199 protein-coding genes, 3 tRNA genes and 1 pseudogene (2 of these 203 only partly in view) are annotated in these 230,686 nt (G+C 46.9%); 94 read left to right on the top strand and 109 right to left on the bottom strand.

Annotated features, from left to right (window positions below; genetic code table 11):
* On the bottom strand, positions 1-807 hold the 5' portion of the coding sequence (locus tag RIG68_RS11295) for an MBL fold metallo-hydrolase RNA specificity domain-containing protein (RefSeq protein ID WP_350122153.1). Its footprint begins 591 nt before the window's first position; only the first 807 of its 1,398 coding nucleotides appear in the window; the start codon lies at positions 805-807; its stop codon lies off the left edge, out of view.
* 157 nt (positions 808-964) lie between these two features.
* On the opposite strand from RIG68_RS11295, the gene RIG68_RS11300 reads away from it, so the two are divergent.
* The 6 genes from RIG68_RS11300 to RIG68_RS11325 all read left to right on the top strand — a co-directional run bounded on the left by RIG68_RS11300 (position 965) and on the right by RIG68_RS11325 (position 4,652).
* The gene (locus RIG68_RS11300) at positions 965-1,375 is read left to right on the top strand and encodes an OsmC family protein (protein ID WP_151999766.1); all 411 of its coding nucleotides are present in this window, start codon (positions 965-967) and stop codon (positions 1,373-1,375) included.
* Positions 1,375-1,617, top strand: a complete 243-nt coding sequence (locus RIG68_RS11305; protein ID WP_350077703.1) for a hypothetical protein — start codon at positions 1,375-1,377, stop codon at positions 1,615-1,617. Before RIG68_RS11300 ends, RIG68_RS11305 begins: the two co-directional genes overlap by 1 nt.
* A gap of 188 nt (positions 1,618-1,805) precedes the next feature.
* A complete protein-coding gene (locus RIG68_RS11310; protein ID WP_350122155.1) occupies positions 1,806-2,798 on the top strand; it encodes a c-type cytochrome domain-containing protein in 993 nt (330 codons plus the stop codon).
* Between the two features lie 6 nt (positions 2,799-2,804).
* Positions 2,805-3,182: a cytochrome c family protein gene (locus tag RIG68_RS11315; RefSeq protein WP_350122157.1), complete on the top strand. Its 378-nt coding sequence runs from the start codon at positions 2,805-2,807 to the stop codon at positions 3,180-3,182.
* Positions 3,183-3,206: 24 nt separating this feature from the next.
* Positions 3,207-4,097, top strand: a complete 891-nt coding sequence (locus tag RIG68_RS11320; RefSeq protein ID WP_350122159.1) for a DUF5777 family beta-barrel protein — start codon at positions 3,207-3,209, stop codon at positions 4,095-4,097.
* Positions 4,098-4,100: 3 nt separating this feature from the next.
* Positions 4,101-4,652 carry a YceI family protein gene (locus tag RIG68_RS11325; RefSeq protein WP_350122161.1) on the top strand — a complete coding sequence of 184 codons (552 nt, stop codon included), beginning with the start codon at positions 4,101-4,103 and terminating at the stop codon, positions 4,650-4,652.
* A 73-nt stretch (positions 4,653-4,725) separates the two neighbouring features.
* Here RIG68_RS11325 and RIG68_RS11330 read toward each other — a convergent pair whose 3' ends face one another.
* The 5 genes from RIG68_RS11330 to RIG68_RS11350 all read right to left on the bottom strand — a co-directional run bounded on the left by RIG68_RS11330 (position 4,726) and on the right by RIG68_RS11350 (position 9,600).
* Positions 4,726-5,181 carry a QcrA and Rieske domain-containing protein gene (locus RIG68_RS11330; RefSeq protein ID WP_350122163.1) on the bottom strand — a complete coding sequence of 152 codons (456 nt, stop codon included), beginning with the start codon at positions 5,179-5,181 and terminating at the stop codon, positions 4,726-4,728.
* 86 nt (positions 5,182-5,267) lie between these two features.
* Complete coding sequence (locus RIG68_RS11335) at positions 5,268-6,590, bottom strand: hypothetical protein (protein WP_350122165.1); 1,323 nt, start codon at positions 6,588-6,590, stop codon at positions 5,268-5,270.
* Complete coding sequence (locus RIG68_RS11340) at positions 6,580-7,143, bottom strand: RNA polymerase sigma factor (RefSeq protein WP_350122167.1); 564 nt, start codon at positions 7,141-7,143, stop codon at positions 6,580-6,582. Before RIG68_RS11340 ends, RIG68_RS11335 begins: the two co-directional genes overlap by 11 nt.
* A gap of 171 nt (positions 7,144-7,314) precedes the next feature.
* The gene (locus tag RIG68_RS11345) at positions 7,315-8,055 is read right to left on the bottom strand and encodes an acyl-[acyl-carrier-protein] thioesterase (protein WP_350122169.1); all 741 of its coding nucleotides are present in this window, start codon (positions 8,053-8,055) and stop codon (positions 7,315-7,317) included.
* 24 nt (positions 8,056-8,079) lie between these two features.
* Entirely contained in the window at positions 8,080-9,600 is a 1,521-nt protein-coding gene (locus RIG68_RS11350; protein ID WP_350122171.1) for a M20/M25/M40 family metallo-hydrolase, read from the bottom strand.
* A gap of 52 nt (positions 9,601-9,652) precedes the next feature.
* On the opposite strand from RIG68_RS11350, the gene RIG68_RS11355 reads away from it, so the two are divergent.
* Positions 9,653-10,153 carry a metallophosphoesterase family protein gene (locus tag RIG68_RS11355; RefSeq protein WP_350122173.1) on the top strand — a complete coding sequence of 167 codons (501 nt, stop codon included), beginning with the start codon at positions 9,653-9,655 and terminating at the stop codon, positions 10,151-10,153.
* On the opposite strand, the gene RIG68_RS11360 is transcribed toward RIG68_RS11355, so the two are convergent.
* The 3 genes from RIG68_RS11360 to RIG68_RS11370 form a co-directional block, all read right to left on the bottom strand.
* Positions 10,150-12,000, bottom strand: coding sequence for a glycyl radical enzyme family protein (locus RIG68_RS11360; protein ID WP_350122175.1), 1,851 nt, complete (start codon positions 11,998-12,000; stop codon positions 10,150-10,152). The two genes, RIG68_RS11355 and RIG68_RS11360, sit on opposite strands and share 4 nt — an antisense overlap.
* A gap of 373 nt (positions 12,001-12,373) precedes the next feature.
* Positions 12,374-12,820, bottom strand: coding sequence for an RrF2 family transcriptional regulator (locus RIG68_RS11365; RefSeq protein WP_350122177.1), 447 nt, complete (start codon positions 12,818-12,820; stop codon positions 12,374-12,376).
* Between the two features lie 52 nt (positions 12,821-12,872).
* Entirely contained in the window at positions 12,873-14,705 is a 1,833-nt protein-coding gene (locus RIG68_RS11370; protein ID WP_350122179.1) for a hypothetical protein, read from the bottom strand.
* Between the two features lie 184 nt (positions 14,706-14,889).
* On the opposite strand from RIG68_RS11370, the gene RIG68_RS11375 reads away from it, so the two are divergent.
* Positions 14,890-16,833 (top strand): pyridoxal phosphate-dependent decarboxylase family protein, encoded by a 1,944-nt coding sequence (locus RIG68_RS11375; RefSeq protein WP_350122181.1) that lies wholly within the window; start codon positions 14,890-14,892, stop codon positions 16,831-16,833.
* A 94-nt stretch (positions 16,834-16,927) separates the two neighbouring features.
* On the opposite strand, the gene RIG68_RS11380 is transcribed toward RIG68_RS11375, so the two are convergent.
* Positions 16,928-17,329, bottom strand: coding sequence for a hypothetical protein (locus RIG68_RS11380; protein WP_350122183.1), 402 nt, complete (start codon positions 17,327-17,329; stop codon positions 16,928-16,930).
* A gap of 78 nt (positions 17,330-17,407) precedes the next feature.
* Between RIG68_RS11380 and hisS the strand changes: the two genes are divergently transcribed.
* The 4 genes from hisS to RIG68_RS11400 all read left to right on the top strand — a co-directional run bounded on the left by hisS (position 17,408) and on the right by RIG68_RS11400 (position 22,132).
* On the top strand, positions 17,408-18,784 hold the full coding sequence (hisS, locus tag RIG68_RS11385; RefSeq protein WP_350122185.1) for a histidine--tRNA ligase: 1,377 nt from the start codon (positions 17,408-17,410) through the stop codon (positions 18,782-18,784).
* Positions 18,785-18,870: 86 nt separating this feature from the next.
* Positions 18,871-20,778 (top strand): T9SS type B sorting domain-containing protein, encoded by a 1,908-nt coding sequence (locus RIG68_RS11390; protein ID WP_350122187.1) that lies wholly within the window; start codon positions 18,871-18,873, stop codon positions 20,776-20,778.
* Positions 20,779-20,789: 11 nt separating this feature from the next.
* On the top strand, positions 20,790-21,122 hold the full coding sequence (locus RIG68_RS11395; protein WP_350077742.1) for a YbaB/EbfC family nucleoid-associated protein: 333 nt from the start codon (positions 20,790-20,792) through the stop codon (positions 21,120-21,122).
* Entirely contained in the window at positions 21,119-22,132 is a 1,014-nt protein-coding gene (locus RIG68_RS11400; RefSeq protein ID WP_350122189.1) for a glycosyltransferase family 2 protein, read from the top strand. Before RIG68_RS11395 ends, RIG68_RS11400 begins: the two co-directional genes overlap by 4 nt.
* On the opposite strand, the gene RIG68_RS11405 is transcribed toward RIG68_RS11400, so the two are convergent.
* Complete coding sequence (locus tag RIG68_RS11405) at positions 22,126-22,335, bottom strand: PspC domain-containing protein (RefSeq protein WP_151999780.1); 210 nt, start codon at positions 22,333-22,335, stop codon at positions 22,126-22,128. The genes RIG68_RS11400 and RIG68_RS11405 overlap by 7 nt on opposite strands.
* Positions 22,336-22,489: 154 nt before the next feature.
* On the opposite strand from RIG68_RS11405, the gene RIG68_RS11410 reads away from it, so the two are divergent.
* A complete protein-coding gene (locus tag RIG68_RS11410) occupies positions 22,490-24,253 on the top strand; it encodes a tetratricopeptide repeat protein (protein WP_350122191.1) in 1,764 nt (587 codons plus the stop codon).
* A gap of 90 nt (positions 24,254-24,343) precedes the next feature.
* On the opposite strand, the gene RIG68_RS11415 is transcribed toward RIG68_RS11410, so the two are convergent.
* From RIG68_RS11415 to RIG68_RS11435, 5 genes are all read right to left on the bottom strand, one after another.
* A complete protein-coding gene (locus RIG68_RS11415; RefSeq protein WP_350122193.1) occupies positions 24,344-24,949 on the bottom strand; it encodes an SET domain-containing protein in 606 nt (201 codons plus the stop codon).
* 57 nt (positions 24,950-25,006) lie between these two features.
* Positions 25,007-25,567 (bottom strand): aminoacyl-tRNA hydrolase, encoded by a 561-nt coding sequence (pth, locus tag RIG68_RS11420; protein WP_350122195.1) that lies wholly within the window; start codon positions 25,565-25,567, stop codon positions 25,007-25,009.
* Positions 25,568-25,654: 87 nt separating this feature from the next.
* Positions 25,655-26,245 (bottom strand): 50S ribosomal protein L25/general stress protein Ctc, encoded by a 591-nt coding sequence (locus RIG68_RS11425; protein ID WP_350122197.1) that lies wholly within the window; start codon positions 26,243-26,245, stop codon positions 25,655-25,657.
* An 11-nt stretch (positions 26,246-26,256) separates the two neighbouring features.
* Positions 26,257-27,201: a ribose-phosphate pyrophosphokinase gene (locus RIG68_RS11430; protein WP_317487804.1), complete on the bottom strand. Its 945-nt coding sequence runs from the start codon at positions 27,199-27,201 to the stop codon at positions 26,257-26,259.
* A gap of 56 nt (positions 27,202-27,257) precedes the next feature.
* Positions 27,258-27,328, bottom strand: a tRNA-Gln gene (locus RIG68_RS11435).
* Positions 27,329-27,726: 398 nt separating this feature from the next.
* Between RIG68_RS11435 and RIG68_RS11440 the strand changes: the two genes are divergently transcribed.
* Positions 27,727-29,076 (top strand): DUF4493 domain-containing protein, encoded by a 1,350-nt coding sequence (locus RIG68_RS11440; protein ID WP_151999786.1) that lies wholly within the window; start codon positions 27,727-27,729, stop codon positions 29,074-29,076.
* Positions 29,077-29,126: 50 nt separating this feature from the next.
* Here RIG68_RS11440 and RIG68_RS11445 read toward each other — a convergent pair whose 3' ends face one another.
* On the bottom strand, positions 29,127-29,819 hold the full coding sequence (locus tag RIG68_RS11445; RefSeq protein ID WP_350122199.1) for a DUF1003 domain-containing protein: 693 nt from the start codon (positions 29,817-29,819) through the stop codon (positions 29,127-29,129).
* 221 nt (positions 29,820-30,040) lie between these two features.
* Between RIG68_RS11445 and RIG68_RS11450 the strand changes: the two genes are divergently transcribed.
* Positions 30,041-31,426: a sodium-dependent transporter gene (locus tag RIG68_RS11450; RefSeq protein WP_350122201.1), complete on the top strand. Its 1,386-nt coding sequence runs from the start codon at positions 30,041-30,043 to the stop codon at positions 31,424-31,426.
* Here the strand turns inward: RIG68_RS11450 and purL are convergent.
* Both purL and RIG68_RS11460 read right to left on the bottom strand, forming a co-directional pair.
* The gene (purL, locus tag RIG68_RS11455; protein ID WP_350122203.1) at positions 31,423-35,112 is read right to left on the bottom strand and encodes a phosphoribosylformylglycinamidine synthase; all 3,690 of its coding nucleotides are present in this window, start codon (positions 35,110-35,112) and stop codon (positions 31,423-31,425) included. The two genes, RIG68_RS11450 and purL, sit on opposite strands and share 4 nt — an antisense overlap.
* Positions 35,113-35,245: 133 nt before the next feature.
* On the bottom strand, positions 35,246-36,064 hold the full coding sequence (locus RIG68_RS11460; protein ID WP_350122205.1) for an alpha/beta fold hydrolase: 819 nt from the start codon (positions 36,062-36,064) through the stop codon (positions 35,246-35,248).
* A gap of 261 nt (positions 36,065-36,325) precedes the next feature.
* On the opposite strand from RIG68_RS11460, the gene RIG68_RS11465 reads away from it, so the two are divergent.
* The 5 genes from RIG68_RS11465 to RIG68_RS11485 all read left to right on the top strand — a co-directional run bounded on the left by RIG68_RS11465 (position 36,326) and on the right by RIG68_RS11485 (position 44,429).
* Complete coding sequence (locus tag RIG68_RS11465) at positions 36,326-36,949, top strand: TetR/AcrR family transcriptional regulator (protein WP_193217903.1); 624 nt, start codon at positions 36,326-36,328, stop codon at positions 36,947-36,949.
* The gene (locus RIG68_RS11470; protein ID WP_350122207.1) at positions 36,933-38,384 is read left to right on the top strand and encodes a TolC family protein; all 1,452 of its coding nucleotides are present in this window, start codon (positions 36,933-36,935) and stop codon (positions 38,382-38,384) included. The genes RIG68_RS11465 and RIG68_RS11470 overlap by 17 nt, the downstream gene beginning before the upstream one ends.
* A 13-nt stretch (positions 38,385-38,397) precedes the next feature.
* Complete coding sequence (locus RIG68_RS11475; RefSeq protein WP_350122209.1) at positions 38,398-39,573, top strand: efflux RND transporter periplasmic adaptor subunit; 1,176 nt, start codon at positions 38,398-38,400, stop codon at positions 39,571-39,573.
* A gap of 23 nt (positions 39,574-39,596) precedes the next feature.
* Positions 39,597-43,055 (top strand): efflux RND transporter permease subunit, encoded by a 3,459-nt coding sequence (locus RIG68_RS11480; protein ID WP_350122211.1) that lies wholly within the window; start codon positions 39,597-39,599, stop codon positions 43,053-43,055.
* Positions 43,056-43,181: 126 nt separating this feature from the next.
* Positions 43,182-44,429: a metallophosphoesterase gene (locus RIG68_RS11485; protein WP_350122213.1), complete on the top strand. Its 1,248-nt coding sequence runs from the start codon at positions 43,182-43,184 to the stop codon at positions 44,427-44,429.
* A 45-nt stretch (positions 44,430-44,474) separates the two neighbouring features.
* Here the strand turns inward: RIG68_RS11485 and RIG68_RS11490 are convergent, their stop codons facing one another.
* The 3 genes from RIG68_RS11490 to RIG68_RS11500 all read right to left on the bottom strand — a co-directional run bounded on the left by RIG68_RS11490 (position 44,475) and on the right by RIG68_RS11500 (position 49,073).
* Positions 44,475-45,098, bottom strand: coding sequence for a porin family protein (locus tag RIG68_RS11490; protein WP_350122215.1), 624 nt, complete (start codon positions 45,096-45,098; stop codon positions 44,475-44,477).
* A 227-nt stretch (positions 45,099-45,325) separates the two neighbouring features.
* Entirely contained in the window at positions 45,326-47,701 is a 2,376-nt protein-coding gene (locus tag RIG68_RS11495; protein ID WP_350122217.1) for an ABC transporter permease, read from the bottom strand.
* 142 nt (positions 47,702-47,843) lie between these two features.
* A complete protein-coding gene (locus RIG68_RS11500) occupies positions 47,844-49,073 on the bottom strand; it encodes a cysteine desulfurase-like protein (protein ID WP_350122219.1) in 1,230 nt (409 codons plus the stop codon).
* A gap of 205 nt (positions 49,074-49,278) precedes the next feature.
* On the opposite strand from RIG68_RS11500, the gene RIG68_RS11505 reads away from it, so the two are divergent.
* Positions 49,279-49,575 carry a hypothetical protein gene (locus tag RIG68_RS11505; RefSeq protein ID WP_151999801.1) on the top strand — a complete coding sequence of 99 codons (297 nt, stop codon included), beginning with the start codon at positions 49,279-49,281 and terminating at the stop codon, positions 49,573-49,575.
* A gap of 61 nt (positions 49,576-49,636) precedes the next feature.
* On the opposite strand, the gene RIG68_RS11510 is transcribed toward RIG68_RS11505, so the two are convergent.
* Positions 49,637-50,239 carry a trimeric intracellular cation channel family protein gene (locus tag RIG68_RS11510; RefSeq protein WP_151999802.1) on the bottom strand — a complete coding sequence of 201 codons (603 nt, stop codon included), beginning with the start codon at positions 50,237-50,239 and terminating at the stop codon, positions 49,637-49,639.
* 64 nt (positions 50,240-50,303) lie between these two features.
* Positions 50,304-51,140 (bottom strand): SDR family oxidoreductase, encoded by an 837-nt coding sequence (locus RIG68_RS11515; RefSeq protein WP_350122221.1) that lies wholly within the window; start codon positions 51,138-51,140, stop codon positions 50,304-50,306.
* Positions 51,141-51,353: 213 nt separating this feature from the next.
* On the opposite strand from RIG68_RS11515, the gene RIG68_RS11520 reads away from it, so the two are divergent.
* Positions 51,354-51,989, top strand: coding sequence for a lysophospholipid acyltransferase family protein (locus RIG68_RS11520; protein ID WP_350122223.1), 636 nt, complete (start codon positions 51,354-51,356; stop codon positions 51,987-51,989).
* 21 nt (positions 51,990-52,010) lie between these two features.
* Here RIG68_RS11520 and RIG68_RS11525 read toward each other — a convergent pair whose 3' ends face one another.
* The 7 genes from RIG68_RS11525 to RIG68_RS11555 are packed head-to-tail and all read right to left on the bottom strand — an operon-like array spanning position 52,011 to position 60,598.
* Entirely contained in the window at positions 52,011-52,523 is a 513-nt protein-coding gene (locus tag RIG68_RS11525; RefSeq protein ID WP_350122225.1) for a DinB family protein, read from the bottom strand.
* A 5-nt stretch (positions 52,524-52,528) separates the two neighbouring features.
* On the bottom strand, positions 52,529-53,149 hold the full coding sequence (locus RIG68_RS11530) for a Uma2 family endonuclease (protein ID WP_350122227.1): 621 nt from the start codon (positions 53,147-53,149) through the stop codon (positions 52,529-52,531).
* A gap of 44 nt (positions 53,150-53,193) precedes the next feature.
* Positions 53,194-54,747: an NFACT RNA binding domain-containing protein gene (locus tag RIG68_RS11535; RefSeq protein ID WP_350122229.1), complete on the bottom strand. Its 1,554-nt coding sequence runs from the start codon at positions 54,745-54,747 to the stop codon at positions 53,194-53,196.
* 26 nt (positions 54,748-54,773) lie between these two features.
* Positions 54,774-55,535 carry an MBL fold metallo-hydrolase gene (locus RIG68_RS11540; RefSeq protein ID WP_350122231.1) on the bottom strand — a complete coding sequence of 254 codons (762 nt, stop codon included), beginning with the start codon at positions 55,533-55,535 and terminating at the stop codon, positions 54,774-54,776.
* The gene (locus RIG68_RS11545; protein ID WP_317487782.1) at positions 55,532-55,807 is read right to left on the bottom strand and encodes a hypothetical protein; all 276 of its coding nucleotides are present in this window, start codon (positions 55,805-55,807) and stop codon (positions 55,532-55,534) included. The genes RIG68_RS11540 and RIG68_RS11545 overlap by 4 nt, the downstream gene beginning before the upstream one ends.
* A 1-nt stretch (position 55,808) precedes the next feature.
* A complete protein-coding gene (locus tag RIG68_RS11550) occupies positions 55,809-56,177 on the bottom strand; it encodes a response regulator (protein ID WP_350077790.1) in 369 nt (122 codons plus the stop codon).
* A gap of 2 nt (positions 56,178-56,179) precedes the next feature.
* Positions 56,180-60,598, bottom strand: coding sequence for a PAS domain S-box protein (locus RIG68_RS11555; RefSeq protein ID WP_350122233.1), 4,419 nt, complete (start codon positions 60,596-60,598; stop codon positions 56,180-56,182).
* Between the two features lie 96 nt (positions 60,599-60,694).
* On the opposite strand from RIG68_RS11555, the gene miaA reads away from it, so the two are divergent.
* A complete protein-coding gene (miaA, locus tag RIG68_RS11560) occupies positions 60,695-61,615 on the top strand; it encodes a tRNA (adenosine(37)-N6)-dimethylallyltransferase MiaA (protein ID WP_350122235.1) in 921 nt (306 codons plus the stop codon).
* Here the strand turns inward: miaA and RIG68_RS11565 are convergent.
* Together RIG68_RS11565 and pfkA are read right to left on the bottom strand one after the other, a co-directional pair.
* A complete protein-coding gene (locus tag RIG68_RS11565) occupies positions 61,612-61,887 on the bottom strand; it encodes a hypothetical protein (RefSeq protein ID WP_350122237.1) in 276 nt (91 codons plus the stop codon). The genes miaA and RIG68_RS11565 overlap by 4 nt on opposite strands.
* Before the next feature lie 5 nt (positions 61,888-61,892).
* Positions 61,893-62,864: a 6-phosphofructokinase gene (pfkA, locus tag RIG68_RS11570; protein ID WP_350122239.1), complete on the bottom strand. Its 972-nt coding sequence runs from the start codon at positions 62,862-62,864 to the stop codon at positions 61,893-61,895.
* A gap of 184 nt (positions 62,865-63,048) precedes the next feature.
* Between pfkA and RIG68_RS11575 the strand changes: the two genes are divergently transcribed.
* On the top strand, positions 63,049-64,350 hold the full coding sequence (locus RIG68_RS11575) for a glycosyltransferase (RefSeq protein WP_350122241.1): 1,302 nt from the start codon (positions 63,049-63,051) through the stop codon (positions 64,348-64,350).
* A 23-nt stretch (positions 64,351-64,373) separates the two neighbouring features.
* The gene (locus tag RIG68_RS11580) at positions 64,374-64,793 is read left to right on the top strand and encodes an aminotransferase class I/II-fold pyridoxal phosphate-dependent enzyme (protein ID WP_350122243.1); all 420 of its coding nucleotides are present in this window, start codon (positions 64,374-64,376) and stop codon (positions 64,791-64,793) included.
* 57 nt (positions 64,794-64,850) lie between these two features.
* Here RIG68_RS11580 and RIG68_RS11585 read toward each other — a convergent pair whose 3' ends face one another.
* Both RIG68_RS11585 and RIG68_RS11590 read right to left on the bottom strand, forming a co-directional pair.
* Positions 64,851-65,228: a group III truncated hemoglobin gene (locus RIG68_RS11585; RefSeq protein WP_350122245.1), complete on the bottom strand. Its 378-nt coding sequence runs from the start codon at positions 65,226-65,228 to the stop codon at positions 64,851-64,853.
* Between the two features lie 188 nt (positions 65,229-65,416).
* Positions 65,417-65,587 (bottom strand): hypothetical protein, encoded by a 171-nt coding sequence (locus RIG68_RS11590; protein ID WP_317487773.1) that lies wholly within the window; start codon positions 65,585-65,587, stop codon positions 65,417-65,419.
* Between the two features lie 529 nt (positions 65,588-66,116).
* Here RIG68_RS11590 and RIG68_RS11595 point away from each other — a divergent pair.
* From RIG68_RS11595 to RIG68_RS11605, 3 genes are all read left to right on the top strand, one after another.
* Positions 66,117-66,239, top strand: coding sequence for a hypothetical protein (locus tag RIG68_RS11595; RefSeq protein ID WP_350122247.1), 123 nt, complete (start codon positions 66,117-66,119; stop codon positions 66,237-66,239).
* A 431-nt stretch (positions 66,240-66,670) separates the two neighbouring features.
* Positions 66,671-67,027, top strand: a complete 357-nt coding sequence (locus RIG68_RS11600; RefSeq protein ID WP_350122249.1) for a PadR family transcriptional regulator — start codon at positions 66,671-66,673, stop codon at positions 67,025-67,027.
* Entirely contained in the window at positions 67,015-68,202 is a 1,188-nt protein-coding gene (locus RIG68_RS11605) for a hypothetical protein (protein WP_350122251.1), read from the top strand. The genes RIG68_RS11600 and RIG68_RS11605 overlap by 13 nt, the downstream gene beginning before the upstream one ends.
* A gap of 51 nt (positions 68,203-68,253) precedes the next feature.
* Here the strand turns inward: RIG68_RS11605 and RIG68_RS11610 are convergent, their stop codons facing one another.
* The 5 genes from RIG68_RS11610 to RIG68_RS11630 all read right to left on the bottom strand — a co-directional run bounded on the left by RIG68_RS11610 (position 68,254) and on the right by RIG68_RS11630 (position 72,063).
* Positions 68,254-68,721: a DoxX family protein gene (locus RIG68_RS11610; protein WP_350122253.1), complete on the bottom strand. Its 468-nt coding sequence runs from the start codon at positions 68,719-68,721 to the stop codon at positions 68,254-68,256.
* 11 nt (positions 68,722-68,732) lie between these two features.
* On the bottom strand, positions 68,733-69,086 hold the full coding sequence (locus tag RIG68_RS11615) for a nuclear transport factor 2 family protein (protein ID WP_152000314.1): 354 nt from the start codon (positions 69,084-69,086) through the stop codon (positions 68,733-68,735).
* A 97-nt stretch (positions 69,087-69,183) separates the two neighbouring features.
* Entirely contained in the window at positions 69,184-69,768 is a 585-nt protein-coding gene (locus RIG68_RS11620; protein ID WP_350122255.1) for a Crp/Fnr family transcriptional regulator, read from the bottom strand.
* 85 nt (positions 69,769-69,853) lie between these two features.
* Complete coding sequence (locus RIG68_RS11625; protein ID WP_350122257.1) at positions 69,854-71,338, bottom strand: oligosaccharide flippase family protein; 1,485 nt, start codon at positions 71,336-71,338, stop codon at positions 69,854-69,856.
* 2 nt (positions 71,339-71,340) lie between these two features.
* The gene (locus RIG68_RS11630) at positions 71,341-72,063 is read right to left on the bottom strand and encodes a class I SAM-dependent methyltransferase (RefSeq protein ID WP_350122259.1); all 723 of its coding nucleotides are present in this window, start codon (positions 72,061-72,063) and stop codon (positions 71,341-71,343) included.
* A 50-nt stretch (positions 72,064-72,113) separates the two neighbouring features.
* Here RIG68_RS11630 and RIG68_RS11635 point away from each other — a divergent pair, with 50 nt between their 5' ends.
* Positions 72,114-73,316: a glycosyltransferase family 4 protein gene (locus RIG68_RS11635; protein ID WP_350122261.1), complete on the top strand. Its 1,203-nt coding sequence runs from the start codon at positions 72,114-72,116 to the stop codon at positions 73,314-73,316.
* A gap of 50 nt (positions 73,317-73,366) precedes the next feature.
* Here RIG68_RS11635 and RIG68_RS11640 read toward each other — a convergent pair whose 3' ends face one another.
* The 3 genes from RIG68_RS11640 to folK are packed head-to-tail and all read right to left on the bottom strand — an operon-like array spanning position 73,367 to position 75,783.
* Positions 73,367-74,473, bottom strand: coding sequence for an aminotransferase class V-fold PLP-dependent enzyme (locus RIG68_RS11640; RefSeq protein ID WP_350122263.1), 1,107 nt, complete (start codon positions 74,471-74,473; stop codon positions 73,367-73,369).
* Between the two features lie 5 nt (positions 74,474-74,478).
* A complete protein-coding gene (locus tag RIG68_RS11645) occupies positions 74,479-75,231 on the bottom strand; it encodes a sulfite exporter TauE/SafE family protein (RefSeq protein ID WP_350122265.1) in 753 nt (250 codons plus the stop codon).
* A 54-nt stretch (positions 75,232-75,285) separates the two neighbouring features.
* Positions 75,286-75,783, bottom strand: coding sequence for a 2-amino-4-hydroxy-6-hydroxymethyldihydropteridine diphosphokinase (folK, locus tag RIG68_RS11650; protein ID WP_350122267.1), 498 nt, complete (start codon positions 75,781-75,783; stop codon positions 75,286-75,288).
* Between the two features lie 86 nt (positions 75,784-75,869).
* Here folK and sppA point away from each other — a divergent pair, with 86 nt between their 5' ends.
* Together sppA and bioB are read left to right on the top strand one after the other, a co-directional pair.
* Positions 75,870-77,615 (top strand): signal peptide peptidase SppA, encoded by a 1,746-nt coding sequence (gene sppA / locus RIG68_RS11655; RefSeq protein ID WP_350122268.1) that lies wholly within the window; start codon positions 75,870-75,872, stop codon positions 77,613-77,615.
* A gap of 21 nt (positions 77,616-77,636) precedes the next feature.
* Positions 77,637-78,626: a biotin synthase BioB gene (gene bioB, locus RIG68_RS11660; RefSeq protein WP_350122270.1), complete on the top strand. Its 990-nt coding sequence runs from the start codon at positions 77,637-77,639 to the stop codon at positions 78,624-78,626.
* A gap of 34 nt (positions 78,627-78,660) precedes the next feature.
* Here bioB and RIG68_RS11665 read toward each other — a convergent pair whose 3' ends face one another.
* The gene (locus tag RIG68_RS11665; RefSeq protein WP_350122272.1) at positions 78,661-79,533 is read right to left on the bottom strand and encodes a lysophospholipid acyltransferase family protein; all 873 of its coding nucleotides are present in this window, start codon (positions 79,531-79,533) and stop codon (positions 78,661-78,663) included.
* Between the two features lie 310 nt (positions 79,534-79,843).
* Here RIG68_RS11665 and RIG68_RS11670 point away from each other — a divergent pair, with 310 nt between their 5' ends.
* Both RIG68_RS11670 and RIG68_RS11675 read left to right on the top strand, forming a co-directional pair.
* Entirely contained in the window at positions 79,844-80,482 is a 639-nt protein-coding gene (locus tag RIG68_RS11670; protein ID WP_152000330.1) for a DUF4136 domain-containing protein, read from the top strand.
* 112 nt (positions 80,483-80,594) lie between these two features.
* Positions 80,595-81,302: a head GIN domain-containing protein gene (locus RIG68_RS11675; RefSeq protein WP_350122274.1), complete on the top strand. Its 708-nt coding sequence runs from the start codon at positions 80,595-80,597 to the stop codon at positions 81,300-81,302.
* A gap of 111 nt (positions 81,303-81,413) precedes the next feature.
* On the opposite strand, the gene RIG68_RS11680 is transcribed toward RIG68_RS11675, so the two are convergent.
* The 4 genes from RIG68_RS11680 to RIG68_RS11695 form a co-directional block, all read right to left on the bottom strand.
* A complete protein-coding gene (locus tag RIG68_RS11680) occupies positions 81,414-81,968 on the bottom strand; it encodes a DUF2911 domain-containing protein (protein ID WP_350122276.1) in 555 nt (184 codons plus the stop codon).
* A gap of 76 nt (positions 81,969-82,044) precedes the next feature.
* Positions 82,045-83,232, bottom strand: coding sequence for a serine hydrolase domain-containing protein (locus RIG68_RS11685; RefSeq protein WP_350122278.1), 1,188 nt, complete (start codon positions 83,230-83,232; stop codon positions 82,045-82,047).
* Entirely contained in the window at positions 83,216-83,755 is a 540-nt protein-coding gene (locus RIG68_RS11690) for an HD domain-containing protein (RefSeq protein WP_350122280.1), read from the bottom strand. Before RIG68_RS11690 ends, RIG68_RS11685 begins: the two co-directional genes overlap by 17 nt.
* Positions 83,756-83,844: 89 nt before the next feature.
* Positions 83,845-89,061 carry a PKD domain-containing protein gene (locus RIG68_RS11695; RefSeq protein WP_350122282.1) on the bottom strand — a complete coding sequence of 1,739 codons (5,217 nt, stop codon included), beginning with the start codon at positions 89,059-89,061 and terminating at the stop codon, positions 83,845-83,847.
* 306 nt (positions 89,062-89,367) lie between these two features.
* Here RIG68_RS11695 and RIG68_RS11700 point away from each other — a divergent pair, with 306 nt between their 5' ends.
* The gene (locus RIG68_RS11700; protein WP_350122284.1) at positions 89,368-90,429 is read left to right on the top strand and encodes a PorP/SprF family type IX secretion system membrane protein; all 1,062 of its coding nucleotides are present in this window, start codon (positions 89,368-89,370) and stop codon (positions 90,427-90,429) included.
* Between the two features lie 136 nt (positions 90,430-90,565).
* Entirely contained in the window at positions 90,566-91,801 is a 1,236-nt protein-coding gene (locus tag RIG68_RS11705; RefSeq protein WP_350122286.1) for a M48 family metallopeptidase, read from the top strand.
* A gap of 109 nt (positions 91,802-91,910) precedes the next feature.
* Here the strand turns inward: RIG68_RS11705 and RIG68_RS11710 are convergent, their stop codons facing one another.
* The 3 genes from RIG68_RS11710 to RIG68_RS11720 form a co-directional block, all read right to left on the bottom strand.
* Positions 91,911-92,291 (bottom strand): type II toxin-antitoxin system VapC family toxin, encoded by a 381-nt coding sequence (locus RIG68_RS11710; protein WP_350122288.1) that lies wholly within the window; start codon positions 92,289-92,291, stop codon positions 91,911-91,913.
* Positions 92,273-92,488 (bottom strand): hypothetical protein, encoded by a 216-nt coding sequence (locus tag RIG68_RS11715; protein WP_152000339.1) that lies wholly within the window; start codon positions 92,486-92,488, stop codon positions 92,273-92,275. The genes RIG68_RS11710 and RIG68_RS11715 overlap by 19 nt, the downstream gene beginning before the upstream one ends.
* 173 nt (positions 92,489-92,661) lie before the next feature.
* On the bottom strand, positions 92,662-93,066 hold the full coding sequence (locus tag RIG68_RS11720; protein WP_350122290.1) for a DUF1761 domain-containing protein: 405 nt from the start codon (positions 93,064-93,066) through the stop codon (positions 92,662-92,664).
* A 104-nt stretch (positions 93,067-93,170) separates the two neighbouring features.
* On the opposite strand from RIG68_RS11720, the gene RIG68_RS11725 reads away from it, so the two are divergent.
* Both RIG68_RS11725 and RIG68_RS11730 read left to right on the top strand, forming a co-directional pair.
* A complete protein-coding gene (locus RIG68_RS11725) occupies positions 93,171-94,202 on the top strand; it encodes a sensor histidine kinase (RefSeq protein WP_350122292.1) in 1,032 nt (343 codons plus the stop codon).
* Entirely contained in the window at positions 94,199-94,951 is a 753-nt protein-coding gene (locus tag RIG68_RS11730) for a LytR/AlgR family response regulator transcription factor (RefSeq protein ID WP_350122294.1), read from the top strand. The genes RIG68_RS11725 and RIG68_RS11730 overlap by 4 nt, the downstream gene beginning before the upstream one ends.
* A 12-nt stretch (positions 94,952-94,963) precedes the next feature.
* On the opposite strand, the gene RIG68_RS11735 is transcribed toward RIG68_RS11730, so the two are convergent.
* The 5 genes from RIG68_RS11735 to RIG68_RS11755 all read right to left on the bottom strand — a co-directional run bounded on the left by RIG68_RS11735 (position 94,964) and on the right by RIG68_RS11755 (position 101,283).
* Positions 94,964-96,019: an NAD(P)H-dependent glycerol-3-phosphate dehydrogenase gene (locus tag RIG68_RS11735; protein WP_350122296.1), complete on the bottom strand. Its 1,056-nt coding sequence runs from the start codon at positions 96,017-96,019 to the stop codon at positions 94,964-94,966.
* Entirely contained in the window at positions 95,997-97,691 is a 1,695-nt protein-coding gene (locus RIG68_RS11740; RefSeq protein ID WP_350122298.1) for a 1-acyl-sn-glycerol-3-phosphate acyltransferase, read from the bottom strand. The genes RIG68_RS11735 and RIG68_RS11740 overlap by 23 nt, the downstream gene beginning before the upstream one ends.
* An 82-nt stretch (positions 97,692-97,773) precedes the next feature.
* Positions 97,774-98,427, bottom strand: coding sequence for a hypothetical protein (locus tag RIG68_RS11745; RefSeq protein WP_350122300.1), 654 nt, complete (start codon positions 98,425-98,427; stop codon positions 97,774-97,776).
* Complete coding sequence (locus tag RIG68_RS11750) at positions 98,424-100,355, bottom strand: peptidylprolyl isomerase (RefSeq protein WP_350122302.1); 1,932 nt, start codon at positions 100,353-100,355, stop codon at positions 98,424-98,426. The genes RIG68_RS11745 and RIG68_RS11750 overlap by 4 nt, the downstream gene beginning before the upstream one ends.
* A 16-nt stretch (positions 100,356-100,371) precedes the next feature.
* Entirely contained in the window at positions 100,372-101,283 is a 912-nt protein-coding gene (locus tag RIG68_RS11755; protein ID WP_350122304.1) for a PhzF family phenazine biosynthesis protein, read from the bottom strand.
* Positions 101,284-101,489: 206 nt separating this feature from the next.
* Here RIG68_RS11755 and RIG68_RS11760 point away from each other — a divergent pair, with 206 nt between their 5' ends.
* Positions 101,490-102,464: a polyprenyl synthetase family protein gene (locus RIG68_RS11760; protein WP_350089054.1), complete on the top strand. Its 975-nt coding sequence runs from the start codon at positions 101,490-101,492 to the stop codon at positions 102,462-102,464.
* A gap of 18 nt (positions 102,465-102,482) precedes the next feature.
* Here the strand turns inward: RIG68_RS11760 and RIG68_RS11765 are convergent, their stop codons facing one another.
* Both RIG68_RS11765 and RIG68_RS11770 read right to left on the bottom strand, forming a co-directional pair.
* Positions 102,483-104,279 (bottom strand): glycoside hydrolase family 9 protein, encoded by a 1,797-nt coding sequence (locus RIG68_RS11765; protein ID WP_350122306.1) that lies wholly within the window; start codon positions 104,277-104,279, stop codon positions 102,483-102,485.
* Positions 104,280-104,339: 60 nt separating this feature from the next.
* Positions 104,340-105,179: a polysaccharide deacetylase family protein gene (locus RIG68_RS11770; RefSeq protein WP_350122308.1), complete on the bottom strand. Its 840-nt coding sequence runs from the start codon at positions 105,177-105,179 to the stop codon at positions 104,340-104,342.
* Between the two features lie 106 nt (positions 105,180-105,285).
* Here RIG68_RS11770 and RIG68_RS11775 point away from each other — a divergent pair, with 106 nt between their 5' ends.
* Positions 105,286-106,605 (top strand): Gfo/Idh/MocA family protein, encoded by a 1,320-nt coding sequence (locus tag RIG68_RS11775; protein WP_350122310.1) that lies wholly within the window; start codon positions 105,286-105,288, stop codon positions 106,603-106,605.
* Positions 106,606-106,611: 6 nt separating this feature from the next.
* Here RIG68_RS11775 and RIG68_RS11780 read toward each other — a convergent pair whose 3' ends face one another.
* The 3 genes from RIG68_RS11780 to RIG68_RS11790 form a co-directional block, all read right to left on the bottom strand.
* Entirely contained in the window at positions 106,612-107,202 is a 591-nt protein-coding gene (locus RIG68_RS11780; protein WP_350122312.1) for a class I SAM-dependent methyltransferase, read from the bottom strand.
* A gap of 48 nt (positions 107,203-107,250) precedes the next feature.
* Entirely contained in the window at positions 107,251-108,756 is a 1,506-nt protein-coding gene (locus tag RIG68_RS11785) for a pyruvate kinase (protein ID WP_350122314.1), read from the bottom strand.
* An 80-nt stretch (positions 108,757-108,836) separates the two neighbouring features.
* Complete coding sequence (locus RIG68_RS11790) at positions 108,837-110,072, bottom strand: peroxiredoxin family protein (protein WP_350122316.1); 1,236 nt, start codon at positions 110,070-110,072, stop codon at positions 108,837-108,839.
* Between the two features lie 3 nt (positions 110,073-110,075).
* Between RIG68_RS11790 and RIG68_RS11795 the strand changes: the two genes are divergently transcribed.
* From RIG68_RS11795 to RIG68_RS11815, 5 genes and pseudogenes are all read left to right on the top strand, one after another.
* On the top strand, positions 110,076-111,230 hold the full coding sequence (locus tag RIG68_RS11795; RefSeq protein ID WP_350122318.1) for a CaiB/BaiF CoA transferase family protein: 1,155 nt from the start codon (positions 110,076-110,078) through the stop codon (positions 111,228-111,230).
* A gap of 145 nt (positions 111,231-111,375) precedes the next feature.
* Positions 111,376-112,851 (top strand): tetratricopeptide repeat protein, encoded by a 1,476-nt coding sequence (locus tag RIG68_RS11800; protein WP_350122320.1) that lies wholly within the window; start codon positions 111,376-111,378, stop codon positions 112,849-112,851.
* A gap of 251 nt (positions 112,852-113,102) precedes the next feature.
* Complete coding sequence (locus RIG68_RS11805; RefSeq protein WP_350122322.1) at positions 113,103-115,562, top strand: glycoside hydrolase family 95 protein; 2,460 nt, start codon at positions 113,103-113,105, stop codon at positions 115,560-115,562.
* 46 nt (positions 115,563-115,608) lie between these two features.
* Positions 115,609-116,454 (top strand): annotated as a pseudogene (locus RIG68_RS11810) (alpha/beta hydrolase); the annotation flags it as partial.
* A gap of 39 nt (positions 116,455-116,493) precedes the next feature.
* A complete protein-coding gene (locus RIG68_RS11815; RefSeq protein ID WP_502880626.1) occupies positions 116,494-117,444 on the top strand; it encodes an alpha/beta hydrolase in 951 nt (316 codons plus the stop codon).
* A gap of 354 nt (positions 117,445-117,798) precedes the next feature.
* On the opposite strand, the gene RIG68_RS11820 is transcribed toward RIG68_RS11815, so the two are convergent.
* From RIG68_RS11820 to RIG68_RS11850, 7 genes are all read right to left on the bottom strand, one after another.
* A complete protein-coding gene (locus RIG68_RS11820) occupies positions 117,799-118,734 on the bottom strand; it encodes an SMP-30/gluconolactonase/LRE family protein (protein ID WP_350122326.1) in 936 nt (311 codons plus the stop codon).
* A gap of 233 nt (positions 118,735-118,967) precedes the next feature.
* Complete coding sequence (locus RIG68_RS11825) at positions 118,968-119,729, bottom strand: hypothetical protein (protein WP_350122328.1); 762 nt, start codon at positions 119,727-119,729, stop codon at positions 118,968-118,970.
* 312 nt (positions 119,730-120,041) lie between these two features.
* Entirely contained in the window at positions 120,042-122,351 is a 2,310-nt protein-coding gene (locus RIG68_RS11830; RefSeq protein WP_350122330.1) for a hypothetical protein, read from the bottom strand.
* Positions 122,352-122,432: 81 nt separating this feature from the next.
* The gene (locus RIG68_RS11835; protein ID WP_350122332.1) at positions 122,433-123,026 is read right to left on the bottom strand and encodes a DUF5071 domain-containing protein; all 594 of its coding nucleotides are present in this window, start codon (positions 123,024-123,026) and stop codon (positions 122,433-122,435) included.
* A gap of 205 nt (positions 123,027-123,231) precedes the next feature.
* Positions 123,232-123,942, bottom strand: coding sequence for a hypothetical protein (locus RIG68_RS11840; RefSeq protein WP_350122334.1), 711 nt, complete (start codon positions 123,940-123,942; stop codon positions 123,232-123,234).
* Positions 123,943-124,163: 221 nt separating this feature from the next.
* The gene (locus RIG68_RS11845) at positions 124,164-125,384 is read right to left on the bottom strand and encodes an alkaline phosphatase family protein (protein ID WP_350122336.1); all 1,221 of its coding nucleotides are present in this window, start codon (positions 125,382-125,384) and stop codon (positions 124,164-124,166) included.
* Positions 125,385-125,478: 94 nt separating this feature from the next.
* Positions 125,479-125,613 carry a hypothetical protein gene (locus RIG68_RS11850; protein WP_350122338.1) on the bottom strand — a complete coding sequence of 45 codons (135 nt, stop codon included), beginning with the start codon at positions 125,611-125,613 and terminating at the stop codon, positions 125,479-125,481.
* Positions 125,614-125,829: 216 nt separating this feature from the next.
* Here RIG68_RS11850 and mraZ point away from each other — a divergent pair, with 216 nt between their 5' ends.
* The 12 genes from mraZ (at position 125,830) to ftsZ (ending at position 141,149) form a co-directional block, all read left to right on the top strand.
* The gene (gene mraZ, locus RIG68_RS11855) at positions 125,830-126,297 is read left to right on the top strand and encodes a division/cell wall cluster transcriptional repressor MraZ (protein ID WP_152000733.1); all 468 of its coding nucleotides are present in this window, start codon (positions 125,830-125,832) and stop codon (positions 126,295-126,297) included.
* An 11-nt stretch (positions 126,298-126,308) separates the two neighbouring features.
* Positions 126,309-127,220, top strand: coding sequence for a 16S rRNA (cytosine(1402)-N(4))-methyltransferase RsmH (gene rsmH, locus RIG68_RS11860; protein WP_350122340.1), 912 nt, complete (start codon positions 126,309-126,311; stop codon positions 127,218-127,220).
* A gap of 7 nt (positions 127,221-127,227) precedes the next feature.
* A complete protein-coding gene (locus RIG68_RS11865; protein ID WP_350122342.1) occupies positions 127,228-127,614 on the top strand; it encodes an FtsL-like putative cell division protein in 387 nt (128 codons plus the stop codon).
* The gene (locus RIG68_RS11870) at positions 127,611-129,710 is read left to right on the top strand and encodes a PASTA domain-containing penicillin-binding protein (RefSeq protein WP_350122344.1); all 2,100 of its coding nucleotides are present in this window, start codon (positions 127,611-127,613) and stop codon (positions 129,708-129,710) included. The genes RIG68_RS11865 and RIG68_RS11870 overlap by 4 nt, the downstream gene beginning before the upstream one ends.
* On the top strand, positions 129,711-131,174 hold the full coding sequence (locus RIG68_RS11875) for a UDP-N-acetylmuramoyl-L-alanyl-D-glutamate--2,6-diaminopimelate ligase (protein ID WP_350122346.1): 1,464 nt from the start codon (positions 129,711-129,713) through the stop codon (positions 131,172-131,174).
* A gap of 6 nt (positions 131,175-131,180) precedes the next feature.
* A complete protein-coding gene (gene mraY, locus RIG68_RS11880) occupies positions 131,181-132,380 on the top strand; it encodes a phospho-N-acetylmuramoyl-pentapeptide-transferase (protein ID WP_350122348.1) in 1,200 nt (399 codons plus the stop codon).
* 1 nt (position 132,381) lies between these two features.
* Positions 132,382-133,761: a UDP-N-acetylmuramoyl-L-alanine--D-glutamate ligase gene (murD, locus tag RIG68_RS11885; RefSeq protein WP_350122350.1), complete on the top strand. Its 1,380-nt coding sequence runs from the start codon at positions 132,382-132,384 to the stop codon at positions 133,759-133,761.
* The gene (locus tag RIG68_RS11890; RefSeq protein WP_350122352.1) at positions 133,758-134,924 is read left to right on the top strand and encodes an FtsW/RodA/SpoVE family cell cycle protein; all 1,167 of its coding nucleotides are present in this window, start codon (positions 133,758-133,760) and stop codon (positions 134,922-134,924) included. The genes murD and RIG68_RS11890 overlap by 4 nt, the downstream gene beginning before the upstream one ends.
* A gap of 1 nt (position 134,925) precedes the next feature.
* A complete protein-coding gene (gene murC, locus RIG68_RS11895) occupies positions 134,926-137,436 on the top strand; it encodes a UDP-N-acetylmuramate--L-alanine ligase (RefSeq protein ID WP_350122354.1) in 2,511 nt (836 codons plus the stop codon).
* Positions 137,426-138,187, top strand: a complete 762-nt coding sequence (locus RIG68_RS11900; RefSeq protein ID WP_350122356.1) for a cell division protein FtsQ/DivIB — start codon at positions 137,426-137,428, stop codon at positions 138,185-138,187. The genes murC and RIG68_RS11900 overlap by 11 nt, the downstream gene beginning before the upstream one ends.
* A 7-nt stretch (positions 138,188-138,194) precedes the next feature.
* Positions 138,195-139,508, top strand: a complete 1,314-nt coding sequence (ftsA, locus tag RIG68_RS11905) for a cell division protein FtsA (protein WP_350077918.1) — start codon at positions 138,195-138,197, stop codon at positions 139,506-139,508.
* 66 nt (positions 139,509-139,574) lie between these two features.
* Positions 139,575-141,149, top strand: coding sequence for a cell division protein FtsZ (ftsZ, locus tag RIG68_RS11910; RefSeq protein ID WP_350122358.1), 1,575 nt, complete (start codon positions 139,575-139,577; stop codon positions 141,147-141,149).
* Positions 141,150-141,348: 199 nt separating this feature from the next.
* On the opposite strand, the gene RIG68_RS11915 is transcribed toward ftsZ, so the two are convergent.
* Positions 141,349-141,882 (bottom strand): NADPH-dependent FMN reductase, encoded by a 534-nt coding sequence (locus RIG68_RS11915; protein WP_350122360.1) that lies wholly within the window; start codon positions 141,880-141,882, stop codon positions 141,349-141,351.
* Between the two features lie 235 nt (positions 141,883-142,117).
* Between RIG68_RS11915 and RIG68_RS11920 the strand changes: the two genes are divergently transcribed.
* Both RIG68_RS11920 and RIG68_RS11925 read left to right on the top strand, forming a co-directional pair.
* Positions 142,118-142,420, top strand: coding sequence for a type II toxin-antitoxin system HigB family toxin (locus RIG68_RS11920; protein WP_350122362.1), 303 nt, complete (start codon positions 142,118-142,120; stop codon positions 142,418-142,420).
* A 17-nt stretch (positions 142,421-142,437) separates the two neighbouring features.
* A complete protein-coding gene (locus tag RIG68_RS11925) occupies positions 142,438-142,824 on the top strand; it encodes a helix-turn-helix domain-containing protein (RefSeq protein ID WP_350122364.1) in 387 nt (128 codons plus the stop codon).
* A gap of 22 nt (positions 142,825-142,846) precedes the next feature.
* Here RIG68_RS11925 and RIG68_RS11930 read toward each other — a convergent pair whose 3' ends face one another.
* The 4 genes from RIG68_RS11930 to RIG68_RS11945 form a co-directional block, all read right to left on the bottom strand.
* Positions 142,847-143,581, bottom strand: a complete 735-nt coding sequence (locus RIG68_RS11930) for a hypothetical protein (RefSeq protein WP_350122366.1) — start codon at positions 143,579-143,581, stop codon at positions 142,847-142,849.
* A gap of 55 nt (positions 143,582-143,636) precedes the next feature.
* Positions 143,637-144,356, bottom strand: coding sequence for a hypothetical protein (locus tag RIG68_RS11935; RefSeq protein ID WP_350122368.1), 720 nt, complete (start codon positions 144,354-144,356; stop codon positions 143,637-143,639).
* A 12-nt stretch (positions 144,357-144,368) separates the two neighbouring features.
* Entirely contained in the window at positions 144,369-145,106 is a 738-nt protein-coding gene (locus RIG68_RS11940; protein WP_350122370.1) for a hypothetical protein, read from the bottom strand.
* Positions 145,107-145,272: 166 nt separating this feature from the next.
* Entirely contained in the window at positions 145,273-146,814 is a 1,542-nt protein-coding gene (locus RIG68_RS11945) for a phospholipase D-like domain-containing protein (RefSeq protein WP_350122372.1), read from the bottom strand.
* 168 nt (positions 146,815-146,982) lie between these two features.
* Here RIG68_RS11945 and RIG68_RS11950 point away from each other — a divergent pair, with 168 nt between their 5' ends.
* Together RIG68_RS11950 and RIG68_RS11955 are read left to right on the top strand one after the other, a co-directional pair.
* Entirely contained in the window at positions 146,983-147,564 is a 582-nt protein-coding gene (locus RIG68_RS11950) for a hypothetical protein (RefSeq protein WP_350122374.1), read from the top strand.
* A gap of 213 nt (positions 147,565-147,777) precedes the next feature.
* Positions 147,778-148,041: a hypothetical protein gene (locus RIG68_RS11955; RefSeq protein ID WP_350122376.1), complete on the top strand. Its 264-nt coding sequence runs from the start codon at positions 147,778-147,780 to the stop codon at positions 148,039-148,041.
* Positions 148,042-148,257: 216 nt separating this feature from the next.
* Here RIG68_RS11955 and RIG68_RS11960 read toward each other — a convergent pair whose 3' ends face one another.
* The 3 genes from RIG68_RS11960 to RIG68_RS11970 form a co-directional block, all read right to left on the bottom strand.
* Positions 148,258-148,791 (bottom strand): hypothetical protein, encoded by a 534-nt coding sequence (locus tag RIG68_RS11960; protein WP_350122378.1) that lies wholly within the window; start codon positions 148,789-148,791, stop codon positions 148,258-148,260.
* 363 nt (positions 148,792-149,154) lie between these two features.
* Positions 149,155-149,655: a DinB family protein gene (locus tag RIG68_RS11965; RefSeq protein WP_350122380.1), complete on the bottom strand. Its 501-nt coding sequence runs from the start codon at positions 149,653-149,655 to the stop codon at positions 149,155-149,157.
* Positions 149,656-149,661: 6 nt separating this feature from the next.
* The gene (locus RIG68_RS11970) at positions 149,662-150,291 is read right to left on the bottom strand and encodes a 3-keto-disaccharide hydrolase (protein ID WP_350122382.1); all 630 of its coding nucleotides are present in this window, start codon (positions 150,289-150,291) and stop codon (positions 149,662-149,664) included.
* Positions 150,292-150,595: 304 nt separating this feature from the next.
* On the opposite strand from RIG68_RS11970, the gene RIG68_RS11975 reads away from it, so the two are divergent.
* Positions 150,596-151,228: a transposase gene (locus tag RIG68_RS11975; protein ID WP_350122384.1), complete on the top strand. Its 633-nt coding sequence runs from the start codon at positions 150,596-150,598 to the stop codon at positions 151,226-151,228.
* A 114-nt stretch (positions 151,229-151,342) separates the two neighbouring features.
* Here RIG68_RS11975 and RIG68_RS11980 read toward each other — a convergent pair whose 3' ends face one another.
* The 3 genes from RIG68_RS11980 to RIG68_RS11990 form a co-directional block, all read right to left on the bottom strand.
* The gene (locus RIG68_RS11980) at positions 151,343-152,374 is read right to left on the bottom strand and encodes a hypothetical protein (protein WP_350122386.1); all 1,032 of its coding nucleotides are present in this window, start codon (positions 152,372-152,374) and stop codon (positions 151,343-151,345) included.
* On the bottom strand, positions 152,367-153,545 hold the full coding sequence (locus RIG68_RS11985) for a hypothetical protein (protein WP_350122388.1): 1,179 nt from the start codon (positions 153,543-153,545) through the stop codon (positions 152,367-152,369). Before RIG68_RS11985 ends, RIG68_RS11980 begins: the two co-directional genes overlap by 8 nt.
* Positions 153,546-153,812: 267 nt before the next feature.
* A complete protein-coding gene (locus RIG68_RS11990) occupies positions 153,813-155,849 on the bottom strand; it encodes a S9 family peptidase (protein ID WP_350122390.1) in 2,037 nt (678 codons plus the stop codon).
* Positions 155,850-155,994: 145 nt separating this feature from the next.
* On the opposite strand from RIG68_RS11990, the gene RIG68_RS11995 reads away from it, so the two are divergent.
* Positions 155,995-156,822 (top strand): purine-nucleoside phosphorylase, encoded by an 828-nt coding sequence (locus RIG68_RS11995; RefSeq protein ID WP_350122392.1) that lies wholly within the window; start codon positions 155,995-155,997, stop codon positions 156,820-156,822.
* 69 nt (positions 156,823-156,891) lie between these two features.
* Here RIG68_RS11995 and trhA read toward each other — a convergent pair whose 3' ends face one another.
* The 3 genes from trhA to RIG68_RS12010 are packed head-to-tail and all read right to left on the bottom strand — an operon-like array spanning position 156,892 to position 159,423.
* Positions 156,892-157,539: a PAQR family membrane homeostasis protein TrhA gene (trhA, locus tag RIG68_RS12000; RefSeq protein WP_350122394.1), complete on the bottom strand. Its 648-nt coding sequence runs from the start codon at positions 157,537-157,539 to the stop codon at positions 156,892-156,894.
* Positions 157,540-157,589: 50 nt separating this feature from the next.
* Positions 157,590-158,345 carry a GIN domain-containing protein gene (locus RIG68_RS12005; RefSeq protein WP_350122396.1) on the bottom strand — a complete coding sequence of 252 codons (756 nt, stop codon included), beginning with the start codon at positions 158,343-158,345 and terminating at the stop codon, positions 157,590-157,592.
* Positions 158,335-159,423 (bottom strand): acyloxyacyl hydrolase, encoded by a 1,089-nt coding sequence (locus RIG68_RS12010; protein WP_350122398.1) that lies wholly within the window; start codon positions 159,421-159,423, stop codon positions 158,335-158,337. The genes RIG68_RS12005 and RIG68_RS12010 overlap by 11 nt, the downstream gene beginning before the upstream one ends.
* A gap of 24 nt (positions 159,424-159,447) precedes the next feature.
* Between RIG68_RS12010 and RIG68_RS12015 the strand changes: the two genes are divergently transcribed.
* The 8 genes from RIG68_RS12015 to RIG68_RS12050 all read left to right on the top strand — a co-directional run bounded on the left by RIG68_RS12015 (position 159,448) and on the right by RIG68_RS12050 (position 167,322).
* On the top strand, positions 159,448-160,152 hold the full coding sequence (locus RIG68_RS12015) for an SDR family oxidoreductase (RefSeq protein ID WP_350122400.1): 705 nt from the start codon (positions 159,448-159,450) through the stop codon (positions 160,150-160,152).
* Positions 160,153-160,176: 24 nt separating this feature from the next.
* Positions 160,177-161,103 carry a gliding motility-associated ABC transporter ATP-binding subunit GldA gene (gene gldA / locus RIG68_RS12020; RefSeq protein ID WP_350122402.1) on the top strand — a complete coding sequence of 309 codons (927 nt, stop codon included), beginning with the start codon at positions 160,177-160,179 and terminating at the stop codon, positions 161,101-161,103.
* A 3-nt stretch (positions 161,104-161,106) separates the two neighbouring features.
* Positions 161,107-161,832, top strand: a complete 726-nt coding sequence (gene gldF / locus RIG68_RS12025) for a gliding motility-associated ABC transporter permease subunit GldF (protein WP_350122404.1) — start codon at positions 161,107-161,109, stop codon at positions 161,830-161,832.
* Entirely contained in the window at positions 161,829-163,514 is a 1,686-nt protein-coding gene (gene gldG, locus RIG68_RS12030) for a gliding motility-associated ABC transporter substrate-binding protein GldG (RefSeq protein WP_350122406.1), read from the top strand. Before gldF ends, gldG begins: the two co-directional genes overlap by 4 nt.
* A 4-nt stretch (positions 163,515-163,518) precedes the next feature.
* Positions 163,519-164,457 (top strand): hypothetical protein, encoded by a 939-nt coding sequence (locus tag RIG68_RS12035; protein WP_350122408.1) that lies wholly within the window; start codon positions 163,519-163,521, stop codon positions 164,455-164,457.
* Between the two features lie 114 nt (positions 164,458-164,571).
* On the top strand, positions 164,572-165,696 hold the full coding sequence (gene dnaN / locus RIG68_RS12040) for a DNA polymerase III subunit beta (RefSeq protein WP_152000702.1): 1,125 nt from the start codon (positions 164,572-164,574) through the stop codon (positions 165,694-165,696).
* A 110-nt stretch (positions 165,697-165,806) separates the two neighbouring features.
* Positions 165,807-166,559, top strand: coding sequence for a membrane or secreted protein (locus RIG68_RS12045; RefSeq protein WP_350122410.1), 753 nt, complete (start codon positions 165,807-165,809; stop codon positions 166,557-166,559).
* A 19-nt stretch (positions 166,560-166,578) separates the two neighbouring features.
* A complete protein-coding gene (locus RIG68_RS12050; protein WP_350122412.1) occupies positions 166,579-167,322 on the top strand; it encodes a hypothetical protein in 744 nt (247 codons plus the stop codon).
* Here RIG68_RS12050 and RIG68_RS12055 read toward each other — a convergent pair.
* The 5 genes from RIG68_RS12055 to RIG68_RS12075 all read right to left on the bottom strand — a co-directional run bounded on the left by RIG68_RS12055 (position 167,323) and on the right by RIG68_RS12075 (position 172,694).
* Positions 167,323-167,404: transfer RNA gene (locus RIG68_RS12055), tRNA-Leu, on the bottom strand.
* 50 nt (positions 167,405-167,454) lie between these two features.
* Positions 167,455-168,225 (bottom strand): OmpA family protein, encoded by a 771-nt coding sequence (locus RIG68_RS12060; protein WP_350122414.1) that lies wholly within the window; start codon positions 168,223-168,225, stop codon positions 167,455-167,457.
* A gap of 94 nt (positions 168,226-168,319) precedes the next feature.
* On the bottom strand, positions 168,320-169,624 hold the full coding sequence (gene murA / locus RIG68_RS12065; protein ID WP_350122416.1) for a UDP-N-acetylglucosamine 1-carboxyvinyltransferase: 1,305 nt from the start codon (positions 169,622-169,624) through the stop codon (positions 168,320-168,322).
* Positions 169,625-170,293: a DUF4290 domain-containing protein gene (locus RIG68_RS12070; protein ID WP_350122418.1), complete on the bottom strand. Its 669-nt coding sequence runs from the start codon at positions 170,291-170,293 to the stop codon at positions 169,625-169,627.
* Between the two features lie 115 nt (positions 170,294-170,408).
* Positions 170,409-172,694, bottom strand: coding sequence for an ATP-dependent helicase (locus RIG68_RS12075; protein WP_350122420.1), 2,286 nt, complete (start codon positions 172,692-172,694; stop codon positions 170,409-170,411).
* A 203-nt stretch (positions 172,695-172,897) separates the two neighbouring features.
* On the opposite strand from RIG68_RS12075, the gene RIG68_RS12080 reads away from it, so the two are divergent.
* The 4 genes from RIG68_RS12080 to RIG68_RS12095 all read left to right on the top strand — a co-directional run bounded on the left by RIG68_RS12080 (position 172,898) and on the right by RIG68_RS12095 (position 177,958).
* Positions 172,898-173,350 carry a GNAT family N-acetyltransferase gene (locus tag RIG68_RS12080; protein ID WP_350077980.1) on the top strand — a complete coding sequence of 151 codons (453 nt, stop codon included), beginning with the start codon at positions 172,898-172,900 and terminating at the stop codon, positions 173,348-173,350.
* 6 nt (positions 173,351-173,356) lie between these two features.
* Positions 173,357-173,911, top strand: a complete 555-nt coding sequence (locus tag RIG68_RS12085) for a DUF2911 domain-containing protein (protein WP_350122422.1) — start codon at positions 173,357-173,359, stop codon at positions 173,909-173,911.
* Positions 173,912-174,018: 107 nt separating this feature from the next.
* The gene (locus RIG68_RS12090) at positions 174,019-176,442 is read left to right on the top strand and encodes an ABC transporter permease (protein WP_350122424.1); all 2,424 of its coding nucleotides are present in this window, start codon (positions 174,019-174,021) and stop codon (positions 176,440-176,442) included.
* 133 nt (positions 176,443-176,575) lie between these two features.
* Entirely contained in the window at positions 176,576-177,958 is a 1,383-nt protein-coding gene (locus RIG68_RS12095) for an amidohydrolase family protein (protein ID WP_350122426.1), read from the top strand.
* A 56-nt stretch (positions 177,959-178,014) separates the two neighbouring features.
* On the opposite strand, the gene RIG68_RS12100 is transcribed toward RIG68_RS12095, so the two are convergent.
* Together RIG68_RS12100 and RIG68_RS12105 are read right to left on the bottom strand one after the other, a co-directional pair.
* Positions 178,015-178,449: a putative toxin-antitoxin system toxin component, PIN family gene (locus RIG68_RS12100; protein WP_350122428.1), complete on the bottom strand. Its 435-nt coding sequence runs from the start codon at positions 178,447-178,449 to the stop codon at positions 178,015-178,017.
* Positions 178,406-178,600: a hypothetical protein gene (locus tag RIG68_RS12105; RefSeq protein WP_350122430.1), complete on the bottom strand. Its 195-nt coding sequence runs from the start codon at positions 178,598-178,600 to the stop codon at positions 178,406-178,408. The genes RIG68_RS12100 and RIG68_RS12105 overlap by 44 nt, the downstream gene beginning before the upstream one ends.
* Before the next feature lie 278 nt (positions 178,601-178,878).
* Between RIG68_RS12105 and RIG68_RS12110 the strand changes: the two genes are divergently transcribed.
* On the top strand, positions 178,879-179,439 hold the full coding sequence (locus RIG68_RS12110; protein WP_350122432.1) for a DUF3109 family protein: 561 nt from the start codon (positions 178,879-178,881) through the stop codon (positions 179,437-179,439).
* An 8-nt stretch (positions 179,440-179,447) separates the two neighbouring features.
* Here RIG68_RS12110 and RIG68_RS12115 read toward each other — a convergent pair whose 3' ends face one another.
* From RIG68_RS12115 to RIG68_RS12130, 4 genes are all read right to left on the bottom strand, one after another.
* Positions 179,448-180,101, bottom strand: a complete 654-nt coding sequence (locus tag RIG68_RS12115) for a hypothetical protein (protein ID WP_350122434.1) — start codon at positions 180,099-180,101, stop codon at positions 179,448-179,450.
* A gap of 17 nt (positions 180,102-180,118) precedes the next feature.
* Complete coding sequence (locus RIG68_RS12120) at positions 180,119-181,537, bottom strand: pyridoxal phosphate-dependent decarboxylase family protein (RefSeq protein WP_350122436.1); 1,419 nt, start codon at positions 181,535-181,537, stop codon at positions 180,119-180,121.
* Between the two features lie 22 nt (positions 181,538-181,559).
* Entirely contained in the window at positions 181,560-182,198 is a 639-nt protein-coding gene (locus RIG68_RS12125; RefSeq protein WP_350122438.1) for a hypothetical protein, read from the bottom strand.
* Between the two features lie 186 nt (positions 182,199-182,384).
* Positions 182,385-183,215 carry a TrmH family RNA methyltransferase gene (locus RIG68_RS12130; RefSeq protein ID WP_350122440.1) on the bottom strand — a complete coding sequence of 277 codons (831 nt, stop codon included), beginning with the start codon at positions 183,213-183,215 and terminating at the stop codon, positions 182,385-182,387.
* Between the two features lie 111 nt (positions 183,216-183,326).
* Between RIG68_RS12130 and RIG68_RS12135 the strand changes: the two genes are divergently transcribed.
* From RIG68_RS12135 to RIG68_RS12145, 3 genes are all read left to right on the top strand, one after another.
* Entirely contained in the window at positions 183,327-184,214 is an 888-nt protein-coding gene (locus RIG68_RS12135) for an RsmD family RNA methyltransferase (RefSeq protein ID WP_350122442.1), read from the top strand.
* Positions 184,215-184,216: 2 nt separating this feature from the next.
* Positions 184,217-185,092: an RluA family pseudouridine synthase gene (locus RIG68_RS12140; RefSeq protein ID WP_350078002.1), complete on the top strand. Its 876-nt coding sequence runs from the start codon at positions 184,217-184,219 to the stop codon at positions 185,090-185,092.
* A gap of 398 nt (positions 185,093-185,490) precedes the next feature.
* Positions 185,491-186,093 carry a T9SS type A sorting domain-containing protein gene (locus RIG68_RS12145; protein ID WP_350122445.1) on the top strand — a complete coding sequence of 201 codons (603 nt, stop codon included), beginning with the start codon at positions 185,491-185,493 and terminating at the stop codon, positions 186,091-186,093.
* A 192-nt stretch (positions 186,094-186,285) separates the two neighbouring features.
* On the opposite strand, the gene RIG68_RS12150 is transcribed toward RIG68_RS12145, so the two are convergent.
* Entirely contained in the window at positions 186,286-187,605 is a 1,320-nt protein-coding gene (locus RIG68_RS12150) for a DEAD/DEAH box helicase (RefSeq protein ID WP_350122447.1), read from the bottom strand.
* A 362-nt stretch (positions 187,606-187,967) separates the two neighbouring features.
* Here RIG68_RS12150 and galK point away from each other — a divergent pair, with 362 nt between their 5' ends.
* The 3 genes from galK (at position 187,968) to RIG68_RS12165 (ending at position 192,246) form a co-directional block, all read left to right on the top strand.
* On the top strand, positions 187,968-189,143 hold the full coding sequence (gene galK, locus RIG68_RS12155) for a galactokinase (RefSeq protein ID WP_350122449.1): 1,176 nt from the start codon (positions 187,968-187,970) through the stop codon (positions 189,141-189,143).
* 110 nt (positions 189,144-189,253) lie between these two features.
* Positions 189,254-189,580, top strand: a complete 327-nt coding sequence (locus RIG68_RS12160) for a PadR family transcriptional regulator (RefSeq protein ID WP_151999539.1) — start codon at positions 189,254-189,256, stop codon at positions 189,578-189,580.
* A complete protein-coding gene (locus tag RIG68_RS12165) occupies positions 189,577-192,246 on the top strand; it encodes an ABC transporter permease (RefSeq protein WP_350122451.1) in 2,670 nt (889 codons plus the stop codon). Before RIG68_RS12160 ends, RIG68_RS12165 begins: the two co-directional genes overlap by 4 nt.
* A 22-nt stretch (positions 192,247-192,268) precedes the next feature.
* Here the strand turns inward: RIG68_RS12165 and RIG68_RS12170 are convergent, their stop codons facing one another.
* Both RIG68_RS12170 and RIG68_RS12175 read right to left on the bottom strand, forming a co-directional pair.
* On the bottom strand, positions 192,269-192,637 hold the full coding sequence (locus tag RIG68_RS12170; protein WP_350122453.1) for a response regulator: 369 nt from the start codon (positions 192,635-192,637) through the stop codon (positions 192,269-192,271).
* Positions 192,627-197,099: a PAS domain S-box protein gene (locus RIG68_RS12175; protein WP_350122455.1), complete on the bottom strand. Its 4,473-nt coding sequence runs from the start codon at positions 197,097-197,099 to the stop codon at positions 192,627-192,629. The genes RIG68_RS12170 and RIG68_RS12175 overlap by 11 nt, the downstream gene beginning before the upstream one ends.
* A 344-nt stretch (positions 197,100-197,443) precedes the next feature.
* On the opposite strand from RIG68_RS12175, the gene RIG68_RS12180 reads away from it, so the two are divergent.
* From RIG68_RS12180 to RIG68_RS12195, 4 genes are all read left to right on the top strand, one after another.
* On the top strand, positions 197,444-199,891 hold the full coding sequence (locus RIG68_RS12180; protein ID WP_350122457.1) for an ABC transporter permease: 2,448 nt from the start codon (positions 197,444-197,446) through the stop codon (positions 199,889-199,891).
* Positions 199,892-200,064: 173 nt separating this feature from the next.
* Positions 200,065-201,921 (top strand): sialidase family protein, encoded by a 1,857-nt coding sequence (locus tag RIG68_RS12185; protein ID WP_350122459.1) that lies wholly within the window; start codon positions 200,065-200,067, stop codon positions 201,919-201,921.
* Positions 201,922-202,022: 101 nt separating this feature from the next.
* Entirely contained in the window at positions 202,023-202,481 is a 459-nt protein-coding gene (locus tag RIG68_RS12190; protein WP_350122461.1) for a hypothetical protein, read from the top strand.
* Positions 202,482-202,754: 273 nt separating this feature from the next.
* The gene (locus tag RIG68_RS12195; protein ID WP_350120844.1) at positions 202,755-203,810 is read left to right on the top strand and encodes a sugar phosphate isomerase/epimerase family protein; all 1,056 of its coding nucleotides are present in this window, start codon (positions 202,755-202,757) and stop codon (positions 203,808-203,810) included.
* Positions 203,811-203,900: 90 nt separating this feature from the next.
* On the opposite strand, the gene RIG68_RS12200 is transcribed toward RIG68_RS12195, so the two are convergent.
* The 5 genes from RIG68_RS12200 to RIG68_RS12220 form a co-directional block, all read right to left on the bottom strand.
* Entirely contained in the window at positions 203,901-206,333 is a 2,433-nt protein-coding gene (locus RIG68_RS12200) for an ABC transporter permease (RefSeq protein ID WP_350122463.1), read from the bottom strand.
* A 255-nt stretch (positions 206,334-206,588) separates the two neighbouring features.
* A complete protein-coding gene (locus RIG68_RS12205) occupies positions 206,589-207,239 on the bottom strand; it encodes an SGNH/GDSL hydrolase family protein (RefSeq protein WP_350122465.1) in 651 nt (216 codons plus the stop codon).
* Between the two features lie 192 nt (positions 207,240-207,431).
* Complete coding sequence (gene argJ / locus RIG68_RS12210) at positions 207,432-208,643, bottom strand: bifunctional glutamate N-acetyltransferase/amino-acid acetyltransferase ArgJ (protein WP_350122467.1); 1,212 nt, start codon at positions 208,641-208,643, stop codon at positions 207,432-207,434.
* Between the two features lie 2 nt (positions 208,644-208,645).
* A complete protein-coding gene (argC, locus tag RIG68_RS12215) occupies positions 208,646-209,680 on the bottom strand; it encodes an N-acetyl-gamma-glutamyl-phosphate reductase (protein WP_350122469.1) in 1,035 nt (344 codons plus the stop codon).
* Positions 209,673-210,893, bottom strand: coding sequence for an aspartate aminotransferase family protein (locus RIG68_RS12220; RefSeq protein ID WP_350122471.1), 1,221 nt, complete (start codon positions 210,891-210,893; stop codon positions 209,673-209,675). The genes argC and RIG68_RS12220 overlap by 8 nt, the downstream gene beginning before the upstream one ends.
* Positions 210,894-211,495: 602 nt before the next feature.
* Here RIG68_RS12220 and RIG68_RS12225 point away from each other — a divergent pair.
* Both RIG68_RS12225 and RIG68_RS12230 read left to right on the top strand, forming a co-directional pair.
* Positions 211,496-213,169 (top strand): hypothetical protein, encoded by a 1,674-nt coding sequence (locus tag RIG68_RS12225; RefSeq protein WP_350122473.1) that lies wholly within the window; start codon positions 211,496-211,498, stop codon positions 213,167-213,169.
* Positions 213,170-213,303: 134 nt separating this feature from the next.
* Positions 213,304-213,537, top strand: a complete 234-nt coding sequence (locus RIG68_RS12230; protein WP_350078037.1) for a DUF6364 family protein — start codon at positions 213,304-213,306, stop codon at positions 213,535-213,537.
* Positions 213,538-213,768: 231 nt separating this feature from the next.
* Here RIG68_RS12230 and RIG68_RS12235 read toward each other — a convergent pair whose 3' ends face one another.
* Together RIG68_RS12235 and RIG68_RS12240 are read right to left on the bottom strand one after the other, a co-directional pair.
* Positions 213,769-214,860, bottom strand: coding sequence for a hypothetical protein (locus tag RIG68_RS12235; RefSeq protein WP_350122475.1), 1,092 nt, complete (start codon positions 214,858-214,860; stop codon positions 213,769-213,771).
* 154 nt (positions 214,861-215,014) lie between these two features.
* Positions 215,015-216,076, bottom strand: a complete 1,062-nt coding sequence (locus tag RIG68_RS12240) for a hypothetical protein (RefSeq protein WP_350122477.1) — start codon at positions 216,074-216,076, stop codon at positions 215,015-215,017.
* 328 nt (positions 216,077-216,404) lie between these two features.
* Between RIG68_RS12240 and RIG68_RS12245 the strand changes: the two genes are divergently transcribed.
* Positions 216,405-216,488, top strand: a tRNA-Leu gene (locus tag RIG68_RS12245).
* A 21-nt stretch (positions 216,489-216,509) separates the two neighbouring features.
* Here RIG68_RS12245 and RIG68_RS12250 read toward each other — a convergent pair.
* On the bottom strand, positions 216,510-216,806 hold the full coding sequence (locus RIG68_RS12250; RefSeq protein WP_350122479.1) for a putative quinol monooxygenase: 297 nt from the start codon (positions 216,804-216,806) through the stop codon (positions 216,510-216,512).
* 2 nt (positions 216,807-216,808) lie between these two features.
* Complete coding sequence (locus tag RIG68_RS12255; RefSeq protein WP_339815735.1) at positions 216,809-217,594, bottom strand: SAM hydrolase/SAM-dependent halogenase family protein; 786 nt, start codon at positions 217,592-217,594, stop codon at positions 216,809-216,811.
* Positions 217,595-217,691: 97 nt separating this feature from the next.
* On the opposite strand from RIG68_RS12255, the gene RIG68_RS12260 reads away from it, so the two are divergent.
* From RIG68_RS12260 to RIG68_RS12275, 4 genes are all read left to right on the top strand, one after another.
* On the top strand, positions 217,692-218,651 hold the full coding sequence (locus tag RIG68_RS12260; protein WP_151999517.1) for a PhoH family protein: 960 nt from the start codon (positions 217,692-217,694) through the stop codon (positions 218,649-218,651).
* Complete coding sequence (locus tag RIG68_RS12265; RefSeq protein ID WP_350122481.1) at positions 218,648-219,091, top strand: GNAT family N-acetyltransferase; 444 nt, start codon at positions 218,648-218,650, stop codon at positions 219,089-219,091. Before RIG68_RS12260 ends, RIG68_RS12265 begins: the two co-directional genes overlap by 4 nt.
* Positions 219,092-219,146: 55 nt before the next feature.
* A complete protein-coding gene (locus RIG68_RS12270) occupies positions 219,147-219,614 on the top strand; it encodes a hypothetical protein (protein WP_350122483.1) in 468 nt (155 codons plus the stop codon).
* Positions 219,615-219,696: 82 nt separating this feature from the next.
* Positions 219,697-221,832 carry a ComEC/Rec2 family competence protein gene (locus tag RIG68_RS12275; protein WP_350122484.1) on the top strand — a complete coding sequence of 712 codons (2,136 nt, stop codon included), beginning with the start codon at positions 219,697-219,699 and terminating at the stop codon, positions 221,830-221,832.
* Positions 221,833-221,857: 25 nt separating this feature from the next.
* Here the strand turns inward: RIG68_RS12275 and RIG68_RS12280 are convergent, their stop codons facing one another.
* From RIG68_RS12280 to RIG68_RS12290, 3 genes are all read right to left on the bottom strand, one after another.
* Positions 221,858-223,453 (bottom strand): ABC-F family ATP-binding cassette domain-containing protein, encoded by a 1,596-nt coding sequence (locus RIG68_RS12280; protein ID WP_350122485.1) that lies wholly within the window; start codon positions 223,451-223,453, stop codon positions 221,858-221,860.
* 187 nt (positions 223,454-223,640) lie between these two features.
* On the bottom strand, positions 223,641-224,696 hold the full coding sequence (locus RIG68_RS12285) for an acyltransferase family protein (RefSeq protein WP_350122487.1): 1,056 nt from the start codon (positions 224,694-224,696) through the stop codon (positions 223,641-223,643).
* Between the two features lie 24 nt (positions 224,697-224,720).
* Positions 224,721-225,308, bottom strand: a complete 588-nt coding sequence (locus RIG68_RS12290) for an ankyrin repeat domain-containing protein (RefSeq protein ID WP_350122489.1) — start codon at positions 225,306-225,308, stop codon at positions 224,721-224,723.
* A gap of 250 nt (positions 225,309-225,558) precedes the next feature.
* On the opposite strand from RIG68_RS12290, the gene RIG68_RS12295 reads away from it, so the two are divergent.
* Positions 225,559-227,643: a helix-turn-helix domain-containing protein gene (locus RIG68_RS12295; protein WP_350122491.1), complete on the top strand. Its 2,085-nt coding sequence runs from the start codon at positions 225,559-225,561 to the stop codon at positions 227,641-227,643.
* On the opposite strand, the gene RIG68_RS12300 is transcribed toward RIG68_RS12295, so the two are convergent.
* Positions 227,640-230,003, bottom strand: coding sequence for an ABC transporter permease (locus tag RIG68_RS12300; protein ID WP_350122493.1), 2,364 nt, complete (start codon positions 230,001-230,003; stop codon positions 227,640-227,642). The genes RIG68_RS12295 and RIG68_RS12300 overlap by 4 nt on opposite strands.
* 270 nt (positions 230,004-230,273) lie before the next feature.
* Here RIG68_RS12300 and RIG68_RS12305 point away from each other — a divergent pair, with 270 nt between their 5' ends.
* A protein-coding gene (locus RIG68_RS12305) for a GAF domain-containing protein (RefSeq protein ID WP_350122495.1) crosses the window boundary here: on the top strand, positions 230,274-230,686 show its 5' end (the start). It continues 1,072 nt past the right edge of the window; the window shows 413 of its 1,485 coding nt (coding positions 1-413); its start codon is at positions 230,274-230,276; its stop codon lies off the right edge, out of view.

Consider the following 230,686-nt stretch of genomic DNA (forward strand, 5'->3'; position numbering starts at 1 on the left):
AATAGCATTTTCCTGAAAAAGCTGAGCGAGCAGCAGCAGGATATCCTGTGTGCGTCCGACGGAGAATGCAGGGATCAGTACGCATCCATTGGCATCAAAGGTTTCCAGAATCGTCCTTTTAAGTGCCACCTTATGATCTGCTTCGGGGCTGGCCTTGTTGCCGTACGTCGATTCTACCCAGAGAATGTCGGCTTTCTCAATGTCGGTCGGGTCGTACAAAAGTTGATTGTCGTATCGGCCGATGTCTCCGCTGAACAGAAGTTTCTTAGTTTGCTGCTCACCTTTTATTTCAATCTCGACATGGGCGGCACCAAGAATATGCCCCGCATAAAGGTACCTTAGGGTGATATTTGGACTGACCTCAAATGTGTCATCGAAGTCAAGGCTGGCAAATTGGCTAAAGGAGTGCTCTGCTTCTTCCAGCGTGTAAAGCGGGAGAGGGTTTTCGTGACGGGAATATCCTTTTTTTCTGGCATAAGCGGCTTCTTCTTCCTGCAGCTTGCCCGAATCTCGCAGCATAATCTCCATGAGCCTTGCCGTGGCGTGTGTGCAATAAATGGGCCCCGCATAGCCTTCTTTTACCAGCTTTGGCAAATAGCCTGAGTGATCGATATGGGCGTGGGTAATCACCACGGCGTCAATTGCAGCCGGATCTATCGGGAAAGCTTCCCAATTCCGAAGCCTCAATTCCTTCATGCCCTGAAACAGCCCGCAATCAACCAAAAGCTTAAAATCATCGATTTCCAATAGGTATTTCGAACCGGTAACCGACCCGGCACCTCCTAAAAACTTAACTCGTACATCCATTTTACTTGATTTGAGCCGATATTAGAGAATAATCTTCCAAATAAGAATCAATAGTTGTGTTAGTTTTGCCTCGGTGACTTCAATAACAGAATAGTCAGTTTATAACAGCAGTTTTGAACTATTGCTTTGCCCAAATAATTGTAAGCATATGCAGGAAATGAAAGTATCTCTTAAGTATGTGGCCGATGAAGAGTATCAGGCCGAAAACGAGTCTGGCAATGTATTGAACATCGATATGCTAGCGAAGGATGACAAAAAGGCTTTTTCGCCCACACAACTATTGCTGGCAGGCATCACTAGCTGCGCTGCTGTGGATTTGGTATCGATGATTAAAAAAAGAAGGAAGACCCTCGTTGACCTAACCTCAGAGGTTACGGGTAAAAGGAGGGAAGAGCAGCCAAGAAGGTTCACTGATATTCACGTGCACTACAAGGTGGTTTCGCCTGACGCTCAGCTGGAGGAGGTAGAAAAGCTCGTTGACCTGGCAGTTGAGAAATATTGCAGTGTGGCCGCTTCCATTAGCTCGGAAATTAATCTGACCCATTCTGTAGAGATTGTAAAGCCATAATGCGGGTTGTAGCCGAAATACCTCACCCAAAAACCAAAATCACGATCTTCTCGTGGAACGGTCGCTACCTGATAAAATTTGAATACGGGCTGCTGGAGCAGACGTACAAGGTGAGCGAAATGGATTTGACTTCCGAAGACGATATCAATGAAATTGTGTCGGAGTCATTCATCGCCAAGGTGATGGCCAGGTTCATGGAAATGGAAAAGGACTTTGGCCAGGCCATTAATGAGGTCGTTTAGAGACTAGCCTTAGTTTCACCTTTGCTAACCTCTAACCGAAGACCCTGAGCGTTCATCCGTTGGTTCGGCCCCGGATAATTCCACCTTTCTGCCGTCCGTTAATCTGATCGGTATTTTATTTTTCATCCCACCCATCCTTTTTCGTTATCCTTTCGTACTGGGCTTGCGAGCGTTGAAATATTCATTTTATGAAAATTAGTAAGCTGAGGAAAAAGGGTCGGATGATAGCGGTAGTCATTGGACTTTTCGGGGGGCTTGTCGTCATTAATTCGTGTAGTCATGAACCCGACGACCTGTCATCCCTCAGGGAGATTTGCTTTGATACCGAGATTCTGCCAATATTCACATCAAACTGTGCACTTTCGGGTTGCCACAATAGCAACGGAGGCAAGGAAGGTTACATCTTTAACTCATTTGATAAGATCACCAGTAAGGGCATACAGCCCGGTGACGCCCGGCACAGCAGGGTCTACACTGTTTTATATGCTCTGGGCGAAAATCAAATGCCACCCTCTGGTGTTCTTCCGGAAGAGCAAAGAACGCTTATCAGGCTTTGGATAGACCAGGGTGCCAAGGAAACTTCATGCGTGCCCGGCGAAGATGGAACCGATGGTTCTACTGCAAATGGTGTGTGCTTTGAAACAGAGGTTCTACCCCTCATAGTGAGCAACTGTGCGATGTCGGGATGTCATGATGCTGCGAGTCATGAGGAAGGCTATAATTTCACGACTTACACAAATATCAGAAGAGCAGTAAGTGCTGGCAGTCCTGCAAAAAGCAAACTTTATAGGTCAATGTCCGGTAGTGGCGAGGATCTCATGCCACCATCTCCTTATGCACGATTGACTGCAATCCAGCTGGATATCGTAAAGAACTGGATTCTTGAAGGGGCGAACGAAACTACTTGTGACTCCTGCGACCCGGCGCAGTTTGCTTATGCAGCCAATATAGCACCCATTGCTGGTACATATTGCCAGGGCTGTCACAGCGGCAGCTCGCCTTCGGGCAGTATCAGACTGGAAACCTTCAGTGATATGGAGAAAGTGGCTGCCAGTGGCCAATTGATTGGAGCCATAACTGGAGCCAGTGGCTATAGTCTGATGCCCCCGGCCGGCAAATTGCAGGATTGCCAGATCGAACAATTGTCGAGCTGGGTTGCTGCGAACACACCAAATAATTGAGGGAACATGAGCAAACTATTTTATTTCATCCTTGTGTCTTTTTTGGCGGTGTCCTGCTACTGGGACAACGAAGAATACCTATACCCGGAAATCGGCTCAGGTTGTGACACCACGATGGCCGTTACTTATTCAGCAGGGGTGACCAATTTATTGAAGGGCAGCTGCCTGTCATGCCATTCGGCAAATGCTGCGGCCAATTTGGGGGGTAATATAAAACTCGATTCTTATGCCAGTGTGAAAACCTATGCCGACAATGGGCAGTTACTCGGATCCGTCAGACATGCGTCTGGTTACTCGCAGATGCCTAAAGCGAGTACCAAGCTTTCCGATTGCCAAATGGCTGTTATTGAGAAGTGGGTGAGTGGCGGCTCCCTCAACAACTGATTTTATCATTAATAAATTGAAAAGATGAGAGGCCTTTTGCTTGCTTTCCTAATAATAGCCCCGCCTGTACTGCTGGCTCAGAACCTGGATCAACTGCTGGATGCTATGCCAGTTGAAACAGTGGACTATACCTTGGCTACCTTCAAGTCGTCGAGGGTTATCAATCTACATTCACCCGAAAGGGTGGCTCCAGGAGCACTGGAATTTCGCATTTCTCACCGTTTTGGCCCGCTAAACGGGGGTGCCTACCAGCTTTGGGGTCTCGATCAGTCCACTATCCGGATAGCGCTGGAATATGGCCTGACAGATAAGCTGATGGTGGGGATTGGGAGGAGTACCTACCAGAAGAGCTATGATGGTTTTGTGAAATACGCCCTGCTCAGACAATCGACTGGTGCAAGGGTGATGCCTGTAAGTGTGGTGTGGGTAGGAAGTACGACGCTCAATAGCCTTCACTGGGAATATCCGGATCGGGCCAACTACTTCAGCTCCCGGTTGGCTTTTGTGAATCAGATAGTTATCGCACGAAAATTTGGTGAGAACTTTTCTGCAGAGCTAGTGCCTACCTGGGTGCACTATAACCTTGTGAATTCACAAACAGACGTAAATGATACTCCGGCCGTGGGATTCGGAGCCAGGTACAAAGTAACCCGCAGGATGTCAATCAACGGCGAGTACACTTATCGGGTGAAGTTTGTGAATAATGCGGACAACCTGAATAATTATTACGATTCGTTTTCATTGGGGGTGGATATTGAGACCGGCGGCCACGTTTTTCAGTTTCAAGTGACCAATTCCCTTCCTATGATCGACAAGGGCTTTATTACCGAAACGACCGACCGGTGGCAAAACGGTGGTATACATCTTGGATTCAATATCACCAGGGAGTTTAGCCTCTCGAAGAAAAACAGATAAACTATGAAGAAGGTAATTTATAGCTGCCTGGCACTGGCTTTAATGGCAGTGCCGGCGGCGCAGGCGCAGATTTACACCATGAAGGATGCCACAATAGGCTTCTTTTCTGATGCAGTACTGGAAGACATTGCTGCCACTAACGCAGCCAGCCAGGGGGTGGTTAATTTTCAAGAGAAGTCTTTCTCGTTTAGAATTCCTATCAAGAGCTTCAAGTTTGAAAGGGAGCTGATGCAGGAGCACTTCAATGAAAATTATATGGAGAGTGAGAAATATCCTTACGGCACATTTAAGGGTAGCATTGAAGGGGCATTTGACATCGCAAAAGATGGCGACTACAGCGTGTCGGCTGTAGGAACACTGAATATCCATGGAGTAGACTCGCAGCGAACAATTCCGACAACTATACACGTTAGCAAGGGAAATATTGCTATCGACAGCAAATTCATGGTAAAACTGGCTGATCACAAAATTGAAATCCCAACGATTGTTTTTCAGAAGATAGCCGAGGAAGTTGAGGTTAGTGTCAGCTCGGCGCTGGTGGTTTACAAAAAATAGGTGGCGTGTGCCACAATAAGGGTAATTGAAGTTTAAAAAAGAGCCCTCCAAAACTGGAGGGCCTTTCAACCACTTAACCAAAAACTCTAAGACTATTCTTATCCAGCTGGGTTGTGTACCTCGTTAGTCCTCTTGATCCAGCCGAATTGGTGCCTTTGCCAGAAATGCTATAAGTAGCGCCGTGAGCATTGCAATAGAAATCATTTTTTGAAGCTCTATACGCTACTTGTTTTCGCCCTTCATGGCTGCACACCTGCGTCACAGCCACATAGTCGCCACTATTTGTTCTGGCAATCACTACGCTGTTTTTGATCAGCCACCCACCGTTTGTTAACAATGCTTTATTTTCAGAGGCTTCCAGATCGATGGTGAAGTCCACACCTCCATCACCCGGAGCAGGCATATCTGCGTTCATGCAGGAGGTCAGGCCTCCGATGCACCAGGTGGCCATGATAGCGCCCACACTTATGCCCAGCGATTTCACGAATTCTCCCCTGGTCATCTCCAGGCCAACTTCTTTTATTTTCATACAACTTTGTCTGAGTTTAAACGCCTTTTTTCAGGACTCATGTTGTCAACCCATTCGAAAGAATCTGAAAAATGGTTGGGTGAAAACTACCAACGACTGAACCTCAAGGCGCCTTTTATTCCAACCATTTCTGCTTTTTGGAAGCCGCCGGACACTCGCCCGATTTGATGTTTGTAGTACGCACCTAGCTGCCACCTAAGTGGCAAAGCTTTTATTTGCTTGCTAATGCCCAACTCTCCAGTGAAGCCTGTGTAAAATGAACCTATGCCTTTATTGGAGAACTCCCTTTCGGCCAATTCATAGTGATCTTCCTCTTCTTCGTGATCTTCCAGCCGCCTGATGTAGAAAGTTTGTTTTTCGGACAACCTGAAGTTTTGAACCAGACCAATGGACGCAAACCAACTTTTTCTATCAGTCACCGGAAACCTTAGCCTAACCAAAAGAGGTACTTCAAGGGTCTGTAAATGAAGGGCCAGCTTATCGATACGGTTCGTCGGAGGTACGCCAGCCGCAGACTGCCAGGCTTTTGCTCCGGCATCAATATTTCTTGTTGATGCCAGGGTTTGATCCAACGAAATGCCTGACTCAACCCCCCACAACGGATGAATCAATGCACCAACAACAATACCATTCTGGATGCCAACTCCCTGATAGCCGGTACCTAAATTGGCCATTCCAAGTCCACCGGTCAGGCCAAATGCCCAGCCTATCTTGTTACCCATTTTGCTTTTCTCAAGGGCCAGCACGGTTTGCAGAGGTAAATGTGCTTCCATGGGTTTCACGTTGCCGGGAATTATTTCATTTGCTTCGCCCCACACTTTCACAAAAGCCAGGTGGATAGTAACTGGCCGAAGGCCTGAAATTGCGTTGAGGCGGTAGGATGGAGATTTTCGAATGGGTTTGTAAGATGTTTCTCTTGCGTCATCTGCTGCGTACTTGCGGGGTGCTGTTGAGGCATCATCACGCTGGTTTCCAGCCAGTTCTGGCTTTCTGGTACTGGTGCGAGGCATGGAGGTGCTGGCAGCTGACGATGGAGTTTCTTGTTGCTCGTTTAACCGTTCTGAAGCATCGGCGTCGGTTGAGTTGCCGGCAATGGTTGTAGCTTTTCCTTCGGAAGCTTTGTGTACTTCATCGCTCTTTTTATCGATTGTGGTCGTGGCAGGCTGCCTTTTTTCAAGGGTGGTTATTCTGTCCTGCAAAAGGTCAACGTTCCATAGCAGCCATACCACAGTGCCGGTAAGCAATACGTTCGCAACAGCAGAAAGCTTCAGCCATCGCTGTATTCCGGAAATGCCGACCGTTTGGCCGTATTTGCCCTGAAACCTCTGCCAACCGAGGTTGGAAGGGGTAGTGTCGTCATACTCCTCAAGAACGGATTTTATCTGTTTATCAAAGCTGTTATCCTCCATATCGGGTGCTGTTCAAATGAAACATTTCTATTAACAGATTTTTTAATTTACCTCTCGCTGCCGCCAGGTTCGATTTAGAAGTTCCTTCACTTACCTGTAGCATTTCGGCAATTTCATGATGCTTGTAGCCTTCAACTGCGTAGAGAACAAAGACCAGCCTGTAAGCCGGTGTAAGCCGCTGAACGCACTGCATTATTTCCTCTGCGCTGAATTTTTCAAAGACGTCGGGATCCACTGCCTGGTCCTTATAAAGCAAGTCGTGGGTTTGATAATGTTTTTTGTTTTTTCGGTAATGGTCAATGGCTGTGTTGATCACGATCCGACGAAACCATTTTTTGAACCCCTGCGCCTGATCGTAGTAGGCAAGGCTATTGAAAGTCTTCAAAAAAGCATCATTGACAATCTCGATCGCCTCATCTCGGCCTTGACTGTACCTGAGAGCGACGCTCATGGCGTAGTTGAAGTAGTTTTCATAGAGCTCCCGCTGCGCCGGGGGTTGCTGCTTCCGGCACTTTTCAATTAGCTTGGCCTCATCCGCTTCAGGTCGGCTCATAAGTCTACGGTGGTGCTTTGTTGACAGAGGGAGTCCTCAGTTAACCATTTCGCAAGCTAAGGCTAAATAGTTGGGTGGGATATGAAGAAAATCAGTTAGCCAACCCTATTTGGTGCGAATAATAGCCAGAGCAATACACTTACTTCGATCAGATGGGTTTGGGGCGTAAGATTACTGTTCCTCCCACACAGTCATGGCTCTGGCGACCTCTCTGCCACTGTGTTTTTCTTTCAGGCTGTGTAGTATTTCATTGTCCGTTAGCTGCTGAAACTCACTTAATATTTCGTCGTTTAGCACACATTCACTTTTAAACTGGATATCGATTTCCTTCAAGCTCATATGCAGTAGGTAGTCTTGAGGTAGAGAGGCCAGCATCCATTCCAGGTAGTGAACATTGTTGACGTGGTTGTTTTGATCAAGGTGCTGATAGTATACCTGGAACCCGGGCCCACTGACAGCCTCTCCCAGCGACGGCAGTTTGTCAGTTGGGTGCGGGAGGTGATTGTTTTCAATAACGAAGTTGCCACCTGTGATATAGTCAGGCACCGGAATAAGCCGCCTTTTTTCTATATCAATCACTACCCAGGCGGTGCAGCCTTCCGCTACCAGTTCTTGCTTTGCATTCCGAAACCGCATGTCCCGAAAGGTGAAAAACTTTTCGATGCCCGATGGCCATGTTTCCACTTCCACTAACTCGTTTTTTTCTATTGGTTTCAGCACCCTGAGAAACAACCGGTGCAGCACCCAGGTATGCCCTTTCTCCATAAGTGCGGGAACTGACACGCCAAGCACGTCAGCATGCTGCCAGGCTGCCTCCTGAAAAAAATTGATCAGCACGGGAAACTTGGCCTTTCCGTTGGGCCCAATTTCAGCCGCTCTCACTTTGAACTTTTCGAAGTACGGATTGATCATTTTCTTATTCTTTTTATGAGGGCACTAAAGCTTCTCCGTCATAATAGCAGTAAATGTCTTTATCGCATCGATATAGTTGCCCAGCCTGATGTTTTCATTGGGACTATGCTGGTTGTTGTCGGGGTTCACCGTGGGCACCAGCACGGCAGGGATGTCGAGCGTTGTAACAAACGGAGATATCGGAATAGATCCACCGCCTGTTCTTATCATAATGGGCGGTGATCCAAACGCCTTTGTCATGGCTTTCACCAGCCATTGCCCCACTTCTGTGTCATAATCGGTGCGAAAAGCTTTGTAGCTTACTTCGTAGTCAAATGAAACTATTTTCGACTTCGACATTCTTTCTTCTTCTGTCGGCTCACGGTTGTCAATTACGTAGTAGCCCTGGTTTTTGATGTGCTCTTTTATCAGCCCAATCAACCTTTCCGGGTCGCTTTCCATGACCAGCCTCACGTCGATTTCGCCTGTAGCGGTTGGCGGCACAATGGTGCGCACTTCTTTTCCCACCCAGCCAGACGACATCCCCCTGATGTTCAGGGAAGGGTATTGTATCGACTCCTGGTAGTTTGTGCCTACTTTGTCGATGTCAGCAATCCCAATTTTCTTTTTGATAAAAGCTTCATCATCAGGTACACTTGCCATAATGGCCTTCGTTTTCTCGTCGAAAGACACACCATCATAGAATCCGGGAATAATCACACGGCCGTCTGCATCTTTCATGCTAGCCAATAGCTGAGCCATATTTAAGGCTGGGTTAGGAGCGTAATTGCCATAATGTCCGCTGTGCTGTGCTACTCTGGGCCCAAATGTATGAAGGGTTATCGTCGCTATGCCTCTGGCACCAAAGGTCAGCGTAGGCTCGTTGCTTACATGGCGTGGGCCATCAAAAATAATGAGCATGTCTGACTGTAGGTCTTCCTTATAAGTAACTACCGCACCGGGCAGCCTCGGCGAGCCGAGCTCTTCTTCAAAGTCCATGATCACCTTGATGTTGAAGTTAGGTTCCGCTTTCAGCTCTTCCATCACATCAAGTGAGGTGAGGTAGGCCATGGCCGCTCCTTTGGAGTCGCTGGTGGAGCGGGCAAAAATTCGCCATTCCGGATCAAACGAACTGTTGAGGTTGCTCCAATCGATTTCCGTAAAACCACCTTTGCCGTCCGGCTTCTTTAATACGGGAATCCAGGGACTTTTTTGAAACCATTTTGAAGAGTCGACCGGCTGGCCATCCAGCTGAAGATAGATCAGAACTGTTTTTGTGGCCTTTTTCACTTTTCTTTCAGCCAAAAGCAGGGGAACGGTTGACGTCTCCAGCCTTTTGGTCGTAAAGCCCCGCTCAGCAAATGCCTTTTCACACCATTGGACATTCTGCTCAATATTGGCGGGGTAATGAGCGTCGTTGGGAATGCTCAATAGTTCATTCAGTGTGTTGAAGCTCTGCTTGCCATAGCCAAGTGCTAATTCGTCCAACTTTTCCTGAATAATTTTCTGAGCGTTTGTAGTTAAAGAAAATGTGAGTAGTCCAATGACGAGCAGTACTTGTTTCATGATCGTTCCTTTTGTTAGTTGCAGTCAATAATAGTGAATTTGAAGCTAGGGAATGACTAAAATAGGACTGATCTCAGACACGCATGGTTATCTGGACGAAAGAGTGTTTGAGTATTTCGCCGGATGCGATGAAATATGGCATGCTGGCGACATTGGCGACAAGGAAGTCATGAATAAACTGGTGGCCTTCAAACCGGTCGTGGCCGTACATGGGAACATCGACGGCGCTGACCTAAGACACTCTTACCCCGAAGATCAAGTGTTCGAAAGAGAAGGCAAAACGATCTGGATTACGCATATAGGCGGCTATCCTCCCAGGTACAATCGAAGGGTATTGAAGCAGCTGGATACTATCAAACCGTATCTTTTCATTTGTGGCCACTCTCATATTGTAAAAGTGCTTACCGACAAAGCAAGGCTTCCTCTGATCCACATCAACCCGGGTGCAGCAGGCATGCAGGGTTTTCACAAAATGCGCACTATCATGCGGTTTGATCTTACGCCAGAAGGGGTTAAGAACCTTCAGTTGATTGAGCTGGGGAAGAGGGGCTAAACGATGGCACAGGCTCCACCGGCGCATGCTGCCTCCGCTTGCAGGTCGGTTTCATCTTCAGCTTCCACTACCTTTGAAAGGTCGATGCTGCGCAAACTTATCTCCAGCTCATTGAATTCTTCCCTGGTGATATCTTCAAACGGAGGCTGTTGATAGTTCCCGCTGTCAAAAGGAAGCACACTCAGTCCGTTGTACGAAGCTTTGTTCTCCCACATCCATTGCCCGACTTTTTCCCACTCGTCATGTTTGATCGACACAGTCGCTGACACATTGTTGGCGTTGTTGCCGAGGCGGTATCCGTTTCTTACCCACTCGGTATTGAAAGCCCTTATTCTTTCCAGTAAGTCCATAGCGCTCTCGCTTCGGGTAATGCTGCCTTCGGGCGCCTTCTGAGGGATACAAATGATCCCTTGTTTTTCGTTGAGCAGATCGTCCTCCAGCAATTCAGGGTGATTGTCCTTCAAGTATTGGTACAATGCTTCATTCTTGCCTATTCTTACCCTTCTCAGGTAGAAATCGTTGTGCCAGGCATGGATGCCGGAAGAGGTGCCCAATACCAGCGAACTGGTGCCGGAGGGTTTTATGGTAGTGCACCTGGCGGCAAAGTTTATCCCTATCTTCGCCGATACCTCCATGTTGACATGCTTCACTTCATCAGCTGCTTCCTTCAAATCCATTTGGAAAACTCTCCCGCTGGCTATTCCCGTCATTCCTACGCCGATAAGGGCATCCTCTTCCGTCGTTTTAATCCATTCTTCCCTCAGGTAATGGAAGTCGGTAAACCCTGCCTGAAGTGTGCCCAGAAAACCAGCCGCTCTGGCCCTGGCATTCAAGTCTTCCTGCGTTTCTACATCCGAAACGTTAATTTCGCAGAGGTTGCAGAACTGAAAGGGCCGCAAAGCAATTTCGCAGCAAGGGTTGGTTCCCCACCCAGGGTGATTGGTAAAATAGAAACCAGGTTCACCAGACCCCGATAGCTCTATTTTCTTCCAAAGCTTGATAAAAGACTCTTTGGTAGTGCTGTCTCTGGTGAGCACCACGGAGTTGTTGGCTCGGCCTCTTTGCTCATTAAGCTCCCACCAGTTGCCAAACTTACAGCTCAGCATTTCATCATCTTGCGGCGAAAAAAGAGATATCATAGCTGACCTGCGAATACCACCCGAAAGTACAGCATTGGCAATATGGCACATGATGTCGTGGCACTCCAGTGATGACAGTTTTTCACCGTTCTGCTTTCTTTCAAGAACGGAGATAACATGAGCATGGCAAACTCTTAGGGGCTCAGGGCCCGGTGCTTTGCCGCCGGCGGTCACCAGTCTCGCTCCCTTGGGCCGTATGTCCGAGTAATCGAAGTCAGGCAGAGCGCTATGAAACCCAAAATAGGCTTTCATAATCATTTTGATGGAATCGGCCCAGCCCTCCAGGCTGTCGCCCACCAAAAACCTTCTTCGTCGCTCGGGCTTTTGAACAGCAGGCAATTGACTGACGTGGTGCAGCTGAACGGAAAACCCAACGCCAGTTCCGCCCAGCAGTAGAAACATGGTTTCTGAAAATGCTCTTATATCATCTAACGGCAAGTAGGCGCAGTTGTAGATACGGCTGTTATTTTTAACAATAGGAGCCCCGGCAAACTGCATGGCCCGCATCGAGGGAAGTACTTTTTTTTGTAACACAAATGCCATGTTTTCCCGAATCTCCTCTCGCATGTGAGGGTATTTGTCCACCATCATTTCTTCGTAGCGACCGCAGATTTCCGGCCATAGCTCCCTGCGATTGAGCTCCGGAATGTACCGTGCATACTTCATGTGTACGATAATGTCACTAAGAATTTCCTGGTTTAGTTCCATGTCTTTCTTTGTTCTGGGTGGATAATACTGATCAGCTACTGCCCATGCCTGCAAAAGCCGAGATGCTGCGCCATACTGAATTGCACAAAGGCCTTCCAACTGACTAGCCTCTGAGGATTTCGTCTGCTCAACAAATATATTAATAAAAGATTAAAAAGTCTTTTATTAAATTACCTTTTGTTTGAGCTTATTTCGTGGAGATGAAAGGTGAGTTTAGGAACCTGAAAAAGTTAGTCTTTGAGGTCTTGAGCCAGTTCTTTTCAAAAGCGCACCTGGTTCCAATAGATTCGCCTTTGTAAGTAGAAGAGATTGTTTCATGAGAGGGGCAAAATGGTTGCAAATGCTTCGAGGTGCACCGCTGCGCAAATCTTCTCTAGCTGTTAATGCTATGGTTTTTAAGAAACACTTTGCCTTGTTCTATTTTTTTCACAAGATCCTGAACGTGCTGGTTTTGCATGCTTTCCTTCAATTTATCCCGGAAGGCTTTTACGTCGTGATGAATAGGGCAAGGGAATTTGTCTGAGCATTCTTTCAGCCCAAGCACGCAAAGGCTGAATACTTCCTTGCCATCAATTACCTTCACTATGTCCATCAGTGGCACAGGCTTGCCTTCGGGATGAAGATAAAACCCGCCATTCGGGCCTTTATTGGAAGATATGATACCTTCCCTCACCAGCTGTTGTAAGATTTTACCAACAAACGGGTCCGGGGCGTCAATTTCCCTGGCGATTTCTTTGAAGCCCGGTTTCAGCCCTTTAGCGCTTTTGATGGCAATGTACATGACCGCTCTTACGGCATATTCGCAGGCTTTTGAAAACATGCCTGTAAGTTATGTCGCCCCTGAGTCTTCTGCAAGGGGCTCATATGGTGCTTTACACAGCCACAAGAGAATTTGCATGGCTAACGTAGTTTTCGTACAACGACCGAAGTTTGTGTTCTTCTTTTTCAAGCGAGTCTAGAAACCGATATTTCAGTTCTTCGATACCATGGGCGATGTCGACTACAATATGCCGGTAGAAGGCTATGCCTTCCAGCAAGTTGTCATGGAATGTTTTGAGGTATTTGTCCTTTTTACTACCCACCTCGTCGCTATTGAATTCCATTGATTCTTTCAGGTGATCGATATAGAGCTGTAGTTCCCTGATAAACATATGGTGCCTTTGCGGGTTGGAGATCACATTGGACCTGCCATAAATGTGATCGACCATAGCTTGAAGAGACACTATTGCTGAAAAATTGACAATGTTTGGACCCGGGCAAATTGTAACTGCGGCTAAGTTTTTGAATGGCTTGAGTTGGTAATTGTGAACCGCTGAATTGCTCAATCCGATGCACAGACATTCTTTATCGAGCACATTGCTCAATTGCTGCTGGTATTGATCTTCCGGGAGCTTCATCCCCTGCAACTGTTTTATCTTTAATTTCTGGTATTTGTAGGAGGCGGTACAAATTGGCTCTTTGGTAAACTCGGTATTGGAAACGAGGTATTTTTCAGTGCAAGGACTGCCCGGTCGGCCTTTTTTAATTCGATTCAGTTTTTCCTCATCCGAACTGGTTCCTTTCAGGTAATGAAAGCGTACACCGAGAGGCGAGTTTTTACTTAGTTTGAGGTCATCTTGCCCTGCTTTGGCCAGCAACTGCAACGTCTTGTCGTCCACGGTGGTGGCCTCTGGTACAAGTAAAAATGGCGTGCCCCAGCCGGTGCTGTCCATTCCCATAAACCTTCTGAGAAACTGATCTTCCTCATAGGTGCCTATGCCTCCCTGCACCGTGATTTTTATTGGGTGAGCTTCATTATAGGTGCGGAGGTCTTTTTCCTGCAGTGCTCTGTTGTATATTTCAAATAGTTCGGTACGCAATTCTGCTCTTTTGTTTTTGAACTCGTCCAGAATTGGCCCCAGCAGGAGGCCGTCGGTAGCAAAAGCATGTCCTCCGCAGTTAAGCCCCGACTCTATCCTGAACTCGCTAACCCAGAGGCCCTTCTTGGCAAGGTACTTGCCCTGAATCAGGGCCGATCTGTAGTCACTTACCTTAATGACTATTTTCTTTTCAAAATCGCCCCAACCCTTTGCGGCCAATTGATGCAGCTTTTCCATGTAGTTGAACAAGCGGGGGTTCATACCAGCCGACAGCACCACCGAGGAGTTGGTCAGGTTACTGTTTACATAGCCTCTCAGAGCGGCAAGTGCATCTGATCCATCTTCTATTGGGTTGCCAGAGGAGTCGGTGTTCACCTTGTCGACCTTAGTCATTATGTTCACGTCAATGCTCCCTGGCTGTATCTGGGTTTTTAAAAAGTTCTGGAGTTGATTCTTTTCCTCCTGATCCTTTAGTTCATTCATTTGTTGAAATAACTGCCTGGCCTTGTTGCCATCAGGGAGCATTTCAAAGTACTTGTTTATCTCTGACCCCGCCTCAAAAGTTGAGTTGCTGAGGGTTTCCACCTGCTGGCTCACAATTCGGTTCACCAGATTAAGGTAGTCGGTAATACGCCTGGCTCTGTAGTCTTCTTCCTGATCCGTGATAGGGTGATAGGTTTCACCTATTTGTGAGTAGTAGTAACTCCTCATTTTCTCAATCAGATTGTCCTCAATGATGGAAATCACAGAAGATATGCCAAACCTGGCCACCTTTGTCGGGGAATCAATGGTGTAAGCTAATCCCATGACAGGGATATGAAAACTGTGCTGGGGTGAATTGTCCATGGGGAGATAGTATTTGAGTTATTTGGCAATGGTTAGGCAAATGTAGAACAATAAAAGATAAAAAAGTCTTTTATTTAAATTTATTAAGAATGATGGCAAAAGTGTTGATGGAACCTGACTAAAGTCATAGGGTAGGGCAGGGTGTATTTCTAGCTTTAGATAGTAAAAAAGAAAAGCATAAGTTATGTGGAAGGGAGATGAAGAACTACCAATGGGCGCCTGGTTCCTGGGGCCAAAGTCAGAGCAGGCAGGCGTCTGGCAAGAAGTAATCAATTACATTTTTCAGGACTACACCCACTGGCGGAAAAACTATTTTCCGGAGGATCCACTGATTTTGGGCAGGGCCCAGCGACGCTCGCACGACTTGTGGTTTGATAAACTAAGTAACGAGCTCGATTTTGCTCTTAATCAGCTGAAGGCTGACTATCCCTTTTACTCGCCCCGCTACCTGGCGCATATGATATCGGAAACAAGCATGCCAGGCGTCATGGGCTATTTTGCGGGCATGCTGTACAATCCCAACAATGTTTCGGATGAGGGGGCGCCCGTCACAGTGAGGCTGGAAATAGAGGCGGGTAAAATGATTGCTGGTATGCTCGGCTACGACACCGACAAAAGCTGGTCGCACATTACCTCTGGTGGCACCATTGCTAATATGGAAGCACTTTGGATGGCCAGGCAAACGCAGTGGATTCCCGTGATGGTGGCCGGGCTTTGCCGGGAGCAATCCATCGCCTTCCAGGTGCACTTGCCTGACGGGACTCGCAAAGATATCAGGGATGTGCCAGTCGCCAACTTGCTCAACCTTACACTCAACGAACGATTGAGCATTCCAGAGCGGCTGGCAACTCAGCGCAAGGCGGATGATGCTTATCGGTGGTTGGAGGAATCTTTTCAATCCAGCAAATTCAACATAGGCAAAAAAGGGGTTGGTCTTTACAGGGACATTGGGCTGGAGCCAGTCATCTTTGTGTCGGAAGCGGCACATTATAGTATCAAAAAAATTACCAACCTGCTCGGCTTTGGCGAAGATCAAGTGATATCAATACCTGTCGACACCCATTTCAGGATTTCAATCCAAGCACTTGAAGAAGCGATACTTGGGCTGAGTGCTTCACAAACTATCGTAGCGGTGGTCGGTATCTTGGGTACCACCGAGGAAGGCGCCGTTGATCCGTTGGTTGATATCGAAAGAATAAGGAAAAAATATGAACAGGAGCAATGTAAGTCCTTCTGGCTTCATGCCGACGCAGCCTGGGGCGGTTATTTGCGGACGCTCTATGTGGACGACCCCGAACAATCAGCTGCTGCTTCCAAGGATGCGTTCGACAATAAAGGCATAGAATTCATACATCTGGCCGACTCTGTAACGATCGATCCTCACAAGCTAGGCTATATCCAATATCCTTCCGGCGTCATCAATTTTAAAGACAAGCGGAGTATGCTGTATGCCAGGCAAAAGGCACCTTATATTCACGACGACCAGGCGGATGTGAATTATTTTGACACCAAAATACTTGATGAAGCCATTGGCCCATATATCATTGAAGGGTCGAAGCCGGGGGCTGCTGCGCTGGCAACCTGGTTGACACACAAAACCATCCCTCTTCACAGAAACGGTCATGGGAAAATCATCAGGCAGTCATTGGCTGGTGCGCAGAGGCTGTATCATCTAATTGATGACGCTGTATTTCAGGATTCCCGGTTGACGATCCGTCCGTTGACCCAACCCGATACCAATGTTGTCTGTTACCTGGTGCTGCTGGAGCGGGCGTCGTTGACGGAAAATAACACGATCAATAGAAGGATTTACGAAGCCCTTTCGTTGAGAACGGCCGACAAGCACCATCTTATGCCTTACGATCATGCTTTTTTTGTTTCGAGAACTCAGCTCAGGCTTGAGCAGTATTCCTGGCAGTCAATCGGGGATGTTCTGACTGGTTTTGGTTTCACAAAGGAAGAATACTCTCAAGAGGGGCTTTTCATCTTACGTTCTGTGGTCATGAACCCCTGGCTCGAACAGTCCAAAGAAATTGGAGCCGACTACTTAAGCGACTTCGTGAAATTTCTCATGAATAAGGCGACTAAAATAGCTGAATCACTTATTGCGGGCCCACCGGCAGTGTAGCGATTTATATATAAAAGAGTAGCGTTAGGCTTACTAAATACAAAAAGCCCCGCTTTTGCAAGCAGGGCTTTTTTCATATACTTAACCGAGTGATTTACTCAGCGTCCTTGTCTTTTTTCGCAGCCTTTGCTTTTGGAGCAGCTTCCTTCTTAGGAGCGGCAGCTTTCTTTGCAGCAGGCTTTTTCGCTTCTTTTGCAGGTGCTTCAGCTACTGGTGCTTCTGTGGCAGGTGCGGTAGCTTCAACTGCAGGAGCCTCAGCTTTTGGTGCAGGTGTTTCTTTTTTAGCTGCTGGCTTAGGAGCAGAGAACTGCTTCTTCAACTCTTCTAAGTCAACATTTTTTATAACGGGCGTTGCAGTCAAATGCTTGATAGAAAACTGCCTTGAAGCTGATACGTTTCTATTTTTACGACCCTTGCGTTTTAATCTTGTAACTCCCATGAGGTTCAATATTTTTCGAAATGGAGCGCAAATATAGTGGTTTACTTTCAAAATCATAACTCCCGCCGCTATAAATCGCTAAGCTTTAGGGTAATTCCATCGACTAATTCGTAGTTTTGCCGCAAAAGAGGAGTAATGGCTGCACAAAAACCAGGTTTAGCGAGAGGAACGAGGGATTTTGGACCGGTTCAAATGTCGAGGAGGAATTACCTTTTCGGCATCATTAGAACAGTCTTTGAGAAATTTGGCTTCCAGCCTTTGGAAACACCTGCTATTGAAAGTTTGTCTACCCTTACAGGTATTTATGGAGAAGAAGGCGATAAGTTGCTTTATAAAATTAGAAGCAATAAAAGCTTAAGGGATCAACTTGACGACGAGAAACTTTCACTTCTCGACAAAGCATACAAGTACTGGTTGCCTGCTCAATCAGAATTAGGCCTTCGCTACGATCTCACAGTGCCTTTTGCCCGCTATGTAGTGATGAGCCAACATCTCCACACTTTTCCATTTAAACGCTACCAAATTCAGCCGGTGTGGCGGGCCGATCGCCCGCAGAAAGGCCGCTACAGGGAGTTCTTCCAGTGCGATGCCGACGTGGTGGGCACCAACAGCCTCCTGTGCGAAGCGGAAATTGTGCTGATGATCAAAGAGGTGTTTGAAAAGCTTGGCCTGGCCGACTATTCCATTAAGCTCAACAGCCGGAAAATACTAAGCGGCATCGCCGAACTCATGGGTGCTCCGGGAAAGGAGGGCCCGCTTTGCGTAGCCATCGATAAGCTGGATAAAATAGGGGAAGAGAAGGTATTTGAAGAGCTGAAAGAAAGAGGATTTGGCAACGATGCAGCCGAAAAACTAAAGCCATTTTTGCAACTCAGCGGAAGCAACGCTACCATCATTGCGGGCCTTGAAAAGCTATTGGCTGGCAGTGAGGTGGGTATGCAGGGTCTTGCAGAGCTGAAAGAGGTAATGATTATGGTGGAAGGCTTTGGGATAAAGGTGGATCAACTTGCCATCGACCCAACACTGGCCAGAGGGCTTAGCTACTACACAGGTTGCATTTTTGAAGTGAAGCCAACTTCTGTGCAAATGGGAAGCATTTGTGGCGGCGGCCGCTACGACGACCTGACGGGGATGTTCGGTTTGCCCAATGTTTCTGGTGTCGGCATCTCTTTCGGTATCGACCGTATTTACGATGTGCTCGATGAGCTGAATCTGTTTCCTGCCGAATCGGTGCGCACGTCAAAAGTACTGATCGCCAATTTTGATGAAGCCTCGGCGATGAAGGCGCTGGCGGTTCTCGGTAAGTTAAGAGAGCGTGGCATTGCCGCCGAACTTTACCCCGAGTCGGCTAAGCTGAAAAAGCAGTTTACTTATGCCGAAAGCAAGGGCATTCCTTACCTGCTTATGGCCGGTGAGTCGGAGTTCGCCTCGGGTGAATTTGGGCTTAAAAACCTTCAGTCGGGAGAGCAAAAAACATTCACAATAGATCAAATCATTAGCGAGCTAAGGTAAGGGAAGCAATTTCGTTGTTTTATATTGCGTTGTTTAACTACCCGAAAGGCCTGCGTAACTATACCAGGCAGGTTAATTACTTGGCTTTGATTCAGAGAAAACGGTTTATTCGGCTTGCGATATGTTGGGGGGTGTTGGCACTTTCGGTAGCCGCACATGCTCAAAAGACCAGTAAAATCGGCCGCTTTTCTGTTGACAAACCCATAGGTTGCGCTCCGCTTACAATCAATATATCGGAGTTGGATAACTTCGGAAATATCTCCAGGCAGTATTTGTATGAAGACGGCGCTCCGGTAACCAACAGCGCCACCCATACTTTCAATACACCCGGTACTTTCAACATTGTTCAGGTGATTGGGTTGGATATCAACCCCAAGACGGACACACTGGAGATAACAGTAAATTCCCCGGAACCACCGCAGGTAACGGTCGCCAACTGCCGCAATTTTTCAGCCAGTGTGAAGGTGCCTGCGAGCCCCTACGATTTTTACCGGGTTTACTACACTGCCGTCGACTCAGTGGATGTGCTGGCTGGTAACTACGCCGTTCCTCATGACTATGGAGTGGCCGGCAGCTTTCCCGTGAGAGTAAAGGGCTTCTACAGCGGCGGCAATGATGGATGTGGTGAAACCAACGTAATGATCAACACCAGAAGGGAGCTTACCGACCCGATCTTGAATAGCATCGAAACTTTTCAGGACAGCACCATGCTGATCAGTGCCACGCTCAACTCAGGTATTAGCTACGTATTGCAGGTGTCGGAAAACAATGGCAGCACTTTTAATGAGATTCAGTTAGTCTTTCAGGGGAATCAAATTTTGTTGGATCAGCTGCTACCGATGACAAACGACTATTGTTTTCGCCTGGCAGCCTACGATCCCTGCAACAATGAGTACTACTACTCCAATACACTTTGTCAGGTAAGCCTTGCTGCCAGCTTTGAGCAGTATCGGAACCTGTTGAACTGGGTTCCTCCCGGCCCGGCAGCTCAGTCTTTTGAAATCTACCGCAACGATACCATATATTATCAGTCTGCTAATGCCCAGGCAACGCAGTATCCGGACTCCACCCTCATTTGCAACACCGACTACTGTTACCAGGTAAGGGTCAACTACCCGGTAGGGTTTGCGCTGAGCCAGGTGGTGTGTGGAACCTCCTTCGAAAAGCAAAACTTAGCACCCATCACAGGTGTCTATTCCACTTATCAGGGCGACGATCTTTTTTTTAGTTGGGAGAGTGCTGAGCAAGCCAATGCCAATACTACCTATCAGGCAGTTTATGCTTTTGATGGGAGCAATTTTAGCACAGGAGCTACCTTCAAAGGCGACATTAATGAGCAACTGGTTAGCAATCCACAGTTTTTAAAGAACAGCTATTCTTATACTATTCGTTATAGCGACGAATGCAATAACCTTTCCCCTCCGGGCACGATTACCCGGCCTGTATTTCTCAATAGCGATCAACAGCAAACGAATACCTTCCACTTGACCTGGAATCGATACCTGCCACTTACCGACGGTGTGCGGCAATATTATGTCGATCTATGGGATATCAATATGGTGCTGTTGACCACTTTTGATGTGTGGGATCCGACCTTTTACGAGTTGCGGCTTAGTTCGGAATACAGCAATGCTGCCTATGTAACCGTTCGTGCAGCAGGATTAGGAGTTGATGCCGACTTTGTCACAACCAGCAATCGGCGGGCCATTGCTTTTCACAGCGATCTTTATCTGCCCTCAGCCTTCACCCCTAATGGAGACGGCCTGAATGAGGAGTTTGGTGTGAAAGGACCCGAGGTGACTAATTTTAGCTTTAGAATTTACAATCGATGGGGAGAGCTGGTGTTTTACACAACTGAGCAACCCAAAGGGTGGAATGGCGTATTCAAAGGAGCCCGGGCACCGCAGGGAACATACAGGTATTATGTGGAAGGAACGGATGCCGGAGGCAGAGTGATCAAAAAAAGCGGTAATTTTGTTCTGCTAAAAAACTAAACGAAGAGCGTATGTTTGATATGATGAAAATGATGGGTAAGGTGAAAGAGGTGCAGGACAAGATGAAAGTTGCCCAGGAAAACCTTGCACTGATTGAGGTAGAAGGTGAATCAGGCGCTGGCATGGTGAAAGCTGTTGTTAATGGAAAGAAGAAGCTTGTAAGCCTTGATATCGATCCATCACTTCTCAATGACAAAGACAAAGAGATGCTTCAGGACCTGGTGATAGCGGCAGTAAACATGGCCACAGAAAAGGCTGAAGAAAAAGCCAAAGAGGAAATAAAGAAGAGCACAGAGGGAGTACTACCCAACATTCCGGGGTTCGACTTTGGCAGCATGGTATGAGCCCAAAGGTCGCTGTAGCCATTCTCAACTTCAACGGCAAAGACTATCTTGACCGTTTTATGCCCTCGGTCATTGATTTTTCGCCTGAAGCAGACATTTGGGTGATAGACAATGCCTCAACTGATGGTTCTATAGATTTTTTGAAGAAAAACTTTCTTGATGTAAAAATTATTACCCTTGAAGTGAACCTGGGCTATGCCGGTGGCTATCAGGCCGGGCTGGCCCAGATAGACGCCGACTACTATGTTTTGCTCAATTCAGATGTGGAAGTAACGGAGGGCTGGCTTCAGCCAATGATTTCCCTTCTCGAAGCAGACAAAGCGATTGCGGCCTGCCAGCCCAAAATTCTTTCATGGCACTTGAGGGACACCTTTGAGTATGCCGGTGCGGCTGGTGGCTTCATCGACGTGCTTGGCTACCCGTTTTGCCGGGGGCGGGTGTTCGAAACCCTTGAAAAAGACAACGGACAGTACAACGATCAGCTTGAAGTTTTTTGGGCTACCGGAGCTTGTTTGTTTATCCGGTCTACTGCTTTTAACGAAGCAGGCGGGCTAGATGCCACCTTTTTTGCTCATATGGAGGAAATTGACCTTTGCTGGCGTCTGAAGATGGCTGGCTACAGGGTCTGTTACCAGGGCGAGTCGGTCGTGTATCATGTTGGTGGAGGCACGCTCGACAGCTCAAATGCCTATAAAACCTATCTCAATTTTAGAAACAGCATTGTTTTATTATTGAAAAACGACCTTTCCAGATCCTTGTGGTGGAAAATACCCTTGCGGTTCAGTATTGACTTTTTGATTTTGCTCAGGTTTTTGGTGTCGGGCAAAGCGGATCATGCAAAGGCTGTTTCAAAGGCCCATGTATTTATTGTAAGAAATTTTTCGAAGTACAGATCGATTCAGCCAAAGAAAGCTTTGAAATCGCTGACAGGCACTTATAAGGGAATTGCGCCTCTTGCGTACTTAACCGGGAAGAAAGGCTACGGAAACCTGCAACACAGAATTCAATAATACCAAAGTATATTGTCACGTCTTCTGAACCAACGCCTGAACTGCATGATAAATGCCAACGTCAGGTAAACGATCAAAGGTGATCCGAAAGTTAAGAACGACGAATAAATAAAAAACAGCCTGATACTAGTAGTAGGGATTTTTAGGTAATCGCCTAGCCTGTTACAGACCCCAAATGCGTATTTTTCAAGAAACTGTATCATGAACACCGACTTTTAGCATCGCAAAGTTAATAACAAAAGTCGTATATTGTTCTAACGGTTGAATAAAGCAAAATTATTTTCCGTATAATTGCAATAGAACCATTATAACAATAGTTTTACGTCGGAATTCATAATCATTCAAAACATTATTCAAATGAAAAAAACGAGACTTGCTTTCGGCATATTGTTTGGATCACTCCTGATGTCAGGTTGTGCGCTAAACAAGATGATAAAACTTGCCAATGACCAGCAGTTGGAAGTGACCCCGAATCCTTTAGAGCTTCATGCTGACAAAGTGGAATTTGAAATGTCCGCTATACTTCCTCCTAAAATGCTCCCAGGCGGTACTTCTTACAGCCTAAAAACCTTCTATCAGTATGGAACCAACGAAGCCGAGCTAGGCACAGTTGAATTCAAAGCAGGTGATTTTCCTAACAGCAGTTCTACAACATCCAGAAAAAGCCAAACATTCTCATTTGCCTATGACCCGGCAATGGCGAAGGGTGATGTAATGATCCAGGGTGTTGCTGCCAAAGGAGCAAAAAACAAGACTACTGAAAAAATGAAAGTAGCTGAAGGTGTCATCACCACATCTTTGATGGTAGAAGACATTGTAGCAGCTTCTTATGCTGACCACGGATACAACGACAAAGAAGAATTGGAACCAACAAACGTTGAATTCTTTTTTGAACAAGGTCGTTCAGTTCTTAGGACTTCTGAGAAAAACAGTGACCGTGGTAAAGATTTCACTGCGTTCGTTGCCGATAGGAACGTAACCCGCACTGTAACTATCACTGGTACTCACTCACCTGAAGGTACTGAAACAATCAACTCTGATCTATCTCAGGATCGTGCTGAAGCGATCGAGAAGTGGTACAGAGACATGATGGCCAAGTATGACTACAAAAGTATGGCTGACGAGATCAAATTCGTTTTGAAGCCAGTAGTTCAGGACTGGACACAATTCAAAACCATGCTGAATGGCTTTGACGGTGTAAGCTCTGATGAAAAAACTGCCATGCTTGCTGTGGTAAATGGAACAGGTACTTTTGAAGAAAAAGAAAAGGCACTACAGAAGCTTTCAGGTTACAAGAAAGTATTTGACAAAATCTACCCAGTATTGCGTACTGCAAAAACTGAAGTCTTGACTGTTAAAGTTAAGCGCCCTAATCCTGAAATTGCTGTTCTGGCCAAGCAAATTGGTGAAGGCGGAATTTCTGCTGATTCACTTTCAAATGCAGAATTGCTTTTTGGCGCAACACTTACTCCATCACTTACTGAGAAAGAAGCTATCTACAAAGCTGCTATTAAGAAGCAGGATACTTGGGTAGCGCACAACAATCTTGGTGCTGTTTATCTTCAAATGGCTGCAGCAGCCAGCGGCGCTGACGTGAAGAAGAATGTTGACCTGGCGCTTACTCAGTTGGAAATAGCTAATAAGCAAAAGGCGAACACTCCAGAGGTATTGGTAAACATGGCAACAGTATATATGCTTCAGGGTGACAACACTAAAGCGTATGATGTAGCAGGAACTGTTTCTGGAGCTACAGGTGATGCTTTGAGAAAGCTTAATACTTTGAAAGGAACTCTTGAGGTAAAAACTGCTCAGTATGACAAGGCATTGATGTCTTTCGCTGGCGCTGACAATTCCGCCGAGGTGTCTTTCAACAGAGGTCTTGCTTTGGTTCTTAAGAAAGAATTCTCAAATGCTAAGACGGCATTCAAAGACGCTACTGATAAGGATAGCTCTTATGCGAAAGCGTTCTATGGCCTTGCGATTGTAGGTGCCCGTACTTCAAATGCCACAGAAGTAACAAACGGCCTGAAATCAGCGATTGCTGAAGACTCTTCGCTGAAAGAAAAAGCACTTACAGATCTTGAATTTAGGAACTACGCAGACGCCGTTAGATCCCTTTAATTCACAGAAAGATTTGAATTCTATTAAATGAGAAAAGCCCCATTCCGGGGCTTTTCTCATTTAATTCTGGTAGTACACGAGCTGAAAGGTTTATCTAGCCTTTACAGTCTCCTTTTCGAGTTTTAAGGAATAGACCGACAGGTAGTTGGCAGGGTTGCTAAAGTAACTCTCCAACTGCTCAACGGTTTCCTCCTCCATTAATGGCATCAGCGGTTGCTGCACTTGTTTTAATTTTGCTAAGGACTGTTTCAGCGTTTCATCCCACTTTGGGTAGTAGGCGTCAAAGTCATCGGCACTAACCGATCCACGGCAACCCGGCTTGTCACACAACAGGCTGATTCTCTCTGTCATGTTAAAAATACCGTATTCATCGGTGATCTGTTCACCGGGAAAAATATCCCGGATTGCAATTTCAAAACCATAACCAGTGCTCATCGTGTTGCATTGGCAACAGTGATTTACATACTTGGCAAGGTCCCAGCTCACCACCCTAACGCCACGCTGATCTATGTAAGAATATCTTTCGATCTTCTCTTGAAGTAGCGGGACACATTTTTCGAATGCTTCGGGGGTGATTTCAAGTTCCAGACTATCCCTGATGTACGTAATTGAACCTTCTGGGATAAATTCTGTGGCAAATACACCGTAGCCTACGGTGTCATTTACCAGTCGGAGTTCAGTGTGAGGATGAATCATACCTAATTCATAACACTATAATTTTATGCAAAGAAATATAAAGTTTTGGATAGTCAATTATTCATTGAAAAAATTCATAGTTCTTTCGATTCCTATTGCTGCAAATGAGAGGATCATATCGATGGATTTGTCCATTCTTTCAGGCAGGAGGGTCATTTCTTCCTTAGAAAAATTATTTAAAACATACTCCACCTGATGGCCCTTTGAGTAGTTGTCGCCAATGCCAAAACGAAGTCTTGCGTAGTCCTGGCCGCCAAGTGTTGCTTCAATGCTTTTGAGTCCATTATGACCGGCGCTTGAGCCTTTGGGCTTCATCCGTAACTTGCCAAAGGGGAGGGCGATATCATCGGTGATAACAAGGATGTTTTCTCTGGGAACTTTCAATTGCTGCATCCAATAAGCTACTGCCTTGCCGCTGAGGTTCATGTAGGTGGTGGGCTTAATGAGGTGCAGGGTTCGGCCCTTGTGTTTGATTTCAGCTGTGTAGGCTTGCTTATTGAAGGTGAAGCTGGCAGACTCTGCCTGAGCAAGCCGGTCCAATACCAGAAAGCCGATATTGTGCCGTGTAAGCTCGTATTCAGGCCCGATGTTGCCTAGTCCTGCTATTAGGTATTTCATTGCGTTAATCTTTTGTCTGCTGCCTCCAAAATAGAAAATCCCGCCTTAACAGGCAGGATTTTCATATTGACGGCATTAGAATCTTTTTTATACTTCTTCCTCTTCCTCTTCTCCATCAGCGCCTTTGCCTTTAAGAGCTCTTGGAACTTCAACTGATGCGATAGAAACCAGAGGACTATTCAAGATGTTGTATTTAGCTTCTCCAAGCTCTCCTACTTTAACTGTTTTGCCGAGTTCCAGCTTGCTGATGTCTACTTCAATGAACTCCGGCATTTCGGACGGAAGTGCTTTTACAGTGAGCTTACGCATCTTAGAAACCAACTTACCACCCTTTTGAACTCCAGGGGCTACGCCCAGGAACTTAACAGGAATGTCAAGCTTTACTGGTGAGTTTTCATTTAATTCAAGGAAGTCAGCATGCAGAATCATCTCGTTTACCGGATGGAACTGAATGTCTTGCAAGATCGCCTTAAACTCTTGTCCCTCAACATTCAGATGAACAAAAGCCGCATTTGGTGTGTAAACAAGGTCTCTGAAAAGAATCATCGGCGCATGGAAATGCACTTGACTTTTTCCTCCATAGATGACACATGGAACACTGCCCGCAGCACGAAGATCTTTGGACTCCTTTTTACCGAGATTTGCTCTTTTAAACCCTATAATCTCTACTGTTTTCATAATGATGTATATTAATTATTTATAAATAGCGAACTAATGGAGCCGTGGCTGTGAATATTATTGATAGCCTTGGCGAAAAGGTCTGAAACGGTAAGCACCTTTATTTTTGATGACTGCTGTTTAAGGGGCAGGGTGTCCGTCACAACAAGTTCTTCGAGCACGGAGCTGTTGATATTGGCGTAAGCATTGCCGGATAACACCGGATGTGTGCATATTGCTCTTACAGTTCTTGCTCCCTTCTCCTTAATAAGCTGCGCTGCCCTGCAAAGTGTACCGCCGGTGTCAATAAGGTCATCGATAAGCACCACGTCTCTGTCAGTCACATCTCCAATCACCTGCATTGAGGCAATTTCGTTGGCACGCTTGCGGTGTTTGTCGCAGATAACCATATCGGCTGAGAAATGCTTTGCGAACGTCCGTGTTCTTGCTACGCCTCCAACATCAGGAGAAGCAAACGTCAGTGCATCAAGATTGAGTGATTGAAGGTACGGGACAAAAATAGCCGTTCCATCAAGGTGATCAACCGGAATATCAAAAAAGCCCTGAATCTGACCGGCATGCAAGTCCATAGCCATCAGGCGGTCAGCACCTGCCGATTGCATTACATTGGCTACTAATTTTGCTGCAATGGAAACTCTTGGCCTGTCCTTTCTGTCCTGGCGTGCGTAACCGAAGTAGGGCACCACGATTGTGACATACTTGGCGCTGGCTCTTCTTGCCGCATCTATCATGAGCAGAAGCTCCATCAGGTTGTCGGCGGGTGGGCAGGTAGATTGGATCAGAAAAACGTCACAGCCTCTGATCGACTCGTTGAAGCTGTAGGAAAGTTCACCATCACTGAAGCGCTGAGAAGAGTAATTCCCAAGAGGTTTTCCATAGGCCTCAGCAATTTTCTTCGCCAAGTCTAACGATCCCGTTCCAGGAAAGATCTTTACAGATGATTCAATTGGTTCCATCAAAATAGAGCACTCCAGAAAGTAAGAATCCCGGCTTTCACCGGGACTTTTGAAAGTTGACCGACAAGGATTCGAACCTTGACAAACAGAACCAAAATCTGTTGTGCTACCGTTACACCATCGGTCAATCCGATTTTGGAGGTACAAAAGTAGAAACTATCTTTTGGTTTACAATAGCAGGTAATAAAAATATTGCACGAAAGTCAGTAACACTTTGTCTTTTTTGTCTGAAAGTGCCAAACACAAGAGCAGGCTGACCGAACGGGCAGTGCTACCCCGCATTGTTATTCACTCTGCCGCCGTCTCCATCATCGGAGAGCGGTCATACATTTTATGCCAGCATAACTTGTTGCCACAGGGAGTTTTGTAAGGGTCACTCTGCCAAATTCACCGGCTGGAGTACTTACTTTTAGGTATTTTCTAGCACCTAATGGATTGAAATTGATTTAGTTACAATAATAATGTACCTTACAATAAGGTTAGCCAGCTCAGGAGCATTTTTTTACCATCAAAACAATACTAATCATGAGAAGAATTTCACAATTATTCTTAGTGGTTCTGTTTGCGTCATGTCTTCTGTCTTGCAACAAGAACGAGGATCCAACAGAGCCACTAGCTGACAAGGGTGTGCTGAAGCTCAGCCTTGCACTAGCCATTGACGAATTTCCTACTTCGGGTAGGGTAGCGGAAGTGGTTGATTTGGGCGACTACGTCGTCACTATTTTCGACGCTACCGATGACTCTGAGGTGATAGTTTTCGATCCCTGGTCGAGTGCACCGGAAGAGATTGAGTTGGAGACGGGTGAGTACTACATCGAGGCGCACTCCGATAACCTGGTGGACGCAGCCTTCAATAATCCGTATTATTTTGGAAGATCCGACAACTTCACAATTGATAAGGAAGAGATCAAGGAAATCCCTCTTACGGTAACTTTGGCTAATTACAAGGTTTCAGTCGTTTACTCTGACGACATTAAAATGGATTTTGACACTTACGGCATGGTTGTTACCTATAACAACACTGGTGAGCAGCTTGACTACGGTGACTCAGAAGAACTGGAAGGCTACTTCAGAGCCGGTAATCCTATTTTTATCGAGATTTCGATGACTTACTTTAAGGTGTTTGATGGAACTACGATTGATAGGACTCTCACTGCTACTATAGAAAATCCACTGCCAAGAACACACTACAGAATTAATGCTGATGCCCATCTCGACGACGGTAAAATCGTTATCAATATCAATATCGACGATGGCGTGGATGTGGTAGACATCACCCCTGCCGAGGTAGAAGTGCTAAACGGACCCGCCGCACCTGAAACAATAGGTGCCAGTTTTGAACAGTCCTTTGAGGATGAGCGTGGATTTCCATTTGGGGAACTAGTTTGGACGTTTTCAGACATAGCGCTCGCAAATAATAACGCAATTTACTGGAGCCCGGTTATTGGAGGAATCAAGGCCTCGATGGATGGGGATGGATATGATGACCTTGTGTTAAATGAGACACTTGACTTTGTCGAGGCCGAATCGAACAGGGGCAACGGTGTACTTGTTTGGCAGGGACTAACTCAGATACCACTGTTCAACGGATCTTTTCAACCGAATGAGACACGCATGGAAATGTCAATTTTTGACGGCGATGGAGTGACGCCGAGAGGCGTGGTTGACCCGGCGACCCTGGGTATGCCTGCCAGCATAGGAGGTATGGTTCCGATTGTCAATAGCGGCGATAGCTTTGTTGTAAAATTCAAGCTGCTATCGAAATCCGGGGCTAGCTGGGTGCCCTATCTTGACACCTTTGATGCTGCTTCAACACCGCCCAGTGCTGATGGTCAGGCATATAGCTCCTTTGAGGGTGGTTTCTTCTGGGAATAGTCAAAGCAAACGATAAGGTGAATGAAACGAGGTCGGGAGGCCTCGTTTTTTTATTTGTCTATTCTGCTAAGAATGTCATTCATCATATCAATCTGAACTTTTTGAATCTCAATGAGTTCCTGCTGCTGATGAAGAATCAGGTGATCGAGTTTTTCGTGTAGCATTCTGATTTCTAGCTCTGACTTCAGGTTGATCATGTAATCTTTTTTGGCCCTTTCTCTGTCCTTCTGCTCCTGCCTGTTTTGGCTCATCATGATAACGGGAGCCTGCATGGCCGCAAGGCAGGAGAGAATAAGATTAAGCAGAATGAATGGGTACGGATCAAAGCCCTTGTTGGCAAGCCAGAAGAAGTTAACTGCTATCCAGATAAGTAGAAAAATACCAAATGATATGATGAAGGTCCAGGAGCCTCCAAAAGTAGCCACATGATCTGCCACCCGCTGGCCAAAAGTGCTTTGAACTGCCTCATCTTCCACCTTATCAGTAAGGGTGGTTTGGTCTTTCAACGACTCCAATACATTGCTTTCAAGGTCAGAAAGTTCGTCAAGCTCAGTTAGCAGGCAGCTAGAAATGTATTTCTCCCTGTAGAAATTAAGCTCCTGTAATGCCAGAAAGGAATCATCGGAGAATTTCGGATGATCAACCCTGATTAAGTCCAGAATTTTCTTTCGGATGGAATTTCCAGCTACTCTGTCGCTGATGGGAAACTCCTTACCTGATGTATCACTGATGAATGTCGACATGGTTTTAGGTTGTAGTTGGACGTAAAGTTACTCAAATGAGTGGCCAAATATGCAGTTTCACATCGTGCAAAGGCATGGCAGGCAGCATTGAGTAGTGTGCGATGGGAAGACAGGACGGGGGAGTCATTAAAATGCCCGTTTAGCAAGTTTGTTTTGATTAAAACTTAATATGGGCCTATCTTCCGGCTTGATTTTTCTAATTGGGACACAAAAAACTATAGATGGCGGCCAGGGGAGGATTTTCTAATAAACTTGGATTTATTGCAGCTGCGGCTGGCTCGGCGGTCGGCCTGGGAAATATATGGCAGTTTCCTTACGTGACGGGGCAAAATGGCGGAGCAGCGTTTTTGTTGGTATACATCGGATGGATTTTTCTAATCGGCCTGCCGGTAATGGTGGGGGAGATCGCTGTCGGAAGAAATGCACAATCGAATCCTTACGGGGCGTATAAAAAGCTGGGTGGTAAGTCCTGGGCCTACGTAGGCCTGTTTGGGATCATATGTGGCGTGATGATCCTGTCATTTTACAACGTAGTGGCAGGCTGGGCATTTGGCTACTTCCTCGAATTAAGCTTCGGGAATCTGTTGAATGAGCAAGACTACAGTGGCTTCTTTTCGGCCTACGTGGCCGACTTCAGAGACAATTTGTTCTTTAGCATCGCCTTTATGGTGATCACAGCCTATATCGTTTACAGAGGGGTGCAGAAGGGGATAGAGGGCACTTCCAAAGTGCTGATGCCCACGCTGTTTCTGATTCTCATCTTCATTATTATTTACGGACTGACATTACCCAACGCCATGGATGGTGTTAGCTTCTATTTGCTTCCCGACTTTAGTTTGATCAACGGCCGAACGATTTACACCGCTTTGGGACAGGCTTTCTTCTCTCTCAGCCTTGGAATGGGAGCGTTGATCACGTACGGATCCTACATTAGCAGGAATGACAACATCGTTAATTCTGCAATTCTCGTGACCATTGCTGATACAGCCGTGGCTTTCCTAGCCGGGTTGATGATATTTCCCTTGGTATTCTCTCAAGGCCAGTCGCCTGCTGAAGGCCCCGGGCTTGTGTTTGTAGCACTTTTGGGTGTGTTTCAGACCATGGGGCCACTTATCGGCAAAATTGTTGGTGGTGGGTTTTTTCTGCTCCTTTGTTTTGCTGCACTCACGTCCACTATTTCACTACTTGAAGTGCCGGTTGCCTTCCTGGTGGATGAGAAGAAGTGGTCCAGGAAAAAGGCGGTGTCAGCAATGGCGCTCCTAATATTCCTTATTGGCTTGCCGAGCATGCTTGGCTTCGGCGCTGTGGGTGCTTTTACGGAATTCGTTAGCTATGAGGGTGGAGTTAAGTCCTTTATGGACTTGGTGCAGGATCTGTTTTTTGTCATTAGTCTTCCGCTTGGTGGTTTCCTTTTGAGCGTTTTTATCTCCACGAAGTGGAAAACTGCCGGACTTAGCGAGGAAATAAGCCATGGAAACCCATCTTACAAGGGATCCTTTCTGGAAAAGTTCTTCAACCTGATGATAGTCTACGTTTGCCCCGTAGTGCTGGGTGCTATGTTCCTATTGACTGTTCTTCAGAAGTTCTTTGGGGTGGAGTTGATCTAAGCTTTAGTTCTTTCTTCCACCCACTTCCTCGCATTTACAAAAGCCTCCATCCACGGTGTTACCTCATCTGATTGTCGGCCATCAGGATAAAATCCCCAGTTCCACGGAAACATCGATCTTTCCAGGTGAGGCATAATGGCTGCATGGCGGCCGTTATTACTAACCACGCAGGCAGTGTCGAATTGAGAACCGTTAGGATTGGCTGGGTAAGATGAGTAAGCAAACTTGGCGGCAATGTTGATTTTCTCCGGTTCTGCAAAAACAAACTGGCCCTCGCCATGCGCCGACCAGATGCCCAGTCTGCTGCCGGCAAGTGAGCCAAACATCACAGAGTTATTCTCAAGAATTTCTACATCCGTAAAGGTGCACTCAAACTTGCCAGAGGTGTTGTGATGCATTTTTGGATGGTTGTCCAACTCAGGGTAGATCAGCCCAAGCTCCATGGCCAATTGGCAGCCATTGCATACGCCGAGGCTAAGTGTGTCCTCACGGGCATAGAAATTGTCAAGCGCTTTTTTGGCCTTGTCATTGTAAAGGAAGGAGCCCGCCCAGCCTTTGGCCGAACCAAGCACATCCGAGTTGGAGAAGCCCCCCACAAACACGATCAAGTTGACCTCTGACAAATCTTCCCTGCCGCTGATAAGGTCTGTCATGTGCACGTCTTTCACGTCGAAGCCCGCCAGCCACATGCAGTAGGCCATCTCACGGTCGCTGTTGTTGCCTTGCTCTCTGATGATGGCCGCTTTGATGCCGGTTGTCTTTGGTCTGGTAAATGAAAGGCCGTAATCAGCAAGTTTGCCCCCGAATTGTGAAGGGAGATTGATTTTCAATGGCTGCTTGCCAAGGTTGCTGTAACGGGTGTCGGCAAAGCCCTCTTTGGTTTGTTTTTTATCCAAAAGCCAGGAGGTTTCTGCCCATTCTTTGCGCATTTGGGCTACGTCAAACGTCCAACTATCACTTCCAAGTTTAATTTCTAAGTTGGGCGCTGAAGTCACTTCTCCAATAACGCTGCAGCTGATGCCTGTTTCGGTGAAAATGGTTTCAAGCCTTGCTGCATCGGTTGTTTGCACCACCAGGCCGGGATTTTCACTGAACAGCACTTTAACAGCATTGGGTTCATTCAAGCCATCCAAGTTCACTTTTATACCTACTGAGGTAGACGGGAAGCACATTTCCAAAAGTGTGGTGACGAGGCCTCCCGACGAAACATCGTGGCCGGCAATGATAAGCCCCTCGCTGATAAGCAGCTGCATCAGGCTAAATACTTTAACAAAATAGTCAGCCTCAGCGGCGTCTGGCGTGGAGTCACCCAGCCTATTCAATACCTGACCGAGCGTGCTGCCGCCCAACTCAAAGCCTTTGCTGCCAAGGTTGAGGTAGATCAGTTTACTGCCTTCAGCTACCGTGGCTACCGGTTCGATTGTTTTCCTGATATCCGTGACCTGCCCAACTGCTGAAATAATAACTGTGCCGGGAGAGTAAACGGTCTTGCCAGAGTACTTCTGCGTCATCGACAACGAGTCTTTGCCTGTCGGGATGTTCACACCCAAGGCACAGGCGTAATCGCTGACAGCCTGCACGGCATTATACAACCTGGCGTTTTCCCCCTTATTTTTTGCAGGCCACATCCAGTTGGCGCTGAGCGAAACACCTTTGATGCCCCCTTCCAGCGGAGCCCAGACGAGATTGGTTAAGCTTTCGGCAATGGCCAGTCTGGAGCCTGCCTTTTCGTCGATGAGTGCTGGCACAGGGGCATGCCCAATGGAAGTAGCCACTCCCTTGTTACTGCCAAAGTCGAGGGCCATGATGCCCAGGTTGTTCAAAGGAATTTGCAGCTCACCACAGGTCTGCTGCTTGGCAACCTTGCCGGTAACACAGCGGTCGACCTTGTTGGTAAGCCAATCTTTGGAAGCCACTGCTTCCATTTTCAATACCTTCAGCAGGTATTCTTCCACTTTGTCCGCAGACACCTGAATAGGCTGGAAGCTGACTTTTTCTTCCTTGTCTTCCAGAATGGTTTTAGGAGAAGAGCCAAAAAGATGGGTCAACTCAAAGTCAACTGGGTTCTTGCCCTCCTTGTTGGTGAAGGTCAATTTATGGTCGCCGCTTGCCTCGCCTACCACATACATTGGTGAACGCTCTCTGTCAGCTACCTTACGCAGGTAATCGAGATGCTTTTCATGAAGTGCAAGGCCCATGCGTTCCTGCGATTCGTTGCTGATAATTTCTTTGTCGGAAAGGGTGGGGTCACCAACAGGAAACTTGCTGATCTCAAACTTTCCGCCGGTTTCCTCTACCAACTCTGACAAACAGTTGAGATGCCCGCCGGCGCCGTGGTCATGCACCGATGAAATCGGGTTTTCGTCGAGTTCGGCCAGGGCCCTGATGGTATTGGCTACACGCTTCTGCATTTCAGGGTTGGAGCGCTGCACAGCGTTTAGCTCAATGGAGTTGCCAAACTCGCCGGTGGCCACAGACGACACGGCACCACCACCCATGCCTATGCGGTAGTTGTCTCCGCCCAGCACCACAATCTTATCTCCTTTTTCTACACTCTTCTTTTGACTCTGATCCCTGATGCCAAACCCAACGCCACCTGCCTGCATAATCACTTTGTCGAAGCCAAGAGCCTTGCCATTTTCTTCGTGCTCAAATGTCAAAAGACTCCCGGTGATAAGTGGTTGTCCGAATTTATTACCGTAGTCGCTGGCGCCATTGGAGGCCTTGATAAGGATTTGAGAAGGCGTTTGATAGAGCCATGGTCTCTCAGGGCTGTGGTTTTCCCAGGGGCGGTTGCTTGACAGCCTGGAGTAGGAGGTCATGTAAACCGCCGTTCCTGCCAGAGGAAAGCTTCCCTGGCCGCCCGCCATCCTGTCTCTGATTTCTCCTCCGCTGCCCGTAGCGGCGCCGTTAAACGGCTCCACCGTGGTGGGGAAGTTGTGGGTTTCTGCTTTGAGAGAAAGCACGCTCTTTCTGGTTTTAGCTTCAAAGTAGTCGGGCTGATCCTGCCGGGCAGGGGCAAACTGCTCGATATTGGGCCCTTCAATAAAAGCCACGTTGTCTTTGTAGGCGGAGACAAGAAAGCCGGGGTTGGCTTTCGATGTTTTTTTGATCAGCTGAAAAAGTGTGTCAGGCTTTTCTTTGCCATCGATAATAAAAGTACCATTGAATATTTTGTGCCGACAGTGCTCCGAATTCACCTGAGAGAAGCCAAACACTTCGCTGTCGGTAAGTTTGCGTCCCAGCGACGTGCTCACTGATTCCAGGTAGTCGATTTCTTCCTGGCTAAGGGCAAGTCCCTCTTTCTGGCTGTAAGCCTTAATATTGTCGATCTCGACAATGGCATCGGGCACGTGGGAGATAGTGAAAACATCCTGGTCAATTATCGGGTATACTGCCTTCAGCATCGGATCAAATTCACCCGGATAGGCTTCTTTTCTCACAAACTCCTCAATTCTCACCACCCCGCCAATGCCCATGTTCTGGGTGATTTCCACGGCATTGGTGCTCCATGGCGTAATCATCTCTTTCCTTGGCCCAATGAATGGCCCTTCGACTGACTGACTGTCCACAAACTTCCCGCCGCTGAAAAGCCAGGTGAGCTTTTCCCTGGTCAGGTCGTTGGCAGAGGTCGCAACTTGAAGGATATAAAATGTATTAATGTCTTTCTGGAAAAAGAGAATCATGAGGTCGCTTGGGTATGGGATTTTTGAAGCCCAAAGTTAAAACAAAAAGAAATAGTCGACTTCTAAAAAAGGTAATTTTAGAAGACCCGATTTTCGGAAGTTGAATTTAGCGTTTTGGGAATGCCTGACCCTGCTATTGTTCGGCTGACGATGAAATCGGCTGAAGGTTGTCTAACAGCGATTCGTGATATTTTTTGAGAAGGGAATTGTGCCCCGTCTTGATCAGAACAAAGTCCGATAGGTTACATTTTTTCTCAAAAGCATGGAGTTTGCCATAAGGGATAACTGTATCATATTTTCCAGCCACCATCGTCACGTGCATGTTATTTTGGTTGACAGTTAGAAGCACCTTGTCTATGTTTTGAGTAAAATGCCTGAAGCCCACCCAGGCGTGGTAAATGCTGTTACCCTTGTTATGATCAGCCACTTGCGAGATAGCAAACTTTGCCAGCCGTCCCGACACCAACTTGGTGCGGCTAAAAAAGGAGATCAGGCGGATAAGAAGAGCAGGGTGGTCGTTTAGATAATGAAAGATGGCCCTCATTACCCGGGTGCCAGTCGCAACTTTGTACCACGGGTTAAGGTAGATACCATCTGGTGCAGCTAAAATGATTCTTTGCACCCGGTGAGGAAATAACATCGCTGTAGTCAACGCCGGTTTACCACCGAGGCTGTAGCCCATCACGCTGAACGTATCTATTTGCTCCGCTTTCAGGATATCCAGAAGCAAATCGTGCAACGACTCCGTCGGCACCGGAAGCTCATCGACCGGCCATCGGCTTTTTCCATGGAAAAAGAGATCAAAGGAAAGGATGGTATAGTCTAGTCCCAGCGAAGTTTCAAACAATTGGAAGGCCAACTCAGTTTGTCCAAAACCATGAAATGCCAAAAGGTACTTTGGGCCTGTCCCGTATTTTTGATAGTTAAGATATTTTGCCGGAGCCTGCTTCATGATGACGAAACCAAATCTAATACTTTTTTACCCGCAAACGTTTGAAAGTTCAGTCAATGACGTTTATACCTATTTCAATTGTTTCTGGTTTTACAATAGTTGTAAGAAAATGCTCTAATGACCTCAGATAAAGACTTTTAGGGCTAAATGTTATACTTAAGTTAATTTTCACTTTTTTCTAAACCTTTTCAAAAACTAGCCGTTACTTTGACAACGGAAACTTTGAGTAATGTAAAAGTTTCCAAAGTTTAGAAGAATATTTTGGAAGTAAGAGACAACATAATAGAACAAGCAGACCAGCTTATTTGCCGTTTGGGCGTTAGAAGCGTGACAATGGACGACCTGTCTCGTCACATGGGCATCTCCAAAAAAACGATCTATCAGTTTTTTAAGGATAAAGACGAAGTAGTGACGTTGGCGGTTGGGCATCATTGCGAAAAAGAGTACCGGGAATTTGTGAAAATGCACCAGGAGTCGTCCAACTCTATCGATGAGCTATTTAAGATTTCGCAGTTCATGCGAACAAATGTAGAGACCATTCATCCTTCGGTACTTCACGACATTCAGAAGTATCATCCCAAAGCCTGGGCACTTTTTGAGGAGTATAGAGAACGGGTATTCACTCAGAACATCGTGGATTGTTTGAAGCGGGGAAAAGCCGAAGGAAGCTTCAGAGAGGACATCGATGAAAATATTCTTGCAGTGCTACGGATGAAGCAAGTAGAAATGGCTTTTGACGCACACACCTACCCAAGGGGCAGGTTTGAATTCAAGGAAGTCTGCGAACAAATATTCTATCACTTTATACAAGGGATTTTAACGGATAAGGGAAGGAAACTTTATGACACAATTTTTAACAAGCAATCATATGAATCTCAAAAGTAGTTGGAAGATTTTTTTGGTGGCAATGCTTCTGGTGGCTGGCCAACTCAGCGCACAGGACAACGGCGGCACGGTAGCTTCCGACGGACCACTTTCGCTTGAGCAATGTATCGACTACGCACTAGCCAATTCTATCAATGCGCAGAATGCTACACTTGACGAGCAAATAGCAGCGGCCAAAGTCAAGGAGACAGTGGGAATAGGGCTGCCGCAAATTTCTGGTAGCGCTTCTGTTAACCACAACCAGAAGCTACAGCGTTTTTATGGAACATACAATGACGATCCAAATGCGTTTAGCTTTTTCCCCGCAGGAATTCCTGGTGCTCAAAATGGAGATGTATTAGCTGCGCCGAACTTCTTTCAACTAAAAAGTAGTGGGAACGCAAGTGTTACAGTCAATCAAATGATTTTCAATGGCTCTTACATCGTGGGCTTGCAGGCATCAAACACCTTCAAAGAGTTGTCTCAAAAAACTTCAGAGCAAACGAGAGAGCAAATTGTTGAGCAGGTAACAAAGGCTTACTATGCTGTGCTGATCAATCGTGAACGGATGCTGCTTTTTGATGCCAATATTGCGAGGGTCGATAGCCTTCTTAGGAACACGAGAGCGCTGAATATTAGTGGGTTTGCGGAAAAAATTGATGTTGATCGTATTCAGGTAAGCTTCAATAACCTGGTGACTGAGCGGGACAAGTTCGGCAATATGAATGCGCTGGGACTGGCCATATTGAAGTTTCAGATGAATTATCCGATGGAGCAGCCGATTGAAGTTGCTGGCACTATTCAGGACGTTCAACTCGATCCTATCGAAAAACTTAACGGGAGCGACTGGGATTACAAAAACAGGCCGGATTATAAAGTATTGGAAGTAAACAGACGGTTGCAGGAACTAAATATTAAGAACCTTTACGCTGAGGCGTTGCCGTCTATGAACGCCTTTGCTACGCTGGGTTACTCCACGCAGTCTAATGGTATTGGGGGCATTTTTAGAACTGAATCTAGCATTGAGGATTCCGATCTCGTCGGGCCCGACAAATGGTATGACTACTCTCAGTTTGGCCTAAGTCTAAATGTTCCAATTTTCGGGGGGCTGCAGCGCACTTACAAGATCCAGCAGGAGAAGCTCACACTACAAAAGCTGGACAACGGCTTTAAGTCATTGGAAAACCTCATTGATCTTGAGATTCAACAGTCATATCTCAACTTCGACAATGCGCAAAAGTCGCTCGCCTCGCAGGAAGAGAATATGGAGCTAGCAGAAAGTATTGCCAGAGTAACCAAAATCAAATACGAGCAGGGAGTCGGTTCTAACCTGGAGGTAATCGACGCAGAAAACAGCCTTAGAAATGCACAGACCAACTACTACAGCGCACTTTACGATGCCATTGTGGCTAAGGTTGATCTCGACAAGGCAAAAGGACTATTAATCAAAGAATAAGGAGAACCAAACTATGAAAACATATACATCATCCATGAAAAGTTTACAGTTACTGGCACTGGTTGCTATTCTTTTCGCAGGCGTTTCATGCGGAGAGGCCCCTTCAGATATTGAAGAAAAAAAATCCGAACTCAGTGAATACAACAATGAGCTTCGGGAACTGAAAGCCAAGATTACTACGCTCGAAAAGGAAATCGCACAGATGGATCCTGAGTTTGGCAAGGAGAATACCAACGCTATTCTTGTGGCTACCATGCCGGTTCCTACCAAGGACTTTTTTCATATGACCGAGGTTAGGGGATGGGTCGCTTCTCACAAAAATGTGATGATGAGCGCCGAAACAATGGGCAAGGTTCAGGCGATTCAGGTTACCGAAGGTCAAAAGGTGAACAAAGGCCAGGTACTACTTACGCTTGATGCCGACATCGTCCGCAACAATATCAGCGAAGTACAGACCAGCCTCGAATTAGCTAAGACGCTTTTTGACAGACAATCTAAGCTGTGGGAGCAAAAAATTGGGACGGAGGTGCAATACCTGGAAGCTAAAAACCGCAAGGAGTCACTTGAAGACAGGTTGGCTACGCTCAACTCTCAGCTCGCTCAGTCAGTGATTAGGGCGCCATTCAGTGGGAGAGTAGATGAAATCCCGGCCACGCTTGGTTCCATCGCTTCTCCAGGCATGCCTTTGGTGCGGGTGCTGAGCGAAGACGACATGTACATCAAAGCTGATATCTCAGAAGTCTTTATTGGCAAGTTTACTGCTGGCGACCCGGTGGAAGTGTACTTCCCTGTTCAGGACAAAACAGTTACTGCCAAAGTAGTTTCGGTTGGTCAGGTGATCAACAGCGAAAACAGAACCTTCACTGTAGAAGTAAGCTTGCCTAAGATTGATTTCACTGTAAGACCTAACCAGGTGACAGTGCTTCAACTGATTGACTACAGGAGCAGCAAAGCATTGGTTATACCGACCAAGATCATCTTGAAAGACGACAAAGGAACCTTTGTTTACACAGTCACTGATCAGGACGGTAGCCTTGTAGCCACCAAAATCCATATAGAGACAGGACTTACTTTCAAAAGTGAAACGGAAGTTAAAAATGGTCTTCAGGGAACTGAGAAGTTAATTGAAAAAGGATACAGGGATGTAGCCGAGGGAGTTAGTGTGACGTTGGCAGCTGCCAGCAAGTAATTTATCTCAAAAACCGAATCCATATGGCTAACGATACAAATACTAACGATAATCTTTCAGAGGAAAACAGGTTTTCTGACGAGAACGAAGAAGTGGTCGACAAAGAGTTCAAACTCACCTCTACTTCTCTCAAGAACAGAACGACGGTTTTCTTTCTAACCTTTTTGCTGATTGTGATGGGAGTGAGTTCTTACATCTCGCTTCCAAAAGACAGTTATCCGGAAATTGAGCAGCCGATAGTTTACATCGGTACTCCCCATCCGGGTAATGCACCCCTCGATATAGAGAACCTGATAACAAGGCCGATCGAGAAAGAGATCAATACCATCTCTGAAGTTGATAATATTAAGTCGACTTCCGTGCAGGACTACTCCACCATCATTGTTGAGTTCAGTGCAGAAACGGCTATTGAAGACGCCTTGACGAAGGTGAAGGATGCCGTGGACAGGGCCAAGCCGGAGCTACCTAGCGATCTGCAAACGGATCCTAATATATTCGAACTCAACCTGTCAGAGTTCCCTATCATGAACATCAACCTTTCTGGGAATTATACTCTGGAAGAGCTTGAAGACTATGCGGAAATTCTTGAGGACGAGATTGAAAAAGTAAGCGAGGTAAGCAAAGTAGAAATCAGGGGGATTGACGAGAAAGAAGTCAGAATCAATGTAGACCCCTACAAGATGGAGGCTGTGAAGGTCAACTTCTCCGACATTGAGAATGCGATTTCTGCTGAGAACGTTTCACTTTCTGGTGGAAATATTCTTGAGGACGGCATCAGAAGAACCATTAGAGTGGTGGGTGAGTTTGAGGAGGCCAGTGAAATGGAAGACATCATTGTCAAAAATGAGAACGCTAACATCGTCTACCTTAAAGACATAGCAACCATTGAATTCGGTTTCAAGGAAAAGCAAAGCTTTGCCAGAATGAATGGCAAGCCTGTTGTTTCTGTGGATGTGATCAAAAGAAGCGGCGAAAACCTGTTGATTACCACAGAAAAGATCAATGTCATTCTCGAAAAAACGAAGGAGTCACTACCCGCTGATCTTGAAATCGCTATCACCAACGACCAGTCGGAAATGACCCGTGAAATGGTGAGCAACCTGGAGAATAACATTATCTCAGGGGTAATTCTGGTGGTTTTGGTACTTCTCTTCTTTTTAGGAACGAGAAACGCCTTGTTTGTGGGCGTGGCCATTCCGTTGTCGATGTTCATTTCCTTTATCGTGCTGTCGGCCTTTAGCATCACTATCAACATGATGGTACTGTTCTCGCTGATCATGGCACTGGGTATGCTGGTGGACAATGGTATTGTGGTAGTGGAAAACGTCTACCGTTTGATGGAATTGGGTATGAAGCCGCTCGAAGCTACCCGTCGGGGGGTGGGAGAGGTGGCCTGGCCTATTATTTCCTCCACGGCAACCACACTTGCGGCCTTTCTTCCTTTGGCCTTCTGGCCGGGCTTAATGGGGCAGTTTATGCGTTACTTGCCGATCACGTTAATTGTTACGCTTAGTTCTTCACTTTTTGTGGCTTTGGTGATCAACCCCGTAATGATTGCTGCTTTTATGAAGGTGGATGATAGACGGGCATTCAACTATAAAAGGATATGGATATTTGCAGGTGTCAGTACAGGCATAGGCGCTTTGTTGCTGCTGGCAAAAGCGAATGTGCTTGGTAACTTGTCATTGCTGCTGGGTGTACTTATTCTGTTAAATGTATACGTACTGGTTCCTTTGTCCAGAAAGTTTCAGGACACCTTTCTTCCTTTTATCGAGGGGCTTTACTCCCGAACACTTCAGTTCGCTTTGCGGGGGTGGAATCCGACGCTGTTTTTCTTTGGCACTGTATTTCTATTATTCTTTTCACTTGGCATGATGGGGGTATTTACGCCTAACGTCATTTTCTTTCCTGAGAACGAACCAAAGTATGTCAATGTATTCATTGAGCAGCCTTCGGGAACCGATATCAATATTACCAACTCATTTACAGAGGAGGTAGAGAAGAAGGTAATGAAAGTGGTAGAGCCTTATCAGTTCATGGTTGAGTCAGTAGTGACGAAAGTAGGACAGGATACTGCCGACCCTAATGACCCTTCGGCGGTGGGCCAGGCAGAAACACCCAACAAAGCCAGGATCACTGTCAATTTTGTGGAGTTTAAGTACCGGAAGAGGGAAGGTTCGGATGAGTGGGTGATGACCAGCGATATCATGAACGAGATGCGGGAGGCGGTTCAGGGCTATCCTGGAGTTGCACTGACCGTTGACAAAGACGCCGCCGGCCCCCCGGTGGGCAAGCCAATTGCCATTGAAGTGACGGGACAGGACTTTGTCCGATTGATTGAAATTACTGAAGACATGAAAACCTTCATTAATGAGTCAGGTATTGAAGGTATCGAGAGACTCAAAACTGACCTTGAAACAGGCAAGCCAGAACTTATTGTAGATATAGACAGAGAAAAGGCCCGCCGCTTCGGTTTGTCGACCTACTCCATTGCCAATGAGGTGCGCACGTCTTTGTTTGGTAAAGAGATATCCAAATTCAAACAGGGAGAAGACGACTATGAAGTACAGTTGAGACTTGACGAAAAGTATCGCTACGATATCGATGCGTTGATGAACAAGAGTGTGGTTTTCCGTGACCAAACCAATGGACGAATTGTTTCAGTGCCGATCTCTTCCGTAGCCAAGGCAGAGTTGAGCACTACCTATGGTTCGGTGCGTAGAAAAGACCTGCAAAGAGTGGTGACCATCAGCTCCAACGTGTTGGGAGGAGCCAATCCAACCGAAATCAACAATCAGATCAAAGAGTTGCTGGTGAACTTTGACATGCCTCAAGGCTATTCATTCAAATTTGGTGGAGAGCAGGAAAAGCAAGCGGAGGAAATGGCCTTCCTGAGTAGTGCATTGTTATTGGCGGTATTCCTGATCTTTCTGATCATTGTGGCGCAGTTCAATAAAATGACGGCACCTTTGATCATCATGACGTCGGTGCTTTTCAGTACCATCGGAGTGTTCCTTGGTCTGGTAATCTTCCAAATGGACTTTGTGGTCATCATGACGATGGTGGGAATCATTTCTCTTGCGGGTATCGTGGTGAACAACGCTATCGTACTCATCGACTTCATTGAACTTACCAGAAGCAGAATGAGGAAAGAATTAGGTGTTGAAAGGCTCACAATCGAGCAAGTGGATGAAGCGATTGTTGTCGCAGGGAAGACCAGGCTTCGTCCGGTACTGCTCACTGCCATCACCACTGTGCTTGGCCTGGTGCCTTTGGCTATTGGCCTGAACATTGACTTTATCGGCTTCTTCAGAGAGTACAACCCCGACTTTTTCATGGGTGGAGACAATGTGATCTTCTGGGGGCCTATGTCGTGGACCATCGTATTTGGTCTCACGTTCGCTACCTTCCTTACGCTGGTGATTGTGCCTGTGATGTACTGGTTCTTTGCCAGGGTGAACAGGAGATTCGGATTAAGCTAAAAATAATTGAGCCCTTTTAAAGTATTCCCTGGCGTTTAAACGTCTATACAAAGGTGAACTTAAAGGGGCTCTTTTTCTTTCTTATGAAAGAGGTCTCTCGCCGACCATAATTAATGTCACCTCTAAATGAATAGGATCGTGTTTGCATTCTTTTTGCTCCTCCTTCTGCTAGCAATTGATTGGTATGTTTTCCAGGCTGTCAGGCTGGCAACTGCCGACATGTCTCTGACTACACGGAAAGCTGTGTTCTGGATTTTCTGGGGCGTCACCACCTTGTCGGCACTTGGTGTTCTTGTCGTTAACTTCGCCGACTTATCTGCTATGAAAGGTCTTCGCACCTTCATTGTGCTGGGTATCTTCATCAATGTGATGTCAAAGTTGTTTACCCTTATTTTCTTATTGGTAGGAGATATTATCAGAGGGTTTCAATGGCTTGGCAACTTCATATTTTCAAGCCCAAAGCCTATCAATCCCAATGGAAGAGCCATTCCCAGGTCTGAGTTCATTTCAAAGGTAGCGCTTATTGCAGGGGCTGTTCCGGCATTGACGATGAGTTACGGCATTTTGAGTGGTGCTCACGACTATCGAATCCGGCGCAAAACCATCTTCTTTCCCAACCTGCCCAAAGAGTTCGACGGTATACAGATAGGTCAGCTTTCCGATATTCACTCTGGCAGCTTTTTCAACAAGACGGCAGTAAAAGGTGGCGTGGAAATGCTGTTGGGCGAAAAACCAGATCTTATCTTTTTCACCGGCGATTTAGTGAACAATGAGGCGGAGGAAGTAAAAGAATACATTTCCATATTTGACAAAGTAAAAGCACCCCTTGGAGTTTACTCCACTCTTGGCAATCATGACTATGGAGACTACAAAAACTGGTCATCAGAGGCCGCAAAAAAATCAAACTTAGAAGACCTTAAAGCTGCTCACAAAGAGTTGGGCTGGCGCTTGATGATGAATGAAAACCTTCCAGTGAAGGTGGATGGTGAGCAAATAGGTATCCTGGGCATCGAAAACTGGGGAGCCGGTAGGTTTGCCAAATATGGCAAAATGGATTTGGCTCATCAAGGGTCAGACGAATACCCATTTAGAATCTTGCTTTCGCATGACCCCAGCCACTGGGACGCTCAGGTAAGGCCCAACTATGGTGATGTAGACTTAATGTTGTCTGGTCATACGCATGGCTTTCAGTTTGGCGTGGAGATCGGTGGTTTTCAATGGAGTCCTTCTCAGTATGTATACAAACAGTGGGCCGGTCTTTATCAGGAAGAGAATCAGTACCTTTATGTCAATCGAGGATTTGGATATCTTGGTTACCCCGGTCGAATTGGCATTCTGCCAGAGATTACTATTCTGGAACTAAAAAGAGCCTGACCTATCAGGTCAAGCTCCTTTTGCAGATATTCTTTTGTTCTTCTGTTAGAAAGGTATGCTCATAAATACCTGGAGCACTGAGTTTTTGGAGTTCTCGGTTGCTTCTGCTGCCAAAGAACCACTTTCGCCAATTTCCTGTAGGCCGTAGTTATACCGAACTCCCAAAGAGCCTCCTGTGAAATTGAAACCAACGCCGCCAAACACTCCGTAGTCAAACGTGTTGAATTTATCCCGGTCAAGCTCACTTACAACTTCTTTGGTTCCATCCGAGTCGATTCTCTTCACCTTTACTGAGGTTAACAGAGACACATACGGGCCAGCTTCAAAGTAGAAATTACCGATGGGATTTACCTTTAAAGCCACCGGTACGTCCACATAGCTGAGGTTGAAGCGATATTTGCCGTTACCCAGACCCAGGAATGTGTCATCATAGATAACTTCGGCACCTTTCAACGAGTAAAGTATTTCTGGCTGAATCGACAATTGCTTCACTAGTTGTGCCTTGTAGTAAACGCCTGCATTGAAACCAACTTTCATGTTTTCATCGTCTACATCATCAACGTAAAGATTTGAAAAGTTGAGTCCTCCTTTGAGACCGGCATCCTGAGCAAGCGCTCCGCAGGTGATGAACATCATTAGTAAACTGGTTGCTAAAATGGTATTTTTCATATTATTTTTATGATTTTTACTATATGTCAACGAAGCAAAGACCAGATTGTTGCGTTGAGTTGGCCAGCTATCTGGGCCTGAGTGACTTAACAGGTCGTGGAAATTGGCGGCGTTGAAGTGCTTCACTGCTGTGCGTTGCCAGGTTCAGTGGCTATTGTTTTTCACAAAAAAGGCCCTGAAGTGTCATTCAACTTCAGGGCCTTGAAATCGGCGGTTATGCCAGAGATTTACTCATATTTCAGATTGCTTGCCGGGTTGGAGTTGGCTGCCCTTAATGCATGATAGCCGGTTGTCAACACAGTAATAACCAGGATGATCAACAACACGACGACAAACAACAACAGGTTAATGTCAACGTGATATTCGAAAGTTTTGAGCCAGTCGTTCATGAAATAGTAGCCGAGCCCAAATGCAGGCACAGCACCTACAAGTACCAGCCACACAAAGTCTTTCACGAGCAGAGTTACAAGGCCACCTGTGTTTGCACCCAGCACTTTTCTGATGCTTATTTCTTTTGTGCGCTGTTCGGCAATAAAAGAGGCTAACCCAAGCAAGCCAAGGCAAGCTATAAAGATCATCATCAGGGAAAATCCAAGAAACAGTTTACCACGCAGCTGATCTGTTTCATACTGCTCCATAAACTCTTCATCGAGGAAGGTAGCATCGAACGGAATGCCTGGATACACCTCGTTCCAGCTAGCTTCTATAGCGGCAAGCGAAGCCTGCAGATCTTCCGATGTCTTGATAAGCACACTCGAATTGTTGAGGCCAGGGATGAACATGAGGGCTTCGATAGGGTTGTAAAGCGACTGCTGGTGGAAATCCCTGACCACACCCACTACTCTGTGAAACACGGTGCTGTCTCGGTCAAATTGAAACTTCTTGCCTATGGGTTCTTCCCAGCCCATTCTGGCGACCATGGCCTCGTTTACCATCACCGAAGTTGCCGTGTCGCTTGGGTATTGCGAAGAGATATTTCGTCCTTTCTCAAAAGGAATACTGAGCGTTGGGAAAAAGTCATAGTCGACCACGTAGGCATCGATGCCATAATTCTCCATTACTCCCTCGTTGGTTTCGACACTCATTACATTTTTGCCATAGCCATTTCCTGGCGAGGTACTGGAGGAAGCCACTGACTTGATATTGGGGTTCTGCATCAGTGAGTTTCGGAAAACAGGGTATTTTTCACGACTGGCCTGATTGTCCAGCACAACACGGACCACTTGATCTTTGTCAAAGCCCAAATCTTTGCTGCGCAGATATTGCATTTGATCGTAAATGATGAACGTACCTATCAGCATGAAGATGGAGATGGCGAACTGGATGCCAACCAGCACTCTTCTGAGCCACTGGTTGCCTCCTCTGCTGGCTCCCTTGCCTTTTAGCACTGCTGCTGGCTTAAAGCTCGACAGGTAAAAGGCTGGGTAACTTCCACTGACAAACCCAGTGAGCACCAGAATGCACAGAACCACCAGGATGAGCTGTGGCTGCAGTAGGTCTAGAAGAGATAAGTTGGTGTCAAGTGACCCATTGAAGAGAGGTACAGCGATGGCCAAAACTATTAAGCTGATAACCAGCGAAATGACTGTAAGTACCACCGACTCCGTGATAAACTGCCCAATCAACATCCCTCTTTGGGCTCCCATTACTTTTCTGATCCCCACCTCCAGGGCTCTGCGCATGGAGCGTGCAGTCGAAAGATTCATGTAGTTGATGCTGGCAATGACTATAAGGAACAAGGCAACAGCAGCAAAAATGTAGATGTATTTGATGTTGCCTAGTGCTTCAGGCTCGCCTTCAAAAGTGGAATAAAGATGAATGTCTTTGATGGCAATCATTTCATACCGGATCACGATGTCAAACTGATCGAAGATCACCGCTACGTATTTATCAATAATGTCATTAAGCTTGGTCTCCACTACTTTGGGGTCAGCACCCTCTCTTAACAAAGCGTAAGTGTAGATTCCAAAGCCGCCCCAGTTTTGAGAGTTGTTTCTGTCGGAAGTGCTGGCCGACATCATTGCATTAGGTCTGATGTGAGAGGTTTTAGGCAGGTCTTCATACACACCAGTGATTTCGAAGGAATTCTGGTCTGTTTTCAAGATCTGTCCAACTGGGTTTTCACCTTTGAAGATTTTGTCTGCCATGGTTTTGCTGATGACCATGGAGCTTGGGTTCTGTAGCGCTGTGGAGGGGTTACCGGAAATAAGGTCAAAAGAAAAAACGTCAAACACTGTGCTGTCTACCTGAAAGACATCTTCTTCAAAATAGTTGATATTGTCTTTGATAAACTTGGTGCGGCCGTTGCCAATAAAGCGGACGTACTGCTCTACCTCTTCAAATTCAGCCTTCAACGTTCGGCCAAGAGGGAGCTGGGTTACAGCCCAGCGGAACGCATTATCAGGCTCCTTGATGTCCGACGAAATGCGGTAAATCCGATCCGCTTTTGCGTGATGGTTGTCGTAACTAAGTTCTTGCGACAGATAGAGAATGATTAGCAAGCTGGAGACAATTCCGATTGTTAAACCGAGAATATTAAGCGCAGCATAGGTAGGCTGGCGCATCAGGTGCCTGATGCTCACCATTAGGTAACTTTTTAACATGATTAGTCCTTTTGAGTTTGAGTCTTGTAAATATTACGAAATTCTTCGTAAAAGGATGTTAAAAAAAGTTAAAGTCCTGGGCAGAAGGATTTAAGTAGTCAGCGGGAGATATTTTGAAGTGAGTAAAACCGAGGGGAAAAGCCTATATCAATTTTTTCACAGCTTTGATTACGTAGTCAATTTCTTGTTCGGTGTTATAGAGAGAAATTCCCATACGTGTGACTCCACCTTTTTCCAGAAGCCCCAGCACTTCAATGGCCCGCACGGCATAAAAATGGCCGTCCCAGGCACAGATGTTTTCTGTAGCAAGCTGCTTGCAGACCTCTTCGGCAGTTTTTCCTTTGACAGTAAACGACACGGTGGGAGTTCTTTTTTCAGATGAAAAATCCTGGCCTACAACCGTTATGCCCTTGATGGCCTTTAGTTCTGCGTAGAGTTTTGACGCCAGGGCGAACTCATGTTGACTTACTTTGGCGTAAGCATCATCCAGCTTTTCTCTCAGCCTATCGCCTGATCCCAATGAAGCAATAAAATCAACAGCAGCGGAAACACCAGCCATGGCCGCATGATTGAGGGTGCCGGTTTCAATAGAATAGGGGGCTATCTGATCGGTGGTTCGTAACCTGTCGGTAGGTAGCCTATCAAGCAGGCCTGACTTTGCGTACAATATACCCACATGAGGCCCATAGAATTTGTAGGCCGAGCAAATCAGGAAGTCGCAGCCAATGGCTTGCACATCTATGCTGAAGTGCGGCGCATAGTGAACTGCATCCAGCAGGAGCCAGGCACCCACCTTGTAGGTCATTTGCCTAACCAGTGCAAAATCGTTGACAGTACCTATGCCGTTGCTCGACATACCCATGCACACCAGTCTGGTGTTTTCATTGAGCTTCTGTTCAAAGTCGGCATAGTCCAGTGTGCCGGTGGGCAAAAGCTTCACCTCCCGCACTTTGACACCAAAATCTCTCAGCGTAAGCCAGGGCCCCCGGTTGGCTTCGTGATCCAGTTGCGTAATCAATACTTCATCTCCAGGCTTTAGTAACCTGCTCATTGCCCTTGCCAGGGAGTAGTTGATAGTTGTCATGTTCTGACCAAGCGATATGCATTCCGGCCCTGGAGCCCCCAGCAGGATAGCCATCTTTTCTCTGGCAACCGACATTACCTTATCCGTTTCTCTGGTGGTCACAAAGGCGCCGTGGGTATTAGCGTTTGACCGACGGTAGTAGTTGGAAATTGCCCTGATTACCTTTTCAGGTACCTGCGTGCCGCCCGGGCCATCCAGAAAAACGAGGGGTTTCTTGTTGTGCAGACGCCGTAAGGCAGGGAACTGGTGATGTATGGACTGAGGATCAAACACAGACTTTTTAGCCATGGGAGTGTGGAGTTTAGGAAGTCTAAGATGAGAAAAAACACGATATGGAGTATTGCTTTTTTGAAGGGCGGGCTGAATTTTTCCTCATAGTTCCGACTTTTTATTACCTAATAAATAATTAGAAACCCTGTAAATTAGTGTACTTTCAAATTGTTCTGTATTTTGCCATGGTGTAGATTTGTCAAAACCTATATTTTAGTGGTCTATGAAAAAAGCGTGGATTGACTTTTTAAATTCTTTTAAGCCTACCTATTCGGTAACCGTACGTTTGTATCACGTAATTCCGAATTTTCCGGAAGTACAATCTTTTCAAGATCGGGAGGAGTTTGGTAAAGGACAGTATCAGAAAGCCAAGCTGTACTATGACAGGGTTGTTAGAAAAAATATTGAGCACAAAGTGATGCCTGTAGAGGTGAGACTTATCAAGGGTAAAAAGACCGTGATGGAGTCCAGAAACTTTGGGCCTGTGGATACGGTTAAGAACCTAAACGTGCCAGTTTAGAACAACGATGTTTTAATGTGAAACCGCAAGCTGTCCTTTGACAGCTTTTGTGTTTTGTAGCCTACTTCAACTTTGGCAGCGACAGTCTGAACTTCACTGCCAGCAGCCGGATTACCACGATTACACCGATGGAAATCAGCAGGTTGACATTACGGTCAATTTCAAACAGTCTGAGCGACAAGTAACAAATAGCGCCAGCCAGACAGGCGGTGGCGTAAATCTCCTTTCTGAAAATAACGGGTAGTTCGTTGGTGAGCGTGTCCCGGATCACTCCGCCCATAATAGCCGTAAACATACCCATAATGGCTGCTATTTCTGGCCTTACACCAACAGAGAGGGCTTTTTCGACTCCCAAAATCGTAAAGAATGCTATGCCCACAGTGTCGAACAGCATGAAGGTTCGTTTCAGCCGGGAAACAAAGCCGTACAGAATAAAAGTAACGATGACACCAAGAATGATAGCGTAGAGGAAATTAATATCGCCTATCCAAACAAGTGGGTAGCTACCGAGCAGCACGTCCCGCAAGGTACCGCCCCCAATGGCTGTTAGAAAGCCGGTGAAAGCCGCCGCAAACCAGTCGGCTTCTTTGCCCTGTAGAGCCAGAGCGCCGGAAATAGCAAAAAAGAATGTACCGATAAGTTCCAGGGCGTATTGAAGATCCATAGTCGTATAAATGACGCTTCAAAATTAGGGAAAAGAACAACAATTCAGGGCTGCCGACCTCGATTTAAGGCCAGTCGAATTTTGTTAGATCTCCGTAAATGAAATTGTATTTCAATTCGCTCTTAAGCTTCTGGTTGCTGACGATTTTAAAGGAGTTGACCTCAGACGCAGCAAATTGAGGAGGAACCACCCCCAAAACCTCCGCAGCCTTTGTATAGAAATCCCTTTTTGGCGGGTGAGTATCACTACAGCAGTTAAATGTGTCTCCGCTCGCCTGCTCTTCGATCATTTTGCGAATGATGTTAACGCAATCGTCCCGGTGGATCAGGTTGACCAACTCTTCACCATTTGTCAGCCCTTTTTTTCCGGCAAAGAACCTGGCTGGCTGGCGGTCGTGGCCAATCAGGCCTGCCATCCGCAGAATTACGACCTCCTTGCCATTCAGCTCTCTCAGCCGGTTTTCAGCCTCGAGCAAAACCATCCCTGCTTCTGAGTCAGGCTGTAGCCGCATTTCTTCCGAGACAGTGTCGTTGGTATTTGGATAGACTGAAGTAGAACTTACATAAATGATTTTGCTGACAAGCGACTTAGCTATTCCGTCCAAAAGGATGCCGAACGAATTTCGGAACTGCTCAGCCCCGCCTTTTCTAACGCCCGGGGGATAGTTGACCACCAGAATGTCCGATGTAAGAAAATCCGATAGCTGGGTATGGTTACCGCCGTCGGACAGCTGAATCAGAAACGGCTCGATGCCAGACTTTTTCAGTAAGGCAAGTTTTTCCGGGGAGGTGGTAGACCCCTTGACCTGGAATCCATTTTGAAGAAGGTGCCTGGCCAATGGCAAGCCGAGCCAGCCACAACCTAAAACACTAACTGATTTCTTTGAAGTGCTGTTTTCCATGCGACACGATATTAACAAAAAGCCACCTCAATCTGCCCCTTAAATCAGTTTTATACCAACGGAGGGCTTTATCGAAAAACAATCAGGTGGTTTTTAGTGCTTTGTTTTAGCTTTGTGAGCATTCATCATAATCAATTATTAGTGTCTACGCCGTTTCGTCTTTTGTTTTGTGTGTTTTGGAGTATCCTTATGATTTCCTCCTCTCTGTTGATCATGATCATTACACTCAACAGAAAAATACCAGTAGTGATGGCACGCACCTGGTGGTCGCCTGGGATTTTATGGGCGTGTGGCGTTAAGCTGAAAGTGGATGGAGCTGCACACGTCAATGACAAAGACTCGTATGTATTCGTCAGCAATCACTTGTCATATCTTGATATTGCTGTTTTGTTCAGGGCTGTACCCGTTAACCTTTACTTTGTTGCCAAGCAAGAGCTGAAAAAAGTGCCATTTCTTGGGTGGTACATGATGGGCACGGGGATGATCTTCGTTGACAGGAGCAACAGGGAAAGGGCCATTGAGAGCTTAAAAAAGGCTGGACAGCTTATTCAGGGAGGCAAAAACGTGCTGATGTTTCCGGAAGGAACCAGAAGTCGCAATGGAGAAGTTGGTATCTTCAAAAAGGGGCCATTTCTCCTGGCTTCTCAAGCCGGTGTGCATGTAGTTCCGGTGGCTATTAGTGGGTCGGAAAAAGTATGGAAAGCCGGCAGGTTTGCTATAAAACCTCATAAAGTAGATGTCCATATCGGGCTGCCTGTTAAGCATGATGGCAAAACGGATATCAACACATTTATTGGCAAAGCCAGGGAGCAGGTGATAGAGTTGAAAGCCATGCGAGCTGAGGCTTAGTGGCGGTTGCCGTATGTAAATTTACTTCCCCTTTCTGTTAAGGTCGACTTCGGCGTAGAAGCCCAGGTCTTTGTTTCTTACCTGCTTCGTCCAAAAGGCAATTTGCCCGGTGTGGTAGGAGTAGTGCTCTACGGCATGAATGACGTTGCCAACCCCTGAAAACTCGTAGGCTTGCACGGGCCGAAGTCTTAGCAGCTCCTCGTCAGAGATAGTTTGAATAACTTCAATTGCTTGAGCAACGGTGCTTTCAAGCCTCAACTGGAGCTCCTTTTTTGTGTAGCCACCCTTGGCACCAAACTCTTCATCTCTCACCCTACAGTCTTCTTTGCCTCGCAATGATGAAATAATGTACTGCGTAATATTTCCGCAGAGATGAAGAATAAGATTGCCCATGCTGTTGGATGAGGTATTTGGCCGCTGCCATATTTCCTCTTCAGATAATTGATCAATGCATTTGGCTATTTTTTGCGTGTTTTCCCGCATGCGCATAATGGCATGCTGTTTAACTTCAACGGCAAGTGGGGAAGGTGTCATTTGTATCAATAATCGAAAATATCGTTCACGTTGATCGTCAGTCCGGGAACGGCGGTGGAAGTCACTTTTTCGTCGACTGTAAATTTTAAAGACTGGCTGTATTTCCCGTCACTACGCAGCACAAAAACTTCCACTACTTTTTCACCAGGATAGACCACCCAGTATTCCTTCACACCGTTTTCCTCGTATAAGCTGAACTTATCTTTGAGGTCTTTGGAAGATGTGGATGGGGAGAGAATCTCTACCATGATGTCAGGTGCGCCACTACAGCCTTTGTCGTCTAGTTTGGAGGGATCGCACACCACACAAATGTCTGGCTGAACCACGGAGAAAATCCGGTTGTCGGGATCTGATCGTTTTTGTGGCAGCCGCACATCGAAGGGAGCAGCGTAGGCCTTGCATTTCTTTTTTCTTAAAAAGCTCCAAAGAATGCCATGGAGGTTTCCGCTAATGTCCTGATGTGCCCGGTTTGGGGCTGGCGACATATGGAAAACCTTACCTTTGATCAACTCCACCCGCTCCTCGAAACTCCACCGAAGGTAGTGAGCATAGCTATAGGTAGCTTCCGGCTCAAGCAACATGATGTCGTTGATGTCGGTCTCCGGTATTTGGTAGGGCTTTGCCATTAGATAAAGATAAATAATTGAATGGAGGCTGCAATGAATTCTCGTTAGTTTGGCAGCCCCGGCTCGACCATGATTACCTCTTCTCTCTCCACAATCACGGCTCCAGGGTGGGCGCCCTTTGGTTTTCTCACCCATTTTTTTGGCGTGAAAATTACCGGGCAAAGTGTATCTGTTTTCCTTTTAGAATAGTAGGCAGCCAGAGCCGCCGCCTGCTCGATAACCGGCTTGGGGAAGTTTTGTCCTGCTCTCCATTTCAATACTACATGCGAGCCAGGCACATCTTTGGCATGCAGCCAAAGGTCGTTTTTAGTAGCGTACTTAAGGGTCAACTCGTCGTTGTTTTTGGCGTTGGTACCCACCCACACCTCATACAACCCAATTTGGAATACTTTAAAAGGACGGTTTATGGTAGCCTGTTTCAACTCTTTCGCTAACCCGTGTTGCTGTATATACTGCCTTATGAGTTTCAGGTCTGTCATGTCTTCCAGGTGCAGCAGGTGTTCTGCAACAGTATCCTCTAGTGCTTCCTTAGCAGCAATGGACTCTTCCAGCTTTTCTATTTCAATTTTTTGGTTCTTGGATTTACGGTAAAAAACCTCCGCATTTTTCTGCGGACTCAAAGCCCTCTTAAGCTTGATGCTAACTGGCTGTCCGGTATAAAAATTGTCAAGTACCACTTCCTCTTGTCCTTCTTTTACCTGGTGAAGGTTGGCCATAAGCACGTCGGCCAGTTGCGAGTAGCTTTTTCCTTCTTTCAGGTCAATCAATTTAGCTTTTGACTGTTTCAGGTAGCTTTCTGTTTGCTTCAGCTCCTTTCTCAGGCGTTGCAATAGCGGGTGCAGCTCGGTTTTCAGGTAAAACTCTCTGCTGACTTTTTGCGCATAAACCGTAGTTGCCTCAATAGCCGAACCAATTTCCATGAGCACTTCCCCGGCTTTGAAAAGCAGCAGCTGCACCTTTTCCTGCCAGCGGCAGATGTAAAACGTGGGATTTTCAAAAGCACTTAGCATCTCTGTTACCAGCGCCCATTTTCTTTCTATCGTTGTGCCATCGTAGCCCAGTCCGTTAAGAAATGCTGTGGTTTCCTTGCCCAAAATGGGAACAAATTGTCTAAGCTCACCTTCCACTTCGTCAAAGTGCTCTCTTGTCAATGCAAGTGTTGACACAAGCTGTTCTTGTGTGAGCCCTTTGTCATCCAAAAGCTGGCTCCTGAAAAGCCTCTGGTTACCGTTTTTGTCGGTGCCGATGATGTTTGATCTGCTGCCATGCATCTTGAAGAGGAAACTAAAGCCATTGTTAAATGCCATGACAAACGAGCGATCACAGGGTGTGATGCTGACCATTTCCAATTCGCCACCAATGGCTTCTTCAAAGAGATCGACATTGTTTTTTCTGCCCCTGGCAAAGCTTTCAGGAAATGAAATGAAAGTGAGCTGGGGAATTAAAGAAACCCTGATAAACTTCTCTTCCTTGTTTCTGTAAAAGTGAAAAATAAGCTCATCTTTTTGCTGGCTGAAGCATGCGCCTAATGTGAAGCCACGCCAGGCGGCATCCAGCTCCTTGCACAGCGGTTTCAGAAAGAAATAGTTGAGATGCATAGTAAGAGCAAACTTGAAGCAGGGAATTAAAGCGTTAGCTGCTGACCGTCGTAGGCAAGATAGATGTTTTCAGGCAATTGAGCAGAGACATCCCTGTGCGAGCCCAGCTTGTGGGAGATATGCGTGAAGTAAGTTTGGTCGGCTTTTAGCTCCTGAGCCAGAGCAACAGCTTCGTCCAGCGTAAAGTGAGAGATGTGAGGGGCTTTCTGCAATGCATTAAGCACCAGCACCTTGCTTCCTTTTATTTTTTCCTTTTCCTCTTCAGAAATGTAATTGGCATCAGTAATGTAAGTGAAATCGCCAATTCTGAAACCAAACACTGGCAGCTTGAAGTGCATCACATTGATAGGAGTTATTGTTGTTTGGCCTATGATGAATGGATTCCCGTCAAGTAGCTTTACGTCCACCAATGGAACGCCGGGATACTTGTGGTCGGCAAAGATGTAGGAGAACTCTCTTTTCAGCTGGGTGATAACCGCTGTGCTGGCATACACCGGCATGTCCATTTGCTGCAAAAAGTTGAAGCTTCTGATATCGTCCAGTCCGGCGGTGTGGTCCTTGTGTTCATGGGTGAAGATAACGGCATCCAGTCTTTTGATTCGCTCACGGAGCATCTGTTGTCTGAAGTCGGGGCCGGTGTCTATCACCAGGCTGAGACCATCAACTTCGATATGGACAGAGGAGCGGAGGCGTTTGTCGTGAAAGTCAACCGACTGGCATACTTCACAGTCGCAGGCAATGACAGGCACTCCCTGCGAGGTGCCGGTTCCGAGGAAGGTCAGCTTCAAATCTCCAGCTTGGTTTGGGTGAGTTCCAAAAGAAGGGATCTGTTTTTTTCGCTTAAGCCTTTTGGATCGATTTCTATCGATTTTAATATCTCGAGCAAGGCATTGATTTTCCCGTCAAGAGGGAAATACTTATTGACAATGGCAATTTTGGTGTCTCTCAAAATGCAGTAGCCAGAATGGAAACTACCTTTTTCATAGCGGAGAATGTAGTCCGACTCAGCGAAAATGTCTTCTAGTTTGTTGAGGAAATGTTTGCTGTATTTTACCTGCATATCAACTGGTATACTTCCTTACTTTTTCAACAAGTTGGTCAAAGTTCAAAGGCTTGGGAATGAAGTCATTGATTCCATTGGAAATAAATTCCTCCATGGTGTAGTTCCGGGCGTTTCCGGTTATCGCAACAATAGGTATGTTTTTTTTAGCCTCATCGCTTAGGTTTCTCACCTTTTTCGTGCACTCAATACCATCCATCACGGGCATGTTAATGTCCATTAGAATAAGATCAAAAGACTCTTCATTGAGCTTTTGAAGTACTTGCTCTCCATTCTTTACCGAAGTAATCTGAAAGTTTTGGAGCGTGAGAATCTTCTTGGTAAGGTTCTGAATAACTGAGCTATCTTCAGCGACTAGAATTTTTTTCATAATTATGATGAGGTTGAACTCGCACCCACAAATAACTTGTAATTTTCTTTAAATTCATCAAAGCTGGCATCTATTTGAGCTAATTTCTTTTCTACCTCTTCGTAAATGCTACGTTTTAGTTCCTGTTCAAGCTGAGTTACATACCAGGCAAAACGTTCTATGCCCAGGGTTCCGGAGTTACCCTTCAAAGTATGTAGTTCCGACCTTAACACTTCGTAATTGCTCACTCTTAGTGCCTCCCTGCAGTTTGCAAGACTCTCCTGGGCCTCTTTTAGAAAATCGTTGAGTACCGACTCAACCATTTCGGCTCCACCATACTTGCTAAGCTCGTCCAGCACCAGCGTGTTCACAATCTTAAGGTCGTCAGGCACCTCGGCCATTTTTTGGACGACAATTTCGCTTGGCTTATTGTTCTCTATCCAGTCCACTACTTTTTGGATGATGGTTTTGGCCTGGATCGGCTTGGAAATATAGTCGTCCAAACCACTGTCAAGGAATTTCTTCCTGTCCTCTTCCATCGAATAGGCAGTCATGGCGATAATTGGGGGCTGATGGTCGAGGTTAAGCAATTTAATTTCCCGGGTGACCTGTACACCGTCTTTTTTGGGCATTTGTATGTCCATAAAAACAACATTGTACTGGTGCTGTTGGATCATTTGAATGGCATCGTCGCCGTTTTCTGCGAAATCGACCCTGCATCCCGCTTTAATGAGGATATGTCCAGCCACTTTCCTGTTGACGTCATTGTCGTCCACCAAAAGTATATACGGAATTTTCTTGCTGAATACTTTCTGAATGGCCTCGTCGGTAAGGGGAAGGTTCCTTTCCTCGGGTTGCTCTATTATTTCAGCTTCGAAGGTAAACCAAAAGGTACTACCAAGACCGGGGGTAGAGTATACGCCGATTTCACCGCCCATTGATTTGGTCAACTCTTTAGATATTGCCAGCCCGAGGCCGGTGCCGCCAAATTTTTTGGTCATGGAGTTGTCAACCTGACTGAACGAGTCGAAGAGCTTTTTCAGGTCTTCCTTGCTGATCCCAATGCCCGAATCTTTGATCTTCACCTTCAGAATCAGGATGTCTCCCTTTCTCTTGTGCTCGTTAAGGCTGATGTAAATTTTGCCTCTTCCTTTGGAGAACTTGATGGCATTGGAGGTGAGATTTGAAAGCACTTGCAACACCCTGGTTTCATCGAGTAAGAAGTAGTCGGGCAGGCTTTTAGCTACAGTATACTGAAGGCTGGTTTCGTTGATGGAGGCCTGCTGGCTGAACAAGTTATAAAGCTTGTCTAAAGTACCTCGCAGGTTTACGGGCCTTTTTCTAATCTCCATTTTGCCCGCCTCAATTTTCGACAAATCAAGAATGTCGTTGAGAATGGTGAGGAGGGTTTCGGACGATTTTTTTATGGTTCTGAGGTACTCGGACTGCTCCTGGTCAAGTTGGGTACTCCCGATCAAATCCAGCATGCCAATGATTCCATTCATGGGCGTCCTGATCTCATGGCTCATGTTGGCAAGGAACCGCTCTTTGATTTTAAGTGATCTCTCAGCCAGTTCTTTTGCCTTGCGAAGCTCTTCATTGGTGCGGATCAGCGTGGTGATGTCTCTGGCAACACCTTCAATTTCAAGCGGGTAGTTTCTGCGATATACCAGGCGAATATTGCAGAGGCATTGTAAATCCTTGCCATCTTTTGTGTACAAAGTTGCCTCGAAGTTTCTTAGTCTTCTGTTCTTTCGAAGCTTACTGAATACACTGTGAATGGAGTCAGACGAACTGAAAAGTTCGTCTATATTTTTTCCTATTACCTCCTTAGATGTGTAGCCTAAAAGCTCTATGACTGATGGGCTGATCATAGTTATTTTCCCCTTGGCATCGCAACGGAAATAAATGTCCTGGAAGGATTCGAAGATATTCCTGAATTTTTCTTCGCTTTCCTGTAGTGCCACTTCGGAAAGCTTCTTCTCGGTAATGTCATTGGCTATGACTGAAATCTCTTCGATGGAGCCGTCAGGAAGGAAGATTGGGTTGAGGAATACATCTCTCCATATTTTGTTGCCCTTGAGGTCAGTGACCTGGCTTTGGAAGTTGACAATTTCGCCGCTAAACGCACGGTCGTACTTGGTTTTCCAGAAATCGCTGAGGCTGGGTACCAGAAAGTCGAAGCCGCTCTGACCACCCAGAGAGGGGGTAATGCCATAGTATCGCTGTAGCGCATCAGCATAGTTTTGATTGAAAGAAGTGAAGCAGTAGCTCCTGTCTATCGACCAGATTTGGTGAGTGGTAGACTCAAAAATTGCCTTTAGCCTGGCGCTTTGGCTAATGATTTTCGCTTCGTTTGACTTGCGTTCGAGCGCAAGAGAGACCTGACTGGAGATGAAATCCAGCAGTTCCAGGTCTTTGTGGTTATAGGCCGTTCGGTCTTTGTAGGAATGGAATGAAATAACGCCCGCCGGTTTGCCATCGACATTGACCTGCACTCCCAGCCAGATTAGCGGAAGCTTGGCATGAAGTGGCAGTTTTTTATTATCCGCAATTCTTCGAATGCCGTCTTCGTAAATAATTAGCGGCTTGCTTCTCTCAAATGTGAATTCAGCCAGTAGTTTGGTGATGCTCTTCAGCTGCTTGACTTCCGCCGGCTCCTCCAACTCGGTTATCAGGTAAGGGAACTGGATTTTCCCTGTTTTTTCATCTTTGAGACTGATGGCAAAATTCTGAATCTTAAGTATTTTGTTTAGCTCCTCAAATACGTTTCGGTACAGCGCATCGAGGTTGCTGCTGGTGGTGGTTAGGTTGGCAATTTTGTAGTAGAGGCTTTGTGCTTTTTCAGCACGAATCCTTTCTGTAATGTCGTAAAAGATACCTCTAAACTCTGTCGGGCTGCCATCCTGAATAGTGCAGTTGACACGCCCGGAAACGTAAATATTCTTACCAAACTTGCTGATAAAAACAGTTTCAAACTTCTCGATCCGCTCCCCGTGCCCAATTTGGTTCAGGTTCTCAATTGTGCTGCTCTGGTAGTCTTTCGGTATTAAATCAGTAAGCCTCAGTTGGCTTATTTCTTCGTCATTGTACCCGAGTTTGGTTTTCCAGGCTTCATTCACGAACCTGAATTCTCCCTCCGATGTGAAAATTTGAATAAGGTCGCTCGAATTGTCAAAGAGTTCCTTGAGCTGGGCGTTGGTCTTTTCCAACTCTTGTCGAACCTTCCGTCGTTCTGTAATATTTTCTCCAACGATGGTGATGCCAATTACCTGGCCCTTCGCATTCTTAAGTATAATGGAGCTGAACCGTATAATCAGAATTTCGTCTCCGTCCAGCGTGATCACGCCAGTTAGCGCTTCGGTGTAGTCCTCTCTCTCGACCAGCGTTCTGAAGCTTTTTTTGGTTACGTTGTCACCGCCGTAGGGCTGAAATACCTCAAAGAGACTCTTTCCCATAAGGTCGCCAGCGGGCTTCCGGGTGGCCTTCAAAAACGCTTCATTGCAAAAAGTGATAACACCCTCGCTGTTGGTAGTAAGCGAGAGTATTTTAGACTGGTTGAGTGATTTTTGAAGCTTTTTTTCGCTTTCCAATAAGGCTTTTTCACGACTTTCGGCTTCTTCTGCCAGCTTCCTCTCGGTAATGTCTATGGTGGCGGAGATATAGCCGGAGAACTTACCCAGGCTGCTTACTCTCGGAATGCCGGTATCAAGTACCCATCTGTATTTCTTATCGTAGCGGCGAAGCCTGTAGGTAACTTCATATTTTTTGCGACGCTTGAATGCAAGATCCATTGTGACCAACACGTCGTTCAGGTCTTCCTCGTGAATGTTGGCGATCCAGCCATTGTTTTGCTCTTCCTCTACTTCTTTGCCGGTAAACTTGAGCCATTGCTTGCTGAAATAGTAGAAGAAGTTGTTGGAATTGGTCATTCTCAACAGCACGGGGGCGTTGTCGGCCAGAGACTGAAACGTCTTTTCTGATTCCAGAAAATACACGTCAGCATCATCGTCTTTATTCTCCAGCTTGATTGTGCAAAGCAGGTGGTTGTTTTTCTCTTCGGTTAGAGCCGACAGCTTTATTTTGGAAAAGAAGACCTTATCAGAGGAGTTTTGAATTTCTCCAACAAACTTTTGAGGGAGACCAAGCAGGGCCAGTTTTATTTTTTGTTGGAACTTGTCGGCTGAAGCACTGCCATCGGCCTGAAAATTGGGACAAAATTCAAAGACAGATTTTCCAACAATTTCCTTGCTGCCAACCTTGAAAACCTCAAGAGCTTTTTCATTGCAGTTGACGATGATATCATTGTTTAGCAACAGGCTGATGTCGTTGCTGTCTTCTATAGACGTTTTAAACCGTGACTCTGCTATCCGAAGCTCAGTATTAAGCCTTTCGATCTCCTTCCGTAATTCTTCCGTAGTTTTGTTGTCAAGGCTGATCATGCATCAAAGGTAGTCTGCCAAACAGGCGACGTATTGCCTAAAGTTAATAAAATTGCAAAAAGATAAGTAAACGAGCCTGATTTAAGGATGCCAATAATGAGTCGCAGTGATAAAAAGCTGATTGTAATAGTAGGGCCAACTGCTGTTGGAAAGACCGACCTGGCTTTCGATCTGGCCAAAAAACTCTCAACTGAGATTGTCTCGGCTGATTCCCGGCAGTTTTACCGGGAGCTGGAGATTGGCACGGCAAAGCCCGAGCCTTTCATGCTTGAGGAGGTAAAGCATCATTTTGTTAACAGCCTGTCCATTGCCGAGGAGTACACTGCTGGACAGTTCGAAAGAGATGCGCTGACTGTGCTTGCAGATGTTTTTAAAAAGAGAGACGTAGCCATCATGGTGGGTGGATCGGGCCTTTATGTGCAGGCGGTGTGCGATGGCATGGATGAAATGCCTGTTATCAAAGAAGGTGTGCGTGAGAAGTGGAATGCGAATGTGGCAGAAAATGGTCTTTCGGAAGTGAGAAAATTCGTTGAGGAACACGACCATGAGTTTTTTCAGGAGGTTGATAAGAACAATCCTGTGCGGCTTGTGAGAGCAGCTGAGGTAATTGAATCTACAGGGAAAGCGTTCTCCTCTTTCAGAGCCAGGCAAAGTAAAAGTGAGCGACGGTTTTCTACGATAAAAATAGGCTTGACCGCCGAGCGCCAGCAGTTGTATGACCGGATCAATCTGCGCATGGATCAAATGATCGCCAACAGTCTTTTTGAGGAGGCTACGGCGTTTTTCGGCAGCAGGCATCTCCAGTCGCTGCAAACGCTGGGTTACCAGGAGGTGTTCGGCTACCTGGAAGGCAAATACGACAAGGCAGAGGCTATTCGCCTGCTCAAGCGTAACTCACGAAGGTATGCAAAAAGGCAGCTGACCTGGTTTAGAAAAGATGCGGAGGTTCAGTGGTTTGATCGGCTGGCAACTGCAGAAGTTTACAAAATGCTTCGTGAGAACGGGCTTAACGTTTAGAACTTCCTCAACTTCATAAGCATGGCCACAATCCGGTAGGGGAAGCTGGAAATAAGCTTGTTGTAACGAAACATCTGTGCTCTCAGGCTTCTAAGCTCTTTCGAGTCTTCTGAAGTCAGTTTCTGGTCAACTACTTCCAGGCTCCCGGAAAGCCCAAATTCACTGGTTGAGGTGAGTATCTTTTTTTTCTCAGAGCGAAGAAACTGGCTGACCACCATGCCCCAAAGCATCAGAAAAAGAGAAAGTGTCAGGAAGATGGGTAAAAAGCCCATGACAATTAGATGCTAAGAATTTCGACGAGCCGAATCAGGTCCTGATCAAGTGGCTTGGACTTAGAGATGGCAATTTTTAGGTTGGTGTATACCACTTCTTTGTCGATAATACCGACCATTACATTTTTCTCTCCGTTGAGCAGGCCTTCTACTGCCGCCAGCCCGAGTCTGGAAGCAAGAATCCTGTCAAAAGCAGTGGGGTTACCGCCTCTTTGAATGTGACCGAGCGTGGAAACTCTGATGTCAGCTTTTGGCAAATGCGCCGCTACTTTGGCAGCAATCTCATGAGCATTCCCTTCTTCACCTCCCTCGGCTACCACCACAATGGAAGAGGTTTTCTGAGCATCTTTACCTTTCTGCAGCGTATTTATGACTTCGTTGATGGTAGTAGAAGTTTCAGGCACCATCACCAATTCGGCACCACCACCTATACCTGACTGGATCGCAATGTAGCCTGAGTGCCGTCCCATTACTTCTATGAAAAAGACCCTGTCGTGCGACATGGCCGTATCACGTATTTTATCAATGGCTTCGAGGGCAGTATTTACAGCAGTATCAAAGCCAATAGTATAATCTGAACCGAATAAGTCATTGTCAATTGTGCCTGGCGCACCCACCACCGGAATGCCATATTCCTCAAAGAAGATATTAGCACCGGTAAAGGTACCGTCTCCACCAATGGCAATCAGGCCTTCTATTCCTCTCGACGAAAGCTGCTCATAAGCCTTCTTGCGACCTTCCTTGGTCATGAACTCTTTGCTTCTGGCCGATTTGAGTATCGTGCCACCTCTTTGAACAATGTTGCTAACGGAATAGGATTTCATTTTGTAGATGTCACCTTCGATCATTCCGTTGTACCCATACTTGATTCCGTAGATTTCAAGTTCATGATAAAGGGCACTTCTAACAACAGACCTTATACAAGCATTCATGCCAGGTGCATCACCACCCGAAGTAAATACAGCTATTTTCTTCATTAAAAAACCATTTGTTTGCGCTTAGCTCGCCAACCTTCTGAAAAGAGAGACTTCTAACATTCTAAGGTAGGCACAAAAAGATAAATTTCTAGCGCTTTTCGCTAATGCGTGGCAAATCTACTATTAATCTTGAAATGGCCAATGGTCTCTTTTTGTATGTTTGCTTATTCTTAGCGTAGCCTGGATGAAAAAACTGAAAGTATTGATAGTTACTTACTATTGGCCCCCAAGCGCAGGAGGGGGTGTTCAGAGATGGCTCAAGCTTTCCAGTCATCTCCCGGAATTTGGTGTAGAGCCCATCATTTTCACTCCGGAAAACCCGGCATTCAGCCTCAAGGATGACACACTAACAAGGGAAGTGGCTGGCAATCTGGAGGTTTGGAAGTTTCCGATTTGGGAGCCACTAAAGTACTTCGGTAAGGAAGGGCAGCCCAGGCAGGGGCAAGTGCTTGAGAAAAAGAAGAAAGGCCTTCTTGATACGCTCCTTATTTGGGCCAGAGCTACTTTTTTTATTCCCGACCCCAGGGTCTTTTGGGTGAGGCCGTCGGTTCGCTTTCTGGCACCAATGATTAAGAGTAATGACATTGACCTGGTCATCACCACAGGGCCTCCGCACAGTATGCATTTGATTGGCATGAATCTCCAAAAAAAGACGGGGGTAAAGTGGGTAGCCGATTTCAGAGATCCGTGGTCAGAATGGGACATTCTCGACAAGCTTGGGGTGAAGGGGTGGGCTCGGAAACGCCACGGTTTGTTAGAACGAAAAGTAATCAAAAACTGTGATTTGCTCATAACGGTGAGTGATAGCTGGGCGGCTGATTTTGTCCGATTGGGCGCCACTAAAACGTTTGTATTGACGAATGGGTACGACGAGCATTCTTTGGACATTGAAAAGGCGACGGTGCCAGGAGGAAAATTCAGGCTTGCACATATTGGCATGCTCAATGAAATGAGAAATCCTGTTGTGCTGTGGGAAGTGCTGTCGGAGTTATGCGTTGAAAACAGGGAGTTTGCTGCTGGTTTGGAAATTTACCTGGCAGGTATTCTTAGTGATCAGGTGATTGCATCTATCGAGGCTTTCCCCGAGTTGAAGGGTAAGCTGGTTGTTGATGGCTACCTGTCGCATGGAAGTGCAAGACGAGCGATGAAAACCAGCACGGTTCAATTGCTGGTAATGAATGATTCCGGCAATGCAAAAGGCCACATACCCGGAAAGTTTTTTGAATACCTGGAGGCCAAGCGACCGATTTTGGCTATTGGCGACTCCGCTGGGGATGTTGCAAGGATAATAGGGGATACCGGGGCAGGTGTATGCCTTGGGTTTAACGACAAGGTTGGCATTAGGCGAGAATTGGAAAGACGATTTGCCGATTTCAAAACTGACCGACCATTTGCACCCACGCATTTCGATAAATATGCCAGAAGAAGCCTCGCTATGAAGCTTTCAAACAGGTTGTTCGAAATTTTTGTTGATAACAATCGTTGACGCAGGGTTTAGCCCGACTATATATGATGAATACAATCCCACATTTTGATATCAGCAGGCAACATCAAAAGCTTAGAGCCAGCCTTGACGAGGCCTATAACAGGGTGGTGAGCAAGACCTGGTTTGTTCTTGGCGAGGAGGTTAAAGCTTTTGAAAAGGAGTTTGGAGAGTATTTGGGCGTGAAGCACTGCATTGGCTGCGGAAATGGCACCGACGCCCTGGAGTTGGCATTGAAGGCTACGGGTATAAAAGCCGGTGACGAAGTAATTGTTCCTGCCAATACCTGGGTTTCCCTTGCAGAGTCGGTCATCAATGTGGGGGCCTCGCCTGTCTTCGCTGACGCCCTTCCCGGAGAATATACTATCGATCCTGCATCAGTTCAAAGATGCATTTCGAAGACAACAAAAGCCGCATTCTTTCGCTTCCTATGTTTCCAGAGCTAACTGATGATGAAGTGCAGAAGGTCGTCCACACATTAAATAATTTCAGAGGCTAGATAACTACCTGCTTTGCTCCACCTTGTATTGCATGAGGTAGCGGATTTGTGAGGCTCTGGTTTTGGCTTCTTCAGCCTTTAGCCCTTCGAAGAGGTCGTCCACTGTGGCCGTCCATAGTTCCAGCCATCGGTCGAAGTGTTCTTTTTTCAACGGCTCTTTCTTGTCTAATTGAATGTGGACTGACATGGGATTGCCCTTGTATGACATGAGGCCCAGCAGGGTCGTCTCCCAGAATTTATACATAGTGGGCATGTGCCTGGCAAAATCAAGTGCGGCGATGTCAGTGAAAATGTACCCTATCGTATTGTCGATTCTCACTTTGCTGTAGAACTGATCAACCAGTTTTTCAATGTCTGCCCTGGAAGTAATGTCCCTCTTCATGCTTTACGGCTTTTTCAAATGCTGATACAAGTATATAAAGCAGCGAAGTACCTTTTTATGATTATCGTCACATGGCACAAAAAAAGAAGCCCACACCTGTTGATCCCGAAGGGCAGGCATGGACTCCAAACTAATAAACCAGATCGATAGCCGTCGTTGGTCAGCTAAAGATTTCTTCAACGAGGACTTTACTTTGAAGCAAAATTCCTCATATATGTATTACACGCTGTTTCGCTTCCAATAAACATGATCGAGTACTCTTTCATTACCAACCAGGTATTGTCGTCCTTTGAGAATTTCAGCGTAAGCTGATCTTTTGATTTTGACACCTGAGCGAGCACTTTTGAAAACCAGTTCATGATATTTTTTGTTTGGTTATTCAATTATACGGAGGAAAAGGGAGTGAGAAATTTTGTTTCGACGAATACGAAGTAGGTGTCGATAGAGCCGGGATATGCGACGACGTAGTAAAAATTGGTACTATTAAAATTATTTTTTGTGTTTTTCAGGTAGATAATTCCAAAAAGCGGAGCCTGCCTGCCAGCTAAGGCATCGAGCCAGGGGTTTGGGTTCAAAGATTACTTTGGTTAAAGGCTGTACTATTTGGGGCTCCTCTTAGGAAGATGTCACTTTCGTGTGAAATTTCTCATGTAGATGTTGCATTGCATCTCGTCTCCTATGAATAGGATTGAGTGCTCCTTCATTACAAGCCATACATTGTCATCCTTTGAAAACTTCAGCCTAAGTTCATTTTTTGGCTTTAATATCTTTGTAAGAACTGCGGGTAGCCAGGACATATCACTAAGTAGTTGATTTGTCTATTAATACGGTGCGTAAAGCAGAGGTAAGCGAGGTTTCGACGAAGTGGAATTTGACATCGACAGACCCATGCGACAACCCGATCGAGCAGAAAAGGAGTTGCTCAAGCTGACAGGCAACGTATGGATGAGAAACGAAAACAAAAAGCCATACCTGTTGATCCCCGAAGGGCAGGTATGGACTTCAAACTAATTAACCAGATCGATAGCCAATCAATGACCGACTATTGATGTTTTAAAAGCGAATTACTTCGATACGTGATTCCACAAATAAGCATTGCATTGTGGTTCGTTACCCATATATAGAATATCATACCCCTTCATCACCAACCACGTGTTGTCCTCTTTAGAGAATTTCATTACCAGTTGGTTATTTGATTTTTTTGAGAAAAGTTTCGTTAGCCAGTTCATAGTATAGATAGTTTGTTTTGACAGTTTATACCCCTCCAGAATGCCTGGTAACCGTTGTTTCGATGAACACTACCAGAGAAACGACGGATCACAGGTAATTGAAGATGTGTCCTTTTAAGAGCTTGCCGTTGATAGTCTGGTGTCGAAATATGAGCGTCATATTTGTGTTTTTATTTTAGATTATATATATTTAAGAAAATTAAATATATAACAATGTCATCATCTGAATTTATAAAAGGCACGCTTAAGACGATTATTCTGAAGCTCCTTGCCGAAAACAAGCAAATGTATGGGTATGAGATCAGCCAGAAAGTGGAGGAGCTTTCTGCCAGCGAGATCAAACTTACCTATGGTGCTCTTTACCCTGTGCTCTACAAGCTGGAGAATGAGGGGTTGCTGGTTGCCGAAACCGAGGTGGTGGACGGACGTGCCAGAAAGTACTATTCGCTTACACCTCAGGGCGTTGAGTTGGCCAGGGTAAAAGTGTCGGAGTTGCAGAAATTCACCGAAACGTTGAAAAACATATTGCTTCCTGCGCCAAACATAAGCCTTGAAACATGGGGCGTTTGAGTGAACAGCAGCTTGAGGCTATCAGAGATTATCTTGGCCGTCAGGGGATGACCTACAAGCCCCTGCAGGATGAGATGCTTGATCATGTCAGCTGCGATATAGAAAAGCTGATTGTGTCAGGGCAATCTTTTGATGCTGCCTGGCTGGCGATCACTAAGGAACTACCCCCGAAACAAATTCAAGCAATTCAAATTGAAACCATGGAAACAATAAACAAAAAGGAATCACTCTCGAAGTGGTTCGCCTATCTTTCATTTTTCCTGCTTTTCGCAGGATCTGTGTTTAAGCTGATGAAGTTCCCGGGCTCCGGGCAAATGCTCATCGGATCATTTGTAGCCATTGCACTTGCGCTAGTGAGTGGATCTACTTTTGGCATGATAGCTAATAAAGAGAAGAGGGGGGGCTGGCTGCTTGTAGCAATCCTGACAGGAGTGTTGCTGTTTTTGGCCTCATTTACATTTCAGATCCTGCACCTGCCAGGAGCTATTGAGCTGAGGACAATGGCAGTGGTGACGCTGTGTTTATCTTTCTCTGGTTCTTTTTTCTACCTGAGAGGTAGCGGAAACTATCTGTTGCCCTGGCTTCACGAGAGGTATACGTCGGCTATTGAAAGATTCATTTTCATATTGTTTGGTGCCGTGTTTGTGATCCGAATACCTTCGCTTTTGTTGGAATACGAAGACTTTATGTCTCGAATTTTGTTGGTTATTACCATTGCTACTGCCGGGCTACATTTCCATGCACTAGCTTGGCATACTTATAAAACGAGTGAAAAACCGACGTTGATCTACTCAGTCGGGCTTTCAGTTAGCATCATCTGCTTCCTCCTGCCAGCGCTGATGGGCTTTTTGAGTTTGCCAGTTCGGGCCGGGCTCATGGTTGCCTTTTGGCCAATCGCTGGAGCCATTGTTGCAGTGAGGTCACAGGAAGGCAATATGAGAGTGGCGGCCTTTTTTTCTATCGGCCTTATAACACTCATTAACCTGCTATCGGCGCTGGCCAGTAGCGAGGTTTTGTCCGCTGCCCTGAACGCATTCTCTTTTAATGGAATAGTTTTAATGATTCTGTTGGCCGTGTTAGTGGTCTTCAGGAAGAATCCCTTTTTCAGGATGTATCTTCTGATTGCTGTTAGCCACTATCTGTTTATGTACCCCTGGGAGCTGGGGCTTTGGTAAAATTTGTAAATGCTGGTTTTGAGTCGTCAGCCTCAAAACCAGCATCTGTTTTTAATAGGAATGGGCCTGCTCAGTTATTACACGGGACAAGTATTTGTCGGCAGAGTATCTGCCACCTCCAGAAAGGAGCAGAGCAATACTCATTCCCAGCCACAGGATGAAGAACTCAATCCCTTCACCAGGCTGATTTCCATACCAGTTCATAAAAAAACCATATTGCAAGTGAGAGGTGATAACAATTCCTATCGCAAGCAAAATGTAGGAGGCAGCCAAAATTCTTGTGGCAAAACCGGCCAGTAGAACAATAGAGCCTAATGCCTCCAGGAGTATTACCAGAAAGCCGAGCAGCCAGGGCAAGCCAACGGTCTCGGTAAAGTAAACCATGGTACCTTCGAAGCCATAGCCGCCAAACCAACCGAACAGCTTTTGTGCTCCATGAGGAAAAATGACTCCAGCTAGTAAAAGCCTGAGAACCAGGTTGGTCCACGAGCTTGTTGTTTGAAATAACTTCGTTTTCATAGCACTGTGCTTTAGGATCCATAATAGAATTTCTCCCGAACGATCTGTCCGTTTTTCCACTCTTGAACGGAGACCTGTGTGTAGTTGCGCACGCCCCACTCCCGGTGTGTGTAGTCGTAGTGCCATTCTACCATTGTTGAGTTTTCTCCTATGGTCACTTTCAATGGTCTGGCTCCTCTGAATTCGATGATCGCTCCGAAAAACTCTTCTTCCCGCTTTCTGTTTGCGGTCTTACCCACAGTGGGCTTCGTTTCATTTTCCTGCATCACTACATCCTCATGGTAGTACCTTTCGAATGCTTCCATGGCTTTGCCCTGAAGAATCAGATCGTTCAGGTCGCTGATTTTTTCCAATAATGTTGACATATCACTTTGTGTTTTTGTGTGGCACAAAGTTCCGGCAGGCGATGCTGGTGGAAAATAAACCAGATTAAAAAGGGATGTTAAACTAGGTTAATAGGCTCTACTGTTCGTGAATGAGCTGGCTGCGAATTTTGCTTAAAAACTCCTTGGTGATTCCGAGGTAGGAAGCGACCATATACTGTGGCACACGCCGCTCTATTTGCGGATACTTTTGCCGAAAGGCCAGGTACCTTTCCCTGGCAGGAACGCTCATGCTTTGCACTATTCTATCTTGCGAGGCCACAAAAGCATTTTGAATGATGATCCTAAAGAATCGTTCAAGCGATGGAATTTTCTGGTAAAGTGCTTCAAGTTTTTCATGATGGAATTGAACCAACTCCGTATTTTCCAAGCATAGCACATTGTAGTCGGCAGGCCTTTGCTTGATAAAGCTACCCAAATCAGTTACCCACCAGTTTTCTATTGCAAACATGGCAATATGCTCGTGACCTTCCGGGTCTGTGTAAAAGGACTTCACACAGCCCGATAAGACAAAGTTTTCAAATTGGCAGATATCTCCTTGCTGCACAATGTATTGGCCTTTCAGGTACCGTCGCCGATTTACGTTTGCGAGAAGTAGCTCTTGCTCTTCGATAGTCAATGCCACATACCTGGCGATATAATCAAACAGCGGCTGTATGTTCATTTTCTGTAGGTTAACTCATAACTGATAAACGTAATTTTTGGCTTGGGGATTAGCTCGTTTTCAAACCACGGATTCTGCTGGAGCGTTACGACCTAAGTCTACTCCAAACCACCTTTACTAGTTCATTCACATCCGGTGAAATTCTAAAAAGAAGGACGGCCCCGCCAAATAGGATCGTAATCATTGTGGATCGGACAAAAATATCCAAAAATACATTTGAGAAGGAGGGAAGGTAGATGCCCGCCAGTAGAACCAATGCTGAAATGACAACCATCCCTAGATTCTTGAAAGTAAATGGCTGAACACCCAGTTTTACCCATACAAAAGTCATTTTGACCAAATTGTAGAGTAGCAGAGAGATGGCTGATGCCCAGGCGGCACCATCGATGCCGTAGAGTGGAATGAGCCATTGGTTGAGCATGACGGCAAGCACGGCGAGTATAACCAGCGAAAGCACATTGAACCGGAAGTACTTCGACATCACAATGATCTCACCGTTGAGGCTGAAGGTCATGTCCAGCAGTTTGCCCAGCCCGATGATGTTCACCACCGTAATGCCCTGGATAAAGGCTTCGTTGTTGGGCACCAGCGCAAAAATGGAATTCAGGTTGGCCGCAATGCCTATGTAGAGCAACGAGCCAGCGATCATCTGGTTGATGGACACCTTTTTGTACAACTTGTCAATTTCCACCATATCATGCTTGTCGAAAGCCCGGGAAATTAGCGGTGTCGTAATCTGTGTCAGTGCCCGGCGTGGCATTTCGATCACCACCGCTATGTAAAAGGCAGTAGTATAGATACCATTCCAACTCAGGCCAATCATCCCGCTGATCATGATTTGGTCGATATTGAGGATAATAAACGATCCACCTGCGCCCAGCAAGGCATACGTGCTGTAGACCATCATTTCTTTCAGTTGAGGTCTCTCAAAAGTGGAAAAGGAGAATTTGAGAGAAAGCTGCTTGCGGTAGGCAAGGTAGCCCAGCAGGTAAAGCAGGGATACGCCGTAGACAACAATCATGGTGTAAACCATGACAGGAAAAGTGATGATATTCAAGGCATAGAGGAGTACAGTGATGCTCGTGCCTATCCTCACCAGCACTTCCTTGGCAAAATTGGCGGCCACAATTTTCAGCAAAGCACGAGAATACCCTTCTGCTACCGCCTGAAACGACATGACCAGCAGCACAGCCAGGATCACCCACTGGTAATCATTGACCAGTCCAGACTCTTTAGCGAAATAGGCTGTGATGGGTTCCCGGAAAATATTGTAAAGCACAAGTGTGATCAGGTAGCCGACTGTTACCCCAATGAACCCAAAGGCCAACAACTCGCCAGGGCCATTTTTTTTCTTCTCAAAGGCCGGGTAGTAGCGAACAGTGCACTGCGCCAAACCAAGCTGTGCAAGCGGCAGCAGGAGAAAGGCTGCACTTGGAATAAGCCTCACCAGGCCAATTTCTTCTGGGGTCAGAAATTTTGGAAACAGGATGAGCACGTTGATGTAGCCTATCACCACCCCCACATAGGTGAGCACTGTAGTGATAAAGCTCTGCCGGATGACTACGCCCATGGTTAAGGTTTAAACCAGATAACGGTGTCTGTGAGACCTGTGGTGGTGAAAACGCATGGCCAGTCTTTTACAGCCTCATGTACCGGCTTGTACCAGTCCCTCTCTGCATTGTCCAGCACAAGCAAGCCCCCCGACTTCAGTTTGTGAATGCCAATCAAAGCACACTCGGTGCGGGCACGGCCGTCAACAAGCAGAAAGTCGATGGAGTTATCGTCAAAAGTAAGTAGCTCGCTGACGTAGTTGACGAATCCTTTTTTGGTTTCAAGCCCTTCGGGAAAGTAACTTAACATGGGTGCTGGAAACGGTTTTTCCTTTTCATCAGGTTCAACCAGTCTATAATCGACATTGCTGATATTTCTTTCTTTCATCCAGGCTTGCACTTTTTCGTGCCAGCCTTTGTGGTGCTCAATACTAGTGAGATGACCGAGATGCTGCGCAAAAAAAGCGGTGCTTTTTCCACTGCCAAACTCAACACCTTTCATGTCTTTTGTCAGCAACTCCCTGAAAATGACAATGGAAGCTGGCGACGTCCACGATGTCATGCGGTTGAACTGCTTGAAAATCCAGTAGTAAGTCTTTAGCACCGGGCGCAACAAACGATACGATATGTAAGTGAAGTTGGCACCTTTAGCTGCTTCCGCCGGTGCCTTGATGTTTCGTTTGACGAAGAAAAAATTGGCTGCTAATTCTTTTGCCTGCTCGTACCTGGCTTGCGATGTTTGCATTGTTTGTATTTTGCGGCTCGAAGTTATCAAATTATCCAGAACAAACCGGAATGGCGCCACTCAGAATAGGCATGTTACTTGATCAGGATTTTCCGCCCGACTCCCGGGTGGAGAATGAAGCGGTAAGTCTGATTGAAGCTGGTTTCGAGGTATTCCTTTTCTCGCTAGCGTACAAAAAGGGAGCGGGACAGGAGGTTTGGAATGGAATAAAAGTCAAGAGATACGCAGCGAACAAATGGATTTATAAGTCTTCGGCAGTGGCCTATGACTTCCCTTTTTTCCACAAGAAGGTGAAGTCGATGATTGCCGACTTCATTTCCAAGAATGACATACAAGCGCTGCACGTGCATGATATGGTATTAGCGAGAGCTGCTTTTCGGGCCAACAAAGTGTTCGGTCTTCCACTCACGCTCGATCTGCACGAGAACAGGCCCGTGATCATGCAGTTTTACCCACATTTGAAGAAGTTTCCTGGCAAATATCTCATCAATTTGTCAAGGTGGGAAAAGGCGCAAAACCAGCTTCTGAGAGAAGCCGATAGGGTAGTGCTGGTGACAGAGGAGGCACGGGACGAAGCAGTCCGTTCCGCCGGTATTGATCCTGGAAAAGTGGTGGTAGTGCCCAACACTATTCACCCCGATATCTTTTTAAGCTATCCAATTGAAGAGCAAATCGTCGACCGCTTTAAAGACACTTTCAACATAGTGTATGTAGGCGACACTGGATTAAGGCGTGGCACCATGGAACTTATTGAAGCACTCCCTATTGTTTTAGAAACAGTAAAGAACGCCCGTTTGATTCTCGTTGGTAAGAGCTCTGAAGACCTCCAATTGATGCAACGTGCAGAAGAACTAGGTATTTCTCGGCATGTGAGCTTTGAAGGCTGGCAGGATGTCTCGTTGTTTCCCTCTTATATTAGCGTTGCATCGGTATGCGTGTCACCCATCCACCGAAATTTGCACCACGATACAACGTTCGCTAATAAGATCTTTCAATACATGGCTATGGGTAAGCCATTGGTTGTCAGTGATTGCCCGCCGCAGGTGAGGGTGGTTCAGGAAGCCCAGTGCGGATTGGTTCACGAGGGAGGGAGTGCTGCGGATTTGGCCAGGCAGATAATAGGTATTTCCGAAGACCCGTCACAAGCTGCCAGAATGGGCGAGAATGGTAAAAAGGCGGTGCTTGACAAGTATAATTGGCCTAAGACCAGTGCGAGGCTTATTGACTACTACCAAAGTCTCGCAAACGAATAACTAGAAGAGGGGTGCTACAAAGACACCAAGGCACGAAGACTCTTCTAAGTTTATGTAGCTATGACCTTTCTAAATTTGTCAATCTCCCCCTCTTCATTATAAAAATGCACAGCCGCCCGCAGGTAATTTGGCCGGTAGGTAGTGATGATTTTTTCGTCAATCAGCTTTTGATGTAGTGACTTGTCGCATTCGAACGACACAATGCCCGACCAGCTTTTCTCGTCCCTGGGAGCCATAGGAGTGAAGCCGGCCTCAGTAATAGCGGAGTGCAGCTTTTCAGAAAGCGCCTTCACCTCCTCGTAGATGTTTTGCCACCCGATGGCTTTCAGCTCTTTCATTGCCTGTCCCTGCATCAATATCAGAAGGGGTTTGGGGTGGCCAGCTTCAAGACTTTGGGGTAGTTGTTTGAGGTTCTCAGCCGGGATCGGATTCTTTAGGAAATCCGTCATACTCCCAGGGCCGAGCGATCCCTGCGCCAGCTTCTTTCTCGATGCTTTGTTGATGTAAATAACACCAGCCCCGTAACCTGAAGTCAACCATTTGTAGCTGCTGGCAGCCAGCACATCAATATGCACCTTTTGCAGGTCGATGGGGATCACACCAAGGCTTTGAATAGCATCCACAATGAGAAACGCTCCGTGCTTTTGGCACATGGCAGAAATGGCTTCGAGATCTACCCGGTATCCATTGGTGTACTGCACATGGCTTATCGCCAATATCTTTGGTTTGCCGGATAGTGCTTTTTCGATGGCCTCCAGATCAATGTGGCTTTTCATGTCCCAGTCAATCCAGTGAATTTTTCGACTGTGGTGAATCCATGGCAGTGTCACCGAAGGAAAATCGTGCTTTACCAGAACCAGTTCCAGATCAGACGGCAACATTTGCTGAACCCAGGAAATACCGTACGAGGTATCCCAAACCAATCCAATTTCTTCGTTCGAAGCATAAAGAAGCTCAGCGAAAAGTGTTCTGGTTTCTTCCATTTCGCCCATCCAGTTTGGCAGTTTCTGACTGGCATATTGTGCGAATTCCGTTAGGTAGTCGGTTCCCTTTTGAAGTGTAGACTGGCTCATGGCACCAGCATTGGCTGTATTGAGGTAAGTGGAGTTGCTAAGAAGGGGGTAGTGAGAGCGAATGCTTTTTTTGTCTGCTATCATTTCTTTCAGGTAAAAAACCAAAGTTTAATGGCTAACGCAATTACGGTAATCACGAGGAAGATGCGAATCACTTTGTCGCCTTTCTCCACCGACCAGCGGCTCGCAATCCATCCACCAGCGCTGTTGCCCACGGCGAGCACCAGCCCCAACGTCCAATTTACCTTGTCTTCGATAATGAAAACCAGTAGCGCTGATCCGGTATAGATCAATGCCGCAAATACTTTGACGAAATTGGCTTTTACCAACGAAAACCCATTGATGTGAGTGAGTGCGGCAATGGTGAGAAAACCTACACCGGCCTGAATGAACCCACCGTAGATGCCAATAAAAAAGAAGGCAACGACTCCCCAAAGCTGGTGCATGAAGTCCAACTTTTCACCTGTTGATTTTTTCTTGACTACCGAATCGAAAATGATGGAAAGCACAACCAGCACCATGATGATGGCCAAAATGCGGTTAAAAAGATCGGCATCAATTTCTACGGCGAACCATGCACCAATGACACCACCTATCAGAGACGAGCCAGCCAGCCACCAGGAATAGGGTCTGGCGGATACGCCCTTGCTTTGAAAGCCAGCCACCGAAAAGATATTTTGTCCCATGATGGCCACCCGATTGGTGGCATTGGCGACTGCCGGTGGTAGTCCAAGAAAAATCAGCACTGGCAGCGACAGCAATGAGCCTCCGCCAGCTACCGTGTTGACAAAGCCAGCTATAAACCCGACGGCTACAATGAGCAGATATTCGTAGTATTCCATGCGTCCTCGTTAGCTGCCGAAGTTAGAAGAAAAATGTATCAGAGGATATTTATTTTATGTTGTGGCGGTGGCGTCTGATAACTTTGTCACCTCCAATGTGTCGGGACATTCACTAAGTAGTTGTGTTTGATTTTTACCTAAAGTTGGGTGAATAAAATCAGGCGCAATCTCGGCCAATGGTGCGAGGGTAAACCTTCTGAAGGGAATTTGTGGATGAGGTACCACCAGCGTATTTGTGTTGATTACGTCATCGTTGACGTACAAGATATCGATATCTATGACCCTTGGCCCCCATTTTTCTATCCGCTTTCTGCCGAGATGCTTTTCAATTTCCAGCGCTTGATTCAAGACCTCTTCAGCCCGTACACCACTTTCAATCTCAATCACCTGGTTAAGGAAATCAGCCTGGTCAGTCTGGCCCCAAGCCTGGGTGGCGTAAATAGATGAACTTCGAACCATCTGCCCTATTCGCTCGTTTATCATTCGGCCTGCCTCCAAAAGGGTAGCCAAACGATCGCCCTGGTTGGAACCGAGTAAAAGGAAAATGCCCATGGAGGTGAATAATTTTAGCGGTGCTCTTAACTTAGGTGAATCTTGTTAGATTTGCAAAGAACAAAAATAAATCAAAAACTGTCTCAATGGCCTTTCTTCGAAATTTGTTAGCCACTATCCTTGGCCTTTTTATCTTCAGTTTCCTTGGCATACTTATCCTTGTTGGCATTGCTTCCAGTAGTTCGGAAGAAACAGTAGAAGTGAAAGATAATTCTGTCCTCTACCTGCCATTAGGAGGTATTTTAAGCGAACGTACACCGGAAGATCCGTTTCAGGAGTTTTTCCCAAATAGCGGGCCAAGCTATATCGGCGTACTTGATCTGTTGAAAGTTATAAAGAATGCAAAAACAGATGATAAAATTAAAGGCATATACATTGAGCATGGCTACCTGTCGGGAGGCTTTGCCAGCCTGAAAGAGGTCAGAGATGCCCTTTTGGATTTCAAAACATCAGGAAAGTTTATCTATTCATACGGAAACTACATTTCAGAAGGCGACTACTATATCGGGTCAGTAGCTGACGAGCTCTACGTTAACCCGCAAGGTTCACTTGAATTTAATGGTTTTAGCGCCAATATTTCGTTTTTTAAGGGCACACTTGACAAGCTGGAAATTGAGCCACTTGTGTTCAGAGTAGGAGAGTTTAAGTCGGCGATAGAACCCTTCATCCGCAAAGACATGAGTCCTGAGAATGAGCTTCAGATCAAATCTTTTTTGAACTCTGCTCACGATACCTTCCTTGCGGACATTGCCGAAGCAAGAAACGTCCCAGCCGAAAAGTTGAAGGAGATTTCATCTGAAATGAAGGTGAGAAGAGTGGCTGACGCTGTTGACTATGGCCTGGCTACCAAAGTGGCCTATGAGGACGAAATGAAAACCCTGCTCAAGATAAAACTTGGAATAGAAGAGAGTGCTGATATTTCATTCATTTCGTGGAAAAAGTATAAGAAGTCAATTTCGCCAGATGAAATTTCGAAGAACAGGATTGCGATAATAGTTGCAGAAGGTGAAATCTTGATGGGAGAGGGAGAAGATGGCCAAATTGGAGCCGAGAAATTTGCCCGGGAAATAAGAAACGCCCGGGAAAGCGATAGAATAAAGGCGGTGGTGTTACGCATTAATTCGCCGGGAGGAAGCCTTACGGGTTCGGATATTATATGGAGAGAAATCATGCTTACGAAAGAGAAGAAGCCGATCATCGCCTCCATGGGCGACTATGCGGCTTCAGGTGGCTACTATCTTTCCATGCCTTGCGATACCATTGTGGCTCAGCCAAATACCATCACAGGGTCGATAGGTATTTTCGGCATGATGTTCAACATGGAGAAGTTTCTTGAAAACAAGCTGGGTATTACTTTCGATGTGGTAAAAACAGGCGAATATTCAGATATAATGACTGTAACAAGGTCGTTGAGTGACTTTGAGAAACAAATTATCCAGGACGGTGTGAACGAAGGCTATGAAACCTTTACATCGAAGGCAGCGGAAGCGAGGCACTTACCTATAGAAAAGCTGAAGGAGTTGGCTGGCGGAAGAGTTTGGACGGGCATTCAAGCCCATGAGCTTGGCCTGGTTGACCTGCTGGGAAGTTTTGACGACGCAGTTAAAATTGCTGCTGACAAGGCTGAGCTGGGCGACGATTATCTGTTGAGTTTCTACCCTAAGCAGAAGAACTTCTTTGAAGAGATGTTTTCAAGTGCTTCTAACGAAATGGAAGCCAGATCAATCAAAAATAACTATGGTATGCTTGCCCCTTATGTGAAAGAAATCAGAGATTTGCAGCACTATGAGGGTATTCAGGCACGCATGCCTTATTCATTTGAAATCAAATAACTGAACCTACGCTATCAGGGAATGACCGAACTAAGAAACAACTGGACCAGAGGAGAAATAGAGGAGATTTACAACTCTCCCATGTTAGACTTGATTTACAGAGCGGCTACCGTCCACAGAGAATACAGCGACGCACAGGAGGTGCAGGTCTGTACTTTGTTGTCGGTGAAGACTGGGGGGTGTCCTGAAGACTGTTCTTATTGTCCACAGGCGGCACGATATCACACTGACGTGAAGGTGCAGAAGTTAATGGAAGTTGACGAGGTTCTTTCTAATGCAAAAGCTGCCAAAGAGAACGGAAGCACCAGATTTTGTATGGGGGCTGCCTGGAGAGAAGTAAGAGACAACAAGGATTTTGACAAGGTGATAGAAATGGTCAAGGGTGTGAGCCAAATGGGCATGGAAGTGTGCTGCACACTTGGGATGATCACCGAGTCTCAGGCGAAGCGCCTGAAGGAGGCTGGCTTGTACGCATACAATCACAATCTGGATACCAGCGAAGAGGCCTACGAAGATATCATCACCACAAGGACATACAAAGACAGGCTGGATACCCTGGAAAATGTGCGGACGGCAAAAATTTCTGTTTGCTCTGGTGGCATCATTGGCATGGGCGAATCGCACCTCGACCGGGTGGGGATGCTCCACACGCTGTCGACATTGCCGGAACACCCGGAGAGTGTGCCTGTGAATGCACTGGTGGCTGTGGAGGGAACGCCTTTGGAAGATCAGGAGCGAGTGCCGGTTTGGGATATGATTCGCATGATAGCTACCGCCAGAATCATTATGCCTAAGGCTATGGTACGGCTTTCTGCAGGGAGGGTAAGCATGACCATGGAAGAGCAAGCACTTTGCTTTCTAGCCGGAGCCAACTCAATATTCGCCGGCGACAAGCTCCTTACCACGCCTAATCCCGAAGTCGACGCCGACAAGCAAATGTTTCAGGTGCTGAACCTTAAGCCCAGGGCATCTTTTAAAGGAGCCGCTGCGGAGAAATATTCGATGGTATAAAATCGAGCAGTAGCAAGAACGAGCGCATCACTTGCTACTCATTTTCTTCTCTTTTTAGCTTCCACCTGTTATGTGACCAGAGCCACAGGTGAGGGACTTCCACAATGGCCTTCTCAAGTATGGCAGCATACCGTTCAATTATTTCTTCGGCCGTCGCTTCGTTGGGGTTTTCAATCACTTTTACGAATTCAAGGGTGTAGTGCCCTCTGGAAGTTTTCTTCATTAAAGGGAAGAAGACGGGATAGTTTGTTTTGCGGGCGATCCTGTCGGCACCAATCAAAAATGGAGTGTCCTGGTTCAGGAACTTTACCCAGTGACGGCTGCTGTTTCTTTTTGGCCTTTGGTCGCCAATAATGCAGGTGACTGAAACTACACCTTGAGAGCCAAGTTCAACCACTGTTTTGTATCCCTTTTTTGAGGGCACAGCCAGCGCTCCGAATCGCTCCCTTGTGTCCTTCATCAATGCCTCATAATAGGCCGATCTCAGCGGCTGATAGAATGTGACAATCTTATGCGAGAGCGAGAGCGGTATAGCTGCCAGCCATTCCCAGTTGCCATAATGTGCCGTGTACATAATCAGGCTCCTTCCTTGCTTGAAAAAACCTTCGAAGACTTCAGGGTTTAGGACTTGAAACCGCTGCTTGATCGTCTTCCCGCCAACTGAAAGGAATTTGCCCGACTCGAAGATAAGATCAGTGAAGTGCCTGTAAAAAGCTTTTTCAATTACAATGATTTCAGCGATAGCCTTTTCAGGGAATGAAGCAGTAAGGTTTTTTCTTACAATCGCCTTTCTGTATCCAGCGAGATAGTAAAGGAAAAAGAAAGAGACATCTGACAAAATGTAGATCAGCCAGAACGGTAGTTGTGATAATAAAAGTACGGGGGTGTATTTTAGTTTTCTAAGCAAGGTGTATGAAAGTAATTGGCGCCCGTAATGTTCGGAGACCCACAGGCCCACTTTAGTCAGAGAAACAGTTTTTATATGACGTTAAGTTCTTTTACGCTGTGAATATTGGCAAGCAAACTTCACACGAAAAGTATTCGTCAAATGCAGTATACTTCGAAATAAAAAAATGGTTGTCGTATGTTCCGTGAACAGTCATTTTATTTATTAACATCAAAAGTTTGCAGGTTCACGAAAGTTTGCTGAAATTCATGTAGTTACGAATATTCTGCAAGAGGATTATCTAATATCAATACAATTAATTGCGAGACGTATGAAATCAATCTTACTATTTGCGGGCACAATTATCTTGTTTTCCCTGGGCTCCTGTGTTTCTCAAAAAGACTTTATCATTGAATCGGATTATAGCTACCTGGGAAGGTTCAATAAGTACAAGACCTTCGATTTTGTGAATATCGACAAACGTGACAGTTCCAGTCACAATCCTGATTTAGAGAAGTGGATTATTAACAGAATGGAATCGCAGGGTTACAGTTACTCCAATAGAAAGCCCGATATATATGTTAACTACAAAATTTACTTCTCTGACCTGAAATACCGTGGCTACAATCAGGAGGATCTAAATGCCTATCTCAACAAGGAAGTATCGCTTGCCTCCAATGACGAATTTGAGGATGAGGTCTACCTGAGCGACTCAGAACTTACAGAGCTTGAAAATGCTGAAGCAGCTTCAAGAAGGAAGGAATATGACTCGAGATACTACACCATGGACTCAGGCACTCTGTTGATCATCCTTGTCGACAGAAGAAAGCACAGTGCAGTGTGGCAGGGATATGCCTCAGGAGTGTTTGCTCTTGGTGCCGACAACCTTGATCGCCAACTACGCAGAGCTGCGGGCGTTATTTTCGACAAATACAAAGTAGTGGCCGATGGCTACCTTATCAACGACTAAGCATTTCTGTAACACCGGTTCTGGAGTGAGCGTCTAAGAAAAAAGATGTGATTGCTTGTGCAACCTTTGCAATTAAATCACATCTTTGGTTTAAGGACAAACTCATTATATCATGAACAGACTAAGCAAATTTTTGCCGCTACTTGTTTTGACATTAGTGGTTCAGCAGGCTGTCGCTCAACGGGTGCGGGAGGAAAGAAAGGTTTCTTCCTACGATGCCGTAAGCGTAAGCACAGGAATTGACGTTTATATTCGTCAGGGCAACCGCCAGGAAGTTACCGTGGAGGTAGACGAAGATGACCTCGACGATTTGATGACAGAGGTAAGAGGTGGAGAACTCAAAATCTATTTTGAAAACAATAACAGCTTCTGGAGTTGGAAAGATCGTGACGCCACGGTTTATGTAACCGTTACTAATGTCAAGTCCATCAGAAGCTCCAGTGGTTCGGATGTGACCGGTGAAACGATTATTGTGTCCGACTATCTGGAAGTTGAGTCTTCCTCGGGAGCTGATTTGAAACTCCAGGTGAGGGCGAGAACGCTCAGGGCTGAATCGAGCAGTGGCTCTGACATGGAGCTGTCCGGCGAGGCTGAATTTTTCGAAGGTCGCTCTTCTTCAGGCAGTGATTTGGATGCGATGGACTTAGTGGCTAAAAATGCCAAAGTGAGAGCATCTAGCGGTTCAGATTTGGCTATTACTGTCACTGACGACATCGAAGCCGACGCCAGCAGTGGCAGCGATATTTCTTATTCCGGCAGGCCGCAATATGTCAATATTGACGAGTCTTCAGGAGGCGATGTTCGTAGACGGAATTACTAACAGCAAATTCTTGCTTGATGATAAGGAGAAAGGCTTCACCGAGGTGAAGCCTTTCTCTTTAAAGGGGGGCGGTCATTTTCATAAAACGCCTGTTTATCCTTCTCCCAGTAGTTAAAAAGTAAAGGGAACATCCACAACCGTCTTGTCCCAACCAAGGCTCATAGTGGCGCCATTTGTCCCACTTTTGGCAAATACAATCGAGAAGTATTCAATCGTATCGGTAACTTTTTTTGATGGAACAGTTACACGCAATACATCTTTGTCTTCTTTGTAGCTGTAGGCTCCCCAATAGTCAAGAGCTGAGCTGAAGATGATCGTCCACTCAGACTCACCTGGAATAGTGAAAAGTGAATAGGTACCGGCTTTCAATTTTTTACCAGCCACAGTAGCGTCTTTGTAAAGTTTGATTTCAGTGTTTTCATTGGCCCCGGTTCGCCATACCTTTCCGTACGACTCAAGTTTTCCGAAAATCTCCCGGTCATTTTTCTTGGGCCTGCTGTAAATCACCCGTACGAGCGCCTCATCGCTTCCTTTTCGGTCGTGGGCAAAGTTGTCGGGATAGTAAGCCATGTCCATTGAGCTTTTGTCGGGACTCCTGAAATCCTGCGCTTGCGATGTGAAAGCCATTAACGAAATTAATGAGGCTAGTAGTAATGTCTTTTTCATGTTGTTACTTTTTTTGTTGAAGGTCTGTCGTTTTCAGTTTTGGCTTTGTCGGTTGGCTTACCAACTTGACGATTCCCTATTTATAAAGAGTGAAAATGTTTCTAAAAACATAATGGCTCGCCTCTATTCTAAACTGGTCGGGGTCAAACTGGCCACTGCTGTCGTCGGTATTGGTAATGGCAATGCAAGCGGTGCCGGAGGCCGGGTGGATATAGAAAAAGGAGTAAAATGCCTTTTGAGTACCGGTGTGGCCTATCACCTGCATGCCGTTGAAGTCTTCCAGAAAAAAGGAGGAGGCAATAGACTCATCAATACCATCGACGACGCCGATGGGCAGTTGTTTTTTCCAGAGTTCTTCTAACGTCGACCTTTTCAACACTTCGAACCCATCGTGATAGCCAGTGAGGAAGCTCAGGTATTTCAGCATATCGCTGATGGGAGCATTGAGTCCACCATTGCTGGTGGTGATGCCCGTATCGAAATCGAGACCATTGGCTACTGGCTGTCCGTTTATAAGGGTATAGTTGTTGGCCCGGTATTTCAGTAAATGGTAAGGGGTTACGTCAAAGTAGCTATTGTGCATCCCAAGCGGCTTCAGCACGTTTTTGTCGATGTACACTTCATAGTCATCACCAGTGATGATCTCTATAATTCGACCAAGAAAAATGAGCGCAGGGTTGGAATAGCTGTACTTGCTTCCTGGTTCAAACAAAATTTCCGTGTAAGGAAGCATGGCTACTATCTGGCTCCATTCCGTCGGTTCAAATGGGTGCCAGTCTTTGTTCCCACCCCAGGGCCATGTGGGATCACGAAAGCCTGCGGAGTGGCTCAATACCATTTGAAGAGTAATATCGTCCATGCTGCCGAAAGGATTGTGTACCATCCGAAGCTCTGGCAGGTACTTGGTTAGCGGATCACTGAGTTGCAGAAGTCCTCTGTCCCTCAGCTGCATGATTCCGATGCTTGTAAATGTTTTGGTGATCGAAGCCCAATGGAAAATAGTATTTGCATCCACGTTTCGGTCGCTTGTCAGGTCAGCTTTGCCAACATAGCTATCGCCAATAACCTTTCCTTTTTCAACGAAAACCAAAGCACCACCTACCACACGATTGTTCTCCAGGGAGCTTCTGAAATAGCTATCAGCGGCTTTCCAGGCTTTATCAAAACCTTTGGGGCTTTGGCCAATGGCAGAGCCCGAGATTATGAAAACACATAGCAGAGTAAGTGCTACGTGGGTACAGAACAGATCATACTTTAAGCTCATCCCGATTCTGTTTGAGTACTGCGATAATAAAGGCTATGTGTTCTTCCGGTGTCACGCCGAATAATTCAATGCCTTTATTTACTTCGTCTCTGTCGACTGTGGCAGCGAAGCTTTTCTGTTTCAGCTTTTTCATCACCGACTTCACTTCCAGGGACTCAATGCCATCGGGTCGCACCTGGCAGCAGGCTATGATGAAGCCTGTAATTTCATCGCAGGCAATAAGACCTTTGTCGAGCAAGGTATCGTACGACACTCCCCAATGGGTGTAGTGCGCTGAAATAGCATGAGCGATTTTTTCCAGCCCCTTTTCATTTAGAAGTGACACAATGCGGTTGGGATGCTCAGTGGGCCATGCTTCATAGTCGGCATCATGCAGCAGGCCTGCAATGGCCCATTCATTGGCATCTTCTCCCAGTTTGGTGGCGTAGGCTTCCATGACCAACTCCACGGTGCGGGCATGCCTGCGGAGGCTGTCTCCCTTTGTCATTTCAAATAGCAGTGCTCTGGCTTCTTCTTTTGTCATATTGGGTAAAGAAAAAGCACCCAAAGGTGCTTTTAAAAAGTTTATTTGAACGTTCAACTATGTTAGTCAATCTCGCCGATAAATCGAAGCTATTTTACAAGAGTGACACCTCCCCGTTGCTCGAAGGTTTCGTTGGTAGCATCAAGATTGCTTTTGTACCTCATCACATAGGCATAGGTGCCAACCGGCAAAGGTGAGCCGTTGAAATAGCCGTTCCACCTGAAGTCAATGCTGTCACTTTGATAAACCAGCACGCCCCATCTGTTGTAGATGAAAATAGTGAAATCTGTTACGTATGGATTCGGAAACACATAGAAAGCCTCGTTTTGCGGAAGCCCCCGGCCGTCTGGCGAAAAGGCATTTGGAGCAAAAATCCTCGGGCGACAATCGTCGGTTACCACTACCCGGGCAGTTCGGCAGATGCTACCATTAGAGAAGGTGACCTCGTAGGTGCCCGGCTCCGACGCAGCGTAAGTAGGCAACACAGAAATGATGTCGAGGCTTGGAAGTTTTCTCCATTCGTAGGTATTGAAAATGCCAGGATCAAGCACAACTGTACCGTTGTCCGGGTCTTCTGAGCAGAATGTCAACGTGGCGGGCAGTGATATTTCAGAATCGAAGATAGGCACCACGCTGACGTTGAGTTCTGCTGATGCTTCGCAGCTGTTGTCTATTCCTCTTACGGTCACCTGGTAAAGCCCGCCAAGTCCTGTGCTGATAGAAGCGGTAGTTTCTGGCAAAATAGTCCCGTCAGGCCCTGTCCATTCAAAAGTCACCTGGGCGGGAATATTTGCCTGTGCCGTTAATATCACCTGTGTTTCGTTGTCGCAATCGGGCTCCTGAATGAGGGTGACTTCCAGCACGTTCTCCACTTGCACCGTAGTGTCTACTGTTACAAAGCAGCCAGAGTTACGGTTACGTATGGTTACCGCATATGAGCCTGACTGGTTAACAACAGTGGTTTCAGTAGAAGCCCCATTGCTCCAGCCAAAGATGTAATCAGTAGGATCCTCTCCACTTGTGAGAGCGGCGGTCAGCGTCAGCTCGCCATCGCAAGGATCTCCTGAAACGGCTATACTGCCCTCAGGGTCTTCGCTAAGGAAGAACTGGATTTGCTCAATTTGAGGACAAAGCCCGGTGCCTGAACTGGTGACGGTATAAACACCGCTGGTAGTAACGGTCGCAGTAGCTGTTGTTTCGGGTAAAGTGGTAACTCCATCAGGAGCTACCCAGGTGTAAGTATAACCTGCACCCGCCGGAACTGGCGAGACCTCAATTGTTCCTGTAATTCCACATGCTGTTTGTATCGGTTGAAAAGTGAATTCGGCTGTAGGGGCTTGCTCTATGTCAATTGGTTGAGTCGTTTGAAGACAGCCGTCTATGGTATTAGTCACTTCAATGGTATATGTTCCAAGCGGAATATTTATTGTTGTTGTCGAGTCGCCGTTAAACGTGTTGTTAGCAACCTCTGCACCGGAGTTGAAATCAAGAACCCGATAACTATAACTGCCCGAGACATTAGTTTTTACTGTTATTGTTCCTTCGTCACAACCCGGATTCCCAACAGCAGAGTCAATTACGAAGGATGCGTTGTTGGCGTTAATCCCAACTGCACCAAGTGTGGTAGTACATCCGTTCACCGTATTACTCACCGTTACCCTGTATGATCCTGCTGGCAGGTTTGGGATACTGTCAGTAAAAGGACCAGTCAATGGAACATTGTTAAAGATATTTGTTCCATTATTGCTGGTAATACTGTACGTGTAGCTACCTGTGCCAGCAACTTCAATTTTTAAAGCGCCATCTGCCAATGCGCATCCAGAGGCATCGAAAGGCGTAACCATTTGATCTGGCGCTTCCAGTATCGTATAGGTAATTCGATTCGTCGTTTGACAACCATTCACGTCAACAATGTTCACTGCATATTCAAAATCCCCTGCAGTTAATGTGTTAACTTCTTGAAAACGACCTGTATTACCCGTGCCTGCGCCGTTGATGGCCCAGGCGTAAGTGGCTCCCGGATTCTGTGCATCCAAAGGATCCAGCTCTTCGCCGGCACAGATGATCTGGTCGGGGCCAAAGTCCACAATCGGTCGTTGGTCGCCCACCAGGGTCGTTAGCGTATCGGAACGACAACCAGCAGCATTGGTAATGAATATCGTGATGGTGCTGGGTTGCAGTACAGTAATCTCTCTGGTAGTTTCACCGGTTGACCAGGTGTAGGTAAGCCCTGGATCGTCCTGAGGCCAGGCAGTAAGCACTACGCCATTGTCGTCGCAAATGGCAACCGCACTAGGCACGATGGGCTGCTCTGGTGTAGGGTTTATTACTACAGTTTGGACCAGCGTTGTATCCAGGCCGCAGCGATTGGTGATGTTCAATGTCACATTGAATGTTCCTACTTGCTGGTATACGTGAGTTGTGTCTGGGCCAAGCGCCTGTGCACCATCGCCAAAGTTCCAGGCAAATTCGTCAATATCAGAAGTGCCTGTTGCCGTAAACCTTGTGGGCTGACCAACGCACCCGCCATCCACAGCAATGGACGGATCTTGTGGTGGATTGAGTATGTTTTGAGCAAAGTTGGGAAGGCCAAGCCTCGATATTCTGCCGTCGAGATCAAAGCCCTGGTCATTATAGCCTGCCTGCACTTCATCACCGTTAGAATTGGCAATTGTACCCAGGTTGCCACTATTGTCTTTTGCCATGTAGATCACCTGATCCGGGCCAATTTGAAGCGAGCCATATCCTGTTCCTGAGGCTAGCTGGAATTTACTTTGCTCGATAAACTGAACCACAGAGTCGTCAGAGTAAGTAACGCTGGCGTTGAGAAGGCTGTCAAGGTTGTACTGGAATAGTTTGGAGTTAGCGCCAGTGGTGGTAACATACACTCTTGCACCGCCAGAGGAGAATTCAAGCCCATAAGCTTCGCTCGGCGCTGGTTCTTCCAGGTCGATAAGCAGTGGGGAGGTAAATGTTCCGTTGGCAGCATCGAAGTTGACCAACTCCAGGAAGTTTTCAGCGCCTGGAATTACCGAACCAATCAGTGATCCGGTGGGCGATACTTTCATGGTACCCCTGCCGTTCAGTTCTTCAGCGAAGGAGAGTGTTTTTCCAACGGAGGAAACTCTCGCATTGCCAATGCCGGTAGTCGTGATCGGGTAGGATCGGTAATTATTATTACCATACTCGTGCCCAAAAAGCCAGGTGGTGCCACCTCCCACACCGGTAGCAGCCAGTTTTTCCGTGCTATTGGTAAACAGTGGCCTGTCCTTAATAATCACCGCTCCCCGGGCCAGATCCTGTTTCATGTCGACGACGGAAAAACGCATGTTATAGGAACGATCACCGTACACCTGATCGGTGGTAATTATATAGAACAGCGTCTCGTTGTCGGGGATCGGCAGTATGATGGAAGACTGAGCCGAAGTGCTGTCTCCACCAATCAGCGTGCCGTTGAGCATAATTTCGTGGTCTTTGTTCCAGACCGTTCGTCCATTGGTATAGAAAAGGAGGTCGCCGTTTCGATCCGAAATGGCCGCACAACCTTCTGGCGAACTCATCAGGTTTTCGTCAGTCAGTGCTACTGGAGGGGCCTCATTGAAGTTGATACCCGCCTGCTCACCAAAATACCAGATATTGGCTTTTTGCTCGTCGTTGCCATATACGGTTACCTCGAAAGACGCAAAGGCAGGGCAACCAGTGGTAAGATCAGTTACCTGTGCCCAATAAGTGCCCGCAGAATCAATCTCAATGAGCTGGGTTGTTTCACCCGTTGACCATAGGAACGAATAATTTCCCTGCTGTCCACTCGGTAGTGCATTCCTTTGCAGTGTTTCTCCCGGGCAAATCGTGGTGTCGGTGAGGTGGGTTAGCTCAAGTTGATTATCAATAATGTTCAACACCTGGGTCGTAGACTGGCTTTGCCCGTTCAGGAAAGCTGTTAAGGTAACGGTGTAAGGCCCCGGGTTCTGATATGTATAAATGGGCGCATATTCCTGCGACCCACCACCATCTCCATAGTCCCAGGTAACGAACTGGGGAGTGGGCTCCACGCTTGGAGAAAACATGGTAGGTGTGTTCTGGCAAAAGCCGAAGATATTGAAGCTCATATTGAACACAATGGGTGCCGATGTGCTGGTGGCAGGGAATTGCCTTCCCAGAGCGTCACCGAAATCAGGTATCTGGGCCTGGTAGGCTGTAGAGTCGGGCAGGCTGTCGGGTTGGTTGACCCTGCCGATGGAAAATGGCCCGCTATTGGCTGCCTGGTACAAATGGTAAATTCGCTGATCCGGCCCCTTTTTTAACCCGAAGCTTCGGAAGTAACCGCCAACGATCCTATTGGATGCTTGCAAAGAGTCAAAATCGAACTGATGTAGTTCACCGGTAAGCGCATTGTTGCCTCCATGCCTGGAGTAATAAAGCTTGGTGCCGTCATTTGACCATTCAACGTCATAAATCGATTGCCCGGAGCCGTCGTTTACTCCGGTGTTGAGGATATGGCGTTCAAAAGTTAAGGTGCCCAGATTCGAGTCGAAACGAAGGAGTTGAATGTTTCTGTTGCCTGTTTTAGGAGCTACAGCGATGATGATTGAATCTGGTGCGAAGGTGTGTACACCAAAAGCTGCTGCCTCGGCGGTAGGATTTGATGCATTGAAAAAATTGAAGGTATTGGTTGTGCCAAAGCCGGCAGTGGAGACTTCGTACACGACATAGTCGCCTGTCGTTCGGTTTTGAGACAGCAGCCAAAACCTTTGCCTGTTGGGCCCAGGAATGACTACCATGGCTTCAGCTGGTGTGGTAAGACCGGTAGCCTGATTCAGTTGGCTTATATCGCCGAGGGTGGGTGCTGCTGCCGAGGCATTTCCTGTGAGGTTTTTATCGGCAACGGAAAACCGAATTTCGTTTGCTCCACCACTACCAGGGTTGGTGAAAATGTAGAACTGGCTGGTTGTGCCTGGCACGGGGCAGGCCACTGCTGCTTGATTGAGTGATGGGTCGCCGCCCAACCCTGCGCCGCCGGGAGTGATTCTGTTCGAGCCGTCGTAGACATTGGCACCGTCAGTATAAAACCATAAATCGCCTGTTATTGGATCCGAAATCGTTACTCCGCCACCAAGGCCGAAGGGTGTGGCCTGGTCGTCGATAACGATAGGCTGAAAATCACCTTTGTTGAAATCAAGAGCCTGAGAGGTGTTTCCGAAGCGCCAGTGCAGGTCAGTGAGATCCTGGGCCAGCGTAACAAAATTCACCTGAAGTAAAATAAAGCAACTTAAAACTAATTTTCTCACACACCTATCGTTAATCATGTTGTTTTAGTTTTGCTAAGTAAAGTTAGAATGATCCATTGATTAATGGATGATTATTCCAGGTTAAACTGCAAGTTTGCAGTTGAAAAGTAGAACGTCGGATAGGTGAGTTAGTGTATGATAGTTGTCTGTAATGTGAAATTGTCATTCCATTTTAAGGTGTAATCATTGACCAGGCCGAAACGGCAACCTAATTTTTACCAAATATATTGAATGCAGATTGAGATGATTAGTCATGTCTTATATCGTGTCTATTTCATAAATGATTTTAAATTTAATATTTTGCGGGAGATGTTAAACAGGAACATGGGTATTTTAAAGTCAATCAATTGGGCTATAGTCATACCCATTTGGTTTGTAATCATCTCTTTATTTCCAAACAACGGACAGGCGCAAGACCCTCAGTTCTCGCAGTACTATGCTGCCCCGTTGTACCTCAACCCCGGTTTGGCGGGCATTAACCAAAGAGGCAGGGCCGGCATTAACTACCGTAATCAGTGGCCCAGTATCAGTGCCGGTTTTGAAACTTATTCAGCCTTTTTCGATTACAATTTAGAAGATTACAACAGTAGCATTGGCGCAATCGTTACTACCGACAAGGAAGGCATTGAAGGGCTGAGGTCGACTTCGGTAGGACTTCAGTATGCCTATCAGGTGCGACTAAACTACAAATGGACGTTTCGTCCGGCTATACAAGGGTCATTTACTTCGAGGGATCTAAATTTCGATAATTTGACTTTCGGAGATCAGTTCGACGAAAATGGTTTGGTGCGGCCTGTAACGATGGAAAGTTTTCCCGCCAGTGCCAGCAACAGATACTTCGACCTTGGCCTCGGGGGTATTATCTTCGATGACCGGGTTTGGCTGGGTGCGTCGCTGTTCAATATCACCCGACCCGATCAGAGCTATCAAAACGATGGAGGGAGCATCCTGCAACGCAGATTCTCAGTACATGGGGGGTACAAATTTGATTTGCCCATTGGGCCATTTAAACGAGGAAAAACCGATGCGGGGCAGGAGAGAAGTATTTCTCCCACATTCAACTATAAGAAGCAAGGGTTATACGACCAGCTGGATTTGGGTGCTTACGTAACGATTGAACCACTCATTACGGGCTTGTGGTATCGTGGCATTCCAATCAAACAGTTCAACGGCTTTCCCAACAACGAAGCCCTGATTGCGATGGTAGGATTGATGCACAATAATTTCACCTTTGGATACAGTTTCGATTACACGCTCTCCCGGTTGGGGATTGGCAGTGGTGGTGCGCACGAAATCAGCATTATCTATTCGTTTAGCTGGAATGATCCCCGCAAGCCACCCCGAAGTGTAAGGGAGCTGAGCTGCCCGATACCATTTATTTTCTAAATGGGATTTGATCTCTTACATTAGGATTGAAAAACTCAAACACTTAGCAGGAGAAAGCCGGTTTATTCCAAACTATTGGTTCGGTATTGGAGCCGCCGACGTTTGCTGATTATTTGTTCTTATACGAGCTGTCACCATGGAAAAACAGACAATATTATGGATCCTTCTAGGGATCATTGTGCTTGATTTTATTGTAGAAGAAGTGCTTTCTTACCTCAATAGAAAAAGCAGCTACCGGCCTTTGCCCAATCAGTTTAAGGACATTTACGACGAGGAAAAGTACCAGAAGTCCCTAGCCTATCAGAGAGACAAAGAAAAGTTTTCGTCGATTACGACAGTCATTTCGTTCGTTGCCACACTTGCTTTGTTACTCACAGGAGGGTTTGGCATGATTGACGGATGGTTGCGGGCCTACACAGGCAACGAAGTCACGCTGGCGCTTTCTTTTTTTGCTGTGCTTTACTTTGCTTCTGACCTGTTGACTTTACCCTTTCAGCTATACAACGTTTTTGTCATCGAGGAGAAATACGGTTTTAATAAAACCACCCCAAAGACTTTCGTGCTCGACAAGTTAAAAGGGTATTTGCTCACCATCATATTCGGCGGCTTGCTCGTAGGGATACTTATCATTCTTATCCTCTTTTTGGGAAAGGACTTCTGGATATACTTCTGGGGGGTAATGGTCGTCTTTATGCTTTTGGCGAATCTTTTCTATACCTCAGTTATCGTGCCTCTGTTCAATAAGCTGACTCCGCTGGCCGATGGAACCCTTCGGGAGGCCATTACCAAATACAGCCAGGGAGTGAATTTTCCGCTGACCAATATTTTCGTGATTGATGGTTCGAAAAGATCGTCTAAAGCCAACGCCTATTTTTCTGGGCTAGGTAAAAAGAAGAAGATCGTTTTATTCGATACACTGTTGGAAAAGCATACTGAGGAAGAGTTGGTGGCAGTGCTGGCGCACGAGGTGGGGCACTACAAAAAGAAGCACATTATCGGCTCGCTGGTGCTTGGGGTGTTGCAAACTGGTGTTATGCTTTATCTTTTGTCGCTGCTGATTTTTAATTCACAAGTCAGTTTTGCTATGGGTGGGAATATCACTGCCATCCACTTGAACTTACTGGCTTTCGGTATTTTGTACAGCCCGGTGTCCAGAATCCTTGGCATTTTGATGAATGTGCTAAGCAGGAAGAATGAGTTCGAAGCTGACGCTTATGCGGCAGAGACTTATGAAGCTCAGCCGCTGGCTACTGCACTAAAAAAGCTGTCGGTTGACAGCTTGAGCAATTTGTTTCCACATCCCTGGTATGTGTTTGTGCATTATTCGCACCCACCCATGTTGAAGAGGTTGGAGCGGTTGGAAAGCCGTTGATGAGGTTTTTTTGTTGACCTTTCGAAAACAATGAAGGAAGGATCATTTAGCAACTTGCCTCAACTGGAGGGCATGAGGGGATACGGGTTAAATAGATAGGATTTTAGTCTTAAGCCAAAGTCCAGGGGTTTAACAAAGACAGCCCTTCTATTTTACCGAAATCGTCCTCATTTCTCGTGATTAGGGTCAGGCCAAGTAGGATACAAGTTGATGCGATAATTGCATCAGGTAGCTTTATTTTCGCCCTTTTCCTAATCGAAATAGTCAGGTCTACTATTTCTTCGTTTAGTCCGACAACTTGAGAAGAGTCGGTAAATTCGATAATCTCAACAGGCACTACAGAAAAGCCCAGAAGTTCAATTTTGTTGATAACCGAGATGTATGGTTGACTATCAATAACTTCACCAACAAAGGCCTTGGGAGCGCCTGTTAGCCGATTGCCTGTGAAGTCAATTATTACATTAGTATCAATTAAATACTTCTTTTCCACTCGCTCCTGATTTGTTCTAGCTCTTTATCAATATCGCTAGCTTCCTTGCTGGAAATAGCTCCTGCGAGTCTTTCTGAAAGCTTTTTACCCTTTACTGTTTTCGGCTCTCTCACAATTCTCACAAGGCTAAGTGCTTCAAGATCCTCAATTAGTTTGAGAGCTTTGCTATTCTTCAATTCGATTGTAATTGTTTCCATTTTCTTGTTTTTTGAATGAAGCTGTGCAACTCAAGGTATATTATTGCAAAATACGCCTGTTTTCCGGTAATTCCGACTGGTCGCAGCCTAATGCAAAGAAAATAGTTGAATGATCAACCTTATCCTGGAACACCCTCCAAGCAAACTTTTGATTGTGGACATTAAATATCCAATTAATGCCACACCCCCACAATGCCTCCCGTCACGGTGAACGACACCACATGGTAGCCTGCGTTGATGGCCCAGAGGCGGAACGATTTGCGTTCGAAAAGATAGGTGACGCCCATGCCAAGCGCTACCCAGCCAAAGCCTGCCAGGAAGCCTGCGATCAAGCCAAAAATAATGCCGGATTCAGCTCCGATGAAGGCGGCCAGGTTGAAGGCCATGATGAGCTCCAGCACAAAGGCAGTTCCGAAGATTTTGCCCTGCCCACTTTTTAGATCATCATCTGTGAGGTTGTTTTCTTTCATCCATGCTTTGGCGAAAAGAATGGGAGAGTACCAAACGCCACCTACAAGGAAAGCGCTGAAGGCTGCCACAAAGATGGCCAGGTAGTTTAGTTGCGATAAATCAGTCATATTGGTAAAGTTTAATAGTAAGGATTGTAACAAGCTAAATCCTTAATTTTAAGAATGAAAACTGGATTTACTGAAGCCGAATCCCACCATTCCGAAACTGGAAAATGAAGCGCTCAAGCCACTTATCCCGCATCGACGACCGCACTATTCGCTGGATAGGGATTCCTGCTTTTGGTATTTTCATTCCCAACTTCACGGGCCTTTTTGGCGATCTTTGGCTGTCTGATGGGATGTACTGGTTTGGCTATATCTATTTCATTTTCATTTCGTGGAGCATCTGGCAGGGGAATCGTTGGTTGCTGTTCAAGCAGCGTGAAAACATGGACTGGTTCAGTAGTCCCGTTAGGAAGCTTATCATTCTTGTAGCGGCTAATGTGTTTTATACAGCCCCGGTTACGGTGGCGCTGATCGTTGGCTGGTACTGGTTTTCCGGGGTGGGCCCGGTTGACTGGGATGCCGTGCAGCTGGTGTCGCTGGCCAATGTGATCTGCGTTATTTTTGTTACGCATGCCTACGAAACGGTTTTTCTGATCAAGGAGCGCCAGACCGATCTTTTGGCTTTTGAGCAGCTTGAGCGAGCCAGAGTGGAGGCTGAGCTCGAGATTTTGAAAAGCCAGATCGACCCGCATTTCATGTTCAACTCGCTCAATACACTCGCCTACCTGATTGAAAACGACAGAGACAGGGCACTACAGTTTAATGAGAGCTTGTCGGATGTTTACAGGTATATTCTCATGAACAAACAGAAGGAACTGGTGTCTCTTGAAGAGGAGATTGCCTTCGCTAACAGCTATTTTACATTGGTTAGGATCAGGTTTGGTGACGGGGTGCATTTTGATATAGATATTGCTGATGAGTCCAACAAATTGATGGCACCAATTAGCCTCCAACTGCTTTTGGAAAATGCGGTGAAGCACAACGAATTTAGCGAAAAGGAGCCTTTGGTTATTCGTCTGCGCCTCATTAATGGTTGGGTGGAAGTGGTCAACAACCTGCAAGCCAAACGCCTCAAAGGCACCTCCAGAATTGGACTGAGAAATCTAACAGAACGTTACAGATTGCTAACGGGCAAGGAAGTACTTGTGGAGGAAACAGAAAAGGAGTTTAAAGTGAAATTGCCTTATCTTGAAGTATGAAAGTCGCCATAATAGAGGACGAAATACCTGCCAGACAGCAACTGATTTCCCTTCTGAAAAAGTTAAGAAGTGACATTGAGATTGTTAATGAATCGACAAGTGTGAAAGAGGCCGTGACTTTCCTTCAGGGGGCACCTGTGGTCAACTTGCTGTTCATGGACATTCAGCTAAATGATGGTCTTTCCTTTGACATTTTTAAGAAAGTGACGGTGAGTTGTCCTGTGATTTTCACTACTGCATTTGATCAGTATATGCTGGACGCTTTTAGAGAAAATGGTATTGACTATTTGCTGAAGCCACTAAAAAAAGCCGATTTAGCGCAGGCTTTTACCAAGCTGGAGAAACTGAAAAGCCATTTCTCTTCTGATATAGTGGAGGCCCTTCGATCGGTTCAGGAAGGACAAAGTGGATTGAGGAAAAGGTTTGTAGCAAAAAAGGGGGTCAGTTTTAAGTCGGTGCCTGTGGATGAAATTCAATACTTTTTTTCTGAGCACAAAGTAAGTTTCCTGGTCAACAGAGAAGGCGAAAAGTTGATACTTGATAAGCCGCTGGCGGATATTGAAGCCGACCTTGACCCAGCCACTTTTTTTCGAATTAACCGAAAGTACATAGCGTCTATTTCAGGCATTGAGAGTTATCGGAGCTTTGAGAAAGGTAAACTCAGCGTGGCACTCATTCCCAGCCCAAAAGAAGAGGTAGTTGTGAGTCAGGAAAAAGCCAGCCTATTCAAGGCATGGATGCAAAAGTGATTTTTCGGCGGCCTACAAAAAATCGATTTCGGCCCTGAAAGGGAATTTCATCAGGTAGGTGGTGGCATCTCCCACGGTCATTTCTTCGTTAATAATGTTGTGTAGCGCTTCCGTAATGGGGCAGCGTACTTTGTAGAATTCCGAAAGACTTTTGACGATTTCAATGGTTCGCACCCCTTCAGCAGTTTCTTCCATGCTTTCGATGATTTCGCTTATTTTTTCGCCTTTCGCCAATCTTGTACCCACAGTAAAGTTACGGCTATGCTGGCTGGAGCAGGTGGCGATCAGGTCTCCAACACCTGCCAGGCCTATAAACGCTTTGGTGTTGCCGCCTAGTGCCTGACCAATGTAGATCATTTCTACCATGCCCCGGCTTATGAGCAGGGCCTTGGCATTCTCGCCCAGGCCAAGCCCGTGGATAACACCGGCGCCAATAGCGATGATGTTTTTTAGTACGCCACACAATTCGACGCCTATGAGGTCACTGTTGCCATAAATGAGAAAACGTTCATTTTTCAGCAGTTGCTGACCGGCATTGATCACCTCGTCAAAATGGCTGGCTACTACTGATGCCGCTGGTTGTTTGGCGGCCATTTCACCAGCGAGATTAGGGCCCGCCAGGCAACCAACTCTTACCACGGAACTTTCCTCCATGATCACCTCGCTCATGGTTTTTACATAGTCCCGGCTAAGTGGTCTGTTGGCATTAAGCTGCTTGTTGTCCGGCAGGCTCACATCGAAGCCCTTCGTGCCATGGATGAGGATATGATAGGGGCGGAGATAGGGCGACATGCGACGGATAAGCTCCCGTAGGTTAGCAGAGGGCACCACCGGGAAAATGACGTTACACGACTTCGCAACAAGCTCCAGGTCGTTGGTCACGGTAATTCTTTCATGAAGGGCCTGTCCGGAACTTTCTCTCTTGTCGTTGATGTTTTTGGCCCTTTCAGGCGTGCGGGCGTAAAGTATCACGTCGGTCTTTTCCGCCAGCATATTGGCAATCACAGTACCAAAACTGCCTGCGCCCAATACGCCTACAGGATCCTTAGATGAATTTTTCGAGGTCATATCCATCCATCCGGTTATAGTAATAATAGAGTCTGTTCATGTCCTGCGTTGTCACATTTCCCTTTTTGTTCTTCAAAATAGGTCTCAGGGCGTGGTACATGCCGCAGTTGTCAATTCCGTATTTGATCACGTCGTCTACAGGCCCTTCGAGGTGACTCGCAAAATTAATTTTCCCCATCTCCTTCATGCGAAATATTTCCTCTCTCAGCTTGCTGAAAGTCTCTCTGAATTCAGCGTAGTCAATTTCGGTGTCTTCATCGGGTAGTCGGAGAAGGTTATAAAGATCGAGTGCAGGGTTTCTCCTTTTGATCATTTCAAAAGCTGTGAAAGCTGCCAGGTGACTACTGAATACCCGATTGTATTTGTGATACTCTTCCACGATCCTTTTGGCGAGAATACGGGTATATTCCTGCTCCCGCTGGGCATCGAAAGTAATTACGCCATCGGTGGTGAAGTAGTCCTTTATTTCCATCGGATTCCCCTGCTTGTCAAGGCTGTTTCCGTGGTTGTCCACATAGTTGCCAAACACATCCATGGCTCTGCCAATACTTACCGAGATGTCGGAGCCTCTGGTGAAAAATTTCAAAAGAAACTTAATGATTTTGTATGAGGTAGAGTACTCATCATTTTCTACATAGTATCGCTCCTGTCCCTTTCTTTCGAGATAATCGTTGATAAGGCTAGGTGCCTCAAGAACGAAGTGATAGTTGAGCACCACTGGCACGATGAAAATCTTTTTGGCCTTCTCTTCGTCTTCCTCAAAATGTTCCCGTTGAGCGGCTACGGTTGTGCTAAGCAAGCCAAGCTTCAGTTGTGTTTCAATGGCACCCGATCTTGACCTGGTTCCGCCGGGGAAAAACAGACTATGACAGCCATATTTCAAAGCTTCCTGTGAATAGGTCTTGAGCGTTTCCAGGTAGATTAAATTCTTCTTTCTTCTGTCTACTTTGTAAGCCCCAAGGCTGTTCATAAAGTATGCGAAAATCCTGATATTAAAGAGATTAAGCCCAGCACCATAGATGAATGGAGGTAAGCCCATGTGCTGAATTACCCAGCCAATGAGTATTGAATCGAGGTTGCTGAAGTGCGTGGGCACCATAACGATAGTGCCTCTTCTTGCCAGCCGACGGAGCTGCTCTACTTGCCCCACCACATGGATTTTATCATCGAGGTCCAGCTGCTTACTCCAAAGGGACTTAATGCCTTTTACCCGGGTAGCATTGAGCAGGCGAGCAAAGCCAAAGGTGATGACGGTACGGGCAAACCTGTAGTGCGAATTTTTGAAATTACCTGAGATCTCGTTGGCGTAGCGCTTGATGATTTCCCGTAGAATGGCCTCTTCAGTTTCCTTCTTTTTTGCCTCGTCGTCATTGGGGATTTCAATGAGCCTTTTCTGTATCTGGTTCCAAAAGTCCTTTTCGTCTTTCGGATCAACTTTCCACGGGTTCTGCTTCATTCGCAGCCTTTCCCGGTAAACAGTTGACTCCAACTCTTCTTTCAGCGATCGTCCCGATGTGAGCGTGATCAGGTTTTTCAGGCTCTCATTGGTAACAGTTTCAATGAAAGCTTTCTTGTTTTTGTTCAGCTGTACAATAGGCCAGTAACGGGTCCTTGGCAGGACTGGCTTATATCTCTTCTTTTCTCCTTTTATTTTTTCCGTCTCAACTTCCATTCACAATCGGGCTTCTTGGGGGGCCAATATACTAATTTAAAGACATCACACAGAAAGTGTTTGTGACAATGTACCAGATTCCTTATCTGGCATCAGAACGCTCAATGAATGCGTCAGGGGGAACAGATCCATCGACTTTTGCCCGGTAGTGGCTAATACCGTCGAACTCAAAATGAAGCTCCGTCGATAGTTTCATCAAATCTACCACGTCGTAATCGATTTGGTTTGGAGGCAAGTCTGACAAAACGAGGTAGAGGTAAAGCCTGGTCTGGTTATTTATGGTGTCTTTTAGCAGATACACTGGAAAGACGTGGGATTCCCCGAGCGCCATACGGGGTATGAGATGATTATAGAAGCTAATGAATGCCGGCAACGCTTCTCCAATTCCGGGTAACATAATGTCGTAACGAATTTTGTCCTCTTTCAGGGTGAGTACTTTAACGCCGACCAGCCCATAGTACATCAACCCCACTCCTCCAATACCCAGAACAAGCAGAAGTACTGCCCATTTGTTCCATGAGAAAAGTGTAATAAATGCTATGCAGCTCAAAAGTCCGCCGCCAATCAATGGGCCGAGCAGTTGTCTGTGGTTGATTTCCAGCCGCATGATGGGAGTGAGTGCATACTTTTTGGATTTCCCTTTCCTGACCACCTCCAGATAGGAAGCGAACAGGTGGAGATGATTTTTCTGGTCATCAAGGTCGGGCAGGGGGCACGAAGCAATGGGTCTGCTCATGGCAACTTGATGGAGGTGATGCGGTCTCCCACTTCAATTTTGCTGACCACTTCCATCCCTTTGGTTATTCTTCCGAAAATGGTATATGCGCCGTCGAGGTGGGGGGTTGGAGAGTGCGTGATAAACCACTGCGAGCCTTCGGTGTCTTTGCCTGCACTTGCCATGCCTACATAGCCAGTGCCGTATTTTTGGGTTGAAAACTCCGACCTGATGACGCCATCCGAACTGCCGTAACCATCGCCCCTTGGGCAACCGGCTTGAATCACGAAGTTTGGCACTACCCGGTGGAAGGTAAGGTTTTCGTAGAAACCGTTACGTGCCAGACTAACGAAATTCTCGACCGAGCCAGGCGCTTCTTCCACCAGCAGTTCTATTTCTATTGCCCCCCTCGATGTTTCAATTATGGCTTTTGTTCCCTTGGTAATTTCCGTCACCACGTCCCAGGCAATTGGGTTTTGGTAGAGCTGCCCGGGGCCAATGCCCTCTCGTCCTTCATAGGCGCTAATGGTGCTTTCCAGCGCCTGGTAAGGCTCCAGATCCTCCGGAAGATGCAGGCTGTCGAGTCCCTGATACATAAACTGGATATTGCCGAGGTAAGGCTGGAGCCTCGACCTCAGTCTTGTGAGTGTGGACGCTGCCACGGTTACCTGCCCTGCATCACCCGAAAGAATGGCTTGTCTGAAATAGCCAATGAGTTCCGGCTGCTTGAAAGCAGGGAACTGCGTCGACTGGTTCATGGCACTCAAGGCCTCCATGGCACTGGTCCGAACAAACGGGTGGGGATCATCCAGCTGATTCCCGAGAAAGGCGCTGGCGTTGGGATAGTTTCCAAGTGCCTGCAAAATAAATCCTTTGTCATATGGATTGCTCACCCCGCCATACATTTCCGAAAGCTCTCTATATGCATTGTAGCCGTACAGATTGCTTTCCAGCAGATTGCCTAAAACAGTGGCCCTTGTTCTGGGTATGACAATCTGCTTATTAATATCCCATATCCATCGTTCAAGTTCCCGACTCTTCCACGTACTTATCACTTCACCGGCACTTACGGAGGTCTGATAATCTGTGCTTTTAAGTATTCCGAGCAGTGTTGATTCCACGATAGAGAAATGCTCCTGCTTAAGCGCCCTGATGAGGTTTACCCTGACCAGGGAGTTACTCTCACTGTTGAGTTGGTCGTCGATAAAAAAAGCTATCGAGTCGTTGTTGGATTTTGCTAAAGCCCTTGCTGTAGCCATTCTCACCGCTGGAAGAGAGTCGTTGGCGGCACTGTTTTTTAGTATGCTTTCAAAATGTGCAATGCTTATCCCTCTCATTCTTCCAAAATAGTTGGCAGCAGCCAGCCTTGCCTGATCAGGTAGGGTGTCGGCCAGGATGGCGCTGGCAGCCACGGTCAGTACTGAGTCACTAATGCCGCCAAGGCCAGCACGATAAATGCCCCATGCCTTACCTGCGATAGTAAGGTCGTCGTTAGCTTCATAAGCCGCTAAGAAATGCATGTAATCGGTGCTGAGGCATTTGCCCAGTGCCTCCAAAAGATGGTACCTGATCAAAGGCTCCGTTTCAAGCGGCAGCCTGTTGGCCAGCGCCGACTGTGCACTTTTTCTCTTCATTTGGCCGATGGCAAAAGCAGCTGCTTTTCTTACTTCAATTTTTGAATCTGATAAAAGAGGAAAAAGATAGGGAAGCCCAACTGTGTCTTGAGTGGAGGCGAAGGCCATCGCCGCTTCTTCACGATACACACTCTGCTGATGGGTGAGATAGGGAATTAAAGCCTCCGACTGCCGCCTGTCTTTGAAGTCGTATAGCTTCACCAGCTCCGGGTCTGCAAATTTGTTGGGGAAGGTCTTGATGCGTTCTGATTCATTCTCAGAACACGATGTGATAAAAGCAATGGCAATCAGGAACAGTACAAAGTAGTTTTTCATGGGCTGGATTTGATCCTTAGGGCAAAAATAGTTGACCCTGACCCATAAACACACAGTAGCCACCGACTTTTACCTGAGTGATGGCAGTTTCCGACCTTTCTATTTCCAGGTAGAGCTTGCTGGGCCTACCCATTTCGTAGCCTTGTTCGCTGATGATCTTTGTTTTTTTTCCGGTATTTCTAAGCTTATGCTGTACTAAATAGCAGCCCAATGGTCCGTTGGCTGACCCCGTAGCAGCATCTTCTACAATGCCCGCCTCCGGGGCAAACATGCGGCCATGCACGTGTGATTCGATATCGTCTCCACCCATGGCGAAGGGGTAAATCCAACCGGGATTGTATTTCTCAACCACTTTTTCCCAAACATCTGACCTGAACTTGATTTTTCTCACAGCATCCAGGGATTTCAAGGGTGTGATGAGATAGGGCACACCACAGGATACAGTTTGCGGGCTATAATTTGGCAGGAAGTCACTTTCTTTAAGCGAGAGCAGCTCTGCCAGCAATGCTATATCAGTTAGATGATTCCCAAATGTTGGCAAGGGCTGGGTCATCACGAGCATTTCAGGCGCACCATTCTGAATGTCAATATCTACCCGGATAGTGCCAACTTTTTCTTCAAGAAACACAGTTAGTATTTTGTCCTCCGGCTTGTAATCAATATATCTTGCAATAACAAAAGCGGTGCCCAATGTAGGGTGGCCGGCAAATGGCAGTTCCTGACCAGGGGTAAATATACGCACCCGGGCATTGTGATATTCATTTCCAGGAGAGTAGATGAAAGTGGTTTCTGAAAGGTTAAACTCTCTGGCAATCTGCGTCATTTCTTCTTCTCTAACGAGGTCGCCTTTGGGTATCACTGCCAGCTGATTGCCGCCAAAGGGTGACTGCGTAAATACATCCACCAGGAAATAAGGTATTCGACGCATAGGTATTGTTTATTTTAAGGGCTAAGGAGGAAAATATCACCTAACCTCGAAGTTTTTGCTGAATTGATCAAATCAAACTTTCCGGGTGGCAAATAAAAGGTGAATTTTGTTTCCCTGGCCGAAACTATAGCCTTTATCAGAGGGTTTACCACCTGGTATTGCTTTTGCAAAGCAGGTTTAACCTGTTATTATTGTGCCGCAAACATATGAAGCTTCAACTAGAAGATATCCAGGCGCCCATTGCGCAAGAAATGACTGAATTCGAGAAGAAATTCCGACACTCCATGAAGAGTAATGTCATGTTGCTGGATAAAATAATGACCTATATAGTGAAGCGAAAGGGCAAGCAAATGCGGCCCATGTTTGTATTCCTTAGCGCTGGTGTTTATGGGCCTATTACCGACGCTACTTACAGAGGGGCGTCGTTGATAGAGCTGCTTCATACGGCTACGCTGGTGCATGACGATGTGGTGGATGACGCCAACTACCGGAGAGGTTTCTTTTCCATTAATGCGCTCTGGAAAAACAAAATTGCAGTGTTGGTGGGTGATTTTTTGCTATCGAGGGGGCTGTTACTCTCGGTTGACAATGGTGATTTCGACTTGCTGAAAATTGTGTCCGAGGCGGTGAAGGAAATGAGTGAGGGCGAGCTGCTCCAAATGGAAAAGGCCAGAAAGCTGGATATCTCAGAAGAAGTTTACTATGATATCATCAGGCAAAAGACAGCCAGCTTAATTACTAGCTGCTGCAAGGTGGGCGTGGCTTCCGTCGGGGCCGATAAGGCTTCTATTGACAGGATGGGTATGTTCGGAGAAAAGATAGGCTTGGCTTTTCAGATCAAGGACGACCTTTTTGACTATGGCGCTGACGAAATTGGCAAGCCACTGGGCATTGATATCAAAGAAAAGAAGCTGACACTACCGTTGATCTATGCTTTACGTGAGGCGAGCCCAAGCGACAGAAAGCGAATCCTCAGCATTATCCGACACGACAGCGACAAGCCCAAAAAGCGGACTGAGGTAATCGACTACGTGAAGCAATCCGGCGGGCTCGATTACGCCAGAGACGCCATGGAGCGCCACTATCAGGAGGCACTCGTCATTCTTGATGAGTTTAAAGACTCGGTTTATAAAACTTCTCTGAAGCAGTTGGTTCAGTATACCATTGAGCGGACGAAGTAAGAATACTTCACCCTCTTCCTAATTATCCACCCCAAAATAAGCCATCATCAAAATTGCGCCAGCCGTACCATCCATAGTCGGTTCGTTGGTGGAGTAGTCGCCAATGTCGTCGTGGTACACCACGAAAGGGTTCTGAAAAGCAGCGAATTCATCTGGTTCTGAGAGCTCCACAGCCAGCATTTTGTAATAGATGCTGCCAAATAATGGTCCGTCCACCAGCCCACCAGGCACCTCCTTTTTTGTCATTGCCCACACGCTGGTATGTACGTCTGTAGGGTATTCGCCACCTTCGGGCATGCCGGTAAACATGGTGGTGCCCCATGGGTTTCGGCCAAATAGCCAGTCTCGCTGTGCCACCAAATAGCTGTGGTATTGCAGGTCGCCTGTCATTTTCTCGTAAAGAATGATTTGGGCCGCAAGGCTTGTCAACAGATTGTTGGAGCACCAGATAAAAGGGATGCCGATGTTGTAAGGGTTGCGAGCAGCCTTCTTCAGCGTAAAGTCAATCCCCGCCCGATAGTAGCTAGCCAGTGTATCCTGAAATGCCGGTTCCACCACATCATAAAGGGCATAGTGCCCCAGGTTGATGAAAGGGTAGTACTGGTAGTGGGCCGCCGTATCGAGTACTGTCCAGCCCTCGGTGCCAGCTAAGCGAGCGTATTTTTTAGCATCTTCCAGATATGCCCTTTCGCCTGTCGTCTTGTAGAGTTCGGCCGCTCCCCACTCCATGTCGTCAGTCCAGGTTTGTTCGGTGTAGCGGTAGGGAGCACCATACGAATTGCCTTGCTGAAAGCCCTCCTTTGTTTTTCCAAGAGCGTACAGCGTTTTGGCTGCTTCCAGACAGTCGGAGGCGAACGACGCATCTTTCGGGTCGTTTTTCCAGATGCGGGCGCCCAGTGCCAGCGCAGCGGCCGATCGTCCAGCAAGATTGGCGACCCCGGTGGCTTCACTTTTATACTTCATCAGGCCCTGAGGTTCTCCGGTAGCGAAATAAGCCACCCGGTAGCTATTGGATCCCCAGCCATAATCCGAAGGGTCATTGTCCGGCATTTTCCAGCCTTTATGGTCCCGGTCGTCGGCTACCTGATGGATGAGCTGGTCGGGTGCTGGATGCATTTTGAGGATCCAGTCGAGTCCCCATTTGGCTTCATCGAGCACGTCGGCAAGCCCATTGCCACCTGGCTGGCCAAGGGCATTGGTTTTGTCAGCAAAACGTTTGGGAAACAGCTCATAGGCCAATAGCATGTGCCCCGTGGCATAGCTGCCTGTGATCAGGTACTTTAGTTGGTCTCCAGCGTCGTGCCAGCCGCCGCTCACATCCACATAGGTGGAGTCGGGCATGGGGCCAAACATGCTGCGTCCGTCACGCTGGTGGCACACCATGTCGAGGAAGGGGTTGTAGCCGCAGCGCTGCTGGCGCATGAAGGTGAGCAGGGGCTTGGTCTGGCCGCTATAGGCTTTATCTGAGATGGTAAACTGGCGGGAGGCTGCCTGGCTCTTCTGACCAACCAGCTTGTAGGTGCCTTCTTTGGCGATGGAGGTAAAGTCCAGTTCATAGAAGTAGCTGAAAGTACCCCATCCCTTGGCTTTTGACCTGCTTGGTTTTACTATGGCCACGGGTGATCCAGTGTTGGTATCAACTAATTGAAAAGCCTCTTTTACCGGCGAATTGGAAAAGACGATGGCGACTTTACTTTCATTTGGTAAGTAGCCAATTTGGTTGATGCGAATATATGTTGGCTCTGCCTCTGGAGAGAAACTTGAATCGGTTGGGAGAAGGAAGGAAAGAAGCAACTGAAAATAGATGATAGCCATACAGGGTGCGTAGTAAAGTCGAACTTAGTTCGAATCTATAAAAATTTACTGGTGCGTCATCTAATTACTAGACAGCAGGTCAACAAGTGATTTGAACTCATACCCTTTCGCCCTCAAGTCAACAACGAGCTCCTCCAGTCTTATATAGAACTTGTCGGTTCTTTCTGGCGCTGTGCCAATGTGGACGAGCAGCAAAAAGCCGTTGAGACCTGCCGGGTCTTTTTGCTCGTACTCCAGGATGCTGTTGTAGATGACCTCGCTGCTTCGGTAGTTCGGCATGTCTGGCGTGGTGTAGTCGGCGTTGGATCTGGTGCCGCTGGTGAAGTTGATCAGCTGGAGCCCGAAGTCACTTGTCCATGTGCTGATGCTGTCGTTGTACCATTCGTAGGGCGGCAGGAAGTAGGGGGCGTCTGATTTTCTTATTCCAAACCGCTCCATTTTGAGATAGTTTGCTTCAAGGTCTTGTGTGAACTCCTGTTTTGTCACCAGCAGGCTGTTACGGTTTTCCCAGGAGCAATACAACAGGTGCTTGTCGGAGTGAGCGCCCAGGTAATGGCTGTCTTGTTTGAGCTGATAGATGATTTCCTCAAATGCCGGGTTGCTGTAAAAATTACCCGTGAAAAAGAAGCCTGCTTTCACCTGTTGTCTGGTCAGCACACCAATGATGTGTGCAGCACCGTCAGCAAATTCATCGCCAGTGAAAACAAGGGTCAGGGACTTTTCAGCGGTATCAGCCCTCACGATAGCCCTATGCTGACATTCAAAGGAGGCACATGGGTCTTGTTCCGTTTTCTCTGCTTTGCCCGAGCAGCCAAAAATCAACCAAAGAAGCAAGATGATCACAATCCAAAGAACAGCCCTTTTGAGCCTGTTTTTATTGGATTCAGGAATTTCCGGCATAACTAGTTTAGTTTCTTACTTGCACCTCCAGGCCCAAATCTACATTTCTGCTTTCATAATGGGAAATATCCTTTTAGCTTAGACAGAGATACATACCTACTCCATAATGACTACCAACAGACGTACCTTCGTGAAGCACACCACCCTTGGACTGGGCGCTTTGACTATTCTTCCATCAGCTGTTTTAGCAGGTCGCAGAAAGGCCGCTCCCAGCGATGTCATCAACGTTGGCCTTATCGGCTGCCGTGGCCAGGGCTACTGGATACTTGAGAACCACATGAATAATGAGGATGCTCAATGCGTGGCGCTTTGCGATGTGGATGAAAATGTGCTGAATGACAAAGCGGCGCAAGTCGAGAAAAAGCAAGGCAAAAAGCCAAAGCTGTACAAAGACTACCGAGAGCTGTTGGCTGATAAAGATATTGACGCTGTCATCATCGGCACGCCCGATCACTGGCATTGTTTGCCTTTTGCGGAAGCGCTGCAAGCCGGGAAAGATGTGTATGTTGAAAAACCCCTGGCCAATAGTATTGGAGAAATAGAGATAATGACTGCTGCTGCTAAAAGATACAGCAAGCAGGTGGTGCAGGTTGGTCAGCAACAGCGCAGCGGCACCCATTGGGCGGATATCATGGCCATGGTGCACAGTGGAAAGCTGGGCAAACTTCGCAAGATCAAAGTGTGGGGTAATTTCGGCTATGGCATTGGTCAACTCATGAAGCCTGACGAGCCGGTACCAGCTGGTGTTGACTTCAATACCTGGCTTGGGCCAGCACCTGACCGGACTTTCAATCCCACTCGTTTTCATGGTTCCTGGAGGATGTTTTGGGACTACGGTGGCGGGCTCATGACCGACTGGGGCGTGCATTTGCTCGACATGGCCCTTTGGGCTGGCAAAGTCGACTACATGCCCATGAGTGTGAGCTCGGCCGGGGGCAATCTTTCCTTCCCCGACTACAACCATGAAACCCCCGATACCTTATCGGTCGTGTATCAAATGAAAGACTTTGTACTGACCTGGGATCACACGGCGGGCATACAGAGCGGGCCGTACAACAAGCCCTATGGCCTGGCCATTCAGGGTGACGATGCCACGATTGTTGCCAATAGAGAATTCTGGGAGTTGAAGCCCGAAAACAGAAACGGAAGCCCAACCATGGAGCCGATACTTTTCGAAAAAGGAAAAAATTACCACCCGGAGCACGTTCGTAATTTTCTTGATTGTATCAAAAGCAGGGGCGCAACCAACTGCACCATCGACATGGGACGTATCGCAGGCATCTATGCCCACTTGGGCAACTTGTCGCTGCGAGGCGGCGGCCCTGTTTCCTACGACGAAACCAGGCGTCAGATCGTCAACAACAAAGCAGCGAATGCGCTGGTGTTTCCGAGCTACAGGAAGCCGTGGGTGTTACCGAAAATTTAAGCTGGTCTATTTCTTCCTTGCATAAACCTGAATCACCGACGACTTTCCGTTGTGATACTCACCTTCGTTGACTTCTCTTTCGGTTTGGTGTAAAACTTTAAAATCCCACGATGGCTCCAGCATGGTCTTAAGCTCAGTCAGCGTGTACAGCATGGATAGTTCTTTTGGCCCACCTGTACCATAGCCGAGCTGGTCTGTGCTATAAACTTCCATTAATAGAAAGCCACCGGGCTTCAGACCGCTATTTAGTTGACTTAACACATGGGTTCTCACTGAAGGAGGGAAGTGACCAAAAACGCAGACGATGCCATCCCATGCTTCGCTGGCTATCTGGTATTCGCCTAAGTCAACTTGCAGCGTGGTGACTGCAACACCCTTTTCTTTTGCCAATTCCTTTGTACGCTCTAAACCCACTGAAGACAGGTCGGTTGCTGTGACCTCATAGCCCAAGCCAGCCAGATATACAGCATTTCGCCCCTGTCCTTCAGCGAGGCAAAGTACCTTGCCTGACGCTTTCTCCGCTATTTGTTGTTTCAAGAAATCGTTTGGTTCTTTGCCGTAAGCAAATTCAGTTTTGGCGTACCTTTCGTTCCACATAGTTTTTATTTTTTCGGGTAACTCTTCCGTCAACCAGAAGTCGCCTTATTAAGCATTTTCTGAAGCGGTTAGTTCTTGCAGAAGCTCCCTTTCCTTAAAGAAATGCTGTGCTACTGACAAGGGCCTGAATAGGTGCCTTCGTTTGGTGCGGTGCCCACCGCTTCGGCTCAAGATGTCTTTCAGGAACCTGATCACCTCTACGGTATGCAATCCTTTGTTGATCATCACACATTCGGCCATAGACGACCTGGCAGCATCGGTCGCCTCCGAACGGGTAGCTATGCCTGTCTTATTAAGTGTTTCCAGCACCTGGGTGGCCCAAACGACCGGGACATGGGCCGCCTCACAAATCCACAGGATTTCTTCCTGCAACTCACTCATCCTCTCAAACCCAACTTCCACTGCCAGGTCTCCCCTGGCAATCATTACGCCCATGGTGTTTTTTGTCATTCCCTGCAATAGCAACTCGGGCAGATTGACAAACGCTTCGGGTGTTTCTATTTTGATGATGATGTGAGGAGGGGTGTCGCTTAGGTTTGATAGGCTGCTTTGAAGTACTTTTAAGTCGTCAACTGTTCGCACAAAAGAGTAACCTACCATGTCGGCCTCCTGGCAAATATAGGGCAGTGCCTGTTTGTCCTCCTTTGTTAAACTGACAATCTCAAGCTGAGCGTTGGGAAAGTTAATGCCTTTGCCGACCTTGAGATGGGGTTTAGTGCCAGAGACCCTGTCAATCGTGAGGTGAGCCTGGTTGCCTTTTACCTTTACGACAGTTGTGCTGATAAGCCCATCATCAAAAAGCACTTTCTGCCCGGGCTTCAATTGTGCGATAATGCCCCTTACGCTACAGCTCACAACCCGCTCTTTTTCGCCTGCCTCGTACTCGGGCTCCACAAGTTTCAGTGTTTGCCCTTCAGCTATTTTCAACCGCTTTTTATCTTTTCCTTTGCCAGGAATGCCTGTGCGCAATTTGGGCCCGGCAAGATCCATGTAAATCCGACAGCTTTTTCCCGTCGCAGCGACTGCCTGTTTTAAGGTAGAAACCAGTACCCTCCATATTGCTTCATCATCATGGGCGCAATTGATTCTGGCTACGTCCATTCCCTGCTCTAAAAACTGAGAAACCAATCCAACGTCGTCGGCCATTCGGGCATCCAGCGTGACCATGATAAATGGTGTCTCGTTGCTGGAGCGCTGACCAAACAAATGCATGGATTGCCTCTGCGCAATAGCCCGGGCGGTCGCCGGATCGATATCATCGGGGTGGCCGTGGTAAGGTTGATGATTCAACCACTGAATGACCGAGCGAACCTGGTGCAGGGTGTGACTTTCGGAATTGGAAAGTGAAGAAAGCCCCAAATAGTGCAGTTTGTCCTGTAAGGGCCGGAGATCGGCTTTCCGAAGGGTCAGGTAGTGGATAAGGTTCAGTGCTGAGGCTTTGTTGGCTGGATGAACCTGCTCAATCCGGTCGTTGTAAACTCTTGCCTCATGTGCGAGTGCAGTTTCCAGGTTTTGAAGCTGAGCTAGTATTATATCATTTACTTCGGGTATCATGGCTGCTTTTTTGTACCCGAAGGTATCCTACAAAAAAACCTTAAATTATGATCACCTCCGACCTGTCAGTGTGACTTTTGTCAGCGATTTCCCTGCACACTTTGAACCACCGCTTCAAAGTCTTCTTTGAAGACTTCGTAGTACTCTCCCGTGGCAGGGCCGTTGAAAAAGCCATAGGTTCTCACAGGCTTGTGATCCTTGTCGAGAATAATGAGGGTAGGGTAGGCATTTACCCGACTGAGGGTAGGGAACATCATCGAAGCGGAGGTTTTGTCCGCTTTGCCGCCGAAGGCCAATTTTGCATCCGTATCCATAAAAGTCCGCCAATTTTCCAGGCGCTGCCTGCCATAAGCCAGGTCTTCATTCGTTTCAAAACTCAGGCCCACCCATTCAAACCCGGAATCAGGATGGGCCTGGAGCCAATCGTCGATAAAGTTGGACAAGTCCATGCTATTGGAGCACCAGGTACCAAAAATTTGCAGAAGGACGGGTTTTCCCTTCAGTGCGGGGTCATTATGAGTAATTGTTCTCCCATCAAGTCCTTTCAAAGAAAACTCAAATGGCTGGTCTTTTTTACTGTAGGCGACGTTGGTAAAATCTGGGATTTCGGCGGAGGGATCCTTTGTGGCTGACCAGCCCTCTTTATAATTTTTGCCATATAGCCAAAGCCCGACCAGCTTGCCGGGGCCGAGGAGGCTGGCCTGAAAGATAAAGTCGTGGGCCCCATCGAAAGTGCTGAGGTAGAGATTTTTCCCCTTCACATTGCCCTGGAGATAGCGGAAATCCCCGGTGGCGGTAAGAATGGTGCCCCAAATACGGTTGGCTTCCTGCTTAAAAAGTCCAATTGACGTTATACTGTCGTCCTCCGAGGTGAAATTGATGGCCCACCTGCCAGAAAAGTCTGTGACAGGCTCGTCGCTGTCAGGAAAAAAGCGATACTCAAGGCCATAGTCAGCTTTGAAGGTTTCTTTGTAATCTTCAGAGTAGTTTTTTACAAATACCCCCTCCAGGTGGTCGCCCTGAAAGGCAGCGACAATGTAGGAATCGAAAAGGTTCATGGGAAGGTAAATGGAGTCTTCCTTCACTTTGCTGTCTCTGATGAGGAGGCGTTCTTCGGCATTCAACAGGTATACCCTCCAAATATTGTTCTCCAGCTTCATTTCAAAGTTGAAAGGCAGTTGCATCCCCTGCATATCCAGCGTGCCCCGCCAGATGCCTTCCTGTGGCTGTGCATATGCCGCCAGGCAAGAAAATAGGGTAACCATCAGTATGCTCAAAAACCTGCCTATCTTTGCCATCGTCTTATTTCTACTCATAACGTGCAAAGTACAGCAATCTTTTCCGACCTCAAAGTAATCGAGCTGGCCTCCGTGCTGGCAGGCCCCAGCGTAGGGCAGTTTTTTGCAGAATTGGGCGCTGAGGTGATCAAAATCGAGAACCCGGAGACAGGCGGCGACGTGACCCGCAGCTGGAAGCTGGCATCAGAACCGACCGATTCCGATATGTCGGCCTATTTCATGTCGGTGAATGCCGGGAAAAAATCGGTGCTGCTCAACCTGAAAAAGAGAGAAGACATTGAAAAGCTCTATGCGCTGGTGAAAACAGCGGACATCGTCATTGCCAGCTACAAGCCTGGCGATGCAGAAAATCTGAGGGTGAGTTATGCCGATTTGAAGGCATTGAAGCCCGACCTGATCTACGGTCACATCACGGGTTTCGGGCTCGATGAAGACAGAGTGGGCTACGATGCCATTGTGCAGGCGGAAAGTGGCTTTGTGTTTTTGAATGGTGAGAAGGAAGGTGTGCCACAAAAGATGCCCGTGGCTCTCACCGATGTTTTGGCCGGACACCAGTTAAAGGAAGGCTTGTTGCTGGCGTTGATTAAAAGAATGAAGTCGGGGAAGGGTAGCTACGTCACAGTGTCATTGATGGAAGCGGCCATTTCCTCGCTCGTGAACCAGGCCACCAACTGGCTGGTGGCAGGGGAGGTACCTCAGAGATTGGGTTCTGAGCATCCCAATATTGCGCCTTACGGCAATATCTTCAAAACAGCCGATGAACAGTGGTTAATGATTGCTGTTGGTTCTGACAAGCAGTTCAAAGCCCTGTGCCACATTCTGGATTTGAATGGACTGTCGCAAAAGCCGGAATTCAACACCAACGCTGCCCGGGTAAAAAACAGAGAGATGCTCAAGCCACTGCTTATAGCTGCCTTCCTGGCGCATGACATTGATCGGCTCTGCCAGGCCTTTCTAGCTGCCGATATTCCCTATGGCCGGGTGAACACCATGGATCAGGTATTTGCCACACCACAAGGCAAAGCCATGGTGTTGCAAACGATCAAAAACGGTTTGGCGCAGAATGGTTTGCGGCAGGCGGCATTTAGGATGGGAGAGGGTATATACAAAGAATGGCTTTCTACAGCGCCTCATTTAGGCAGCCGCTCAATCAAAAAGCCACTTGCAGGAAGTTGAATATGAGGTGATTGGAGAGAGCAGAACAGTAAACTATTATATTTATCACTTTCGACGGATGTTTTTTTTGTATGTTGTGGTTAACTGGGGTTTGTAAGTATTTTCATTCTTCGCCCCTAAAACAAGTCATCGATTGCTGTGTAAAATGAAGAGCAGGGGATTCATATTTTTCTTTTCGCTTTTGGTATCTCTATGCAAAGTCTGCAGAGGTCAAAATGACTCGCTTCTGGTAAGTAGGATATCGGAGGCTGCCAATTCGGAGGAAAAAGTCGATCTGTTAAATGATTTATGTAAGGAATTGTGGTTCTCTGACTTAGGGAAAGCCAATAGCTATGGCAATAAAGCGCTTGAGCTATCAAAACAAATCGCCTACAAGGAAGGAGAGGCAACTGCCCTGAATAACCTGGGCGTTGCTGCCTGGGTGCAGGGCGATTATTACAGGGCTCTGGATCTCTACTATTCGTCAATCAATATTCGGGAGGTTATTGGTGGTCAACTTGGGCTTGGTAATACCTATCATAATATTGGCAACATTTTTCGAAGTACAAAAAATTGGAAGGAAGCGACTAAATGGTTTGAGAAAGCGCTGGCCATTCGGCATGAAATTAATGATGAGTTAGGGATCAGCTACAGTAAAAATAACTTAGGACTAGTAGCTCAGCAACAGGGAGAATTTGATTTGGCGCTGACATACCTGGATCAGGCCTTGGCCATTAGGAAAAAAATCGATAACCCCAGAGGTGTAGCTACCTCGCTATTGAGTATTGGTAAAGTGCATATGGATCTCGGCGAATCAGACCTTGCCGGGCAACGGTTTGAAGAAGCGCTGGCAATTTGGAAAAGCATTAACCATATCCAGGGGCAGGGAATGACCTACTTGTCGGTCAGTCAGTTGGATTTTATCAATGGCAAGTTGGGAGATGCTTTGGCGAACAGTAATTTGGCTCTGGCACTGGCAAATGATATCAATGCAAAATCTGAGCTGATTGAAATACATGAGCATCGATCCAAGATATATGTTGCCTTAAATCAGTATGAAAAGGCATTTAACGAGCAATCATTGTCCATTGCCTACAAAGACAGTGTCTTCAATGAGAACAAAATCAACCTCATTGAACAAAGGAATTATGCCCAGATAGCTCTTAAAAATGAGCTGCTTGAAAGTGAAAATTTACTTCAGAATGAGTTGTTGAAGAAACAGGAGAGAATTTACCAGGCCACAGTGGTAATTTGTATACTACTTGCCATAAGCCTGTTGTCGATCTATGGTGTGCTCAGAATTCGTAACAAGACCAACAGAAAACTTGCGCTTAAGAACGAATTTATTGCTAGCCAGAAGCAGCTAATAGAGGAAGCCAACGCTCTGCTGGAACTCAAGGTGCAACAAAGGACAAATGAGCTGCAACTGAGCAATGAACGGCTCATTAAGTTTTCATTATTCAATTCTCATAAAGTCCGTGGCCCTTTGGCCAGGTTACTTGGTTTAACCCAACTCACTACAACTGCCAAGGAGGCTGAATTGAAGGAGTACATCAGGATGATCGATGCTTCGGCAAAAGAGCTGGACCAACAGATTACAGAAGCCGGTACTGAATTGACGAAACATTTGGATAGCCAGTAATAGGATAGCTGGCTTGTTGTTTGAATCGGCGAGTACGGAACCTTTGCCATACTTCAATCTGACAACTTAGCAAAGCTTTTGGACTACCAGCCCTTAAGCAGAGACCCCACAAACAACGACAAACGCCATCAAGGCCCAAGCGGTTTTTTACAAGTTTCCTTCATCGAAAGAAAAAAAGTGTTAATTTGACACTAATAACTTTAACTGCTTAATTGAGCCGGTCTTTTTGAGCAGTATTCAACTAGCACCCTATGACAAAAGTATTGACCGTTGTCCTCTTTCTGGTCTGTTCCTCGAGCTTCGCTCAGGATGCAGGGCTTAAACTTTGGTACAAAAGTCCATCTGGTGATACCTGGGAAAATGCCTTGCCCGTTGGAAACGGACGCCTGGGCGCCATGGTGTATGGCAATGTGGAAAGGGAAACGATCCAACTCAACGAGCACACCGTTTGGAGCGGCAGTCCTAACCGGAACGATAATCCCCTGGCGCTGGAATCGCTGCCGGAAATCAGAACGCTCATATTTGAAGGCAACCAGAAGGAAGCCGAACAGCTGGCCAACAAAACGATTATCACTAAAAAATCTCATGGCCAGATGTTTGAGCCGGTGGGTAACCTTAACCTGGCATTTGAGGGACATGAAAACTTTACGAATTACTACCGTGAGTTAGACCTGGAAAGAGCCGTTGCGAAAACGTCTTATATGGTGGGAGGTGTTACCTACACACGAGAAGTGCTGGCTTCATTTCCCGATCGGGTGATTGTGATTCGCCTGACTGCCGACAAGCCCAAGAGTATTTCATTCACAGCGTCCTATTCTACTCCGCAGCCAAAAGTTGTGGTACAAACAACTGCTGCTAAAGAACTGACCATAGCTGGCACCACCATTGACCATGAAGGGGTAGAAGGCAAAGTTGAGTTTAAAGGTATAACCCGAATCAAAACAGAGGGCGGCAGTTTATCTCAAAATGACACGTCACTGATGGTGACCAAAGCCAACGCAGCAACGATTTACGTGTCTATCGCCTCCAACTTCAACAGCTATAAGGACATCAGTGGTGACGAAAATCAAAGAGCTGCCTCTTACATGACGACAGCTTACCCAAAGTCGTTTGATGCAATCCTAAAAGGCCATGTGAAGGCTTATCAGGCCTATTTTGATAGGGTAAAACTTGATCTGGGTACTACAGAAGCTGTTAAGCTGCCTACAGATGAACGCTTGAAAAATTTCAGCACAGCCAATGACCCACAATTTGCAACTCTCTACTTTCAATACGGACGCTACTTGCTGATATCGTCTTCGCAGCCCGGCGGTCAGCCAGCCAACCTTCAGGGTATCTGGAACAATAAAATGAAGCCACCCTGGGACAGTAAATACACCATCAATATCAATGCAGAAATGAATTACTGGCCCGCTGAAAAGACCAATCTTGCTGAGTTGCATGAGCCTTTCCTCGCTATGGTGAAGGAGCTTTCAGAAACAGGGCAGGAAACGGCAAAAGTGATGTATGGCGCCAGGGGCTGGATGGCCCATCACAATACCGATATCTGGCGCACCACAGGGGCGGTCGATGCGGCCTTTTGGGGGCTGTGGGTTTCAGGGGGTGGTTGGACGAGCCAGCATTTGTGGGAGCACTACCTCTATAACGGAGACAAGGAGTATCTGGCCACTGCTTATCCGGTTATGAAGGGCGCAGCCACGTTTTATGTAGACTTTGTGGTTGAGCACCCCGAATACCACTGGCTGGTGGTAAATCCAGATATGTCGCCTGAAAATGCGCCTCAAGCCCACCAGGGCTCGTCATTGGATGTGGGCACCACCATGACCAACCAAATTATGTTCGATGTGTTCAGCTCGACGATGAAGGCCGCTGATATTTTAGGGAAAGATGCGGCGTTTGTTGATACACTCAGGCAGGTGCGTAGCAGGCTGGCACCAATGCATGTGGGGCAGCATGGGCAGCTGCAGGAATGGTTGGAAGACATCGACGATCCAAACGACAAGCACCGCCACATCTCACATTTGTATGGCTTGTATCCGTCGAATCAAATTTCTCCCTACCGCACGCCCGAATTGTATAATGCTGCCAAAACTTCGCTAGTTCATCGTGGGGATATTTCTACAGGCTGGAGCATGGGCTGGAAGGTGAACTGGTGGGCGAGATTGCTGGATGGCAATCATGCGTATAAACTAATCCAAAATCAGCTAACGCCAGTGGGCACCAATAATGGCGGGGGTGGCTCCTACAACAACCTTTTTGATGCTCATCCACCCTTCCAAATCGACGGTAATTTTGGATGCACGTCTGGCATTGCAGAAATGCTGATGCAAAGCGCTGATGAATCTGTTCACCTTTTACCTGCCCTTCCCGACGTTTGGGTGAGCGGCAGTGTTAGTGGATTACGGGCAAGGGGAGGTTTTGAAATTGTCGACATGCAGTGGAAGGAGGGAAAGCTGGTGAAGCTGATCGTTCAGTCGAACCTTGGCGGCAATCTTCGCCTGCGTGTACCAAATGCTTTAAAGTTGTCGGATGGGAATTTGTTATCGCAGGCATCAGGAAAAAATGAAAATCTGTTTTATCAAACAGATGAGATTTTAACGCCGATCATCTCTTCTAAGGTTGAGGTGTTGCCACCGCAGCTGCGGGCTACGATTTTGTACGATCTGCCTACTCAGAAAGGCCAATTGTATAATATGGTTGCTGAAAAATGAGCTAAAGACATCCTATGTACAAAAAGTGAACAGTTAAACCTACTTCATGAAACAACCAGTGATTCTCTTCGCATTGTTAGTCCTTTGCCGTTGTGCCGTTGCACAGGAAACTATCAAACAGGCTCCGGCCGGCTTTGATGCAATACAGGCATCCATACCGCATGGGAAAATTGATTCTGTGATGTACCCTTCCAAAACGGTGGGTAACGACCGGCGGATGTTGATTTATACGCCGCCAGGATACTCAAAAAAGAAAAAGTACCCTGTTTTGTATCTACTGCATGGCATTGGTGGTGATGAAAAGGAATGGTTGAATGGCGGAAGCCCGCAGGTGATTCTGGACAACCTCTACAAAGACAAGAAGGTGGAGCCCATGATTGTAGTGATGCCCAACGGCCGGGCCATGAAAGACGACCGTGCCGGGGGTAATGTGTTTGAACCGGCCAGGGTGGAGGCGTTTGCCACCTTTGAAAAAGACCTTCTCAACGACCTCATTCCGTTTGTGGAGAAAAATTATCCTGTGCTAACTGATCGTGAGCACCGGGCGATTGCAGGGCTGTCGATGGGAGGTGGCCAATCACTTAATTTCGGACTAGGCAATTTGGATAAATTTGCCTGGGTAGGAGGTTTTTCGTCTGCTCCGAATACGAAAGCGCCAGAAGTGCTGATTCCGGATCCGGCAGCGGCTAAAGCTCAACTGAAGCTGCTTTGGATTTCCTGTGGCGACAAAGACGATCTTATTAGGTTCAGCGAAAGAACTCACGACTACCTGGTGCAGCACCAGGTGCCACATATATACCACATTGAGCCAGGCGTTCATGATTTTAAGGTGTGGAAAAATGGCCTGTACCTGTTTTCTCAGCTGATCTTCAAGCCGGTGGATCTATCCGCCTGGTGAACTATATATTTTATACCTACTAACTAACACATCATGCTTACCAAAAAAATTAATCTGACCAAAGTTGCCATGTCAGCTGCCCTGGTCTTCCTGGCCGCCTCGGCCATGGCTCAGGATGGCACTATTTACCCGCTTGATGCTCCTGCCGAGCCAAAGGCTATTCTGCTTGGCACTGGGGGTGTCGATGATCAGCCTGCCAAAGAAACCTGGTTTCGTCAGTGGGGCGACCCCATGGCACGGAATATTTCCACTGCCACCCTCACGCCCTTCCTGCCCGAACCAGGCAAAGCTAACGGCACTGCTGTGATTGTAGCACCAGGTGGAGGTTTCATGTGGCTTTCGATGGGCAATGAGGGCTGGGAAGTAGCAGAGGCCCTGGCCAAGCAGGGAATTGCCGCCTTTGTACTTAAGTACAGGCTTCACCCAACGGCAGAGTCACTCGACGACTTTTCGGCCTGGATGAATCGACCCCGCCAGGCACCAGCTGCATCTTCCGATGCTTCAAACGAGGCTGCACCCGCTCGCCCGCCACAGCGAGACTTGTCTAACCAGCTAGAAGACGCTGAAGCTGCCTACGCCATGATCGTGAAACGGGCCAAGGAATGGGGCGTCGATACCAACCGAATTGGTATGATTGGCTTCTCGGCGGGAGCTGGCCTCACCATGCATTCCACCCTCAATTCCAAGACCATGAAGCTGGCCTTTATCGGCCCGATTTATGGCGGTATGGGCCCGGTGGAGGTGCCGAAAAATGCTCCGCCGATGTTCAGTGCGATCGCAAGCGATGACTTTCTTTTCCGTGGGCAGTATGGCGTGATCGACTCCTGGTACAAAGCGGGCATACCTGTCGAGTTTCACCTTTATCAGAATGGCGGACATGGTTTTGGCCTCGGGAATCCTAACCGCACCAGCAACCGCTGGTTCGATGCCTTTATACACTGGCTGGACGTGAACAGTTTTCTCATTGCGAAGGCTGGGAAGTGACCAGTAAATTGGCGCATACAGGAAACTTCTTACCAATTTCTGAATCATTGGTGTATTAACTTCTCTTAGGCTGCCTCGTGTGATAAAGGCTTGGTGAAAAGTGTTTATCACACGAGAGGCCAAAACTATGATGCTTCAAACACTGAAAAAACAGGCTTGGGGAGAATGAGCCTGCCTGAGTTTTACACCACGTGCAAATAGATAAACTGTCTGCGGTATTGGGCATCCTGACCCAGTTTATGGAGCTTCATCAGCGTTTAAAGAATGCCTTTTAGAACAAGGGGTTGGGCCTCGTTCCAAAGAGCTCAAGTCTTTTTTTCGTTGTCCACCTGTGAGGCTTCAAAAAATTGGCTTTTACTTCTTGATATCTACGGCATATATTGTGCCTGCCATCATATCAGGAACGAGCAAACGTCCCTTGTCTTCTTCCAAATAAAAGTCTGCAGCCGACTCTAGTCCATCAATCAATACCATTGATTCTTCAGTTTGACCATCGATTTTCCAAACGGTGCCAAGTGCCCAACTGCTAATGTAGTAATCACCATTACTATCTTGCTCCACGGCATCGGCACCTCTAAATTGACCTTTCAGGGGCGTTAATTCCCCATCTCGTTTCACCAAAAAATTGCCGAGGAAAAAGGCACCCACCATAATATCGCCATTGTTGTCAACGCCCACACCATTTGGATTCAACATTAATGGAGAAGTGTCTTGTGTTACCGATACCTGACCTCCCAAATCAACATGATAAATACGCCCCAATTGCGGAACCAGTTTCGCTTGCTCGCTGTCGAGCGGCCATAGCTTATTGTTTTCATCACGCATGTATTTGGTTGCTCCCATGTCCACTACATAGATGCCTTTGCCGTCAGCATCTACGGCAACGTCATTTAAGTACAACACTTCGTACGGGAAACTCTCCTTGTCAACAAAGATGCTTGCAGTGCCCTCTTTATCAACCTGCCAGATGCGGGTCAAATCCGAAAAGTATAAACGATCCCCTATGTAGACGATGCCTTTGGGCTCATCAAAACCTTTTGCAAAAACCTTTACACCACTTTTGGAAATTTCAACTATCTCACCATCGCCAGGTTCACTACCATTCATTACTGAAACATAGTAGTTGCCGTTGAACCCTTTCGTGATACTTTCTGGCTTCACACCTACTTTCACCGGAAATTGAATCTCAGGCAGTGAAGTACAGCCAGCCGACAGAACCATGGCTATGATTGTTATGCCAACGATCATCTGTCTAAGGCTGTAGTCGGCCACATCCAATGATTTTTTCATTTTCTATTCTTTTTAAATGTGTGGTTGCTCTTTTCATACATACTCAGTGTATGATGATTCAATCAAATTTAAACAATTTCAACAGATGCGTGGTTGCCAACGGCTGTGTTGTGGTTGGGATTAGAAAAAGCACTGTCTTTTCCATTCGCTTATAACCACGCCTTATTTTGATCCATCAACTGTGGTGGGTTTTTTTAGCCCCCACGAAGGTATCCTGGCAGATAAGACCAGATTCATTCATAGCCGTTGCTTTCCTCTTTTATTTCTTTATTCTTGATCACAATAAATGTCAGTATGGATCCAATGGGGATTCCGAATACCACCATAGTCTCGTCAATTCCCGTTGCACTGAAACCAACACCAAACAGTATTTGGAAGGAGAAATCAATGCTAAGATGACCAAGTGCTGTTAAGGTTATTGCAGGCACATTAAAGACCAAAACGCCAATTATTCTTAACCACTTTCGTTTAAGTTTACTCTTACGGATTCTGTTAATGGCCATGATGTTCACAGCTACGACACCAATCGCAATTAGTCCTGCAATGTAAAGTAGAAGGTATGAAGGAATTTCCTTTTTGTAGTTCAATAAATTGATGTATTGAATCTTGTCGTTTTGTTCGCTAATTGTTGCTTCTATTATTCCGAAGTGCGTATCGTTTTCAATTTGAATTTTGACTTTTAGCGGCTTAACTACAGCTTCATGCTCGGTGGAAAAGGAGAATTTCTTGCCAGACTTTGAAAAGGATAAATCAAATTCAGTTCCGAAGTTTTCAGTGATGGCATTTTGCAGGTTGGGCAGTGCTGTCTTTAGCTGATTTACTTGAGCCGTATCTGATAGGTCAACATCAAAATACGAAACAGCTTCATTGAAGTCTCCCTTAGCGATAGCATTAACCTGATTAACTGCGTTTTCATAACCTTCTGACGTTGAACTCAAAAATGAGCAGCTTGCTGCGAAACCTAAGAGTATAAAAGAGTAAATTATTCGATTCATATACTTGTCAAAATTGAGGACAAGGCATGGTGATCGTGCGGAGAGGGGGAATGCAGTTCCCTTTACACTAGCACTTAGCCACGCCTTGCCAACCGTAGCTTTAGCGAAGGCTGGCCGATGAATAAAATTATACTTTGTAGCGGAAATTCCAAGCCCACCGAATTTCAGGTGAGTATCCAACTCGCCCGAAAGAGCTTCTTCAAGAGATTCCTTAGTTAATGGAGTGAAGACACCTTCTTAGCCTAACATGCTGTCTTCGTAATTACCTCAGTAATGATCTTACGCCCACCACGCAGGAATTACACATGCTTTTTAATGAGCCTGGTGGCTCTCACCGCCGTGCAAAACGAACGCCTTGTTTGTTTTACCGTCTTTTAATTCGTGCAGCACCCAGGTATCTTCGTTTTCGCCTTCCTGTAGTGTCCAGTTTCTTTCTGGGTCAGCCAGTAGTTTTTTCACACTCCGGGGAAATGCATTGGCGGCACGGGCATCCTCCCAGGTTCTGATTGCTTTGAAAATAGCCTCTTTTTGAGGGCAGCTTTCAATATCTTTCTGATTCAGAACCAGGCTGTATGTTGTTCCAACGCCAACAGAAACAGCTTGTATATGCTCGTATTGCTCCACCGTTGATTGAGAATTAATGGGGAAATTGACCCCCATGCCCACCGGGAAGAAGTTGGCGTACGTAACGTCCCGCAGGTCTTTTCCCTGGCTGGTAGTGCTGCCCCATTCTCTGGTGTCAACATCATACAGGTTTTTTCCACCCCCAACATTCCAGATACTTTGATAATGCCATGAGCCTTCTGACAATGTGGCCCCCGTAAAACGAATAGGGGGAATGCCAAGAGTTGCAGCCCTTTCAAACATCTTGCGGAAAAAGCGCTTCGCCGAGTAGTAGCCATGGCCGTTGTTAAACAGAAACTCCTGCCCGTCGAAATCATAGTAGCCTAAACCGTTGATAAAACAAACGTCTGCGTAGTATTCGGCAATTTTGTCCTGCAGCTGCATATTGGGGATCAAACCATCATAACCATAATTCAGCGTCACCTGAAGCTTATAAATGGTGTCGTTGGATGGATGACTCGTAGCCATAGTTTCCCAGTACCCACGTTTTACATTCAGGAGCCTGTAGGGTTCTTCTTCGGAAACACCGAGATAATAGATCAATTCCTTGCCGATTTTTATCATGTTCAGGTTTTTGGCATGCCCTTCCCAGCTGGCAATTTCCTCAAGATGAGTTGGATCGTCCACGATAATGACGGTATCGGTGGGACTGATGCTTTTTGCCAGCAAACGCCTCTGTTGATAACACAAACTATCACTTGGCAGGGGACTGGCGTCTTTGGATCCGGGAGCCAGCGAATTGGTGATCGGGGTCCTTCCAATGCTAATTCCATACTTTGCAGCCATCTGGGAAAACTCCTTATGAGATTTGTTGCCGGAAGTTAATTTTATCGGCTTGTGCTCAAAATTATGCCCGTCTATGTAAGCTTCGTTTCCTCTGTCTGGCTTTAGAAATCCCTGGTCGTACAAGCTGATAGTCGTAAAGCCTAACCTCGATGTGTACGATATGATACTGTCATTCAAGTTTCCGCTGGTAAAAGCATCGGGCACGAAAGCGGTGGGATCTTTCACCCATTTCCCGTTGATTGTTGGATACGGCAAGCCTTCCTGCAACACAATGTCCTGAATCACATCCATCAAGGCAGTGCTGTCGGGGCTGCCCCACAAAGCAATGGATGAGCCTATATAATCGACCCCCGGCAATGGCTGAACCTCCAGATGGTTTGGCGTGTTGGCTGCCATATTCGGTATGAGTGAATAGTATACTTCTCTTTCAAATGTTCTGTCTCTGGAGTGGTAGTTAATGGAAATCCTTCCCTTTTCGTCGACGAGTGCAGAGTTGCCATACATGATTCTGTAGTACGGTTCCTTGTGTGCGTAAAAGGCAACATCGCTGATTCCGTTTCCTCCCAGGGTAAAAATTTGTCCTTCGTGCAATGAGTCGGGGAGGGGGTAAAGCTCCGGATCGGGAGAATGGATGATGTACTGAAAAGGCGCTGCGTCGGCTACAGTTTCAGAAGTGCCACCCAGGGTATTGTCGTTGAGGGCAAGCACGCCAATGGCATAATTGACCGTCTCGCTCGTGTCTCTGGCAACGCCAATAATTTCCCCAAACAGGTTCGTGATATTCGTATGATGGGGCCCCCATTGAATGCCATCAATTCCGTTGCGTGGTGCAAGGGACTGAAGCGTAAACTTCAAATACTTTTCCTGCGTCGTCACGCTGACTTGAGCGACCGAACCGTTAGAATAGCTTAGCGTGATGGCTTGATATTCTTCGCTGAATTTTGCGCTGACGGGTTCATAATATACTTTCCTTTTGCCATCGTAAAGCTGCATTAAGGGTGATGGCTTATCAAGCGGACTAAATTCCCGGTAGGGCTCTTCCCCGATATTTTGCATACTGGTAATAAAGCCACCCTTGCTGATTTGTATTTTAAGATAGTCGGTACTGAAATCGATCTTTCCTGCGTTTGTGCAATTGTAAAGTAAGACCGTAAGTATTAGCAACGTGATGTTGCTTCCAAGCTTTTCAATAGTGGACGTATTGGCCATCATGATATCATATGTGAGATGTGGGAATCCTGGCTACTTTTATTTTTGAAAGTTAGCAGGTGCGTTTTTCATTTGGCTAACAGTTTAGGTTTTGTTAGCAACTGGCTTTATTTCTTCATTTAAATCGTTTGTCCAATACAAATCACCACTGTATTTGTCAAGCAAGTAACAATACCGATTTTCTACTTCTTCCGAGGATAATATTTGTTTCTCTTTTAAAATCCGTAGAGCCTGAATTGAAGCACCATCTTTGTCAGCCCTTAAAATTAATTCTATCAAATCCGCTTTCATTTCTAGAATCAGTTCTTTTTCAAAATATTGAACGATCCCTAGCAATATCCAATAATGCCATATTTGGTCATTATTGACTTCTTGAAAAACCCTTCTTATTTCTGGAATAATGACTTTTCCAGCTTTTGTCAACATCTTTGAGGCGCCACCTGCGGCAGGCCAGTTCATATCTTGAAGAAATTCAAGGAATAGATGTAAATATGGCATTAACCTTTCATGTCCCAAATACTCAAGAAGAATTCCTGCTTCCGTTGACTTATGGCATGTTTGAGCTAACTCTTCAATCTCTTCGTTAGTGATATTGTCAAACTCTGCTAAACGTTCTAACTGAAGTTCAACGGGTTCATTCCAATCAATTCTATTTTTAAGTTTTTGATAGAGTTTCATTTCACTTGTTGCTATCGCCTCGATAAAATGAGCGTGGGAATGTTACGTACTTCCGTTTCCACTAGCACTTAGCAGCGCTTTGCCAACCGCAGCTTTGGCGAAGGCTGGCCTAGTTTAAATTTAAAACTTGTGGTGGGCTTTCCAATCCCCACGAAAATGCACCGATCGCTGAATCCCCATTCATGGAAGCAATTGTTAGCAATAGTCAATAACGTTCATCTTTCTTAAAAATACTTGCATCAATCAGGTAATCTCCTATTTCACGAAAGTTTTTGTATTGCCTTTCATTTGGAGTCCAACGATTTACCACAAAGTATCCGTCTTTATCATGACGTTCCAATATCCACTCTGATCCGTCAGTTCCCACTTCCCAAGCAACCGTTGTTGGCATATTGTCAAAGTTATTGTCAGCTAGTAGTCGTTCAAAATCTCTCCAGAACTCGCTTTTCAGTTTTTTAGATTTATCCTTGAGTTTAAATCGCTCTGGGGCATATGTATATGTAACACTATCTACTCGTTTCCAAGGTTTTATTAGCGTCAATTCTTTTTGGGTTAGAATAATTTCACCATTTAGATTCTCCAGTCTAAGAACAATGCCTGGGTGAAGTGACCTTAACCAAGTTAATCTATACACCTGTTTACCTAGATAAAAGTTGTAAAGTATGGGCTCACTCATGAAGCGCAATTGTTCAGAATACCATTCGACCGAAAAAGTGTCTAATCTTATTTCTATTGTATTCGAAAATTTGATTGAGTCGATGAAGTGTTCAATTGGAAAAAAATATGCGGAATCAGTTACCGGTTCACCTAATTTATTTGAAATGTCAGGATCGCTTAAATATGGATACAAAGTTGGTTCTGAGGTTGAAACTATGCATCCGGCAAGTATTATACTTACTATCAAAAGTGACTTCATTGTGTTCAATGGTGTTTATCGTTAACGACAATTCGGCATGATTACCAGCCATACTCCAATTCTAACTATTTTTTTATTTACACATCAAAGTAACTGAACGGCCTCCATATAGCTAATGTACCTCTTTGTAAACGCAGATTATACGTATAATATTCGAACAATCCCCTGCTATCCTCAGCCTGCGGCATTTTATTAAGCCCTAGTGATAAAAATGGTGCTGCCTACCTCTTCACCCACCTCCCCACACTATTGTGCTTCCCCTCTATCACCACCTTGTAAAAATCGGAAGGGTACTTCTTCAGGTCTATTTCAAAGGCTTCTTTACCTGCTTTCACTGACCCTATTTCGGTGTAAGTGTCGGATTCTCCCATTTCGAAATTGTTGGTTGTCGCAAGCAATATTTTCACATCGCCTTCCCGGTCGATGGCCTTCCAGCTTACTTTCAGCTTATTGCCATCCATTACCGCTCCGGGCTGTGCTACTGATACCTTTCCAACCATCGGCACCCCATCCAGCTCATACATCCTTACTTTTGCAGCTTCAATTCCCAAAAAACGCAACGCCGTAGGCAGGATGTCCACAATGGCATTTTCCTGATTTTTGAAGTAGGCATTTGGTGTGCCACCTCCCATCACTATCCAGGTAGTGCGCTCCCTGTCCGACTGCCCACCGTGGTCTTTGCCGCCTGATTCTGCACTGCGCCCATGGTCGGTGGTAATGAACATCATCCAATCTTCACCTTGTTCTTTTTGCCGATATTGAATGGCTTCCCAAATTCTGCCCATCTGATCGTCGGCCATGCGGATGGCTTCATCCGTTTTTTCACTGTTGCCGTGGGCGTGCCCCATGTCGTCAGTATACTCCACGTACACCCACGAAAAGTCAGGCCCCTTTTCTTTGATATAGCGGCTGGCTTCGTTCACTACATGCTCGTCGATGTTGTGCATAAACACCCTCTCCTTGTCGTGCGGGAAGGCTTTTTCATCAAGCTCAAAGCCATCGAAGTGGTAGTCTATCATCACCTTGTTGCTGGTTTCCAGCCCTTCGCCTACAAGCTTGGTGCGGTTATCAAGCCAGGTGGAGAAGATGGCAGTTTCTTTTTCTGGCGCCAGCTCTTCCACGAACCTGAAAGCCGACCAGTAGTTGTAGTTAGGCGCTTTGATGCTATTGCCCCACACATTGTGTTTGTTGCCCCAGGTGCCGGTAATGAGGTTGTTGTAGCCGGGTGCGGAGATGGTAGGTGTTTCAGAATAGGCACCCTTTTCGCCACCCACGTAGGCACGGGTATAGCCGCCGGTTTTGGCGATGGCATCCATATTGGGAGTGGCAACCCTTTCGAAGACTTCTGCTTCCACGCCGTCGATAATGACGAACACCACTTTTTGAGAAAAAGCATCGGCCGAAGCCATAATGAACACAAGAAAGACCAGCAAATTTTTCATATCAACTCAGCGAATAGTGGAGTGACAAGGTAAGGAGAGTAGCGGTGAATTGCTTCAATAATTGCCCATCGGTCGACAGCAAAATATCAATTTTTTAGTCGATGGTCGCCGGATCCTCCCACTTTCCCCCACCACTTTCTTCCTCATTTCTCGTGAAACGGCAGTAGGCACAAACCTGCGTTTGCTCCTCCGGCATTTCAAATATTCCAGCCTTATCTGGCTGGTTCATAGGCATTTGATTTCCTGTTTCCCGCCTTTTTTATCGCTTTGACGCCCATTCATTACATGCGAATGGTGGTAAACTGTGTGGTCGATAGTGGGTAAAAGTGGGAATTTTTCTACTTTTTGGCAGAAAAGTGTAAGAAAGTGGGAGAGAGTGGTTGGAAGTGTCATAATTTTATTACATTTGTTGAAAGTGTTGCTGTAGTTTTTCCTGTAATCCATTATGTCATTCTTTACTAGCGAATTCGAATGTAAGATTGATGCCAAGGGCAGGCTGGTTCTTCCAGCCCGCATTAAGGTCAATCTTCCCGAAGCTCCCGGAGCGTCTGCTCCCGGTCAGCCGGCGAATGAGCTTGTGCTGAGGATGGGATTTGAGCCTAACCTGATCTTGTACCCAATGGGTGAATTCAAAAAGATCCAGTCGAAGATTTCTTCGCTCAACGAATTCCTTCCTGAGAACAGGGCCCTGAAACGGAATTTTTTCCGAAGCATCGCCCAGATAGAGATGGACAGCGCTGGCCGAATACTAATCCCTAAAACCTTTATGAAATTCGCTTCTCTTGAAAAAGAGGCGATGGTGGTAGGAGTAGGTTCCAGCATTGAGATTTGGGATCCTGGGGTATATCAAAAGCATTTGATCAACAATCCCGAAGAGTACTCCCAATTGGCGCAAAAGCTGCTGGACGAATAATCCACATGCCTATGGCCCAGGAAAACTACCACATACCGGTGATGCTCAAAGAATGCCTGGATGGTTTGGCTATTCAACCTGATGGTATTTATGTCGATGTGACTTTTGGCGGCGGCGGACATTCGAGAGCGATAGTGGAAAGGCTTACCACCGGACACTTATATGGATTTGATCAGGATGCTGATGCCAAAGTCAATGCCGAAGGGTTTGACAAACGTTCTTTCACATTTGTGCCGAGCAATTTCCGCAACCTGAAGAAATACCTCAGGTTCTACGGCGTAACGGCGGTGGATGGTATTCTGGCCGATTTGGGCATTTCGTCGCACCAGATCGACGTGCCGGAAAGAGGTTTCAGTACCCGCTTTCAGGGCCCACTCGACATGCGAATGAACGTGAACAGCGAGGTGTCGGCCAAAGAGGTGCTGAATGAATACGGAGAAAGGGATCTGGCGAAGATCTTCGGCATGTACGGAGAGCTGAACCAGCCTATGAAGATAGCAAGGGCCATTACGGCCTACAGGGTGAACAAGCCCCTGGAGACGATAGAGCAGTTGAAGGAGGCGGTGGCCAGGTTTGCTCCCAGAGGGAAGGAAGCCAAATTTTTGGCTCAGCTGTTTCAGGCCATCAGGCTGGAGGTGAACGAGGAGATGGAAGTGTTGGAGGAAATGCTGGGGCAATGTGCTGAAGTATTGAAGCCCGGCGGAAGGCTGGTGGTGATGTCGTACCATTCGCTGGAGGATAGGCTGGCCAAGAACTTCATCAACAAAGGCAACTTTGAAGGCACGGATGAAAAAGATTTTTATGGCAATGTGGTCAGGCCGTTGGAGCCAATCAACCGCAAGCCAATTGTCGCAGACGAAGAAGAAATAGCCAGGAACAGCCGGGCACGAAGTGCCAAGCTGAGGATAGCAGAAAAGAAGTAGTTGAAAAATGGAAAATAGAGTAAGAAACAGTAAAAATGAGCCGAGTGGCAAAGGACCCTTTGCGGTGCTTAGCCGTTGGCTCAAACTGGAAGGTGTGTTGGACGACACGCTTCCGGCACGTTTTACGCCCTATGCACTTTTCATTACTGTCATGGGCATTATCTACATAGGCAACAGGCATTTTTCTGACAGAACGATCAGAAAGATCGACAATATGGAAGCTGAAGTAGAGGACTTGAGAGCAGACTTCACTACGCTGAAATCTGAATATATGTTTGCGAGCAAACAATCAGAAGTGGCCAGAAAGGTGAAGAAAGTAGGGTTGCAGGAGACAAGAATACCTCCTTATAAGATAGTAGTAAAAGAAGATGAGTATAAACGCAGAATAGATTGAATATCAAGAGCTCCATATTGCTGAGAGTCCGGGTGGCCTTTTTATTGGTCGTTCTTTTTGCGGGAGCGGTGGTATACCGTATTTTCTATTTACAGCGCATTCAAGGTGAAAAGTGGAATAAGATGGCAGAGCAAATCAGCCTTCGCTATTTGCCCGTGAAAGCCACCAGAGGCAATATCTATTCCGACAATGGCAGCTTGCTTGCTACCTCTTTGCCTTTTTTCAAGGTGGCCTTCGACCCTTCGCAGCCAAGCGATGAATTGCTCAAGAAGAACCTTGACTCACTGGCCTATTTACTGTCAAAGACTTTCAAAGACAACTCTGCCAAGGAATACCGCCGGAGGATACTGGAAGCCCGAAAAGACAAACGACAGTACTTGTTGCTGAGCAGGGCTGAAATCAACTACCAGCAAAAGAAGAAAATTCAAGAGTGGCCTGTTTTCCGGGAAGGAAGAAACAGAGGCGGAATCATTTTTGAAAAAGTAGAAAAGAGATACCATCCATTTTCTACCCTGGGCTACAGAACCATCGGTAGTGTGGATGAAACCGAAAAAGGGACTGTCGGTTTGGAGTACAGCTTCAACAACCAGCTCGGAGGCATAGATGGGAAAGCACTTTTCCAGAAGATGGCAGGTAGCTGGAGGCCCGTATTCGACGGCACTGAAGTGAAAGCCAAAGACGGTCTGGATATTGAAACGACCATAGATGTCAATTTGCAGGACGTAGCTGAGTCGGCACTTTTGGCCGCATTGACCGACCACAATGCCGACTATGGCAGCGTGGTGCTGATGGAGGTGAAAACAGGCGAAATCAAGGCCATGTCGAACCTCAGCAAGAACCCTGAAGGCAACTACTGGGAGCGCTACAACTATGCCGTAGGTAGCCAGGGCGCTGTGGAGCCGGGTTCAACCTTCAAGCTGGCCTCCATGATGGCGCTGCTGGAAGAAACCGATCTGAAGCTGACCGACACCGTGCAGACAGGCAACGGCGAGTATAAGTTTTACAACCAGGTAATGAAGGATCACAAGCCGGGTGGATATGGTACCATCACGGTGAAGCAGGTTTTTGAGTCGTCCTCAAATATTGGTATTGCGAAGCTGGTCGTAGAGCACTTTGGTAAAAAGCCATCAGAGTTTATCGATTTTGTAAAGGAAATGGGCGTTGGCCAGCCTCTCGGCTTCCAAATGGCCGGTGAAGGAAAGCCCTACATAAAATCACCCTCTGACTCTTCGTGGAGTGGTATTTCATTGCCCTGGATTTCGCATGGCTATGAGCTCAAGCTTACGCCCCTGCAAACACTCACCATGTTCAATGCGGTAGCCAACGATGGAAAAATGATCACACCTATTATAGTCAGGTCGGTGCGCAAGGCCGACAAGGTGGTGGAAGAATTTGAACCAAGGGTCATCAATAAAAGGATTTGTTCTAAAGAAACGCTGGCGAATTTGAGAGAGCTCCTTGAGGGGGTTGTGGAAAGAGGCACCGCTTCCAATATCAACGGAACCCACTATAAGATCGCCGGCAAAACAGGCACTGCCAAGAAGTATGTCAACGGGAAATACGTCAACCAGTACTACGCATCGTTTGCTGGCTATTTTCCAGCCGACGCACCTAAGTACAGCTGTATAGTGGTAATTGACAACCCTAAAAACTACCGGATTTATGGTAGCGACGTGGCAGCTCCTGTCTTCAAAGAGATCGCTGACAAAATCTACTCGCAGGATATAGACGTGCACAAAGAATACCGGCCGGCCGTTGCCTATCAAACGGAAGTGTTTCCGGTCGTTAGAGCTGGCTTTTTACCAGAACTGTCGATGATCTGCAACGAATTTGGTGTTTCGAACCATGAAATGGCCGATGATGAAGAGTGGGTGAAAACGAGACTGGTTGGGAAGAGCATAGGCTGGACAGCCAACAAGGTGAAAGAAGGCCTTGTGCCTGACGTAGCTGGAATGACTTTGAGGGACGCTCTCTTTGTGTTAGAGAATGCCGGACTCAAAGTGCGGATAGAAGGAGATGGAAGGGTGGAAAGCCAGTCGAGAATGGCCGGAACAAGGGTTTCGGAAGGAAGTGAAATTAAAATCAAGCTAGGCTAAATGGCCCTGTTAAAAGACATATTATACAAGACTAACCTAATCTCAGTTGCAGGTGATATGAATACTGACTTAGGCGGCATCTGCTTCGACTCAAGAGAGTCGAAGCAGGGCTGCTTATTTATTGCTGTTCGTGGAACCCAAACTGATGGTCATCAATATATAGATCAGGCGATAGCCAAAGGAGCCAGTGTGGTGGTTTGTGAAGACCTGCCAACGAAGCTGCTCGACACAGTTACGTATGTGAAGGTCGACAACTCGGCCAGGGCGCTGGGTTTTATCGCCTCCAATTTTTATGGCAACCCGTCTTCCAGGCTCAAACTGGTGGCGGTTACGGGCACCAACGGCAAAACGACGACAGTCACCCTGCTACACCAATTGTTCGGCAAGCTGGGTTACAAATCGGGCCTGCTATCGACAGTAGAAAACAAGATAGGCGAGGAGGTATTGCCCTCAACGCACACCACACCGGACGCCATTGCGCTGAACAGCCTGCTGAAAGACATGGCTGATCAGGGCTGCACACACTGCTTCATGGAAGCCAGCTCTCATGCCATTGTGCAGCACAGGGTCGCTGGATTGCAGTTCGCTGGTGCAGTGTTTACCAACATCAGCCACGACCACCTCGACTACCACGGCACTTTTGATGAGTACATCAAAGCCAAGAAGATGCTTTTTGATGGACTTCCGTCTTCAGCTTTTGCCCTGGTAAACGAAGACGATAAGCGGGGGGGCATCATGCTTCAAAATACAAAGGCTGCAAAGAAGAGCTATTCCCTGAAGCACATGAGTGACTTCAGGGCGAAGGTTTTGAGCAATTCCATTCAGGGTCTTGAGCTGCAAATCGACAATATAGACGTGTGGTTCAAACTGGTAGGAGACTTCAATGCCTACAACCTGCTAGCAGTTTATGGAACGGCTGTATTGCTCGATGAGCCGACGGAGGAAGTACTCACCCAGCTGTCGGATGTGGACCCAGCGAGAGGGAGGTTCCAGCTCGTGCCATCAACTACTGGCATTGTCGCAATAGTCGACTACGCACACACGCCTGATGCGCTGGAAAACGTGTTGAAGACGATCAAAAGTTTCCGCACAGGCAACGAAACAGTGGTAACGGTAGTAGGCTGCGGCGGCAATCGTGACAAGACAAAGCGACCACTTATGGCCGCCATTTCTTGCCAGCTTAGCGATAAGGTGATCCTTACATCGGACAACCCAAGGTTTGAGGATCCCATGGAGATCATTAAAGATATGCAAACAGGAGTAGGCCCAAGCAACTACCGGAAAACGCTCGTCGTGCCCGACAGGAAAGAGGCTATCAAAACAGCGATTAGCATCTCAAGTCCGGGAGACATTGTGCTGGTGGCGGGCAAGGGGCACGAAACGTACCAGGAGATCCAGGGTGTGAAGCACCCTTTTGACGATAAAAAAGTAGTGACCGAAGTTTTAAAAGCTTTTAGTGAATAACCAAGTATGCTGTATTACTTGTTTGATTATCTGGAAAGTGAGTTCAACCTGATGGGTGCAAGCGTTTTTCGCTTCATTTCCTTCAGGGCCGGCATGGCTGCGCTCATTTCTCTGCTAATCACAGTCACCTTTGGCAAGTATCTCATTGGCATGCTCCGCAAATACCAGCTTGGCGAAGAAATCAGAGACCTGGGCCTCCAGGGACAAATGGAGAAGAAAGGCACTCCAACGATGGGGGGCATCATCATCATCATGGCCATCGTTATTCCTACGTTGCTGTTTGCTCAGCTGGAAAATATTTACATCATACTTATGCTGGTCACAGCCATCAGCATGGGATCGATTGGCTTTTTGGACGACTACCTTAAGCTTAAGAAGAAAAACAAGGACGGGCTGGCCGGTAAATTCAAGATCATTGGCCAGGTAAGCGTAGGCCTGCTTGTAGGCCTGGTTTTGGTGTTTAACGACGACGTAACAGTCCGTGAGTTCACCTACAAATCAGTGAACGGTCAAATCATTTCCTCGTTCAGCGATGTGAAGGCATTGATAACGACCATTCCATTCATCAAGGACAACGAGCTCGACTATCACTCGCTGTTTGGATTCCTTGGTCAGTTCGATTGGGTGCTTTATGTGCTGCTGGTGGTCTTTATTTTTACGTCCGTTTCTAACGGTGCCAATATCACTGATGGTGTCGATGGCCTTGCAGCAGGCACTTCTGCCATTATCGCATTAACGCTGGCGATTTTCGCTTACGTTTCCGGTAACGTCACTTTCTCTCAATATCTGAACGTGATGTTCATCCCCAACTCGGGCGAGCTGGTGATTTTCTGTACCGCCCTGGTCGGAGCTTGCATCGGCTTTTTGTGGTACAATGCCTATCCCGCCCAGGTATTCATGGGCGACACGGGTAGCCTGAGCCTTGGTGGTATCATAGCAGTGCTAGCCATCATCGTGAGAAAAGAGCTCCTGATCCCTTTCATGTGCGGCATTTTCGTTGTTGAAAACCTATCGGTGGTTATCCAGGTAAGCTATTTTAAATACACAAAAAAGAAATACGGAGAGGGACGGAGAGTTTTCCTGATGTCTCCATTGCATCATCACTACCAAAAGAAAGGTATTCACGAGGCCAAGATTGTGGCCCGCTTCTGGACCATCGGCATTTTGCTGGCCATTTTCTCACTTGTAACCCTCAAACTACGCTAAGATGGAAGCAGTGAAAAATATCGTCATTTTGGGGGCTGGTGAAAGCGGTGTGGGCGCAGCATTGCTGGCGCAGCACAAAGGATTCCATGTGTTTGTGTCTGACGGCGGCGTGCTGAAAGAACGCTATCGTAAGGATCTCAACGCTGCCGGAATCGAGTTTGAAGAAGGGAAGCACACAGTCAAGCAAATCCTGGAAGCTGACCTGATCATCAAGAGCCCCGGCATCGCCGACAAGGTGGACATCGTAAAGAAGGCGAGGGAAAAGGGTATTGAAATTATTGACGAGATAGAATTCGCTTCCAGGTATACAAAAGCGAAGAAAATAGCCATTACCGGCACCAACGGAAAAACAACAACAACCCTGCTTACCTATCATTTACTGAAGGAAGCCGGTTATAACGTGGGATTGGCTGGGAACGTAGGCCACAGCTTTGCTCGCCAGGTCATCAAAGACAATTTCGACATCTACGTGCTGGAGGTTAGCAGCTTCCAGATCGATGGCATGAATACCTTCAAGCCCGATGTGGCTATTCTGCTGAATATCACACCTGATCACCTCGACAGGTACGACTACAGCTTCCAAAAGTATGTGAACAGCAAATTCAGGATCATTGAGCAAATGAGTCATGAAGAATGCTTCATCTACTTTGCGGACAAGGGACCTATTGAGGAAGAGCTGGCCAGAAGAAATGTGGAAGCTTCGCTCTTTGCCATCTCTTTGGTTGAGAACGTAAAGAACGGTGCTTTCCTTGAAGAAGACCATCTGGTGTTCAACATAGAGTCGAAGAAGAAATCACATAAAATTCCAGTGAACCAGGTGTCGCTCATCGGTAAACACAACATGGTGAACTCCATGGCTGCGGTGTTGACTACCCTGACCATGGAAGCCCCAATGGAAAAGGTGGTGAAGGCACTCAAGACATTCAAGAATGCACCGCATCGACTGGAAAAAGTAGCTACCATAGACGATGTGCTGTTCATCAACGACTCCAAGGCCACCAACGTTGATTCGGTCTACTACGCATTGGAAGGCATCGAGGCTCCCATCGTGTGGATAGCTGGCGGTCTCGACAAAGGCAATGATTACGATAGGATAGAGGCCTTGGTAAAAGACAAGGTAAAAGCCCTGATCTGTTTGGGAAAAGACAATACCAAGCTGACGGACTACTTCACTGGCAAGGTGGCTGTCATCAGGCAGACACAATCGGTAAATGACGCCGCCCGTTGGGGTGCAGATTTGTCGGCACCGGGCGATGTGGTGCTGCTGTCTCCGGCTTGCGCCAGCTTCGATCTGTTCAGAAACTATGAAGACCGTGGCGAGCAGTTCAAAGATGCAGTTGTCCAGTTAAAAAATCATGTAGGAAGGGGGCAAAGCGTATGATAAAGGAATGGATAGAGAACAACCTTAAAGGCGATCCCATCATTTGGGCTATCGTTCTTGCTTTGTCTGTACTGAGCATCCTGGTAGTGTACAGTGCCACAGGCACGCTTGCCTATGCCAAAATGGGCGGAGATACAGAGTATTACCTGGTGAAACACTCCGTTTTGACCGTTCTTAGTTTGGTGGCCATTTGGGGTGCGCATAAAATTGACTATAGATACTACTCCAAGCTTTCAAAGCTCGCCCTATGGGTGTCGGTGCCTTTGCTGATGTTTACCTACCTGTTTGGAAACACAATGAATGAAGCCTCCAGGTGGTTAACCATTCCCGTTATTAATCAGGCTTTCCAGCCTTCGGATCTGGCCAAGCTGGCCTTGTTTGTGACTATAGCCAGCATCCTGTCGAAGCGGCAGCAGAGTGAAGAAGACCTCAAAGAGTCGTTGATCCCCATCCTGTTGTGGTGTGGTGTCATTTGCGGGCTGATTGCCATGTCCAACTTCTCCACGGCGGTTCTCATTTTTGCCACCTGTATGCTGCTTATGTTCATTGGCCGTGTGCCTGTGAAATATCTCGCCATGCTGGTCATGATCGGAGCGCTTTCAGGAGCCGTGGCATTAACGCTGGGGCAACGGGGGCAAACTGTGATTAGCAGGATGCAGGCATTCGTTTCGGCTGACGAATCGACGCTGCCTTTCCAGGCCCAGCAGTCTTACATCGCTGTGGCAAGCGGAGGCATTGTTGGCAAAGGGCCGGGACAGAGTGACCAAAGGAATTTTCTCCCTCACCCATATTCTGACTTTATCTATGCCATCATCATCGAGGAATATGGCATGATAGGAGGGGTGACAGTGATCCTGCTTTACCTGGCGCTGCTCTACAGGGGCATGATTGTGTTCATGCAGAGCGAGAGGGCCTATGGTGGTTTGCTAAGTGCGGCACTGAGTTTTGCACTGGTCATGCAGGCCTTCATCAATATGGGCGTTGCCGTGGGGCTGGGGCCAATTACCGGGCTACCGTTACCATTGGTCAGCATGGGAGGAACGTCTCAGCTGTTTATGGGGATTTCAATAGGTATCATATTGAGCGTAAGCAGGGGTGAATTGGATGAATTCCCCAGCGATGTGAAAGGAAACGGAAAAAGAAAAGTAGCCGCAATGGCATAATATGACAAAGACAGGAGCATATCGGATCATTATCAGTGGTGGGGGCACCGGAGGACACATCTTCCCGGCGCTCGCTATTGGTACTGCCTTCAGGGAGCGATTCCCCGATGCTGATATCCTCTTTGTGGGTGCTGAAGGCAAAATGGAAATGCAGCGGGTGCCCGAGGCAGGCTTCAAGATCATTGGGCTTTGGATCAGTGGCTTGCAGCGCAGCCTGGCACTCAGCAATTTGATGTTTCCTTTTAAGGTGATGTCGAGTGTAAAGAAGTCACGAAAAATCATCAACGAGTTCCAACCAGATGTAGTCGTAGGTGTGGGTGGTTATGCCAGCGGGCCCTTGCTGTACGCCGCTACTTCTAAAGGTATTCCTTCTCTTATTCAGGAGCAGAATTCATACGCAGGCCTCACCAACAAATGGCTCGCCAAACGGGTACAGAAAATATGCGTCGCTTATGAGGGAATGGAGAAGTTCTTTCCAAAGGAGAACCTCATCATTACCGGCAACCCGATAAGAAAAGATATTACGGCAGCTGGAATCTCAAAAGAAGCCGCTGTGTCTGCATATGGCCTGGATGCATCGAAGCCAGTGGTGCTTGTGTTTGGAGGAAGCCTTGGTGCTAAAACCTTGAATGAAAGTGTGCTTGCCGGATTGGCCGAATTCCAAAGGGCAGGCATACAGGTCTTATGGCAGTGTGGCCGTTTTTACTACGAGCAGATGAAACAACAAACTGCTACGCTCGACATGAGCGGTATTGTGCTGCTTGAGTTCATCAAAGAAATGGATAAGGCTTACGCCGCTGCCAACGTGGTGATTTCAAGAGCCGGGGCGCTGTCGATTTCCGAACTTTGCGTGGTAGGTAAGCCAGTTATTTTTGTGCCTTCTCCCAATGTGGCCGAAGACCATCAGACAAGCAATGCCATGTCACTTGTGGAAAAAGACGCTGCGTTATCTGTAAAAGACATTGTTGCAAGGGAAGTCCTGGTGGACGAGACGCTGGCCCTTCTTAGGGATGAAAAGAGAAGGTCGATGCTTTCGATAAATATTAAAGCACTGGCCAGACCAGACGCCACCGACAAAATAGTAGACGAAGTGGCCAAGCTGATGGGGCTGGAAGAAAAGGCATCTTTCTCCGACATTGAAAATGTTTACTTCCTCGGCATTGGCGGCATTGGCATGAGCGCATTGGCTCGCTGGTTCAACAACCAGGGGAAAAAAGTAGTCGGCTATGATCTTACCTCTACCGCACTTACTGACGAGCTGAAGAAAGAGGGCATCGACATTCATTTTACCGATGACGTCGCCCTGATTCCAGACAACTTCAAAGCCAGCAAAGCAAAAACATTGGTAGTGCTGACCCCAGCCATTCCTGCGGATCATACTGAGTGGGCCTATTTCAAAGCGGAAGGATTCGATATCAAAAAGAGGTCGGAAGTGCTCGGATTGATTTCCAAAAGCAAGTTCACCATAGCGGTGGCGGGCACCCATGGCAAGACCACCACATCTTCCATGATCGCTCATTTGCTGAAATCGGCAGGCAAGCCGGTCGAAGCATTTATTGGAGGTATCACAACCAATTACAACAGCAACTTGCTGCTTTCTGACGATCCTGAATCGCTTTTGGTGGCAGAGGCAGATGAATTTGATAGATCCTTTTTACGCCTACATCCTAACATAGCCGTCATAACCTCAGTCGATCCCGATCACCTTGATATTTATGGATCTGCTGAAGAAATGATAAAGACATACAGCGCTTTTGCCGGGCAGGTAATCCCTTCTGGAAGCATCTTCCTCCAGGGTAAGCTGCAGCAAACACTTATTTTGCCTGCCCGCAGAGCGTCTGTAAATCATTACGGGGAGTCATTTGACTACCGACCTGAAAATGTCAAAGTAGTCGAAGGGCAGTTTGCCTTTGATATGGTATATCCTGAAGGCAAAATGACTGATCTGAGGCTTCAGGTGCCTGGTTTCCACAACGTGGAGAACATGACCGCAGCCATAGGTGTGGCCTTACAACTAGGCATCGATGAAAAGGCGATCAGACAGGGTGTGGCCAGCTACAAAGGAGTGAAGCGCCGGTTTGAAAGCATTTTGAAAGACGATCATCATGTTTTTATCGATGACTATGCGCATCACCCTGAGGAAATCCGGCAGTTTCTTCGCTCAGTGAGGGAGTTGTATCCTTCCAAAGAGCTAACGGCCATTTTTCAGCCGCATTTGTACACCCGCACCAGAGATTTTGCTGATGGTTTTGCCGAAAGCCTTTCCATGGCAGACGAGGTGATTTTGCTGCCGATTTATCCGGCACGGGAGAAACCTATCCCTGGGGTAGATGCGGAGATGATTGCTTCAAGAATCTCGCATTCAAGGAAGCAAGTGATCAGCAAGGACGAATTGCTGGCGTGGACGAAGAGCCATGATCCGGAAGTACTGCTCACAATAGGAGCAGGTGATATTGATAAAATGGTGAAGCCGCTGGCGGAAATTTTAAAGACGAAGAGCTATGCTGCATAAGATAAAAATAAAAAGAGGCGTGTATTTCGTGGCAGGAGGCATCCTGTTGTTCGTGCTGATTGGCTTTGTGAGCAAAAAGCAAATGGACAAGCCTTTCAGCGAAGTCTATATTGACATTGACTACAGCCAGGGAAATTATTTCATCCACGAGAACGATATCAGGAAGCTGGTCAATGCCCCGGGCAACGAAGTGCTAACCGGATCATTCGCTGGTGACATCAATCTGAGGAATATTGAAACGAAGATTGAGAAGCATCCTTTTGTGAAAGAAGCCGAGGTGTTCAGGGATCTGAGAGGCAATATCAAAGCCAAAATTACCCAGAAGCGACCAATTGCACGCATCATCAACAACGGAGGTTTTGGTGCCTATATCACCGACGCAGGAGAAGTGATTCCTCTTTCGGATAACTACACAGCCAGGGTGGTGTTGGTGAAAATTCCTTCTTCCAAAAAGTACAAGGTATCGATTCAGGAAGACGAGGCGGGCATGGGACTATTTGAAATGGTGAACTATCTGGAGGGTAGCAAGTTCTGGAAGGCCCAAATAGCAGAGATTTCGATGGACAAAGGGGGTGAAATGATTCTCTACCCTCAGGTGACCAAGCAATATATTGAATTCGGAAAAGCGGAGGACATTGAAACCAAGTTCAGTAAACTCCATATTTTCTATACCAAAATCCTGCCTGAGAAGGGCTGGAATACCTACGAAAAAGTGAACGTGAAATATAAAGACCAAATCGTCTGTGAATAATACTCCTATGCAAAACGATAAAATTATTGTTGGCCTGGACATAGGCACCACCAAGATATGTGCCATAGTGGGCCGTAAAAATGAATATGGAAAGCTCGAAGTGATGGGCATGGGCAAAGCCGTTTCTGACGGGGTGATCCGTGGCATTGTGACCAACATCGACAAAACGGTGAGCGCCATTGAAAAGGCCGTGGCTGAAGCAGAGGAGCAGTCGGGCATCGACATCCGGGTGGTGAATGTGGGCATTGCCGGTCAGCACATCCGCAGCTCTATCCACCATGGCTCGATCACCCGCCAGTCCAACGACGATGAGATCACCGTGGAGGATGTGAACCGCCTGACCAACGACATGTACAAGATCGTGATTCCACCGGGGAGTGAGATCATCCACGTCATGCCCCAGGACTACATCGTCGATTATGAGGAAGGCATCAAAGATCCCGTGGGTATGTCAGGCGTGAAGCTCGAAGCAGATTTCCATGTGATCACGGCACAGACGAACGCCATTAACAACATCAACAAGTGTGTGCGCAGAGCAGGCCTTGAGATAGAAAACCTCATCCTTGAGCCACTGGCGTCGAGCCTTGCCGTGCTTAGCGAAGAAGAGAAGGAAGCCGGCGTTTGCCTGGTCGACATAGGTGGCGGTACCACAGACATTGCCATCTTCTACGACAATATCATTCGCCACACGGCTGTGATTCCTTTTGGAGGCAACATACTGACGACCGACATCAAGCAGGGCTGCATGGTGATGGAACACCAGGCTGAGTTATTGAAAACCAAGTTTGGCAAGGCTATCGCTGAAGAGGCAAATCCTAACGAAATCATATCTATTCCCGGCCTTAGAAACCGTGCCCCCAAGGAGATTTCTGTAAAGAACCTGGCGCATGTGATCGAAGCCCGCATGGAAGAGATCATAGAGATGGTACACACCGAAATCATTACCTCAGGCTTCCAGCACAAGCTGGCAGGAGGCATTGTGGTTACCGGTGGTGGTAGCCAGCTGGCGTGTGTGCAGCAGTTGTTTGAGTACATGTCGGGCATGGATAGCAGAATAGGCTACCCCAATGAGCACCTCGGCAAAGGCAAGCTCGAAACAGTGAAAAGCCCGATGTACGCCACAACTGTTGGCCTTGTATTGAGTGGTTTCAGGGCCCTCGATGAGCGTGAAAACCGGTACAATGAGAAATCGTTGCACAAGCCGGTGGCAGGCAAGTCAATCACCCGCAGGGATTTGACGGTGCCTAAGAACTTCTTCAACAATATGCTGGAGAAGACAAAGAAAATGTTGATTGATGATTTTGACGATAAAATGGAATAGGTCGCTTTTTTCGGATGACTTCTTCAGGCAATCTGACAAAAGGACTACACCTCAACTTCTATAGTTATGACAGGAAACGCATACAAGTTCGATCTACCCCAGCATCATAAGTCGATCATTAAGGTGATCGGCGTTGGGGGCGGTGGCAGCAACGCTGTCAACCACATGTTTAATCAAGGTATCAAGGACGTTGAGTTCGTCATTTGTAATACCGATTCTCAGGCGCTCAATAGCAGCCCTGTACCCATTAAGCTACAGATAGGTGCCAACCTAACCAGCGGTCTTGGGGCAGGAGCCAACCCCGAAAAGGGAAAGAATGCGGCGCTGGAGAGTAAAGAAGATATTCGGGAGCTTCTGAGTGAAGACACCCGCATGATATTTATTACCGCAGGCATGGGTGGTGGCACAGGTACTGGTGCAGCGCCGGTCATTGCCAAAGTGGCCAGGGAACTGGACATCCTCACAGTGGGCATTGTGACCGCACCTTTTGCTTTTGAAGGCAAAAAGAAGACGCAGCAAGCCGAAGAAGGCATCAGGGCTCTGAAGGAAAACTGCGATACTGTGCTGGTGATCCTCAACGATAAGCTAAGGGAGATTTATGGCAATCAGTCCATATCTGAAGCTTTCTCCAAAGCCGACAATGTGTTGACCACCGCTGCCAAGGGCATTGCGGAAATTATTACCGTGCCTGGCTATGTCAACGTCGATTTTGAGGATGTAAAAACAGTAATGAAGAACAGCGGCGCTGCCGTGATGGGATCGGCTGTTACCAGTGGAGACAACAGGGCCATTCGTGCGGCTGAGGAAGCCATTTCTTCACCGCTGTTGAACAACACCAACATTCTTGGTGCGCAGAAAATTTTGCTTTCAATCATTTCCGGTGAGCAGGCTGAGCTGCAAATGGACGAGCTGACTGCCATTACTGAGTACATGCAGGAGGCCGCCGGCGACGATGCTGAAGTGATCTTTGGCCACGGTGTCGATCCTGAGCTAGGCGACTGTATAAGGGTAACGATCATCGCTACAGGCTTTGACCAGGAGTCCATTTCGAAGATACTGGAAGAGAAATCAGAGAAGAAAATACACGATCTGGAGAAAGCCAAGCAGATCGATCTTTTTGAGCACCAGCCCAAAAAACCTGAAAGGCCAATTACCGAGCCGGTCATCAAGAAGCTGAAGGATGAAATAAGAGAAGAGGACGAAGCTGAAGCCGAAGAAAGGTCTTATGTTTTTGACTTCAAGAAGAAGGACACCCCTCCGTCAACTCCTAAGAAAAAGGACGACGATGATAAAGGGCTGTTTGAATTCGGAGAAGAGTACGAGGTAGTGGAAGGCAGCGACCTTGACCCGGGCGACGCCTTCCTTGAGGAGCTGGAAGGTTCGGCGCATCAAATGAGTAAGAAAGTGGAGTTGATGGAGCAGGCAAGGGAAAGAGAGCGCAAGCTCGCTAACCTGAAGAGCCCGTCTACTTTAGATAGTGATTCTTTCAAAGAGAAGCTGGAAGTGCCGGCTTACATGAGGAAGAAAGTGAAACTGCAGGACGTGCCCCATTCATCTGAAAGGAAGATTTCAAAGTTCAACCTGAATGACGACAACCAGATTTTGGGTAATAATCGCTTCCTGCACGACAACGTAGATTAGTTTTTTTGTTTTACAGTTAATAATTGCAAAGGTTTTATTCCTGTCTAACTTTTGTGAGCTGTCTCATGCCCCGACTTTGTCGGGGCTGAGCACGGCGAGTTTTTCCATCCAACACCGTTCCTGCGGATCGTGTGCCAAGCCCTGAAAGGGCGGCATCCAACTGCGAAGGGTAAAGCCCTTCGCAAAACAATGAAGCCCCCTAAAACCCAATTAGCTGCTCGGCCTGTAATTCCAGGTCCTTTTGGTAGACATCATTCGTGATCTTCTGGCCTTCGAGGTGTTTCTCAATAAAAGGCATCTTGGGCTTGAAGGCCAACACGTGGGTGCCGCAGTAATTCAAAACATCGGTGAAATGAGACACAGCCAGTCCGCCGCCCTGCCCGCCGGAGCTGAGCCCAACCAGAGCCGCTTTTTTGCCTCGGAAGGTGCCAGGATACTCCATGCCATCAATAAAAGCCTTGAGCACCCCAGGGTAAGAGCCGTTGTATTCCGGCACCAGGAACACAAACTTCTGCGAGTCTTTCATTTGCTGGCGGAACCGGTTGAACGCCTCGTTTTTGCCATTGTTTTTGTACAGCGCTGAGAAGATAAAGTCTTCAGGCAGGTCGGCCAGATCGATGATCTCTGACGATACGCCTTTGGTGGTCAAAATATCGGTGTATATCTGAGCGATGTGCCTGGAGTTGGCTGGCTCCCTGTTGGTGCCGACGATAATGGTGATGGGGTTGGACAATGGTTTATTCGTTTTCCTTACAACAGTTGATTGAGGCAAAAGTTTCTGGAGCTAAGGTAGGAAATCAGAGATAGAAGTCCGATTGCGATTTTCACCCCCATGATTGGCTAAGTGTTTAGTGGATTGTTCTTTGGGCTTTCCAGCTAAATCCAAAAAACAGTTTCCTTTTTGGAAACCTTTGTCTATCTTCAGGTGGCTATTCCGAAGCAAATAGCAAACAATCTTATTGCAAATAATGAGGATAATAGCCTTGAGTACGTTAAAAGCGTATTACCTGAAGCACCCCGAAACAGAAACCGGAATAAAGCTATGGATCGAAAAGGTGAAGGGCGCATTGTGGACAAAACCGGAAGATATATTGAATAGTTTTACTCACGCCCGACCAATTGGAAAGGGAAGAGTGATATTTAGCATCAATAAAAATGATTACAGATTGGTTGTACAAATTAACTATGAGCGACAGTCTGTATACATATGTTTTATTGGAACACATAGCCAGTACGACAGGATTGACCCTGAAACAGTTTGGGAGTACTAGACTTAAACTAAAGAAGTATGAATGATCTGCAAATGCAAGTTAGGCCAATAAGAAGTGATGCAGAATATCATCGGGCATTGGAGGAATTGAGAGGTATTTTTGATCAACCAAAAGGCTCACTGGCTTTCGATCGTGCTGAAGTGCTCGAAATTCTCATTGAGGACTATGAGAATAAGCATTTTCATATTGAAGTGCCAGATCCAATCGAGGCTATCAAATATTCAATGGAAGAAATTGGGATGAACCAAACCGAGCTGGGGCAAATCATTGGTGATAAAGCAAAAGCTTCTCTGGTGCTCAATAGAAAGCGTAAATTGAGCGTTTCAATGATACGGCGCTTGCACGAGCATCTGAAAATCCCCCTGGAGATTTTGATTAAGGAATACAGACTGGCGAATGAGTAATACGATATTATCTTTTATACTGCTACGCAGGGCTAATAGGAAACTTTACCCCGAACAGCATATTATAGAAGTCGCCGTTTGATCTGATTTTGGCAGTTTGTTCCGGCCCAATACCTATCTGGTAAGTACCGTCGATTTCTGTCATTTTCTTAAAGCCTTTGGTAGAGCTGCCACTGATGTATAGAACAAAGCTGTTTTTGAATTGCCAGCTAACGGATACACCTGCCTCAATCAAACCATAGTTTTTCCTCATACCAGGGGTTGCCACCATCGTTAAACGACTTTCATCACCCGCATGGAATGAACTACTATGCCCTCCGATGTTGGTTACTCCTCCGTCTATTTCATATCGCATATTATGCACAAAAGAATAACCGATAAATGGCGAAAGCTTTAGCCTTTCCATGAAAAAGCCAAAGTTGGATTTTAGCCTGAGAGGGATTTGAATAGCAGCATAGGACTGCCCCGAAATTAGGCCGACATTGGGACTTTTCAACCTAAAGCCCACTCCGTATTTATAGGCATTAAGCCCGGTCTCAAATAGGAGCCCCTGGCTGATTTCCTGCCCTACGATAAATCCGCCTGCAGGACTGTAGTAAATCGGCTTTTCTCCAACCAGTCCACCAGGGTCGTCAACTGAAATCTTCTCATACTTAGGTCCAAACTCAAAGCCGAGGTAGGTCTTGTGCTGTCCAAGGACACAGCTCGTATTGAAAGCAAAAAGCAACACCAATACACTGTATGACAGAGATTTCATTTGAAGGAAATTTTTTAGCGGGTGAGTCAACATGCAGGATTCTTAATTATTTAGGCTAGCGAGAAGAGTTAAGAGGGAATTTGATGCCAATCATTGAGTTAAGATAGTCGCCGGTAGAGCTTACGTTTGTTGACCGGGAGGGTTGATTATCCACCCAGTACTCTACTTCCAAGTTTATGACTTGGTTATCCCCTTTCAGGTAATTGCCCGTTAGGTAGACTATCAACTGATTTTTGAATTGCCATCCTAATAAAATGCCGACCTCGAGCAAAAGCGTGTTTCTGCCAGGGCCGTTGGTTGCATTGTACCGGAGACCAGTGGATCCATCGTCGGTTTCGAAACCATGATACCCAGCCGTATTTACGTAGTTTGGACTTGTGCTGACAATCAACGCTACACCGGCAGATGGAGCGATCTGTAATCTATCGGAAAGGAAATAAAACCTCTGCTTTGCCCGAAGAGGCACTTGAATCACAGAAAAGGAAGGAGCAGAGGCATACGCCGTACCTTTGACACCTATACCATGGTGGTACTTGTAGCCATACAATCCCGTTTCAAGTGTCCATCGTTTGCCAAAGTCCCAGCCGAAAGAAAGCCCTCCCGTCACACTATTATTATAAGGTGTTGAGTAAAGCTGGTCATCGTGCGCTGGAACCTGCATGATCTCATACTTGGGCCCAAACTCAAAACCGAGATAAGTCTTACGCTGCCCAGTTACTTCTTTAGAGAGAGTGACGACAGCTAATGTAACTAAGGCGAGTTTAGATATTTGCATTTTCTGTTGACATTAGGAGCCTTTCTTATACTGCCAAATCGGGCTGATAGGAAATTTCACACCGAGTATTTTGGAAAAATAACTTCCATTGGAGTAAAGCTGTCCATATTCGAGCGGCTCACTACCTGTTTTGGACACCAGGTCGGATTCAATCACTCTTTGAGGGCCACCAAAATAGTTGCCGGATAGGTAAACGATAAATGTGCTTTTGAATTCCCATTCAAGGGAAAGGCCGGCATCCAGCAACACAAACACTTTTCTAAAGTTTGTCGGGGCACCAACACTCACATAATCACCATCCGGATAATAGCCGAGTGACGTGCCACTGCTAGTAAAATCATTACCATAGTTGTTCTGAAACACGACGGAAAAACCTGCTGCTGGCGTAAGCCTTAGCCTGGTGCCAAAAAGTGGGATCGGCGCTTTGAGGTGGAATGGAATTTGAGAAGCACCATACGCTCTGATCCCTGCTGAGCCGTAGTTGTCCAAACTAACTCTTGCTGTGTACCTGTATGCATAGAAACCTGTTTCAAGGAGAATTTTTTCTCCAATTTCCTGCCCAAATAGTACTCCTCCCACTATTCCGTCACCCTCTTTATATTCTTTGACTGAATCACCACCGCCTATGATTCTGGATACCTCATGTTTGGGACCAAACTCAAAACCAAGGTAGGTCTTGCGCTGAGCCTCCGCTTGCAGAGCCGTGGCAACAAGAACAGTCAAAACGATAAATTGACTCAGTATCTTCATTCAAACGATAGTTGATGGTTCAAAAAATATCAGCAACTGTGATGGCTAAATAGCTAAAAATGTATCTATAAATACGAATATAGTAATTTTACTTATTAAATGTGATAATTATATCATGCCTCAAACTATTTTGTTTATGGTGCGGTGTGCGGGGGAATAAGAAACATTACAAAATCGACTTCGGCATCACTCCCCTCAGCCACACCTTGAACTGCTTGGCCCGGCCGGCTTCTGCATCAGGGTTGAAGTCTAGCGTCGTCTCCCAGGCGTTTTCTGGCCGTATGTCTACTTCCATGGCGTGACGCAAATCGCCAGCGACTTTGAGATCATAGACAACCACGATGCACTCGGTGTTGAGGTTGGCGCTGCGGGGGTCGAGGTTGAACGTGCCAATCACAGCAACGTCGTCGTCGATCACCATCGATTTGGCATGAAGGCCAAAGACAGGAGTGAAGTCCATCTTTTTCTGTAGGGCGCCCGTCATCACCTCAAAGCGGACGGCAGCATCGGGTTTGAATTCGTAAATTTTAACGCCCAGTTCCAGCAGCGTTTCCCTGTCTCGCTTGTAGCCACTAAAAGCTTCCAGGTTGTCAGTCGACGACAGGCTGTTGGTGAGAATTTTGACAGTTACCCCACGATCCACTGCTGCTTTGAAGAGCTGCTGGCTGACCTCGGTGGTTATCAGGTAGGGCGACTGGATGAGGATGGATGACTTTGCCCGCCGGATCAGACTGACGAGCGAATCGGTAGCTACGCCGCCACCTGCCAATCCCTGGCTGCCATCGTTTTTACCGGGCAGGTCGGAGATGAACTGCACGCTGTCTGTCCACACCAGGGAGCCGGATGCCTGCGCCTTTTGAAATTCGGCTGGTATCTGCTTCACTTTCTCCCTCACCTGTGGCCAGAAGTTTTCAGGGTTGCAGGCGTACTGGTGCAGGTAGGCATACTTCACATCGAGGTTGAGCTCTTCGTCGGTTACATGTGCCAGTTGGCCTACTGGCACACTGAGGTCACTTTCCCAAAACAGATCGAACGACTGCTGCACGTCTTGCACTTTCTTGCCCACCAGCAGCACATCCCTGTCCCGGAAATTGTATTCGTGGTCGTAGTCGAAGTACTCATCGGCGATGTTTCTGCCGCCGGTGATCACTACCTGCTGATCGACGATGAAGGTTTTGTTGTGCATGCGCTGGTTGAAGCCCTGAAAGTCGGTGGCGAGGGACAGCAGCTTGCCCGGCAGGTTCTTGCCGATATTGGCATTGGGATTGTAAATTTTTACTTCCAGGTTGGGGTGGGCATCCATGGCAAGCAGATCATCTTCCTCTGCTTCCACCATGATGTCGTCCACAATGATCCTGATCTTCACGCCCCGGTCGGCAGCGCCTAATAAGAAGTCGGCGGCAATGAGCCCCACATTATCTGTAGAAAAGATAAAGTACTGGATGTCGATGGTTTGCTCAGCCGCCTCGGTCAGCCATGCCCGGGTGATCATAGACACGTCGCCTTCCTCCAGCGAATGCACACCGGTTTTGGTAGCCAGCAGTGTGTCGTAAGGCGTCAGGTAATCCGACAATTTCACCGGCGCTGCCTCCGGAAGCTGGGAGCAGTAGTCTTCGGTGATGGGAGGGTATTTGAGTTCGGTTGGGCCGCAGGCTGCCAATGAAAAAAGCAAAAAAGGGACAAAGATTTGGAGTATTCTTTGTTTCATGGCTAGGCGAGACATAGATAGCAGTTTACCAATAGTAAAGGGCAATTTACGTTTTTTTAGAGAGGATTAGTTTGTGGTGAGAATTTGATATATTGGAAATACATAATCTCCCCAAACAATTCTAACGAAGGTTAATTGAGAATTGACGGGCATTAAGAGGGAAAATCAATGAAGCACGTTATTATTCTTTTGTTGGCTGTGTCAAGTTCGTGTTGCCTTGTGTCTTCAGGGGATTGCTTTTGTAATCCTGAAGACCCTTTTGTGAATGATCTTACTATAGAGTGGATTGAGCCATTGGAATCATCCACCGTTACTTTTACCTCTTTTGATGAAGGTGATCGGGAGCTTTACAAGGAATACAAAACCGGAACTGAGTGCGTTGGGGGAGACGAATGCTGTTCTGATTTCACTGTTCATATAGCAGGATGGTATGTTAGGGCTATAAATGAAACTAATAAAATATTGGAAGTTAAGTCATTAGGTGATGGCGTTTATTTCTTGACGAACCGGCCGAACAGCAGTTTGGCAGAATCTATTGGAGAGTTTAACGTTGCCACTAATGAATTGTATTCATTCGAAGATTTTGAATTAATCAAAACGGATACTACAATCAACAAGACTCTACAAATAAAAGTGGAGATAACAAACCTTACTTCTTCCACAACTAAATTCCAAAAACTTACTTACGTGACTAATTTGGGCATCGTCCAATTCACCGACCTTGATAATAGAATTTGGAAACTAAATTGACGGCAAGCTGGTCTGAATTTTTGCTGCTAAGATACCCCCATCACCCTCCTTTGAGCGGTAGCCGAAACGGCTACCCGCCCGGGAGGGCGTATGAGGCTGGCGATTGCATCGCCGATATCCGATTTCCCACTCAAGACCATTTTCACCCTCTTAGCAATTTCAATTTCTTGCACCACTGGCTACTTTCCAAGCTAAAGATTATCTTTAATTATCATGAACATCAAGGAAAAGATAATAGAAAGGGTTAACGGCATCAATGACCCGCAACTGTTGGACGAACTGCTCCAAGCTATCGAGCTGGAACATGAAATAGAACATTTTCATCAGCTTACCAGTGAAGAGAAAATGGCTATTGATGAGGGAATTAAGGATGCTGATGCGGGTAGCCTACATTCGAACGCCGAGGCCAGTCAACTCGTTAAAGAATGGCTAAAAAGTAAGTTGCACCATCTGGCTCTTCGAAATTTCAATCGCTGAGCGAGAAAACCGAAGGCAGTTCGCCGGGTTTCAAACCCGGTTTACGGAATTCCTCCACCGACCTTATTTGAGCATCAGCCGAAACAGCTACCCGCCCGGGAGGGCGTATGAGACTGGCGATTGTATCGCCGATATCCAATGGTAATTACTTTTGGTCAGAAAAAACCACCGAAACTCTCCAGCCCGGTGGTTCTTCAAATTCATTTGCCTTCGCCCTTAAAGCGAGCGGCTTACCTTAAACTTGGCGGTGATTTTTACATTGCTTTCATTAGCCGTTGAGCCACTTACCTCCAGCAGCCTCGCATTGCTGACCTCAAAAGTACCCTCCACGAACCCATCCACGGCACCAAACTTTTCAATGACCAGGCTGCCTGTGCTGTTGCCGGTGATTTCTCCGTCTTCTGCTTTGTAGCTGTAATACGACTTTGTCATATTGCCATTAGCCATCAGGAGCCAGGTGCCTGCCACGTTGCTTTCGAAGTTGGCATTCCATGCGAATGTGCCTTTGGGCTCTTCGCCTTCCCATAAAATAGTGAAGGAAAGACCGCTGTCGTCGTTAGCGTTGCCTGTGAGTTGATACGTGTTATCCGACAACTTCATAGACGATCCGGAAAAGATAACGGGGTCGGCGTTGCCGATTATCAACTCAATTTTCTCGTTGCCAACCGGGTCGCCTGTGTCGTCAGAACTGCAAGCGCAAAAAAATAGAACCATCCCTGCCAGCAGGGATCCAGTGAACACTTTTTTCATGGTTTTTGACCTTTACTAATTGTTAAAAAATCCGCCATCTAAAATTGATAGCAGGTGCCAGGCGTTCAACAGTCTAAAAAGTTTGGGGAAGTTGGATCGCCTGAACTTCATCTACAGACGTAAACTTTAAAAGAAGGTTTGGGAGGAGGCTGAAAAAAATTAGTACCCGTTTGTGCTTCTGCTTTTGTCTTCGCCAACTTCCTCCGAGGCCGTAAAGAAACAGGCCTGGGCAGAGAACGTTTGGGTTGAAAGATTACAAAAGTTTGCAGGCTCTACTCTGGTTGGTGCCGCCTCCAGCGTTAGTGAGAGCAGAAGGCTCGAAGCCTTTTCCGAAACTTTTGTAATCTGCTGTATCTGCCAACTTCACCCTTCCAAAAACACATCAATCCTCCCTTTTTGTCTTTCATGGTGCCGGAAATGCATGTGGGCATATTGCAGCCATTCAGTCGCATTGAAGTACTGGTGGCCTGGGTGTTTGGTCTTTCCTTTGTTTGTACTGTTTGAATGGCCGAGTGCCAAAATTCTCTCTTTTAACTTTTCGAATCCTTCAATAATCTCCTCCTTAGATGCAGGCTGCGGAGTAGAGGCGTTCGAAGGCGGTCCTTCAATCATTTTGTCCGGAAACTCGTCGTTGGCAAACATGGCTTTTGCCACTTCCGACATCTCGCCTTCGGCATGATCATTGGTTTGCAAGCAAACGTCCGCCTGACCCAGAAAAAAGCTGGTGGCGTCAATCAGGTGCATGTACACCTGCCCGAGAGACCACCTGTCTGGCTGAGGTTTGCGAAGAAGATCGGCAAATTCGTAACGGTTCAGGTCATCCTGCCAGTAGTTGATGGTGTTGATAAAAGGGGCTGTTTTCATCTTCAATCAAAGCTCAGTCAATTCAATATCCTTATAGCTCACTTTCACCTTTCCGCCTCCGTGCACCTGTAAGCCGATAAGGCCCGCTTGTGGGATGTCGTTGTCCGCTTCCGTGTAATCTACGGTTTGAACGCCATTGAGGAAGATTTGGATTCGTTTTCCCTCGGCAATAATCTGGTAGTCGTTCCAGTCGTTGGGTTTGAAAAGCTGCACACCTGCCAGTGAGTCGATGCCCGCCAGCACTTTATCTCGTCTGCTTTCGTCATACAGTGAACCAAAGTAGCCATTGCCGATATCCGCCTGGTAGCCGATCATTTCGTAGGCGGGTTCGGTGGCACGCACGCTCCTGAACTGCACACCTGCGTTGGTAAACCCGCCGCCGGTTTCGAGTTTGTATTTAAGGGTGAGATTAAAGTCGCCGTATGACTGAAGTGTGCAGAGGAATTCGTTGTGAGGGACAGTTTCGGTCATTGAACCACCCACGATGGCCCCGTTTTCTACACGCCAGGTCTTTGCGTCACCTTCCCAGCCAGTGAGGGTGCTGCCGTCGAAGAGGAGGGTGGGAGATGGGGAGGTGCAGGAGAAAATTATCACCAGAGCCGGAAATATTGTAGATGTAGGCAAGCGCACTTTCATTGCTATAAGGTTATCGCAGAACCAAAATACGAAAGTTATGCGGACTTAAGATTACAAAAGTTTGGCAGGCTCTACCAACTCTCTTTTTCCTTCTGGCTTTGACAGAAGTAGACAACCCGGAGCTATTTCTAAACTTTTGTAATCTAGAAAGCGTCACCAATCGCTGGCCATTTCTTTTGAAATACATAGAGACTTGTTTACAGAAGCAGGTCAGCTAAATTTATTTACTAGGTTCATAAGAGTTGGCGGTACTCAGATTACAAAAGTTTGATATCCTTTAGCAACTTTCTTGCTCGTTCTGGCCTTGGAAGAAACAGACAGCCTGGAGCTATTTCTAAACTTTTGTAATCTATGCTATCTTAACCCCATGGAAGCGGGTAAGTGTTATCACATCTATAACCGTGGAGTCAATAGACAACCAATATTTTTCAATACAGAGAATTATTGGTTTTTTCTGAGGAAATTCAAGCAATATCTCACTGGGTTAGTCGAAGTGTATGCGTATTGTTTGATGCCGAATCATTTTCATTTTTTTATTAAAGTCAAGGATGACACAGATGAAAAGTTCGCCGATAAGGCTTTATCGAGGGTGGAAAAGGCATTTAAGGATTTCTTTATCTCATATGCAAAGTCTGTCAACGTTGAACAGGGCAGAACTGGAGCTTTGTTTCAATATAAGTTCAAGAGAAAAGAAGTTGAGGAACCAGACTACTATAGTTCATTGATTGGATACATTCACTTTAACCCGGTCAGGGCCAAGCTATGTGAAGAAGTTTCACATTGGCAGTTTAGCTCTTACAATGCTTTTTTGAGTGACAAGCCGACACTCGTGAGCCGGAGCGAAGTTTTGGAGTGGTTTGGTGGACCAGGTGGGTTTTTGGCATTTCACCGATCAAATATCGAGTTTGCCACAAAGCGGGATTGGGAGATTGACTAGACTACAAAAGTTTGGTGAAAAGGCGTTGGACGGCTGATTCGGCGAGGGAGGCGATGGTATCCAAGTGCGAGGTCTGTCAAAACTTTTGTAGTCTGCTAAAAGCTCGTCTTTATTTTAAACCATCCTGGACGCCAGCTTTCCCCCTATATAGAGCAGTATTTTCTCAACCAACACCAAGTTCAGCACGTGCTGCTTGATTTCCTCTTTGTTAATCATCGGCTTATTATACTGCAAGGCGAGCCCTACAGCCGGATAGGCCCCTACATGGATATTTGGTCCAACAACTGATATGTTGAGCGACGTCATCAACGATTTTGATTCAACCATTACATTCATGATCGAATCGTCAAGAAACCGTTCCACCAACTTGTTCTCGTTGGGCACCACATAAAACAGATCGTGGAACTTGTGTTGTATTTCGTTTTGGCTCAGCACTTTCTCGCTCGAAAATAGCTTATCAACTTTTTTGGAGAGGCTTGCGCCCAGCAGGCCATCAATAGCTTTGTCTATCAAAACGCTACCTGCGATCTTATCTTTAGATCCGATCACCACTGGCTGGGGAAAATAAGATTGCTCCATCTCCAGTGTGCCCACGGGTCCTTGAAATTGAATAACGCCCCTGTTGCTGCTTGACTGTGACCGGGAAGTTGTGCTCGCTCCCGTGACTTTGGTTTCGGCGATTGTTATTGGCCGTTCGTTGGCAATACCTTCCAGCCGCAACGCAGTTTCCACCTTCATATACCGTCGGTCTCGCAGTAGATATGTTTCTTCGAAAAAGTCTGGCGACATAGGTTCAGTCCTCACATGGAACCCACGGGCTTCACCAAATGCCTCGTAGATGCCCGCTTTGAGCAGTAGTTGAAGTTTTTTGAATTTGTTATGGCGATGATAGCTGATGTAGATAGGGTAACCCATGGCAAAGAGCCCTGTCAGTGGCATAATAGCGATGAAGACTTTGGGGAGCGCAGGAAAAGAGATAAGTAAGATAATGGTACTCACGCATAAAATACCGAGCACAGCCATTGTCCTCTTGTAGACTCGATAATTGTAGCGCTGCATGATCTCCAGGCGTTGCTCCTCCAGGTAGGCCAGGTCAGTCGCTACTTTGTCGGTGATAGATTCGATTGGTGATGTGAGGCTATTCATTGTCGCAAGGGGCTTCTTCCACAATGGGGTAATTGTCGGAGTGAACGGCGTAGGTATTGCCTTCGAACTCTATGGTTTCATTGTCAGGGTGATAAACGAAGTCCAGCTTTGGAATTGCTTCATTGTCTGTTGAAATGGTGTATGTGTTGTCTACAGCCGAAATCGCCTTTATCTGATAATCAAAAGCATCCTGGTACCAGACGGTTGTCATCACCCAGCCGTTGTCGCCATTGTAGAAAGTCAGCCTGGGCACACCTCCGCCACAAATCAAAAACCTTACAAGCTGCCCCTCTTTTTCCGTAAGCATTTCGATTTCCAGCCCTTCGAGGTCAACCAGTAAATCCACAGGGCTTTCCGCATCCGGGTCAATTTCCATTACCTCTCCTGAGGCTTCCAATTCGTCTTCCGGTGCCATTCGGTCAGCCAGGAAGATGAAGTCAATGCCATTTTCGGAGTCGCCCAGCCATTGATAAACTCTTGCCGACGTCACGTTTCCCCAGTTGTTGCATCGGGCGTCAGCTAAAATGTTTGTTGTGGTGACGACTACCTGCGGCGGGGCACCATCGCCGCCGCCTTCCACAGCATAGCTTGTCACTGATCCTATGCAGTCGCCGGGATACTCCTTACGTTCTCCCTCTTCTTCCGGGCAACTTGCAATACATTTCGTCACCAGCTGAGGCTCGGTAGCCCAAATTAGCCTGGCTGCTTCAGTTCTTATCAGAAAAACCGATTCCTTGATGAGGTCTCCGTTCACTCTGTGGTCAAAGGTCAATTCAAAGTCGCCCAGCCCTTCACCGGAAAGATCTGGAATTTCCTTGATTGCGCCAGGAATAACCTTTACGGTATTGGCAATTGATACTAGCTGGGATTCCACCTGGAGGAATTGATCAGGCATTACAATCTTCACTTCTAATTCAGCACCGAAAAAAACTGTGTAGTAGCTGCTGGAGTCGTTGATGCTTTCTTTTATGCCGTAAAAAGTCAACCCGTTGGCCGTTACGGAATCAATTATAGATATGGAGTTACCAGAGTCAGCAAAGCTTCCCTTTCGAAGCGAGATGAATTCGCTAACGATGGTGTGACTGGCTTTTTCGCTCGTTTGGCTATTGTTGCAGGCAGTAACCCCCATGCCGGCAAGGCCAAGGAAAAGCAGATAAAATGATTTTTTCATATGAATGGAACGGTTCAGTTGAGTTGTAGCCAGTGCTATTGCTTGGCGTTGCCTATAAAGAGTTTTGTGTCAATGACAGCATTGGATTGCCTTGCCAACAACAAAATAAATTGCCATGCCAAATAGGCTGGCTGTTATAAAAAATAAAGGCTAATCTGCTTGATGCAGTACGGGAAACTGAGGGAAATCTAGTCGAAAGAATTTAATGTTACAATAGACGGTAAAACAAACTTTACTGCTGATTGGCTACTATGGTTTTTTGTCAGGTTACTCCTCCGGCACCTCAATCTCCTCGCCCCAGATGTACTTACCAAACCACTCCCAGTTGTGCCATACGGCGGCCAGCCTTTCCTTCGGCTTGGTAATGCCATGACCAAAGCCTTTGTACACAATCAGTTTCGTTTCAACGCCCACATCCTGCAAGCCCTGATACAATTCGAAGGCGTTTGGAATAGGCACCCGTTTGTCGAATTCGCCATGCTGGATAAGCGTGGGAGTTTTGGCGTTGTTGATATTGGTCATGGGCGAGGTCTTCAGGTAGATGTCCATATTGGACCAGGGGGTAGCGTTGAGGTACTGGCGGGTGAAAGGGTGGATATCGGTATTCACATAGTAGGTCACCCAGTTGGAGATGCCGGCGCCCACCGAAATGGCTTTGAACTTGTCGGAGTTGGTTGTAAGGAAAGCAGAAATGTAGCCACCCTGGCTCCAGCCCATGCAGCCAATTTTATTGCTATCGATCAAGCCCTTTTTCTCCAGCGATTCCACACCTGATAGCACATCCCAGGCATCGCCCACACCCAGGTTCTCCACATTAAGCGAGCGGAAGGACTCGCCGTAACCAGCAGAGCCCCGGTAGTTGGGCTGCAAAATCAGGGCGCCTTTGTTGACCCATTGATTAAGGGGGTACACGTAGCTGGCTACCGGCGACGGCGTGGAAATACCCGTCGGGCCACCGTGGATAATTACCAGCAGAGGATACTTCTTTTTCGGGTCGTAGTCCTTCGGCTTGCTTAGGATTCCCTCAATGGTTGCGCCGTCCTTGCTTTTCCAACTGATCACTTCGCTGTCGGCAGTGGCCCAATCGGAAAGCTGCTCGCTAAAGTTTGTGAGCTTCTTTTGCGCCACGGCTTTGATAGGGCTTGTATAGATATCTGTCAGGGAATTGTCTTCAGTTCCAGAGAACGCTACCACCTCGCCGTCTCCGGTGAACGACATGCCGTAAATTCTTGCAGGTGAAGTGAAGATGGGCTTGAACTTTCCATTGTCGGGGTCGATAAAGAAAATCCGACGCACGGTTTTTTGGTAAGCGATGCCAAATATTCCCTGTGGATTCCATACCAGGGAACCCAGGTTTTCATCAAATGATTTGGCTAGCTGTGTGTTTTCTGACCCGTCCAGTTTTATTCTAAACAACTTTTCATTTTTGTAAAAATTAGAAGTGGTGTCGCTTAGGTAGCTGCTGTAGAGAATCCACTGGCCGTCGGGAGACCACGCATCTAGCCCGTCAGAGCTTTTGTTTTTAACAAGAGGCGTTACCTTCTTAGTAGCCACATCCAGAATAGAAATGTCCGACTTCATGAATGAAGTGATATTGGGATCTGGCTGGTGGTTGAAGGCAATTTTGAGGCCGTCGGGCGACCATAGAAAATTGGTGACCGTGTAATTCACGCTGTCCAGTAAAATTTTGGTCGTCTCGTCTTTTTTCGTGGTGTCTTTTTTGTCTTTCGGCAACTCTCGCTTAAATAGTTTATCGGCATCAAAGGAAGTCAACCACAACCTGCTGAGGTTGTATTCCGCATCTTCCACCTCAAAGCCACCAAACTTTTCTTTTCTGGCCTTCTCAGCTTTCTCTTTGTCTTCTGCTTGTGTGAAAGCAATTCGCTTGCCATCAGGTGCCCATTCGAAACCAGAGATACTTCCCTTCGTATCAGTTAGCTGCACCGATTCTCCTCCTTCCAGCCGGATGACCTGGATTTGCGTTTTGCCGGTTTTGTCTGATAAAAAGGCGATCCATTGCCCATCGGGTGACCACTTGGGGCTCGTACTGCTGCTTTTGACATTGTTGGTGAGCTGAAAGGGCGTGCCACCACTTTTTGACAGCCAAATTTCCGTATCGAATCTGTTTTCTTCCCAGTCGGTGGAATTAACGGTGAAGGCGACATTTTTTCCATCGGGAGATATCTCGGGGCTGCCCGCAGATTGCAGCGACAACACTTCTTCAAAGGAAGGGTTTTTTAGCGATTGGCTATGCAAAGCGATGGAGGGAGCTGTTAAAAGGAAAAAAAGAAGGAGCTTTTTCATAAAAGGAGAGAGTATAAAGTAACATGCCTGGGCATTAGAACAGTAGGCTAATATAGCGCTGTGCGTGATGAAATCCGATGCTTTTATTTCAAATACGATTTGACAGAATTAGATTGACCAAAAATTCTATCTATCACTGTTTCTGATGTCCATTAATCTCAATCAAATTCAGGAAGCTGCTCATTTTATTCAGAGCAAAACCTCCGTTGTTCCGGAAACGGGAATCATCCTGGGTACTGGCCTTCATAGCCTGGTAGATGAGGTGACAATTGCCGATGTGATTGACTATAAAGACATTCCGCACTTTCCTGTTTCAACGGTTGAGTTTCACAAAGGCAAGTTGATATTTGGGCACATTGGGAAAGTGCCTGTAGTGGTGATGCAGGGCCGGTTTCATTTTTACGAAGGCTACAGCATGCAGCAGGTGACCCTGCCGGTGAGGGTGATGAAGCTGCTGGGCATTAAGCGCCTGTTCGTGTCGAATGCTTCAGGCGGACTCAACCCTGGCTTCCAAAACAGCGACATGATGATGGTGACCGACCACATTAACCTGTTTACAGAAAACCCGCTTCGAGGCAAAAACCTGGATACCTTGGGTGACCGCTTCCCAGATATGAGCGAGGCTTATGACAGGAGCATGCTAAAGCTGGCGAGACAGATTGCGAAAGAGGAAGGCATCGATTTGAAAGAAGGAGTGTATGCCGGAGTTGAGGGGCCGAACCTGGAAACGCCAGCAGAATACAAATACCTCAGAATTATTGGTGCCGATGCGGTGGGTATGTCCACAGTGCCTGAGGTGATCGTAGCCCGGCATATGGAAATTCCGGTATTTGCCCTTTCCATCATCACCGACATGGGCGTGCCAGGAATGATTAAGAAGGTAAACCTTCAGGAAATAGTGGATGCCGCTCAAAAAGCAGAGCCACTGCTGAAGAAAATGGTGAGTAGGATGGTAGCGGCAACGGGAGGGTAAAGGGCGCCAGGGCAATTTTCTGATCCCTCCCCTTAGGCCGGGGTAAATGGATCAGAAACCCCAATCTATCTAAGCCTGCAACAAAAACATCATTGCTATAAAATGCGTGATAGTGCCCCCCAGTACAAAAAGATGCCAGATGGCGTGCGCATACATCATTTTCTTTTGCGCAAAAAAGATGGTGCCCAACGTATAGCTCACACCACCACCTAGAATTAGTGAAAGGACCGTAACGTCCAGAGACACGAGCAGGGGCTTGATGATGAAGACAGCCATCCATCCCATGCCCAGGTAAAATATCAGCGATGCCTTGGGAAAACGGTACTGGTAGTACACCTTGAAAATGATACCCAGTACGGCCAGTAGCCAGATGATGCCAAAAAACACCCAACCAAGTGCTCCGCCTACTCCTAATAAAAGAAAAGGCGTGTAGGTGCCGGCAATCAGGATATAAATGCTGATGTGGTCGAACGTGCGGAGGAGTCTTTTCACCTGCTCATGCTGAAAGGCGTGATAGAGTGTCGAAAAGGTGTAGAGCAAAAGAAACGACCCTGCAAAAATGCTACTGCTGACCACGTGAATGGCTGAGCCATTTAAGACTGAGAATGTGACTAATAACGAGATGGCCACCACACTAAAGAGGATGCCTATCCCGTGGGTAAGGCTGTTCGCAATTTCCTCCTTGAGGGTCTGTGGTCGGTGTTCAGAAGCTTCCATAGTTTTTAAATGACTTGATGCGCAGAAAAGTGCCCGAAGTTGAGGGTAATTTACGGTTTATTAAACAATAGTTTTCCTGTCCCGGTTTGCTCCACACTGAGGGCCTTTGGATCATTGAAATAGATAAGATTTCCGTAGCCGCTCATTGTGCCTCTCAACGTATCTGTTGGAAACACTTTCATCTCGTTCAGTCCTTCGTGCTCCACCACCACCACCTTTGCCTTAAGCTGGCTACAGTCAACCAACGAAACCTGCTGGTTGATGAACAGGTCAGCGTAGTCGCTGGTGCCACTAATTTTTACGTTGGACTTGCCGTAGTTTCTCAGCACAAATCCACCTGTTTTTATGGTGAGGTTAATCTCAGTATAGCTGAGATGGATGGCCAGCCAGAGCCGGTCCAGCTGGATAGTGTCTCTGCTGTACATCGGGCTGGTGCTTCGGTGAACAATGAAGTTCAGATCAGGCGAAGAAATCGTCAGCTTTGGACTCTTATAGTGGCTGTTCCAAAGGCAAGTCGTTGTGTTCTCCACCTGATAACCCTGGTCAATTTCTGTAAACACCACGTTGGGCAGCAACTCTTCATAAGTAGTAAGTACTACCTGTTGAAAGGCGCCGCTTACCAGCTCTACTTCAATGTCATCCATGATCTCCAGGCTGGTGAACTTCTTCAGTTCTATCTCCTCTACTATCTCCCTGCCGTATTTTTCAAAGCACCGATCAACAAACCCATCCTGACAGGCTGACCCGGTTAGTCCACCAAGCGTCATCATTAGTGACTGCAAAATGCGTCTACTGCTAAAACGCATAGGCACCTCCCCAAATTACTGCGTAAGATCCCTTGAAATTCCTGACAATCAGGTGGCTTGCCACTGAGAACTTGTCGTTGATATGGAATTTCAGCCCTGCCTTCTGGTACCAGTCGGGGTCAGCGGTTTGCTTCACCACATGGTAGCCAAGCCCTGCCTGCAAACCCATTCGCCCAAATAGCCACTCTTGTTGAGCGAGGAGCCCGATTCTATGATGAAGGCTATTCCCTACCACAATGCCTGTGTTCACCTCATACTTCGTCGCCCAATCATAGAAGTAGTCGACGCCTATGCCAAGATAGACTTTTTCAAAAAACAGCCTTTCTCTCAGAACCCCGAGGTAAACCATCGCATACTTTTTTGCCAGAAGCCACTCCGGTTGCCTCAGCCCTCCTCCAAGCTGAAGAAGCCAACGGCTTTTTTTTGCTGGCTGTAGGCGGGGTTTGGAGAGTTCGTTTGCCGGTTTTTCTTTCTGAGAAAAAACATAGCCGACCCCAACGGCCATTTGTGCACTATTGAGGCCCAGGTTCGGAACCCTAATGCCTCCGTTCGAAACGTGCATGAAGGATAGTTCAGTCCGGCTGTACCACCTCTGGCCCCAGTGTCTTTTAAACCCAACACCAAAATTGATTTTGTAGCTAAGTGGAGCGCCAATGGCAAAGTTGAGGTTGCTTTCTTTTATGCTGAAATGAGAGCCGGAGTAGAGCAGCCCTACGCCCGTGTTGGCGTAAATGGTCGATTTTGCACACTGAACGACAGGTATATCGAGGAAGGCCTGCAGGCCCACGGCCTTCCCGAGGTTTTTGTTGCGGAAGTCGAGGTAAGTCAACTTCGCACGGAAAGCAAATTCTTTGGAAGTGTTGGCCCAATTGTATAGAGGAATAGGTGTTTTTTGATATCCGACACTAAAACCAGTGAGGGAGGTGTTGGTCAGGTGGGGGATTTTTTCATTGAAAAAGAAGGCGCCATGCTCACCCGTCAATTCTATACTTTGTGATGCTGCAATGGAACTAATGCTTTGCCCGAAAACATTTGATACTAGAACGAAAATAAAGATTATTGCAAGCGTATAGCGCATCGAACAAGTGAAAGACTCAAAAGTATGGTTTTGAAAGGTAAAACGGCAATTGTAACAGGAGCGAGCAAGGGAATAGGTCTTGCCATTGTAGAGGAACTTTTAGAGAGGGGAGTGAGGGTGGCTGGCTGGAGCAGAACAGACCCCGGAATTTCAGACAACGATTTTCAGTTTGTTAAAGCCGATGTGCAGTCGGTTGAGTCGATAGAAGCTGCCTACAAAGCCACAGTAGCAAAGTTTGGTACCACCATCGACTTTCTGATCAATAATGCCGGACTCGGCATTCCTTCGGCTTTTGAAGACACCAAGCCAGAAGACTGGCAAACAATGTTCCGCACCAATGTGGACAGCATTTTCTACATCTCTAGGCTGCTGGTGCCGCAAATGAAAAAAAATGACTTCGGGCATATTATTAACATTTCCTCTATTGCCGGACTCAATGGGGTGAAAGGCTACGCAGCCTACAGCGCCACCAAGCATGCGGTAACCGGGCTTACCCACTCTATGATGATGGAGCTCCGGGACTTTGGCATCAAAGTCACTGGCGTGTATCCGGGCTCTACCAATACACATTTCTTCGAAGGAAGGCATACCTCTACACCGCCTGAAAACATGATGCGGCCTGAAGATATTGCCAAGTCGGTAGTTGAGTTATTGGACACCCACCCAAATTACTTACCAGGCGATATTGAATTAAGGCCCTTAAGACCACAAGGAAAGCCTAAAAAATAATATTTTTGGGGTTGCATTCAGGATATGTCGCTAGAGGTACAAAATGTAAGTAAGGTTTTCGGTGCTCAGAGAGCGGTGGATCATCTTTCCTTTTCGGCTAAGAAAGGAGAAATTCTCGGGTTTTTAGGCCCCAATGGTGCTGGTAAGTCCACCACCATGAAAATGGCCACTACTTATTTTGTTCCTACAGAAGGAACGATTTCCGTGGCTGGTTACGACGTGGAAACCCAATCGGCTGAAGTACGCAACCACGTGGGCTACCTGCCCGAGCACAACCCGCTCTACCTCGACATGTACGTGCATGAGTACCTAGCCTTCATTGGCCAGGTGCATAAAATCAAAGGCAATGCCCTCTCCAATCGGGTAAAGGAGATGATTGACCTGTGCGGACTTGGCGTAGAGCAAAACAAACTGATCGGCCAGCTGTCGAAAGGTTACCGCCAGCGGGTGGGCTTAGCGCAGGCGCTGATCCACAATCCGCCGGTGCTTATCCTCGATGAACCGACCACCGGCCTTGATCCTAACCAAATCCTGGAAATCCGCCAGGTGATCAAAGAGATAGGAAAAGAAAAGACAGTCGTGTTTTCTACCCACATCATGCAGGAGGTGACTGCTATCTGCGAAAGGGTCATCATCATCAATAAGGGCAAAAAAGTGGCCGATAGCACGGTGAAAGACTTGAGTAAGCAGGCCAAAGGCCAAACCTATGTGGTGCTGGAGTTTTCGGAAGAAATGAGCAGCTTTGCCGGGTTGGATAAAGTGAAAGAAGTAGTCAATATAGAGACCATCGACGCCACGAAGATCCGGCTGACTATCGATGCTGACAAAGACATCAGACCGTCGCTGCTCAAGCTGGCGGGTGAAAATAGTTGGCCGTTGTTGGGTATTCAGCAAGAGGAGAACTCGCTGGAGAACATATTTAAGGAACTCACAAAAGAACCAGTTTCTTAGCCTATGTGGACAGTTTTTAGCAAAGAGGTAAATAGCTTCCTCAATTCCCTCATCGCCTACGTGGTCATTGCCGTGTTCCTCACGGGCATTGGCCTGCTCATGTGGGTGTTTCCTGAAACCAGCGTACTCGACTATGGCTACGCCGACATGGAAACGCTATTCAGCCTTGGCCCGTACGTGCTCATGTTCCTTATTCCTGCTATTACCATGCGGCTTTTTGCTGAGGAGAAAAAAGGAGGTACACTTGAGTTGCTCCTGACCCGGCCGCTTTCTGAAGTACAGATTATTGGTGGCAAGTATCTGGCAGGCCTCTTTCTCGTCGTGTTCACCTTGCTGCCAACGGCACTCTATTACTTTTCTATTTCATCGCTGGGCAATCCTACCGGCAATCTCGACACCGCTGGCATCCTTGGCTCTTATGTTGGACTGGTTTTGTTGGGGGCTGCTTTCACATCTATTGGGCTAATGGCCTCATCACTTTCAGAGAACCAGATCATTGCCTTCATATTGGCCGTGTTCCTGTGCTTCTTCCTTTTTACTGGCTTCACATCTATCGCCGCCATCAACGTGTGGGGCAGCTATTCGCTGTTCTTAGAGCAGCTGGGCATGCTTACGCATTACAACTCGCTAAGCAAGGGCCTGCTCGACTCCCGGGATATTGTTTATTTCCTAAGTGTGATTTTCATCTTTCTGCTTATCACCAGGCTTAAACTTAACCAACGGATATGAACTGGAAAAGCAGACAGATGACCCGATGGTTGATATTGCTCAATGGCCTTTTTCTGGTTGTTTGGGTGAATATGCTGGCTGAAACCTGGCCGGTGCGCATTGACCTGACCGAGGAAGGAAGGTATTCTATTTCTGAGCCCACCAAAGAACTGTTGCGTAACCTCGACGAGGTGGTGTATGTGGAGGTGTATCTCGAAGGAGAGCTGCCTTCCAACCTGAAAAGGCTTCAGAAATCGATCAGGGAGACGTTGGAAGAGTTCAGCGTGTATGGCGGTAAAAACCTGGAGTTCACTTTCAAGAATCCAGTGGCAGGTGGTTCTCGTCAGGCGCAAGAAAAAATGATGATGGAGTTGAGCGCTAAAGGTATTCAGCCCACCGACCTGAGCTATACCAAAGACGGCAATACTGTCCGTCGTCGGTTGTATCCCGGTGCACTGATTTCCTACGGAGGTCGGGAAGCTGGTGTGATGCTGCTCAAAGGCAACAAAGGCGACGGCAACGAGGAACTGCTCAATCAGTCGATAGAAGGGGTGGAATACAACCTGGCCTATGCCATCAAACAGTTGGTTAATAACGACAGAAAAAGGGTAGGGGTGGTTGTTGATCATTACTCCATTGACACACTGGCGCTGGCTGGTTTCCAGTCGTTGCTGATGGAAAAGTATGAGGTGAGTGCCATACAGCTCGCCAGGCAGGTGCAACCATTGGCTGGCTTCGATGCCATTGTTGTGGCAAAACCCTCAGTAGAGTTTAGCGAAAATGAAAAATACCTGCTCGATCAGTACGTCATGAGTGGAGGCAAGCTGCTGTTTTTTATCGACGCCCTTAGCGTGGACATGGCAGGAGCAGAGGGCGCAGGCACCTTTGCCTTTCCAATTGAGCATAACCTGACTGACCTTTTATTCAACTACGGGGCACGCATCAACCAGAACTTTGTGCAGGACTTAAGCTGCGGCGAGTTTCTGGTCATCGACGGCATGGTGGGCGATCAGCCGCAGATGAAATTGATTCCATGGCCATTTTTCCCGGAGGTCAACCGGTTTTCAGGTCACCCTGTGGTCAAAAACCTGGACGCAGTCATTTTCCGATTCACGTCTACTATCGACACGGTAAAGGCCGACGGCATAGTGAAGACACCTTTGATGTTTACCTCTGAAAGATCCAGGGTGCTGTCTTCTCCCGTTAGAGTCAACCTCAACGACATCAGGGGTGGCATCAATCCTGAAACTTTCAATCAAGGGAGCCAGCCAGTGGCTTATTTGCTGGAAGGGCCATTTAATTCGCTTTATAGAAACAGAACACTGCCCAGAGGAGTGAATAAAACCGGTTTCAGGGAAAAAGGTGTACCCTCAAAAATAGTAGTGGTAGCAGATGGCGATTTCATTCGCAATGAGCTGAACCCTGAAAACGGGCAGCCAATGGAGCTGGGTATCGACCCCATTTCTCAAAAAGTGTATGCCAACAAAGACTTCATTGTGAATGCCCTTGAGTACCTCATGGACGATGATGGATTGATTTTGGCCAGAAACCGGGAGGTGAAGATACGGCCGCTCGATAAGCAGAAGATAGATGAAAGCCGCACATTCTGGCAGGTGCTGAATCTGGCAGGTCCTTTGGTGCTCTTGCTGCTCTTCGGTATTGCTAAAATGTTCCTAAGAAAGAGAAAATACACCAGGTTCTAAGGCCATGCATAAAAACACCACACTACTTATTTCCCTGGGCGTTTTGTTGCTGCTAATTGCCGGCACATGGTGGGCTGGGCGTCCATCGGAAACATCCATTGTTGGATACGATTTACTGGAGCTATCCGACACGACCAAAATCTCACGCATTGAGATGATTTCGCCTGAAAATAGTGTGGTATTGAGCAAAGCGAACGATAAGTGGCTGGTCAATGACAAGTACAAAGTGGATCGATCCATCCGCAATTTTCTTGTGGGCGTGCTGAAGCTGGTGAGGGTGAAAAGAGAAGTAGGGCCAAGTCAGCTAGCTGAAGTAAGGCAGTGGATGGCCACAGGCAGAAAAGTAATCATCAGCGGAGAGCAGGGTGTCCTCGCAGAGTTCACCGCTGCAGGCAACCCTTCGAAGACAGAATCTTACTTCACTGTGACTGGCGACAGCAAGGTGTATCAGGTGGAACTGCCCGGCTTTCCCAACTACGTCTCCGGTATCTTTGAATTTACCGAAAATCAGTGGCGCAACAGACTGCTGTTTTCCAGCGACTGGCGCACAATCCAGTCTTTAACAGTCGACTATGCCGATGACCAGAAGGAAGATGTGACCATTGCCTTTGATAAGACCACCCTGAAAGTGGTTGACTTGCCGGAAGCAGACACCCTTGTGTTGGAAAACTACATCCAGCAGTACGAGTCTTTTTTTACCAATGAGTTCATCAGCGAAGGGCAAATCCCTGTTTACGACAGCTTGATGAACGCAACACCTGTAGCAACTATCAGGTTGAGGGACATTGACGCTGCGAAGAATACGGAGCTTGATGTCTACCCCGGCCCAGCAGATCAACCCTATGTGCTGCTAAAGGATGCGGAGGGAAACTACTCTGTTTGCGATGCCGGCCGGGTCCGTTCGCTATTGATTTCGATGGATGATTTGAGACCCAAAAATTAGGTTGGTTTGGCTCTTTCGTTGTTTAAAATTGGAATAGCATTTTATTACCCTCAAATCTAATTTTTGTTATAACTTTGCCGGGTTAACAATCTTACCTTACAATACAGAAATTCTATGAAATTCATTGTTTCGTCATCATATCTACTCAAACAACTATCAGCTATCAAAGGAGTGATTACCACTAATCCGGTAGTACCTATCCTTGAAAACTTTCTATTTGAGATTACCGACGGAACCTTGAAAGTGACTGCTTCGGATTTGCAAACTTCTATGATCACCGAAATAGAAGTGGAGGCCAAAGAAAATGGCAGCATCGCAGTTCCCGCCAAGATTTTGCTGGAAACCCTTTCTAACCTTCCTGAGCAGCCAGTGACCATTTCTGTTGACGAAGACACCTACAGCATCGAGATCAGCTCCGACAACGGGCGCTACAAGCTTTCAGGCGAAAACGCCACCGACTTCCCCAAGGTGCCGGAAGTAACCAATGGTTTTTCGGTGAATATATCTTCGGACGTGCTTTCAACAGCCATTAACAATACTTTCTTCGCTACCAGCAACGACGAGCTTCGTCCTGCCATGACGGGTGTATACATTAAGCTTGACGAAACCAACACCACTTTTGTAGCCACTGATGGTCACCGCCTGGTGCGCTACCGCAGGGTGGATGTGGCTGCCGACGTGACCAACTCAATGATCATCCCCAGAAAGGCGCTGAACCTTCTGAAAACAACTTTGCCGGTGGCAAACACCAACGTAAGTGTGGAGTTCAACGTGTCAAACGCCTACTTCAAGTTTGATCATGTTAAGATGATTTGCCGACTCATTGATGAGCGCTTCCCAGACTACGATAATGTGATCCCGGCGGAAAACAATAACATCATGACCATCGACCGCCTGGAGTTCCTTAGCTCCATGAAGCGGATTGCGATTTACGCCAACAAAACCACTCACCAGGTAAGGATTAAAATCACCGGCAGTGAGCTGATGATTTCCGCTGAGGATCTTGACTTCTCCAATGAAGCCAACGAAAGGCTTTCATGTGAGCACGACGGAGAAGATATTGAAATCGGATTCAATGCTCAGTTCCTCATTCAGATGTTGAGTAACCTCGAGTCGAAAAAGATTTCGTTTAAACTTCAGGCTGCCAACAAAGCAGGCTTGCTCGTGCCGGTTGACAAAGATGAGAATGAAGACCTCCTTATGCTGGTAATGCCTGTAATGCTTAACAACTACGTGTAAGCGAACCTCGTTTTAAACCGATCATGTCATTTCCAGCCAGTAGCCGCTACTGAGGCTTTAGTGTGTCATTGTTTTTCATTAATTTGAGTAATAAACTCAAACAAATACCCATGAAAAGACGCACTTTACTCGTAATGGCTTGCATAGGTTTGGCGGGCACTATCAATCTTTCATTTACCAAGGCTGAATCATTTCGAAAGCTGGATCTTTCAGGAGCCTGGAGCAGCACCGCTACCGTTAGTGGCAAGCCTGCGAAACATATGCTTGTCATGACCGACGGATACTTTTCCATGGCTACCTATGCAGAGGCCGATGGCTCCTTTATCACCACGCTGGGAGGTAGCTATTCTAACACTGACAACTCACTATCAGTCACTTTGGAGTTCAATAGCTCAGATCCTTCTTCTGTTGGCCAGCCAACAACGCTGAATTTGAAAGAAACCAAAGAAGGTTTTACAGTGAGCAGCTCAGACGGCTCGATTTATTATGCCTTTACCAATGTAGATAAGGGAAAGCCAGGTGCGCTGGCAGGCCCGTGGCTGATGTCAGGCCGCAAGGCGGATGATGGCAGCATCGCCAACAGAGACACCAGTGGCCCTCGTAAAACCATGAAAATCCTTTCAGGTACACGTTTCCAGTGGATCGCCTTCAACACTTCTACTGGAGAGTTTTTCGGCACCGGTGGAGGCAATTACACCACCAAAGGTGGAAAGTACACTGAAAACATAGAGTTTTTCTCCAGAGACAATACAAGGGTAGGAGCTGCTTTGCAGTTCGATTATTCTCTGAAGGAGGGTGCCTGGCACCACAGTGGACTCAGCAGCAAAGGCGACCCGATTTACGAGGTGTGGTCTAAGAGGTGATTGCTCTCCGATGCAGTTTTTGAGTATCTTATATTGGCTGGTTTTGCCGGGAGGTTTTTTTACCTGGCAAAGCTCGCCTGATGCGCCCACTGGAATCCTGGCCAATGAAGAATATGTTGGTGCCTGGATGAGCGAAAGTGTCGACAAAGGGAGGCCTGTTACTCAGATTTTGATTGTTAGCGACACGTACTTCACTATAGCCTCCTTTCTGACAAAAGATCATCATTTCCTTTCTACTTCAGGAGGCACCTACAAGATGGAAGACGGCAAAATGTCGGTGACCATAGAGTACCACTCTCCTGATCACTACCAGGTAGGGAAACAGCATGTGTTGCATGCAAAACCGACTGAGACTGGCTATAAGCTGGTGGCCCGGGACGGCATGGTGCTGGGCGATTGGAAGCGAATCGACCCAGGCAGTAAAAGCGAAATGGCTGGCCTTTGGTACGCCGCAGCTTATAGGAATGCAGCAGGCGATACAATCAGAACTGACTATAAAGTAAAGACCATCAAGATATTATCCGACACCCGTTTCCAGTGGGTGGCCTTTGACACAATTTCCCGGAAGTTTGTGGCAACGGCGGGTGGCACTTATTCTGTCACGCAGACGGGTTATGTGGAGAGCCTGGAATTTTATGCGAATGCAGACGATAGGATCGGTAAATCGCTTGGATTCAGGTATAAGCTGGAGGGAACTAAATGGACTCACACAGGAAAAAGCAGTCAGGGGTTGCCGCTTTACGAGCTTTGGAGTAAAAAATAGTGCGGATGAGAAGACTCGAACTTCCATACCTTGCGGCACCAGACTCTGAATCTGGCGTGTCTACCAATTTCACCACATCCGCATTTAAGAATACAATATTAATACAACGACATGAAAACCGTACTATGGCGTCTATAGAATATCAATCACGATAAACTCAACCCGCCGGTTTTTTTGCTTGTTCTCCTCGGTGGTATTAGGCAGGAGCGGTTTCATTTCGCCATATCCTTTGGCTGCGAGCATTTTTTCGGGCACGCCCTTGTCCTTTAGCACTTCAACAATGGCTTGTGCACGTCGACCGGAAAGCTCCATGTTATCATCGTGAGTGCCAGAATTGTCCGTATGTGCTGCAATTTGAACGACCAGATTCGGGTGCTCCCACAGCAACTCATAAACCTCTTGTATCTCTGCCAGAGACTCTTCCAGCATTTTCGCCGAGTTGGTTTCAAAAAAAACTTCTTTTAGTTGGAGCTTCATGCCAACCTTAATAGGGCTTAGTTCCAGCGTTATTTTGATGTCAGGCCCCAGGTTTTCTTTTGCCAGATTGAACTCTACTTCGTTAAAGAGATGGCTGTCGGCTTTGCTGACAATGCGATAGTCTCCGCCTGCAGCAAGATTTAGTTTAAGCGTGTCGCTAAGCTCTTTGGCAAGGAGCACCTTTTTATTAAGCATGTCGAGCACTTTAACTTTGGCAGTGATGTTTTTCTTTGTTTCACTGTCGACTACTATCAAAGTTAACTTAGGATTTTGCTTGATGTTTTCAGGTGGCGCTTCTTCAGAGTTGTTGATGGAAGCCGTTGTTACTTCTGAGAAAGTCTTCAGGCTGATTTTAGCCACAGCAATTTGCGAAACGCTCAGAGTAATCAAATAGCACACGGCTACCCGAGCGAGTAGTTGGGACATTGGTTTCATGCAGGAACAGGTCGATAGAAAAATCGAATATATAAAAAAATATTTTTCTGACCCAAAGTCAGGTGTTAACGCTTATTTAACGGGTTTAAAACCTCTCTATTTGTGCGCCAATGGCGTTTAGACGTTTTTCTATGTATTGATAACCACGGTCGATTTGCTCCACGTTGTGGATGGTGCTGGTGCCCTCGGCAGACAGCGCAGCGATGAGCAGCGATACGCCTGCACGGATGTCCGGGGATGTCATTTGTATACTGCGCAATGGAAATGCTCTGTCCAGTCCAATCACCGTCGCCCTGTGAGGGTCACAAAGGATGATTTGAGCGCCCATGTCGATGAGCTTATCTACGAAGAAAAGGCGTGATTCGAACATTTTTTGATGGACAAGCACCGTTCCTCTGGCTTGGGTGGCGGTCACCAGGATGATACTGATGAGGTCGGGTGTGAAGCCGGGCCAAATAGCATCTGCAATGGTAAGGATGGAGCCATCAATAAAGGAATCAATCACGTAATGCTCCTGAGCAGGAATAAAAATGTCGTCGCCTCTGAATTCCAGGTTGATGCCCAGCCTTCTAAAGGTGTCGGGTATGATGCCCAGTTGATCAATGCGGGCATCTTTGATGGTGATTTCGCTTTGGGTCATGGCGGCGAGGCCAATAAAGCTGCCTATTTCAATCATATCGGGGAGCATGGTGTGCTCGGTACCCCCCAGGCTCTCAACACCCTCAATCACAAGTAGGTTGGAGCCAACGCCGGATATTTTGCCACCCATCCGGTTAATCATTTTGCACAACTGCTGGATATAGGGCTCGCAAGCCGCATTGTAAACAGTGGTGGTGCCTTTGGCCATTGAGGCTGCCATGATGATATTGGCGGTGCCTGTAACGGAAGCTTCATCCAAATGAAGATAGGTGCCGGTAAGCTCTTTGGCTGACACGTTGTAGAAGCCTGTGCCAAGGTGGTAGTCGAATTTAGCCCCCAGCTTTTGAAAACCAATAAAGTGCGTATCAAGCCTTCTGCGGCCTATTTTATCACCTCCTGGTTTTGGTATTTTTCCCTTTCCAAACCGAGCCAACAAAGGGCCGAGGATCATGATAGATCCACGCAACGATGCAGCCTTTTCCTTGAACTGATCGGACTCAAGAAAGTCCAGGTTAACGTCCTTGGCAGTAAAAATGTAGGATTCAGGGCCCGTTTTCTCTATTTGCACACCAAAATCAGCCAACAACTCTATGAGTTTGTTCACATCCCTGATATCAGGAATTTTCTTGATGTGTACTGGTTCTGCTGTAAGTAAAACTGCCGAAATTATCTGAAGAGCTTCGTTTTTAGCGCCCTGGGGTTGTATTTCCCCCTTAAGGCGCTGCCCTCCCTTTACCCTGAAAGAGGCCATCTAGTTTCTCCTGCGCTTTTGGAAATTACGTTTGTTTCTGTTGTTGTTGCCGCCTCTGTTGTTATTTTCTCGTTGTTGGCGGGGTTGGTTGGTGGCAAATTCTCTTTCTTTCACCAACGGGTCGAAAAGGTTTTGCTCCTTTACTTTCTCAATGCCAATCGTAAGATCCCCCTTAGAAAGCTGCTCAATGTTTTGAAGAATCACTTCATCGTCCACATTGTCACGGTTCCAGGCCAGCTGGAAGGTTTTCATAAGCTTACCAATGGAAATGACAGCAGCTTCACGCTCTTCAGCATCTTCCAGAGCCAGCGCCTTCTGGATCATCAGCTCTACATTTTTGCCGTAGTGCTTGAACCGCACGTTGTGCGTGTTATAGTCCATTTTCCTTGGCTTGCGACCAAGTATGCTCTTTTCAGGCATAGGAAAAGGACCGTCCACTTCAAGCTCGAAACCCGCCATTATGTAGAGGTCGTCCCAAACTTTCTGTGTGTACTCTGGATAATCTTTGGTGTTAGGATTGATCATCTTCATCAAATCCACAAGGGTTTCCGCAAAGCGGGTCCTTTTTTCTTTGTCCTCAATGGTCTTCACATAGTTGACCAGCTTTTGGACATTTCTTCCGTATTCTCTCAAAACTAAAGGGATTTTATCTTCATCGAAGTTATTCATAGGAACGCCTATTTGGTGCTACCCTAGCAGGGTTCCTAGCAATTTACAAAAATCGCAATGAAAGTTTCATCTAAAGGTAGAGTCTTCTTACTCCGAAATGAAACTTTTGGCGAAACTATTCTACTATTCTCAATTTGGCAAAGCTTAAAAGCAAAGTTTTTTCGCCAAACTGCTCAAAATCAATGATGGCCTTTCTGTTGGCACCGTCCACGTCCATCCTTATTACCTTCCCAAAGCCGAATTTCGGGTGTTCCACCCTGTTGCCGATTATTAAATTGCTGGTGTCGCTTGGTTTGAAATCGGATGAGGGTTGGTGGGCGGTTTGCTTTACAAAATGCCTTGGTGCTTGTGGTTTTTGCTCCGGGAAGCCTGCAATAAGCGAGCGCTTTCCAAAATGTTGAGCCTGCACGCCAGGTAGCGGTTCGTGGCTGCCAATAGATTTACTGACCTGCAGATAAGTGGTGTCGATGTCCGACAAAAAGCGGCTGGGTTCACAGGTTTTCAGTCTGCCATAACGATAGCGGTTGAGCGCATAGCTGAGGAAAAGATGCTGTTCTGCCCGGGTAATAGCCACATAGAACAACCTGCGCTCTTCCTCCAGGTCGGCCCGGCTGCTGAGCATCATTTGGGAGGGGAAAAGGTCTTCTTCCATGCCCACCACAAATACGTTTTTAAACTCCAGCCCCTTCGCCATGTGGATGGTCATCAGTGTCACGGCGTCGTCGAGCTCTTTGTTTTTGTCGTCGGCATCAGTAAGGAGTGATACCTCCTGCAGGAAGGCGCCAAGCGTTTTGTCGTTCGTTTCCGGATTGTCAACGAACTCTTTGATGGCGTTGAGTAGTTCCTGCACGTTTTCGTACCGGTTCAGTCCTTCCACCGTTTTGTCTTCGTAAAGCTCCTTGAGCAAACCGGAGTTTTTTGCGACCAGTTGAGCAGTGTCGTAAGCATCACTTTTTTCCATCGTGATGCGAAAGCTCTTGATCATGGTGACAAAGTTTTTGATGGCTTCACCGGCACGTCCACCCACAAAATGGTGGATATTTTCAAGAATCTCCCAAAGTGAAACACCCTGCTCATCGGCTGCAACAATAATTTTATCAACACTGGAGTCGCCAATGCCACGCTTTGGTAGATTGATTATGCGGCGAAGCGCCTGTTCGTCATTTTGATTGACAGCGAAGCGCAGGTACCCAAGCAGGTCTTTGATCTCCTTCCTTTGGTAGAACGACAATCCACCAACCACCTTGTACTTGATGTTCATTCGCCTGAGCGCTTCTTCCATCGCCCTCGACTGGCTGTTGGTGCGGTACAGCACAGCAAAATCGCTGTTATGGTACTGGTGGTTCATTTTTTGCTCAAAAATGGTCGAAGCCACCAGCTTCCCTTCCTCATTGTCGCTCACGGCCTTGATGAGCTCTATCAACCGACCTTCCTGGTTGGAAGTCCAAACGTTTTTGTGGAGCTGCGCTTTGTTCTTTACAATCACCGAGTTGGCAGCGTTGACAATGTTCTGTGTCGACCGGTAGTTCTGCTCCAGCTTGATGATCCTGAGGTCGGGGTAGTCTTTTTCGAAATTGAGAATGTTCTGAATATTGGCCCCCCGGAAGGCGTAAATACTCTGTGCATCGTCGCCTACCACAGCTATGTTTTGTCGGACGGATGCGAGCCTTTTTGTGATCAGGTACTGTGAAATATTGGTGTCCTGAAACTCGTCCACCAGCACATATTGAAACCGTTGCTGGTATTTGTTGAGCACGTCAGGGTGTTCTTTGAAAAGGAGATTGGTATTAAAGAGCAGGTCGTCGAAATCCATGGCGTCGGCCTTGAAACAGCGCTGCACATAAAGCTGGTAGAGCTTGCCAATATGCGGCCGCATCTGGCTTTCGTCGTCGGCCTGATACAACGGGTTGTTGATGTAGTCTTTCCACGAAACCAGGTTGTTTTTGGCGCCAGAAATGCGGCTAAATACAGCGTTGGCTTTGTAAACTTTATCATCCAGGCCCTGTTCTTTTACTATTGCTTTGATGAGCGACTTTGAGTCGTCGGCATCGTAGATAGTGAAGTTGCTCGGGTAGCCAATATGGTGGGCTTCCGAACGAAGAAGTCTGGCGAAGACTGAGTGAAAAGTGCCCATCCAGATATTTCTTGCATCGTTATCTACCACTTTCTCAATACGATTGCGCATTTCCCGGGCCGCCTTATTGGTAAAGGTGAGTGCCATTATTGAGAAAGGATCAACATGCTTGTACTTGATCAGGTAGGCGATTCTGTAGGTAAGTACCCTTGTCTTTCCTGATCCTGCACCCGCAATGATCATGGTCGGCCCTTCCGTATTAATCACCCCTTCTCGCTGAGGTTCGTTTAGTTCTTTTAGAAATTCCTCTTCCGCATCTAGACTCATGGCTGCAAGTTAACAAATGACTGGCTTCTCATGCGAGGAAACTTTTGGAGGAATTTTGATATCTGGAAAATTAGGGAGAAGGAGCCTGCGGAAATCTGCATTTGCAAGACGGCTAATGCCGGAATGTTTTGATAATGGTTCAAATACTGTCCGATTATTCTACTCGTTTATTAATTTGCCAGCCTTCTAACAAAGAACAGTGTATGAATTTGACTATCCGTGAGGCATCATTGGGAGATGCCAAGATTATTATTGACTTCCAGATAAAAATGGCCTGGGAAACTGAAAAACTGAATCTGGACAGGGCCGTGGTTGAAAAAGGTGTCATTTCTGTTTTCAACGATCCAAATAAGGGCACGTATTTTGTAGCTGAAGAGGAGGGTAAGGTTGTTGCCTCATTGCTGATCACCTTTGAGTGGTCCGACTGGAGAAACAGCACCATGTGGTGGATTCAGTCGGTGTTTGTGATAGAAGAGTCCCGGGGAAAAGGTGTTTTTAAAAAAATGTATCAGTTTCTCTCCGACAAAGTTAAAAGGATTCCTTCTCTGGCAGGCCTGAGATTGTATGTGGATAAAACCAACACATCGGCTCAGGGCGTGTACAGCAAACTTGGTATGAATGGCGACCACTACCAGTTGTACGAATGGTTAAAGTAGAAGGAAATGAAAAAGGTATTATTTGTGCTGGGTTTCGCATTGCTAGTCTATGGTGGCTACACGGCCTACGAATTCTATAATTCTTTGGGGTTGAGCCCAAGGGGGCAGGCGACCTACCAAACGCAGGACATTACCATTGATCTTGACTATGGCAGGCCTTACAAGCGGGGCAGGAAGGTTTTTGGTGGACTGGTGCCATATGGTGAATATTGGAGAACAGGAGCCAACGAAGCTACTGAGATTGAGTTCAGCAGAGACGTTGTTTTTGGCGGTAAGCCGGTAAAAAAGGGAAGATACCGGCTCTACACTATTCCAGAATCTGCCCGCTGGGCAATAGTACTTAACAGTGAATTAGCCCAGTGGGGTAAGTTCGAACCCAACTATGACCTGGATGTGCTGAGGGTGGAAGTGCCGGTGCTTAACCCAAAAAACGAAGTAGAACAGTTTACCATTGAATTTCAACCCGACAGCGCTGGAACGCAACTCGTTTTCAGGTGGAATCGCACCCTAACCAAAGTACCTATTACCTGGGAAAAGTCCGTCGCCAGTTCAATTCAGTGACTTCCCAGTTCAATGCTGGAATTGTGCACTTCGGTACAATAGGCTGCGCCATTAGGTAACTCACTGCTAGTTTAATAGTCTAAAGCTCAAAACTAAAAAGGACTATTATGCTTAAGAACTATCTCAAGATTGCGCTGAGGAGTATGGCGCGCCAAAAGCTTTTCAGCTTCGTTAATATTATTGGCCTTTCTCTGGCTATGTCAGTATCGTTGATGCTGATCACGATCATCCACAATCAGTATAACTATGATAGCTTTCATGAAGGAGCTGACCGGCTCTATCGCATTGAGAGCCATAACCCCAACGACCCTCGCCTTTTTGGCACTACCGCCAGCACGCCACTGCCTTTCAAAAAAGCGCTGGAAGACCAGTATTCCTATTTCGAAGCTTACACCAATTTAAGATCTGATTTTAGAAGGGAGGCACAAACTGACGACAAAGTGCTCCATGTGGAAGGGCTGCTGGCCGACGATAGCTTTTTCAAGGTGTTTTCTTTTCCCCTGGTAGAAGGAAATAAAGCCACCGCCCTAACGGAGCCATTTTCTGTGGTGGTGACCAAAGAGACTGCCGAAAAGTTCTTCGGTAAAAGAGACTCCTATCTTGGCCTGGTGCTGGATTACACGGAGGTGGGGCCTTTCAAAATCACCGGTGTGCTGGATATGTCAAACCTAAGTAGCCACATGAACTTTGAAGCGCTGGGGTCCATGAGCACACTGGGCGCAGTGGAAGAAGCGGGGGTATTTTCGGATAAAAAGAACGACAACTGGACAAACCTATGGGTCGGATACAATTACTTCAAGCTGAAGCCAGGTGTTGACCCAGCACAGGTGGCAGCCACTGTTCAACAATTAGCGGAAGAGAACATCCTGTGGCCTGAGGACAGAGACCATTACACTTTTGGTATTGCACCGGTGACGAAAATTGCCCTTGGAAATATGGCGGGTAATGAGCTGGGCTTTTACATTCCCAGTATTGTTTTATTTTTCTTCGGCTTTCTGGCTCTTGTAGTGATGGTGACGGCGCTTTTCAATTATACGAACCTGTCACTGGCGAAATCGCTCACCAGGGCCAGGGAGATTGGGGTTAGGAAAGTATCGGGTGCCAGCCGCCGCCATGTTATCCAGCAGTTTGTGGTAGAGTCTGTCGTTATGGCTGTGCTGTCTCTGATGCTGTCTGTGCTGATACTCAGGATCATGATTCCTGCTTTCAATGGGCTTGAAATATTTACGCTGGCCGAACTGAGGGTTGACTTTTCCTTCAGCTCGTTCCCTTATTTCCTCGGCTTTAGTGTTCTTATCGGGTTGGTTGCCGGCATTTTTCCAGCCCTTTTCCTTTCAAAATTCAGCCCTGTGCAGGCACTCAAGGGCTACCATGGCGTGACGAGCCCTGGCAACAAAAGGGGGTTTGTATCCAATTTCTCCATGAAGAAGGTGCTCATGATGATTCAGTTTGGCTTGTCCATCTTCATGATTATATCCATTCTGGTGATGAGGGAGCAAACTAACTTAATGGTGAACTCAGAATATGGCTTCAATGAAGATAATCTGATGGTGATAGAGTTGCAGGAGAGCAAGCCGGAGATTGCAGCCGCAGAGTTCAGCAAAAATCCAGCGGTAAAATCTTACACATTTGCCTCGCACAATCCGGCAGTGGGCAGAAGCCACGGAGCTGATTGCCAGAGAGATGAAAACAGCGAGCGATTTGGGCTCTATCATTTTTCAGTTGACAATAATTACGTTTCAACGTTTGGCATTACCCTGCTTGCGGGCAGAGACTTCGAAGCAGCCGACGGCGCAGGGACCGAAAAGTCTATTATCCTCAACGAAACCGCTGTGAAGGCTGCCGGCTTTGAAACTCCCCATGAAGCTATTGGGGAGGAAGTAATACTGAACAAAGAAAACAGGGTGCGAGTGATTGGCGTCATCAAAGACTATCATTTTCAGCCTCTGATGACCGGCATTGAGCCAATGGCGCTGCGCTTCAGGCCGGACGAGTATGAGAACCTGTATCTGAAAGTGGTTTCTTCGGACGCTCCGGCGCTGATAAGCGATTTGCAGGCAACCTGGCAGACCATTGATAGTAAGCGAGAGCTGAAATATAATTTTCTTGACGAGGAATTGGATCACACCTACTTCTTCCTCGACGACATAACCTCTATCGTGACTGCAGTTTCGTTGTTTGCTATCTTTATTTCTTGCCTGGGGTTGCTGGGAATGGTGAGCTTCCAATTGCAAACCAGGGTAAAAGAAATCGGCATCCGCAAAGTGCTCGGTGCCACAACGCAATACCTGATCATATCACTCACCCGACAGTTTTCCATTGTCATCATTATCGCTATTATCGTGTTTGTACCAATGAGCGTAATAGTAAGCCAGATGTGGCTGAATATGATGGCGGTGCGTGTTTCTGTTGGTATTGGCGTTGTGTCAATGGCGCTGCTTATCGTGGGCTTATTGGGGCTGGTAACCATTAGCTCCCAGGTGATTAAAGCCGCTACTGCGAACCCGGTGGATGCCTTAAGAAATGAGTAGATATTCTTAAGTATGTTGGTAAAGCTCTGGCCACTGGTCAGGGCTTTTCTTTGTTCTAACCCATAGCCCATGCTTTCAATCAATAGTTTCATTAAATTGTGCTGCTTACCCAGTGGACTAACCAGGCATTTATATGAAATCGTTGAACCCATTCTTTCTCCTCATTGCTGTTTTTTTTGTCTGCGGCTGCGTTGGTGACCCCAATGTTGGCGATGGCTATGATTTTGCAATTACCAATGCTAACCTCGTCACAATGACCTCTGACAAGGTGGTAACCGGGCAGGTGGTGTATGTGAAAGACGGTTTGATTGCCAAAATAGTAAGTGAAAAGCATTTCATGCCTAGTCAGGCAGCTACTATCATTGATGCGAAAGAAGCCTATCTGGTGCCAGGTCTCACTGAAATGCATGCACACATACCTCAGCCAGGTCCAGGCCCTGATAAAACGCTTGAAACGCTCTTCCTTTATCTTTCTCAGGGCGTCACCACCATCAGAGGCATGCTTGGCCATCCTGAGCATTTGAAACTCAGGGAGCAGGTAATGGCCGGAGAAATACTTGGGCCCAGGATTTTCACATCAGGCCCTTCTTTCAATGGAAATAGTGTGCCCACCGGAGAGTCGGCTGTGAAACTGGTGAGAGAACAAAAGGAGATGGGCTACGACTTTATGAAGCTGCACCCCGGCATTAAGTTGTCGGTTTTTGATTCAATGGTAACGGCAGCCAAAGAAGCTGGTCAGACTTACAGCGGCCACGTGTCAGTGTTTGTTGGCATACGTCATGCGTTGGAGGCGGGGTATGGAACGGTAGATCATGTCGACGGCTATGTCGAGGGGCTGGTGCCGGACACTTTAGGGCTCGATCCGGAAAGCAATGGGTTCTTCGGCGTCGACTGGGTGCCGTATACAGACATGGGCCTTCTGGATGGGCTTATTCAAAAGACTTTGGACAATAATGTGGCAATAGTGCCTACTCAGTCGCTGTTTGACCGCTGGATATCAACCAAATCGGCTGATGTATTGCTGGCCGAGCGAGAGATGATTTACATGTCGCAGCAGACCCGGGCAAATTGGAAAAGGTCGAAAGAGAACTTTTTGAGTGGGCCAACTTTTAGCGCAGCCAATGCCAACAGGCTTAATGAGATCAGGAAAGTAATGATCAAAAAAATGCATGAGGCAGGTGTGCCCATCATTTTGGGGTCGGATGCTCCACAGGTGTTTAATGTGCCGGGGTTTTCCGCCCACCATGAGCTCAAGTCCATGATCGACTGCGGGCTAACGCCTTATGAAGCGCTAGAAGCCGGAACCGTTAACAGTGCCATATTTTTCAATCAAAAAGGGAAGTTTGGTGAAGTAAGTGAAGGTGCCTCGGCCGACCTGGTGCTGGTGAAGGCCAATCCGCTGGATGACATTACCAATATGAGCAAGATTCAGTGGGTGATGGTGAGAGGCAAGCTGCTGGACAGGCAGTTTATTGATGGCGAGCTGGCTAAGATTGCGGATTTGTATAAGGAATAGACTGTCTAGAACCAGAATGAATATAAGGTAGGATTTAGGGAGTAAGTATTTGGCGACTACTTTCGGCTACTTTTAACTATTCTTTCTAACTCGTTATAATCCACAATTCTCGTGTTCTCAAATGCACCCATCGTGAGTAAGTCTTTGTCTCCTGTGACCAGAAAGTCTGCGTTTCCGTCATTAGCTAAAGCAAGAAGATAGTTGTCCTTGGCGTCCCTGCAGACGTTAATTTGCGAGTGTGGTTGTATTGTTATTGATCGTTCTTCTACCAGGATGACGAGTTCCCTAACAAGTTCCTCAGAAAAGTACTTATTAAACTTTGGTCTTGATGTAACTTCGATAAGTTCGCTGATCAATTCATCCGATACAACCAGCTCAACGGCACTTGAGTGAAGATATTTTGGCAAATCCTTCAAAACTTTGCCAATAAGAAAGGAAATAAAGATGTTAGTATCGATTACTACTTTGTACCTGATGCTTCCCTTCATCATACCTTTTTTGTCTTACCAGTTCAACTTCCTGGGAGATTTCTTCCATTGTTAGCTCGTCTGTGCGGAATTTCTGAAGTAAATCCTCGAAGCGCTGCAAGTACGTTCTGTCCTGAAGAGCTTTCAATAGCTCTCCCTGATCCTTCTTGCTCATTTTACTCACTAAATTGAAAAGCTGAGCTCGGCTTATTTTGAGGTTAAATGTATCGTTGGAAGCCATACTTTAGGTAAACAGTTAATTTGGAAGAAGCGTTTCTATAGCCTGATCTTTCTTCTCTGTTATTTACAAATAACGATATTTTTTGAATTTGATACGCATATCTCGTTTTAAACTGTTGGCTTTGAGGTCTGGTAGGTGATGATAACTGGGAAATGATAGGCGTCTTAGAATGAATCGTTGTTTTACTCCGTAAATAGCCAGAACTTTGCACCATGATACTGGTAGAAAACGCCGTCATCTCTGACGATATTAAAGAGCAGTTGTTTGTTTGTGACCTTACCAAGTGCAAGGGCGCTTGCTGTGTAGAGGGTGACCTGGGAGCCCCTTTAGAGGAAGATGAACTTCAGCAAATCGACAGCATTTTGGAAGATGTGAAGCCTTTTATGGCTGATGCGGGAGTAAAAGCCGTTGAGGAAAATGGAGCCTACCTGCTCGACGAGGAGGGCGACTTTTCTACCACTACTATCAACAACAAGGAATGCGCCTTCGCTATATACGACGACAGAGGCATTTTAAAATGCGCCATTGAGCAAGCCTGGCTGGCAGGAAAAACAAAATGGAGAAAGCCTATTTCATGCCATTTGTACCCTATCAGAATATCAAAATACGATAACTACGACGCCCTTAACTACCACCGCTGGCAAATATGCGCCCCTGCCTGTGACCATGGCAAAGAACTGGGTGTGCCTGTCTATAAGTTCTTAAAGGAAGCGCTGATCCGTAAATACGGGGAGGCCTGGTATCAGCAGTTAGTGGAAGAAATTGAAGGTTGAATATTTCCTTAGAAGTGAATAGGTACCAGCAGTGAAACCTGATGCGCCAATACATTGTCGCCACCTGTGACACTTCCCAACTGTGAAATATTGTCGAGGTAGTCAGTGGCTGTGTTCAACAGCGTGAATTTGTAGCTTAAGCCAAAGTTGTTTTGAAAGCGGTAGGCCGTGCCGATGCTAGTTGGCAGGAGCAAAGCAATATTGCCTGCTGACTCATTAGCGGCTCGAGTATTTGTTTGATTGGCCAGGCTAATTCCCTGCTCGTCTTTGGCATTGTATCTCATCAAACCGATTCCCTGCCTCAAAAAGACCCTTACCCGACTCCTCAGATAAACATTCCAGTGAAGCTGGTAGTAGGCTGCTACAAAAGAATTGCTAAAATAGGTATTGGGCTGTCTGCCACTTTCAGGGCTGACATCAAAAGCCGGATTGAGATCTTGTCCGGTAATATTACCGATGATAAGATTCACGCTGCCATTCCATTTCTTTTGAGTCTTAAATTGCAAGCTCGTGTACAGCCCACCAGTCCATTTGCTGTATTTGTCCCCCAGGTCTCCTTTGTATGCCTGCGTATTGAACCCAACCGACAGCCACTTCAGCGTGTCCTGAGCGACCACACTAGTGAAAGACATCTGAAGGAAAAGGAGAAAAATGATACGCATACAACGAAGATAATAGTTTAAAGCGACTTAGCGGCATCAGTTATCCATGCCCAAACTTCGTCTACATGCCTTTGCTCCAGCCTGGTGTTGCCGAGCACCATTCTGATGCAATACACCCCCTTTACTTTGGTGTGGGAGAGAAAGGCTTTCCCGGATCCATTCAGGGTTTTTATCAGCTGTTCATTCAGCTGATTGAGTTTTTCTAAGCTGTTTTCGTTGGCTGGCTTGAAGCGGAAGACTACTACATTCAAAGATCGTGGCAAGATGAGCTCAAAATCTGGGTGACTTACAACCCTCGCTTCAAAATCTTCAGCATAGGACATATGCCCTCTTAAAGTCTTTTGTAGCCCATCTATCCCAAAAGAGCGGATAACGAACCACAGCTTCAATGCCCTGAACCGGCGACCCAGTTGCACGCCCCAATCCCTGTAGTCGTTCACCTGCCCACGGGTGGCGGTTTTGAGGTATTCAGGCAGTATCTCAAAAGTGCGAATAAGAGCCTCCTTGTCCTTCACAAAGTAAGCCGTGCAGTCGAAATGTGTAAACATCCATTTGTGCGGATTGAACACAAAGCTGTCGGCCAATTCCTGACCTTCCATCATCCAGCGGCACTCCGGCAACAGCAGAGCCGTGCCAGCATAGGCGGCATCCACATGTAGCCACACATTGTATTTATTGCAAACAGCGCCAATTGCCTTCAAGGGGTCAACCGCCACAGTACTGGTGGTGCCTATGGCAGCCACCACCGCTAGTGGTGTATATCCGGCCTGAATATCCTTTTTAATGGCATCCTCCAGCAGATCAGGCTTCATTGCGAGTAGCTCATCTACAGGCACCTTCACAACGTTTTTCTTTCCTATACCAGCTACTTTGGCCCCTTTTTCAATCGACGAATGAGTCTCAGATGAACAATATACCCTGTATTTTTCGGTGCCTATGAAGCCTTCGTCATTCACACGGAAGCCACTTTGCTTTTCCCTGGCGGTAAGAAGCGCCACGAGGGTGGCCGTAGAGGCGGTATCCTGAATCACGCCGTGCCATGCAGTGGGTAAGGCCATCATTTCTTTGAGCCAGTTCATTACCATCTCCTCAAGCTCTGCTGCTGCCGGAGACGTTTCCCAGATCATACACTGAGCACCAAGCGTGGTGGTTAACATTTCGGCCAAAATAGAAGGGTAGCTTCCGTTGGCTGGAAAGTAGGCGTGAAAATGAGGATGCTGCCAATGTGTAATGCCCGGCATGATGATGCTCTGAAAATCTTTGAAGAGGCTGTCAAAACTTTCGCCTTGAAGAGGAGGGGAAGTTGGTAGCTGTTTAATTATATCGCCAGGCTTTGTGGCGGGTTTTACCGGATATTCCTCGATGTTTTCGAGAAAATCTGCCATCCAGTCGACGAGGCGATGGGCTTCCACTCTAAAGGTTTCTGGTGTCATCATACACAACACTAATCGGGTCTTTTCAATATAATTTCAAGGAGGCGTAGAATTCCATCAATTTTATGAAGTCAGCCGAGTCATTTAGTTGAACATGTTCTTCTTTCATAAACGACTTTATCTCAGGTTTTTTATCTGAAGTAAGTTTGAAAAACTCCTTTTTAGTCATTTCGTGTAACCTGGCGGTGGCCATATCAATGAAGTATCTTTCATAGCCCTTGATAACGTTTTTCTGAGTTATCACAGCATTGGCATTGAAGCCGTAGCCTGGCTTCAGTCCGGTAGTTTTTCTCCCAACCAGTGAAATGAATTGCGTTTCGTGAAGTATCTCCATGAAGATCTCATTTGTCATCTCAGTCACTTCGCTGTATACCGGAAACGACTGGAACTTGCGGTAGCTGCCACGCTCTTCATCAAAAAAGCCAAAGGAAGATATTTTGCTTGGGCCAGCCGTGTAGTTGACGCCCTCGTAGCTGAATTGTAGCAGACCTTCTATTGTAAGCGGGTTATAGGCAAAATCACATTCGATCACATCTCCCGATGTCATCACGATGGTGCCAAAATACCAATCCTCAATTTTTTCGTTAAGCTTTTCTGCATTTTGAGACCAGGATACCTGGGAGCCTAGCGAAAAGATGCAGAAAAAAAGCGCTCTGTTTTTCATTTCATACGAACTTCACAATGAGAGCCCAAAGTAATAGAATTCGACTGTAAGCATGGCTAATTTCATAGATAGATTTCGGTTTGGTTGCCACTTTCGGTGCTGACCTGGCGCTGTTTTCATACGGATTCACAGAAGTAGGTGGCTGCAAAAAAAAACTGGATTGAAGGCTGGGCTAATTTAAAGGGGCTAGACAAAATTACGCTGACGAAGTGCCTCGTAAATAAGAATGGCTGCGGCATTCGACACGTTCATTGAGTCAATTTTTCCCTTCATCGGAATAATCACCTGCTGATTAGCTTCTGTCAACCAAAAATCGGATAGACCAGTGGCTTCCGTGCCCAGTAGCAGGGCAGAGGGCGCTTTGTAATCAAAGGTGTGATATGGCCTGGCTTTGTCGGTGAGGGCCGCTGCATAGGTGGTGATGCCCTGGTTGGTAAACCAATCCCTGGCTTCCTGATTGCTGGCGGAGGCGACCGGTACAGTAAAAAGGCAACCTATGCTCGACCTCACTACATTGGGGTTGAAAAAATCTGTGTTGGGGTCGCACACTATTACTCCGCTAAGCCCGGCGGCATCCGCCGTCCGAAGCATCGCTCCAATGTTACCAGGCTTTTCCACATTTTCCAGTACCAGATAAAGGGGGTTGTCCTTTTTTGATAAATCAGCAAGGCTAAGCGACCTGGTAGCAGCAATGGCGATTACCCCGCCTGTACTTTCTCTGTAGGCAACTTTTGAGAAAACTGCGTTGCTCAGGTGGTAGGTAGTAGAATGCTCGAAGGAGATAGGGTAGTGGGGGTCTGCCTGGTACAGGTTTGGGTTGATGTAAATTTCCTGTAGTTCATAGCCACTTTGCTGAGCCAGGGAGATCTCACGCACACCTTCAATAACGAATGCCTGCTGCTCCTTGCGCTCCCTGGGCTTCTGAAGGGCAATCAGGTTTTTAATGCGTTGGTTCTGCGGACTTGATATTTCAAGGATCATGGAGGGCAAAAATACAGGGTATTGTGCAAAGTTCATCTCACGACCTCAACTAAATCGCCTGGTGCGCTGCAATGAGTAAAGTGAAACCAGAAAGCACCCAATTCCAACAATTCCGTTACTTTTGCACCTTACTTCCCCGTGCTACCTATGCAGTTGCTGTTCCCCCGACATTGGCAAGACTACGAACTGATCGATTCTGGCGACTTTCAGAAGCTGGAGCGGTTTGGAAAGTATACGCTCATCCGGCCCGAGCCTCAGGCTATTTGGAAAAAGAAGTTGTCGGACGACGAATGGAAAAAGCAGGCATCTGCGGTATTTGTGCGGGACTCGGCGAAGGCCAGGAAGAGCAGCAGAGAAGATGAAGGCTGGACTTATACGCAGAAGCTCAATCATCGTTGGCCTTTAAAGTATCAGTACAAAGACATGCAGCTCACTATGTCGTTGCAGTTTACCTCTTTCGGGCATGTGGGCGTTTTTCCTGAGCAGGCTGAGAACTGGGATTTTATCTACGATACGGTGAAAGCATGGCCTGAACCTGGAAAGGTGCTCAATCTGTTTGCCTACACAGGTGGCTCATCGCTGGCAGCCAGGGCTGCGGGCAGTGAAGTAACGCACGTGGATGCCGTGAAAAACATGATCACCTGGTCCAATGATAACCAGCAAGCGAGTGGCTTGAAGGACATCAGGTGGGTGGTGGAAGACGCTCTGAAGTTTGTGAAAAGGGAAGTGAAGCGGGGCAAGCAATACAATGGCATTATACTCGACCCACCCGCCTATGGCAGGGGTCCTGATGGTGAGAAGTGGGTGATTGAAGAGAGTTTGACAGAGCTGATGGAGCTATGCAGCCAACTGCTGGCACCCCGGCAGGCCTTTCTTGTCCTTAATATGTACAGCATGGGGCTTTCGGCATTGGTTTCAGCCAATCTGGTCGAATCATTCTTTCAGCCAGATAATATGCAGTTCGGGGAGTTTTACCTGCCATCTACGTCGGGGCAGAGGCTTCCTTTGGGAACGTTTTTAAGATTCACACGATAATTATGAAGCATTTAGCCAAAAGAGACGGCACCATCCTGGAAATATTGGGCGATGCCTATGCAGGCACTTCCACAACCAAGCTGCGCAAAATGCTCAAGTTTGCCAACGTGACGCTCGACGGGGAGCAGGTTCGAATGGCTGACACACCTGTCAAGACCGGTCAGCTTGTTAATATTGAAAAGCAGGAGAAGCCCTCTCTTAATGTAAAGGCACCGTTTCGTGTCATCTGGCAGGATCAATATATCATTGTTTGCGATAAGCCCGTAGGCCTCATTACGGCTGGCGAAGGCATCACACGGCGGCCCACCATGCACAAACTGGTGGACGACTACGTAAAGGATGCTACCAAAGGTGCGCAGAGTGCTTTCCCAGTGCACAGGCTTGACAAAGAAGTAAGTGGCCTGGTTGTTTTTGCAAAAAGTGAAGAGATACAGGAGAAATTAAAATCTGACTGGCATCAGTTTTCTAAAAAGTACATTGCCATTACGGAAAAGGAGCCCAATCCCAAAAAAGGTACCATTAGCACGCTGCTGGAGGAACGAGGCCTGAAGATGTTTGTAGCCAGCACGCCAGGCCCCAATACCAAGGAAGCTATCACCTATTATACCTATAAAGAGAGGATAGGGAGATATCACATGGTAGAAGTGGAGTTGGCCACGGGCAAGAAAAATCAGATTAGGGTTCACCTTGGTCATATTGGCTGCCCTATAGTAGGCGACTACAAATATGGGGCGAGCAATGCTTTCAAAAGGCAGATTCGATTAATGGCCACCCAGCTTTACATAAAACACCCGATAACAGGCAAAGATTTGGCTTTCAAAATAGAGCCATCTACGATTTTTACTCACCCAAAGGAGAAAAGTGAGGACTATAGATAGGTAATCTGTCCTGCCAATTCCTTCCTCTATTTCTTTTGTTTCGATCTTTTGGTTTCGCCTTGTCAGAACGAAATTCCCACCGCAAGCGATTCCGGGATTTATGCAATCAGCTTCTAGATGCTTAGTATAGAATAATATTCTGCTAATAGGCTATTATTTGAAATTAATCAGAATAAACTACATGAAGAAAAATATTTTATGTAAAAATTATAAAAATCAGACGTTTGCATTGGCGTAACTGCCAGCGCAAACGGTTACGAAAAAGTGATATTTTAATGAATTCGTAAATTTTTATATATTAACCATATATTCATTTAAAATTAATGCCTATTATTTGAACAAAATCATAACTATTACGTCTTTTGATATATAATTGATAAGCTCAAAAACGAAAAGTTATGAAAAAGACAAAGAACTTTATTGCTGTACTCCTAGTAGCTATGGGTACTTCTAGTGTTGCGTTTGCCGGAGGAGACACACTTAAATCATCATCTAATGTAAGAGTGATTTCTTTCAACAAGAATGATTCTTACAAACTTATATATAAGAGTGAAGGCAAGCAGAATGTGACAGTTAACGTTTTAGATGAAAAAGGCGTATCTGTTCACAAAGGATCCGTTAGAGTGGCTGATGGTTTTGCGCAAAACTTCGACCTTTCAAACGTTCCAACAGGTTACTACACTTTTGAAGTAGTTTCAAAAGGTGAAAAAGTAGCTCAAACTGTACACCACGTTTCTGAAGTTGACAAATTGGGTGAGCAGGTAGCTCTTAGCTCTAATGCCAGCACAAAAAAAATGGTACTTAGATCAAGTGCTTCAGTAGACTCACCTCTTTCAGTAGCTATCTACGGTGGCCAGGATGAACTTTTGTTCTCAGAGGACGTGAAGTCAGCTGATTTCTTCACAAGAGTGTACGATCTAAGCCAAATCAAAGGAGCGGGTGTTCGTTTCACAGTATCTTACAATAACACTGTTGTTAAAGACCAAAAATTCGATTTTTAAGCACAAAGCAGACTGTAAATTATAGTAAAAACATTCATTAATCCGCTTATCAATCTGGCTAGCCGCTCTTTCAAAGGGCGGCTAGTTTTTTGTAGGTTAGTTCACTCACAACGGTTCCATTTGGAACGACCTCTACAATCATAGACATAAAAAAAGGGCCTAAGCCCTTTCCAATATGCAATCTATCAATTCTTAATACCTCGAGAACCTTGAAGGCATGGCAGTTGATTGAGAAGAGTCACGCTGCGGCCGATCCGAGGATCTGTTTCCGTTGTTGTTTGGCCTTCCGTTGTTGTTCCACTTCTTTTTGAACGACGCCGAATTGCCGCTAGAGCCAGACTTAGGTCTTGACGAGTACACTTCGCTGGAAGTTGGTACTGGTGTAGCATTTACGTATGGGTGTTCCTCTATTACAGGAATCGTTTTTCCTATCAGCTTTTGGATGTCCTTCAAATAAGGTCTCTCTTCTCTTTCGCAAAAAGAAATTGCTTTTCCATCCGCTCCGGCACGTCCTGTTCGCCCAATTCTGTGAACATAAGTTTCAGGGATATTGGGTAGCTCGTAGTTGAATACATGGGTCAACTCATCGATATCGATACCTCTGGCTGCAATGTCAGTAGCAACCAACACCCTTGTTTTACGGGTTTTGAAGTTTGAGAGGGCACGCTGACGTGCATTCTGCGATTTGTTGCCATGAATGGCTTCGGCAGTAATTCCCTCCTTGTTAAGGTCTTTCACTACTCTGTCGGCACCATGTTTTGTTCTGGTGAAAACCAGTGCTGTTTCAATGCCCTTATTTTCCAGGATATGGTTAAGCAAATGCTTCTTGTCTCTTTTCTCCACATAGAACAGCGACTGCTCTATCTTTTCGGCTGTTGAAGATACAGGTGTCACCTCTACTTTCACAGGATTTGTAAGAAGACTGTCAGACAGCTTTACAATTTCGGGTGGCATGGTGGCCGAGAAGAAAAGCGTCTGCCTTTTAGCGGGTATTTTGGCAATCACTTTCTTTACATCGTGCACAAACCCCATGTCGAGCATGCGATCCGCTTCGTCCAATACGAAAAACTGAATGGTGTCGAGGCGAACAAAACCCTGGTTCATCAGGTCAAGTAAGCGACCCGGAGTAGCAATAAGCACGTCAACACCCCTGCGGAGCGCATTGGTTTGAGCATTTTGCGATACGCCACCAAATATTACTGTATGACTGATTCTGGTATACTTACCATAGGCAGCGAAGCTTTCGTCAATTTGTATCGCCAATTCCCTCGTTGGGGTAAGAATAAGGGCTTTGATACCTCTTTGTTCGGTTCTGGCGGTGTAAATATTTTGTAAAATGGGAATGGCAAAGGCAGCAGTTTTTCCTGTGCCTGTTTGTGCGCAACCCAGTAAGTCTCTACCTTCAAGAAGATGTGGGATGGCTTGGGCCTGAATAGGCGTAGGCGTAGTGTAGCCTTCAGCCTTCAGGGCTTTCTGAATGGGCTCAATAAGCCCTAGATTTTCAAATGTCATTAATGTTTTTTGTTTAAATATGGCTGATAACGAGCCGGGAAGGGTCACAATCAGCAGTCTGTCCTTAAAAGATCCTTGGTTGAATGGCAGACATCGACTTGAAGCGTGCGGCAGGCTGAGTATGTGAAATAATTGGCCTGTCAACTGAGAACCTGGCGCAAAGGTACGTTAAATAGTTGACAATAGCTCCTGGTCTCTCTTTATTAATAAATAACGGGTGCCAACGGTATTCTCAGAAACTTCAATTTCAACTGGCTTATATTCGAAATAGCAAACTGCTCGTATATTTGAGCACTTTTTTAAGAGAGAGAAGAGCCTTCCTGGCGAAAGCTGTTCCCGTTGATTAAACCTAAACTACAGTGATGTTTGAGGAACTTGATTACCAATCACTAATATCAAGAACATTTACGGAGCTTTACGGCTCAAGTCCCGCCATTGTTGTGCGGGCACCTGGCCGGATCAACCTGATCGGCGAGCACACCGACTACAATAATGGCTTTGTGTTTCCTGCTGCTATTAACAGGGAGATTATTTTTGCTATGTCACCTTCTACCCGGCCCGATACTTCTCTTTTTGCTTTGAATATCAATAAGGGAGCGCTGGTCAACCACAAGAAGTTGGTGCCGAAGTCCAATCCGGCGTGGACTAACTTTTTTACTGGCGTTGTGGCTGGTTTGCAACGGCGTGGGTTCGATGTGCCGGCTGTCAATTGTGTGTTCGGGGGCGACATCCCAAATGGGGCCGGCTTGTCATCATCGGCAGCGCTTGAGGTTGGTTTTGGAACAGCACTGACGCAATTGTTTGGGCTGTCTGTTGAGCCATGGGATATTATTCAGATAGCTCAAAAGGCGGAGCATGAGTTTGTCGGGGTCAAGTGTGGAATCATGGATATGTTTGCCAGCAAAATGGGAAAGAAAGACCACGCCATGTTGCTCGATTGTCGTGATCTTACATTCGACTACTATCCGCTTCAGCTTCAGGATCACAGCCTTCTGCTTATCGACACAAGGGTGAAACACTCTCTGGCAAGCTCCGAATACAATACGAGACGACTTGAATGTGAGTTGGGAGTTACTGTTCTTAAAAAGCATAAACCTGAGGCAAACTCTCTTAGAGACTTTAATTCATTTGAAGTGGAAGAGCTGGCGGATGAACTTCCTGAGAATGTCTTTCGGAGGTGCAGGTTTGTGACGGGTGAAATAGAACGTACACAGGCCGCTGCCCGTGATTTAAAAAAGGGCGATTTGCTGGCGTTCGGAAAAAAAATGAATGACACGCACCGTGGGCTCTCGACCGACTACGAGGTAAGCTGCCGGGAACTGGACTTTCTCGCTGCCGAAGCGGCCAGGTTTCCCGACGAAATACCAGGCGCAAGGATGATGGGAGGGGGATTTGGTGGATGTACCATCAACATCATCAAGAAAGAGTTTGAGGAGGAATTCAAGCGTCACATAGATCTCTCTTTTACCAAGCAATTTCATACAGCGCCCAACTTCTACGACATTTCTATACAAGACGGAGCGTCAGTGATTTCCTGACTCCGTACCTCACCAGATCATCTGTCGGTGTTAATGAATGTTAATTTGTTGTACAAAAAATTATTAAATAGTTTATTTGTATCTTTGTACAATAAATATATTGTGCAACTATGAAAAGAGAATCATTAGGCGAACTGGAGGAGCTTGTGCTTTTGACCGTGGGCTCACTAGCAGGGCAGGCCTATGCAGTAACTATCCTTGAGGAGATTGCCGAGCAAGCTGGCAGAAAGCCCGATGTTACTGCCATACACTCAGTGCTCCGACGGTTGGAGGCCAAGGGATTTGTTACGTCATCGATGGGAGGTGCTACTGCCGACAGGGGAGGAAGAAGGAAACGTTTTTTTACGCTGACGGTGGCCGGCCGCAAAGTGATCGATGAAACGATGCTGGTAAGGATGGGCTTGTACAAAAAGTTACTAACGATTCAGGGCTCATGAGTTCCAATCCTCCAAGGTGGGCTGATCGGTTTCTGGAGTGGTATTGCCACCCCGACCTTCTGGAGGACCTGCAGGGTGATCTGTATGAGGTGTATCAAAAACGCCGGACTGAGAACGGAAAGCGAGCCGCTGATTTGACGTACGTATGGCTCGTTATTCGGTCGCTGAGAATTTCGGCCATAGGAAAATCGAAAAGACTCAAAAACTCAATATTTATGATGACAACCAACAATTTCAAAATCGCTTTTAGGGTGCTGGCAAGGGACAAAGTCAACACAGCTATCAACCTGGTGGGCCTGACAATCGGCATTGCCTGCTTTCTGCTGATGGGGCTCTACGTGAAGCAGGAGCTAAGCTTCGATCATTTTCACTCAAAAAAGGATCGCATCTACCGAAGTTGGGTCAAAGAAGACTATGGCGAGGGGAAGATATTTTTTAACAGCGTTACGCCGCTCAGGTTTGAAGATTTGTTTGAGCAAAACTTTCCGGAAGTAGAAGCTGCTGTGCGAATAACGCAGGAGAACCATCTGGTGGGGAGAGGGGAGAACCGTATCGATGAGCAGGTGGCCGTCATAAGCCCTGATTTTTTCAAGGTCTTCGACTTTGAAGTAGTGGCCGGAAATAGGGAGGCACCATTCCAGGAGTTGCGAAGCGTGATCATCTCCGAGTCTTATGCCAGAAAGTATTTTGGCAACGACGACCCGATGGGAAAGGTGTTGAGCCTGCAAATCGCTGAAAATATAGAGGATTTTAAGGTGTCGGCGGTGATAGCCGATATGCCGCATGCCTCCAGCATACGGTTCGATATTGCTGTATCGGCGGAGAACAGCAGAAGATTTTATGGAGAAGGTGCCATGAATGCCTGGTTCAGCGTGCTTGCTGAAACATATGTGCTGATCAGAGAAAACGCTGATGTTCAAAACGTAAACGACAAGATGCAGGACGTGGTGATGGGGTATCTGAGCGAAGAGGTAGAAAGGGGGCAGTACAACATTGGTTTGCAGCCAATAACAGACATTCACCTCAACCCCGACGTACCGGCTGGCTTTGCTCCGGTAAGCAATCCTCAGTATGTGTATATACTTGGCGCTATTGGCTTACTGGTGCTCATAATTGCTTGCATCAACTACGCCACTCTCTCCATTGGGCAGTCTCTGCGCAGGGCCCGTGAGGTGGGCATGCGAAAAGTGCTGGGTGCCGGACAAAGTACGCTGGTGGTGCAATACCTGAGCGAAAGCCTTTTAGTAGCGTTAATTGCCATGACGATCGGTACTGTGCTCACGGTATTGCTTGTTCCCACGTTCAACACGTTAACTGGAACCCAAATATTTCTCACCTTCAGGTGGTGGCATTTGCTCGCTTACCTGGGTGTTGGGTTAGCCATAGGCGTCGCTGCTGGAATTTATCCGGCTTTTGTGCTGTCTGGCTTTCGTATCGTGGCTATTTTGAGAGGAGGAAGCCAGGGCGGTGGAAGGCACGTGGCGCAAAAGGGCATGCTGGTGTTTCAGTTTCTTGTTACAGTTTTTCTCATCAGTACTACACTGATCATGAAAAAGCAGGTAAGCTTCATGCAAGAGAAAGACCTGGGGTTCAATTATGAATCTGTTGTTTCCGTTACGCTTCAGCCGGACCCGGCTGCGCAGCGACTCACTCAGGTGATAGCTACGGGCATGGAAAATGGTAAGCTTCTGAAGGCTGCATTACAAAAACACCCCGATGTTACCGACATTGGTATGGCTACTCATGTTTTTGGCTCAAATGGATGGACGCAGCTTGCTTACACCGACGACAAGAATGTGTTCAGGCGGTTTGCCTTCCTGAATGTTGACGCTAACTACCTGAAGTCATTTGGGATAAAAGTAAAGGAGGGCAGGGATTTTGAAGAGGGAAACGGCCTCGACGAACGCCAGTCGATTATCATTAACCAGGCGGCGGCCGACTACTTTGGACTCGAAAACCCTGTCGACGACAAGCTGCCCGGTAAAGAGTTTGGCGAACACCGGATTATCGGAGTGACTGAAAATTTCAATTTCACTTCTCTTCATTCCCAGGTGGAGCCGCTCGTGATAGCGGAAAATGCTATGACCATTTTGCAGGGGATTTCCGACTTCAATGTGGGGGATTCGCCGGTTCCCAAGCTTGTGTTTACTTACACTGGATCGAACCTAACGGCGGTGCAGGATATCCTTGACGAGGAGTGGGAGGCAGTTTTCCCAAATGAGGCCCTGGATTTCAGCTTCGTTGATGAAAAAATACAACAGCAATATGAAAACGAAGCAAGACTAAACAAGCTAATTACCGTAGCAACAATCCTCTCCATAGTCATTGCAATTTTAGGTCTGCTTGGTCTTATGGTGCTGGTTGTGAACAGTCGCATCAAAGAAATTGGCATTCGGAAGGTAATGGGAGCTACTCCAATTACAATCTTCGCATTGCTTTCCAAAAGCTTTGTTTCTCAGCTGCTTGTCGCTATTGTGTTGTCGGTGCCGCTCACCCTTTGGCTGATGAGCAAGTGGTTGGCAAACTTTGCTTATCGCACCGAAATGGGCGTTGGGCTGTTCGTTGTTAGTGGAATGGCCGCACTTTTGGTGGCTGCGCTGGTCATTGTCTATCACACTTTGCGGGCCTCACGAATTAATCCAGTTGAAAGTTTGAGAGTTGAATAACATGGGCCTTGAAGAGGCCGGGTTAGCAGATTTGGAGTGCTTTTATCTTTTCTGAGCTCAGGGGTTTCTCGATATAGCCACTGACAAGCGGATGGTCGCTGGCTTTCTTTTTATCGTTGGGATCTACCGAAGAGGTTGTGATGAAAATTTGGAAGAGATTTGTTTGCGGCGATTGTGTCACCGCTTCAAGAAACTCCCATCCGTTCATTACAGGCATGTTGATGTCGAGCAGTACAATGCATGGTTGGCTGTCGGAAATCACTTTCAATGCCTCTTCGCCATTGCTTGCTGTAATAATTTCAACTTCACCACAACTTTGCCGCAAATTTGCAGTGGCGATTATCAAAAAAATTTCATCGTCGTCGATAACAAAAATTTTCTTACCTGACATAAAAAATGACTTTGAAGGTTGAGCCCACATTTGGCTTGCTCTCGACATTTATTTTCCCGCCCATGGCTTCAATCTGACGCTTCGACATATAGAGCCCAAGGCCCTGCCCCTCGTTGGAGGAGTGAAACCGGGCGCCTAGTTTGAAGAGTTTTTCCTGATGGCGGTCGAGATCTATGCCTGTTCCAAAATCCTGAATGGAAATAACAACGTTAGAGGCCTCACGATAAGATTCAATTTTGATGGTTTTCCGATCCTTGGTGGTCCCATACTTGATGGCATTTGTAATCAGGTTTTGGAGAATACTGTCAATATAAGCAGGAATGCACTTGAAAGTTAATTCAGGCGAAATGTTCTTCTCAATGATGATATTTTTCTCCTTTATCGTCTGATTATTCAGGGCCAAAACGTTGTTGACAGTGGTTAAAATGTTGCAGTCCGTCGTTGGTATTTTATCCAGGTTATCTTCAAAATGTATGAGCTCGTTAATGCTTTTGATGGTGGCATCGAGTTTCAACGTGCTCGTACGCAACATTTTTATGTATTCGAGGTTGCTGGGCTGTGTCATGAGCAAGTCAGTCAGACCCAGCAGGTTCGATACTGACGAACGGATATTATGAGAGGTGATAAACGAGAAGTCTTTAAGCCTTACGTTTTGCTCGGTGGTTTTTTGCAGCAGCTTATTAATGGATCTCTCCGTTTTCACCCTTTCTGTTATGTCCAGCACAGTTCCCGTTATCACAGGCTTTCCTTCCAGTTCGATATGGGTTCCATGCACCTCAATCCATATTTTGGTCTTGTCCTTTTTTATCCCCCTGGCAGTGTAATGGACGTATTTGACCGCACCGGAAAACCGCTGTTCGATATAACCCGCGGCCCGCTCATTGTCTTCCTTCGCCACCACGTCGGTGGGTTGCAGGCCAGTAAGCACCTCGTCCACTGTGTAGCCAAACATGGAGGCAAACTGGTCGTTGACATATATAAAGCTCTCTTTGTCAAAAATGTAGATGCCCGTAAGCGACTGCTCCACCAATGCCCGGAATTTTAGCTCGCTTGCATGGAGACTGAGTGCTGCTTTTTTCCGTTCGGTGATGTCCTGAAACATAGCAACAATGTGGTTTTTCCTATGTTGATAGAGGGAGATTGAAAACCACTTGTTGATTCTTTCTGCATACCGTTCAATAGTCTCCGGCAACCCGATATTCATTACTCGCATGAAGGCGTTAATGGTCACTGAGTTGCTGGCATTCAGATCGGGGAATAGCTGAGAAGCAGTTTTTCCTATGGGATTTTTAAGCTGAGTCATTGCCTCAAAGGCCGGGTTGCATTGAATGATGGCAAAATCGACCACCTTGCCAGCTTCATCCAGAACACCCTCGCAGTGCAGGAAACCTTCCGACATGTTTTCAAAAAGAGATCTGTACTGCTCCTCACTTTGCTCTAGCGCTTTGGCAGCCTTATTCCTTTCGGTGATGTCAATAGCAACGCCCATAATACACTCCTGGCCTTTGTAAATAATCTTTTTGCCAGTAATGTGGTAGGCGATTTTAGATCCATTTTTCAGCACAAAATTACTATCCATCCGATCTTCACCGTTGCTTAGCACGTTGAAGATTCTTTGCATGATGGTTGGTCGGTCTTCTTCCGTAAAAAACTGCAAAGGGTTCATTTCACTAATCTCTTCCGCTGAATAGCCACTGATTGTCTCGCAGTCCTTATTCCATTTCAGAAACCTACCTTCCTTGGAAAATAGATAGAAGACCCCGGGTAGGCTGTTGATAATTTCGTCAGAGAGATTTTTCTCTAGTAGTATTTCTTCTTCAGCCCTTTTGATTTGAGTGATGTCCTGAAAAGACCCCCTTAATTTTACTTTACCATCTTTGAGTGCGACAGCCTGTCCTATTGTTCTGACCCATTTTCTGTTGCCTTTAGCAGTTTTAATTTCAAGCTCCAGATCGTAAGACTTCCCGTGTTTGATGGCTTGCTGCACCGCTGCATCAATCATTTTCCTCGACTGAGCCGTATAAAATTTTGTACCAAAATTATAGAGGCCTTCAGGGTTTACCGGCACCTCATGTATCTCGGCTAACTCCCTGGTCCAGGTTTCAATGTCAGTTTCCGGATCCAACTCCCATCCTCCCACTTTGGCAATTCTTCCTACTTCATTGAGAAAGTGTCCGCTTTCCTTAAGCGCCTGTTCAACTTTCTTTTGCTCAGAAATATCAAGCCCATACACATTTACGTAGTCGTCGGCAGGCCCGGGAGTGGAAGTAAAAGAGTAAGTAGTATCCCCAATGGTAAGTTCTTTGCGGAGGATCGTTTTTACTTCAAAAGTTTGACTGATAAGTTGCCAAAGTGCTGCAGGTAAGGTTCTTTTTTCGCCGGCCGACCTGGCGGCAAAAAGGGGTTCGCTGGCTTTGTTGAAATAAGTAAGTGATTTGTTTTTAGCAACTCGCAAGACAGGGTTGGGGTTTTCCGAAGGAAAAGTAGAAAGCCTAAGAATTTCGTTTTCGTATTTCTTTCTTTCGGTGATATCCTGCACAGTTCCCTCAATCCCGATTATGGATTCATTTTCGTCAAGTAACGGTATCGTCCTTCCCACCAGGTTTCGTACCTCATCGTTGCGTAGAAATCTAAATTCGATTTTGGCGGGCTCCCGTGAAAAATTGAGCTGTTTGCGATAGTCAATGAAGGCTGCCTGATCGTCGGGATGAATTTTATCTGCTAGTGCTTGTTCTGAGGGGATTTTTGTAACTCCACAAATGCTGTACAATACCTCTGACCAAAAAACTGTGCCCTCTCTCCAGTTCCATTCAAAATAACCCAAGTTGGCTATTTTTTGTGCCGTTTTTAGCTGGCCGTTAATCTTGGTGAGAAGCTTCGAAGATTCAACTCTTTCCGTCACGTCAGAAAAGTTGTTAACGATACCTTCAATGTCCGGGTAGTCGAGGTAGTTAGCCATGTTGGCTTCCATCCAGTGCCAAATTCCCAGTTTGTCTTTGACACGATAGGGTGGAACAGTTATAACTTTTCTGGGGTGTTGAAGTGATGCCGAGAAAGCAGAGGTGAGTATGTGGACATCGGCAGGATGAATAAGTGCTGTTTGTTCCAGTTTTCCAAGGTCTTCAACTGAGTAGCCCAGCATCTTTTCAACAGAGGGTGACTGGTACTTCACCTCCCCATTCCCTGAGAGAATGGTTAAGCCATCTTTGCCATTTTCCACAAGAGATTTAAAACGTTTTTCTGATGCCTTTAATTTTTCTTCGGCCAGCCGCCGTTCTGTGATGTCCTGGGCTGTGCCAAAAATGGAGACCGGCTTGCCCTGGTCGTATACGATGTTTCCTTCTGCGTGAATCCAAATGACCTTTCCGTCTTTTCGGATCAGCCGATGTTCGCTGGGAGTGAGTTTTTCTTCTCCAGATGCCAGGCAGTCGGCAAGCCACTGGTTGATTATTGGCAGGTCATCAGGATGGTGAATATTGTCATTGATGTAATCGTAGAAAAATTCATCTGTTTCTTCATACCCGATAATTGTGGTCAGCCCTTTTGAAAAGACAAACTTGTTTGAAGCAAGATCCCAGGAGAAATTCCCCATCCGGGCTACTCTTTGGGCTTCTTTCAGGCGCTCTTTGTTGATCCTTAGTGTTTCTTCAATTTTCTTCTCCTCGGTTACATCCTGCACCAGCGACATGACTGAAATTACTTTCCCTTTGTTGTCCCTGGTTACCGAGTTGTACCAGACACAATGGATGATTTTTCCACTCTTGGTGTAATTTCTGTTGAAAGAAATGTTTCCGTCCACCTTGCCGGTCATCAACTCTTCAGCGGTGACGCTTGCCTTTTCTAAGTCTTCGGCATAAATAAGATTAAATGCCGACAGCTTATTGCCAAGAACTTCAGCCATCGTCCACCCAAAAATTTGCTCACACTTTTTTGACCACAGCGAAATGGTTAAATCAGGCGTATACTCCACCATGCCCAGTGGCGAATTGTTGAGGTGGGCGGCAAGGCGTTCCGGGAAATAGTCTTTCTGAAGGGCAGTCTCCGGATTTGAGGTTTTTTTTATGTTGATGCCAAGGATTCTTATGGGATTGCCGCTTTCATTTTTAACTATGTGGGCGTATAAATCGCTTCGCTGCGGTACCCCGCCACGGGTCGTGTAAACGCAATTCGTTTTGAAGCCGTCTTTTTTTTCGTTAAGGGCCACTCGAATACATTCTTGAACGGCATTGACTTCCGCTTCCGAAAAAAGGTTAGTAAGCCGAATCTCTGCTCCCTGCTTCCCAAAGTCGGTCAACCCAAAGGTCTCGCCTAACTTTTTATTAGCCCATATACGCTGCGTTTCCGTGTCCCAGTACCAAAAGCCATCCGATCCCTCTTCCTGCATGAGTTCGAACAGCTTTTCGTCCGACCTGATCAGTTGAAAGGCTTCTTTTTTTAAGTAGTCATCGAGCTTTTCAGCCATAGTTTTTGAAAACAAAAAACAACGGGGTAATCTGGATTTACTTGATTATGAGAACAGACATAACAATAGCGAAATGATGGAGGTAGAAAAAAGATAGCTGAACTTTGAATTCGCCAATTAAGACAAATTTCTCTTAGAAAAGTTTAGATTTATGCTAATTAAATTTACGAATAATTACTCTTCATGAAAATACATTGTTAGCGAAAAAGTGTACACTTTCACAAATAGGGTGTCCATATACGGGCAGTTAATTTGCGGATATTAATATAAGTGTTTGAAAACCAGCCTCATACTGAATTGGCACAATTATTTGCTCCCCATCCGGGAAGCTAATCTCTACTACTATGCTAAGAAACTACTTTCTTACTGCTTTACGTAATTTTTTCAGGAACAAAACCTACACGGTACTGAGTCTTACAGGCCTTACTTTGGGCGCTTCCTGCGTCATAGCCATTTACTCATTTCTTACCCTGCAGCTCAGCTACGACAAGCACCAAAGCCACCTGGAGCAGGTATACAGAGTGGTGAGCCATTGGAAAAGTGGCGATGACGATGTGAAGTTTGCTACTGTGCCACATCCGTTGTCCGGTGCGTTAAAAAGTGAAATCCCAGGCATTGAAGCTGCTACAAATTTGTACTCACTTTCAGCTCAGGTGAACATACCCCTGGAAGGAGGAGCATTAAAAAAGCTCAAGGAAGAGGATATCGGCTTTGCTTATCAGGATGTGTTTGAAATCCTTGATTTCGAGTGGGTGGCTGGCTCCTCTGCCAATGCTTTGTCAGATATTAACTCGGTAGTTATTTCTGCATCAACCGCCCGAAAGTTTTTTGATATCAACAATGAGTACGATAGAGCGCTGGGCCGGATTATTAACCTTGGCAACAAGCACGACCTGGTGGTGAAAGCTGTCTATCAGGATTTCCCGAAGTCGACCGACTTCCCGTTCAACATGGTAGCGTATTATGAAGCCCAGGAGGGGGTGAACGCCTACTTTGGGGAAGGCAAGATGTGGGACAGACTCAATGGTAATACGCAGGCACTGATCAAGTTGAATAGCCAAAGCGAAGCAGGCGTTGCCGAGTCGGGCATTAAGGGGGTTGTAGAAAAAAACAATACACTGGATGGCTATAGCGTTTTCCTTCAGCCATTGAGCCAGGTTCACACTACCGACTACGGCACCTATAGCGGCATGTCTCTGGAGCCAGCCACCATCAAGATTATCGTCGCTCTGGCTGTATTGCTTATAGTGATTTCCAGCATCAATTTCATCAATATTTCTACGGCCAGGGCTGTTAAACGAGCCAAAGAAGTAGGGATAAGAAAAGTGCTTGGAGGCCACCGACCGGCACTCATTCTCCAGTTTTTGTTAGAGTCCTTCATTATTGTGGCGTTGGCTCACGGCTTTAGCTTTCTTATAGCCGACGTGATGCTTGGGGCGGCTGGTGATCTTATTGATTACCCGATGACTATTAAGGATGTTCCGTTGACTAACTGGATCATCTTCTGTGCCATTTCGATCACAGCGGTCTCCTTATTGTCTGGTTTGTACCCTGCATTTGTGCTTTCAGGCTTTTCACCGCTTACAGCTATTAAGACGAAAATCTCCAACATTGACAGGCAAAGTAAGTTCCCGCTTCGCAAAGTGCTGGTAGGCTCTCAGTTTGCGGTTTCCATCGGGCTTATCATGGGTACTATCATAGTGATTTTCCAGCTCGACTATTTCCGGAGCCAGGACATGGGGTTCAGGAAAGATGGTGTAATAACCATCGAGTTTCCCGAGCCGGATTTAAAGCGATCAGAAGTGCTAAAGACTGAGCTCCTGAAGCACCCGGAAATTGCGCAGGCAAGCCTGAACCTGGGAGGCCCGCTTGCAAGCACCAACAACACCGGCCAGTATTTCAGCCCAGAAAAAGGGGAGGAAGAGGTTTTTACTGTGAACGTGAAGGAGGTAGATGAAAACTACCTGAATCTGTTCGATATTAAATTGGTGGCTGGAAGGAATGTAAACTCGACTGATGCTTATCAAAGATCGCCGGAGGGTGAATCGATTATCAATCAAAGAGTTGTTGTTACTGAAACACTTATTCGGAAAATGGGGATTTTTAACCCACAGGAGGCACTTGGAAAGCTATTTCAGGCAACCTGGGGAGGTAAATTCCAGATAGTGGGAGTGGTGGAGGAGTTTAACGCCAATTCGCTTCGGCAAGAGGCTGTGCCGGTGATGTTGAACTACGGGCCCAATGGTTTTTATGAGCTGTCTATTGCACTTGCTTCTACCGATCCCGAAGCGGGGCAAGAGGCCGTGGCAATTATCAGTGAAGAATGGGAGAAGGTGTTTCCTGAGTTGCTTGTTGAGTACAATTTTCTTGACCAGAAGGTAGCCAATCAGTACCGAATGGAAGACGTTATGGGCAAAGTGATGAGGTTTTTTGCCTTGATGGCCATGGTGATTTGCGCCATAGGGCTGTATGGTCTTACAGACTATATGGCAAATGCCAAGCGCAAGGAAATAGGCATTCGTAAGGTAGTAGGGGCTTCCGTAGGTCAGATTCTGAATATTTTCACAAAAGAGATTCTTGTTATCCTGTCTGTTGCCTTTGTAGTATCGGCAACGGGCACCTTCCTGGGCATGCAGAAGTGGCTCGAAAGCTATGCCTATCACATTACCATTGGCTGGGAAATCGTAGCAATTTCCCTCGGGGTCACCTTGCTCGTTACCGTAGTTACTATGGGCTACCGCTCTTACACTGCCGCCCGACTCAATATGGTGGATGTGCTCAAAGATGAATAATTATTGGACTTGAAATAAATGGAAAGGAGGGTGCACAGCCCTCTTTTTTTGTTTTATAGGTTTAATACCTACAGACTTGGACAGGGATACCACCTTTCCACCCCTCTAAAATACCGTCCGGCACGGATGTCCCGCAGGCTACATCAAGTCTAACTTTGGCATCAAAAAAAGACATGAAGAACCTTAGTTGGATGCTGCTCACATTATTGGTATTAGCGGGCTGTGGCAAAGATGACGACCCGGAAGGAGATCTTACCTCTACGACCGGGGCTTTCAATATCGCTGTGCCTCAATTTGGTCAGTTTCCCGTCCAATACATCGCAGTGAGCCCCAATAAACAGTACATGGCAGCTAAGGTTAGTTTTGTCACAAACACTACCGTTGAGTTTTACTACAGCAAGGACGCAGGAGCCACCTGGAGCAGGGTTTCAAGTGCTGCCAATAATTTTAACCGGAGCGTACCACAAAAGGTAAGTGATGATGGCCAAGTGTTGCTTAAGTACGACAACACTTTCTATCTGTGGGACGGTACTTCATTAGGCATGGTGCAGCACCCTGAAGGGGGCTACTATGATGTGGCCTATCTTGATGATGCCGGTAATCTTTACTATTTCATTGGCTGTAATTGCAGCGTTTCCGGTCTTAACAAGTTTTCGGTAAAGAAGAAAGGTGCTTCGGCGTTTGAGGTGGTAGAAATTCCTTCCAATAGCGCTTATTTTGATGTGGCACCCGAAGGTGGCATCTATTTTATCAACTCCCAGTCCGGCGACATGTCGAAGCACGATCCCTCAACGAATCAATGGACGGTTAGCCAGGGAATAGCCAGGGGCCTGCCTAATAAAAAGCAAGCGGCTGGAGCAGATGGCAATTTTTACTTTGCCAACCCTACTGGTGTCACTAAAGTAACTCCCGGCGGATCGATAACACAAATGGCCTTTAAAGGGGAAATGATTAACTACCAAAATCCACTGGATCTGAGGGTCTCGCCGTCCGGAAGGGTGTTTGTATTGCTGGCTGCACCAAACGGCATCTACGAATATACCGGCGGAGCATGGGAGTCGGCGGGCAAAGCAGGATACCACAACAATATTAGCGGAGGCATTTTTTCCATGGCAATGGCTGGTGAAACTATCTACTATGCAGGTGCAGCGGAGGGAGGGCTGGCTTATGGTCTGGTTGAACATAACCTGGATACCGATGAGAAGATAGTGATTGGCGAAGCGCTTGTTGGTCAGGAGGCGACCTTGTATGATGCGATTGAATCATCGAACGGAAAAACTTTCGTGATTCTGAACGGAGCTCTCTATGAAATGCAGGCCGAAGCGAGCCTCGTTCCCGTTGACCTGAAGCAATCAACTACCCTTTCCACGCTTTATGAAGATGTTGATGGAAATCTTTACGTATTCGGCAACAATGTGTACAGAAGCAGCGACGGCGGCACCACCTGGAAGGAAGCTTCCATTGGCTTCCCAAGTTATAGTGGCCATTCTGTGCAGCAACTCAGTGACGGAAGCCTTATCGCCATTGCCGGTTATAATTACGACTACTACCTTGGTGGAACAGGCTTCAGCGTACCGAAGTTCAGCGCCTATGTGAGCAAGTCTTCGGATGGAATCAGTTGGTCAGCTTCTTCTGTACTTTTTGAAGGCGGTTCACAATATGTTACCTGCGTAGACAAAGAGGGGTTTTTGTTTGGCGTGAGTGTAAGTACCAACGGCAACTACCAGCAGTTCAATCAGGGCATCAGAAGCGACGATGGTGGGCAAACATGGAAAGAGATTGAGGGAAAGGTACCCGATCTGGTTGGTAGTGACGGATCATTGTTCAGTGTAAAAGCTGTTGGCGCTGTGGAGGGTCTTAGCGGCCAAAGGTTTATCTACAAATGGGATGGGAAGGAGTGGCTGGAGCTTCCAAGTGAAATTGAACAGTCAGGTCAACTGTATACCATCAAAAGGGTTCACCAATTAAAAGACAAACGCCTTTACTTTTCTACTTCTGCGGAGGCTTTTAAATCTGTGAAAACATATTAGGGAGCATGAGCTCATTGTTTTGAAACAGGAGAGACTTAATGTTGGCTTGTTTTTTGCCATTTAGATAGCTTTTCACTATTTTCCGACTAAAATAAGCTACCATGAAGTGTTTCTTTCTTGTTTTCTCCGCACTCTTTCTGATTTCTACTTCTCTACTTGCTCAAGAGAGCATAGCTGAAGAGGGGGAGTATGTTATAGTGTCTACTGATGGCGCCGAAGAGTACATTTCAATAAACAACATTGTCGGTTATTGGTACAATAAGAGCGCTCAGGGCACTTTTAATGCCATACAAAGCAAAAATGAGCCTAAATATTTTTGGGTGCAGCAGGGACAAACGGTCACGGTGAACGACGACTGGGCAAATGACTATGCTACAAAACTTCAGAATACAAGATGGCATGTAGTTGGAAATCAGCTCTACATATATCAGCCAGAGATAGGACTGAAGCCAGTTAGAATTGAAAGAGTAGGCAAGTCAAAGAATTATGTCCTTACAGTGAACAATGTTGAGTATTCTCGAAAAATCAGCCTGACAGGCGTGGCCTCCCTTCGGGACTAAGAGGATTCGGTTCATCAGAATGGTTAATTTTTTCTCGAGGAATGTGCTTTGAAGCACTGTCTGCATTCTGCCAGTCACGTAAATCTTGCCGACCATCGTGTAAAAACGACGTATTGTCTATTATACTTCCAAAAGCTTGCTGATTGCCATTTGCACAGCTAAATTCATGTATCTTAGTTCTCCTGGAATGTTTGCTGATGGCAAGTTGGCGCAAACCATGGAGAGTTAACTCTGTTTATCTTATACGTCGTGTCATTTTAACTACCTACTTCAATGAAAAATAACGAACAACACCTGGCTTCACGCCGGAGTTTTATAGGCAAGTCGGCAACAGCTGCGGCCGGTATTTTAGTCGCTCCATCCCTTTTAAGAGCAAGCGGTTTTCCCAACATAATCAAAAGTTATGGCAAGCCTGACTCCATGATCAACGGAGTACAGTTGGGTGTCATTACCTACTCGTTCCGCAGCCTGCCTGATCAAAGTGCTGAGGCTACACTAAAGTACATTGTAGACTGCGGCATCAGTGCGGTGGAGCTAATGGGCGATCCGGCTGAAAGTTTCGCAGGCAAGCCTGAAAGTACTATTGACCGCAGGGCAATGTTTGGCCTGTATGGTAAGCAAAGAAGAGGGGAAGAGCTTACCGACGATGAGAAGAAGCAAATGGCTGATATGCAGGCGCAGTCGGCTGCCTACAACAAAGAAGTGGCCGCCTGGAGGGCAACAGCTTCTATGGATAAGTTTGCACAGGTAAAGAAAATGTACAACGACGCCGGTGTGCAGATTTACGCTTTCAAACCTAACGCCTTTGGCAAAGACAATACCGATGCTGAAGTGATATACGGCCTTAAGGCAGCGAAGGCGCTTGGGGCCAGCCACGTGACCCTGGAGCATCCAAGCGACGATGCGCAGACACTCAGGCTGGGTGCCCTGGCAGCCAAGCAGAAGGTGTCAATTGGCTACCATGGGCACGAGCAGCAAACACCCACTTTATGGGATACTGCGCTTAAGCAGTCGAAGTACAATGGATTGAATCTTGACTTGGGCCACTTTGTTGCTGCTGGCAATGCCGATCCGCTGGGCATGGTGAAAGCAAAGGCTGATCGGATCCTTAGCATGCACATGAAGGATCGCCAAAACCCAGAGCATGGGAAAAAGAACCTGGTATGGGGAACGGGCGACACACCGCTGACAGAAGTGCTTCAACTCATGAGTGAGCAGAAATACAAATTCCCTGGCACAATAGAGCTTGAATACGAGATTCCTGAAGGTTCTGATGCCGTAAAAGAGGTACAAAAATGCGTTGAATATTGCAGAAAGGCACTGGCCTAAATTCATTTGCTAGACGAATTGTTAGCCCTTGTTGTCTGAAAAAACAACAAGGGCTTTTTTTACTTTCCTACTTCTCACTTTCCCAATTTGCTATTCATATCTAATTGCCTTAGAAGGGTTCATCTGTGCTTTCCTGTAGGTAACAAGACAAGTTGTGAGCACTATGAAAAAGGAGAAGAGGATGCCAATGGCAGGGAAGAGCCAGATGGTCAATGATGTCTGGTAGGGGTACTGCTCCAGCCATTTGCTCAACGCCAGCCACGCCAGCGGAAGTGCCAGTAAGTTTGCGGCTATCAGCAATTGAACAAAATCTTTTGAGAGCAAAACGAGAATGCCCGATGCCGACGACCCCAGCACTTTGCGGATACCGATTTCTCTTGTTCTTTGATTGGCGATGTAGGTGGAAAGCCCGACTACGCCAATAAGGGCGATGCAAATGGCCAGTATGGAGAAAGTAGAAAACACCCTGCTGATTCGTTCTTCATTTTGGTAAAGCGCATTGAATTCCTGATCGAGAAAGCTGTATTGAATGGGGCTGCCCTGCATCCATTTGCTCCAGGTGGCCTCTATGCTTTGCACGGTTGCCTTTGTGGATGCCCCAGAGCCGATTCGAACGGATACCAGATTAGGACTGAGTGTAGCCAACTGCTGGGGAGATATGCCGAAGACGACCAGCGGCCCGACCTTCTCGTGTAGCGAAGCAAAATGAAAGTCGTCTACCACGCCAATGATGCGCTGGAGGGTGCCGGCGGTTGGTAATATTTTTTGCTCCAGCGGATTGTCCCACCCCACCATGTCTACTGTGGCCTGGTTCACAAGAACAGCAGCTGTGTCGGAGGCCATGTCCTTCGAAAAGAAGCGGCCTTCCCTTACTTTGATGCCGTAGGTGTCAGCAAAATCATAGTCGGCGTAAATCGCCGTAAAGAGATATCGTTCTGTGGCGGATACTCCCTGGGCATGAAAGCTGCCACCGCTCATTTGTCGGCCGGGTACATGAAAAGAGGCAGATGCTTTTTCCACACCGTTGACCTGCTGCAACTCATCCATAAAAGCCCTGAGACTACCACCCAGCTGGTTGCTTCGTTCAATGACGAGCACCTGGTCCTTGTCGAAGCCCAGTTTCTTGTCCATCATGAAGTTCATTTGGCGGTATATGAACAGCGTGGCTGCCATCAGAAATATAGACACCATGAACTGCGCCACCACCAGGATGTTCCTGAAGCCCCATTTTTTGTGGCTTAGCTTGAGCTCTCCCTTGAAAATTTTTAGGGTAGGAAAAGACGAAATGAAGAAAGCAGGGTAAAGCCCCGAGAGGGTGCCCAACAGCACGGTGAAGACCAATAGCAGTCCGGCAACATTTGGCAGGCTAAAATCCGTCAAAGCAATTTGCTTTTCTGCCAGCTGATTGAAGTAGGGCAGCAGCCAGATGAAGAGCAGACAAGAAATGACGACAGCTATCAGTGTAATAACGATGGACTCGGTAATGAACTGAATAACAAGCTGAAGCTTACTAGAGCCTACCACCTTTCTGACGGCTACTTCTTTGCCCCGTTTGACAGAGTTGGCAGTTGACAGGTTTACGAAATTGAAGCAAGCCGTACACAGGATGAGTACTGAAACGACCATAAAAAGGTACACATAGTTTTTATCACCGTTAGGCTTGATTTCATTCTGGAAGTTGCTTTCGAGGTGGATGCTTTGAATAGGCTGGAAGACATAGTTGTGCCGGTTGCCTGCTGCTTCATACTCGTCGAAAGTGATGTTGAGGAGGGACTCCACCTGCGGCCCCATATACTGCTTGACAACCGATGGGATTTTTGCCTTCACCTGCTCCGGGGTCACGCCGGGTTTCAGCAGGAAGTAGTTGAGGCATTGGTAAGACCCCCAAAAGGTGCCATCGTGGGCGCCGGGGAAGGAGCGAAGGGAGAAGAGCAGGTCAAACTCAAGGTGACTTCTGTGTGGCACATCCTCGGCGATGCCGGTTACCCGGTAAAGCGTGGAGTCACCCACCTTGATCATTTTGCCAAGCGCCTCCTGATTCCCAAAGTATTTTTTGCTGGTGCTTTCCGTTAGCACCACACTATTGGGATCTTTCAGGGCGTTGCGGGGATCCCCCTCTTTTAGCTGAACGCCGAACAGCCTGAAGAAAGTAGAGTCGGCAGCGAGCCTGTTGGTTTCGTAAAATTCAATATCGCCTATTCGTACCCTTGGCGGACTGGAGAACGGTGTGAAAAGACGGCAATAGCTTTCTATTTCGGGGATGTCTTGTAGCAGGGTCGGCCCTGCCGGGAAAGGCGTAGTGGCGAATGACACATCACGGCCCGGAAAGCTGCGGTGAAGGGCCAGGCGGTAGAACCTGTCGTCGTTGGGGTGGAAGCGGTCGTAGTGGAGCTCGTCCCACACGAAGGCAAGGATAAGCAACGAACAGGTAATACCTATCGCAAAGCCAGACAGGTTGATGGCGGAATGCAACTTGTTCTTCAGCAAGCTTCTGATTCCGATAAGGAGAGCACTTTTAAACATGGTTGAGTTTTGGAACCTTTATTAAAGATGCAAAATCCTCAAATATTCAGAAATGGGATAGTAAAAAATGGACAGGGAAGGAAGTGAAGGGTAAGAAGTAAACAGTTGGTAATTCAGTAGGCTTTAAAAGCTTGGTTGACCGAAAGTGAACCGCTCTGCGCTTTATGTTATAAGAATTGAGAAATGTTACAGAGGAGTTGGGAGGCCGAAAGCGCTCCTGCACTCCTTTCTTACGCTTGATGAAGATGGTTGGCCCTACAAATATTTTTTGATAACCTTCTCCCAAATGTCGTAGCCTTTCGACGTCATGTGGAGGTTATCTTCTCTGAAGATATCATTCATTACCTCGCCACTTGGTTGCAGCATGGGTGTCCAAACGTCTATGTACTCGACCCCCGTCTCGGTTTTGGCCCAGGCCTTCAGTTGCGTGTTGAAGTCGACATACTTGTCTTTAAGATTCCAGCGGGAAACGCTGGGCTTAGCGGAGATGAAGTAAACTTTTACATTCTTAGGTAGTTTTTCTCTTATCTGAGCAAGAATAGTCTCGGCGTCTGCCAGGATTTGCTCAGGTGTCTTTCCCGAGGCTATGTCGTTGTCGCCCTCGTAAATGAAAATTTTCGAAGGGGAATATTTGAAGATTAGCTCATCTGTGTAGTACAGCAAATCCGACATAGAAGAACCACCAAAGCCCCGGTTGAGAACATTCTTTTTCGGGAATCGCTCGGCCATGTCATCCCAAATTCTGATGGAAGAGCTGCCGGTAAATAATGCAAGCTTCTTGTTATTGACAGCCGCCGCTTCCTTGGCATACTTATCAATTTCTCCCTGAAAACGCTGGGGGTTTTGGGCAAGTAGGCTGAAACCACCGAGGAAAAGTGCACTGATGAGTAAAAGTCTTTTGTACATGTAGGTATCTTTTTGGAATGAGCTTCAAGATAATTAAACCCAAACAAAACCATTACCTGATTTCTTTTCAACGGTCGGGAAAAGGAATTGAGTATGTGAGGCGTCGAGGATAACGTCTGACGGCCCAGCGCAACCGGCCTGCTTGCCGTACCGACGCCTGCTTTGGTTTCCGGTCTTCCTTCCTCTTCTTCCTTAAGTAGTATACACCGAGTTAAACAACACGTAATCCGTTGTTAAATCAGTACCCCAGCCGGTTGCGTTAGCTTTTCCTTCATTCAAGTCAAGATTGATATAAATGTGAGATTCCCGGAGCACCCGCTTCATATAGTTGCGGTCGTAGTCGAGCGGCCTGCCTTTTTCAAGTACCTGTATCATCTCTTTGTCGTCGCCCAGATACAGGTCGGCTTTTTCGAAGTTGAAAGGCACATCGGCATTGCCTGCAGCACATACAATGCGACCCCAGTTGGGGTCACGACCAAACATGGCGGTTTTTACCAGCGTGGAGCTGGACACAGCCCGGCATATTTTTCTGGCGGTTACCTCATCGGTGGCGTTTTTTACAGTATACTCTAGAAACTTCGAAGAACCTTCACCATCAGACACAATCAATGTGCAAAGGTGCTTCATCATCTCTTCCAGCTTTTCTTTAAACACGTCGTAGCCCTTGCTTTTCTCCGATGTCAGCATGTCATTTTCAGCCTTGCCGTTGGCCATTACTACCACCATGTCGTTCGTGGAAGTGTCGCCATCTACAGTGATCATATTAAAGGTGCGGTCAACCACCTCTTTCAGGGTTTTCTGCAACAGCTTCGGTTCTATGGCTACGTCGGTGGCAATAAATGCCAGCATGGTGGCCATGTTGGGATGGATCATCCCCGATCCCTTGGCAATGCCCCCCATGTTAATTTCATGGCCATCGAGTTCAAACTCCAGAAAGCCTTCTTTAGGGAAGGTGTCTGTAGTGAGTATGGCGTTGGCAGCGAATGAGCCTGCATTGGATTTGCTGCTTAACTTAGGTGCCGACTCGATGATGCCTTTTACCACGTCTTCGGTAGGGAATGGCTCGCCAATAATACCCGTCGAGGCTATAATGATCGTTTTTTGATCGATACCTAGTGCCTCGGCGGCAGTTTTCAGCATGGCCTGAGCGCCATCCGCACCCTGCTGGCCTGTACAGGCATTGGCGTTGCCTGCATTGATGACAATGGCCTGAACTACGCCCCCTTTGATGTTTTCTCTTGATAGTTTAACAGGCTCGGCAACCACCTTGTTTTGGGTGAAGACAGCTGCACCGCTGGCTGGCACTTCAGAGTAGATCATTGCGAGGTCTCTTCTAAGTGATTTCACGCCGGAGTGAGCACCCCAGCATTTTATGCCTCGTACGTTGGTGATGTTCTTGATCATGATTATGGATTGACAGGGATGTGGTTTAGACCTAAAGTTTCTTCGAAGCCCAGCATGATGTTCATATTCTGAACAGCCTGCCCGGCGGCACCTTTTACCAGGTTGTCGATGGTGCTTACTATGATAATATTGCCCGTTCTTTCGTCGAAGTCAACAAATATATTGCAATAGTTGCTGGCCCGCACGTCTTTGATCGCAGGTGGTGTGTCGCAGATTCTTACGAAGGGCTTGTCTCTGTAAAAGTCCTGATAAAGTCCTTTCAACTTAGCGCCCGTTGTTGGGCCTGTAGGTCTTGCATAAGTCGTTGAAAGGATGCCACGATCTACCGGCAGCAGGTGAGGGGTGAACTGGAGCGTTACTCCAGTCGCTAGCCCGTCCAGTACACCTTGGATCTCAATGGTGTGGCGATGGTTCTTTAAACCATAAGCTTTAAAGTTATCATTCACATTTGAGAAGTGTGTGGTGGCGCTTGCTTTAATTCCGGCGCCGGTAATGCCTGACTTGGCATCGATGATGATACCTTTAGGCTCTATGAGCTTATTTTGAAGCAGTGGGGCCAGGGGCAAAATAGCACTGGTGGGGTAGCAGCCAGGATTAGCCACCAACTCAGCACCTTTGATTTTGTCGTAGAAAAGCTCTGGCAGACCATACACCGCTGTGTCGAAGCCTTTGACGAAAGTGTGTGGCTTTTTGTACCATTCCTCGTAAGTCTTTGGGGAGTCGAGACGGAAGTCCCCCGAAAAGTCAACGATTTTAAAGCCTTTGCCTGCAAACTGCTTCACATACTCCATGGAGACGCCGTGTGGCAATGCCAGGAAAACCAGGTCAAGGTCGAGTTCATTCACCTTGTCTGCTTTGTGCAAGGGCTGATCTACTATGCCGTTGAAAAACGGGTGGACATCTGAGAACTTTTCTCCCGCCCGACTTTCTGACGTAATGACGGAAATCTCTACTTCCGGGTGGTTGGCCAGAATGCGTACAAGCTCAGAGCCCGTGTAACCAGTGGCGCCAACAACGCCTATCTTTTTTTTAGACATGGGCTTTTATGTTTGTTAGTGATTCTTTCAACACAGTAATGGCCTGCTCCATCTCGTCATAGCCGATAGTGAGCGGGGGCACAAAGCGCAACACATTACCAGCTGTGGCATTGGCCACTACGCCGTTTTTGAGCATCTCCACCACCAGTGGCTTGGTTTCAAAATCGAACTCAGCCCCCAGCATGAGACCCTGCCCACGGACTTCTCTGAGAGAAGGTTCGTTCATGTCCAGGAGCGCTTTTCTAAGCCACGCACCTTTTTCTGTGGCGGCCGTCAGTAGGTTCTCTTCTTCGATCACTTCCAAAACGGCCATCGACGTAGCGCACACCAGCGGGTTGCCGCCGAAAGTAGTGCCGTGGTCGCCTGGTTTCATAACGGAAGCCATTTTCTCACTGCACAGGATGGCACCGATGGGGATGCCCCCGCCCAGGCCTTTGGCGAGGGTCATGATGTCGGGCTGCACGCCGAAATGATCTTTGGCGAACCACTTGCCGGTGCGACCTATGCCTGATTGGATTTCATCAAAAATCAATACAATCTCTTCCTCATCGCACAATTGACGCAACGCTTTCAGGAATTCAATATCAGCCACATTGATGCCGCCTTCTCCCTGAATAGGCTCTACAATGATAGCGGAGATCTGGTGAGTGCCGCCTTTCGGATTATTGTCCTGCAAGGCCTTCTTCAGTGCGTCTATGTCGTTGAAGGGCACTTGCATAAAGCCCTGTGGGATGGGTTCGAAGCCATCTTGCATCGTTTTTTTACCCGTGGCAATGGTAGCCAGTGTCCTGCCATGAAAACAGTTTTTCATGGAGATGACCGTGCCGCCTTTGGCTTTACTGTGGCCATATTTTCTGGCAATTTTTATCGCTCCTTCGGCCGACTCTGCCCCGCTGTTGCTGAAGAACACCCTGTCCATGCCGGAGATTTCGCACAGCTTTTTGGAGAGAAGTGCCTGTGGCTCGCTGAGGAAAAAGTTGGAGATGTGCATCAGTTTGCCAGCCTGTTCTCGTAGCGCCTTTACTACTGTAGGGTGACAATGCCCTACATTGCAAACAGCGATACCGGCCAGCATGTCGATATACTCCTTGCCGTCGGTGTCCCAGAGTTTGGCACCTTTTCCCCGCTCGAAAGTAATGGGGAACCTACCGAATGTGGGAAGGTAGTATTGTTTGTCAATATCGTGAAGCTGCTGACTGTTGTATGTACTCATAGGTAATAAATAGCTACGACATGCCCTCCGGCATGTCAGATAATGTTAATAATCCTGAGTTGGTTAATGCTTATAAAAACAAGGAATCACCTGTGCAGCCAGGGGTAGTAAAACAAAGGCGATGGGCACGGGAAAAAACTGGTACTCGGGGCATTCTGATAATTCATTGTTTTGGGGTATTAAAAGGCGAAAGCCCTTTGAATAACTTTGATCAACTACTTCAAAGATACACAGTTCGACCCGGAAATGTTCCGTTTAAATGATTTAAAACGACTTTTTTGGCGGTATTGGGCGCCGGTAGATCCCGGGTATTAACCGGCTATGCGTTTATACCACCGCTAACCCTTTCCTACGGCCGCTTATTTCTTTTTTTAGAAGACCACTGATGATGGAAGGAAAAAAATTAGGTGGGAGCGGTGAAAATAGTATTTGAAGTGGGGTGGTAGCTCCTTCTGAGGTAGCTCAGGGTGTCAACAGGGCTATTAGGATGCGGAGTCTCTGCGTTGGAGGTTTGAATTGATTCATAAACCGCCCTAATAATCTCTGGCTAACAGCTTTTAGAAATTACCTATATTCGGCCTTTGTCATAACCAATCGTTTCAATGAAGAGATTTTCCTCCCTTTTCCAGATTTTAGCTTTGTTCATTCTTGTCACCGGCTGCCAGCCAGAACAGCCACAGCAAGAGGTAGCCACCGTGGCAGCACCAACCACCAAACGATACGACGATCTGGTGGCGTTGTTCAAAGAGTGGAGGAGCTTCGAAACCCCACCTTTGAAAGACGGTGCACCTGATTACACGGCCGCTACTTTCGAAAAACGCTGGACGGAGTTTGAGCAATTACAGGGACGATTGATGGCCGTGGACACCACTGGCTGGCCGGTTGAAGAAAAGGTGGACTGGACAGTTGTCTGGGCGGAAATGAATGGCTACGATTTCAATCACCACATATTAAAGCCATGGGAAAGGGATCCGGCTTTTTACAAAGTGCTGTGGATGGAGCGCAGCGACGTGCCTGCGCATGAAGGGCCGACGAACCATGCGGCTTTGGATGTTTGGAAGTACAGCTTTCCGCTTAATACCGAAGACAAAATCCAGTTCCTCGACGAGCTGTCGGTCATTCCCGCTTTCAATGAGCAGGCCAAGATCAACTTAACTGGTAATGCCAAAGACCTGTGGGTAGCGGGCATCAGGGATATTCGCACACAAAGCGAAGACTTGAAGGGGCTGCTGATGCTGCCAGGTGTGAAGGACGACGCTGGCATGGTACAAGTCATCAATGATGGCATTGCGTCTACTGAGGAATTGGTTGAATGGCTGGAGAAACAGGCAGAGTCTAAAACCGGGCCATCAGGCGTTGGAAAAGAAAACTACACATGGTACCTGCAAAATGTTCATCTGGTTCCGCTTACCTGGGACGATGAGGTGATGCTGCTGAAAAGGGAGCTGTCCCGTGCCTGGGCTTCTCTGAAACTGGAAGAACACCGCAACCGCAACCTGCCTGAGCTCACCGCTGCTGACTCTCCGGAGGCGTTTAAGGAAATGGCAGAAAAGGCAGCGGTTAGTATGATGACGTTTCTGGAGCAAGACGAAATTGTAACGGTGAAGCCCTACTTCGAGCCAGCGCTAAGGGAGCACCTGGGAAGCTATGTGCCGAAAGAAAGGCGTAACTTTTTCCTTATTGGGATGCACTACGATCCAAGGCCGTTGTATTCACATTTCTATCACTGGTTTGAACTCGCCCGCATGGACAACGAACCACATGAAAGTGAAATCCGCAAAGGCCCATTGTTGTACAATATCTTCGACTCCCGCAATGAAGGCACTGCCACGGCTGTGGAGGAGATGTTTATGCAGGCAGGCTTTTACGATGAAGACCCGAGAGTAAGGGAAATTGTTTACATCATGATTGCTCAGCGGGCCGCCAGAGGGCTGGGTTCACTTTACGCCCAGGCCAACGAAATGAACAGCGTGGAGGCTGGAGGTATTCACTCCGAATACACACCCAGAGGCTGGATGAAAACTGAAAAGGAACTGCTCCTCTTTGAGCAGCATTTATACCTGCGCCAGCCCGGTTATGGCAGCAGCTACATCACTGGTAAGTACCTTCTTGAAAATGCCATGGCAGAGTTTGCCAGAATGAAGGAGGCCAACAATGAATCATTCAAAGTGAAAGACTTCTTTGACCAACTCAATGCCATAGGATGTATCCCAATATCGTTGGGGCACTGGCAAATGACGGGTAATGATGATCATTTGAAGGTGATCAGGGAGTAAGGAAGCGTTCTTCAGATCCCTACCCGAAGTTCTTGAGAACATCATCATTTGTTGTGGTGCAAGCGCTGAATAAGTTTGGCGCCTAGCATTATTTTTTTTTACTTTTATATCGAACTCACGTTAATTTTAGTGTTATGAAGACCAAATTGACACTGAACCTTGACAAGGAAGTAATTGAGCAAGCAAAGTTGTACGCAAAGGCGCATAAGGTGAGCCTCTCTAAGTTGATAGAAAGCTACCTGCTGTCTTTGATGGACAGAAGTTCGAAGGCTGGAGAAATAACACCGCTTGTTAGAAGCTTGAGTGGGGTCATTAAAATTGATAACGACTTTGACTATAAAAGACGTTGTGCCGACTATTTTCTTTAGAAGGACAACCGAAGTTGCAACTGTTAAACACCGAAAAAGTTCTTGATTTGCTAGCCCAAAGCCCTTGAAGATGGACTACAATATTATACTGCTGTAGAAAACAACCTTGATACAATCATCACCAGAGACCTTAAGGGTTTTAAAGCATCAGGAATCCCAGTGATGACAGCTTCGGAATACCTGAGTTCAACCAGTACATAATTGTCTTCCCTACTTAGGCGATAAACCAGTCTACCAACTAAGCCCAATGCCAAAGGCCAGCATCACAGGAGGCGCACCGTTTCCTTTGAATACTTGTTTCTCAAATTCTTCGTCGATAGACAGAATTTTTTGAATACCTATTTGAGTCACAAGTCCAAGGTCGCTGGATTTACTGAATACCAATCGACCTCCAAATTCCAGTCCCAGGGTAGTGATTTGCCCAAAACCACCATCTTTGTAGCTGAAATTGAAAAAGGAGCTGTTCTTTTCGGGGTTGGTGTGAATTTTCATTCCGGCAGTGAAGCCCGCCAGGCCACCTCCCAGGTGTATGCCAAAATAGTCGCTCGCTCTGATTTCATAGTCGACACCTATCAGCGTTATGCCGCCAATCTGATATCCTACCGCAGTGATATTTCTATTCTCCGTATAGGTGTCAGTTGTTGCTTCCTCCGGTGATTCCGCAGGAGTTTGTGCCGTCGAATTATTCTTGCTCTCTGAGGCTTTGTAGTTAGGGTTGTCTCCGCTTACAGGCTGCGTGGCCGAGAACAATGCAGCATCCGAACCAGGTACAGTATTTCTGGAGGGTTGGGGCTTTTCCGTTTTTCCATGCATTACCGACACCCAGTTGGAGTCGCCGAAGGCAAAAAGGCTTTTTGCCACCGCCTCCCTGATGTTGGCCTCATGCAGTTTGGTTACGTCGGTGCCGGTGACCTCCACATGTTGATCGGTGCTGAAGAGCTTGATTTCGCCGGTAAAAAAATCAACAGAAATGTCGGCGTACCCGACCTCGCCGACATTTGCCGGCTTTTCGGAAATCTCCAGTCGGTTGACTACCATCACGACTGGAATTTCCTGGTTTGTCCTAGGGAAAGCGGATTGTAAGTAGCTTTCCAGGGAATTCTCCAGTCCATACTCAAACTGGGCGAGGCGCAGGGAACCGTTTTGAACAATGCCAATCCTACTTTTATCGGTTCGGTTGTCGATTACCTCATCGATATAAAAACTTCTGTTGGGAATGTTAATGTAATCGGGGTTCAGCTTTACCACGTAGGTTTTTTGAGCAAACGAGGCGCCTGACGACAGGCCGATAAAGAGAAGGCAGAGTAATAGCTGGTTTTTCATGGTGATAGGTTGGTCTTCCTTACCCAGACTTTGCTGGGAAACAATAGGTTTAATTTATAATATCTGAAAATTAATGTCTTATCTGTGGTGATATAGTGTAGTAGTGTTAAAATTTAATGCCCCTTTGAAAAGTGTGCTTTCGGATAATTTTGCTCTACCAGCTCAGTCCAATGCCGATCGCTAAAATAGCTGCCGGAGTATCTCTTCTTTTAAACAGTTCGTTTTCAAAATCTTCGTCAATGGACAGGATTTTCTGAATACCTATCTGACCCAAAAGACCGAAATCACTGGATTTGCTAAGAATCAACCTCCCCCCAAACTCAAGCCCCAATGAGTTCATCAATCCCAATCCAGCATCTTTATAACTCAAATTGAAAAAAGGACTGTTCTTCTTTGGGCTGGTGTGGATTTTCATTCCGGCGGTGAAGCCTTTGATTCCTGCTCCCAAATGTACCCCGAAATAGTTGCTCACCCTGATTTCATAATCGAAGCCAATAAGAGTATTTCCACCAATCTGGTAACCTAAAGCGGTGATGTTTCTATTTTCTTTCCCATCCTTTTTGTGGTTATCATCGAAATCTGCAGAGACCAACTCGGTACTCTGCACAGGTTGTGTGAGTGAATGCAAATCTACAGATGAACTGGTAACCGAATTTCCTGAGCGTTGAGAATTTTCACTTTGGCCACCCATGGCGACTACCCGATTGAACTCTTCAAACGCAACAAGACTTAGGGTAATTGCCTTTCGGATATTTGCTTCATGCAGTTCGGTTATGTCCAGACCACTTACTCCAGTATACTGGTCGGAGCTAAATAGTTTCTCCTCATCTTTAAAAAAGTCCACGGAAATGTCGGCATATCCCATTTCGTTGGTGGCTGTGGTTTTTTCGGAGATCTGAAGTCGGTTGATGCTCATTTTGACTGGCACCTGAAAGGCAGCGGTTTTTGATAACGCCAATCGGAGGTAAGTTATCAGTGCGTTTTCCAATCCGTACTCAAACTTCGCTTCGTACGGATCGTTGAACTGTCCGGTTTGCACGATTCCAATCCACTCTTTATCGGTGGCTCTGTTATCGATCACTTCATCCACATAGAAGCTGCGGTTGGGGATGTCGATTTTATCATTCCCCAGCTTTATGATATAGGTCTTTTGGGAATAGCAGGTGTTTGCGAATAGAGATAAAAAGAGAATACAGAGCAGAAACTGATTTTTCATTTAGATTAATTACTGTTGTGTAACATTGGCTATCTCGGGTATTTTCGCTCTAAATATGTAGAAATAATTTCTTTCTAAACACATTTCTATAAATTGATGGATATGAATAGGCAAAAAGGGTGTTGACGTAATATTTTAAGATCAGATGATAGTTCCTTTTCCATGGATTCTGCAGAATGCAGTCTATTGGTGGCGGCTGCAATTGTAATAGTGCTGCGGGCTATTTATAGTTTTTCTGTGCCGTTAATCGCTTTGCATTTATTCAAAACTTTAATATGTTTGCATCCCGTTTCGGAATGAGACACGAAACGTAGTTCCTTCACTTCAAGCCTGGGTGGCGAAATTGGTAGACGCAAAGGTCTCAAACACCTTCGGGGGCAACCCCATGCCGGTTCGAGTCCGGCCCCAGGTACTCTTTTCTCATTTGATTCCCCTAGTCTGCTACGGTAATAATTTCATTCGAAGAGGCCATCGGCTTTTCCGCAAAAAGCACCCTTGTCTTCGCCCAGGTGGTTCTGAATAGCTCTGAATGCCTGTATCTTTCAAGATCGTCGGCGGTTTGCCAGTGGCTGTAGGTGGTGAAAGCGTTGGGCATCTCCGTGCTTTGCCATAGCTCAAGATGCTGACAGCCCTCAAAATGCCGGATTTTGCTTTTGGAATTGTTAAAGATGGTCAGGAACTCGCTGACTTTATCGGGATGGAAGGTCATGCGCACAATCCTGATAATCATAGCTATTCAGTTACAAAGTTGATAAATACAGGGGAGTCGTAGTGAAGCCCCAGCAGGTCCGACCCATGTCCGTTGTTGATGCCAATTTCCAGCAAACCCGATTGGTTGAAGATGAAAAAGCATTCGCCACCTTCTACGGAGAAATAGGACTCGTGAATTTCGGTAGAGCGCTCCCTTCCAAATGATATTTCAAAGCCTTTTTGCTGGTTGAGCTCCATGATGGTATCAAAGTCCTCTTTCGCAATGTTGGTGATCAAATTGCCGTAATGGTCGATATGAATCACATGGCCGGTGATCTGCTTTTTGGTTGTTTTGCCCTTTTTCTTGATCAGGGTATTGAGCTCTGGTACCATTTGCCCCAGGTCATGAATAGACTTGCCGCTGGCCAGGTAGGAGGCGGCCTGCGCATACATGTTTCTGGCTGGAAAAGTGGTTTTCTTTTTATTGATCAGGTCGAGTGTTACAATGGCTGTAGGCTTTTGCGTAGAAATCAGACTAAATATGCCATTGTCGGGCCCCACGAAGAAGTGATCCTCCAGCTTCACTGCCACTGGCTTGTCTTCTCTTTTTCCGGTCGAGTTCACGGCCACCATATGCACTGTGCCTTTGGGGAAATCACGAAAGACCGATTCAAGAAGGTAGGAGGCCTCTGCCAGGTTGCACGACGCTACCTCATGGGTAATGTCTACTATTTGCAGCCCCGGGTTAACGCTCATTATTGCTGCCTTCACTGCTGCCACGTAATGGTCTGACGTACCGAAATCTGACAGAAAAGTAATGAGAGCCATGTAGGAAGACGCAAATAATAGTTAGTTTTACAGGGGCAAAGTAAATAAAAATAAAGCACTTAGCTGATTACTAACAAAATCTAAAATAGATCATCATTTGATAGAAAAGGTCATCACACTGGAGAATATCTCCCTTCTCGATTTTCTGGGGATTGAGAACCAAAATATTAAGCAAATAGCCCAGGCATTTCCTCAAAGCAAGATCATATCCAGAGGAAATGAGATAAGGATACAGGGAAGCACGCCCGAAATCATCAGGATCAACGATATCCTTAATTCGCTGATTCAGCACTACAATAAGTTCGGCATGGTAACGGAAGAGAACGTGACTAACTACCTGACACAGGAAGACGAGACCGTGCTCGATGAGGACAAGGATGATGTGCTTATTTATGGCACCAAAGGGTTTAAGATCGTTCCGAAGACACCCAACCAAAAAGCGCTTGTAACAGCCTCCAGAAAAAACGACCTGGTGTTTGCAATAGGCCCGGCAGGTACCGGCAAGACCTATATTTCTGTGGCGCTGGCTGTAAAGGCACTCAAGAACAGGGAGGTGAAAAAAATTATCATCACCCGTCCGGCTGTGGAAGCCGGTGAGAACTTGGGTTTTCTACCAGGCGACCTCAAAGAAAAAATCGACCCGTATCTTCGTCCGATCTACGATGCACTGGACGACATGGTACCACCTGAAAAACTGAAGTTTTATCAGGAAAATAGGGTGATAGAAATAGCGCCGCTTGCCTACATGCGGGGCCGTACACTGAACCACGCCTTTATTTTGCTGGACGAAGCGCAGAATACCTCGGCCATGCAAATCAAGATGTTTCTGACCAGGATGGGCCCCACCTCGAAAGTGATCATTACGGGCGACAAGTCGCAGGTTGATCTGCCCAAAAAGCAAAAGTCAGGTCTTATTGAAGCATTGAACGTGCTAAAGGACGTGAAAGGCATTGGTTTTGTGGAGCTGGATGGCAAAGATGTGGTAAGACATAAGCTGGTGAGAGAAATTATCAAGGCTTATGATCAGTTTGACGAAGGAGAAGAAGACCGCAAATGAATGATATAGAGGTAAGGAAAATCACCTCGAACGAAGACCTGGAGCAAGCCTTTTACATTCGCCGCAAGGTATTTATGGAGGAGCAGAAGGTGAGTGAGGCGGACGAATATGACGGTTTGGATGAATCTTCAACCCATTTTCTGGCTTTTTATGGAAGTGAGCCTGCTGGAACTGCCAGGTGGAGATATGCAGAAAATAGCGTCAAGCTCGAACGGTTTGCTGTACTTGTTAGTTTTAGGGGAAAGGGAGTTGGTAAAGAGCTGTTGAAAAAGGTAATGGGAGATGTACTTGCGACCGTTCCGTTGGGAACCAGAGTCTTTCTTCATGCACAAGTGGACGTGGTGCCTTTGTATCAATCGCATGGGTTCGTGACCGTGGGAGAGGAGTTCGAAGAGTGTAACATTCTTCATATTGAAATGGAGTACGATCACAATAGCTGACTTTGAGAAAATCAGCTTGGAAATTGAGACCAGTTAAAGCTTAAACGATAGAGAATTGACAGCATTGGAAAGAATAACTCATTTTTTTGAGTTGGCAGGCGGGGATCTTCACCTTCTTAAGCACGATTATTTTGTTATTGGTAGCGCCGCCATGGTGTTGGCAGGGTGCGAAATGTACAAGATAGGAGACATCAACCTGCTGACCTCCAGTGCAGACGCTAACTTCCTCAAGGAACAATGGAAAGACAGGCAGGTAAAGGACCATGTCTATGCCTATGACAGAATTTTCAGGTCTAACTCGGGCAGGTTTCGCTTCAAAGGAGTTGACGCAGAGGTGATGGGAAACCTTGAAGTGAATGCGGGACAACAATGGGTGCCATTGCTTGTCAGGCAATTTATGAACGTGACCGTGGCGGGCATGCAAGTGAAAATACCCACTATCAAGGAGCAGCATCGGATTTATCGTTTTTTCGGCCGACCCAAAGATATCCAAAAGGCTCAGCTGCTGTTGAAGCATTTATGAGAAGTCTTTTCGTTATTATCTTTAGCACGAACTTTTCCAATTAGAGCGGCAGAATTACTATTTTTAGAAAAATAGTAGCCAATTGATCCGCTGGAGTGCCATCCCTTTTGTTAGAATTTTTATAGCCTGCGCTGCTGGCATTGGCTGCCATGAGTTGTTTCTGAGAGGCACCTGGCTTCCTTCTTCGTACATAGGGCTTGTTTGGCTTGTCGTATTGCTTCTGTGGTTTTATTCCAGAAAAAACGCTGCCCGAAGTCTGCGCTACCTTTTCGGTATCGTGTTTATGCTTTCCATAGGCCTTGTGGGCATCCTCAGAAGGCAGTCAACTGAGGCCATATTTCAGGAAAATCATTTATATACAAGCAAGACGCCGATAGATTTCTATAAAGGAATTCTGGTAGATGATCCTGCAGAAAAGACAAATACCTGGGCGTTTGATGTCCAGGTCACTGCCATTAGGTCGGGCGATTCGTTGCTGCGAAAGACTGGATTGGTGCAGGTTTACCTGAAAAAAGACTCAGCCACCACGGCCAACCTGAGTGCCCTGAAGTACGGGACGGTACTTTGGATCCACGGAAGCCCGGAAGAAATCAGACCGCTGCGCAACCCTGGCGGGTTTGACTTTAAGCAGTACATGGCCAGGAAAGGCATTCATTTTCAGGACTATGTTACCTTCAACGACGTGCTCCTGGCTGGCTCAGACCCTCCCAACAGGTTAGTGAGCGTTTCCATGGGCTGGAGGAGAGAACTGCTACATGTGCTGAAGGAATACCTGCCGGATGTGTGGGAAAGGGGCATAGCTGAGGCGCTGATACTGGGCCAGAAAGACGAAATTGACATCGAACAACGCCGAGCCTATGCGGCGGCTGGTGCTATGCATATTCTGGCAGTGTCAGGCCTGCATGTCGGCATCATCTACATGATCCTGGCATTTTTGCTGAAGCCATTGGAGAAGCGTAAATACGGCAAGCTTGTGCGGTTTGTCGTTTTATTTGCCTGCCTGTGGGGCTTTGCACTGATCACCGGCATGTCGGCTTCGGTGCTGAGGGCTGTCACCATGTTTTCTATTGTGATGGTAGCAGAAGGCCTGGGTAGAAAGACCAATATCTACAATTCGCTGGCGCTGGCTGCCTTTCTGCTGCTCCTTTACGACCCCAACTTTCTCTTTCATGTGGGCTACCAGCTTTCGTTTCTGGCGGTGCTGGGTATTGTTTATCTGCAACCCTTTCTGTACCGCCAATGGGCTGCACCTCATTGGCTGCTCGACAAAACCTGGGCCATTACCTGCGTTTCTCTGGCTGCTCAGCTGGCCACAGGGCCATTGAGCATGTACTATTTCAATCAGTTTCCCAGTTGGTTTTTGCTGTCCAATTTGCTCGTCATCCCGGCAGCATTTCTGATCCTTAGTACCGGAGTGGCTTTATTTGCTGTTCATTATGTGTCATCATTTTTGGCGGGAACAGTAGCTTTTATGCTGAAATGGATGGTGTTTGGCCTCAACTGGTTTGTTGAGTTTATTGAGCAACTACCGGCCAGCCAAATCTTCCCTATTTCCTTTTCCTCCGCACAAACCTGGCTGTTGTACGGTGCCCTTCTGCTGATGCTGTTCTGGTGGCAGAGCCGTGATTACAGGTGGTTTCAGTATATGGCTGCCTGCCTGCTGCTCTTTGTTCTATCGAAAGGACTTTTTGTAGCAGACAAACATCAGAAAAGGGAGCTTGTGATCTACGAAATGACCGGCTACACTGCCATGGATTACCAGGAAGGAGGGAAGGTGTTTCACTATTTTGATGAAGCCTTTAAGCAGGAGGAACGGCTATTCAACCTTAATGTGAGACCTCATCTCATCCAGCAGGGCACAATGATCCCTTTTGTTTCCCATGCCGACAACTGGCTCCCTCAAACAGTGTTGATAGAAGACACCCTCGTTGCAATAAAGGCCGGCAGCTTGAAAGTGTTTCATCTGCTGAACCCACTGCCGAAGCGCAAAGCTTTTTCAGAACCCCTGGCGGCCGACCTCCTGATCGTATCCAACCAGAGCTTTTGGCCGACGGACCTTGGGAAGTACTTTGCGCCAGAGGAAATTGTCTTTGATGGAACAAGCAGGTTCAACTACCTGAGCAGAACTTCGAAGGCGTTGCAGACAGCTAGTGTAAAGGTGTATGTCATTCCATGGGAAGGTGCCTATGTGAGAGATTTGAGAGAGCGAGAGTTGTAGCGTAGCTCTCGCTGACTTGCATTTTTTACCGCAAAAGAATCTCCCTATCTACGTTTATCTGATCCAGAAAATAGCCATTGTGTGACACCACCAGCAGCGTGCCCTCATATTCGTTGATGGCCCCGGTCAAAATCTCAATGTTCTGGATGTCGAGGTTGTTGGTAGGCTCGTCCAACACGATAATGTCGGGTGACTGGTGGGTAATGGTGAGGCAGCAGAGCATCAGCCGCATTTTTTCACCTCCACTTAGCGCACTGCATGGCTTGCCCCATTCTTCTTTGGAAAACAGAAACCTGGCCAGCCTTATTTTGACCTCGTGTTCCAGCAATGGTGGCTTGGAGGTGTTGAATAGCTGGGCTTGTTCATACACAGTGAGCTTGTTGTCGATCAGCGAGTAATCCTGGTCGATGTAGATGGCTGAGCTGCCCGCTCTGTAGATGGTGCCCGATTGGGGCTGTGTGTCGCCAAGTATTAGCCTGATCAATGTAGTTTTTCCTGAGCCGTTCAGTCCTTTGATGGCCATTCTGTCGCCGCTGCTGACGCTGAAGCTGAGTGGCTGCTCCCAAAGCGGGGTTTGGTCGAAATTGTAATTCACATTCTTTCCCTCTACCAGCAATTTGCCCCGGTGGAGATTGGAATTATCAAAGCCAAACTTCATTTTATCCTGATCCGGCAGCTCTTTTCTGAGTGAGCTGAGCTCCTGGGAGATCTCGCCTATCTTTTCTGCGTGAACGCCTTTGAGCCGTGATGTGCTTTTTTCGGCCTTGTCCTTCATGAGGTTCATTATGATGGTCGGCATCCCGGCTTTCTGCTGCTTTTTCTTTCCCCGGGCATCCTGCTTTTGCTTTCTTTCAGCAGCCTCCCGTTCCACTTCTTTTGCCTTTCGCAACGCCTTCTCCTTGCTTCTTACATCGTGTTGCAGCGCCTGGCTTTCTATTTCCTTCTGCTCTACGTAAAACTCATAGTTACCTCCGTACATTGTGATTTTGCCCCGACTGAGCTCATAAACATTGTCAAGCAAGTTCAAAAGCTGCCTGTCGTGGCTTACTACAACCATCGTGAGGGAATTTGACCGCACCAGCTGGTAAAGCAATTCCCGGCCGGCGGAGTCGAGGTGGTTGCTGGGCTCGTCGAGCAGTATGAGTTCCGGTTGGTGTATGGCAATGCCAGCCAGAAATATTTTTGTCTTTTGCCCTCCACTTACAGCGCTCATGCTGGTGTTTGCAGGCAAGCTTCCAAGCCCCCAATTGGCCAGGGCTTCGCTGCACCTTTCTTCTATCGTCCAGTCGTCGTCAAGCAGGGCCATATTGTCCTCCGTAACGTTGCCTTCCAGAATTTCGTGCAGGGCCTGGATTTTACCGTCAACTTTTAAGGCCTGTGCAATAGTCAGGTGGTTGAATTGCCCAAACAATTGCGGAACGTAATAAGGCTTTGAGCCGGACTGCACTGCTCCGGAGGTCGGTTCCAGCTCTCCTGCCATGATTTTCATGAGCACACTCTTTCCTTCACCGTTGTTGCCTATGAGGGCTACCTTGTCGTGTCGGTTGATCGTGAAGTTAAGATGGCTGAACAGCACATCCTTATTGGGATGGGTATACGTAATGTCTTGAAGAATAAGCATGTTGAATTTCTTTCGGTAGAAGTGAACAAAATGCAGCGGAGGGGGAGAGGCTGCCTACTTTATTTGAAAGAAATTGGATTTCACATGGAGTGCTGCTGCTTAGACTTTTTGTGTTACGGAAGTAAGGAAGATTTTGTTGCAATGGCTCGGCTTTCAACGAACCATTGCAACCAATCATAGGACAAAATTAGGATGATTTCCATTTTAAACCGAACAATGGCCTCAGGAATTTCACTCTTCTGATCACTTCATAAGTAGCGAAGCAACCAAGGGCCGTGAACATCAGTACCATTACAAACTGGATGGGTGCGGCGACATCGAGCTGGAAAATGAATTTTGAGCCAAGATAGAGAAACACCATGTGCAGGATATAAACAGGATACGCTGCCTGGCTCAGATAAGTAAGTGCTTTGCCACCCTGGTTGAGGTATTTGTATCCAAAAGCAAAAACTGCGAAGATCCAAAAATTCGACTCGATAGATTGCAGGTAATTAGGGGCGGCCTGATTAAATACGACCATGCGAACAACAAACAGCGCACTGGCCATTGCAACGAATATCCACTTCCACTTCAGGATCATTTCCAGAAAGGGTTGTCCGCTAAGTACGAAGCAGAACCCAAAGAAAAACGCCAGCAGCCCAAGGAAGAAACCGTGCCAGGTAGTAGCATAAAGGGAATAAATACCCGGACTCACCAGCCATGCCTCTGCGGCGAAGGCCGCCATCACCGTCAGGAACCCAAGCGGATTGCTGAACAGCCATTTGATCCCCTTGGCCAGACTCCCTTCCTCATGATGTTTTAGGTAGAAAAAAATGGGAGAGAGGACAAGTACATAGATGAAGATGTTGCCAAGAAACCACAAATGGCCCGGGTTGTATTCGTAGCCGGCCGTCATCTTGTAATGCGACTTCCAAAGGTAGATGTGGATAGGCACGATGGCGAACATGCCAAAAAGAAAGGGGATCAGTATCCGGCCGGTGCGTTCCAGCAGCAGCTCTTTCCAGTTCCTTCGGCGTAGCGCAAAAAAGACGCCCATGCCTGAGACAAAGAAAAGCAAAGGTATCCGCCACACATTCAGCATCGACATGGGAATCCATAGTGATTCCCATGTCTTTTCAGAAGTAATGAATCCAATCATCACTCCCCAGGTTTGGAAGCCGATGGCGATGTGGTAGATCAGTAGCAAGCCGATGGCGATTACACGCAACCAGTCAACATCGTACCTTCTGTGTGTTGTTGTCATTTGAGTAGTCTTTGATACTTATTATTATTTCAGCATTTCAGCTACTTCGGGCCTTGTTTTTTCAATATAGGCGTAGTCGAGTTTCATGCCCATTGGAGCAAGCATGGTGGCCATCATTTCATAGCTGCCTTTTACGTCGGCATAGGGCCCTGCGACACTCTCGTAGGCTGTAGCTCCATACTTGTTTTTGATGGTTTTGTCGGCGCCCTTGTAGAGCAGCATTTGCACAATTTCCGGCCGACAGAAAAATGCTGCTGAGATCAGTGCGGTAGAGCCTTCGTTGTTTTGGAAATTGATGTCAGCACCTGCGTCGATAAGAATTTTGGCTGCCTCCGGCTTACCAAACACAGCCGCAGAAATCAAAGGGCTTGACCCTCCGAAAGGGTCTTTCTTGTTCAGGTTAGAGCCGGCAGCAATGTGTTGCTTCAACACTTCAATATCACCGGAAAGCACCGCAGTGTGGATATCCATTTCTGGTGCGGAAACGCCGGATGCTGCGGTGGTGGCCTCGCTCATCTTTGAGTCGCTCGTACAGGCGGAGGCACCTAAAAGTACAATTACCAGCAACAGCTGAGTGAAAGTTGTCAAACCATTTTTCATCATCGTTTTCATTGTTCTTCTTGTTTAGTTTCTGAGAAATTTTGTTTGAGACAAAGTTCCGTCAAGGTCTGGCGCAGCACTAAACACGATTGCAGCCGAATTCATAAGGTTTGGCGAAGAGATGAAAACTATGACGACTTGATATAAATTATGACGCAAACCTGCTTGAAAGCATGCTTGCATTACTCATTCCAGAACGTTTGTGACTTCCACTTGGAATCACCATTTTTGTAGAGCTTGCACAACATTTAGCTGCCTGATAATGGAGAACCAAAGCCCAACCGGTCTGACGGAGGGAAATGATTTTTTGACCCAGCTTACAGTCATCATCGGCGAAAACCTTTCTGATGAAAACTTTGGTGTGTCGGAGCTGGCCAGTGAGGTGAGCATGAGCCGTTCGAACCTACTGCGCAAGATCAGCAAACTGACCAGGCTTTCCGCCAGCCAGTTTATTCGCCAGGAGCGGCTAAAAAAGGGCATGGAGCTGCTCAGGCAAACTTCCATGAATGTGTCGGAGGTGTCGTACAAAGTGGGCTTTGGCAGCACGTCTTATTTCATCAAATGTTTTCGTGAGTATTATGGCTACCCGCCGGGGGAGGTGGGGAAAAGAGAGCATCACGAGCCTGTGAGTCCGACTGTTGCTGAGAAAAGAAAATCGCTCAGGGTGCCGTTGTTAGCAGTGGCGGCCTTTCTGGTTGTGGGAGCCACTGTATGGTGGTTTTTTTACCCCCCAAAAGACTCGGGCCCAGTGCAGCCTGCGCTCGATAAATCGATAGCAGTGCTGCCCTTCAAAAACGAAAGCAACGACTCCACCAACGTTTACCTTATTAATGGACTGATGGAGTCGACCCTGACTAACCTGCAAAAGATGCGTGACGTTCGGGTGATCAGCCGCACATCTTCTGAAAAATACCGGAACACGAGCAAGTCAATTCCTGAAATGGCGAAGGAATTGAACGTCAGCTATTTCGTAGAAGGGAGCGGACAGAAAATTGGTGACAACATATTGCTGAACATCCAGCTGATAGAAGCAGCCACTGACCGCCATCTTTGGGCCAAGCAGTATCGGAGGGAAGCGAAAGATATTTTTGAATTGCAGGAAGAAGTAGCTAAAAACATCGCCGAGGAGATACAGGTGTTCATTACACCGGAAGAGGAAGAAAGAATTGGAAAGCGGCCGACAGAGAGCCTGGCAGCCTATGATTTTTACCTGAAAGGAACGGAGCTATTCTATCAAAGTACTGGCGAAAGCCTGAAGGCGTCGATTCCTTATTATAAAAATGCTATTGACATCGACAATCAATTTGCCCTGGCCTATGCCGATCTCACCATGGTGTATTTTTACCTGGATATCTATCGATCAGACAAGCTATATAGTGAGGAAATAGGCCAGAGCTCAGAAAAGGCGTTCGCTCTTGATCCGACGCTGGCGGAGAGCCTTGTGGCAAAAGCTCTGGCCTACATCTATGAAGAAAAGAACGAGCAGGCAGTACCTTACCTGGAAAAGGCGCTGGAGTACAATCCCAACTCGGGTGTCGTCCTGCATTTTCTTTCCGAGTATTATTTTTCCCGCCGACCTGATACGGGAAAGTATTTGGAGTACGCATTGATGAAGGCCCGGGTGGATGTGGCAGCAGACTCCTCCACCCAGAGTTACAACTACCTGCAAATAAGTAATGCGTTGGTGCAGGCAGGGTTCGTGGATGAAGCACTTTTTTACATCGACAAATCCATTGCGTATGAGCCCGGCAACACTATAGCAAGGATGGTGAAAGTATTCACCCAGCTAGCCAGAACCAGAAGCTTTGCTAAGGCAAAAGATTTTCTGCTCAAAGAGCTGGAAAATGATCCCAACAATATAATGTTCTTGCAAGAGTTGGGTAACACATGCTTTGTGCTGAGGGACTATGAAAATTCTTATCGTTACTACAAAAAATTCGTCAACCTAAAGGACAGCCTCCATCTTGATTTGTATGCCCACGCCAACCTTAAGATTGGGATCGTGTATGAAAAAATGGGTTTCACTGAGGAGGCCGAGCAATTTATCAGTCGCTATAAACAATATGCCGACAACGATCCCACGATTTACATGCATGTGAACCAGGCTGCATACTTCGCCTATTTGAAAGATTGGCCACGAGCCATCGGGGAGGTGACCTTGTTTTCAAAACAGGACAACTTCTACATTTGGGTGCTGATGCTGGATATGGACCCTATGTTTGAGCCCATCAAAGATCGGCCTGAATTTCAAAAGGCATTTGGTGAAGTCAAGGCCAAGTTTTGGAAGGATCATGAGGAGATCAAAGCCCACTTGGGAGAGGAGGGGCTGCTGCCGATAAGACTTTAGTCCCTAATCAAGCTCGCCGGGTTTGTATTCCATGTTTTTCCAATGCTAAGTACCACGGTAGTTATTCCAAGCGCCAGCACTCCCAGGCAGGCCGCCACAAACACCCATGGGCTGATGCTGTCTCTCAGCGCAAAAGATTGCAGCCACTGTGACACCAGCCAGAAGCACACTGGTGCGATGATAGCAAACGAAAGACCAATGAGCACCAGGTATTCTCTTGAAAACAGGCGCACTATGGAACCATAGCTGGCACCGATAATTTTCCGCACACCCACTTCCTTTTTCCTTTGGGAAATGGTCAGCGAGCAGAGGCCGAAAAGCCCGAGACACGACACCATGATGGTCAGCACGCTGAAGGAAGTAAATAGGGTGAGCGCTCTGTCCTCCGCATCGTACTGAGCAGCCAGCGACTGATCCAGAAAATGGGCCGCAAAAGGTTCGTTGGGAAACAGTTTTTTCCATTCACTTTCAAGCAATGGCATTTGCTCTTTCACGGGGTAGTCGGAGCGGAAGCGTACCAGCATATGCACGGTAACGTCATCTCCGAACATGATGATTGTGGGCTCCACTCCCACGTGAAGCGATTGAAAATAGTAGTCTTCCATCACGCCGACCACTTTTACAGAACCATCTGCATGCACCTGCTCGCCGAGGGGATCGTCCCAACCCCACAAGTCTGCGAAGGCTCCATTAACGATCGCAGTGGTATGCTTATCTACCTGTCGGGTGGGGTCAAAATTGCGCCCTTCAAGCAGCGCTATGTCCAGCGTGGGAAGGTAGTCTTCATCAACTGTGAACACATTCACCAGCCTGCTCTCGCCATTAGGCTTCACACCCAATGTGCCTTTTCGGGGTTCTTCGTCTGGGATGGCACCGTAGCCCGTGCCTGATACTTTTTCTATGGCGCTGTTTTGTAGCAGAATGTTCTTGAACACATTGAGGCTTCCTGCTGCCAGCGAATCGTCTGGCGTATCAATCACTACCACGTTCTCTTTACGGAAACCCATGTCGTAGTTGCTCATGAAACGCATTTGCTGGTGGATAAGCAACGTGCAAATGATCAGTCCCATGGCAATGGCAAACTGCACCAGGATGGAGGCTTTGCGGAACCATTGGCCCCGGATGCCGGTGATTTTTCCTTTTAATGCCTGCAATGGTTGAATAGAGGAAGTAAAAAAAGCGGGAAAGCTGCCCGCCAGCACACCCACGAGCACCACTGTGGCAAAAGAGAGGGAGAGGAAGGTGAAATTAAACAGGCGGATGGCTTCGAAGCTTTTTCCGGTAATTTCATTAAACAGGGGCATGGCTATTACCACCATTATCATGGCAATAAGAAAAGCCATCAGGGCGATCAGCACCGACTCGCTCAGGTATTTAAAAACTAGCTGAGGAAAACGTGCGCCGACGATTTTACGGATGCCCACTTCCCGGCCCCGCTCCAGCGACTGCACCAGCGAAAAGTTGATGAAATTGATGCTGCCGATCACCAACATCAGCAGCGCCACTGAAGCGATGATAGAAATGAAGGCCATATTGCCTTTAGGCGTATCGTCGTAAGTGGGCTCCCGAAAATGGACGCCACTAAGCGGCTCCACAGGCATGGCGATGGTGAGGTCGGCCTCGTCGAGCAGCTCGTTGAGGGTTTTTTCAGCGTCGCTCACCATTCGTTCTTTAAAGGCAGTAAGCGCTGGATCGGACTGGAGGTACTGTTCTTTGAGCAGCACATAAGTATGGTATTCAAAGTCGAACCATCCTTTCTCCGCCTGGCTGTCCATTGACACCAGGGCAGTAAATTTACGGTCGGTGGCAGTCGGCAGGTCGTTCATAAGCCCTGTTACCTGGTAGGGCTGCTCATTGATAGTTAGCACTTTGCCCATGGGCTCCTCTGCTCCAAAGTATTTTTCAGCCAGGGTTTTTGTCAGCACAATGCTGTTAGGAGTTATGAGAGCGGTGCCTGGGTCCCCTTCAATGAGGGGAAAGGTAAGTATTTGAAAGATTTCCGGGTCGGCCTGGAGGATATCGTTTTCCTGAAAGACGCTTGTGCCGTACTTGATTGACCGGACTGTCATGGTGGTCATTCGCACCGCTTCCTCCACTTCGGGGAACTCCTGCTTCAGCATGGGTGTCAGCGCCCCGGGTGCGGTAGACACTTTGGTGACCGACTCACCCGAGTTTATTTCTGAGGCGACCACGTATATCCTGTCCAGTTTCTCGTGGTACTGGTCGTAGCTGAGCTCTTCGGTGATATACAGCCCAATAAAAATGCACGCCGCAAAGCCAATAGCCAGGCCAAACACATTGATGAAGCTGAGCGTTTTGTGACGGGAAAGGAAGCGAAGGTAGGCAGTTAAGTTGTGCATGAAAATGGTGATTGCGGAAGTTGCATCAGCAAGCAAGTCCCGTTGTTTGAAAACTGAACAATAAGCAGAGTCAATTATAAACATTTTGGTTGGAGCCGGCCACTTTTCGCCCTACCTGTCAGGATGCAGAATGACAAGGATAGTTGCTTTGCCGATACGGTATTTTTACCGCCCGAAGCACCGAGATTGCCTTTCTATTAAAAATGTCCAATTTAAACCCGAAACGTTAATCTTTTCGCTATTTTTAGTAACGACTTGGCTGTTAGTTACATGAAGCGCTTTCACTTTTTTTTCCTGGATGGATTTGACCTTGATGAGGAGGGGTTTGCAAGGGCCCGACTGATGATCAGCTTTGCGCTTGTGGAGGTTCTCTTTTGCCTGGTTTGTTTTGTACTTCACCCCTACCTGAGCTTCTACACGCCGAGAATTGCCTTTCTGCTGCCGGTGGTGCTGCTTTTAAGTACGCTTTTTTTGCTCCGGTTAAAAACAGGCCTCCACCTTGCTATACAAACTACCATTTTTTGTTTTTGGATATCGTTTTGCGTCGGGATGTATTTTTCCGGCGGGCTGCTGTCACTCATTGCACCATGGCTTGGGCTGTTGCCGCTGATGGCCTTCACGCTTGTTAACCAGAAGAACGCATTTGTGTGGGCAGGCATTTCACTTACCACTTTCGTTGTTTT

The organism is Imperialibacter sp. (assembly GCF_040222385.1).
In the GTDB taxonomy this organism is placed as follows: Bacteria; Bacteroidota; Bacteroidia; order Cytophagales; family Cyclobacteriaceae; genus Imperialibacter.

Bases quoted from the DNA above. Each gene is read 5' to 3' on its own strand.
- RIG68_RS12200 (WP_350122463.1), bottom strand. From the start codon at position 206,333: ATGTTTAAAAGTGCTCTCCTTATCGGAATCAGAAGCTTGCTGAAGAAC.
- RIG68_RS12100 (WP_350122428.1), bottom strand. From the start codon at position 178,449: ATGATGAAGGGAAGCATCAGGTACAAAGTAGTAATCGATACTAACATC.
- RIG68_RS11715 (WP_152000339.1), bottom strand. From the start codon at position 92,488: ATGGAAACAATTACAATCGAATTGAAGAATAGCAAAGCTCTCAAACTA.
- RIG68_RS11670 (WP_152000330.1), top strand. From the start codon at position 79,844: ATGAAATCAATCTTACTATTTGCGGGCACAATTATCTTGTTTTCCCTG.
- ftsZ (WP_350122358.1), top strand. From the start codon at position 139,575: ATGACAGGAAACGCATACAAGTTCGATCTACCCCAGCATCATAAGTCG.
- RIG68_RS11410 (WP_350122191.1), top strand. From the start codon at position 22,490: ATGAAAAAAACGAGACTTGCTTTCGGCATATTGTTTGGATCACTCCTG.
- RIG68_RS12230 (WP_350078037.1), top strand. From the start codon at position 213,304: ATGAAGACCAAATTGACACTGAACCTTGACAAGGAAGTAATTGAGCAA.
- RIG68_RS11450 (WP_350122201.1), top strand. From the start codon at position 30,041: ATGGCGGCCAGGGGAGGATTTTCTAATAAACTTGGATTTATTGCAGCT.
- RIG68_RS11485 (WP_350122213.1), top strand. From the start codon at position 43,182: ATGAATAGGATCGTGTTTGCATTCTTTTTGCTCCTCCTTCTGCTAGCA.
- RIG68_RS11430 (WP_317487804.1), bottom strand. From the start codon at position 27,201: ATGGAACCAATTGAATCATCTGTAAAGATCTTTCCTGGAACGGGATCG.
- RIG68_RS12080 (WP_350077980.1), top strand. From the start codon at position 172,898: ATGAATTTGACTATCCGTGAGGCATCATTGGGAGATGCCAAGATTATT.
- RIG68_RS11790 (WP_350122316.1), bottom strand. From the start codon at position 110,072: ATGAGTAGAAATAAGACGATGGCAAAGATAGGCAGGTTTTTGAGCATA.
- pfkA (WP_350122239.1), bottom strand. From the start codon at position 62,864: ATGAAGAAAATAGCTGTATTTACTTCGGGTGGTGATGCACCTGGCATG.
- RIG68_RS11640 (WP_350122263.1), bottom strand. From the start codon at position 74,473: ATGATAGCAGACAAAAAAAGCATTCGCTCTCACTACCCCCTTCTTAGC.
- trhA (WP_350122394.1), bottom strand. From the start codon at position 157,539: ATGGAAGCTTCTGAACACCGACCACAGACCCTCAAGGAGGAAATTGCG.
- RIG68_RS11440 (WP_151999786.1), top strand. From the start codon at position 27,727: ATGAGAAGAATTTCACAATTATTCTTAGTGGTTCTGTTTGCGTCATGT.
- RIG68_RS11620 (WP_350122255.1), bottom strand. From the start codon at position 69,768: ATGAACATACAGCCGCTGTTTGATTATATCGCCAGGTATGTGGCATTG.
- RIG68_RS12075 (WP_350122420.1), bottom strand. From the start codon at position 172,694: ATGAGTCTAGATGCGGAAGAGGAATTTCTAAAAGAACTAAACGAACCT.
- RIG68_RS12140 (WP_350078002.1), top strand. From the start codon at position 184,217: ATGAAGCATTTAGCCAAAAGAGACGGCACCATCCTGGAAATATTGGGC.
- bioB (WP_350122270.1), top strand. From the start codon at position 77,637: ATGACCGAACTAAGAAACAACTGGACCAGAGGAGAAATAGAGGAGATT.
- RIG68_RS11690 (WP_350122280.1), bottom strand. From the start codon at position 83,755: ATGACAAAAGAAGAAGCCAGAGCACTGCTATTTGAAATGACAAAGGGA.
- RIG68_RS12205 (WP_350122465.1), bottom strand. From the start codon at position 207,239: ATGTACAAAAGACTTTTACTCATCAGTGCACTTTTCCTCGGTGGTTTC.
- RIG68_RS11675 (WP_350122274.1), top strand. From the start codon at position 80,595: ATGAACAGACTAAGCAAATTTTTGCCGCTACTTGTTTTGACATTAGTG.
- RIG68_RS12125 (WP_350122438.1), bottom strand. From the start codon at position 182,198: ATGAAAAACAGAGCGCTTTTTTTCTGCATCTTTTCGCTAGGCTCCCAG.
- RIG68_RS11775 (WP_350122310.1), top strand. From the start codon at position 105,286: ATGACTACCAACAGACGTACCTTCGTGAAGCACACCACCCTTGGACTG.
- RIG68_RS12010 (WP_350122398.1), bottom strand. From the start codon at position 159,423: ATGCGCTATACGCTTGCAATAATCTTTATTTTCGTTCTAGTATCAAAT.
- RIG68_RS11920 (WP_350122362.1), top strand. From the start codon at position 142,118: ATGAGGATAATAGCCTTGAGTACGTTAAAAGCGTATTACCTGAAGCAC.
- hisS (WP_350122185.1), top strand. From the start codon at position 17,408: ATGGCTGCACAAAAACCAGGTTTAGCGAGAGGAACGAGGGATTTTGGA.
- RIG68_RS12035 (WP_350122408.1), top strand. From the start codon at position 163,519: ATGCATAAAAACACCACACTACTTATTTCCCTGGGCGTTTTGTTGCTG.
- RIG68_RS11600 (WP_350122249.1), top strand. From the start codon at position 66,671: ATGTCATCATCTGAATTTATAAAAGGCACGCTTAAGACGATTATTCTG.
- RIG68_RS11835 (WP_350122332.1), bottom strand. From the start codon at position 123,026: ATGAAACTCTATCAAAAACTTAAAAATAGAATTGATTGGAATGAACCC.
- RIG68_RS11840 (WP_350122334.1), bottom strand. From the start codon at position 123,942: ATGAAGTCACTTTTGATAGTAAGTATAATACTTGCCGGATGCATAGTT.
- RIG68_RS11935 (WP_350122368.1), bottom strand. From the start codon at position 144,356: ATGCAAATATCTAAACTCGCCTTAGTTACATTAGCTGTCGTCACTCTC.
- RIG68_RS11530 (WP_350122227.1), bottom strand. From the start codon at position 53,149: ATGGCAAAGCCCTACCAAATACCGGAGACCGACATCAACGACATCATG.
- RIG68_RS11820 (WP_350122326.1), bottom strand. From the start codon at position 118,734: ATGAAAAAATCATTGGATGTGGCCGACTACAGCCTTAGACAGATGATC.
- RIG68_RS11980 (WP_350122386.1), bottom strand. From the start codon at position 152,374: ATGAATAGCCTCACATCACCAATCGAATCTATCACCGACAAAGTAGCG.
- RIG68_RS12165 (WP_350122451.1), top strand. From the start codon at position 189,577: ATGAGTTCCAATCCTCCAAGGTGGGCTGATCGGTTTCTGGAGTGGTAT.
- RIG68_RS11330 (WP_350122163.1), bottom strand. From the start codon at position 5,181: ATGAAAATAAAAGAAGTTGGCCTGGAGATGACCAGGGGAGAATTCGTG.
- RIG68_RS11900 (WP_350122356.1), top strand. From the start codon at position 137,426: ATGCTGCATAAGATAAAAATAAAAAGAGGCGTGTATTTCGTGGCAGGA.
- galK (WP_350122449.1), top strand. From the start codon at position 187,968: ATGTTTGAGGAACTTGATTACCAATCACTAATATCAAGAACATTTACG.
- RIG68_RS11555 (WP_350122233.1), bottom strand. From the start codon at position 60,598: ATGATCAGCCTTGACAACAAAACTACGGAAGAATTACGGAAGGAGATC.
- RIG68_RS11445 (WP_350122199.1), bottom strand. From the start codon at position 29,819: ATGTCGACATTCATCAGTGATACATCAGGTAAGGAGTTTCCCATCAGC.
- RIG68_RS12235 (WP_350122475.1), bottom strand. From the start codon at position 214,860: ATGAAAAACCAGCTATTACTCTGCCTTCTCTTTATCGGCCTGTCGTCA.
- RIG68_RS12120 (WP_350122436.1), bottom strand. From the start codon at position 181,537: ATGATGACACCAGAAACCTTTAGAGTGGAAGCCCATCGCCTCGTCGAC.
- RIG68_RS12250 (WP_350122479.1), bottom strand. From the start codon at position 216,806: ATGATTATCAGGATTGTGCGCATGACCTTCCATCCCGATAAAGTCAGC.
- RIG68_RS11630 (WP_350122259.1), bottom strand. From the start codon at position 72,063: ATGCAAACATCGCAAGCCAGGTACGAGCAGGCAAAAGAATTAGCAGCC.
- RIG68_RS11460 (WP_350122205.1), bottom strand. From the start codon at position 36,064: ATGAAGCAGGCTCCGGCAAAATATCTTAACTATCAAAAATACGGGACA.
- RIG68_RS11760 (WP_350089054.1), top strand. From the start codon at position 101,490: ATGAAGCTTCAACTAGAAGATATCCAGGCGCCCATTGCGCAAGAAATG.
- folK (WP_350122267.1), bottom strand. From the start codon at position 75,783: ATGGGCATTTTCCTTTTACTCGGTTCCAACCAGGGCGATCGTTTGGCT.
- gldA (WP_350122402.1), top strand. From the start codon at position 160,177: ATGTCGCTAGAGGTACAAAATGTAAGTAAGGTTTTCGGTGCTCAGAGA.
- RIG68_RS11550 (WP_350077790.1), bottom strand. From the start codon at position 56,177: ATGAAAAAAATTCTAGTCGCTGAAGATAGCTCAGTTATTCAGAACCTT.
- RIG68_RS11395 (WP_350077742.1), top strand. From the start codon at position 20,790: ATGTTTGATATGATGAAAATGATGGGTAAGGTGAAAGAGGTGCAGGAC.
- RIG68_RS12070 (WP_350122418.1), bottom strand. From the start codon at position 170,293: ATGAATAACTTCGATGAAGATAAAATCCCTTTAGTTTTGAGAGAATAC.
- RIG68_RS12170 (WP_350122453.1), bottom strand. From the start codon at position 192,637: ATGTCAGGTAAGAAAATTTTTGTTATCGACGACGATGAAATTTTTTTG.
- RIG68_RS11950 (WP_350122374.1), top strand. From the start codon at position 146,983: ATGAAGCACGTTATTATTCTTTTGTTGGCTGTGTCAAGTTCGTGTTGC.
- RIG68_RS11780 (WP_350122312.1), bottom strand. From the start codon at position 107,202: ATGTGGAACGAAAGGTACGCCAAAACTGAATTTGCTTACGGCAAAGAA.
- RIG68_RS11520 (WP_350122223.1), top strand. From the start codon at position 51,354: ATGATCATTACACTCAACAGAAAAATACCAGTAGTGATGGCACGCACC.
- RIG68_RS11745 (WP_350122300.1), bottom strand. From the start codon at position 98,427: ATGAGCAGACCCATTGCTTCGTGCCCCCTGCCCGACCTTGATGACCAG.
- RIG68_RS12135 (WP_350122442.1), top strand. From the start codon at position 183,327: ATGCAGTTGCTGTTCCCCCGACATTGGCAAGACTACGAACTGATCGAT.
- miaA (WP_350122235.1), top strand. From the start codon at position 60,695: ATGAGTCGCAGTGATAAAAAGCTGATTGTAATAGTAGGGCCAACTGCT.
- RIG68_RS11615 (WP_152000314.1), bottom strand. From the start codon at position 69,086: ATGTCAACATTATTGGAAAAAATCAGCGACCTGAACGATCTGATTCTT.
- dnaN (WP_152000702.1), top strand. From the start codon at position 164,572: ATGAAATTCATTGTTTCGTCATCATATCTACTCAAACAACTATCAGCT.
- RIG68_RS12180 (WP_350122457.1), top strand. From the start codon at position 197,444: ATGCTAAGAAACTACTTTCTTACTGCTTTACGTAATTTTTTCAGGAAC.
- RIG68_RS12085 (WP_350122422.1), top strand. From the start codon at position 173,357: ATGAAAAAGGTATTATTTGTGCTGGGTTTCGCATTGCTAGTCTATGGT.
- gldG (WP_350122406.1), top strand. From the start codon at position 161,829: ATGAACTGGAAAAGCAGACAGATGACCCGATGGTTGATATTGCTCAAT.
- RIG68_RS11565 (WP_350122237.1), bottom strand. From the start codon at position 61,887: ATGGGCTTTTTACCCATCTTCCTGACACTTTCTCTTTTTCTGATGCTT.
- RIG68_RS11305 (WP_350077703.1), top strand. From the start codon at position 1,375: ATGCGGGTTGTAGCCGAAATACCTCACCCAAAAACCAAAATCACGATC.
- RIG68_RS11830 (WP_350122330.1), bottom strand. From the start codon at position 122,351: ATGATGGCCAATACGTCCACTATTGAAAAGCTTGGAAGCAACATCACG.
- RIG68_RS12060 (WP_350122414.1), bottom strand. From the start codon at position 168,225: ATGTCCCAACTACTCGCTCGGGTAGCCGTGTGCTATTTGATTACTCTG.
- RIG68_RS11320 (WP_350122159.1), top strand. From the start codon at position 3,207: ATGAGAGGCCTTTTGCTTGCTTTCCTAATAATAGCCCCGCCTGTACTG.
- RIG68_RS11890 (WP_350122352.1), top strand. From the start codon at position 133,758: ATGATAAAGGAATGGATAGAGAACAACCTTAAAGGCGATCCCATCATT.
- RIG68_RS11875 (WP_350122346.1), top strand. From the start codon at position 129,711: ATGGCCCTGTTAAAAGACATATTATACAAGACTAACCTAATCTCAGTT.
- murD (WP_350122350.1), top strand. From the start codon at position 132,382: ATGGAAGCAGTGAAAAATATCGTCATTTTGGGGGCTGGTGAAAGCGGT.
- RIG68_RS11315 (WP_350122157.1), top strand. From the start codon at position 2,805: ATGAGCAAACTATTTTATTTCATCCTTGTGTCTTTTTTGGCGGTGTCC.
- RIG68_RS11720 (WP_350122290.1), bottom strand. From the start codon at position 93,066: ATGACTGATTTATCGCAACTAAACTACCTGGCCATCTTTGTGGCAGCC.
- RIG68_RS12185 (WP_350122459.1), top strand. From the start codon at position 200,065: ATGAAGAACCTTAGTTGGATGCTGCTCACATTATTGGTATTAGCGGGC.
- RIG68_RS11500 (WP_350122219.1), bottom strand. From the start codon at position 49,073: ATGGCTAAAAAGTCTGTGTTTGATCCTCAGTCCATACATCACCAGTTC.
- RIG68_RS11805 (WP_350122322.1), top strand. From the start codon at position 113,103: ATGACAAAAGTATTGACCGTTGTCCTCTTTCTGGTCTGTTCCTCGAGC.
- RIG68_RS11695 (WP_350122282.1), bottom strand. From the start codon at position 89,061: ATGATTAACGATAGGTGTGTGAGAAAATTAGTTTTAAGTTGCTTTATT.
- RIG68_RS11345 (WP_350122169.1), bottom strand. From the start codon at position 8,055: ATGATCAATCCGTACTTCGAAAAGTTCAAAGTGAGAGCGGCTGAAATT.
- rsmH (WP_350122340.1), top strand. From the start codon at position 126,309: ATGGCCCAGGAAAACTACCACATACCGGTGATGCTCAAAGAATGCCTG.
- ftsA (WP_350077918.1), top strand. From the start codon at position 138,195: ATGCAAAACGATAAAATTATTGTTGGCCTGGACATAGGCACCACCAAG.
- RIG68_RS11970 (WP_350122382.1), bottom strand. From the start codon at position 150,291: ATGAAAGTGCGCTTGCCTACATCTACAATATTTCCGGCTCTGGTGATA.
- RIG68_RS11360 (WP_350122175.1), bottom strand. From the start codon at position 12,000: ATGGAACTAAACCAGGAAATTCTTAGTGACATTATCGTACACATGAAG.
- RIG68_RS11680 (WP_350122276.1), bottom strand. From the start codon at position 81,968: ATGAAAAAGACATTACTACTAGCCTCATTAATTTCGTTAATGGCTTTC.
- RIG68_RS11850 (WP_350122338.1), bottom strand. From the start codon at position 125,613: ATGAACCAGCCAGATAAGGCTGGAATATTTGAAATGCCGGAGGAGCAA.
- RIG68_RS11985 (WP_350122388.1), bottom strand. From the start codon at position 153,545: ATGAAAAAATCATTTTATCTGCTTTTCCTTGGCCTTGCCGGCATGGGG.
- RIG68_RS11575 (WP_350122241.1), top strand. From the start codon at position 63,049: ATGAAAAAACTGAAAGTATTGATAGTTACTTACTATTGGCCCCCAAGC.
- RIG68_RS12150 (WP_350122447.1), bottom strand. From the start codon at position 187,605: ATGACATTTGAAAATCTAGGGCTTATTGAGCCCATTCAGAAAGCCCTG.
- RIG68_RS11685 (WP_350122278.1), bottom strand. From the start codon at position 83,232: ATGAGCTTAAAGTATGATCTGTTCTGTACCCACGTAGCACTTACTCTG.
- RIG68_RS11380 (WP_350122183.1), bottom strand. From the start codon at position 17,329: ATGATTTTGAAAGTAAACCACTATATTTGCGCTCCATTTCGAAAAATA.
- RIG68_RS11770 (WP_350122308.1), bottom strand. From the start codon at position 105,179: ATGCCGGAAATTCCTGAATCCAATAAAAACAGGCTCAAAAGGGCTGTT.
- RIG68_RS11300 (WP_151999766.1), top strand. From the start codon at position 965: ATGAAAGTATCTCTTAAGTATGTGGCCGATGAAGAGTATCAGGCCGAA.
- RIG68_RS11590 (WP_317487773.1), bottom strand. From the start codon at position 65,587: ATGAACTGGTTTTCAAAAGTGCTCGCTCAGGTGTCAAAATCAAAAGAT.
- mraZ (WP_152000733.1), top strand. From the start codon at position 125,830: ATGTCATTCTTTACTAGCGAATTCGAATGTAAGATTGATGCCAAGGGC.
- RIG68_RS11505 (WP_151999801.1), top strand. From the start codon at position 49,279: ATGAAAAAAGCGTGGATTGACTTTTTAAATTCTTTTAAGCCTACCTAT.
- RIG68_RS11525 (WP_350122225.1), bottom strand. From the start codon at position 52,523: ATGACACCTTCCCCACTTGCCGTTGAAGTTAAACAGCATGCCATTATG.
- RIG68_RS11740 (WP_350122298.1), bottom strand. From the start codon at position 97,691: ATGGAAGTTGAGACGGAAAAAATAAAAGGAGAAAAGAAGAGATATAAG.
- RIG68_RS11335 (WP_350122165.1), bottom strand. From the start codon at position 6,590: ATGGAGGATAACAGCTTTGATAAACAGATAAAATCCGTTCTTGAGGAG.
- RIG68_RS12290 (WP_350122489.1), bottom strand. From the start codon at position 225,308: ATGAAAACGATGATGAAAAATGGTTTGACAACTTTCACTCAGCTGTTG.
- RIG68_RS11865 (WP_350122342.1), top strand. From the start codon at position 127,228: ATGGAAAATAGAGTAAGAAACAGTAAAAATGAGCCGAGTGGCAAAGGA.
- RIG68_RS12220 (WP_350122471.1), bottom strand. From the start codon at position 210,893: ATGAGTACATACAACAGTCAGCAGCTTCACGATATTGACAAACAATAC.
- RIG68_RS11470 (WP_350122207.1), top strand. From the start codon at position 36,933: ATGAATCTCAAAAGTAGTTGGAAGATTTTTTTGGTGGCAATGCTTCTG.
- RIG68_RS11580 (WP_350122243.1), top strand. From the start codon at position 64,374: ATGATGAATACAATCCCACATTTTGATATCAGCAGGCAACATCAAAAG.
- RIG68_RS12145 (WP_350122445.1), top strand. From the start codon at position 185,491: ATGAAAAAGACAAAGAACTTTATTGCTGTACTCCTAGTAGCTATGGGT.
- RIG68_RS11755 (WP_350122304.1), bottom strand. From the start codon at position 101,283: ATGCGTCGAATACCTTATTTCCTGGTGGATGTATTTACGCAGTCACCC.
- RIG68_RS11325 (WP_350122161.1), top strand. From the start codon at position 4,101: ATGAAGAAGGTAATTTATAGCTGCCTGGCACTGGCTTTAATGGCAGTG.
- RIG68_RS12015 (WP_350122400.1), top strand. From the start codon at position 159,448: ATGGTTTTGAAAGGTAAAACGGCAATTGTAACAGGAGCGAGCAAGGGA.
- RIG68_RS11375 (WP_350122181.1), top strand. From the start codon at position 14,890: ATGTGGAAGGGAGATGAAGAACTACCAATGGGCGCCTGGTTCCTGGGG.
- RIG68_RS12160 (WP_151999539.1), top strand. From the start codon at position 189,254: ATGAAAAGAGAATCATTAGGCGAACTGGAGGAGCTTGTGCTTTTGACC.
- RIG68_RS11605 (WP_350122251.1), top strand. From the start codon at position 67,015: ATGGGGCGTTTGAGTGAACAGCAGCTTGAGGCTATCAGAGATTATCTT.
- RIG68_RS11535 (WP_350122229.1), bottom strand. From the start codon at position 54,747: ATGCATCTCAACTATTTCTTTCTGAAACCGCTGTGCAAGGAGCTGGAT.
- RIG68_RS11595 (WP_350122247.1), top strand. From the start codon at position 66,117: ATGCGACAACCCGATCGAGCAGAAAAGGAGTTGCTCAAGCTGACAGGC.
- RIG68_RS11800 (WP_350122320.1), top strand. From the start codon at position 111,376: ATGAAGAGCAGGGGATTCATATTTTTCTTTTCGCTTTTGGTATCTCTA.
- RIG68_RS11955 (WP_350122376.1), top strand. From the start codon at position 147,778: ATGAACATCAAGGAAAAGATAATAGAAAGGGTTAACGGCATCAATGAC.
- RIG68_RS11495 (WP_350122217.1), bottom strand. From the start codon at position 47,701: ATGTTAAAAAGTTACCTAATGGTGAGCATCAGGCACCTGATGCGCCAG.
- RIG68_RS11355 (WP_350122173.1), top strand. From the start codon at position 9,653: ATGACTAAAATAGGACTGATCTCAGACACGCATGGTTATCTGGACGAA.
- RIG68_RS11585 (WP_350122245.1), bottom strand. From the start codon at position 65,228: ATGAAGAGGGACATTACTTCCAGGGCAGACATTGAAAAACTGGTTGAT.
- RIG68_RS11645 (WP_350122265.1), bottom strand. From the start codon at position 75,231: ATGGAATACTACGAATATCTGCTCATTGTAGCCGTCGGGTTTATAGCT.
- RIG68_RS11725 (WP_350122292.1), top strand. From the start codon at position 93,171: ATGAAGCGCTCAAGCCACTTATCCCGCATCGACGACCGCACTATTCGC.
- RIG68_RS12255 (WP_339815735.1), bottom strand. From the start codon at position 217,594: ATGGCTCTCATTACTTTTCTGTCAGATTTCGGTACGTCAGACCATTAC.
- RIG68_RS11845 (WP_350122336.1), bottom strand. From the start codon at position 125,384: ATGAAAAATTTGCTGGTCTTTCTTGTGTTCATTATGGCTTCGGCCGAT.
- RIG68_RS12265 (WP_350122481.1), top strand. From the start codon at position 218,648: ATGAATGATATAGAGGTAAGGAAAATCACCTCGAACGAAGACCTGGAG.
- RIG68_RS11415 (WP_350122193.1), bottom strand. From the start codon at position 24,949: ATGATTCATCCTCACACTGAACTCCGACTGGTAAATGACACCGTAGGC.
- mraY (WP_350122348.1), top strand. From the start codon at position 131,181: ATGCTGTATTACTTGTTTGATTATCTGGAAAGTGAGTTCAACCTGATG.
- RIG68_RS12190 (WP_350122461.1), top strand. From the start codon at position 202,023: ATGAAGTGTTTCTTTCTTGTTTTCTCCGCACTCTTTCTGATTTCTACT.
- RIG68_RS11365 (WP_350122177.1), bottom strand. From the start codon at position 12,820: ATGTTTTCAAAAGCCTGCGAATATGCCGTAAGAGCGGTCATGTACATT.
- RIG68_RS12280 (WP_350122485.1), bottom strand. From the start codon at position 223,453: ATGCTTATTCTTCAAGACATTACGTATACCCATCCCAATAAGGATGTG.
- RIG68_RS11930 (WP_350122366.1), bottom strand. From the start codon at position 143,581: ATGAAATCTCTGTCATACAGTGTATTGGTGTTGCTTTTTGCTTTCAAT.
- RIG68_RS12105 (WP_350122430.1), bottom strand. From the start codon at position 178,600: ATGAGCAAGAAGGATCAGGGAGAGCTATTGAAAGCTCTTCAGGACAGA.
- RIG68_RS11990 (WP_350122390.1), bottom strand. From the start codon at position 155,849: ATGAAAAAGCTCCTTCTTTTTTTCCTTTTAACAGCTCCCTCCATCGCT.
- RIG68_RS11965 (WP_350122380.1), bottom strand. From the start codon at position 149,655: ATGAAAACAGCCCCTTTTATCAACACCATCAACTACTGGCAGGATGAC.
- murA (WP_350122416.1), bottom strand. From the start codon at position 169,624: ATGGCCTCTTTCAGGGTAAAGGGAGGGCAGCGCCTTAAGGGGGAAATA.
- RIG68_RS11475 (WP_350122209.1), top strand. From the start codon at position 38,398: ATGAAAACATATACATCATCCATGAAAAGTTTACAGTTACTGGCACTG.
- RIG68_RS11545 (WP_317487782.1), bottom strand. From the start codon at position 55,807: ATGCAGGTAAAATACAGCAAACATTTCCTCAACAAACTAGAAGACATT.
- RIG68_RS11480 (WP_350122211.1), top strand. From the start codon at position 39,597: ATGGCTAACGATACAAATACTAACGATAATCTTTCAGAGGAAAACAGG.
- purL (WP_350122203.1), bottom strand. From the start codon at position 35,112: ATGATTCTCTTTTTCCAGAAAGACATTAATACATTTTATATCCTTCAA.
- RIG68_RS11425 (WP_350122197.1), bottom strand. From the start codon at position 26,245: ATGAAAACAGTAGAGATTATAGGGTTTAAAAGAGCAAATCTCGGTAAA.
- RIG68_RS11945 (WP_350122372.1), bottom strand. From the start codon at position 146,814: ATGAAACAAAGAATACTCCAAATCTTTGTCCCTTTTTTGCTTTTTTCA.
- RIG68_RS11765 (WP_350122306.1), bottom strand. From the start codon at position 104,279: ATGGCTATCATCTATTTTCAGTTGCTTCTTTCCTTCCTTCTCCCAACC.
- RIG68_RS11730 (WP_350122294.1), top strand. From the start codon at position 94,199: ATGAAAGTCGCCATAATAGAGGACGAAATACCTGCCAGACAGCAACTG.
- RIG68_RS12045 (WP_350122410.1), top strand. From the start codon at position 165,807: ATGAAAAGACGCACTTTACTCGTAATGGCTTGCATAGGTTTGGCGGGC.
- RIG68_RS11310 (WP_350122155.1), top strand. From the start codon at position 1,806: ATGAAAATTAGTAAGCTGAGGAAAAAGGGTCGGATGATAGCGGTAGTC.
- RIG68_RS11785 (WP_350122314.1), bottom strand. From the start codon at position 108,756: ATGATACCCGAAGTAAATGATATAATACTAGCTCAGCTTCAAAACCTG.
- RIG68_RS12005 (WP_350122396.1), bottom strand. From the start codon at position 158,345: ATGCGTTTTAGCAGTAGACGCATTTTGCAGTCACTAATGATGACGCTT.
- RIG68_RS12175 (WP_350122455.1), bottom strand. From the start codon at position 197,099: ATGGCTGAAAAGCTCGATGACTACTTAAAAAAAGAAGCCTTTCAACTG.
- RIG68_RS12285 (WP_350122487.1), bottom strand. From the start codon at position 224,696: ATGACAACAACACACAGAAGGTACGATGTTGACTGGTTGCGTGTAATC.
- RIG68_RS12110 (WP_350122432.1), top strand. From the start codon at position 178,879: ATGATACTGGTAGAAAACGCCGTCATCTCTGACGATATTAAAGAGCAG.
- RIG68_RS11405 (WP_151999780.1), bottom strand. From the start codon at position 22,335: ATGATACAGTTTCTTGAAAAATACGCATTTGGGGTCTGTAACAGGCTA.
- RIG68_RS11490 (WP_350122215.1), bottom strand. From the start codon at position 45,098: ATGAAAAATACCATTTTAGCAACCAGTTTACTAATGATGTTCATCACC.
- RIG68_RS11825 (WP_350122328.1), bottom strand. From the start codon at position 119,729: ATGAATCGAATAATTTACTCTTTTATACTCTTAGGTTTCGCAGCAAGC.
- RIG68_RS12240 (WP_350122477.1), bottom strand. From the start codon at position 216,076: ATGAAAAATCAGTTTCTGCTCTGTATTCTCTTTTTATCTCTATTCGCA.
- pth (WP_350122195.1), bottom strand. From the start codon at position 25,567: ATGAAATACCTAATAGCAGGACTAGGCAACATCGGGCCTGAATACGAG.
- RIG68_RS12095 (WP_350122426.1), top strand. From the start codon at position 176,576: ATGAAATCGTTGAACCCATTCTTTCTCCTCATTGCTGTTTTTTTTGTC.
- RIG68_RS11510 (WP_151999802.1), bottom strand. From the start codon at position 50,239: ATGGATCTTCAATACGCCCTGGAACTTATCGGTACATTCTTTTTTGCT.
- RIG68_RS12130 (WP_350122440.1), bottom strand. From the start codon at position 183,215: ATGAACTTTGCACAATACCCTGTATTTTTGCCCTCCATGATCCTTGAA.
- RIG68_RS12295 (WP_350122491.1), top strand. From the start codon at position 225,559: ATGGAGAACCAAAGCCCAACCGGTCTGACGGAGGGAAATGATTTTTTG.
- RIG68_RS11815 (WP_502880626.1), top strand. From the start codon at position 116,494: ATGCTTACCAAAAAAATTAATCTGACCAAAGTTGCCATGTCAGCTGCC.
- RIG68_RS11635 (WP_350122261.1), top strand. From the start codon at position 72,114: ATGGCGCCACTCAGAATAGGCATGTTACTTGATCAGGATTTTCCGCCC.
- RIG68_RS11700 (WP_350122284.1), top strand. From the start codon at position 89,368: ATGGGTATTTTAAAGTCAATCAATTGGGCTATAGTCATACCCATTTGG.
- RIG68_RS12225 (WP_350122473.1), top strand. From the start codon at position 211,496: ATGAAGAGATTTTCCTCCCTTTTCCAGATTTTAGCTTTGTTCATTCTT.
- RIG68_RS11750 (WP_350122302.1), bottom strand. From the start codon at position 100,355: ATGAAAAACTACTTTGTACTGTTCCTGATTGCCATTGCTTTTATCACA.
- RIG68_RS11925 (WP_350122364.1), top strand. From the start codon at position 142,438: ATGAATGATCTGCAAATGCAAGTTAGGCCAATAAGAAGTGATGCAGAA.
- murC (WP_350122354.1), top strand. From the start codon at position 134,926: ATGACAAAGACAGGAGCATATCGGATCATTATCAGTGGTGGGGGCACC.
- RIG68_RS11705 (WP_350122286.1), top strand. From the start codon at position 90,566: ATGGAAAAACAGACAATATTATGGATCCTTCTAGGGATCATTGTGCTT.
- RIG68_RS12195 (WP_350120844.1), top strand. From the start codon at position 202,755: ATGAAAAATAACGAACAACACCTGGCTTCACGCCGGAGTTTTATAGGC.
- RIG68_RS11960 (WP_350122378.1), bottom strand. From the start codon at position 148,791: ATGAAAAAAGTGTTCACTGGATCCCTGCTGGCAGGGATGGTTCTATTT.
- argJ (WP_350122467.1), bottom strand. From the start codon at position 208,643: ATGATCAAGAACATCACCAACGTACGAGGCATAAAATGCTGGGGTGCT.
- RIG68_RS11610 (WP_350122253.1), bottom strand. From the start codon at position 68,721: ATGAAAACGAAGTTATTTCAAACAACAAGCTCGTGGACCAACCTGGTT.
- sppA (WP_350122268.1), top strand. From the start codon at position 75,870: ATGGCCTTTCTTCGAAATTTGTTAGCCACTATCCTTGGCCTTTTTATC.
- argC (WP_350122469.1), bottom strand. From the start codon at position 209,680: ATGTCTAAAAAAAAGATAGGCGTTGTTGGCGCCACTGGTTACACGGGC.
- RIG68_RS11515 (WP_350122221.1), bottom strand. From the start codon at position 51,140: ATGGAAAACAGCACTTCAAAGAAATCAGTTAGTGTTTTAGGTTGTGGC.
- RIG68_RS11350 (WP_350122171.1), bottom strand. From the start codon at position 9,600: ATGAAACAAGTACTGCTCGTCATTGGACTACTCACATTTTCTTTAACT.
- RIG68_RS11995 (WP_350122392.1), top strand. From the start codon at position 155,995: ATGTCCATTAATCTCAATCAAATTCAGGAAGCTGCTCATTTTATTCAG.
- RIG68_RS11370 (WP_350122179.1), bottom strand. From the start codon at position 14,705: ATGGACAATTCACCCCAGCACAGTTTTCATATCCCTGTCATGGGATTA.
- RIG68_RS12300 (WP_350122493.1), bottom strand. From the start codon at position 230,003: ATGCACAACTTAACTGCCTACCTTCGCTTCCTTTCCCGTCACAAAACG.
- RIG68_RS11940 (WP_350122370.1), bottom strand. From the start codon at position 145,106: ATGAAGATACTGAGTCAATTTATCGTTTTGACTGTTCTTGTTGCCACG.
- RIG68_RS11400 (WP_350122189.1), top strand. From the start codon at position 21,119: ATGAGCCCAAAGGTCGCTGTAGCCATTCTCAACTTCAACGGCAAAGAC.
- RIG68_RS12090 (WP_350122424.1), top strand. From the start codon at position 174,019: ATGCTTAAGAACTATCTCAAGATTGCGCTGAGGAGTATGGCGCGCCAA.
- RIG68_RS11625 (WP_350122257.1), bottom strand. From the start codon at position 71,338: ATGGGCGTAGTCATCCGGCAGAGCTTTATCACTACAGTGCTCACCTAT.
- RIG68_RS12115 (WP_350122434.1), bottom strand. From the start codon at position 180,101: ATGCGTATCATTTTTCTCCTTTTCCTTCAGATGTCTTTCACTAGTGTG.
- RIG68_RS11340 (WP_350122167.1), bottom strand. From the start codon at position 7,143: ATGAGCCGACCTGAAGCGGATGAGGCCAAGCTAATTGAAAAGTGCCGG.
- RIG68_RS11735 (WP_350122296.1), bottom strand. From the start codon at position 96,019: ATGACCTCGAAAAATTCATCTAAGGATCCTGTAGGCGTATTGGGCGCA.
- gldF (WP_350122404.1), top strand. From the start codon at position 161,107: ATGTGGACAGTTTTTAGCAAAGAGGTAAATAGCTTCCTCAATTCCCTC.